Consider the following 230,686-nt stretch of genomic DNA (forward strand, 5'->3'; position numbering starts at 1 on the left):
ATATCAACAAACATATGGGTGAACACATCATCATGGGGATATCTCTTGTTTTGTTCCGCCTCGAGAAACTGAGTATTGATCTGTTGTTTATATTCTTCCGTCAGTTTCTCCACATCGATGTGCCAGATCCCTTTTTTCTCCATGTAACGCCTCAGCCTCATCAACGGGTCGGTCAGCCCCCACTCCATCTCTTCCTCCTTTTTACGGTATTTGGTGGGATCATCGGAGGTGGTATGCGCTCCCAGACGATAGGTAAACGCTTCAATCAATACCGGCCCCCTGCCTGCCAGGGCGTGTGCCGTCGCTGTCTGATAGGCCAGGTACATGGCAAAGAAATCGTTCCCGTCCACCTTGATACCGGGAATGCCGAAGGCAACCGATTTCACGGCAAGGTTGACCGATCTGGTTTGTGACCTTACCGGGACGGAGATGGCGTACTGGTTGTTCTGAATGGTGAAGATGACAGGCACCTGCCACACTCCGGCAAAGTTAAGCGCTTCGCTGAAATCGCCTTCCGACGTACCTCCATCGCCGATAAAGGTGAAGACAGCCTCCTTCTTTTTCCGGTATTTTACAGAATATCCAATACCGGTGGCGTGGTGTAGCTGGGTCCCTATTGAAATGGCAATGGGCAGCGTATGGTTGGCATTTTTAAAACTACCTCCATGCTCATTGCCCAGATAGAAGAGAAACATCTCTTTCATGGTCACTCCCTTCGCCAGCAGGGTACCCATCTCCCGGAAGGCCGGCACCAGCCAATCCTCCTCTCTGATGTGCATGCCGGCGGCAATGTGGATGGCTTCCTGCCCCAGGTTGGGCGTGTAGGTGTACATACGCCCCTGACGTTGGAAAGAGATGGCCATTTCATCGGCTATGCGCTCATAGTGCATCTGTTTATAGGCATTGATAATGACATCATCATCGAGCGCAGGCATATACTTGGGGTTGATTACATGCCCATCGTTATCGATGAGGGAGAGCATTTTATCTTCTAATGGATTAAAGTCACGGAAAATGGCAGGTAAATCGTCTTGAATCATTTATCTGTTTATTTGAACGAATTTAATTTCAGCTGTGATTATTCGCTGCGTATATAACATTCCGGCAAAAAAAATGTTTTTGAGTGTGAGAATAATCAGACAACTAAAATCGTTCAAAAATCATGTGTGTGGGAACTGCAAACCTCTTCCATATATTGATCACACCAATTGCCACAATGATTTGTGCAATTTCATGATCGGTAAAAATTCCTTTTGCCCGCTGGTATGTTTCTTCTGTCAATCCCTTATCGGCAATGCGTGTCATCTCCTCGGTCATTTGCAAGGCGACTCTCTCTTCTTCGGTGAACAACGGCGATTCTTAATTCTTTCTTTCATTGTGATAATTTTTAAAATGAAAAACCGGATGATTATAACAAAATAGAGTATAAAAAGTTGTTCAAATAACAGATACACAGTTATAAATAATTACTTTTCAACTCCGGACAAATGAACATTCTTCATGCAAAATACGTTTTACTTCACAAAACCATTCGAACAACCAAAACCGAAAACCAAGTATTAAAATTACATTCAATGAACATCAGAAATCTCTGTACCCTTTTCTTTTCAATTGTTGTGTTAACTCAGGCCGGATGCGATGCAGACAACCGAAATGAAAACGAAAACAGGGAAATCGCCGTCGTTACGGAAGATTCCACCCTCCATATTCCGGTAGAAAAGAAAAAACTGACCCAAGAGGACATTACTTTGAAAAAAGATTTGCAGTACACACAGTACACACTGGATGACGAGTACCCTTATCAGGACACCATCCGCCGTTTTCAGTGGGAGAAGATAAAAAGAGAAATAGCCCGTGTGGAGAATGCGGTTGCCGGGGGAGGTTTCTGGGGTGTGTTAAGCAACTACAAAAACAAGAACGGTGAAGCGCCCACCATAAAGGATTTCGTAAGAAACGACTATGGACGCGTTTCGGATCAACATGGGGTAGAACGTTATCAATCGGTACCTCTTTATGGAATGGATGAAGACACCACGCTGGTGCGGTATGGCCGCGATGGATGGCTGGTAAAAATCAATGGCAGCGACAATACCGACTTCCTTTCCGTGACGGGAGTATCGATGGAAGGAACTTTTTTATTACCCCGGCGATATCTTATCTCATGGGGCAACAGCATACTGCTTGACAAGGTAGTGGCGGTGGATGTTACCAATCAGAACATCGCTGTCCTTGAAAAAAATGGTGAAGCCTGGCATATATTAAGTATGAATCCGGCAACCTCGGGTATCCATAAGCCACCCCATGCCCATGAGACACCGACCGGAATTTTTGCCATCCAGGAGAAGAAGGAAAAGATGCTCTATGTGAAAGACGGCACCAGCGAAATAGCGGGTTATGCCCCCTATGCCTCCCGTTTTACCAACGGAGCTTATATCCATGGGGTACCGGTTCAGTATCCCCGAAAAAACATCATTGAATACAGCCCTTCGCTGGGTACCACTCCCCGCTCTCATATGTGCGTCAGAAATGCTTCGTCACACGCGAAATTTGTATATGAGTGGGCCACTGTCCGGCAATCGGTCGTTATTGTAATTGATTAACAGTCATATTCAGAAAAAATAGTATATTTGGCGGTGCAATTTCTGAATATGACTATGCGTATCATCCTGTTATCTACAATATTTTTTGTTTTCTCCGCCCTCTCTTTTCCAATAGGAACGAGGGAAAGCAAAAAGGAGATTTCCAAAATAGACTTCTCTTCGTCCGGTTGCGAGCTTCTCTATGAACAGATGAAACTGGAGGGAGTGATACATTTTGATGCTTTTAAGGCAGCATATACCGGTTACAAAAAGTTAAACAAACAGAATAATTCTTTGCTGACGTTGATAGACTTCAATCTTCCTTCCTCCGAGAAGAGGATGTATGTGTTGGATATGACAAAGAAAGAGGTGCTTTTTGTATCCTATGTTTCGCATGGTCGAAACAGCGGGGAAAATTATGCCACTTCCTTCTCCAACCGGAATGGCTCCCACCAAAGCTCACTGGGTTTTTACCGCACTGCCGGCACCTATCAGGGAGGCAACGGCTATTCGTTGCTGCTGGACGGACTGGAAGAAGGAATAAACGATCAAGCACGGGCACGGGCTATTGTAATCCACGGGGCCGATTACTGCAGCGAAGCGGTCATCCGCTCCAGTGGGCGGCTGGGGCGCAGCTTCGGTTGCCCGGCACTACCCAGAGAACTGGCAAAACCCATTATCAACACCATCAAAGGAGGTTCGCTGCTCTTTATTTATGCCGACCAGGCCGATTACCTGGCGATGAGTGAGGTGTTATGATGTATTCAATAGCGGCGGATATCACTTCAGATATTTTTGACTTCCAATATCTCCCGGATGTCGGTGGTATATTTTTTGGAGAGATGCTGCTGATGCATCTTAAACCGACGGACATCCTGGGAGGCGAGGCGGACTCCGGATGAAGAAGGATCACGGTTAATGGCATCAATGGTATCCATCAGCTTCTTATGGCGGGGATCGGAATTCATTTCGTCGAAAAGGAATGGTTGAAGCTGATCCTCATCGGTAAAATCATACAGGGTAACCCCGGCACGTTTATAACGAAGGCGGGGTTCATAAATCCTTTTCAGTCCCGCCACGGCGAAATCCACAATCTCCAGCGTGGAGGAGGTAGGGAAAGGAAACCTCACTTCCGTGCTGCGTGAGAGGGCTTCTTCCCCGTCTTTAAAATAATTGGTCTGTAAAAACACCGACAGGCGACTGCACATCGACTGTTGTTTCCGTATTTTCGCGGCAGCCATTACCGTAAACGTAACAACCCTCTCTTTAATCTCATCCCACGTTTCGTACTCTTTCTCAAATGTGCGGGTCACAGAGAAACTCTGGCTTTTTTCCCAGTCGATAAAGTCAACGCAGGGCATGCCGTTAAGTTCCTTCTGCAGGTTCACACCGGTGATGGTCATATTTTTGCGTACCCACGACTCCGGCAGGGTGGCAAACCCGAGGGCCCTGGTCACCCCCGCCGCCTGCAGTTTCGCGGCATTGCGGCGTCCTACTCCCCAGATATCCTCCACAGGAAGCCAGCGAAGCGCTTTCTGTCTTTTCTCCTCGGTGTCGATGATGTGGCAGCCATCGGTTTGGAAGGAATACTTCTTTGCGATACGATTGGCCACCTTGGCAAGCGCCTTGGTAGAAGCAATACCCACGCTGATGGGTATACCCGTCCATCGGCCCACCTGCTCCTTCATACGTAAACCGTATGCCCTCAGGTCCTGTATTCCCGAGAGATCGAGAAAACATTCATCCACCGAATACACTTCCTGACGGGGCGTATAGTTCGCAAGGATGCTCATCACCCGGCGGCTCATGTCGCCATAGAGTGAAAAGTTCGCCGAGCAGACTGCCACCTTGTGCCTCTGGAACAAGGCTTCAGCCTTGAAAGCAGGGATACCCATTTCAATGCCCGCCTTCTTGGCTTCATTGCTGCGCGCAATCACGCACCCGTCGTTATTGGAAAGAACGACCACGGGACGATCCTGCAGCGAGGGATTGAACACCCTTTCGCAGGAAACATAAAAGTTATTGCAGTCAATCAGCGCTATCATCAATGTTTACGGATAGAGTAAGTAACAATTCCCCATACAATCAGCGTATTCTCCCACGTGATCACAATGGGCTCGAAGGCAGGGTTGGAAGGGAGCAGTGTACATACGCCGTTCTCCACGCTGATCCTTTTTACGGTGAACTCACCGTCCATATAACATAAGGCAATACGGCCGTGCGACCACTCTTCGGCCCGGTCCACCACCAACAGGTCGCCATCGTTGAAATCGCTCTGCATGGAAGTACCGCGTACCCGCGCATAGAAGGTGGCTTCGGGATGCCGGATAAACAGCTTATTTATGTCGATGCGCTCGCTCACGAAGTCATCCACATTAGAGAAGGGACCTGCAGCTACACCGCCGGCCAGGAGGACCTTCATCTCTGAAAGTTCCGGCTTGTAAATTTCCAGCCGGGCAGATTTGAACACTTTTTTCATCCGGCAAATTTAGTGAAAAAATTGTCTTTACACGATACGTTCTACCATGGAGCTTTGCATCTCCACCATGGCGCAACCGAGCTGATTGATGCGAATGGCAACACCCGATTTACCATCCGCGATGATCAGCTCTCCCTCGAGACCGGCAAGTGATCCCTTGATTACGCGTACCTTCTCACCCGGGCGCAGCGGCTGACTCTCGAAGCGGACGGGCGTGTCGGAAAAATCGATCATGAAACGGAACTGTTCCATCTGTGCAACAGGGATGACGGTAGGAGTGTGCTCGCCACGGAGCACCATGTAACGTATCACCGACGGGAGAGTGATGACACTGCGCTGCTCATCGCTATTCACATATACGAAGATCATCATGGGTATAAGCACCCGTTCCACCTTCTTTTTACGGTCGCTCCATAGGCGTATCTCCTCCTGTACCGGCAGGAAACATTCAATATTCATTTCCCGAAGCCGGTCACGCACCTTCTTCTCGTGGTGCATCTTCACATAGGCTGCCAGCCACCGGCGGTCGCTTGTCGCTTTTTCTTCGTCGTCCATCATTTTATTTTAAATTTATAACGACTTTTCTTCAATCAATTAGGAAAAACAGTTGTTCAGTATCACGTAACCACGGTTACGACAATCAGGATTCGTTCACATGACAGTTCCCCAATTCACTTTTCTATCATCCCGATATCGCGTAGCCAGGAGAGTACCCTGAAGGGCCACTCGTTCACCGTATGACCGGTGTTGCGCAGCCCGTAACCATGACCGCCGGAGGGATAAATATGCAGCGCGGCAGGCACTCCCGCCTCTTTTAGTGCATAATAATAGAAGATACTGCTGTCAATATAATTCTTATCATCCTGCGTCTGAATCAGAATGGTGGGCGGTGTGTCCCGACCTACCTTGAGTTCAGGTGCAATGGAGAAGTTTTCACCGGCAAGGTATGCCGGGTAAACGAGGATGGTAAAGTCGGGACGCAGGCTCACCTCGTCGTAAGAATCGACTTTCGGATAGGTACGCTCACCGTAGTTTGTACTGGCCACAGCCGACAAGTGCGCTCCGGCCGAAAAGCCCATCACGCCAATCCTGCGGGCATCAATTTGCCACTCAGCCGCATGAGCACGGGTATAGGCAATGGCGCGCTGGAGGTCCTGCAGCGGCGCGGCATGCTTCTCCAACCTCTCGCGGCGCGGCACGCGATATTTCACCAACACACAGTTGATGCCAAAGCTGTTGAAACGTTTACAAATCTCCGAACCTTCGAGGTTGTATGCCAGAATGTTGTATCCTCCTCCGGGATTCACGATGATGGTAGTACCCTTGTTGTTACCGGCGGGAGCCGGGTAGAAGGTGAGCGTAGGCTCATCTACATGTCCAATACGAAGTACGGGGCATCCGGCCACTTTGTTACCACTCAGGTCATCTACCTGTTTCATCTTCCCCGTTTCACCCGGTGTACCGCCGGGAAATAAAAGCACCGGCTTTTCCTGTGATTGAACACCCATCGTTGTAAGAACAAAAAAAAGCAGAAAAACAATATTTCGCATAACTGATAAATTTAAGCCCGAAGATTGCGTGATTACTGATTACAAATATAATACTTTTAACCATTTATTCAGATCATATCCTTCTTTTTCACCGCTTCCTCCGGATACCTTCCGGGATCCTGTCTTGTGATTATCCATACCATCACCTAATATACTCATATTATAGGTCTAATATTACTTTACAATGCTTCATTTTGTCAAATACTCCGTATCTTTGCAGTATAAATTACAATTGCAGCAAATGGAGCAAAAACAATATCTGCTCGGCATGACGCTCGCCGAAATTACCGAAAGCGTCACAGTACTGAACCTTCCCAAATTTACCGCCAGACAGATTGCCGACTGGGTGTATGTGAAACGGGTAAAAAGTATCGACGAGATGACCAATATCTCACTCAAGAACAGGGAGATATTATCGGAAAAATTCGAAGTAGGACGATCGGAACCATTGGATATCCAAACGTCGGTAGACGGCACCCGCAAGATGCTCTTTCAGACAACAAGCGGTAAATTCATCGAAACAGTCACCATCCCTGAAGAAGAGCGACTTACCATCTGCGTTTCCTCTCAGGTAGGCTGCCGCATGAACTGCGACTTTTGCATGACCGGCAAGCAGGGGTTCCACGACAACCTCACCGCCACGGAAATACTGAACCAGGTATACTCGGTACCCGACTCGGAACAGATCACCAACCTTGTTTTCATGGGTATGGGAGAACCGCTCGACAACTACAAACAGGTAAAGAAGGCCTCAGAACTGCTTATGGCCGACTATGGACCGGGCTGGAGCCCCAAACGAATCACCCTCTCCTCCATCGGGCTCACCTCCAACCTGAAACGATTCCTCGATGAAAGCAAATGTCACCTGGCCATCAGCCTGCACAATCCCATACCGGAACAACGGCTTGCCATCATGCCCATCGAGAAATCAGCACCCATCACCTCGGTCATCGGGATGCTGCGCGATTACGACTGGAGTCACCAGCGGCGACTCTCCTTTGAATACATCATGTTCGACGGGGTGAACGACTCACTGCTCTATGCCCGAGAGCTGACCAAGTTGCTGGCCGGGCTCGACTGCCGCATTAACCTGATTCGTTTCCACGTGATTCCGATGAGCAACTTAAAACCCTCCACCAACGAAAATATGGTCAAGTTTCGCGACTTCCTTACCGCCAAAGGATTTATCAGTACCATCCGGGCTTCGAGGGGAGAAGACATCTTCGCTGCCTGCGGCATGCTCTCTACGGCGAAGGTGGGAGAAAAAAGCTGAGCTTAGATTTCATTTCCACGCAAATAGTTGTATATTTGTTTTATGAAAGCAACATGCTCCATCGTGAAATGAGTGATAATCCAAAAAAATATCCATATGAAACGATTTACAGGTTTACTTGCCCTTGCGGCAACCATTGCCCTCTTCACGTCGTGCAACGGTGAAGGGTTTCTCTCCGCATCAGGATCGAACAATGAAATGATGGTTTTAATGGATGATACTGCCTGGGAAAGTGCTGCGGGCAAAGCTCTGTTCGACGTACTCAACTCCAATGTAAAAGCATTGCCTCAGCCTGAACCAAACTTTACCATCCTTCAAATTGAACCGGAGAACTTCACCAGCACCTTCAAGATGGCGCGAAATATCATTATACCCGACATCTCCAATATTTACAGCGCTCCCAAGCTCACGGCGGAAATCGACAAGTATGCCGTGGGACAGGTGATCATGAATATCAACGCCCCCGACAGCGCCAGCTTTGCTCAGTTTGTGACGGAAAACAAGGATAACATCGTGGATTATTTCGTAACCAAAGAGCTGGAACGTAATGGAAAATGGCTGAAAAGGGAAATTCCCTCACCCCTTTCCCGTGCACAGCAAGTGTTCGGGATCAATATCCATGTACCTAAGGGACTGACCAATGTCACCGAGCACGAAAACTTTTACTGGGCTACGAACAATGCGGGGAGAGGACGCCAGGACATCGTTATCTACCAGTTCCCCTACACTACGGAGAAAGTATTCGAAAAAGATTCACTCATCAGTATTCGCAACAAGGTGCTCGGAAAATATATCAAGGGCTCCTTCGATTCGGAAATGACCACTGCCACACGCATTTACTCGCCCGACTACCGGACAAAGGTAATGGACGGAACCTTCCGTGCCGAACTGCGCGGATTGTGGGAAATGTCGACCGACATGATGGGAGGGCCTTTCGTGATGCACTCTTTCGTGAACGACAACACCGGCATGGTCGTCGTGGTGGAGGTGTACGTCTACGCACCGGAAATGAACAAGCGCAACCTGATGCGCAACCTGGAGGCCACCCTCTACACCATCAGCATTCCCAAGCCTGAAGAGGCAGTCATTGAAGGGTAACACAGAAGAAACTTATAGAAAAGAGAATCAAAAAAGATATACATGTCATCATTACTCAAAGTGGGCATCACGCACGGCGATGTCAATGGAATCGGATATGAAGTGCTGCTGAAAGCATTTTCCGACGACCGCTTGCTCGAGCTCTTCCGCCCCGTCATATACGGATCATCCAAATCGGCTTCTTATTATCGCAAAATGCTGGAGGGTGATCCGGTGAACTTCCATATTATTTCCAAAGCAGATGAATCGCAGGATGGAAAAATAAATCTCGTGAACTGCGTCAGGGAAGAGATCAGGATTGAACCGGGCACCGCGAGTGCCGAAGCGGGCGAATCGGCTTATACTGCGCTGGACCAGGCTGCCGGTGACCTGGCAAACGGGAAGATCGACCTGCTGGTGACATTGCCTATCAACAAGGAGAGTATCCAGCAGGAGAAATTTCAATTTCCGGGGCATACCGAATTTCTGCAGGACCGGTTCGCAAAAGACAACGAGAAAGCGCTAATGATCCTTGCCACGGAGGTACTGCGTGTGGCACTGGTCACCACGCATGTACCCATTGCAGAAGTGCCTTCTAAAATTTCCAAGGAACTGATCCTGGAGAAACTGTATACGCTCGACCACTCTTTGAGGCGCGACTTCCTTCTGGAGAACCCGCGCATCGCCGTATTGGGACTAAACCCGCATGCCGGAGAGAACGGACTGCTGGGCAGGGAGGAGATCGATATTATCGCTCCTGCCGTACGGGAAGCGCAGGACAAATGGATCCTCTGTGCCGGACCTTTTCCTGCGGACGGCTTCTTTGGATCGGGACGTTTTAAAGAGTTTGATGCCATCCTCGCCATGTATCACGACCAGGGACTCATACCGTTCAAGACCCTTGCCATGGATGCCGGTGTCAACTTCACCGCCGGACTGCCCATCGTACGCACCTCACCCGACCACGGCACGGCCTACAATATCGCCGGCAAGAACCTGGCCTCCGACGAGTCGTTCCGCCAGGCCATTTACATGGGTATCGACATCCTCAAGAACCGCTTGTTCTACGATGAGGCGCGCAAAAATCCGCTGAAAAAGATGTTCTTCGACCGCGGCAAGGATGACGAGAAACTCGACCTGACAAAGGAAGAAACAGAATAGTTACAAAAATAGGATTAATAAATAATCGACTCTCTATTAATGAAGTATACCACCATCCCCTGATAAGTATACCCGGAAGCCGCCTTATCGCGAGAGCATTATCTTGTGCTTTTATTTCCATGCGTACGATGCGTATATCGCTCCGATAATTGCCTGCAGATGTACATATCCTCATGTATTCAGGTGTAAACCATGGAGGACATTCCGAGGATATCCTCCTCCGGATAAATTATTATACCGACAAAGCTACTTCTTTTTTTATATTTCAAATTCCGCCCGTCTTGAATGTATCGGAACGCTATATACACATCCGCGAGTAGGCCGTTGAAATAATTGAACGCAATATCGACCCAATACAAGCCAAAGCATCTGACAGCTTTGTAAATAATCAGTCGGCTTAAAGCCGACTGATTATTTTTCATGAAACCACTGACTATAAGCCATTTTATATTTTTGTTTGAAAATTTAACTATAACAATTAGTTTGCAAACGAAAAAGAATAGTTAACTTTGCGGCATGAATTAACGGACATAAAATAACAGAATACACACATCGGACTATTTTCTATTTGTCAGCTCAACAGTCTGAAGTCCGACATCTAAACATCTCAAAAGAATGAAAGATTTATCACCCAAAGAAGAGGAAGTAATGCGCTATTTCTGGGAAAACGAGGCATTGTTCGTAAAACAACTCGTGGAAATGTATCCCGAGCCGAAGCCGCATTTCAACACGCTTTCCACCTACGTACGTTCGTTGGAAGAGAAAGGATTTGTGTCACACGAATCATTTGGCACAACGTACCGCTACTTTGCCATCATTAGCGAAGAGGAATACCGCAACCGGACACTCAGAAATGTAGTAAGAAAATATTTTGACAATTCATACCTTAGCGTGGTATCGTCGCTCATCAAAGACGAAAATATTTCTGTGGAAGAGGTGCGTAAGTTACTGGATGAAGTGGAAAAGTTGAATGATAAGTGAGGAATATAAAGTTACTACCATGTTTCAATAAGATTGAGGTAGGTTGAAAAGGATTGATGGAGATTGATAGAGATTGATAGAGAACTGTTTGTTTTTCAATCTTATTCAATCTGTTATGAATCTGAATTTCTGATAAAAGACAAATGCAAACCTTTGACGAATGGAACAATTTCTCTTTTACCTTCTCCGCGCATCCATCCTGATGACGCTGTTTTACGGCTTTTACAGGTTCTTTTTCGGTAAAAACACGTTTCACCATTTCAACCGGTTTTTGCTGATTTTCATTGTGATGATGGTTACCGTGCTTCCGTTGTTCCGTTTTAACCTTCTACCAGAGAGGAAATCAGAACCGGTGGTTATCGAAAATTTTCCGATGGATTTTTCCAACATTCCCATTGTAGAAATATCCGAATTGCCCGCTCAACCCGTACAAATACCCTGGATAGAAATACTTTCGGTGGTTTTTGCCGTTGGTTTTCTGCTTTCGGTAGTACGTTACCTTATTGGACTGAGCCAGTTGATAAGTATCATTCGGAAATCGGAAAAGCAAACGCTTTCCGATAATAATATGGTTCTCTGCATTACCGATAAAGATATTTCGCCGTTCAGCTGGATGAAATACATTGTTCTTTCGTGCAAAGACGTTTCGGCGGATAACCGGGCAATCATCAACCACGAACGGGCACACATTCACTTGCAGCATTCGTTCGACATGATATTTTTCGACCTGTTCACCTGCATTTTCTGGTTCAACCCGTTTTCGTGGCTGCTGCGGTACGAAATTCAATCGGTTCACGAGTATCAGGCCGATGAGCAGGTTCTGAACAACGGTATTGATGTAAAACAATATCAACTTTTATTAATCCGCAAAAGCGTGGGCGAGCATAAGTTTGCACTGGCAAACAATTTCCGTCAGCGCGATTTACACAAAAGAATTACTATGATGAAAAACAAATCAGACAAACGACAGAAATGGAACTACACGGCAGCGCTTCCCGTATTGTTCCTGGCTATGGTAACACTCTCAGCTCCGCAATTGAATGCGGAAATTCCCGAAAAAGTGACTAATAAACCTGTTGAAAACAACAAAGACGTTCTACCTGCATTGGAGGGGAAAAATGACAATAATGAAAAAATTTCAGAACGATCCAAAATCACCATTTGCGGCTTTGTTAAAGGAAAAGATAGTTTTATTCCCGGAGTAACAATTGTAATTAAAGGTTCCACTGTTGGCACAATTACCGACCCCGAAGGAAAATTTGTAATCAAGACAGACAAAGGTGATGTGCTGAAATTTGTGATGGTGGGTTACAAGACTTTTGAATACAGAGTGGAAAAAACACAAGATAATTTGGTGGTTGTTCTACAGCCGGATGATGTGGTGGCTACTAGAGTAGGGAAAATGGAGAATTTTAAAATTGAAGCAAAGGATGAACAGCAACCCAAAATTGCAGTTTATGGACTCAAAGCATTAACTGGAAATCCGTTATTTATTTTGGACGGGAAACCTATTGAACCAATGAATGATATTGATCCTGATAACATTGAATCCATTTCTGTGCTTAAAAATGACTCGGCTACAGCCATTTATGGTGAAAGAGGAAAAGATGGCGTGATTTTGATTACAACTAAAAAACCTGAAAACTTTACGATCGATTTTAAAGAGTCAACAACTAAAGTGCAGGAAAATGTAAAGAGCTTGAACGAAATGTTGGAAAAAGATAAGCCACTTATTGTAATTGATGGTGAAAAAAAATCCAAAGATTATGATTTGAAATCAATAAATCCCAATGACATTGAATCCTTTACAATTCTGAAAGATAAATCCGCTGTGGAACTTTATGGGGAAGATGGGAGAAATGGAGTGATAATTGTCACGAAAAAGTCCAAGCTCTTAGAATATAAATCAGATGTTCTTGAATTGAAAAATAATGGTGATTTTTCCCTAAGCGGAGATAAGGTAGAAATGAACGCAGGTGAAAATCAAACAATTACTGTTTCGGCAAAACCTGTTAAAAGTATAGTAAAAAAATCAGATAAATCGTCGTTAATCATCCGAAATGAAGATGGTAGTCAGCCCTTGGTTGTGGTTGATGGTGTAAAGAAAGGAAAGCTAAAAGAATTTAACCCTGGACAATTTGCTGTATTTCGCGCATACGCAGGAAATACAGCAAAAGAAAAATACGGAGAAGAGGGTGCAAATGGAGTGGTTGAGATTGATACGAAAAAATAAAATTCGCAGCTTATTATAATAAGTCCTATTACAATGAAGCACCCCTGTATACTCTGGCTCGGCTTGGAGGTCATACTTTGGGAAGATACAGGTTTTTAATCTGTTGTTGCCGGCAGCATCACCACTGTTTTTTCGTTTTCCTGGGCAAGCAAGTCCCTCACAAAAGTCTGAATATCTTCCGGTTTGATGGCATTGAGCGCATCAAGGTAATGCGTGTGACGATCCCAGTCGTAGAAATATTTATCGATCAGCTGGTTTAACCAGTACTTATTCTCCCTGATATTTTCATTGTATGCCTTAAGCATGTATTCCTTCACTTTGGAAAAATCTTCAGCACGGGGTCCATTCTCAGCCATCGCCCTCAGCTCTCCTTTCACCAGGCTATTCAGTGTCAGCGCTTTATCCGGATCGGTATCGAAATTTATCTGCAGAATCGTTTGCCCTTCGGGATAGCGGGCTATGGATCCGTCGACGGAAACCCCGTAGGTACCCCCTTCTTCTTCCCGTATTTTCTCTGTATACACGATATCCATAATCTGCCGGAGCATGCTTATGATGATATTGTTTTTACGGGTAAACTCACTTTGACCGCTGAAAATATTGAAAACCGATGCTTTGGAATTTTCCATCTCACGCTGGAAAATCGTTTCACTGGTACCTTTGGCTATATCCATCGGCAACTCCTCATACCTGTTCCGGGCATATTTTCCCGGTATGGAACCCAGGTATTGCAATATGAACGGCTTGACGGCCTCCTCATCAATGTTGCCCACAAAGGCAAAAACAAAACTGCCCGGGTTGGAAAAACTTTGCCTGAACATCTCCATGATACGCCCGTAATTGATTTTATCCATATCCTCTGCCTTCAGGCGGTCGAAAAGGGGATTATCGTGATAGAGTTTTCTTGTGATCGTATCCTGAAACGCGACCGACGGCTCGGCTTCCGCATTTTTCAATTGTATCTCGGCCCGTTGCAGGAAAGATTCGAAAGCATCCTGGTCGGTTCGCGGAGAAGTAAAATAGAGATAAACCAGTTGAAGCAATGTTTCGAAATCCCTCTGCGAAGAGGTTCCGTTGAATCCCTGCTTCATGATTCCGAGCAGGGGGGAGATAGAGATGTTTTTACCCGCCAGCACCTTGGGCAGTTCCGTAAGGCTGAAATCTCCCACACCCCCCAACGGGGCTACCTGTCCGGCCATTTTGCTATTGACCGGATCTTGCAAGGCATAAGAGGAGGTACCTCCATGACTCGAGGCCGCCATCAGTATCTGATCGTCTTTAAAATCCGTTTTTTTGAGGATCACGGTCACACCATTTGATAATCTCCAAACCGTAGCGTCAAAGTCTTCATCCTTCCGTGCTTCGACAAGGGTACCCGCTACAGGAGGTGTGTCAATCAGCGGCCTGTTAAATGTCTCTTCTGCATACGGCTCTACTTCATCGTTTCTGGTAGTAAGAAGTATCTGCAACAACTCTTCATTGTCCGGATAGAGGAGGTCTTCTTTTTCCGGACCGGTAATTGCCAATACAATATTTTTGTCCCCGATGAGTTGTTGTATTGCCTGATTGACCACCTCTACCGGAATCTGGGGAGCAACCGATTGTAAGAGCCGGTATTCGTATTCAATACCAGGAACAGGTTCTCCATCGGTGAAGTGGCGTACATATTTCTGGGAATAATAACTGTTTTTCTGCTTGTCGCGATTGTTATATGCGTTTTCGGCCCCATTCAATATGTTGGTCCGTGCGCGATCGTATTCCGATGCCGTGAAACCGTGCCGCTTGACCCTTTCGGTCTCCGTAGCGATGGCACGTAGCGCGTTTTTTATTTTATCTTCTGCCGATCCGGCTACCACCGTCCATGCATCTTTTGTTTTGGCAATAAAATAATTGTCATCATAAGCAAAAGCCGAGGTAAAAGGAGCATCCGGCTTCTGGCTGATGTCTCTGAAACGTTCATTCATCATCATGGAAGCCACGGTGGTAATGTAGTTTTGTATGTATCCCGCTTGTGTATTCCTTATTTCAAAAGGGAGAGGATCGTGTTTGTAATACAAAAGAATGCTTGTGCTCTGTGCTTCCTTGTCGGTTGCCAGTACCGCGACAGGTTCTTCGTTGTCAGGAACGGGATAATATGTACGTTGGGCTCTCTCCTCGTCTAAAGGAATACTTCCGAAAAGATCTTTGATCTTTTTCTCAGTGGCCTCCACATCTACATCACCCACAATGATAATACCCTGTAAGTCGGGACGGTACCACTTACGGTAATAGGCTCTGATCTCTTCCGGCTTAAAATTGTTGATCACGTCGATGCTGCCGATAGGCATCCTCTCAGCGTATTTGCTACCTCTGAACAGTTCCGGGAGCAGCTTCTCCGTCAGCCGTTGCTGTGCCCCGCCCCGGGTACGCCATTCCTCACGAATCACACCCCGCTCCTTTTCCAATTCATCCGCTTCAAGCAAAATACCGCAAGACCAGTCATGCAATACCAGCAGGCATGAATCCAGAAGATTTTGATTTGTCGTGGGCACATTGCTCAAATAATAGACCGTTTCATCGAACGAGGTGTAGGCATTGATGTTTGTCCCGAATTTGACACCGTTATTTTCCAGGTAATCCAGCATCGTCTTACCGGGAAAGTTCCTTGTGCCGTTAAAGGCCATATGCTCCAGAAAGTGAGCGAGGCCGGCCTGGGCATCTTCTTCCTGCATAGACCCTACTTTTTGGGCTATATAAAAATCCGCTCTTTTTTCGGGCGTTTTATTATGGTGAATATAATAGGTCAGTCCATTTTTCAGTTTACCGGTTTTTAGGGCCGGATCGGCCGGCAACACCGGATTTTGTTGTGCCATCATGCCACAACCTGCCACAAAGAATATAAGGAAGAATATTTTTCTCATCAATCTATTTTTTTTCCAGGATGTCCAATATGTGCTCGTTACGGATGATCATCATTCCATGCCGGTCATCCGTGATACCGGGCGACAGGGTATAAGTGTATCGGGGAACGCCGTTCTCCAGAGTGATAGGCAGGTAGAGGAAGTAAATATTCCCGCACCGTTCTTTCAATATATCTGCCGATTCAATGATATGGGTTGAGATGATGAATATGCTGTTTTTGTTCATCGCAAACGCTTCGGTGACGGCAATGGTCGCATCATATGCATCCTTCACGTTGGTACCCCTGAACAACTCATCAAAGATGACAACCATGTTCCGGGCATGGTTGATGCTGTTTGCGATCTTCTTCAGTCGCAGTACTTCCGCGTAGAAATGGCTGTATCCCTGGTTCAGGTTATCGGGTAGATTGATGGTTGTATACATGCCACTGCGCACCGAGAAGGTCATCTCACGGGCAGGCACGGGGAAACCGAGGTGTGCCAGATAGACGGCGATGCCGAAAGATTTCATGAAGGTAGATTTCCCCGCCATGTTGGCTCCCGTGAGAAAGATCACGTTGTTTTCCGGTGTCACCTCTATCGTGTTCGCCACGGGATCGGCCAACAAAGGATGAAACAACCGGTCTATCTTTAAAATATTACAGTCGGAAGGCTGTACATCGGCAAACGAAAACTTCTTTTCGCGCGCCACATGGGCCAGCGAGATATAGATATCCAGCTGATAGATGAAAGAGAGCATCTTTTGCAGCTCTTTGTTGCATGCATAGCGCAGCGCATTGTCATATTCGTCTGCTTTCTCGAGCGAGAGTTTTTTTGTTTCACGTTCCTCCTTTACAAACCGGAGCCGCTCGTCTGAAATAATATTTTTCACTTCTTCCATCTCCGGCATCTCCGGAAGTATACGTTCATCGTCTTCAATATCCTCGAAAAAATCGTGAAGCGTGTTAATGATATAGATAAGTCCCAAAATGCTTTTATGAATCATCTGGAATTCCGTATCTGTCTTCATCAATCGCTGGAAGCGTTTCTTCAGCTTGTCGTCATGCGCGTCGATCCGGGTACGCGTATCCGTATTGTGTAAATAATAGGCTACCGCATCGAAGATAGTTCCTTCGAAGGGGAACTTCGTCCTTTTGAGATAAAAATACTGAATGATATCCTGCCTCTTTTTGATACTTTCAAAGTTGTCGAAAGGGTACCGGAACATCTCTTCAAGTAAAATGGCCCCTCCACGCGTGCGGGTATGATTATAGATGCTGAAAACCGATTTCTTCCCATGTTTGCCGAAGATATTCAGGTCATCCATTGTCTGCTTGTCAATTATAAAACTCATCGTCTTGGTTGTATTATCCCCTGTTTGTCGCCAGGGCCGATTTATTCATTGTTCTCGTCACTATTTTTCTCGTTCGAGTAAACCGGAAACTGTTCCATATCGGCTTTATTCATTATTGTCTCCACAATCCGTTCGTTGTGAATGATCCTCATACCGTGCCGGTCGCCCGAGATCCCCTGCTCAATCTTGTAGGTGTAAACCGGCCTGTTGTGCTCCAATTTCGTAGGCAAATAGAGAAATTGCATGTTGCTATTGTCCCGGAGCATCTCACCGGCTTCCACGATGTGGGTTGAGATGATAAACTGACAGTTGTCCCATTTGCCGAATGCCCGCGTGACAGCCACTGTGGCGTCAAAGGCGTCTTTCACGTTGGTTCCTTTGAATAATTCATCAAATATAACCAACATGTCTTTCGAGCTCCCCACCTCCCGGGCTGCCTGTTTTACCCGCAGCACCTCGGCATAAAAATGGCTATAACCCAGCGAGAGGTTATCCGGCAGATTGATGGAAGTGTACATTCCTTCCAGCACCGAGAAGGTCATTTGCGCGGCAGGCACGGGAAATCCCATATGAGCCAGGTAAACGGCAATGCCGTATGATTTCATAAAAGTGGATTTTCCTGCCATGTTAGCTCCGGTCAGAAAAATCACGTTCTTGTCACGTTCAATGGATACCGAATTAGAGACCGGGGATGTAAGGCTTGGGTGAAATAGCCCATCTATCTGTGTTGAATGATGCTCTCTAGGCAATGCAGTCGCGTAGCACAACTTTTTTTCCCGGGCAACATCCGACACCGAAATATAGACATCAATCTCGCTCAACACTTGTATCAAGCGTTCGAGTTGCCTTCTGTAGGTACACCTGAACAGGCTGTCGTAGTAAAGCGTATGGTAAAACGACAAGTGCGAGCTCACCGGTTTTTTAATTAGATCCGAAATTTTCTTGTCGAACAGGCCCTTTACATCCTCAATCTGTTTCCGATAAGGAGAGTCTGGTTTATCGATCTTCTTCACAAACTCCTCTACGATACGCAGCATTTCAATTAGCGATAAAATCCCCTTACAGACGGTTTCATAACCATTATCTCCAGTAGCTAAAAAGCTGATTTTTCTAGAGATGGTACCGATGATGGTACTTACCCTACTACCCGAGGAACTCTCCAGATAGGAAAGTACATGGCCGTATAATGCAGAAGGTACGGGAAATTGGGTATGGAACTGCTGAAAATATTGAATGATGCGGCTCCTCTTGTTTATTTCATCTGGATCGGTGAGAGGCAGCATAAACATGTTCTCCAACAAAAGCTCCCCCTTGCGCGTGCATGTCCGGTTAAACAGGTTGATAATGGAATTTTTCTTGAACTTACCAAGCAAATTCAAATCCTCCTGTGTCTGTTTATCGATTGTAAAACTCATTTTATCCCTTGTTTGAAATGATGCGGCCCGTATGCCCGGTCAATGGTTTTTCCTCCTTACAATAAGCATCAGCCCCATGAGTGCGAGCACCGAGGGGATCACAAAGCCGAAGGTGGCTTTTACTCTCTTCCTGTCTGCATTCTGCACATGTCTGAGTGCATTGTCTGGATTTGCTTCGCGGCTTGTATCAATGGGAAACTCCCCTTGAGTAAACCATCGGAACGATTCGGTGATGAGCGCGTAATTATTCGTTTCCATACCCATACGCTGCACGGCAAATTCACCATTACTGATACCGTCAGCGCTGCCCATTACGATGATGCGTTGAACACGTTCGTTGATTGTACGCTCCAAAGAGAGCAGGAGCGGCAGGGAAGCCTGCAGTTCCTCCCCCGCATCGGGATTAAACCGGGGTATCTCGTCGTTGAAATTCTTTGTCTCCAGTTCATTCCAACAGCGTGTGGAGTCAGTGAGAACGCTATCGGTCACGATGACCGGCTTCACCACAAAACCTTTATCGGTGCGAAAGGTGAGCCCCGAAACCCCGGGAAAAGTTATTTTCGTATTCGTTCTCGCCATCGCTGCGTAGGCCTTTGCAAACTCCGTCCCTTCCCTTGAAATATTCCCGAAAACGAGATCTGGAGCGAAGTTGGTACTTTCCTGCACCAACGTGCCCGCGACAAATTCCACTCCCAATGGCTCCACAAGGGGTTGCAGAAGATGTGTCCTGCCAGGCTTTGACGCGATCAGCAGATTTCGTCCCGAAAGAATGTACCTGTTGATCTCTTCTATCTCGGGTTCGGTATAAGCAGTTTTGGGGTCGGCAATCACCAGGATATCTATGTCGTCGGGTATCTTCCGGTCCTTCACTAAAGTGACAGATTCGGTATCGAATCCTTGGCTCACCAAAGCATATCGGAAGGTACGGCTTTTGGCAAAAGAGAAGTAGTCGGCATCACCCTTCCCCTCGATGCTGCGCTCCTGGTGGTCCGACAGGAATCCCACCTTGGGCGGTTTCATGATCAGTCTTTTCATGGCAGCGGTTATTTCCGACTCGGAGGGTTTCTTCATCATATCGTCAAAATTGCGAAGATGAGCAGTATGCCCGTCAGCAGTTTCTATGATACGGGTAAAGCGATACTGCTCTTCGGCAAGCCCTTCTATCTCCTTGACTTTATCCTCTGTAAGAAAACGTTTGAAATTCAGTTTATAGACATTTGCCAGTTTTTCGGCCCGCTCTTTCATGGTAAGTTTGGCATGTTGAGGATTTGTATTCTCAAAGCCGGGAGAAGGGTGGTAATAATATTCATACCCCATTTTCATGTCGGGTTTAAACCGCATGTAAGGACGGTAATCTTCCATGTCCTGATTGTAATACTGAGGCAGAACAGAGGTATAATCGTTGGCAAACAGGTTGGCATAGGTCGTTATGGAGATTTTCCCCTTCAATTGGGCGAGCACATCCTTACTGGGCCCCGTAAGGGTTTGGGTTTTCATGCGGGTAGAGTCGTGATAGGTCATGAGAGATGGCCTGGAGCTCAGATATCCCAAGAACACGGCGATCAATAGCACCGCCACATATTGCCCCATCCTGCCTGCCAGTGAAGACTGGCTTCGTTTGTTTTTCAGTTGAAGTACTGCCAGGGAGAGGAACATTGCACTGATAATGAAAAAATAAAGAAGATCCTCGGAACTGATCAGCCCCCGTATGAATTCCGATGCCCTACCGGTGATGGACAACCAATAGGTGATGTCCCTGACCAGGGGAATTGTCTGTCCCACTCTCCCTACATAGGTCAATGCAGCCAGTGTAGCAAACGTACCGATGGCAGCCACCGTTTGGTAGGTGGTAAGCCCCGACATGAACAGGCCAATAGCAGCATACGCACAAGCCAATAAATACAAGCCCAATATTCCAGTCAATACCAGCGGAAAATCCATGTCTACTATGGTAAAATAACCAAATATCGCATACAGGAAGAGCGGCAGCATCAACAGGAGGTTATATACGGCCAGCGACAAATACTTTCCCGTAACCACCTGGGTATTGTTTATGGGAGAGGAGAACAGCAGTTTTATCGAGCCCGAGCTTGTTTCCCTGCTCATGATACCCATGGTAAGCAGCGGGATATAGAGGTAGAGGTATTGTTGTACGTGCGTAAAAAAACCAAAAAAAGTATTCGAATAGATCGAATGGGTGAGATCTCCCCCTGAGGTATGCCCCAACGCGAAGTAACTGATCGTTCCATTGAAGATATCTGCAAACTGCAGGCCCGTCTGGACGGTGAATACCACAAGCATCAACCATGCCACCGGAGAGAAGAACAAGATCTTTAATTCGTTTTTGGCTATTTCAAAAATTACTTTCATCCGACTCAATTTATTTTGATTTTCGTCTTATCAATATCACTATTCCCAATACCAGGAATATCATGGGATACATTCCTACATAAGCGATCCGTATCAAGGGAATCCTCTCCACACTAAGATAATACGCATTATCGGCAGCAGGTTTTCTAGGAGTCAATACCGGATACTCTTCATCCGACAATTGACGGAACAACTCTATGGTCAGCTCAAAGTTCCGGGAAGACATTCCTCCCCGACTTCTTATCAATTCACTATTACTACAGAAGTCGGCGTCGCCCGAGACCACAATCCGTTGTTTCCTGTCCCCCACGGTTCTTGTCAGTTGCAACATGGTGACATGGGGTTTCATCTCCTCGCCCTTTTCAGGATTCAGTACTGCTTTTTCTGCTGAAAAATCTATGGTCTCCGTTTCCAGCCAACTCTTCGTGCTATCGGAAGTGAGGATAGGCAGCACGTTGAAGCCACGATCTGTTTCGTATTCCAGTCCTACCGCCCCGAGCATGGTGATCTGCGTCCGTGGGTGCGCGAATCCGCGAAATACTCTCGACGAGTCGGCAGCCACCTTTGTCATCCGGTTGTATATCAAGTTCTGTGAACCCTCATCCATGTTGTTTGCCAGCACACCCTCCATGAACCGGACACCCAGCATTTCCGTGACCGGATTCATCTGGGCCTGTCGCCCCACATCTCCGGCGATCAGGACATTACCCCCGTTATCAATATATCTTTTTATGGCGGCAAGCTCATTTTCACGCAAGGGCTCCCGTACATCTGCGATCACCAGGATATCTATCTCACCGGGAATTTCCCTCTTGTCAGACAGTGAGACTGTTTGGGAATCAAATCCATTGTTGACAAGAGAGTACCTGAAGGTGATGTCATTCACATAGAGGGAATAGTCGCGGTCACCTGTTTTCATGATATCCCTCTCACCATGTCCGGTCAGGAAACCCACCATGGAAGGAGGATGAACCAACCGCTTGAAGGCGGCAGATATCTGACCCTCGTTGGGAAAAGCAAGCTGATCATCGTATATTCTCAAAAAAGTAGATCTCCCGTCTGCCGTCTCTATTTTTCGGACAAACCGATATTTCTCTTTCGAGAGATCGATCTCCGCCTTCATCTCCTCCGGCGAGAGAAATATCCCTGCATCTACCTCATATGTCTCCGCGAGCTTGGCCACGATCTCCTCATCCCTCATTCCGGGGAAACGGGCTTCAAAAGCTGCTTTATCGGGATTGGTGTAATAATACACATATTTCATTTTCAAGTCGGGCCGGAATCGCGTGTACTGCCTGAACCGACGGGTATCATTATTGATCTCCCGGGGACTACCGTAACGGAAAAACTCATCCATCAGATTTACATAGGTGGTAATTTTCGGTTTTCTACCCACCTCTTTCATGATCTCTTGGCTGTTCTTCGACAACGTATTCCGTTTGGTCGCAGAAGCATCATAGTACGCCATGAAGCGCGGCATCGACGAAACGTACCCTATGCTCACTGCTACTAAACACAACCCCGCATACCGCATGAACCGGCGCGATCGGGAAAAACTATTCCGATAGTGCGTCATCCTGAATATGGTAAACAACAGGAACAGCACGGGAATGACGACAAAATAGATTACATCTTCGCTGCATGCCAGCCCGTTTATAAACTGGTCGCTCCTGCCATTAATCGATAGCCAATAGGTGATATCCCTAAACCACGCATACTCCTGCCCAATATTGCCCACAAAATTGAGAACGGCCAGTAATGCCATGGTGGCTACCGCCGCTACGGGTTGGTAAGAAGTGAGCGACGACATGTACAACCCGATTGACGCGTAGGTGGCCGCCAACAGATACAGGCCCAACATTCCTATCAGCACCTGCGGGTAGTCGAAATCCTTGATTGTCAAAGGTCCCAAAGCAACAAATGCGAACAGGGAACCGATCAAAACAAGAATATAGACCAACATTGCCAGATATTTTCCCAACACGATCTGTGTGTTATTGATGGGCGAGGAATATAACAACTTGATGGATCCTTCCCCCACCTCCCTGCTCATCAATCCCATGGAGAGCAACGGTATGTACAAGAAGAGGTACTGCTGCACCTTGGGGAATAACCCGTATGTGCTGTCATTAAAGAAGATAAAAGACAAGAAACTGATATCCCTACCGGTAGCAGCCACTGTCGTGGCTATATTTTCCACGATATCGCCAAAAAAGAGGCCGCTTTGCACGATAAAGATAATGAGCATCAACCAGGCGATGGGTGAATAGAACATGATCTTCAGCTCGTTTTTGGCGATGGTAACTATAATTTTCATACACGCTTCATTCAGGAAAGTTATAATCTTTACGGCATTGGTCAGGGCTTTCTTGCCTTGTTCGACAATTCGGCAAATATCTCGTCCATGGATGTTTTTTCGAGTGTTATCTCGGTCAATGACCAATCCTTTGCCACGCTCTCCTTCACCACACGCGTTGTCACATCGGGATCTCCATCGAAAAAGAATCGGTATCTCGACGCAAAATCCGAAATACTTTCAACCTGCAATACTCCCGGTATCGCCTCCAGGTCGTCAAGTAAAGGAGGATGAAGAAAGGTAGCAGTGAAGGTATTCGGTTGAAGGTAATTGTCAAAGTCGTTGATGGTCCCTGAGAAAATCAGGCTCCCGTTTTCAATCATCACAATCTGGTCGCAGATAGCCTGCACTTCCGACAGGATATGTGTCGACAGAAGCACTGCATGATCTTTCGCTATGTCGGCAATCAGATGACGGATCTCCAGAATCTGGTTCGGATCCAGGCCATTGGTCGGTTCATCGAAGACAATAAACTTGGGATTATGGATGATAGCCTGTGCTATTCCCACTCGCTGCTGGTATCCTCCCGAAAGGTTGCGGATGAGGCGACGGCTGAAATGCGAAATGCCGCATTTTTCTTTCACCTCTTCTACCGCGTTTTTAATTTCACGGTTGTCCATCAATCTCAGCTTCGCGCTGTAGGTAAGATACTCGTCTACATTGAGGTCTCCGTATAAGGGTGGTTTCTGGGGCAAAAAGCCCATGTTTTTCCGGGCTTCCACAGGGTTCTCCTTCGTGTTGATGCCATCAATGAAGACATTTCCCTGCGTTTGGTTCAAGACTCCGCAGATGATGTTCATCGTGGTAGATTTTCCCGCGCCGTTTGAACCCAGCAGGCCGAGTATCCCCTTTTGCGCAATCTCGAAATTGATGTCTTTAATCGCCCATTGCATACTATAGCGATGAGACAGGTTTTCAACTTTTACAATAGCTTTTTCCATAATAATATATACCTAATAACAGGTAGACCAATCAACAAACATACATGACACACAGCAAAGCACAAGGAGATAATTTTACCGGTTACCCCCTTGTATTTTACCGGTTTGATACACACTTAATAGCCAATGGTTATCACATCCAATATTTTCCCGAATCCGTCGTATGCCAGTGCCTTTGAAGGGTCCAACGTACCAATACCGGGCTGACTGATAGGCATCACGTACACTTTCCCTTCAAACTCCCCTTTCTGAGTCGTAACAATGATTGCCTTGTTGTTCCATGCAAGCGGCATAACATCCGGTGGAGTACCGGTTGTAGTGGAATTATCATTAGTATGATGTCCCTGCTGGTAGAGTTTGGCTTTTGTAATGGTTTCACCGCCTGTGGTGGTATATTTAGGCGTATTGGAAACAACGGCCTGATCGCCGCTACCATACAATATGGCATAGATCGCGTTACCGGCAGCCACATACAATACGTTCTCCCTTTGGGCGAAGAAAACAGACACGGCGTTGTCCAGCAGCAACTTGCCTTCACTCGGGATCACATACCTATTCCGGGCCATAGCAGGCTGTTCCGGTTTCGTTTCCCTCCAGTTCCCGTTTTCGTCATACTCTCCTTCCGCAGGTCTATGCTGCCCCAACGTATAAATGGCATAGTTCCCCGTTGCGTTGTCTTTCAGCAGGAAGGTGGCAATGCTTCCATCCTCCAGCATACCGGCAGCAATCGCCGTCTGGCCGGACATGGCGTTGGGGTCAAAAACAGCGTTTTGTTCATATGTGCTTATGGATGCAAAAAGATTGGGACTTCCCGAGTAAAACACAAACTGCTTTCTGTCCTTATCTAACCAAACCGTATGGTTACTATTAACACTGGACGATGAAGTTACAGCAATCACATCATTATCAGGAAAATATCCCGTTGCAACAGCATCATGCCAACCAAAAGAGTTTGCGGCAACGTTCATCAAGGAGTAAAAGCCCCGCGTGGTATGGGCGAAGAACATCTGATAGGCCCTGAACAATGATTTGAACTGTAATCCTTCCGGCCTGTAGGTGATAATGGACTCGTCGTTGAAGGTCCCGTTAATAGAGAAATCCTCGGTATGGAAACGGACACATTCACCGTCATCAGTGATGGCCCAGACCTGATTGGACCTTGTGCCTGACGTAGGATAGCCGTGTATTTCATAGGTCAATGAGGTCATCCGCTTGGAATAGGGTGTGCCGTGGGCGTTTTCCAATATCTTGCGATAGATCTTCTCACCCTTGTCGTAATTGACCGTGAGCCGGTTGTTCATCACAAGCGTAAGGTCTGAGCTGTTCCCGTCTTCCGTATCGGCAATCAACAGGCCGTCGAGGAAGGAACTTTGGACATATACATTCCATAAACATTGATACTGCAGGTTATCGTGTGCCGTATCGGTCACGGTAAGCTTCAGGGTGTAAGGGGACGGAGAGATGGGACGGCTGATTACCTCATCGAGCGCTTTATCGGTACTGATTACCTCGAATTCACTGTCGCTTTTAGAAAAAATTGCCAATGCCCATTCGTAAAGCAGTCCCGATTCGCTGCTGTTTCCACCGATTGTAATGGTGGGGGCCATCCTCAGCCGCTCCTGATATCCAACATACTGCTCCGGCTTGATGCCGGTAGTGTCAATCGCCACCGCGTCAATCAAGTGGGTGGCCAGCGTGCTTTGGTCATCGTAACAAGAGAAAAAAGCGACCATGCTGCATGTCATTATAACACCATATAATAAAATCTTTATTCTTTTCATACAATAATACAATATTTTATTCTTTTGACCCATCCGTATTGTTAACTCGCAAGTCACAGGAAACTAATAGCTTCTGGCCTTGATCAACTCTCCCTTAAGATTCCCGGCGTCATGCCTTAGCGGCGCATCGGGGTTCGCTTCATTATAGGCCTTGATATAATCGGCCAATTTCAAAGCATAGGATTTGTAGGAATTATCCCCATAGATCATGGTGTATCGGGGCAAATACTTATACGCCCCATAAGTACCCGGCGGGTTGTATTTCGCTCCATGTTTCTCCCGATCGTCCCAGTCATTCCAGCCCAGTGCCGCAACAATGGTTTTCAAGGCGTTCGGACTGTAGTTCACATTACTGGGGGATACAAAACTTAAAGAACTATTTATCAGCATATTATATGATCTTATAAACTGATTGTTTGTCGGCATCGGGATGGCATTGTTCCATGAGAGCCTGGCATTAATATATACTTTCGGTCCTAAAGAAAGCTGGTCGGACTCCAGAAGTGTCACAGACAACTGATAGGTAGTGTCATTCAGTTCTTCCCGGTTATATAACTGAACCCGGATATACCCGATGGTTGTGTCCGGCGGAATAACCGCGCTGAGGATATTATATGATCCGGCCGGCGCCGTGGAATTCTCCTCATCGATACGGTAAGAGACGGTACGCTCCTGGTTGGATGGACGCCCGATCAGCATCACCGGCAGATCGTAAATGGTATCACTGACAAACGGCGTTTCTATAAACGAGTAAGCGGCATAGAAAATACCCGACGTACCATTATAACCCGGAGGTTCCGAACTAACGAGGTCGGTCACAGGAAAACGAACGGCGTTATACGCTTCGTCGTAAAAACCGATATCATCTGTCTCGCAACGGACTGCCAACAACAGAGTGGCTAAGACCCATAAATTGATGATTATTTTTTTCATTATTATGCGTAGTTTTTATTGTTCATTGTACCCTTCCGGCCTGTAATTCAAACGCGGGATAGGGTAACACATACTGTTCATCCTCCATTTCTGCTGCTCCGTGCGGGACAGTCACCGCACCGGTACGCTTGTAATAATAGAACATCACTCCTTCCGAAAGGAACTCCTTGTGATACTCCTTTTTTATCTCTTCCACGATCTGCTCGGCAGTGAGCTCCTCCAGGGTGTCGTATAATCCGCGATTATTGCGCACGGTGTTCAACCGCTCCATCGCCTTGTTCAGGTCAGGAGAAGCACCTGTGGCATAACACTCGGCCGCGATGTAGTAGATCTCGGGCAGGCGGATCACCGATACTTTGTCGTGATAGAAAGTGAGGCTTCCCGATTCATAAACCTTTAACGGGACAAATCCCATGGTACTATTATTGGTACTCTGGTTCAATAAAACGGAATACCTCACGTCGGAAGTGGAACCTTCATAGAGGGATACGGCATCCTCCGGCCGCAAATACATGGCGGCATAATCCGTATCCTGGTAGTAAGGATTGATGTATCGTGCGATTTTGGTTGGCAGATCCGCCACATTCAACCCAAACAGGTGTTCCGTAGCCAGGGAGCTGTTGGACCTACTGATATTGGATGGCGTGAGAAAATAAATGAAAGTATTCATGTCATCCAGCTTGATCCCCTTTTCTACGGCGGCAATCACCTCCTCGGCGGCGGCCAGCGCTTTTTTCTTGCTCTCATCACTGCCCTCCCATAACAAAACACGGGCCTGCAATCCTTTCACCGCGTAATAATTGAGACGGATATTGCGCTGCTCCATGAAGCCGTCCGCATTCACTTCCGCGTAGAACGACACGGGATGCTTGCCGGTAACCGGATCATAATCCTTGAGCAGGGAAGCTGCCTCTTCCAGGTCGGCCATTATCTTCCGGATGGTTGTCTCTCCCGTCTGCTGGGGGGTCGCATCTTTGGAAAGTACTGTCACATACGGTATGGTAAGCCTGGCATTGAGTTCTGCGCTTCGGTTTGCCCAATTGCCATAACCGTATAACCGGAGCAGGTCGAAGTGCATAAAAGCACGGATGGCCAACAGCTCTCCCTTGATGATATGATAATCGATCTCGTCCAGCATCTCTCCGTTCTTTTCAAGAAACGTCAGCGCCTCGTTTGCATTTGCTATCACCGAGTAAGCCTTCGCCCATATCCGTTCGATCGCGTCTACGGAGGATGCATGCTGAAAATTATATTGCTGTATCCTGTACTCGAGCGCGGTGGTGCTGACCTGGAGAAGCGGTTCAAATTGATTGCCGAGGAATTCGATCAGGTGCCATGACAGCTGTTTTCCGTAAAGGGCTTCGTCGGCCATCCCGATATAACATCCGATCAACGACTGCTGAAATCCCGTAATGGAACTGTAATGGTCTTCCTCCCTGATCTCGGAACCCGAAGTAACGTCAAACCAATCGTTGCATGCAGTGAAAGAAAATAGAGCTACTGCAATTATAATCAATATATACTGTTTCATAGAATACTATTTTATTGTTGTTACACCATCAGAAAGTTCCCGTCAGGGAGAGCGACATGGTTCTGGCAAATGGATAAGTCAACCCTCTCTCTACTTTGATCGATGAAAAGGTGGCTACATCATTGATATAAAAAGACAATCTCAAACGCCTCATTCCCAATTGGTCATATATATGTTTCGGAAACTCGTAATAAGCGCTGAGGGAGGAGATGGTCAGCTCTTTTCTCTCCTGTACAAAGCGGGTAGTCGCGCGTGTCATCTCCTTCGAGTTGAATTTCTTGAACTGGGTAACCTGTCCCGGCTCCTGCCAGCGGCCCAATAACACGCGGCGATCCACGTTGTACGCAATGTCGGCATTCTCTACCCGGTCTACCAGAGTATAATTGTACATCTGGGATCCCGTCAGGAAACTGAAGGTGGCATTTACGCCTATACCTTTGTATTCTCCCGAGAAACCAGCGATACCTTTATATCTCGGATCGGAATCTCCGGCGGCGATCAAATCGGCGGCATCGTACCGATAGGTCTTCGTTCCGTCTTTTTTGATATATACTTCAAGCCCGGTAGCGGGGTCAATCCCGGCCGACGGGACCGCCCATATCGTATTCATGGAGAGACCGTCTTCATAGATTAAAACCGGAGCGGCAGTACCGACATCCTCGGCGAGCGTTCTCATCCTTTCGTTGTATGCCCTCATACTTTCCGAAAGGCGAATTATCTTGTTCTTATTGTTGACAAGTGATCCGTAGAAATTCAGGAAACCCCGCTGGCCTTGCCAGACAGTATAATTTGCTTTAACTTCATAACCCGAGTTACGTACCAGCCCCAGATTATCCATCACCGAAGAGAAGCCGGTGGAAGTGGGGATAGTGACACTGGTGAGCATGTTCTTTGTATCGGCAAAATAATAATCGAACGAGAGATTAAGCCCTCCGATACGGGTATCGAGACCGATGTTCTGATCCTTTTTCTGCTCCCATTTCAGATCCGGATTGGGCAGGTTGTGCAGGTAGGCACCCGGAAAACCGCCATACACGACCCCCGTGTAATAGCGGTACGTACCGATGGCCGCATTGGTGGAAAAATTCTGATTCCCGGTCAGGCCGATGGAAGCACGTAGCTTGAGCTGTTTAATGGTATTGCTATAGTTCTTAAAAACAGCCTCGTTGTGGATGTTCCATCCCACACCCAACGACCAACTGTTTGCCCAACGGTTGTTTGCCCCGTAAAGCGATGACGCGCTCTCTCTCGCGGTAGCATCTGCCAGGTAGCGGTTGTCGTAATCATACGACGCTGCCAGCAGAAAGTCGGCCTGCCGGTTGATACTTGCATATCCCATGGGCGTAACGCCCTCGGCATACTGACGGGCAAAGGTGATGTCTGCCATCTGATTGTTCATAAATCCCTCGGCGAAATGCTGATAAGCAGAATAGGTATCTTCCGAAACAAAGGCGCCTATGTTCGAGAAAAGCGTGTGACGTCCCACTGACTTCATATAATTGACGTTCGCGTCGCCCGAGACGGATCTGCTTTTTCCGTTTTCCAGAATGTATCTCCCCCGCCTCACCAATAAATCGGGATCCTTCAAATAGGATTGAAAAATGGAATGATTTGTGGGAAAGAAGCTGTCAGCCTGATTTTTTTTGTTTGATATGCTAAAACGGACGGTTGTTTTCCATTCAGGCGAAATCAACCATTCGGTATAAAAATTATTGGTGAAATGGGTGTACTCGGACGTAAATCTGGTACCGATGGTGGCATCGTAAAGCGGATTGGGAAAATTTTCCTCAGACCAGCGCAACACGTTCCCTTGCGCATCGGTTGCCTGCCAGTAGGGATTCATTTTGGCGTAGGTGTTAAACGAACCATACGGGGAATCGGTGCTGTTGTTGGAAAGGAAGGTCGTCACATTTCTGAATAACAGATTGTTCCGGCGATAAGAGATATGTGAAGTGCCGGAAATATTCTGCCGTTCAGACTCTTTCATCACCCCGTTTATCTGATTGTAGGTGAGGTCGAAGATCGTCCGCAAACTCTGTGAATCGCCCAGTTCCAGGCTCAGGCTGTGCTTGTTGCCTACTCCCGTTCGGAGCGGTTTGGAAAGCCAATAGGTGTTTAAGCCCTCCAATGCCAGTTTTTTGCGTTCGTTATACAAACGATCATTTTTCTCTTGTTCCGAATGGCTACGTGCCCGGTAAACGCCTTCGGCCACTTCCACCTGCAGCTTCTCCAACGCGTTGGTCAGATCGTAACTGGTCAGGTCGGGCATCTCTAACGAAATGTCGCCGTTATAGGTTATGCGTTGTTCACTCCCGCCCACCCGTTTTGTTTCAATCACAATCACTCCGTTGGCGGCTTTGGATCCGTACAACGCCTTTGCCGAAGCATCTTTGAGGATGGTCACGCTCTCCACCCGGTTCATGTCCATATCCACCAGGTACTCGATCGAAGTCTGAAACCCGTCAAGGATAATCAGCGGCTGGTTAGGTTGGTTCTGATAGTTACTCTTGAACGAGGAGCTTTCCGCCAGGGGGAAGCTGGATGTACCACGGATCGACATGGAAGGAATCGTGTTCGGGTCGGAGCCCATTGCCATGTTCACCGGGATATAGACGGAGGGATCGAGATTTTTCATACTCTCCACCACATTACGGTTCCCTACGCGCGTAAGGTCATCGCTGGTCAGGGTTGTTGCAGATCCGGTGTACCCCTCTGCTTTACGGGTATAGATACCGGTTACGATAAGCTCTTCCAATTGGCCATCGGGAAATAACTGCACATTTTTCACCAACGTTCCTTCCTTTTCTCCTATGAGAATCTCCACCGTTTTCATCCCTACGAAGGAAAACTGCAGCAACACAGGTTCAGCAGGTGGAGTAATCAATAGTGAATATTCACCCTCCATATTCGTAGTTGTGATCCGTTGCAGGGATAGTACATAGACATTCACTCCCGGCAGAGGAAGTCCATTTTCATCCGTCACTTTCCCGGTGACGGTTATTCCCTTCTTCTTTTCCTCCTGTGGGGAGATGTTGACATTTGTTGTGGAGATCAGGATCTGTTTGTCCACAATCCGGTAGGTGAGACCGCTCGAATCCAACAGCCGGTTCATCACCGCTTGAATGGATGCGGAACTGATTGATAGCGTAACCCTCTTGGTCAATAACGGCCTTAACGCATCATCATAAAAGAAAATATATTTACTCTGTTTCTCGATGGCATCAAAACCTGATCTGATCGATTGATTTTCCAATTTTAACGATATGACCGACTCTTGAGCATTAGAAAAGAATACAAAAAACGAGCATGGAAAGACAATAAAAAGTATTGCCACAAATTTCCGGACATGCGTGTAGTTTTTTACAGAATTCTTCATACTTTTATAATTCTATTCATTTATTACTTTGAGATAAATAATGGAATGTCGGATAATGGCCTAAACATTATCCGGCTATTTTATATAGCATGTGTTTACATAAGCGCGTCCTTTCTCTATTTTATGGTATTATACCTGAATATAATTTCATCCTCGTTTTCTGAATAGGCCACTGGAGAGACCTTTGTAATATTGTCAAGCACCATTTTCCACTCGTCGAACAGATATAATTTGCCCGAACATCGAATAGACTCAATATCGTCTCCATACGCCAGATTGATATCATAATACCTTGACAGGCGGGTAAGAATGTTTTTTAACGGCTCACTTTCAAATCTAAGTATCCCATCTTTCCACGAAGTAAAATTGTACACGTCTACATGGGTGACTCCCGACTGCATCTTGTCAATAATCTGCAACTGTTGATTCTGCGCCACGACGTTTCTTTGTTTTTTCGCTTCCGAAACAACGGAGACCATCCCTTCCGCAACCGTTACATGCTGGACGGGATCTTCGGGATAGGCGGAAATGTTGAATTTAGTACCCAATACGGCCACTTCAAAATCAGGCGTCGAAATTAAGAAAGGTCTCTGAGTATCTTTTTCCACTTCAATATAAATCTCTCCTTCAATTTTTATTTTTCGTTCATCTCTATTCTCAAAAACAGACGGAAATTCAACTGTCGTACCCGAATTTACCCATATCTTACTTCCATCGGCCAACAGTAACGAAGAACGTTTACCTTTAGGAACAATCAGCCGGTTCAAAGCAATGTGGGTCTCATCGCTTTCATGCTTCTCCAGCATCTCTCCCAATTCGTTTTGGACAACAATATTTCCCGTAGTATCATACTTGATCTGAATATCTTCTTTGAAAGAAACCTTTCCACCTGCCGAAAAAATCAGTTGAACCTCTTTCTCGGAAATATCCGCAAAATTTTTTTTGTCCGACTCACTGTTTATCACACCGGTATTTTTGTAAGTCAGAAGAAAAAACAAAAAAAATACAACAACCGTACTTAGACTATATACAGTAATTTTCTTTCGCTTTTTATGTATATAAACCCTTGATGTCAATTTTTTTACGGCACTCTCCTTATCCTGCGGTGAAAATGAAACTTCATTGCCTTCCACTAACATCTCTACAATCTTTACTGCCAGTAAAACTTCTTCTGATTTTTCAGGATGTTGTGCCAAAAAGGAGGTCCAGAACAAACAGGTTTCCTCTGTTTGAAACCATCTCCATTCCAGGAAAAAGGGATCAGTAGAGAAGTCAGCAGCAGTATAGGTTAAATAATGACTGAATTTCATTTCCTTATCTTACTAATAGCTTTGTATACAACATTTCGTACTGAAGCAGAAGTCATTGCAAGCAGCTCTCCTATTTCATCGTAACTCATTTCATGAATAAATCTCAAATAGATGATTTCCCGCTGTTTATCCGAAAGAACCTGCAGTAGCTTATTTATTTTCTCTTTTATCCTGACTTGTTCCTCTGCTTCAATTAATAGATGAAGTGAGTCTGCTTTTACTGAAAGTTTAAATTCGGGAATATCCGTTATGACGAACTTTGAGGTTGATTTATTAATATTCAGCAGCTGATTTTTAAGTGCCCGAAAGAGATAAAACTTCAGCTCGCTAACATTGTTTAACATTTTAGGCGAAAGACATAGTTTATAGAATACATCATGTATTGCATCTTCCAGTACCTCTTTCTGATATCCCATTTTCAAGCCATATGACAGTAGATCATTCGCATACTCGTCATAAATGAATTGAATGAGATTTTTATCACTTAGACGAAGATTCTCTACTGATTTTTTTTCCTGGCCATACAATTTGCATTTCAAAAAAAGGTCGGCTGGATATCCCATCGCCGTATATGTTAAAGAATATTTATCCATAAAAATAACTTTTACAATCTATATAGACAATCTCATCACTAATTTTGTCATCATATTTTTCAAAAAAAACACAAAATGAAAGAAAAAAAATATTTTTTCAACTAAAATAATACCTCAACATCAAAAAAAACAAGCAAATAAATATAATTAAGAGAAATGAATGTTTTCAGTCGTCAAGCAAATTTATAATTTTCCAGGTTCAGATAGTTCAAATGATTTATCCCAAAGATAGAAAATAACTGAAAAATAAATAAAGAGACACAGGTTTTAACCTTTGCCTCTTTTATTCTTTACCAAAAAGTCGGAGCACATACCTTCCTCTTTGGAGCAACCGGATTAATATCAGTTATTTTCCGGACGCAGCTTGCGTACCACGGCACCTGCCTGCCACATCTCGCTTTCACGAAGGGCTTTCAACTCCTCCTCCAGCTTTTCACGATAATCGGGTTGTGAGTTGCTGTCGATGGAGCGCTGCGCTTCATTGCCGGCGGCCACCTCTTTATACAGTTTTTCAAATACCGGTTTGGTAGCATCGTGAAACGGTCCCATCCAGTCGAGGGCACCACGCTGGGCAGTAGTGGAGCAGTTGGCATACATCCAGTCCATCCCCTTTTCCGCAAAGAGTGGCATCAGAGACTGGGTAAGTTCTTCCACCGTTTCATTAAAAGCCTCTGATGGCGTATGTCCGTTTGCGCGGAGCACCTCATACTGTGCCAGCAACAATCCCTGAATGGCGCCCATCAGTGTGCCACGCTCGCCGGTAAGGTCGGAGAATACTTCACGTTTGAAATCGGTCTCAAACAGATAGCCCGACCCCACACCGATACCCAGTGCCACTACACGTTCGAAAGCCTTTCCTGTGGCATCCTGAAAGATGGCATAGGATGAATTGAGGCCACGCCCTTCGAGAAACATCTTCCGCAGTGAGGTACCCGAACCTTTTGGGGCAACAAGAATCACATCCACATCGGCGGGAGGCACAATGCCCGTACGCTCTTTATAAGTAATCCCGAAACCATGAGAGAAGTAAAGGGCCTTGCCTGCCGTGAGGTAAGGTTTGATACGGGGCCATACTTCAATCTGCGCCGCATCGGAGAGCAGGTACTGGATGATGGTTGCCCGCTTGCAGGCTTCCTCAATCTCAAACAATGTTTCACCGGGCACCCACCCGTCGACCACCGCCTTATCCCAGGTCTTGCCACCCTTTCGCTGTCCTACAATCACGTTGAAGCCATTGTCACGCAGGTTAAGCGATTGTCCGGGTCCCTGCACCCCATAACCCAATACGGCTATTGTTTCATTCTTTAACACCTCCAGAGCCTTGCTCAACGGAAACTCGTCGCGGGTAACTACGTTCTCTTCTACCCCGCCAAAATTCATTTTTGCCATTTTTTTTAATTTTATCCTCTCTTCCACCGATAAAGGCGCAAGATACGGTCGTATTACTATTTTTATATTGATATCAATCTTTCTTATCGTCCCATCTTTTATTCTCCTGTTCGCGTTTGGCCAGCATGTCGCTTAGTCGCTCCACTTTCGACTTAGTGATGGCAATCCTGCCGGAGCGGACAAACTGCAGTACGCCGATACTCTCAGCCAGTTCGTCGAAGAGGCCCTGTGTTTCGGAATAGTGTCCAGCCTTCAGAAATACTACACAATCTGTAGAGACCTCCAGAATGCGGACGTTATATTTCCTTACCAGATATTCAATGGAACCATGTGCCAGCACTTTATCCGTGGAAAGTTTATACAGCGCCAGTTCCTGATGTACCAGATCTTCGTCGGTATTGTAGTACGCCTTCAGGATATCCACCCTCTTGTCGATGAGACGGACAAGCTTCTTCATCACCTCCTCATCGTCGGAAAAAGTGGTGATGGTAAACTTGTGAATACCTTTGATGGCCGATGGCGAAACCGACAACGTCTCAATATTTAACTGCCGGCGCGTGAAGATGGTCGTAATCTGATTGAGCACACCCACCGTATTCTCCGAGAAAATGGTGATGGTGTATAAAGTTTTGTTCTCCTCCATTTTTGTCGATTTAATATGTGTAAATCACTACAATTTATTCCCGTTACCGAGTAAGATATTCGTCACGCTTCCTCCCGAAGGAATCATGGGATATACCATTCCTTTAGTCTCCACCACCACTTCCAGCAGATAGGCACCCTTGTGTGCCAGCATCTCCGCGATGGCCTCATCCAGTTCGCTACGTTGGGTTACCTTGCGTCCTTTTATATTGTAAGCATCTGCTATCTTGATGAAATCCGGGTTTTTCAGGTGTGTCTCCGAGTAGCGTTCATCGAAAAAGAGTTCCTGCCACTGGCGCACCATACCTAGATAATTGTTATTCAGCAAGATGATCTTCACATCAATATCATATTCCATGATGGTGCCAAACTCCTGCATGGTCATCTGCAGACCGCCGTCGCCCACGAAGATACAGACCGTTCTCTCCGGTGCACCATACTTGGCGCCAATACCGGCAGGAAGGCCAAAGCCCATTGTTCCCAGGCCGCCGGAGGTTACCATGCTGCGGGACTCTGTAAACTTGAAATAGCGTGTACTCATCATCTGATGCTGTCCCACGTCGGTCACACAGACCGCCTTGTTGTGTGTGGCTTCCGTTACCTTATGTACCACCTCGCCCATCTTTATTTCTCCGCCGTTCTCCGGATATAATTCTTTCCGGATGATGCAGTCATATTCTTTCTCCGTGTAAGGGCGAAATTCATCCAGCCAGGCTGCATGCGATTGTTTCTCAAGCAAAGCCGTGACCATCGGCAGTGTTTTTTTTGCATTCCCTGATACTTTCACCGTCGTCTTCACATTTTTGTTAATTTCAGCCGGATCAATATCAAAGTGGATCACCTTCGCCTGTTTGGCGTAGGTCTTCAGGTCGCCCGTCACACGGTCGTCGAAACGCATGCCAATGGCTATCAACACATCGCATTCATTGGTCTTCATGTTTGGCGCTACATTCCCATGCATGCCCAGCATCCCGAAGTTGAGCGGATGATCGGTAGGCATGGCCGACAATCCGAGGATGGTGGAGCCAAAGGGAATACCCCCCTTCTCCAGGAAAGCACGCAACTCCTCTTCAGCCTTTCCGAGGATCACCCCCTGTCCCACCAGGGCAAGGGGTTTTTTGGCGTTGTTGATGAGGTCGGCCGCCATCCTGATCTGGTCGTCCTCAATCTCCGGCTCGGGCAGGTAGCTGCGGAGAAAGCTGGTCTTCTGATAAGAGTAGGTACATTTATTCACCTGCGTATCCTTGGCAATGTCAAGCACCACCGGCCCGGGGCGGCCGCTTGAAGCAATGTAAAATGCCTTGGAAACAGCCCAGGCAATATCTTCCACACGACGGATCTGATATACCCATTTGGTGATGGGCTGCGTGACACCGATCACATCTGCTTCCTGAAAAGCATCGGAACCCAGCAGGCTCGAAACAACCTGTCCCGAGATCACCACCATGGGTGTGCTGTCCATCATCGCATCGGTAATGCCGGTGATGGTGTTGGTGGCACCCGGTCCTGAAGTAACCAGAGCCACGCCCACCTTCTGCGACACACGTGCATAGCCCTGCGCAGCATGCACAGCACCTTGTTCGTGGCGTACAAGAATATGTTTTATCTCGTGTTTGTGATCATACAGCGCATCGAATACCGGCATGATGGCACCGCCCGGATAACCGAACATGGTATCCACACCTTCTGCAATCAGCGATCGGATCAATATCTCACTGCCTGAAATAACTTCTGTTTCCTGCTCCCCCATATTGGTTGCGGAAATGGTTCCCGGAGTCTGATTATTTTTGTTCATCATAATTGCTCACTAAAGTTAGACGATTGAAAAAAATTTGTCTACTGTTTAAGCAGTGTACCAAAACAGTGAATGAAAATAGAGTAATATTATATAATTCGTATCGCTCCCTTGTCGGCCGAGCTTACAAAGTGCGCATAGAGCTTCAACGCTTTTGATATTTTTCTGTCACGTACCGGCTGGAAGGCATTCTCCCCTTTATCTTCTTCCTGCTTTCTTCTTTTTTGAAGTTCCGCATCGCTGATCTTCAGGTTGATGCTGCGGCCTGGAATGTCAATATCGATGATGTCGCCATCGCGTACCAGGCCGATGTTTCCTCCGGCAGCCGCCTCGGGAGAGATGTGTCCAATGGAGAGTCCCGAGGTACCGCCCGAAAAGCGTCCGTCGGTGATCAGGGCACATGCCGCCCCGAGGTGTTTCGCCTTGATGTAGGAGGTGGGATACAGCATCTCCTGCATGCCGGGTCCCCCCTTGGGGCCTTCATACACGATCACCACCACATCGCCGGCCACCACCTTGCCGTTCAGGATGCCTGCGCAGGCATCGTCCTGCGATTGGAACACTTTTGCTTTGCCGCTGAACTTCCAGATGCTTTCGTCCACGCCGGCCGTCTTTACCACACAGCCGTTGAGGGCGATGTTTCCTTTCAGGATAGCCAGTCCGCCGTCTTTCGTGTAAGCATGTTCCACGTCACGGATACAGCCATTCTCACGGTCGGCATCCAGCGTTTTGAACCGCGCATCCTGCGATCCCATCACCAGGTTATGGCGGTTCCCGGGTGCAGAGGAGTAGATATTTTTTGCCTCTGCAGAAGGTTCACCTTTGGTGATGTCATATTTCTCTATCGCTTCCGCCAGGGTAAGTCCGTCTGCGCGGCCTGCGGAAGTGTCTACCAGCCCTGCCCGGGCCAGTTCTCCCAGGATACCCATGATACCGCCTGCACGGTTTACGTCCTGGATATGATATTTCTTCGAGTTGGGTGCCACCTTGCAGATGCAGGGTACCCTCCTTGACAATTCATCGATGTCCTCCAGCTTGAAGTCGATCTCTCCCTCCCTGGCAATGGCCAATGTGTGAAGGATGGTATTTGTGGATCCGCCCATGGCGATATCGAGTGTCATGGCGTTCAGGAAAGCCTGTCGTGTGGCTATGTTGCGTGGAAGCACCGACTCATCGCCATCGAAATAGTAGCGCTCCGCATTTTTTACGATCTGCCTTGCCGCCTTTACAAACAGTTCTTTGCGATTGACATGGGTGGCCAGGATGGTTCCGTTGCCGGGCAAGGCAAGTCCTATTGCCTCATTCAGACAGTTCATCGAGTTGGCAGTGAACATGCCGGAGCAGGAGCCACAAGTGGGACAGGCCGAGATCTCCAGTTGGGCCACACGTTCGTCTGATACATTTTCATCGGCCGACTCAATCATGGCATCAATCAGGTCGATCTGCTCCTCACCTATCTTTCCGGCCTCCATGGGTCCGCCAGAGACAAAAATGGCAGGAATATTCAGTCGCATGGCCGCCATCAGCATTCCCGGCGTGATCTTGTCGCAATTGCTGATGCAGACGAGCGCATCGGCCTTGTGTGCATTGACCATATATTCTATGGAGTCGGCAATCATATCACGCGAAGGCAGCGAATACAACATTCCATCGTGCCCCATCGCAATGCCGTCGTCCACGGCAATGGTGTTGAACTCCGCGGCAAAGCATCCCAGCTTCTCCACCTCCTTTTTTACAAGTTGTCCGATGTCATGCAGATGCACATGACCCGGCACAAACTGCGTGAATGAGTTGGCAATGGCAATGATGGGTTTGCCCATCTGCTCACGGGTCATCCCGTTGGCATGCCACAAAGCCCGTGCACCGGCCATCAGTCGACCCTGTGTACTTGTTGCACTACGCAGGTTCTCTTTCTTCTGTTCCCGCATCGCTTCGGAGTTATTTTGATTATTCATCCTGACAGCTATTTACTGATATATTCCGTAATCCAGCTTCCCACCTCGCTCGTACGATAACTTCTGCCGCCACTGGCAATATCTTCCGTGACGATACCCGCTTCAAGGCTCTCGTTCACCGCCTGGCGGATCAGGGCCCCCTCTTCGTGCAGATTGAATCCATATTCGAACATCAGTGCGGCGGAGAGGATCATGGCCACGGGGTTGGCAATATCTTTTCCTGCAGCCTGGGGATAGGATCCGTGTATCGGCTCAAACAGCGACGTATGCAGGCCCATGGAGGCCGAAGGAAGCAATCCCAGTGAGCCGGTGATCACCGATGCCTCGTCGGTGAGGATATCACCGAACAGGTTCTCGGTCACCAGTACATCGAAGCTTCTGGGCCACTGTATGATACGCATGGCAGCGTTATCCACGAAAAGGTAGTCGGTTTCTATGTCGGGATACCGGGGTGCGATCTCCTGGGCCACCTGGCGCCAGAGACGAGAGGTCGCCAATACGTTGGCCTTGTCGACCACCGTCAGTTTTTTGCGTCGCTGGCCGGCGAACCTGTAGGCCAGATGAAGCACCCGCTCCACCTCCTCACGGGTATAAATACAGGTGTCGTAAGCCGTGTCGCCATCCTCACTCCTGCCTTGCGGACGCCCGAAATAAAGCCCTCCCGTAAGCTCCCGGATACACACGAAGTCGGCTCCCTCTACCAGGTCGGCACGCAGAGGCGACTTGTGGATGAGCGAGGGAAAGGTCATCACAGGACGAATGTTTCCATACAGTCCCAGCTGTTTGCGCATGCGCAGCAATCCCTGCTCGGGACGCACCTTTGCATTAGGGTCATTGTCATATTTGGGATCGCCGATGGCGCCAAACAACACTGCGTCGCTCTGCATGCACAGTTCATGCGTCTCAGCCGGATAGGGATCGCCCGTGGCATCGATGGCTGCTGCACCGGTAACACCTTCTTTGTATGAAAATTCGTGACCAAACCTCCTGCAAACGGCCTGCGTCACCTGCAAAGCCTGCTTCATAATTTCCGGGCCTATTCCGTCTCCCGCCAGTACTGCAATATTTAACTTCATCTGTAAATTTTTTCTGTATTCTATGTTCTAAATTCAAAATTCTCATATCAGCCTTCCTCACCAATCTTTCATATCCAAAGCTGCGAGCTAAAAGCTTTTTTCTTGACCGCTTTCCCTGAAAATATTCCACTGTCCAAGCTGGAAACTGATTGCTGACCGTTAACGGCTTTTTCCAAAACGATGTCCCTCACAACATCTCACTTCCTCAGCTGACGTTGATTTCTACGGCAACGGCAAATAACTCATATTGGGAATATTTCCTTTCTCCAGCATATTCAGCATCTTCATGGTCGCCTTGATGGCTGCCACTGTCTGGTCGATATCAAGTGCCCGTGTCTTGAACACTTTCCCCTCGAACTTCCATGTGATGATGGTCTGCACGTAGGCATTGGTTTTTCCGCCCGGCGGAATCACCACCTCATAGTCGATCAGCTCCGGCACCGGTTTGTTGAGGCTCCTGTAAATCTTGTACATCGCCTTCGAGAAGGCGTGATACTGTCCTTCACCGGCTGCCGTTTCCTGGTAAACTTCTCCTTTTATCGATAATTTTACCGTTGCTGTCGGACGTAATCCGTGACTGACGGTAAGGGAATAGTTCAACATCTCTATATCCTTGTTTTCAATGCCATTTTTCAACACATCCGACACGATGTACGGTAGTTCGTCGAGGTTCACGATCTCCTTCTTGTCGCCCAGTTCAATGATGCGGGCAGTAACCTTGCGGGTGGACTCTTCATCCAGCTCTATGCCCAGTGCTTCCAGATTTTTTACAATGTTGGAGCGGCCTGCGTTCTTTCCGAGTGCATATGCACGGAAGCGGCCGAAGCGCTCGGGCATCAGGTTGTTGAAATAGAGATTTTTCTTTTTATCGCCATCGGCATGAATACCGGCTACCTGGGTAAATACATTGTCGCCGATAATCGGTTTATTATTCGGGATACGCACACCGGAATAACTCTCTACAACCTTGCTTACATTATAAAGTTTGGTCTCGTCCACGTGGGTCTGCAGACCCATATGGTCATGTATGAGTGCAATTACGCTTGTCAGCGGAGCGTTGCCGGCACGTTCGCCCAGTCCGTTCACAGTCACGTGTACGCCCTTCACCCCGGCCTTGATGGCTTCAAAGACGTTGGCTACGGCCAGGTCGTAATCATTGTGGGCATGAAAATCGAAATGCAGCGAAGGATAACGTGCGATCATCTCTCCACAGAACTGTCTTGTTTCATCGGGATTCAGCACACCCAGCGTATCTGGAAGCATAAACCGCTTCACAGGCTCCTCTTTCAGTCCGTCCATCATGTGGAACACATAATCTTTCGAGTCTCGCATGCCGTTAGACCAGTCCTCCAGATAGAGGTTCACCGACAATCCCATGGCACGTGCAGAGGCAATACATTTTTTTATATCTTCCAGATGTTCGTCGGCCGATTTGCGCAGCTGATAGGTACAATGCTTCAGCGACCCCTTGCTAAGCAGGTTCACCACTTTACATCCCGTTTTGGCGATCCATTCGAGGGAGGTCGTTCCATCCACAAACCCCAGTACCTCCAGCCGGTCGATATAGCCATGCGTCTCTGCCCATTGGACAATCTTCTGTACCGACTGGTATTCGCCTTCCGACACACGGGCCGAGGCGATCTCCACCCTGTCCACCTTCAGCTCCTCCAGCAGCAGACGTACCACGCTCACTTTCTCCTGGGCAGCAAAAGATACACCCGAAGTCTGTTCACCATCGCGCAGCGTGGTATCCATGATCTCTATTTTTCTATCTTCTCCCAAAATGATTCTCAATTAATATGGTTTTTGCTCACTGCATTCACGTTATTCGCACCGTGTGCGTTATTTTCTCACTGCGTTCACGTTATTAAGGAATCGGCATTGAATAATAAAATCAGTAGGCATATGCCCGTTGCTGTTCGAATGCTTCAATTTTATCCCTGTTCGACAACAGAAAGTCTATATCATCCAGTCCTTCGAGGAGACAGGCTTTCTTATAGGCATTTATCTCGAACGATTCGCTCTTGCCCGTTTCGTTGTTTACGATGGTCTGTCGCTCCAGGTTTACCGTGACCGTTGCCTGCCTATTTTTTTCGGATGATGCGAACAGTTCGCTCAGGAACGCATCGCTCACCACCACCGGCAGGATGCCATTATTGAGGGCATTGTTGCGGAAGATGTCGGCAAAGAAGCTCGACACCACCACTTTAAAACCATAACCGCCGATTGCCCATGCAGCGTGTTCGCGGCTGCTGCCGCTGCCGAAGTTCTTTCCTGCCACCAGTACCTGACCGCTATAAGCCGGATTATTCAGTACAAAATCCGCTTTTGGGTTACCCTCCTTGTCGTAACGCCAGTCGGAAAAAAGGTTGTCCCCAAACCCTTCCCGTGTGGTCGCTTTCAGAAAGCGGGCCGGGATGATCTGGTCGGTATCTACATTCTCTATCGGAAGCGGAACATATGTTGATGTGATTGTCTGAAACTTTTCCATATTACTATATCTCTTTTTCTGATTACTGATTACTACATACTGAAAATCAAACCATTACCAGCCCAATCTTTTCCTAAAAAGATGATTGCTGAAGATTGAAGACTCACGGCTGGGTTATCTTACCATTTACCGCAGCCGCAGCCGCTACAAGCGGGCCTGCCAGGATTGTGCGTGCACCCGGTCCCTGACGCCCTTCAAAGTTCCGGTTCGAAGTAGAGACCGCATATTTCCCTGCAGGAACCTTGTCGTCGTTCATTGCCAGGCAGGCAGAACAACCCGGCTGGCGCAGGACGAATCCGGCTTCTTCCAGTATCTTGTCCAATCCCTCTTCCTCAATCTGCTTGCGCACCTTCCAGCTACCAGGCACCAGCCAGGCAGTCACGTTGTCGGCCTTCTTCTTTCCCTTCACATATTCCGTAAAAAGACGGAAATCCTCAATACGGCCATTGGTACAGCTTCCCAGAAAAACGTAATCGATTTGTTTTCCTTCAAGTTTCTCACCCGGTGCAAAGCCCATATAATTTAGTGACTTTTCGAACGATATCTTACCCGCTTCATCTATATCTTCCAGTTGCGGGATGGTGCCGTCTATCGGCATACCCATACCGGGATTGGTGCCGTAGGTAATCATCGGCTTGATCTGCGACACATCAAAGGTCACCTCCTTGTCGAAGACAGCCCCATCGTCGGTCTTCAATGTCTTCCAATAAGCCAGAGCCTTGTCCCACTGCTCCCCTTTGGGTGCAAACTCGCGTCCCTCGATATAACTGAATGTAGTTTCATCTGGTGCAACCAGTCCGCCGCGGGCGCCCATCTCGATACTCAGGTTGCAGAGCGTCATTCGCTGCTCCATGGTGAGATTACGCACCGCTTCTCCGGCATACTCCACAAAATAGCCGGTGGCGCCGCCGGTGGTCAGTTTCGAGATCATGTACAACGCCATATCCTTGGCGCTCACATGCTCGTTCAGCCTCCCTTCAAAGTTGATACGCATGGTCCTTGGTCTTGTCTGCAGGATGCATTGCGATGCAAGCACCATCTCCACCTCGCTGGTACCAATGCCAAAGGCAATGGCGCCAAACGCACCATGGGTAGAGGTATGGCTGTCGCCGCAGACGATAGTCATACCCGGCTGGGTATAACCATTCTCCGGCCCTATCACATGAACGATCCCATTCTTCGGGTTATTCAACCCGTAATAAGTAAGTCCAAACTCCTCCGCATTTTTCGCCAGTGTATCCACCTGAAAGCGGGATACCTGATCGCGAATGGGTTTATCCTGCCCCATGGTAGGAATGTTATGATCCGCCGTGAGCGTGGTCCGTTCGGGGCGGAATACTTTCAGCCCCCGGGCACGTAGTCCGGCAAAGGCCTGCGGACTGGTCACCTCGTGACACAAATGACGGTCTATATATAACTGGGTGGGACCGTCCTGCACGGTGGTAACCACATGGGCGTCCCAGATTTTATCGAAAAGCGTCTTCATATTTTTTTATTGACTATTTATTTCTATATATTTTTAATCTCATATTTTTCTGGTTGCTTTCCTGCAGCCGCTGCCTTCAACAATCTTTCACCTCCGAAGCTGGCCACTGACCGCTATTTATTCCACAAACTTATTTACTGCATCAATGAAAGCCTCCACCGAAGCTGCCACAATATCGGTATTCGCAGAGAAACCGTAATACAACATATCGTTGTGTTCCACCTGCATATGTACTTTCCCTATGTCGTCGCTGCCATGGTCAATGGCCTGGATCAGGAATTCCTGTATCCTCACCTTTCGGCGGATAATATTTTTTACTGCCCTGATGGCGGCATCCACGGGGCCGTTCCCAGTAGCAGTCGCTTCGAAATGTTCCCCCGCGATGTTCAGGCCAATGCTGGCTACGTCGCGCACACCAATGCCGCACACCACCTGCAGGTAATCCACCTTGATCCGGTGGAGGCGTGCTTCCTTGCCCACGAGCATCAGAATATCGTCGTCATTCACATTTTTCTTCTTGTCGGCCAACTCCAGAAACTGCTGATACACCTTGTCCAGTTCTTCCGCTTCCAGCTTCACACCCAGCAGTGAGAGGCGGTTCTTCAGTGCCGCGCGACCGCTGCGGGCTGTCAGAACGATCGCATTGTCGTCAATGCCCACATCTTTCGGATCTATGATCTCGTAGGTTTCCACATTTTTGAGCACACCATCCTGGTGAATGCCGGAGGAGTGGGCAAATGCGTTACGCCCTACGATTGCCTTGTTAGGCTGCACCGGCATGTTCATCAGGCTTGACACCATACGGCTGGTCTGGTAGATATGCTGCGTATTGATATTGGTATCGAAGCCCCGGTCCTTATGGCTCTTGAGCGCCATCACCACCTCCTCAAGGGAAGTGTTGCCGGCACGTTCACCAATGCCATTGATGGTCACCTCCACCTGACGGGCGCCGTTGATGACACCTGCAATGGTATTGGCCGTGGCCATGCCCAGATCCTGGTGGCAATGTGTGGAGAGGATTGCATTCTTCATATCCACGTTGTCGACCAGGAACTTTATTTTTGCTCCAAAATCATCGGGAAAGCAGTAACCCGTGGTGTCGGGGATGTTGACCACCGTAGCGCCGGCATTGACCACAGCCTGCACTACACGGGCAAGGTATTCGTTGTCGGTGCGCCCCGCATCTTCGGCATAAAATTCCACATCGTCCACAAAACGGCGCGCATATTTCACTGCCTTCACCGCCCGCTCAATGATCTCTTCGCGGTTGGAGTTGAACTTATGCCTGATGTGGAAATCCGATGTCCCTATACCGGTATGAATGCGTTTACGCCTGGCATGCTTCAGCGCTTCGGCAGCTACTTCAATATCCTTCTCCACTGCACGTGTCAGCGCACAGATGGTAGGCCATGTTACGGCTTTGGAAATTTCCACAACCGAATTGAAATCGCCCGGACTCGATATGGGGAAACCGGCCTCAATCACATCCACTCCCAGTAGTTCCAGCGCCTGGGCAATCTGAATCTTCTCAATCGTATTCAGCTGGCAGCCGGGCACCTGCTCGCCATCTCTCAAAGTGGTATCAAAAACATAAATCCGCTCCATGATCAACCTAAATTATCTTCGTTTCAACATAAAAGAAAAAAACCCTCCTCACGTGGGTGAGAAAGGTTATCTATATTTTTTACATCAGTCTATAACGGATATGCCAGTCTCACCCTCTGAAGTTCTCCAGAAGTAGAATAGAAATGACTAGAATATCCTTTTGATGATGCATGACAATCAATAAAAATTTGTTTAATGTGTGCAAAGTAATAGCAAAATATTTTACCGGCAAAATATTTTCAGGAAAATCTTCAAAAAAATTTCATTTTACTTCATTTTTCGACAAAATATCGCCAATTCGAAATTATTTGACAACCCGTTGCTTTCATCTGTCACGATAAATCCCTCCCGCAGGGATTTACGAGTCCCAACAAATATGATCAACAAACATAGCATAAAATTGTTCGGGAGGTATTATTTTTGCGATATGTTTCTGTACAGCGACAAATTAACAGAGAGAATGAATAAGGCAGGGCAGGATGGAAAACCTTTCCTGTTTGGCATCGATTTTGAAATGGAAGAAAGTTTTTTTCTGGCCAATCCGATGGAACAACAGGAAATTCTTTTCAACTTCCGGGGCAGGGGCAATGCATCCTGCTCGCCTCACAAGGTAGCTCCATATCACTTTGAATCCTTCCCTGAAGCTTACACCACCTATCGGTCACGTTTCGACACCGTAATGGATGGATTGAAGCGGGGCGATTCCTATCTTGCCAATCTCACCATCAGGACGCCCGTCAGCACATCTCTCTCAATGCGCGAGATCTTTCTGCTTGCACGCGCACCCTACAAGCTCTTCCTCCCCCGCAGGTTTGTTTGTTTTTCTCCCGAATGTTTCGTTCGGATGGAAAAAGGAAAAATTCTCACCTTCCCCATGAAGGGCACCATTGATGCCCTCCTGCCCGACGCGGCACAGGTTATTTTACGCAATAGAAAGGAAACCGCAGAACACAACACCATTGTAGATCTGATGCGCAACGATCTGAGCCGTATTGCCACGTGGGTAAAGGTAAACCGCTTCCGCTATACCGAGGAGCTGCTCACCCACAATGGTCCTATATTGCAGGTAAGTTCGGAGATAGAAGGCCTCTTGCCGGAAGATTACAGGAAGCAGCTCGGTACTCTTTTTTTCGAACTGCTTCCCGCGGGTTCCGTTTCCGGAGCTCCCAAGGCAGCCACGCTCGCGCTCATCGAAAAGGCCGAGAAGGAACCACGCGGCTATTATACAGGTGTAGCCGGTTATTTCGACGGTATCAATCTCGATGTATGTGTACTGATAAGGTACATTGAGCAACAGGGCATGCATCAATATTTCCGCAGTGGCGGGGGTATTACTGCGCAGAGCGACTGTCGCAAAGAATACAATGAGGCGCTACAAAAAGTCTATTTACCTTTTTAATCAGATCAAAATATGTTTCTGGAAACCATTTGTATAGATCGGGGCAGAGTGCTGAACGCAGCGGCACATATCGACCGGATGCAACGTACTGCAATTCATTTCGGATTTCAGATCTCCACGCTGCCGGCCCTGGCCAGCATGCTTCCCCCAACGCTGCGCTATATAAAAGTGAAATGCCGCATCCTTTACAGGGAGTCCGTGCAGGACATCACCTTCGAAAAATACCAGCCCAAAAGGATACAGTCGCTAAAGCTGGTGGAGGCCACGCCCCGCTATGGCTATAAATATGCCGATAGAGAAGAACTCACCCGGCTGTTGACACGGAAAGGAGAAGCCGACGAGATCCTTGTCACCTGCAAAGGTCTCATCACGGATACCACCTTCAGCAACGTGGTCTTCCGCCAGGGAGAGCACTATTTCACCCCGGATAGCTGGCTGCTCAACGGCACCAAACGGCAAAAACTGCTCCGGGAAGGCAGGATCATCGAAAAAAGAATCACCCGTGAGACGTTACATGAATACGATTCGGTTTCCCTGATCAACGCCATGCTCGACATCGAAGACACGATACCTGTTCCCGTCAGCTCCATTTTTCACTAAAAAACGGCCCTCCCTACAGGGAGAACCGTTAAAATATTCTTGCCAAACGCTGTCTTCAACAACCTTCAACTACCGAAGCTGCCACCTATTTACCCGAAATCATCGAACATGATCATTTCCGGCGGCACGCCCAGGCTGTCGAGCATACGCTGTGCCGCATTGGCCATTGGGCCGGGGCCGCACATGTAGTATTCAATATCCTCGGGTGCTTCATGATCTTTCAGATAGGTATCATAAATCACCTGATGCACAAAACCCGGTGTATATTTCACGCCGGCGGCATCGGCAGCCGGATCGGGACGGTCGAGCGCCAGACGGAAGGTAAAATTGGGGAACTCCCGTTCCAGTTCATAGAAATCTTCCAGATAGAAAGCCTCCACCAATGCTCTTGCACCGTAAAAGTAGGTCATCTTCCGGTCGGTGGTCTTCAGTGTCTTGGTCATATGCATGATTTGTGAGCGCAGCGGTGCCATCCCGGCGCCTCCCCCTATCCAGAGCATCTCACGCTTGCTGTCGAGTACGGGATGGAAATCGCCGTAAGGACCTGACATCATTACCTTATCGCCGGGCTTCAGATTGAAGATATATGAAGAGACAATACCCGGATTCACATTCATCCATCCTCCCCTGGCCTTGTCAAACGGCGGTGTGGCCACACGCACGTTCAGGGTGATAATATTTCCTTCCGCGGGATAGTTGGCCATGGAGTAGGCACGCACGGTATCTTCCTCGTTCTTGCATACCAGGTCCCACATTTTAAATTTATCCCACTCCGACTTATAGGGTTCATCGATAATAAAATCTGAATAACGAATGGCATCAAACCGGGGCACCCTGATCTGACTATATGATCCGGGTTTAAAATCGATCTTTTCCCCTTCCGGAAGTTTTACCACAAACTCCTTGATAAAGGAAGCCACATTGCGGTTCGATATCACTTCACATTCCCACTCCTTGATGCCGAACACCTCGTCAGGAACAATGATGGTCATATTCTCCTTCACCTTCACCTGACAACTTAAACGCCAGTTGTTCAACTGTTCCTTCCGGCTGAAATGGCCCTTCTCGGTCGGTAATATCTCACCTCCACCTTCCACAACGCGGCAACGGCACTGGGCACAGGTTCCCCCGCCACCGCAGGCGGACGAAAGGTAGATGTCCTTAGACTGAAGCGTGTTCAGCAAGGTACTTCCCATGGGTACGCTCAGTTCTTTTTCATTGTTCACGGTGATTTTTACATTGCCAGACGGCATCAGCTTGGCCTTGGCGATAAGAATAATGACAACCAGGATAAGGATGATCAGCAGGAATACAATGACACTTGCCCATATTGTTAGTCCGGCCGCGCTCAATAATACACTCATACTTATGTATTTAATTTATTTGTATACGTTGTTAATGTCTGTGTGGGATTAAATATTGATTCCTGAAAAGCTCATAAATCCAATGGCCATCAAGGCTGTAATGATAAAGGTTATCCCTAACCCTTTCAAAGGTTTTGGCACATGGGAATATTCCAGTTTCTCCCGGATGGCAGCCATCCCCACGATGGCCAGCAACCAACCGATTCCCGATCCAAAGCTATATGCCGTGGCCAGACCGATATTGGCAAACTCACGCTGCTGCATAAACAGGGATCCTCCCAGAATGGCACAGTTCACGGCGATCAGCGGAAGGAAAATACCCAGCGATGCGTAGAGAGCCGGGCTGAACCGTTCAATCACCATCTCTACGAGCTGCACAAATGAAGCGATGACGGCAATAAAGATCAGCAGGCTGAAAACGCTCAGGTCCACCGTGGCATACTCTTCACCCAGCCACGCCAATGCACCCGCTTTGAGTACATAGTTTTCGAGTAAATAATTGATCGGCAGTGTAAGCATCAGCACGAAGGTAACGGCAATACCAAGGCCCAATGCTGTTTTCACGTTTTTTGATACAGCCAGGAAGGAACACATTCCCAGAAAGTATGCGAAGATCATGTTATCGACGAAAATCGATCGTACAATCAGACTAATTGCATCCATATATCTTTATAATTTTTTCGTTTATTAATTGGTTTCTTCCTGCAACTCTTTGTTTTTCGCCCGGTGGATCCAGATAATGCATGCCACCAGCAGAATGGCCATAGGAGCGAGCATCATAAGTCCGTTATCTTCGTATCCCGCATCATAGAGAGCCTGTGGAATTACCTTATGTCCCATGAGCGATCCAGATCCCAGGAGCTCACGGAAGAATCCTACCACCACGAGAATCCAGCCATAACCCAACCCGTTGCCTATCCCGTCGAGGAAGGAGGGCCAGGGACCATTGCCCAGGGCAAATGCCTCGAGACGGCCCATCAGAATACAATTGGTGACAATCAGTCCCACGAATACCGAGAGCTGCTTGTTTACATCATATGCATATGCTTTCAGCACCTCACTCACAATGGTTACCAGCGCTGCAGCAACTACAAGCTGCACAATAATCCGGATACGGTTAGGAATGGTTTTGCGTAACAGCGAGATGATCACATTGGCAAAAGCCACCACAATGGTCACCGAGATGGCCATCACCAGTGATGGTTCGAGTTTAGAGGTTACCGCCAGTGCAGAACAGATGCCCAGCACCTGTACAATGATGGGGTTATTTTTGTTCAGCGGGCCCAACAACACCGCTTTTGTTTTACTTGATAAAGCCATTTTCTTACTGTTTTATATTGTCTGTCCCTATTGGGCAGCCTGTAAGTTCATCAAAAAACTCTTATATTCACCCACACTCTGCAGCAGCATCTTGTCCACGCCCTGACTGGTGATGGTTCCCCCCGAGATGCCATCCACATAATCGCGGTTGGTAACCGATTTACCCGGTTTTACCACGGCAATGGAACGGAAGTCACCCTCTTTAAAGAGTTCCTTGCCGGTAAACTGATTCCGGAAGGCGGGTTCCACAATCTCTGCGCCCAATCCCGGTGTTTCACCAGCATGGCCAAACTCCGACCCGTAGATGGTACTACCATCGGCCTCCACGGCCAGGTAGCCCCAGATGGGTCCCCAAAGTCCCGCACCGCGCATGGGAAGGATGTATATCTCTGTACCTTCCACTTCTGCTTCATATATCGGCAAACCTTTCGCACCGTCACTACCCAGCTCCGTGGAGAAGGCAGGATCGTTCGGGGTAATCCCCTCGGTACCCTCCACCTTATTTCCCTGCTTGTCCAAAAGATAGGCATTCTTCACCAATACGTTGTACTGTTCTTCCGCTTCGGCCGCATCCGCATTGATATTGAGCGAACGCAATATTTGTTGCATCTTGTCGATATTCACATTGGTCGTTTGTTTCTCATTAAGCACCTGATGGGTAAATGCCAGCCCCAGTGCCACGAGAATCACCATTACCGAAGCATATATAATCGTGTATCCACTATTTTCTCTGTTCATAGCTATCCTCCTTTATTGTTGTCCTTTTTTCGCTACGGCTGCCCTTTTCATTCGTCGCTTGATGTTGCCATCAATCACATAGAAGTCAATGAGCGGTGCAAACGCATTCATAAACAGGATGGCAAGCATCATCCCTTCGGGATAGCCCGGATTGAACACCCGGATGGTAATTGCCAGCAACCCTATCAGGAAGCCATAAATCCATTTTCCTTTCTCCGTGCGGGCCGATGTCACAGGGTCGGTAGCCATAAAGACGGCACCGAATGCAAATCCTCCCAACAGAAAATGATACTGCATTGGCATCTCCATGATGGCATTTTGTGCAAACAGGTTCACCAACACCACAGCCACGGCTCCTCCAAGAAATACCGAGAGGATGGTTTTCCAGCTTCCCACACCGGTAGCAATCAGCAAGACTGCACCCAGCAGGATGGCAAAGGTAGACACCTCACCGATGGAGCCGGGAATAAATCCGAAGAACATGTCGCTGATACGCAGTGGCTCGCCGGTGATACCGAGGAAGGTAAACTCCCCAAAGCTGCCCGCTCCCGTAGTCGCTAACTGTCCCAGCGGCGTGGCGCCCGAGTAGGCGTCTATCACGGTCCCCTTGCCCATACCGAAGGTGTCGGCAGTACGTACCCATACCTGGTCGCCCGACATCTTCGAAGGATAGGAGAAAAACAGGAAGGCACGTGTAATCAACGCCACATTAAAAATATTATATCCTGTGCCACCAAATACCTCTTTGGCAAAAATCACGGCGAAGGCAGTGGCCACGGCAATCATCCACAAGGGGGTGTCCACCGGAACAATCATCGGTATAAGAATTCCTGTCACCAGAAACCCTTCGGCTACCTCTTCCTTTCTCACCTGGGCAATGGCAAACTCAATACCCAGTCCCACCACGTAAGACACCACGATGTGAGGCAATACTGCCAGGAAACCATAAATGAACTTCGTGACGATGGAAGCTTCCAGCCCTAAGGCCATATAATGGTGCAGCCCCACACTGTACATCCCCATCAGCAGGGCAGGTATCAGTGCAACGATGACGATGGTCATTGTGCGTTTCGAGTCACGGGCATCGTGAATATGCACTCCCGATCTCGATGTATTGTTGGGCACGAAAAGGAAAGTCTCAATTGCATCGAAGGTAGAATGCAGCCAATGCAGTTTACCGCCCTCCTCGAAATTCGGTTTTATCTTATCAAGATATTTTCTTAACGCTTTCAAAGTGCTATGTTTTAGTTGTTATTATTTGATTAATACCGTTTCCGGATTTATTCCATCTCCTTGCGAAGCAGGTCGAGCCCGACACGTACAATACGTTGCAACTCAAGCTTGGAAGTATCCACAAACTCGCAGAGCGCGAAATCCTCGGGTGCCACCTCGTAAATACCCAGCTGTTCCATCCTGTCAATGTTGAACGCGATGATGGCCTTGATAAGCTGCTCGGGATAAATATCCATGGGAAACACCTTGTCGTATTCGTTGGAAACGATGATGGCTCTCGGGCCACCCATCAGACGGGCATCAAGACGGAATTTCTTATGAAAGGACAGATAAGTGGCGCCGGCGCTGTAGCGTTTCGGTGAGAACGATGCCCAACCGAAAGCTTCGTGTATGTCATCCCCTTCGGGAATCACCGTCACCTGTGAATCGTAAGCGCGCAACTCGCCATTTTCGTCTATCTTGCGTCCTGTCAGCGGGTTGCCGCTGATATAACGCAATGAAACGCCTTCAGTCACGTTCTGCGCGAAGATATGTTTCAACTCCGTACCAATCACCATATTGTAATAGCCCGTCTCCTTCACTTCCGAGCCGGTAAGTGCCACCGTGCGGGTCAGGTCTGTGATTCCCTTGTTAAAGAGACGGCCAATGATGGCTACATCGGGAGCATTGAGCGTCCACACCGTTTCTCCCCGGTTCACTGGTTTAATGTGGTTGATTTGCACTCCCACATTTCCGGCAGGGTGCGGTCCGTTAAATTCGGTGATGACCACGTTCTTTGCTTCGCGCAAACCTTTAAGTGTGGTTTTGGTGCTGACAGACAGATACACCTTTCCTGTGGTGAGTTTTGCCAGAGCATCGAGTCCTGTCTGCAAATCTGCCTCCCTGTCATTCAACAAAAAGTCGGTTGAAGGAGCCAGCGGCGCCGTATCAAAACCGGTCACGAAAATATCTCGTGGCACTTTCACGGGTGATGCAACCACGTCGTAAGGACGTTGCTTGATCAGGAACCAGATACCTGCATCCAGAATCGACTTTTTCACCTCCTCCCCGGAGAGTGAGGCCACCTGTTTTACTCCGAAATCTTCATACTGACCAGCGTGGTCGGCCTTGACAACAATGCGGAGAATACGCCTTTTCTCTCCCCTGTCAATGGCAGTTACTATGCCGCTTACGGGCGAAGCAAAAAACATCTCGGGATGATTCTTCTCATAAAACAGCGGTGTTCCGGCCTTCACGGCATCATCTACCCTGACGGCTAACTTGGGAGTAATCCCATGAAAATCTTCGGGACAGATACGCACAAATTCACTCTTCACCGTGCCTCTGATCACCTCTTCTGCGGCACCAAGTAACGGAATTTGCAAGCCTTTCTTAATATTTATTCGATTAGCCATATAGTTATAATAAATTACCTTGCTTGTAATCTTTTTCTGAAACCTTTATAAATAAAAGATTTATTGTAATGCTGTGATGTGCATAGGATATGTTATTCCCATTAGGAACGCAAAGATACATCATTTGCCTCCAATAAAAACAATTATTTCATGAAAAATAAAGAAAAAAATCCGTAATGAAGAACGGTTTAACTATTCCGTTCTTATTTTATTTTTCCGTGACTCCTGCTGTCTCCGGGTCAATCATGATGCGGCCACAATACTCACAAACAATGATTTTCTTACCAAGCTTTATATCCATCTGTTTCTGGGGCGGAATCTTGTTGAAACATCCCCCACAGGCGCCACGCTGAATAGGCACAACACCCAGGCCGTTGCGTGCATTTTTGCGGATGCGTTTGAAGGCGGCCAGCAAACGCGGTTCAATGGTAGTCTCCGTCTTTTTTGCTTTCTCACGCAATTTTTCTTCCTGGGCCTTTGTCTCCGAGACAATGTCATCCAGTTCCTGCTTTTTCTGTTCCAGGTCGGCTGTTTTATCTTTCAGCATTTCACCGGCTGCATCAATTTGTTCCCTGATGGTAGCGGCCGTCTGTCCGAATTCGCGGATATGCTTCTCGGAAAGTTCTATTTCCAGCGTTTCAAACTCAATCTCCTTCGAGAGATGGTCATACTCCTTGCTGTTGCGCACATTGTCGAGCTGTTTGGTATACTTCTCAATTTTGGCTTTGCTGGTTTCAATCTTTCCTTTCTGGAGCTTGCTGTCCTCATCCAATTGCTTTAATTCCAGTTCAAAGTTGTTGATGCGCGTTCCCAGTCCGGCAATCTCATCGTCGAGGTCGGACACCTCCAGGGGTAATTCTCCGCGCAATGTTTTAATACGGTCAATCTCGGAGAGATACGACTGCAATTTATAGAGCGATTTCAGTTTATCCTCTACGGATACTTCTTTTTCACCAGGTTTCTTCTTTGTTGCCATAATGGTTTTGTTTTATTTAATAATATTTTCTTCCAATCAATGCATCCGGCGTCATGAATTTATATATGCAATCAACATCGCCATGCTAACAAAAAATGCAGTAATCAAACGACCGTATCATCGTTTCATTACCACATTTCTCTGCAACTGCGGGAACAAGTCGGACCGCTTTCCTTTACAGATATTTCACGGGATTCGAGTCGAACGCCGATTTATGCAATGCAAAGGTAGGAAATTTTTTCGAAAGAAGATCGAAAAAGATCTCTTTTGTGGAGATTTCCGATTCGTAATGACCTACCACTGCGAGCAGTATGCGTCCTTCCACATCATAAAAATCATTGTACTTTGCCTCTCCCGTCACAAAGGCATCGGCACCGTAGGTCACGGCCCGTGGAATAAGAAAAGCACCCGCACCACCGCATAACGCCACATCACGAATCTCCTTTCCCTGAATTTTGGAATGACGGATGGTGGGGAGGTTGAAAATATCCTTTAAAAGATAAAGAAACTCCTGCTCAGGCATGGGCTCAGGCAACACCCCCACCACTCCGCTACCGTTCTGTGGCCATTCATTGGCAATCGGGTACAGGTCATACACCGGCTCTTCATACGGATGTACAGCCAGCAGGGCTCTCAGCACCTCTTCCCGTTTCATCACCGGAATCACTGTCTCGATGCGCACTTCCGGCTCAAAATGCAACGCGTCTATTTCTCCCACATGCGGACTTGCCCCCTCACGTGCGCGGAAGGTACCCTCCCCCATCAGGTTGTAGCTGCAGCTGTCGTAGTTGCCTATGTGCCCCGCGCCAGCATTGAAAAGGGCATTGCGCACACTCTCGGCATACTGCACCGGGACCGTGGTCACAAACTTCAGCAGTGCGCCGCTTCGGGGCTGCAGGATCTTCACCTGTTGCAACTCGAGCATCTCTGCCAGCTTGTAGTTAACACCTCCCAATGCATTATCGAGATTGGTATGGGCCGCATAAATTACGATGTCGTGCCTGATGGCCATCATGATACAACGTTCCACATAAGTTTTCCCTGTGAGCGACTTAAAAGGACGGAAGGCAATGGGATGATGGGAGATGATGAGGTTACAACCCAGAGCAATGGCTTCCTCCACCACATTTTCGGTTACGTCTATGGCCAGCAGGACACCAGTGGCCTCTTTTCCCTGATCACCCACCTGCAGTCCGCTATTGTCAAAATCGTCCTGTAACGGCAGTGGGGCAAGCTGCTCAATGGCTTGAAGTATTTCTTTGATGCGCATGGTGGTACTGTTTACTTGCAATAGAAATAAGCTACCTTATCGGAAATATTTTCCGCATAGTATCGGCAAAGATGGCACCCATACGGCGTTGGATATATTTATCCTTTCCGTTTTCGGGATGCCAGCCAAAGGTTTCCCCGGCAATCTCCTGCTTGTCTCCCGTGAACAGGCGGCTCACCTGTTCTCCCGTGACGGGATGAACTGCATTTTTGGAAAACCCGATGTACTTGTCGAACTCCACCACAGGGAATCCCCATTTCTCTGCCAACTTGCGCACCGAGGTATTGTAGGTTACCCGTCCGTCGTGCCAGTCGGTACACAACACTACTACTGCCGGCTTACCCGCCCGTGTGTTGAAGTAGACTGAGGTGGAATCAAATTTCAGGTTATAGCACTCCGTAAGGTAGCGCTTTATCACGTAGTCAAATGCTGCGGCATAGTTGCTGCGGTCGAAGGGTACCTGATAGTCGGTATATTTTGGTTTCAGCTGCCCCTCGTCAAACACATCCCTGTCATGCACCTGCATGATCACCAGGGCATCAATATCTTCCAGTTCTTTCCGGCTGTATAGCTTTTCTTCCGCCATCCGGTTGGCAGTATTGGCGATCGCCTCTCCACCGATGGCACGGTTGATGGGTGTTGCCCCGGTAAGTTCACACCCTGCCTCAAACCATCCGTTGTTGGGTGAGGCAAATGAGGCACCGGTAAGCAGAAAGGTATAATTATTTTTATTGTTCTCCTGTGCTATCAGCGCGGCCGAGAAAATCATCAGCACCATCCATAGTGTGTTCAGTCGTTTCATTGTATATGTATTTCTGTAATTACTGGTTCCAATGCAAATGTACATAAAAGCTTAAAGCTTTCAAATACTATACGTTCTAAACTATTTTTCTTAATTCAATTTTTCAAGTGACCATAACGGTTTAGAGAATAGGCGATAAAAACTAAAAAACATTAAATCATTTTGCTGCCATCGAATTTAAAATTATTTTTGTTTTTTTAATACGAGTCCACAGTACGAAGGATACGAACAATAGTTCACAGTGTAAAACAATAAATTTAACAAGTCATGAAGTCAAAGATTATTTTATTGGCAGCAGTAATTTCCTTTTCCTCTTTATCATTTGGGCAGATTTATAAAGGCAATTGGATTGTTTCGGGGAATTCAACACTTCAAGTTTCTTCATCAAAAATTGAAGGTGCAAATTCATCGTCTACAACAGTTGTCTTCAGCCCTTCTATTGGATATTTTGTAGCAGATGGATTGTCTGTAGGAATATCTGGAAGTGTATTAAACTCTGAAGGTTCCACGGTATACGCTATTATGCCATCGGCTTCCTACTATTTTCAAACCCAGGGTAATATAAAACCCTTTGTAGAGATTGGCGTCGGATATGGCGGGATTAGTAACGATGGAGAATCCGCAGGCGGTTTAGCTCTCGGGGCAGGAACGGGAATCATGTATCTCATCAATCAAAACATCGGATTAAACCTTGGGCTACAGTACCTTAGAGGGGATTATGATGGCATAGTGAATAACACATTCGGCGGGGCCATCGGGTTTTCTATCTTCTTCTAAAAAAATTTCTTGAATTTATTTCAGGGAGGTTTGTTACGACCTCCCTTTTTTAGTAACCTGCGTTACAATAAAAACAAAACGAATTTCCAGGTACAACTTCAGTCCGTATCTTTCAATATAAGCCGCAGCGAGTTGTTTTTGGTAAAGTAGTTCCAGGCCCAGTTGATAAAGATCACCAGCTTGTTGCGCACACTCAGGATAAGCATCAGGTGGAGGAACATCCATACAAACCAGGCAAAACGGCCCTTGAATTTCACAAACGGCAGGTCCACTACCGCCTTGTTGCGCCCCACAGTAGCCATGGTACCCAGATTGTGGTACTCATACTCTTTCAGATCACTGCGGCCGGCTTCAATCCGATGCAGGTTGCGTGCCAGGTTCTTCCCCTGCCCGATGGCCACATTAGCCAGCTGGGGATGCCCCTTGGGATATTTTCCGGTCTCCATGTAGGCCACATCGCCAATGGCAAACACACCGGCAAGACCCTCCACCCGGTTGTAACGATCCACCCTGATCCGCCCATTCCGCAGGAGCGATGCCTCGGGAAGGCCGCCAATGGCATTACCCTGCACGCCGGCCGACCAGATCACGCTCTTGCTGCGGATGGTTTCTCCGTTATTCAGGGTAAGTACCTCCCCGTCGTAATGTTGTACCAGCGTGTTGGTCTTCACGATCACATCCATGGAACGAAGATATGCCTCTGAATATTTTTGAGCGAAGGGACTCATAGACGCCAGCGTATGCGGTCCACCCTCCAGCAGGTAAACATTTACCTTAGAATAGTCGATGTTGGGATAATCTTTGGGCAACACCTCCTGCTTCATCTCGGCGAAGGCCCCCGCCAGCTCCACGCCGGTGGCACCGCCACCCACAATCACAATGTTATTCAATGCACCCTTATCTTCCGTATAGAGTATCTTCTCAAAGTTCATCAGGGTGGAATTTCGCACATTCATCGCCTGGTAGGTCGATTTCAGCCCCATGGCTCTCTCTTCGATTTCCTTGTTGCCGTAGAAGTTTGTCCGTGTGCCGGTGGCAATCACGAGGTAGTCGTATGCAAAGGGGCCAATACTGGTTTCCACCACTTTTTCCATACTGTTCACCGATAGCACGTGTGCCAGCCGGATACGCACATCCCTTCTGTTTTGAAATATCTTACGTATTGGAAACGAGATGGTGGCCGGCTCAATCTGGGATGCCGCCACCTGATAAAACAACGGAGGAAACTGATGGTGATTGATCTTGTCGATCACCATGATGTCGAACTGCCCCTTTTTCAAATGATTCACCAGTTGCAGGCCCCCAAACCCACAACCAATAACCACAATCTTTTTTTTCATAACCTTCAGCTTTATGGAATAGATTAAACAATGCGGGAAGTGAAAAGTTGAAAAAAAGACGAAAAAAAGCGCTACGAATCACTCGCGGCGCTTTCTTAATGTTTAACATTTTAAAAATCACAGCTTCACTGCAGATACATCATCGACTGAGGTGTTAGGTCTCCGTCGTAATGACAATGCACCCACAGTGTTTATCGCAAAGAAGATCAAGCCTTTTCTTCCGGAGCAGCATCGGCCTCCGGAGCGGCACTTTCTTCTTTATTTTCTACTGTTTCGGGTTGCACATCCCCGGTCGACTGTACATTTTCCACTTCGGTCTTCACCTCTTCGGTAGTCTGTACGTCTTCCACCGTTTCAGGCTCCTTTACTGCCTTGGCTTTTGCTGCCTTCGGCTCTTTTGTTTCCTTAGGCTCTTTCTTTGCCTTGGGAGCAGCGGCCGTAGCGGTTTCGCTGGCAGCATCACTGGTCGATTTTCTGCGCGAACGGCGTGTTTTGGCTTTCTTGGCGCCACCGTCGGTCAACATATTCTCGTTGAAGTCTACCAGTTCTATGAAGCACATGGCTGCATTGTCACCCAGTCGGAATCCTGTTTTTATGATGCGGGTATACCCTCCGGGGCGGTCACCCACCTTCTGCGAAACTGTCTGAAACAGCTCGGTCACAGCCTCCTTACTCTGCAACTGGCTGAACACCTCTCTTCTCGAGTTGGTGCTGTCCTCCTTGCTTCTGGTAATGATGGGTTCCACGAATTTTCTCAATTCCCTGGCTTTGGGAACCGTGGTAAAGATGCGCTTGTGCATGATAAGCGAAGTAGCCATATTGGATAACATCGCCCCCCGATGCGCCGCTTTGCGCCCTAAATGATTGAATTTCTTATTATGTCTCATTGTAGTCCTTAGTCTTTATCTAATTTGTATTTCGATATATCCATGCCAAATTGCAGCTTCAGGCCGTCGAGCAGTTCTTCCAGCTCGGTCAGCGATTTTTTTCCGAAGTTGCGGAACTTGAGCAAATCGTTCTTGTTGTGCGATACCAATTGTCCCAGTGTCTCCACGTCGGCAGCCTTCAAACAGTTGAGTGCCCTTACGGAGAGGTTGAGATCAGACAATTTGCGCTTGAGCAGCTGACGCATATGCAATACCTCTTCATCGAACTCCTCAATGTTTTCCGCATCGGAGGTTTCCAGCATGATTTTGTTGTCGTCAGAAAACAACACAAAGTGCTGAATCAGTATCTTGGATGCTTCCTTCAGCGCCTCTTTGGGATGAATGGATCCATCGGTGGAAATCTCAATAATTAGTTTTTCGTAGTCCGTTTTCTGTTCAATACGGTAATCTTCTATTTCGTATTTTACGTTGCGGATCGGTGTGAAAATCGAGTCTATGGCAATGGTCTGTACATCGTCGGTAGCCAGCATCTCCCGATTCTCATCGGCAGACACGTAACCTCTTCCCTTGTTGATGGTCAGCTCCAAACGCAGATCGGCCTTCTTGTTCATGCGGCATATCTCCAGCTCGGGATTCAGCACTTCGAAACCGGTCAGTAATTTACCAATATCTCCGGCTTTAAACACTTCCGTTCCCGAAATAGCGATGATCACTTTTTCTGTTTCAAACTCTTCTACTATCCTTTTAAATCTTACTTTCTTCAGATTCAGAATAATACCTGTTACATCTTCAATTACACCGGGAATGGTTGCAAATTCATGCTCCACCCCATCTATCTTAACCGATGTAATAGCGAATCCTTCCAGAGAGGAAAGCAGGATACGTCGCAAGGCATTGCCTATAGTAATACCGTATCCGGGCTCCAACGGGCGGAATTCGAATTTACCGGAGAAGACGTTCTCCTGTAACATGATTACCTTATCGGGTTTTTGGAATGCTAATATTGCCATGAAATTATTGTTTAGAATATAATTCTACGATGAGTTGTTCTTTGATGCTTTCGGGGATATCTGCTCTTTCGGGCACGTGAAGCATTTTACCGCTCAAAGTACCTTTATCCCACTCCAGCCAGGGATATTTGCTGTGATTGAAACCTGCAAGGGCGTTTACAACAACCTCCATCGATTTTGATTTTTCTCTTACGCCCACCACGTCACCTGCTTTCACAGTATAGGAGGGGATGTTCAGCACCTGGCCGTTCACCACGATATGGCGGTGTGTAACCAGCTGGCGTGCAGCCGCCCTCGTGGGAGCAATACCCAGGCGGAATACGATGTTATCGAGACGCGACTCGAGCAGTTGAAGCAGTACCTCACCGGTAATACCGCGGCTGCTGGCAGCTCTGTTGAACGTCAGACGGAACTGTTTTTCAAGTACGCCATACGTATATTTGGCACGTTGTTTCTCACGCAACTGTATGCCGTACTCCGACGTTTTGCGTCTGCGGGAGTTACCGTGTTGTCCCGGGGGATAGTTCTTCTTGGTGAGAACCTTATCGGGACCGAAAATGGGTTCGCCAAATTTGCGGGCGATTTTTGATTTTGGACCAATATATCTTGCCATCTTTACAATTAAACTTTACTGAAGCCTAAACTGTGCAGCCGCGATTACAGAGAAGTTGTGTTGTAATCAATCACAGCTCAAGTTTCAAGATAAATGAAACTTAAATAATTAATTAAACTTTTCTCTGTTTCGGAGGACGGCATCCGTTGTGTGGCAATGGTGTCACGTCCACGATTTCGGTTACTTCAATTCCTGCACCATGAATGGTCCTGATAGCCGACTCACGTCCGTTGCCCGGCCCTTTCACATAAGCTTTCACCTTGCGTAACCCTAAATCATAGGCTGTTTTTGCACAATCCTGCGCTACCATCTGGGCAGCATAGGGTGTATTCTTCTTGGAGCTTCTGAAACCCATCTTACCGGCTGAAGACCAACTGATCACTTCCCCATTTTCATTGGTCAACGAAACAATGATGTTGTTGAACGACGACGAGATGTGAGCCTGGCCTGCGGCGCTTACCTTTACATTTCTCTTTTTTGCTGCAACTGTTCTTTTTGCCATGTTACCTTCTGTTATTTAGTAGCTTTTTTCTTGTTAGCAACGGTTTTCTTTCTACCCTTACGTGTACGGGCATTATTCTTTGTGCTCTGTCCGCGCACCGGTAACCCGATACGGTGACGGATGCCACGGTAACAACCGATATCCATCAACCGCTTAATGTTCAACTGAACCTCTGAACGCAGATCACCTTCCACTTTGAACTCGCTGCCAATGATCTCACGAATGCGGGCTGCCTGATCGTCGGTCCAGTCCTTCACTTTGATGTCCTTATCAACTTCTGCTTTTGCTAAAATGGTGTTCGCTGCACTGCGTCCGATGCCATAAATATAGGTCAGGGCAATTTCGCCTCTTTTATTTTGCGGCAGGTCGACACCCACAATTCTTATAGCCATATATGTCTTATAATTATTTGATTACAATGATACAAATTATCCCTGACGTTGTTTGAATTTGGGATTCTTCTTGTTGATGATATACAAACGACCCTTTCTCCTTACAATCTTGCAGTCGGCCGTACGTTTCTTGAGTGATGCTCTTACTTTCATACGATTGTTTTATTTTTTTCTTGTTGGTGTATGGAACTCGCAAATAATCATATTCTTGTGTGTAACGGTTTACATGCTCGTTTCATATGATTTGTTTTTTGTTCGTTTTAATTTTTATAACGGTCAGCGTTCAGCTGTTTCCTCAAATGGTTCAACCATTTATTTTCAAAGCTGAATGCTGACGGCTGACAGCGGATCGCTCTATTTATACCTGAACGAAATCCTTCCTTTCGAAAGATCGTACGGCGACATTTCCACCCTTACCCTGTCACCCGGAAGAATGCGGATATAATGCATACGCATCTTTCCCGAGATATGGGCAGTTATTTCGTGTCCGTTTTCCAGTTCGACACGGAACATCGCGTTCGACAATGCTTCAATGATGGTTCCGTCCTGTTCTATTGCTGCTTGCTTAGCCATTCAATCAATGCTTCTTTTAGTTTGTCTCCTGAATAAACTCAAATGTTGACAATATATCGGCTTTTCCGTTACGGATGGCGATAGTGTGTTCAAAGTGGGCAGATGGCTTACGGTCTTTTGTACGTACCGTCCAGCCGTCGTTTTCAAACACCACTTTCTTGCCTCCCATGTTGATCATCGGCTCAATGGCAATGCACATCCCGTTCCTGATGAGCGGGCCGGTGCCTCGGCGTCCGTAATTGGGCACCTCGGGTGCTTCATGCATTTGCCTGCCAATACCATGTCCTACCAGTTCACGAACAACCGAAAAGCCCTTCTGTTCACAGTAGGTTTGAATGGTAGAACCGATATCTCCGATCCGTTTGTCGGCCTGAGCCTGTTCAATTCCTTTGTACAGCGACTCCTTGGTCACACGAAGCAGTTCTTTCACCTTTTCGTCCACCTCACCCACACAAAAGGTGTAGGCCGAGTCACCACAAAAACCCCGCAACCGGGTACCGCAATCCACCGAAATCACATCTCCCTCAAGCAGGGGTTTGTTGTTGGGCAGGCCATGTACCACATTTTCATTGACGGAGGTGCATATGGAATTGGGAAAACCGCCATATCCTAAAAAGGTGGGGATCGCACCATGATCCCTGATAAACTCCTCGGCTATCTTATCGAGCTGCAGCGTGGTCACACCGGGCCTGATGTGATGCGACAACTCTCCGAGAGTCATCCCCACCAGCCGGTTTGCTTCCCGCATAAACTCGATCTCTTCGTCGGTTTTCAGTATGATCATCTTGCTATCCATCACATTTTCCCCAATTAATATGCAGCAATTGAACCTGTCCTGCCCTTGATTTTGGCACCCGACTTCAGGAATCCGTCGTAATGTCTCATCAGCAGGTGACTTTCAATCTGTTGCAGGGTATCGAGTACCACACCCACGAGAATTAGCAGCGATGTACCGCCAAAGAACTGGGCAAACTGGGAGTTTATTCCCATCAGTCCCGCGAACGCGGGCAGGATGGCCACAATAGCCAGGAACACCGAACCGGGCAGGGTAATACGCGACATGATGGTGTCTATATACTCGGCCGTTTTCTTTCCCGGCTTCACACCCGGAATAAATCCGTTGTTACGCTTCAGGTCTTCCGCCATCTGCACGGGGTTTACCGTGATGGCAGTATAGAAGTAGGTGAAAGCGATAATCAGCGTGGCAAAGAGGAAGTTATACCAGAAGCTGGTAAAATCCATCAGCGATGTCCAGAAACCACCTCCCTCGCCGGCAGAAAACCGCGCAAGGGTAAGCGGGATGAACATGATCGCCTGTGCGAAGATGATCGGCATCACATTGGCGGCATTTACCTTCAGCGGAATGTATTGTCTCACTCCTCCATATTGCTTATTACCCACAATGCGCTTGGCATACTGCACCGGCACCTTGCGGATACCCTGCACCAGAAGGATGGCAGCAGCGGTGACGGCAACCAGGAATAATAACTCCAGCAACAGCAGGATCAATCCGCCCGGAGCGTCGATCAGCCGGTCATATTCAGCCACCAGTGCATGGGGCAGACGGGCAATGATACCGATGAGAATGATGAACGAGATGCCGTTTCCTATACCCTTATCGGTAATACGCTCACCCAGCCAGAGCACGAACATGCTGCCGCCGGCAAGAATGATTGTCGATGGTAATACCCAGTCCCAGAAACCACCGGGAATGGCACTCCCCACCGCACCGTAAAGGTAAGCAGGCCCCTGCACCAGCAGAATGCCCACCGTGAGATAACGGGTGTACTGGTTAATCTTGGTACGTCCGCTTTCGCCCTCACGCTGCATTTTCTGAAATGCAGGTACGGCAATGCCCAGCAGCTGCATCACAATGGAGGCAGAAATGTAGGGCATGATACCCAGGGCGAAGATGGATGCGTTGGCAAAGGCGCCGCCCGAAAACATGTCGAGCAGGCTCAGCAAGCCGGTGCTGGCATTTGACTGCAGCGCCACGAGCTGTTCCGGATTGATTCCCGGCAATACCACGAACGATCCAAACCGGTAAATGGCAACAAATCCAATGGTGATGAGAAGCCGCTGTCGGAGGTCCTCAATCTTCCATATATTCTTTATTGTTTGTACAAATCCCATTGCGTCAGAGTTTTTTTACGGTTCCACCTGCAGCAGTGATTGCCTGCTCGGCCGACTTGGAGAAAGCGTGTGCTTCCACCTCCAGCTTGGCCGTGAGAGTGCCCCTACCCAGAATTTTCACCTGGTGCTTACCGGCAATAAGGCCTGCATTCATCAATACCTCGGGAGTAATGGCGGTGAGCTTCTGCCCGTCGGCCAGTTCCTGCAATGTTTCCAGATTAATTGCCTTGTATTCCACTCTTGTCAGTGGTTTGAAACCAAATTTGGGAACACGGCGCTGCAACGGCATCTGTCCCCCTTCAAAACCGACTTTCTTGGAATAACCCGCTCTTGATTTTTGTCCCTTATGCCCTTTGGTAGAAGTACCACCCTTGCCCGATCCGGTTCCGCGGCCAATGCGCTTGCGGGATGTGGTTGCTCCTTCCGCCGGTTGTAATTTCGATAAATCCATTATATCTCTATTTTTTTATCGTTTATAAATCTATTACTCTACTACCGTCACCAGATGATGTACCTTCCGGATCAGTCCCCTGATTGCAGGGGTATCTTCGTGCTCCATCACGCGTTGCATTTTGGTAAGTCCCAGTGCATCCAACGTCCGTTTCTGGTCTTTCGGAGCTCCTATTCTGCTTTTTGTCTGCTTTACTTTGATTGTAGCCATGTCAGGTTCCTCCTTTATTATCCGTTAAACACTTTTTCCATACTTACCCCTCTGTTCTGTGCGACGGTGAGCGGGTCTCTCAATTCAGTAAGTGCGACAATGGTTGCCTTCACCAGGTTGTGCGGGTTCGATGAACCCTTCGACTTGGCAAGCACGTCGGTGATACCTACACTCTCCAGTACGGCACGCATGGCACCTCCGGCCTTCACACCGGTACCGGCAAAAGCAGGCTTCAGAAATACTTCCGCGCCACCGAAGGCAGCGACCTGCTCGTGGGGAATTGTTCCCTTGTACACCGGCACCTTGATCAGATTCTTCTTGGCGGCTTCCACTCCTTTGGCAATCGCGGTGGTTACTTCACCTGCCTTGCCAAGGCCCCAGCCTACAATGCCATCCTCGTTTCCTACAACAACCATGGCTGCAAACGTGAAGGTACGGCCTCCCTTGGTCACCTTGGTGGTACGATTAATAGCCACTAAACGGTCTTTTAACTCAATATCGTTGGTTGTTTTTACCTTATTATTCATTCCTGCCATAATCGTTAAAATTTAAGTCCACCTTTGCGGGCGGCATCAGCCAATTCTTTAATACGTCCATGATACAAGTAGCCGTTGCGGTCGAAGGTTACCCTTTCCACACCGGCCTCTTTGGCATTCTGAGCAACGAGTTCGCCCACCTTGGCAGCGATCTCTTTCTTTGGGAGCTTCTCCTCTATTTTCAAAGAAGATGCCGATGCCAGCGTCTTGCCGCTCAGATCGTCAATGACCTGTGCATATATCTGTTTGTTGCTCCTGAATACTGACAAACGCGGACACTCGGGGGTACCGCTGATCTTGCCGCGTACACGGGCTTTTATTTTTAATCTTCTTTCGTTCTTTGTTACCATTGCAATTTCAGTTTACGTAAATTATTTACCTGCTGTCTTACCCGATTTGCGGCGTACCTGCTCACCCACGAAACGGATACCTTTTCCTTTGTAAGGCTCCGGCTTACGGAACGAACGAATCTTGGCACACACCTGCCCGAGCAGTTGCTTGTCACACGACTCAAGCATGATGAGCGGATTCTTGTTTCTTTCCATCTTGGTCTCCACCTTGATCTCTTTGGGCAGTTCCAACAAGATGCTGTGGGTATAACCAAGCGAGAGCTCCAGCACCTGTCCGTTATTGGCCACACGGTAACCAACACCCACAAGCTCCAGCTCTTTGCGGAAACCTTCCGATACGCCTGTAACCATGTTGTGTAATAAAGAACGGTAAAGGCCGTGCAATGCACGATTTTCCTTTTCATCGTCGGGCCGTTCAATGATCAGATGACCATTGTCCACTTTCACTTTCATATTGGGATTCACCTGCTGCTGCAGTTCACCCTTGGGCCCTTTCAGTGTAATCACATTGTCTTCGCCTACAGTCACGGCTACGCCTGCGGGCAGGGTGATGGGTAATTTTCCTATTCTTGACATATTAATCTCTCCTTCAAATTAATAAACGTAACACAATACTTCACCACCCACTTTTTGTTCGCGGGCCTCTTTATCTGTCATTACTCCGTTTGAAGTAGATAATATGGCAATACCCAAGCCATTGAGTACGCGCGGCATCTCCTTGTGACCGACATACTGACGTAAACCGGGCGTAGAAACACGTTTCAGTTTTTTGATGGCATTCACCTTGTTCACCGGATCATACTTCAATGCGATCATGATGGTGCCCTGAGGGCCATCTTCTACAAACTTATAATTAAGGATGTAGCCTTTCTCAAAAAGAATCTTTGTGATATCTTTTTTTAAATTCGATGCGGGAATCTCCACCACACGATGTTTCGCCTGGATAGCATTCCGTAGCCGCGTCAAATAATCTGCTATTGGATCTGTCATATAATAATTGTTTAAATTGATCCCGACTGCCGGGACAATATTTATTAATTTATTGATGTGCTGATTTGCTAATCTGCTAATCTGCTAATCTGCTAATCTGCTAATCTGCTAATCTGCTAATCTGCTAATCTGCTAATCTGCTAATCTGCTAATCTGCTAATCACTTTATTACCAGCTTGCCTTCTTCACTCCGGGAATCAGCCCTTTCGATGCCATTTCGCGGAACTGGATACGGGAGAGGCCAAACTGGCGCATATATCCCTTGGGGCGTCCGGTAAGTTTGCAACGATTATGCTGCCGCACCGGCGAAGCGTTCTTGGGAATAGACTGGAGTGCTTCGTAATCGCCTTCGGCCAGGAATTTGGCTCTCTTTTCGGCATAACGGGCAATCATCTTGGCTCTTTTCACCTCGCGGGCTTTCATTGATTCTTTTGCCATTATCTATATATTTTTTTGATCATTTTTCTGGTTATCGCTCACTAATTATCTTTCTTAAACGGTAGTCCGAACTCTCTCAGGAGCGCGTAACCCTCTTCGTCGGTGGGTGCGGTGGTCACGAAGGTGATGTTCATTCCCAGCAGACGGTTTATATTATCGATGTTGATCTCCGGAAAGATAATCTGCTCCTGGATACCCAGTGTGTAGTTCCCCCTGCCGTCGAGCTTGCTGTCAATACCCTTGAAGTCGCGTATACGGGGCAGCGCCACGCGTACAAGCCTCTCCAGGAATTCATACATTTTATCGTGGCGCAATGTCACACGCACGCCAATCGGCATTTTCTTACGCAGCTTGAAGTTGGAGATATCCTTGCGTGAGGTGGTAGCCACGGCCTTCTGACCGGTAATGGTAGTCAACTCGTTTATGGCGGTCTCTATGATCTTCTTGTCGGCCACGGCAATACCGAGACCCTGGTTGATCACGATCTTCTCCAGACGGGGCACCTGCATTACCGACTTGTAGCTGAATTCCTTCATCAAAGCAGGAACTACACGCTCTTTGTAATCTTTCTTTAAACTTACTTCGTATGTTGCAGTACTCATTTAATTACCTCCCCTGATTTTTTTGCGTAACGCACTGATTTGCCTTTATTGTCTTTCTTTCTGCCAACGCGGGTGGGTTTTCCCGTCTTCGGATCTACCGGATTCAGCTTGGAGAGATGCACGGAGGCCTCTTTCTTCTCAATGCCGCCATTTGGATTCTGGGCGTTGGGCTTGGTATGTTTCGATACAATGTTCACACCTTCCACCACTGCACGGTTCTTGTCCACAAGAACCTCCAGCACGCGGCCCGTCTTTCCCTTGTCTTCTCCGGAATTTACGTAAACCGTATCACCTTTCTTTATATGTAATTTTGTCATAGCCTGTGATTGTTGAATATTATAATACTTCCGGTGCCAAAGAAACAATCTTCATGTTCGTGGTACGCAGTTCACGGGCTACGGGCCCGAAGATACGGCTTCCTCTCAACTCGCCGGCATTGTTTAACAGCACGCAGGCATTGTCGTCGAAGCGTATGTAGGAACCGTCGGCTCTACGAATCTCTTTCTTCGTGCGCACAATGATTGCCTTTGATACAGATCCCTTCTTGATATCACTCGATGGAATGGCACTCTTTACGGAGACCACGATAATGTCTCCTACAGAAGCGTAACGTCTTCCCGTGCCGCCCAGAACACGGATGCAAAGTACTTCCTTGGCACCGCTGTTGTCTGTTACCGTTAATCTTGATTCTTGCTGTATCATCTTACTTGGCCCTTTCAATTACTTCAATCACTCTCCATCTCTTCGACTTGCTCAAAGGACGTGTTTCCATTATACGCACCGTGTCACCAATATGACAGTCGTTCTGCTCATCATGGGCGTGAAATTTCTTCGTTTTATTAACGAACTTCCCATATATAGGGTGTTTCTCTTTCCATTTTACAGCAACGGTGACGGTCTTATCCATCTTGTCACTGAAAACGACCCCGATTCTTTCTTTCCTTAAATTTCTCGTTTCCATTCTCCTGGTTATTGTTGTTTTTTCAACTCTCTGGCACGCAACTCCGTGTGAATGCGGGCTATGTTTCTACGCTTCTCCTTTATCGAGCCTGAGTTATCGAGCGGAGTGATGGTGTGGTTAATCCGTAACTGGGTCAACGCAATCACCTCGGCATCCAGTCTTTCTTTCAGATCCTTGTCTGACAGCTCTGCTAATTCTTCCTGCTTCTTCATCTCTCTTTACGATTTTTGCTCATAATCATAATCCGTCCGGACCACAAACTTGGTGGTCACCGGCAACTTCTGGGCTGCCAGACGCAGCGCCTCTTTTGCCACTTCAAACGATACACCTTCTATCTCAAAAATAATTCTTCCGGGGGTTACAGGAGCCACGAATCCTTCGGGGTTACCTTTTCCCTTACCCATACGCACTTCGGCCGGCTTCTTGGTAATAGGCTTATCGGGGAAAATACGTACCCAAACCTGTCCCTGACGTTGCATGTAACGCGTCACAGCGATACGGGCAGCTTCAATCTGACTTCCGGTAATCCACTTAGATTGCAATGATTTGATCCCAAAAGAACCGAATGCCAGCTCATGGCCACGTCCGGCATTGCCTTTCATGCGCCCTTTCTGCTGTCTTCTGAATCTTGTTTTCTTTGGTTGTAACATATTTTCTTCAATTAAGCGTTTTTATTGTTTCTTCTGTTGCGTCTGCCGCCGCGTCCGCCTTCGGGACGGTTGGCACCGCCACGGTTGCCGCCACCGCTATGCTGACGATTGTCTTTCGACGTGGCGAATGAAGGCGCCAGGTCTTTCTTGCCATATATCTCACCGCGACAAATCCATACCTTTACACCAATAAGGCCTACTTTTGTCAGCGCCTCTGCATGGGCATAGTCTATATCGGCACGGAAAGTATGCAGCGGGGTCCTACCCTCCTTGTACATCTCCGAGCGGGCCATCTCGGCACCGTTCAACCTTCCCGACACCTGAATCTTGATACCCTCGGCACCCATTCTCATGGTAGCGGCAATGGCCATCTTCACGGCACGGCGGTAAGCAATCTTCCCTTCAATCTGGCGAGCCACATTGTTGGCTACAATCACGGCGTCCAGCTCCGGCTTCTTGATCTCGAATATGTTGATCTGTATATCCTTGTCGGTGATCTTCATCAGCTCTTCCTTGAGCTTATCCACCTCCTGGCCCCCTTTACCAATGATGATGCCGGGGCGGGCGGTGCAAATGGTGATGGTCACCAGCTTCAGGGTCCTCTCAATGACGATGCGCGATACACTTGCTTTTGACAGACGGGCATTTAAATAGGTACGTATCTTACTGTCTTCGAGCAAGGTGTCACCATAATTATTTCCGCCGTACCAGTTGGAGTCCCATCCCTTGATGATTCCCAAACGATTTGCTATCGGATTTACTTTTTGTCCCATCTTCTTAGTTTTGTTCTTGTTCTTCTTTTTTCAATGTATCTACCACAATGGTCACGTGATTCGAACGTTTGCGTATCCTGTATCCGCGGCCCTGCGGGGCAGGACGGAGCCTCTTCAGCGAAGTGCCTTCATCCACGGAAATCGTCTTGATATATAGTTCGCCCGTTTCGGCTTTACGTTCATTCTTCTGCTCCCAGTTGGCAATGGCGGAAAGCAACAATTTCTCAATCTTGCCCGACGCCTCTTTGTTGGAGAACTTCAAAACGCCCAGTGCCTTGAACACTTCCATACCCCGTACCATATCGGCAACATAACGCATCTTGCGCGGTGAGCTGGGAACATTCTTCAACACGGCGAAAGAAACCTCTTTTCGGTTTTCTTTTCTCTGTTCGGCTGATATTCTTTTTCTAGCACTCATGTCTTTACTTTTTTTCTTTATTCGTTAAGCGCCCTGATCTTATTTCTTTCTGTTGCCGGCATGTCCGCGGAAGGTGCGGGTAACAGCGAATTCGCCCAGTTTATGCCCAACCATGTTCTCTGTGATATACACGGGAATAAATTTGTTCCCATTATGCACAGCAATGGTATGTCCCACAAAATCGGGTGATATCATGGAAGCGCGTGCCCATGTCTTGATCACGGACTTCTTGCCGCTATCATTCATGGTCGTCACCTTCTTTTCCAGTTTCAGATTGATATAGGGGCCCTTTTTTAATGATCTGCTCATAGTGATGTTTAATTAATCAGATTACTTCTTTTTTCTTCTCTCTACGATGTATTTCGAAGAATGTTTTTTAGGAGCTCTTGTCTTCAAGCCCTTTGAATATAAGCCTTTCGGTGAACGCGGATGGCCTCCCGAGGCACGTCCTTCACCACCACCCATGGGGTGATCCACCGGGTTTTTAACAACCCCGCGGTTGTGGGGACGGCGTCCGAGCCAACGTGAACGACCGGCTTTACCTGATTTTTCCAGAGCATGATCCGAATTACCCACGCTACCAATGGTCGCTTTACAGGCAGACAGAATCTTGCGCACTTCGCCGGAAGGCATCTTGATGATCGCGTAGTTGTCTTCACGCGATACCAGCTGTGCGAATGTTCCGGCAGAACGTGCCATCTTGGCGCCTTGTCCGGGACGAAGTTCAATATTGTGAACCACCGTACCGATAGGAATCGCCGACAGAGGCAGTGCATTGCCAACTTCAGGGGCTGCAGCAGGCCCCGACATCACTGAGGTTCCCACCTGTAAGCCGTTGGGAGCGAGAATATAGGTCTTCTCCCCGTCGGCGTAGTAGAGCAACGCAATGCGAGCCGAACGGTTGGGGTCATATTCTATGCTTTTTACAACGGCAGGGATACCATCTTTCATTCTCTTGAAGTCGATCAACCTGAACCGTCTTTTGTGTCCGCCTCCCAGATATCCCATGGTCATCTTACCCTGGTTGTTGCGGCCACCCGACGCGCTCTTGCCAACTACAAGAGATTTCTCCGGTACACTTGCAGTGATATTTTCAAATGAACCGATAATCTTGTGTCTTTGCCCCGGTGTCGTGGGCTTTAATTTACGTATTGCCATTTCTTTTAAATATTGCTGAATAGATCGATGGTTTCACCTTTCTTCAAGGTGATAATTGCTTTCTTATAGGCCGACGTACTGCCATTTACCACACCCGACTTGGTGTAACGGCTACGCTTCCTGCCATCGTACTGCATCGTGTTCACGCTTTCTACATGTACGTTGTAGAGTGCTTCTACGGCGTTCTTGATCTCAACCTTGTTTGCAGCAGGGTTTACAATGAAACCATAACGGTTCTCATACTTGTCCGTGAGGGCCGTTTGCTTTTCGGTGAAGATGGGTTTTATTATTATACTCATTTTCTGTCTCCTTATGCTTTAAACAGGTTATCAATCACAGCAACCGATGACTCCGTGATCACCAGACTGCCACAATTCATGATTCCGTATGTATTTATGTCTGAAGCGGTTACAACACTAACCTTCCCCAAATTCCGGGCCGACAAATATACGTTTTTATTTTGACCTGGCAAAATGAAAAGTAGCTTTTTATCAGCCAGTTGCAGTTTTTTTGTCAACTCAACAATGCGCTTTGTTTTCGGGCTGTCGAAATCGAAATCCTCCACCACAACGATCGCATTTTCCCTTGCTTTCAGCGAGAGTGCCGATTTGCGTGCCAGTACTTTTACTTTCTTGTTCAGCTTGAAGCTGTAATCTCTTGGCTGGGGACCAAATACACGGCCTCCACCCACCAGCACGGGCGATTTGATGTCGCCGCGGCGTGCACCACCGCCACCTTTCTGACGGATCAGCTTGCGTGTACTGCCGGTAATCTCGCTTCTCTCTTTCGATTTGTGCGTACCCTGACGCTGATTGGCAAGATATTGCTTTACATCCAGCCAGATAACGTGATCATTAGGTTCAATCCCGAAAATGGAATCATCGAGTGTCACCTTTTTGTCCGTTACCTCTCCTTTGATATTGTAAACGTTTAATTCCATTTTATTTCTCAATTATGACGATTGAACCTTTTGCTCCCGGCACCGAACCCTTCACCAGAAGGAGATTGTGCTCCGGAATCACTTTAATTACCTGGAGGCTCTGTACGGTTACCCGTTCATTTCCCATCTGACCGGCCATGCGGGTCCCCTTGAAGACCTTGGCGGGATACGAAGCCGCACCAATGGAGCCGGGTGCACGCAACCTGTTGTGCTGTCCGTGTGTGGATTGTCCCACACCTCCAAATCCGTGGCGTTTCACCACGCCCTGGAAACCTTTACCTTTCGATGTGCCGATCACGTCTACATATACGGTGTCGTTGAAAAGATCAACAGTGATCTCGGAACCGGGTTTGTATCCGTTCCCAAATCCTTTGAACTCGGCCAAGTGTCTCCTGGGTGTTACTCCGGCTTTCTTGAAGTGACCTTTTTCAGGGCTTGGGGTATGTTTGTCTTTCTTTTCAACAAACCCGAGCTGAATAGCGTCGTAACCGTCGTTGTCGACAGTCTTCACCTGAGTAACCACGCAAGGACCTGCTTCGATAACAGTGCATGGAATGTTTTTTCCCTCGGCACTGAAAACGGATGTCATTCCGATTTTTTTTCCTAATAATCCTGGCATTTCTCTGTTGTTTAAATAATTATTACACTTTAATTTCTACTTCCACCCCGCTGGGCAACTCAAGCTTCATCAGTGCATCCACGGTCTTGGCTGTGGAACTGTAAATGTCGATAAGACGCTTGAATGAAGCCAGCTCGAACTGTTCGCGCGATTTCTTGTTCACGAAAGTCGAACGGTTGACTGTAAAAATGCGCTTGTGTGTGGGCAACGGAATAGGACCGCTCACCACTGCACCCGTAGCTTTTACGGTTTTCACGATTTTCTCTGCAGACTTGTCCACGAGGCTGTAATCGTAAGACTTCAGTTTGATTCTGATTTTTTGGCTCATATTGTTATTTTATTTGATCAAATCTACACGGCCTTTCACCTCCGTCAGCACTTGTCTGGCAATGGAAGAAGACACCTCTTCAAAATGGGAGAACGACATGGTCGACGTGGCCCGTCCCGAAGTAATGGTACGCAACGAAGTCACATAACCGAACATCTCTGCCAGGGGCGTCTTGGCTTTCACCACACGGGCACCGGAACGGTTCGATTCCATTCCTTCAATCTGTCCGCGCCGTTTGTTCAGGTCGGAAATCACATCACCCATACTCTCTTCGGGTGTCACCACCTCCACCTTCATTATCGGCTCCAGCAATACGGGGCCGGCCTTTTCCGAAGCGTTCTTGAACGCCTGCATGGCACATATCTCGAACGACAACTGGTCGGAGTCCACCGCATGGTAAGAACCGTCAATCACCGTCACCTTCAGCTTGTCGAGGGCATAGCCGGCCAGCACCCCATTCTTCATGGCACGCTGGAATCCTTTCTGGATGGAAGGGATAAATTCCTTCGGAATGTTACCGCCCTTCACCTCGTCCACGAACTGCAAGTCGCCTTCAAAACCCGCATCGGCAGGCTCCACGCGCACAATGATGTCAGCAAACTTACCACGTCCGCCCGATTGTTTCTTGTATACCTCTCGCAATTCCACCGGTTTGGTGATTGCTTCCTTATACGAAACCTGGGGACGTCCCTGGTTGGCCTCTACCTTGAACTCACGTTTTAAACGGTCGATGATGATCTCCAGGTGTAGTTCACCCATACCGGAAATAACAGTCTGTCCCGTTTCTTCATCCGTCTTCACGGTAAATGTGGGATCTTCCTCAGCCAGCTTGGCAAGTCCGTTGGAGAGCTTGTCCAGGTCCTTCTGGGTCTTGGGCTCCACTGCAATACCAATCACCGGATCGGGGAAGTCAATGGCCTCCAGGATGATCGGTTTGTTCTCGTCGCACAGCGTGTCGCCGGTACGGATATCCTTGAAGCCCACGCCGGCGCCTATGTCGCCCGTTCCAATAAAATCCTTCGGGTTCTGCTTGTTGGAGTGCATCTGGAAAAGACGGGAAATACGTTCCTTCTTTCCCGAACGCGGATTGTATACATACGATCCTGCTTCAATCTCGCCCGAGTATACGCGGAAGAAGCACAAACGTCCCACATAGGGGTCGGTGGCAATCTTGAAAGCCAGGGCGCTCATGGGTTCATCGGGATCGGGATGGCGCAACAACACCTTCTCCGTGTTATCAGGGTCGGTACCCGAGATCGCTTCCGTATCGGAAGGACTCGGCAGATAAGCACACACGGCATCAAGCAATGTCTGCACCCCTTTATTCTTGAACGACGATCCGCAGATCATCGGATTAATCTGCATCGACAACGTTCCCTTTCTGATCGCTCTTCTGATATCCTCCCCGGTGATCGTGTCGGGAGCATCAAAAAACTTCTCCATCAATACGTCATCACATTCGGCAAGAGTCTCGAGCATCTTCTCGCGCCACTCTTCCGCTTCGTCCTGCAGGTCTGCAGGGATATCCACCACGTCGTAGTCGGCCCCCATTGTCTCGTCGTGCCAGTAGAGCGCTTTCATCGTCACCAGGTCGACCACTCCCTTGAAGTTTTCTTCGGCACCAATGGGTATCTGGATGGGGCAAGCCGTAGCGCCCAGCATCTCCTTTACCTGACGTACCACATCAAAGAAGTTTGCACCCGAACGGTCCATCTTGTTTACATAACCAATGCGGGGAACCTTGTACTTGTCGGCCTGACGCCATACGGTCTCCGATTGCGGCTCCACACCACCTACGGCACAAAACGCAGCCACGGCGCCATCGAGCACGCGCAGCGAACGCTCCACCTCCACCGTAAAATCCACGTGTCCCGGGGTGTCGATCAAATTAATCTTATATGTCTTGTCATCATATTTCCAGCTCGTGGTGGTGGCAGCAGAGGTAATGGTAATACCGCGTTCCTGCTCCTGCGCCATCCAGTCCATGGTCGCCGCGCCGTCGTGTACCTCTCCAATCTTGTGCGTGAGTCCCGTGTAAAACAGGATACGCTCCGAAGTGGTGGTTTTGCCGGCATCGATATGCGCCATGATACCGATGTTACGAGTGAATTTTAATGCTTCTTTTGAACCCTTAGCCATCTTTTTTACCTTCCTTCTATGTTAAAATCTAAAGTGCGCAAAAGCACGGTTTGCTTCTGCCATTCTGTGCATATCCTCTTTCCTTTTATAAGAACCTCCCTGGCTGTTATATGCATCCACGATCTCGGCGGCCAACTTGTCGGCCATCGTCTTTCCACCTCTCTTGCGTGCATACAAGATGAGGTTTTTCATCGAAACGGATTCTTTTCTTTCGGGTCTTATTTCGGTAGGTACCTGAAATGTAGCACCGCCCACACGGCGTGACTTCACTTCAACCTGAGGAGTAATATTGTCAAGTGCGGCTTTCCAAATCTCGAGAGCCGATTTTTCCTCATTGGGCATTTTTGCCTTTACAGTGTTCAAGGCGGTATAGAAAATATCGTAGGAGATACTTTTCTTGCCGTCATACATAAGGTGGTTAACAAACTTAGTCACCCTTATATCACCAAAAACAGGATCAGGGAGAACCTGTCTTTTTTTAGGTTTAGTTTTTCTCATTGTTTAAAAAAATTTGTGTTGTTTGGTTGCCGTTTAAACTGTCTTCAACAAACTCCTCCGAGTCTATTTACTCAACCTGTAATAAGTAGCGAGTCCCAAAAATTTCAACAGCGATTTTACAATTTTAATTCTTTACTTGATAATGTGCGTTGCGGGAAAAGACTATTTCTTCTTTGCTCCCGGCTTAGCCGCTACAGCTGTCTTCGCTCCCGGTTTGGGACGTTTTGCCCCGTATTTGGAACGACGTTGGGTACGGCCGTTTACGCCGGCAGTATCCAGGGTACCACGTACAATGTGATAACGCACACCCGGAAGGTCCTTCACACGTCCTCCGCGCACCAGCACAATCGAGTGCTCCTGCAGGTTGTGTCCTTCTCCCGGAATGTAAGCATTCACTTCCTTCGAGTTCGTTAAACGTACACGTGCCACCTTCCTCATGGCTGAGTTCGGCTTCTTCGGAGTGGTGGTATACACCCTCACGCAAACCCCGCGACGCTGCGGACAGGAGTCCAGGGCGGGCGATTTGCTTTTATCCGTAAGTGTGGTACGTCCTTTTCTTACTAGTTGTTGAATTGTAGGCATCTTCTGCTTTCTTTTTACGTATTGCTATTTTCTGAATAATTTCTCCGTCTTTCATTTTCACCCTGTTGGCACGTAATAATGCCCTGATTATCATTCAATAACCTTTCTGTTGGGGTGAAAAACGGCACAAAATTACAAATAATCAGAAAGATATGCAAGTGTTTGGCAAGTTTTTTTGAAAAAAGCGATCAGTTCCCAGTGGTCAGCGATCGGCGGCCGGCGTTCAGCTTGTAAAAGATTGACAAGGGCAGCATTCAGATTTTCATTTCGTTTATTATCTTTGTTGGATCGTTGTACCAGACAAGCTTTCACTAAAGCGGAAAGCGGAAATAAAAAAAAAATTCCAACCCGGTGTAACTTTTTGCCCGGTCAACCGTCACTTAATAATGAGTATCGAACCATTCTTCCAAGTCATCCTGCCAATGAAAGATCGGCTTTTCCGCCTGGCATACGGTATTGTCAGGGATCGTGAGGAAGCTGAAGATATTCTGCAGGATATGCTGCTCAAGATGTGGAGCAGGAAAGAAGATTGGAAAGACATCGGAAATCTGGAAGCCTACTGCTTCAGGGCCATCAAGAATATGGCGCTCGACAGGATGGCTACCATGGCACTCCGCAAGACCGACGCCATTGAACGGGAAAGAGAAGATTTTTACTTTGTGGATAATCAGTCGCCACACCGTGAGATGGTAATGAAAGAGCAAAGCCTCCTCATCGAAAGGTGTCTCAGGGAGCTCCCCGAGAACCAGCAGCTCTCCTTCCGGCTGCGTGAGATCGAGGGGATGAGCTACCGGGAAATTGCCGACACCCTTTCCATCAGCGAAGATCTGGTAAAAATAAGCCTCTTCAGGGCACGAAAAAAAATGAAAGAATTATTAGCGGGATATGACAGCTAAAGACGATAAACATATAGGTACATTATTGCAAAAGTACTGGGATTGTGATACCACCCTTGCCGAGGAACAGGAGTTGCGTGATTTTTTCTCCCATAGCGATCTTCCGGCAGCGTGGCAGCCCTATGCCCCGCTCTTCGCATACACCCGGGAAGAACAGTCTCTCTCCCTGAGCGAAGGGTTCGATGAGCGGCTAAGGGCAGCCATGGAGAAGGAAACCACCCGGAGAGAAAATTATATCACCATCCGCATCTTTGCCCCCCTGCTGCGTGTGGCAGCCTCATTACTGCTCATCGTGGGACTGGGGATCAGCATCTTCTTCATCAGCCGTCAAAATAACAATCCCTGGTTTGTGGAGACCTACGGCGATCCAAAAATCGCCATAAAAGACGCCACTTATGCATTGGAAAAGTTGTCCCTTGCTTTGCAGACTACAGAGGAAGCCTCTCTTCAGACCATCCGCGTGATCGATGACCTGAATATCGACTGGTCGGCGCTCGACTCCATCGTGACGGAGGAGATAACTGCCGATTCGCTTGAAGCCGTAACACAGGACCGCGACACGCTGAATATCGGTACATTTATTCCCGGTGGTAAAAAGGAGAAAAACATATGAGAAAAACAATATTGATTCTGACCATCCTGCTGACTTCGGCCTCGCTCTCTGCGAACGGTTTTGTCACGCAGTTCATCAATAAATACGGTGCAGAAGATCGTCCGCTGACCAACGTGAACATTGGCAAGACGATGCTCGACAAGATGGCAGCAAACACAGTGGATGAAGAGCTGAAGAATGCTTTCAGGGAGCTGAAAAGCATACGGATCGTGAGCAGTGAAAATGCAAAAGATTCAAGGTACTATTTCGAAAAGGCAAATGAGCTGGTAAAGGAGGAGTTTAGTGACTATGAAGAAATGGTATCGGTAAACGAAAGGAGCTCCAGGGTTTCCGTATGGATGAAGAGGGGAGATAAAAACGTGCAGGAGCTTATTCTCATCTCGCTCGACGAGGAGAGCCACCTGAGCATCATCACCGTCTCAGGGAAAATCGATCTTGAAACCATCGCCAAACTGTCGGGCACACTGAAAAATGAACCTACACTCACGGAAGAGAAACCTGAGAACAAATAACTTTTTTCTTTTTTATATTTAAACGATGACAGGCAGCCGAACGCGAGTTTAGCTGCCTGTTACTATTTCAATCCGTCTCTGAACCGATGTGCCAGCAACACCGTATTCTTCAGATATTCAAATTCCAGCTCAAAACACTCCGAGAAGAGGTTATTACCTATATTGTCTTCAATCTGGGCCTCGGTCCAGAGCTTACCGTCCTGCAGCTTGAGACTATTGAAGAGCGCCTCATCCTTGATGTCTGACACATAGAGGAAAATAAGCCGCTTTGTAATTTCGTTTTCAAAGGTGTATTTCAACAGGAAGCGAAGCGGCAGGGCGCTGTTACCGCATTCCTGCGCAATGCTGCGGCGCACCGTCTCGTCAATTTCATCATTAAACTGCATATATTTTTCAAAGGGGTAATCAAGCGCCCCCGGGTTCAGCAACCGCCCCGGATCACGTTTCTGCAGGTAGATGCTTCCCTGATAGATAAGCGCCACACGCACCACGGGATGCATAAACCGGTTTTTCATATCCCTGGTAATCGACTTCGCCACACGCCCCGTCACCTCACCCTGCGCCGAGACTACGGGCAACCACTCTTCCTCCACAAGCTTCCTGCGAAGGATATACAGCCTGCCCTGCTCGAGAAAAATAATCAGCAATAAGACCATCTGACTGAATATCATGATCACCAGCCGTCGCTCTTCAGTATCTCCCCTGCCGTCGAAAAGAAAAAACAGCAGCACCAGCATCAGGTGGAGACAGAGACCATACTGGGCCTGAAACGCTATACGGAACGATTCCTTCAGATAGTTCCTGAGCATCAGGTTACTCGTCTTTCCCAGCCGTTTCACAATGCGCGCGCGGGAAAGGCGTATGATGATGAGTACCACTACAAAGACGATCTCCATCACCACAAATTGATTTACAGCATACAGGTTTTCAAAGAAGGGAATAAATGAGAGTATCATTCCAATCATGAACGTGACAGCTGAAATGGCGTAAATAAGCCGGCTCTGCTTGCGAACCGTAAAATAGCCGAGCACCGACAATATCAAAGTGATCCCTGTGGACTCCCATGAATCGGTAAAACCCACGATAATCGAATAGACAAACAATGGGAGAAGCCCCAATGCCGGGTTTCTGAAAAAATACTGTATATTGAAAAAATCCCTCATAATCAATCTCTTTCATGTTAAATATGAAAGATGAAAATAAAATCTACGCTACTTTATAAATACTTGAACCTCTACGCCGGTTTTGGTTAATCAGCCTCTATGCGATTACAGTTTTACTAAAATGTTTCTTAATAACAAAAAAGTGACATTTTTGTTTTTTGATTACAAAAAGTAAGGCTCCCTTACGAGAGCCGTCACTGTCCGGTAATTGTTGTCAAAACAGATTCCGGACTTTAATTCCCGAAAATGATAAAACATCAGAGATGTTCCACAAAGTAGGCAATCACCTTGTCGTACATATAGCGCCGGGCATTTTCTCCGTTAATGTGGTGATTATTGTCAGGAAAGAAAAACTGGTCGAACTGTTTGTTCGCCCTGATCAGCGCCCGCGTATATTCCACCGAATTCTGAAAATGCACGTTATCGTCTGCCATCCCGTGAATAAGCAGCAGGTCACCCTGCAGTTTCCCCGCCAGTGTAAGGGCCGACCCGTTGTTGTAGCCATCGTTATTCTGTCCGGGTGTACGCATGAACCGTTCCGTGTAGACCGTATCATAAAAGCGCCAGTCGGTGACCGGTGCAACGGCTACACCCGAGCGGAAGATGCCATTGCCGCGACTCATGCTCATCAGCACGTTGTATCCGCCATAGCTCCACCCCCAGATGCCAATCCGGCTGCCGTCCACGTAAGGCTGACTGCCCAGATAGCGTGCAGCCGCAATCTGGTCGTCCGACTCATAAATTCCAAGCTTCATGTAGGTACCCTTCCTGAATTCCTCTCCCCGGGCAGCGGTGCCGCGGCCATCCACACAGGCCACCACAACATCCTTCTCGGTCAGTGCATAATACCAGTCTACATCGAACTTGTCCTCCACCTCCTGCGAGTTGGGCCCGCTGTATTGTATCATCACCACCGGATACTTCTTTGCCGGATTAAAGTTCGCCGGCTTCAGCACCCAGCCATTAAGCCGTGTGATGCCATCGGCCGCAGGCACAGTAATGAACTCTCGTTTCGGCAATCGTGCCGCTGTCCACGCTTCGCGCAGCGCACCGTTATCCTCCAGCACACGCAGCTGCTTCCCGTTGCCGTCATGCAACGTGATCACCGTCGGCGTAGCAGCATCCGAACGACTCTGTACATAGTACTTGCCCTGTTCGCTGAACGAAGCCGTGTAAAATCCGGGTTGCGCCGACAGTTTCTGTGGCGTTCCCTTGTCGATGTTCACCCTATAAATATTCCGCTGCAGGGGACTTTCATCGGCAGCCTCGTAGAACACCGTTTTCGTCTGCTGATCCACCGCAAGGAGTTTCGTCACGTCGTAATTCCCCGTGGTGAGCTGCTTCTGCAGCGTGCCCGACAGTCCGTACACATAGATATGGCTGAAGCCATCCTTCTCCGACACATAGGTGAACCTGTCCTCCAGAAAGTGAATCGAGTTCAGCCAATCCGCATCCACATAATACTTGCTCTCCTCGCGCAACACCAGCTTTGCCACCGTAGAGCGGGGATTCACAAAATAAAGGTCGAATCTGTTCTGATTCCTGTTCAGCGTCATCACTGCCAGCTGTGCAGGATCCCTGGTGAAGGTGATGCGCGGCATATAACCCTCCTCATCCATCGGCACAGCCATGGTACGCGTCACCCGCGAAGCGATGTCAAACACCCGGCATTCCACCCTGGCGTTTGCCTCCCCCGGTTTCGGATATTTAAAACTGTAATACCCGGGATAAAGCTGTTCGTTGAAAGTCTGAAACGAGAACTCCTTGACAGCCGATTCGTCGGTGCGCACGAAGGCAAGCTGGTTGTTGTCGGGAGAAAACTCCATCAGCCGCGTGGTGCCGAACTCCTCCTCATATACCCAGTCGGTAGCCCCGTTGATGATGCTGTTCCTGACGCCGTCCGTTGTAATTTGTGATTCGGTATCAAAGTCGAACTTGGTCAGAAATATATTGTTGTCGATCACATATGCCACCATCTTCCCGTCTGAGGAAAAAGTGGGGATCATCTGTTTCGAGGAATGTTCGGTAAGTCTGCGCACCATATTGCGGCGCACGTCATGGTAGTAGTAGTTCGCCCTGAAGGAATGGCGGTATATCCGTTCCCGGTCGCGATAGACCAGTACCCTGTTCTCGTCGGCACTTACCAGAAACCCCTCGAAACTATCGAAATTACAGTTACGGGCCGTACGCGTGCTGAAGAGCGTATCCACAGCAGCACCGGTTGCATAGGCATATTTGATTACCGCCGTCTGCTGCGGATCCGTCTGAAAATAATGCATCCCGTCGGCCGACGAGACCATCGTCTTCACATCACGCGGCCTGTACTTCCCATTCAGAATATCGTCCAGTGTATCACCCTGTACAACTGCCGGCAGCAGAATTAATGCCGACAGTGCAGCCAAAAATATCTTTCTCATCTGTTTTTCACTTTAATCCTACAAAAGTAGCAATTTAGGCACAAACCCGGAAAACTGACATGCGCTTTACGTTTTTTTTTGTATTTTCGGCAAAATTTTGATAATAAGCGATCAGCGGTCAGCTAAAAAACCAGACATATGGAACAGAACCAGGAAAAGAAAATTACCGAATTGCCCGACAACGCCTACCGGGAGTTACAACCGGGAGAAGAGTACAAACCCGTGCTGCCGGCAGACAAACCCGTCACCGAAGTCACAGGCTGGTCCGTCGGTATGGGCCTCCTGATGGCCGTCATCTTCTCGGCAGCAGCCGCCTACTCGGGACTAAAGATCGGGCAGGTCTTTGAGGCAGCCATACCCATCTCCATTATTGCCGTAGGTGCCTCGGCTGCCTTGCGCAAGAAGAATGCACTGGGGCAGAATGTCATTATCCAGTCCATTGGCGCCTCCTCCGGTGTCATCGTCGCCGGTGCCGTCTTCACCATTCCCGGGCTCTACATCCTCCAGGCCAAATATCCGGAGATGCAGATAAACTTCTGGCAAATCTTCTTTTCGTCGTTGCTTGGCGGCTTCCTCGGCATTCTCTTCCTGATTCCCTTTCGAAAATATTTTGTGAAGGATATGCACGGCAAGCTACCTTTCCCCGAGGCGACCGCCACCACCGAGATCCTGATGACCGGCGAGAAGGGCGGCAACAAAGCCCGCCTGCTTATCACCAGCGGGATCATTGGCGGACTGTTCGATTTCTGTTTCTCCACCTTCCGCCTCTGGAGTGAGGAGATCACCACCCGCATCATTCCCGCCGGCGCCCTGATGGCCGAGCGGTTCAAGATGGTGATCAAATTCAACGTGAGTGCCCTCATATTCAGCTTCGGCTACCTCGTGGGTCTCCGCTATGCGCTCATCATCACTGTCGGCTCACTCCTCTCCTGGCTGGTACTTGTTCCCCTGGTCAATGAAATCGGGGCAGTGGCAGCAACCATCGGCGGTGGCGTCAACCCCTTTGCCGACATGTCTGCCGAAGCCATCTTCACCACCTATGTGCGGCCCATTGGCATCGGGGCCATTGCCATGGCCGGCATTATCGGCATCATCAAGTCTTCCGGCGTCATCGGCAGTGCCTTCACGCTGGCTACCGGAAAAAAGATCACCAGCGGAGGAGAGCAAAATAAGGAGAAACGTACCGGGCGCGACCTGAAGATGTCTTTCGTGGCACTCTTCCTCTTCCTCACCCTCATCGCCGTCTTTATTTTTCTTCTCCTTGGAGTAAAGATCACCCTGGTGCAGGCCGTCGTTGCCCTGCTTGCCATCACCGTAATATCATTCCTCTTCACTACCGTTGCCGCCAACGCCATCGCCATCGTGGGCACCAACCCGGTATCGGGAATGACCCTGATGACACTCATTCTCTCATCGGTAATCCTCGTGGCCGTAGGACTCGAGGGATGGCAGGGCATGGTGAGCGGCCTCATCATCGGCGGCATTGTCTGCACCGCACTCTCCATGGCGGGCGGCTTTATTACCGACCTCAAGATCGGATACTGGATTGGCACCACCCCGGCAAGGCAGGAGTCGTGGAAGTTCCTCGGCACGCTGGTTTCCGCCGCCACCGTGGGTGCCGTGATTTTCATACTCAATGAGGCCTATGGCTTCGTCGCCACCCCCGAACATCCCAACCCCATGGTCGCCCCCCAGGCCAACGCCATGGCAGCCATCATCGAGCCCCTCATGGCAGGGAGCGGCGTCAGCTGGGTACTCCTCGGCATCGGTGCCGTCATTGCCATACTGGTCAACTGGCTGGGTGTCTCGCCGCTGGCCTTCGCTCTGGGCATGTTCATTCCGCTGCAGCTCAATACCCCGCTCGTGGTAGGTGGACTGCTTAATCACTGGATCAATAAAAACAAGAAAGATCCCAAACTCACCAATGCCCGTCACCAGCGTGCCATACTCATCTCCTCCGGCTTTATCGCCGGCGCGGCACTCTTTGGCGTGGTGGGCGCGCTCATCATCTTCCTCACAGGCAACAGCAACGCGCTCAATTCAAACCTGTGGGCCAACCCGCACGGTACAGGGGCACAGATCGCAGCACTCTTCGCCTTTCTCGGCCTGCTGGCTTATTTTATATGGGAGACGAAACGGGCAAAAAGGGAGGATTGATAAGTTTTAGCCGGCGATGTGTAGTCAATTCCGGCAGCAGAATGATCAGCAGTCAATTCCGGCAGCAGAATGATCAGCAGTCAATTCCGGCAGTGGAATGATCAGCAGTCAATTCCGGCAGTGGAATACCGATAAGAAAAGAGCTGACTGTCGGCCACTATTTCAACTGTGCCCTCTGGTTAAAGAAAGTTGCTGACCCCCACCTTATTACCATAAAGACCGTGAGTACCACACTGCCCAGAATACCCAGCATCATGGCAATCTGATATTTGATCGCCAGCAGGGGCGGTGCACCGGCCAGAATCTGTCCCGTCATCATTCCGGGAAGAAACACAATGCCCATACCCATCATCGAGTTGATGGTGGGCAACAATGCCTGATGAAAGGCTCGTCCTGAAACCTCTCTCACAATCAGTGCCGGCTTTCCTCCCATCATAAGTGCATTTTCGATGAGGATACGGTTGTCCTTCATCCCGCCCAACAACGCATCAATGCCCAAGGTAATGCCGGTCATCGAGTTGCCTATCATCATTCCCGCGAGCGGAATAAAATACTGCGGCTTAAACCAGGGCTCTACCCTGAAGACCCACAACACGAAGAAGAAGATTGTGATGCCCGTACCAATGAACATCGCCACCGCCACAATCCGTTTCATGTCACGGGGCACGTCTCCCACCCGCTGGAAGGTATTCAATATCGCGAACCCCTGCATCAGTAGCAGGGCAATCAGGCTGAACCACACATTCGGATTATCGAAAATATAGGTGAGAATATAACCCACAATCACCAGCTGGATGGTCATCCTGAAAGTGGAGAGCAAAATCTCCCACTGGTGTCCCACCTTCTCACGTCGCAAGATTACGAGGAGAATCAACAGGAAAATATAAGCCGTTGCCAGGCCAATCAAAGTCACGTCCCTTATTTCATCCATAATCTTATTTTTATCGACAGGCAATTATTGTCTTCACAATTATCAGGTATCTTTCAGCGTTTCAACTCTTTGAATCTTTCCGTCGAACAGCGTGATCATCACATCTGCAAACCTCTCCGCCACACTTGTCGCGTGGGTCACCGTGATCAGGGTGACTCCCCGTTCCCTGGCATAATCCACCACCATGCGGATGATGAAGTCCTCCGTCTCATCATCCAGCGCCGAGGATGGCTCATCCAGCAAAAGAGTCTCCGGTTGCAGCAGCAATACCCTGGCCAGTGCCACGCGTTGCTTCTCACCTCCCGAAAGGTTCATGGTATCTGTCTCCAGGGGCAGCTTCAGCCCCACCTGTTGCAGCAGATCCCTATAGACCGCATCTCCCGCGGCCTCCCGTTCGGCAAACCGTAACGTCTTCCCGAAATTATCCCTGATGCTGCCGCTGAACATAAGCGGCTGCTGGGGTAACATCATCACCTCCCGGCGCAAGGCGACCGGGTCGTACGTCTCAATCCCCTTCCCCTTGTAAAGGATGGTGCCACTGTCTGCCGATATCAGATTGTTCAACAGCTTCAGCAGTGTTGTCTTGCCTCCGCCACTCTTTCCCACGATGCAGGTCACCCGCTGTGCTTTCAGCTTCAGCTCGTCCACAGTCAGGATATCCCGGAATTTCACATTTTCAAGTTCGAACATCTTGTATTCAGGATCGGTATAATGCCCTTGTTTAAAATTGCCGGACCCCATACTGCAAAGATAATACTTGTTGCACGATGCCGCAAAATCTGCCAAAACTTGTCATCTTTGTCCTCAGTTTTTATGCTGACAGCTTCCATTTATTTATGTAATTCCGCAATTCAACTTCAGATTTACATAAAAAGAAATGGAGAAAAAGTTTATCAAAAGAGATTTAAGCGATGTAATGCTTGAAATGTACCAATATTTTCCGGAAATCACGATAACGGAGCCCCGCCAATCTGGAAAAACCACGCTGTTGCGGAAAGTATTCGATAAGCTTCCTTACTACTCGCTTGAAAATTTAGATACGAGGCGTTTTGCTTTGAACGGTCCATTGGGATTCCTTTCCGGGCATCCCGAAGGAATGATTCTGGATGAAGCTCAAAATGCGCCTGATCTGCTTTCCTATATGCAGGGTTTGGTAGATGAGAAACCTAAAAAACGTTTTGTACTTTCGGGTAGTTCCCAATTCTCAGTAATAAAACAAATTACCCGATCGCTTGCCGGACGAACAGGTGTGTTGTAATTATTGCCATTATCTTATCGTGAAGTAAAAGAGATGGCGGATCAGGAAACCTTTTGTATGCCGGTGATTTTGAAAACACAACGGCAGAGATTCGACTGCTGAATTATAAAAGAACGAGTACTCTTTTCTAAGCTGAATCCTGATAGCTGAATCCTGATAGCTGAATCCTGATAGCTGAAACCTGATAGCTGAATCCTGATAGCTGAAACCTAATAAGATATAAATATCTCGTGCGACACAAACGACTCCTGTCCCGACTGGTCGGTGCAATAGACTATAAAATGATAATGACCTTCACGAAGCGGCTTTCCGTTCAAATTTTCCGGAATTACGATATACTGATGTGCCACCGTGACCTTTTTTCCACCCGCAATGGGCGTCGCTCCCAAGGCTATAAAATCGCTCTCCGCCCATGTTTTTTCAAAAGCCACGCTGTCCGTCGCTGCACGCATGCCGAAAGGCCGCAACCCTGTTTCGTAATCCGCAGCAGCCACCACCTCATTCCCGCCGGCAGCCTTTACAGCCGCGTTATGCTCGTGGCCATCGAAGGCACCGTGAATATTCACCTTGTATGATGCCAACGCCTCGTTGTCGCTGAACTCCACCTCAAAACGAATCGCACTTCCCGGCGTCACCACCTCATCCTCTGCCGGCTTCATTACCGTGATCACCGGCTTCTCTCTATCCACGTCCACCTTCTCACATGCAGTGAACGCCACGGCGCCCCACAAAACAATCCCTGTGAAATACAATGTTTTTTTCATACGACTAAAATTATTTATTTTCAATGGTGTCATATGGAACTCGCTTTAGTCATGATCTTGTGTGATAATGATTTTGACAAAGTCGATTACTTCGTAATTCATGCTCGTTTCATACGACTAAAATTATTTATTTTAAAATGTTTAACTTTTATTCACGCTCAACTGTCCGCTGTTCGCTCTAAAACGGGAACCTCACAATCACCTGTCCGTTCCTCCCGGGCTCCGGTGCATTCAGCCTGCGGTAGAAGCTCAGGTGATTCAGGAAAGCCCTGTCGAACAGGTTATCGATTTGAAAATCGACAACCACCTGCCGCCCGTTTATCCTCCAGTGGAGGTGAGCCGACAGGTTCCAGAGGGAGGTCCCGGGCGTCCGCGACTCATTTTTTGCGATCCTGTCCTGTGCCATCACCCCACGGTGTTCGAGCTGCAAAATATATTGCGTCAGCGCCCCACGGCCGTCACCGGTATAGGTGACATCCGTGGTAATCACCGTTGGCGGCGAGAAGGGCAAGGGATAGTGATCCCTGCTGTTCTGGTTGTAGACATACTCCAGCGCCGACGACAGATGCCATCGCTCAGTGGGAAGCCATTCCACGAGAGCCTCACCGCCCGTCATCCAGGCCTCCGCCTGCCGGTACCGGTAAATCTGACCCGCATGCGGGAGTATCGACCAGCTTCCCGTAGGCTCCAGGTAGATGTAGTTCGAAAACCACCCCAGAAAAGGATTCAGCGCAAGCCTGAACTGCTCTCCCCTGAACCTGTAATCCATATCAAGCTGATATCCCTTCTCCGGCTGCAATGCACTGTTGCCTTGCTCATGCCGGAAGGCGCCATGATGCAGTCCGTTCGAAGCCAGCTCATTCACCCCGGGATAACGGAAGCTCTTCCCCACATTCATCTTCAGCGTATGATGCGCGGAAGGCATCCATGCGAAGCCCGCCGATCCCGAAAGGTCGCCATAGGAGCTGCGCAGGGCTGCCGACCGCAATGCATAAAAACCGGCTTCCTCCATCGCAACCCCCTGCAGGATCAGATATTCCGCCAGCACGTCATCGTAATATTCCTCCACGCGCAGCCTCCCCGCATCGAAGCGAATGCCCCCCATGAGCAGGAAATGTTCCGTCACCTCCACCCGGTTCAGCCAGAAAGCACCGCCCGAATACCGTTCAAAGTCGGGCAACAAAAACGAATACCCTCCCACCCTGTTGTGCTGGGCCTCGGCGGAGAAGCCGAAAGTTTTCGACCATCGCTTCTCCTCATCCTGCAGCAGCCGCACATTTGCCGAGTAGGTCTTCAGCCTGAAGCGAAGCTCCAGATCCCCATCATCCACGGGCGGCTGCTGGTTACCATAATGTGTGTGAAAGGGAGACATCTCCTCCCGCAGGTTCTGCTGAAACCCCAGATCCAGGTCGATTGCCGCGCCAGGAGAAAGTCGCCATCTGTTGTTCAATATCCACTTGAAATGATTGGATGTGGCATAGGGCATCTCCACGTTACGCAGCGAGCCGTCCGGCACCAGCCTCGACAGGGACGGCATTCCGTGTGCACCGGGAAAGTAACCGTTCTTTCCGTAGATGTCCGACAAGTGCAGCCGGCTTTCAAACTTCTCACCCATGTAGGCGGCCGAGAAGGAAAGGTTTACCTCCCTGCCGGCCGTGTTTTTCATGCGGCGCCCGTATACCGGCATCTTCCACGACAGATAGTCGATGGTGTCTGCAGGAATGCGGAAGTCCGCGTAGCTTTGCACCGTGGCCCGCCCCCTGTAAAAGAAGTTTCCCCGCTTTAGCGATGCCATCACCGACGTCCCCAGCAGGTTATTGTTCGATTTCCCCATCAGCGTGGCATCACCCCAAAACAGATCGTTCTCCGGCAACCGGGGCGGCAGGATCTCGATGACCCCACCCATCGCATCAGACCCGTAAAAGAGCGACATCGGACCCTTATGCAGCCGTACGTTGTCCACATCATACTGGTCGATTTCCAGTCCATGGTCGGCCCCCCATTGCTGGTTCTGCTGCACGATGCCCCTGTCTACCACCGCCACGCGGTTGAATCCCAGCCCTCTTATCACCGGCTTCGAAAATCCCGCGCCAATGTTCATCGACGAAACACCCGGCAACGATGCCAGCGTCTGCACGAAGCCGGTGCTGTTGTTGCGAAGGAGGAAGCCTCTGCCTACCTCTTCCATGGGGAGAGTACTTATCTTCCCGGTTTCCTGTGCCGGTTTTGCCCGCACCGTTACCTGCGGCAAAAGGTAATGGAGCGAGTCGGCAACGCCTGTGGTAGCCTGCCGTGTTGTATCCGGAGGAAAAGCCGACGTATATGCAGTGGTTCCCGCAGTCAGGCAGAACAGGATCAGTAATATCTTCATTGAAAATAAATAAGAATGGGTTCACATCAAGTACCCATCAGGAAAGATGGTTGCAGTTGGCACACAATCCCTCCACAACGATAAACACTTCTCGTGTCACAAAATCGACAGGCAGCTCCGTGTCGAAATGCGATTTGCCCTCCAGGCACAACACTTCGTCGCACTTGCCACAATGGAAGTGCGCATGTATCGGATTTTGGTCCGAATGATGCCCGTTGAGCGCATATTTCACGGAGTTGTCGTGCAGCACGATCCGGTGAATCACATGCTGCTCCTCCAGGGTCTTGAGGGTACGGTAAAAGGTAACCCTGTCGAAGAGTTCCGGAAAGGGTCTTTTAATCTCCTCCTCCGATAAGGCCGATTCGCTTCGCAGCAATTCGGTCAGGATAAACTTCCGGCAACCGGTATTTTTTAGTTTATGGCGTTGTAATATTTCTTCTGCGGTCATCATGAAACAATCTTTCAAATGCAACAATATTGCAAATATAGATTGTTTTCACAAATATTCCAAATCTCGTTGTTAAAACTATTTTAATTCTTTAGACATCCAATGGGAACAATGTAAGTTCCATCGTCTCGAGGTCGTTGATTAAATCTTCCGGACCCACCTCCAAAGCGGCAGCAACAGACAATTCGGCCATTTGTGGGTATTTCGCTCGGTTATTTGTGAACATTCGGTTCGGTTATTTGTGGGTATTTTGTTCGGCCATTTATGGATATTAACCCTCCCACAGATACCATGCAACCAGCCGCTGCACTCCCTCTTCAATCTCAATGGCATGTTTCCATCCCAGGTTGTTTAGTTTGGTTACATCCGTCAGTTTGCGCAGTGTGCCGTCCGGTTTTGAAGCGTCGAAAGAAATCTCTCCACCATACCCCATGGTTTCTTTAATCAAATAAGCCAGGCCGCGAATGCTTATTTCCCTGCCTGTACCAATGTTGATGTGGCAGTTGCGCACATCGGCACCCGTTCCCTTCAGATCGGCAAAATTCACCCGCTCCATGATGAAGACGCAGGCATCGGCCATCTCCCCGCTCCAGAGGAACTCCCTCAACGGCGTCCCAGTACCCCAGAGCGACAGCCCTTGTTCCGTGATTCCATATTTTTGCAGCAGGCCGATGATCTCTTCCCTTGACCCACTGCCCGTCACTCCTTCCACGGGCCGCCGGTCCAGGTCCCTGCGCAGGGCGTCCCAATCCTGTTCGGCAAGGCTTCTGGCCAGATGTATCTTACGGATCATCGCCGGGAGCACATGACTCCGCTCCAGGTCGAAGTTGTCATTCGGCCCATACAGGTTTGTCGGCATCACCGCGATAAAGTTGGTTCCGTACTGCAGGTTGAAGCTCTCGCACATCTTCAGCCCCGCAATCTTGGCAATGGCATAAGGCTCATTGGTATATTCCAGGGGGCCCGTCAGCAGCGCATCCTCACGCATGGGCTGCGGCGCCTCCTTCGGATATATGCAGGTGCTGCCCAGGAAGAGCAGCTTCTTCACACCGTGGCGCCAGCTCTCCCCGATCACGTTATTTTGTATCTGCAGATTGCGGTAAATGAAATCGGCCCGATAGGTATTGTTGGCCACAATCCCCCCCACATGTGCCGCCGCCAGGAACACATACTCCGGCTGCTCCTCCTCGAAGAAACGCGCCACGGCCGGTCCATCCATCAGATCCAGCTCCCTGTGCGTCCGTCCCATCAGGTGGGTGTATCCCTTTTGTTTCAGGTTGTTCCAGATGGCCGACCCTACCAGACCCCGGTGGCCGGCAACATAAATTTTAGCATCTTTCTCCATTCAGATTATTTATTGCAGTAGATTTTTTTCTATCCCCGGAACTCCGAATTTTTCCGGTGTGCAACGAAGCCCTTCATTATTCTTTGGGTACCTGTCTAGCGAAGGTTTCGTAAAAACAGAAGTCAAGCGAAGCGACTTCTTCTCTTTTAGAAACCGAGACGATGACAGGTCAAAGAATAAGGACAGACGAGAAGCACACGGAAAAACTGATCTGCTGACCACTATTTCATCACCTTCTCCAAATCATGTTTCACCATCCTCCTCACCAGCTCCGGGAACGACGTCTTCGTCGGGTTCCAGCCCAGCAGGGTCCGTGCTTTCGTCGGGTCTCCCAGCAGCTGCTCCACCTCGGCGGGACGGAAATACTTCGGATCCACCTCCACCAGCACCCTGCCCGAAACCATGTCGATTCCCTTCTCGTGCACGCCCTCACCCTCCCAGCGCAGGTTAATTCCCGCCTCGGCAAAGGCCAGCGTGCAGAACTCCCTCACCGGGTGCATCTCCCCCGTGGCAATCACAAAGTCCTCCGGCGTGTCGTGCTGCAGCATCAGCCACATGCACTCCACGTAGTCGGGTGCATAGCCCCAGTCGCGTTTCGCGTCCAGGTTCCCCAGGTAGAGCTTGTCCTGCAGTCCCTGTGCTATCCGTGCTGCCGCGATGGTGATCTTCCGCGTCACGAAGGTCTCCCCCCTCCGTTCGCTCTCGTGGTTGAAGAGGATGCCATTCACGGCGAACATGCCATACGATTCCCGGTAGTTCTTTGTGATCCAGAAGCCGTAGAGCTTTGCCACGCCGTAAGGGCTGCGCGGGTAGAAGGGCGTTGTTTCCCTTTGCGGCACCTCCTGCACCAGGCCAAACAGCTCCGATGTGGATGCCTGGTAGATGCGCGCCCTCTTCTCCAGCCCGAGAATGCGCACCGCCTCCAGCAGCCGCAGTGTGCCCACCGCATCGGTCTCCGCCGTGTACTCCGGCACGTCAAAGCTCACCTTCACGTGGCTCTGTGCCGCCAGGTTGTAAATCTCGTCCGGCTGAATCGTCTGTATCACCCGTATCAGCGAGCTCGAGTCCGTCATATCCGCGTAATGCAGATTGATCAGTCGCTTCTGGTGCATGTCGCGCACCCACTCGTCGAGGTAAAGATGCTCAATACGCCCGGTATTGAATGAACTGGAGCGGCGCATCAGTCCGTGTACCTCATACCCCTTTTCCAGCAGAAACTCCGCCAGGTATGAGCCATCCTGCCCTGTGATTCCGGTAATTAACGCTGTTTTTTTCATCGTGCTGTTTTATGACAGTTATCGTTGCAAAGATAAACTATAAATTCATTCAGCCGAAAAAAATTACAGCCCGGTTGTTCAAAGTTTGTCCCCCCCTGCCGGCGCCGGATCATATTCCACATGGCGGTAATCCACGCTGTTATCCTCGTTTACGTCGATCACCAAGAAACTCTTCTCCATTTCGTTCATTTTTCCCATCCACCACTTGCCGGAAAAGGAGGGAGCCGAGATCACCGTCGTCTTGTTCAGGATATGCAGCACCTCGTAGTAGTGAATATGTCCCTGCAGGATGAGCCGTAGGTTTTTGTCCTTGAACAGCTCGACAACCTCCCCGCTGTTTTCGATGGCGATCTTGTTGCTGTTGGGCTTGGTACCACCGCCGTACCACTGGGAAAGCGTAGTAATCAGCGGCACGTGCACCATCACGGTCACCGGCGTCGTGTCGGCCACCTGCTCCAGATCTTTCCTGAGCCACTCCAGCTGGAGCGAGTCCACCCTTCCCTCATAACTTCGGTCTTCGGTCAGCACCATGTCGTCCAGGGCAATAAAATGCCATCCCCTATGGTCGAACGAATAGTACCGGGGACCGAAATATTTCTCGTAAAACTGCTTGCCGAAGAGAGGGTGGTCCACCCCCGTTTTTCGGTCATACACCGCAAAGTGATCGTGGTTGCCGATGGCATAGTACAGCGGTGCCTCCAGCTTTGCCGCCTTCTCCAGGAACAGCGATGCCTGCTCCTCCGCGTCGCCCTGCGTCCGTCTCAGGGCATCATACACAATATCTCCGCCCACCAGGATAAAGTCCGGGTTCAGCTTGTTGATGGTGTCGATGGCCGCATCCATGGCCCGGGGTGCATCGTTTTTATCGTGATAATGCACATCCGACATAAACACAAACCGGAAACTCTCCTGTGCTCCCAGGCTGCCTATATGCAAGCTGAACAAGATAAGGAAGATGCATGGCAGGTAATATTTTTTTATCATAAGGTATCTCTGTTTTTTTTGAAAAGAATAAAAATGAGGAAAGGGTTTAACCCGTTACAGACAGTCAAACCCTTTCATACTCCTCAACCCCTATAATCCGATTCCCTTATTGTCCCGGGGCATCGTATTTATAGCTAAAGATCCTGCGGTTCTTGGTATAAGCCAGGTAGGCCTTTCCGTCGGGAGCAAAGCCCAGATATAGATCATCGGCTTCGTTCGCTTCCAGTACGTGGGGCGCTGTCCAGTCCTGTGTGTCCTTATCGAGGGAGACCACCGTGGGGAAATTGGTTTCGTTCCGGTAGAAGAGGTACGGTACGCCCAGCGGGGAAAGGGCCAGGTCAAATTTGAGCGACGATCCCGTGGCGGCGGTGATCGGGTTGCCTACCGGCGTCACCTTTTTTGTCTCCGCATCCACTTTAATCACCCTGCTTTTTTCCGCCCCGTCGTTGCTGTTGTCGGAAAAGGCCACGTACACGTCACCCTGCTGATTCACGGCGATGTCGAAATCTCTCAGGCTGATAGCCGTCGCTTTCTCGTCGCTCCACTTGTCAAGAAGCGTCGTCCAGTTGTTGTTGGCATATTTATACACCGAGATGCTGTTGGGCGAGACGGCATTGTAGACACCCAGGTAGAGAACATCATCCATTGTTTCCGACACCTGCAGGTATGCCACCAGGTCCGACGCCCTTCCAGGGATTGTTGCATTGTAAGTCCAGGCACCGTTCCCGTATGTGTTGACGCTCAGTTCCCTTCTCGCAAGCACATTGTCGCGGGCATCGTAGGTGGCCATCAACATCAGCTTGTCTCCCACATAGTTGAGAGTATTGTAGCTAACCTTGTTGGTAGTAGCCGCGGTATCGCCCACGAAGTTCCATTTGGTGCCGCTGAGTGCCTTCACCGATGCCTGCTGGGAGATTTTATTCGTATAGTCGACATACGAAACCACTGGCTGATTCCCGGCGTTGAACGCGATGTCCATATAGGAGCCCACGCGTCCTTCAGATACCTTTCCGAGCGACGACCAGGCGCCATCCTTCAGCGCCAGTACCCCCAGTGCCTCGTCGTCCGACAATTCCCTGTCCATCTTGTAGGCAATGTAGGGGGTGCCTGCAGGGCTTACTTTCATGACCAGCGAAACAGCCGAGTCGCCGGTTACCGGGGGCAGCGCCGTCCACACGTAGGCGGGAGCTTTGCCGATGGTCACGGTATACTTCACGTTTGTCGTGCCTTCCGACACAAAATAATCCACCGGCACGGTAAAGTCGTTCACGGTGACTCCGCTCTGCTGCGCCACGTTGCCCACTTTCACCTCGTCATTTTCTGTGACGGTGAAGCGTGCCACCAGCTTGCTTTTATCTACCTCCTCGGGGAGCAACACGGTGATGTTTGTCTGCGTCACCGGCGAGATTTCATAATCCTGCACAATCAACCCCTCGTTGTCTTCCACATAGAACCCAAAAGAGGTCATTTTGGCCTCGTAGACAATTACCTCCGGTTCGTCGTTCGAGCAGGAGGCCAGCAGGCCGGCCAGTAAGATGCCCGCAGATAGAAATAAACTTTTCAATTTCATAATTACATCTGTTTATTGATTAGTGATTAGTCTGTTTTTATTTTATTTTGGGAAGCAATACCGCTTCAATCATGCTGTTTTCGCTGTAGTACTCCTTCAGGTAGGCGGCCAGCTCCTCTGGGGTAATGCTGCGTACAAGGTCCGGGAAGGTGGAAACATAATCCCACTTCTCTTCTTCGTTAAACGCGCTGTTCCGGATAAAGGAGCTCCAATAGGTATCCCGCTGCACGTTCACCGCCATGTCGTTGATCAGGCTCAGCTTCACATTTTCCAGTTCCGGGACAAAGCTCTGCGGGTTTGCAGCCATCCCGTTCAGGATGGTTCTGACCTGGTCAATCAGCAACCGGCAGTTGTCGGGATTCGTGGCAAAGGAGATTGTGTTCCGTGCCAGTTCGGCAGGATATTTCCGCGAGCCGGCGCTCACGCTCACGCTATACACCATGCCCATCTTCTCTCGAAGCTCCGCAAGAAGCTTCATCCGCAGCACGTCGCTCATCAGGTCGCCTTTCAGGCCAAAGCGCTGCGTATCGTCGGGGATGTCGTCATACTGAAAGATCAGCGAGACAATGCCCCGTTCCGAATCGCCGGCGGCACGCGTCAGCTGCGCGGCGGTGGTTCTTATTTTTCCACCGTCGTAGCGGTACGGCGTTTCGCCGTTCCCCTCCGAGGCAGGCAGAGAGGCAATGTATCTCTCTATGTAGGGAGTCAGCCTGTCGAGTCCCATGTCCGAAACAATCACAAAGGTGAACCCGTTGGCATCTCCAAAGGCCTGATGGAATAAGGGCACCATGCGGTCGAACTGCAGCTGGGCCTCCATCACCGAGTCGGTCATCTCCCGGGTCACGTAGTCCACCCCCTTCATCAGGTCGTTCAGGTCCTGGTAAAAAATGGTCTGGTCGGTAATGTTCTTGTTCCGGTAGTTCTCGATGGCTCTTTTCTTCGTCAGCTCGAATACCGAAGAGTCCGCCTTGGGCTGTGTCCATTTCAGATAAAGCAGCTGGAACATGGTCTCCACATCTTCGGCCGAAGCTCCTGCCACCATGCCGGCCCTTGTGCTCTCTATCAGCATCCGCACCGACGAGGAGTTGCCGGCAAGGTAGTAAGAGAGCTCGTCTTTCGAAAAATCGCCTGCTCCGCTCAGGGAGACCACGTTGGGAGCGAATAACCCGCTCACGTACTCCGTGGAGTCCAGCGCATAGAGGCCTCCCTTCTTGTAGGCCGACATGCTTACCCGCTCCTTTCCGGAGACTGCCTCCTTGTAGATCACCCTCACCCCGTTGGACAAGTACAGCTCGGTCCCGTCAATGGCCGGTATCTTCTTTTCGCCGAGTATGCGTCCCGCTTCCGGTTCCGTCTCCAGCAACTGTGAAGGCGGGTCAATTTCCAGGCGGTAGGGGCCGATTGGTTTCTGGTGGATGGAATCCACAAACCGGAGCAGCCGCACGGAGTCGGCCAGGCTGTTCTCCTCAAAGGAGGAGAAGATGTAGTGCATACGGCCGGGGTCAGCCAGCCCGTGTAGCATGCGGACAAGGGAGAGCGAGTCGACACGGTCGATATGCTCCTTCGTCAGCCGGTACTCCACCTCCGGGGTGGTGATGGCGTAGTCCTTGTAAAAATCGGCATACAGCTCCTCCATCAACGTGGCGGAGGCGACCGGCTGGACCGACGTGGCCGCCCTCTCCTTCGAACTGATAATGGACTTTTTCACCTTCTCAATCTCGGCGGGAAGAAATCCGTATTGGTATATTTGCGAGAGCTGCGAGGTAAAGAGTGCGACACCCTCCTCAATCGCGTCGGGCTTCAGCTCCACCGACGCCATCAGGATGCCCTTCGCATTCAGGAAGTCCGACACCCCCAGGCTCCCGTTTACATATCCGTTGTTGGTAAACGACAGTGCGTTCAGCCTGTTTCTGAACAGCCTGTTCAGGATGGTGCGCTGCAGGTAGGGGTAATAGTCGCTTTCCTTCCTCACCGGCTCCGAGTGCGGCACAAGCTGAATCATCGTCAGCTCGGCTTTCTTCAGGTTCTTGTTGATCACCACCCTTGCGGCTGCCTCCCCGTAGTCGGGGATGGTATGGTGCACCGGACGCTCTTTCCGCCGGCTCTTCATGCCCGAGAACTTGCTGCGGATCATCTTCTCCGCCTTTGCCGGATCCACATCGCCCACGATGGCCACGGCGGCCAGCGAGGGATGGTACCACCGCTCGTAATAATTGCGCAGCGTCGCATACTGGAAGTTGCGGATCACGGCCGTGTCGCCGATCACTTTCCTTCTGTCGTAGATCGAGTTGTTCATCAGCTCACTCAGCAGCACATCGCCCACTTCGGCTTCCGGCTTTTGCTTCGAGAGCCATTCCGACAAGATCACCCCTCTCTCCGCATCCACCTCCTGCTCTTCCAGCAGGAGCCCGTCCAGCCAGTCCGCGAGAATGGTCAGCGTGGTATCCACCATCCCTCCGGTGGTGGGAAGCTTCAGCTTGTATACCGTCTCGTTGTAGGAGGTATGCGCATTCAGGTCTCTCCCGAATTTGGCCCCTTTCGACTCCAGAAAGCTCACCAGCCCGTTTCCGGGAAAGTGTGTGGTCCCGTTAAAGGCCATGTGCTCCAGGAAATGGGCAAGCCCCCTCTGCTCGTCGGTTTCGTTCACCGAGCCCGATTTGATGAAGAGCCTGTACACGGCCTCGCCTTTCGGGTAGTCGTTGGGGTAAATATAGTATGTAAGCCCGTTCTTCAGGGTGCCTTTCACCAGCTGCGGATGCTGCGGGATCTCCTTTGCGAAGGCAGTAAATACAAACAGCAGCAGCAAAAGCAGGACAGGTGGTTTCTTCTTAAAAAACATTATATCTTGGTTATGGTAAGTATCGACTGATTCTGCGCCGGCCCGGGCAATCCTATGGAGTACCCCTTGTCGTTGCTGATCAGTCTGATTTTAATCGTGTTGTCTTTTGCCGGATCCACCGGGTTGGGCATCCACTGGATGCGGATGGGCATGTCGTATATTCCCGGAAGGAAGGTCAGGCTGTTCTCCTTGTTCAGCAGCCGGTAGTCCACTCCCTCCTTCAGCCCATCACCCACAATCACCTCATAGGTCACCGTCACCGTTTCGTTCGTGGCCGGAGTGCTCATATACACATTGTAGGTACCCACCATGTTGGCTTTTGCGGAAACCGTCACCGAGGATGCTTCGTTCACCATGATGTGAAAAAACTTCAGGTCGTAGGGAGGGTTCTCATTCAGCCCGCACGAGGTGCACAACAGGGCTGTGAAAACCAGGATAGGAAAATATTTTTTTATCAGTCTCATTGTCGTGTTCAATTAATTGTTTACCGTGGGATTTCCCTGCATGTTCGTGTTCGCATTCAGCTCCGACTGGGGAATGGGCAGCACAAACAGGTCGTTCGGATACGGAAGGAACGCCACGTTGGAACCGGTACCTTCGCCCCTCACCAGATGATCGTTCATTCTCACAATATCGAAGAAGTTGTGTCCCTCGAAGCAGAGCTCCTTGGCCCTCTCCCTTTTAATCAGATGCAGCAGCTCCCCGTTGTTCGCGTAGTCGATCCGCACCTCCGACACATCTTTACCCAGGGCCCTGGCCAGAAGCGCTTTCAGGTCGCCTGCCGCCCTGGGCGCATCTCCTTTTTTCAGATAGGCTTCCGCCCTGTTCAGGTACATCTCCGACACCCGGAGAATAAAGGGATCGTATCGCTCCTGCTCCGGCGTATAGTCCGTTTTTATCCGGTACTTCGTGGTGATCTTCTGCTCGTTGCTGTCGTCGGTCGCGAACAGTTGCAACCGGATATCTTCGGGGTCCGTATAGAGACTCATCAACGTGTCGGCAGCATGGACCATCGGCTTCCCGGAAGAGAAGAAGATGCCCAGCGACTTGCTTTTCAGCGTCCCGTTCAGGCGGAAGATCGCCTCCTTGCCGGCAGTCAGTCCATGATACATGGCCAGGTAGTCGTCTCCCCGGGCCAGCGGCACCGCCTCCATGGTCTTTGTGGCATAGAGGATGGCGTTGTCCCAGTCCCCCTTGTAGAGGTACACCCTGCCAAGCAGGGCCCACACGGCTTCTTTCGACACGTGGTAGGCATCCTGCATGGGCCGGTCGCCAAAGAGCCCCTCCGCCTCCTGCAGGTCCTTGATGATCTGGTCGAACACCTGCTTCGCCGTCGCGCGGGAAGGCAGATCGTCCGGTCCCGGCGTCACCAGCAGAACCGGTACCCCCGGGTGCGACGCATCGGCCGTATAGTTGTAAGGCTGGGCATAGGTCCTGTACAGGTCGAAATGACAAAGCGCCCTCAGAAACAGCGCCTGGGCCTGCACCCGTTCAATCTCCGCCTTCTGGTTCGGATAGGCATCCTTCAACGGCGGCGCATACTCCAGCACGTTGTTCACGTTTGCCAGTGCCTCCAGGATCTTTCTCCAGATATATCCCACGGCACCCACCTCCTGTTGCGGGTCGGAGGTGAAATTATACTGATCGATCATCTCCACGTCGGCGCTCACCACATTCAGGTCCACCATGTTGCCGGCCACCTCGGGATATTTGTAGAATTCGGAAGAGTAATAGCTGTACATCTTGCTGTAGCTTCCCGACAGTCCCGCCTTCAATCCCGGCACGTCGGAGAAAAAGTTGGGCATCGTTGTCCTGCCCACCGTCTCCACCTCCAGGAAGTCGCACGATGCAACAAACAGCAGGAGGGAGCCCATGATTCCTATTTTCGATATTGACTTCATACGTTTATTTTTTTGTGCGCTATCATTAAAAACTCAGATCGATTCCCAGTGAGAAGCTTGTTTCCACCGGATAGCCGCTCATGGATTGCTTGTAGCTGTTTCTCTCTTTCTTGTCGTAGGGAGTCCAGACAAGCAGGTTGTCCCCGATCAGATGAATCTTTCCGCCCGACACGCCCACCTGCTTCAGAAAACGCTCCGGCAGGGCGTAGCTCAATGCAATATTTTTGAATTTCACATGGGTCGTCTTGTAGATGTGGCGTGTAGAGCTCATGACCGACCGTGTGGAGGTACCCCAGATCGGTTTCGGGGAAAGCGCCACGTCGCCCGGCTTCTGCCAGCGGTCCAGCTGGTTCACCGACTGGTTTTCCGACATGATGTTCAGTCCGTCCGACATCACGTTCCGTCCGAAGGTGCTGAAGCCGTATCCTCCCAGCACATAGGAGAAGAGCGCCCTGACCGAGAAATCCTTGTAGGTCAGCTGGGAGGTGATTCCTCCGGTAAGGTCGGGCGAGGAAGTTTTCCAGGGCACCCTGTTCTGGTCGTTGTAGGTCCTGGTCAGGTTTCCTTCGCTGTCGTACCAGAGCGGCGCCCCGTCGCGGGGGTCCACCCCTGCCCAGCGGATAATGTAATAGGTATTCAGGTCATGCCCCTCTCTCCAGATGTAATTTCCCATCACCTTCTCCAGGCCGTTGTAGAGTTCGATCAGTTTGTTCCGGTTGTGGGCCGCATTCAGCTCCACCCACCAGTTCATGTCCTTGCTGTTGAGCAGTTCCACGTTCAGCGTGGCCTCGATGCCGCGGTTCACGATCTCGCCCGAGTTGCGGTAGCTTCTGGTGTCGCCGGTCGTCCTCGACACATCGAGGTTGCTCAGCAGGTTCACCGTCCTCTTGTTGTAAGCCTCAATCTCCAGGTCCGCACGGTCGAACATCTTTATGCGCAGCCCGAGGTTGGTGATATAGGCTGTTTCCCAGCTCAGCTTCTTGTTGGGGCTGCCCGACATCGTTCCGCCCAGCTCGCCCATATAGTTGTGGCTTTCGCCGTATGAGTACAATCCCAGGGCTTCCTGCGACCCTATTCGCGAGTTGCCGTTCGACCCGTAGGAGAGTTTCAGTTTCAGCACGTTGATCTTGTCCGCATCGAAGAACTCCTCGTTGTGGATGTTCCACGATGCCCCGGCAGAAGCAAAGTTGCCCCACTGCGAGTCCGAGCCAAAGCCCGAGTTGCCATCCCTGCGCGCGTTCACGGTAACATAATAGCGCCGGTTGAAATCGTAATTGCCCTGCAGGAAGTATGAGAGCGACCTGGAGACACTCCGTCCGCTGCTGCCATTCCTGTCCACCGCGTAGGAGACCTCCTTGATCCGGTCGTTGATAAAGCCCGATCCCCTTGCTCCCATGGTCCGCACGTCCTTCGAGCTTGCCTCGAATCCCAGCAGTCCGCCCACATGGTGCTGGCCGAACGATCGGCTGTAGTTCAGCCGCTCTATGGCCGTCCATGTAAGGAAGGTGGCGTTGTTGCGGTAGGAGTAGCCGATCCCTTCGCCGGTGGTCGACATCCCCGACCAGTTGGTCCTTGCACTGTAGAGATCCTCGTTCAGTCCCTGATAATCGATACCGAACTGAGTGGTAGAAGACAACCCCTTCAGGATGTCATATTTCAGGATCGCGTTCACGTTGGTCACCGCGGCTTTCTGCTTGTTGTCGTTCTCTTCCCTCTCCGGCACGGAGTTTAAAAAGCGCGACGTCTGCCATACCGGGTTGCCGGAAGCATCGAGCCCTGCCAGTGTTTTGTTGTAGAGCCGAAAGCTACCGTCTTCGTTTCGCGGCGAGTAGATGGGCAAATATTCGTAGTAGTCGTTCCCCGGCACAAACACATTGTTGATGTTGTAGGATGCCGCGTAGATGAGAGAGAAGTCCAGCTTGGGCGTCATCTTCATTTCCAGGTTACCTCTCAACGAGTAACGCTCCTGGTTGTTGCCGATGACGGTCGACCGGCCATTGTAATACCCTCCCGAGATATAGTACTTCAGGTCGTCCCTGCCTCCCGACAAGGAGAGGAAGGCGTTGGTCTGGGTTCCGGTATCGTAGAACACCTTCGACCAGTCGGTATCGGTGGTGCTGTACCGGTTCATGTCGTTATCCTGAAAGGGGAACGTACTCAGGTCGCGTCCCGAATTCAGGTACGACTCCCGTGCCAGCATCAGGTAGTCGCTTCCGTTCAGCACCTTGAAGCGGGCGCTCTGGTTTATTTGGGCTACCCCCGTGCGCAGCGAAAGGCCCACTTTTGTTTTGCCGGCCGCGCCTCCCTTCGTGGTGACCAGGATGACGCCGTTGGCGCCGTCCGCACCGTAGATGGAGGTCTCCGTGGCATCCTTCAGGATGGTGATGCTTTCAATATCATCGGCGTTCATGTACGAGAGGGGGCTGATCGAGGTGCTCATTCCTGCCACCATATTTGTCCTGTCGCCACTGAAGATGCGGGTGCCGTCCACAATCCACAACGGCTCGTTGGAGGCGCTCATCGATCCCTCTCCGCGCACCCTGAGGTTCAACCGTTGTTTGGTGCTCGAGGCGTCGTCCGAGTTGGGCAACACCTGCAAGCCCGGCACAATGCCCTCCAGCAGGTTATCCACGCGTCCCACCGGCAGTGTCTCAAGCCTTTCGGCATTCACCTGAAAGGCAGAGCCCACCATGTCGGTTCTTTTCTGCACCGTACCGTAGGCACCGATTACCACCACGTCGTCCAGCATGGCCACGTCCTCTTTCAGGGTGACGTCCAGCCTGCTTTTGCCGTCCCACACCCTCTCCTGCTTCTCAAACCCGATGTAGGAGAAGACGAGCGTAGCATTCGCCGGTGCTTTCAGCACGAAGTTACCGTCCAGGTCGGTCACCGTTCCATCCGAGGTGCCCTTTCTGACCACATTCACGCCAATCAGGCTCTCGCCGCTGGCATCTTTCACCGTTCCCCGCACCTCGCTGGTTTGTGCAAATGCCGGGAGGGAAGAGAGAGTGAAAAATAAAACAACACATCCCAAAAGATGTGTTTTCCAAAAGTTCGAACTTTTATCCATGTTCGCTGCGTATATATTTAACGATTATTATTGCTTGTACTTGAGATAAATACATAAAATAAGGTTACTTCCCTCCGGTTTCGCCCCCACATTTTACATGTTCATTCACAGCTACTTAATTTTAAGAAGCTGTAAAGGTAACAAAAAAACAGCAGCTGGCCATTCATTTTTAGCTATATTAACCCCGATTCTGCAAAAATTTCCCGTGCCCGTTCCAACCGGCCGGCCGAGAGCTCGGGCGTCTCCTCCAGCCGGTATTTTAATCCCATCTGCCCGTACTTGTGCGCCCCCATACGGTGGTAGGGCAGCAGCTCCACCTTTTCAATGCACCGGTAAGGCTTGAGGAACTCCGCTAACCGTTGCAGCAGCACATCGTCGTCGGTCCACCCCGGCACCACCACGTGGCGTATCCACGCGGGAATCTGCTTCTCCTCCAGGTAGTCCAGGCAGCGCAACGTATTGTTCATTTTGGCGCCGGTCAGCTCCTTGTGCTGCACCAAGTCAACCGATTTGATGTCGAGCAGCACCAGGTCCGCCGCCTCCAGCGTGTCGCGCGCGGCAGGGGTAAATATCGCGCCCGAGGTATCCAGCGCCGTATGAATGCCCTGTTCGCGGCAGAGCAGGAAGAACTCCCGCACGAAGTCCGCCTGCATCAGCGGCTCCCCGCCGGTCACGGTCACACCTCCCTTTGCGATAAAGTTCCTGTAGCGCATCACCTCCGCCAGCAGCTCCTCCGGTGTCAGCTGGTACTGTCCCGCTCGGTTCCTGTCCCAGCTGTCCGGATTGTGGCAATAGAGGCAGCGTAGCGGGCAGCCCTGCATGAATACCACGAAGCGTATTCCCGGGCCGTCCACCGTACCAAAACTTTCGAGAGAATGTATGTTTCCGATCATATTTTTTAGGAGTCAGGAGTCGGCGTTCAGGACTCAGCTTTTTTAGGATTCAGCGATCAGCTATCAGCGGTCAGCTATCAGCTTTGGTAGTGAAAGCTTGTCAATTTTGGTGGTTAGCTTTTTAGGCTTCAGCTTTTCCCGAATGTGCGTCGAAGTCCTTCATTATTCGTTGGGCACCTGTCCGGCAAAGGTTTCGTAAAAAGAGAAGTAAGCGTAGCGACTTCTTCTCTTTTAGAAACCAAGACGATGACAAGTCAAAGAATAAGGACGGACGAGAAGCACATCGGGAAAATTTACAACATCTGATTTATCGTCCTCGAAATCACATCCAGCTGCTGTTCGCGCGTCAGCTTGATGAAGTTCACCGCATAGCCCGACACGCGGATGGTCAGCTGCGGATGGTTCTCCGGGTGGGCCATCGCATCCAGCAGCAGCTCCTTGTCGAACACGTTCACGTTCAGGTGCTGTCCCCCGTCGGCGGTGAAATAGCCGTCCAGCAGCCCCACCAGGTTCGCCACCCTCGTATTCCGCTCCTTGCCCAGCGAGCCCGGCGATACCGCGAAGGTATAGGAGATGCCGTCGTGTGCATGCTGGAAAGGCAGCTTCGCCACCGATGCCAGTGCTGCCACGGCCCCTTTGCGGTCGCGTCCGTTCATCGGGTTGGCCCCCGGCGCAAAAGGAGTACCGGCAGGGCGGCCGTCGGGTGTGGCACCCGTCTTCTTCCCGTAGACCACGTTCGAGGTGATGGTGAGGATCGACTGGGTCGCCGTTGCATTGCGGTAGGTCTCGTGCTGGCGCAGGTAGCCCATGAACTTCTTCGTGATGTCCACCGCAATCTGGTCGGTACGGTCGTCGTTATTTCCGAACGGCACATAATCGCCCTCCCGTTCAAAGTCCACCGCGATGCCCCGCTCGTCGCGGATTACCTTCACCCGTGCGTCGCGAATTGCCGCCAGCGAGTCCGCCACAATGGAGAGCCCCGCGATGCCCGTGGCCCTGATTCTTTGCACGTCGCCATCGTGCAGCGCCATCTCGAATGCTTCATAGGCATATTTGTCGTGCATGTAGTGAATCACCTTCAGCGCATTCACATACACCTTCGCCAGCCAGCGCATCGTCTGTTCAAACTTTTCCATCACCTCGTCGTAGTCCAGATATTCCGAAGTGACCGGCTCATATCTGGGAGCCACCTGTACACCCGACTTCTCGTCGCGCCCCCCGTTGATTGCGTAGAGGAGGCACTTGGCCAGGTTGGCACGTGCGCCAAAGAGCTGCATCTGCTTGCCTATCTTCATTGGCGACACGCAGCAGGCAATGCCATAGTCGTCGCCATAGTCGGGCCGCATCAGGTCGTCATTCTCATACTGTATGGCCGAGGTATCCACCGACACTTTTGCGCAGAACCGCTTCCAGTTTTCAGGGCTCTGCTGCGACCAGAGCACCGTGAGGTTCGGCTCCGGTGCCGGCCCCAGGTTGTAGAGCGTCTGCAGATAGCGGAACGAAGTGCGCGTGACCAGCGTCCGTCCGTCCAAGGTCTGTCCCCCCAGCGATTCCGTCACCCATACCGGGTCGCCCGAGAAAAGCTCGTTGTAGTCCGGTGTACGGAGGAAACGCACGATGCGCAGCTTGATGATCAGCTGATCTATCAGCTCCTGGGCTTCCGTCTCGGAGATCAGCCCTTCGCGCAGGTCCTTCTCGATGTAGATATCGAGGAAGGTCGATGTGCGCCCCAGCGACATGGCCGCGCCATCCTGGTCCTTCACGGCAGCCAGGTACGCGAAATAGAGGAACTGCACCGCCTCGCGGCTGTTGCGTGCCGGCTCCGTCACGTCGAACCCGTAGGCCTGGCACATCTTTTCAAACGCCTTCAGCGCTTTAATCTGTTCGCTCACCTCCTCGCGGCTGCGGATGGCATTTTCGGTAAACTCCTGTATGTCGAGCCGCTGCATGAATGCTTTCCGCTCCCCAATCAACGCAGTAGTGCCATAGAGTGGCACACGGCGGTAGTCACCAATAATGCGTCCACGGCCATAGGCATCCGGCAATCCCGTGATGATGCCCGACCGGCGTGCTGCCAGCATCTCGTCGTTGTATGCCGAGAAGACGCCTTCGTTATGCGTCTTGCGATAGCGTGTGTAGATCTTTTTGGTCATCTCGTCCAGCGTGTAGCCGTATGCATTCAGCGCATTCTCCACCATGCGGATGCCCCCTTTGGGGAAGATGCCCCTTTTCAGCGGTGCGTCGGTCTGCAGTCCCACCACCGCCTCGTTCTCCCGGTCAATATATCCCGGGCCGTAGGTATCAATCTCCTGCGGGAGTTTCGTTTCGGCATCATACACCCCTTTGGCCTGTTCTTCGCGGAACATCTCCGTGAGCCTGTTCCACACCTTGTGAGTACGCTCCGTGGATGCCACCAGAAATGAATCGTCCCCCTCGTATGGCGTATAGTTTTGCATGATGAAGTCCCTCACGTTGATCTCTTTTCTCCATAGTTCACCCCGGAACCCCTGCCATGCATCCTGTTTACTGTTCATAATAAAATGTTTATATAATAATTTTTTTTATATGACTAAAATATTTATTTTCAATGGTGTCATATGGAACTCGCTTTAGTCATGATCTTGTGTGATAATGATTTTGACAAAGTCGATTACTTCGTAATTCATGCTCGTTTCATATGTTAATTTACCCGCATCTTGCTGATAGCTGACTGCCGGCCATTGATTGCCGGCCAATGACTACCGAACGCCGACGGCCGCCCCCTATTTCCGATACAACCAAGCGTACACCATCCCCACCAGTCCCATACCGCCGACGATGTTTCCCAGTGTGGCCGGGATCAGGTTGTTGATGAGGAAACTGCCCCAGGAGATCTCCGCACCCGTATATATGGCCGCGGGAATAAAGAACATGTTCGCGATGGAGTGTTCGTAGCCCAGTGTTACAAAGAGCATTACCGGAATCCAGATGGCGATGCTCCTTCCGGCAATGTCCTTTGCGGTGAAGCCCATGAACATGCCCAGGCATACAAGCCAGTTGGCACCGATGCCTTTAATGAAGACACGCATAAAATCCTGATTCACTTTCTTTTCGGAGAGATAATGCAGATAAGAGTGCCAGGGGTCGCTGTCGAGTATCCCCACGTGGGCCGACAGCAGCCAGGCGATCAGCTGTGCCCCGACGAAATTAAAGAGGTAGGAGACTGCCAGTATTCCCGCCACCCTGCCTGGCGACAGTTCCTTCCGTTGCAGCGGAAAGGCAAGCCCCGCACAGTCGCTTGTAAACAGGTCGGCTCCCGTCACGGAGACCATGATCAGCCCGATGGGAAACATCGCCCCCGCCAGGAACTTCACCAGCCCCGGGTTTGCCTCACCCACTCCCGGCATGCCACCGGCTACCATCACGCTCAGCAAACCGCCAAATGCAATGAAGGCACCGCCCAGCACCGCCATAACGGCAAATTCATGAAAGGGGCGTCTCGATTTATCCATGGCCGCACGTCTGAATGCGTCCGCAGCCTCTGTCGGAGTAAAATAGTTCATGCTTGTAATAACCTAAAACGAACCTAAAACAAAAAATCCGGAACCTGATGATCCGGACTGTTTCCCGTGATCAACCTGAACACGGATGCAAAGATAATATATCCTATTTAATTAAAGAAATTTTTCCTTAATAAATACCCTTCAGATACTGAATTTTTAAATGTCTCCACGGAACGTGGTGAAGCAAATCCCTCCTTGAAGAACGTCATGCACATTATTTCTGTATTTACAATACACCATCGAGGCGCTCTCACCTGATCCGTATTTTTTTTGTAAAATAAAAAACTCTTTTCGTTCTTCATTGATAGGTTCCCATTTTTCAATCGAGATTGTTTTTAACAGTTGAACAGTATTGAGAATAATAGTCTTGTGCAATATAGCCAACTCATTTTCGAAAACGATATCAAGTATTACAAAAGAGTATGTTGGTAGAGTTTTTGGTAATAGAGTGAGACAATTACCCTTAATAAAATGAATAATTACATCAGAATCCAGAATTACTTTTGTTAATTTTGTGTTACACATGGTCATCACAACCTTCTTAATCATTATTCTGAGTTGGATCTACACCTATCTTCGATAAGAGTTCAATATAATGTCCCTCTGAGATCAATCCTTTATCGAAAAGTGTTTTAGCTTTTACACCGTAGTCACCTAATACCAACCCGTCATTTCCTGGCAGATACAACGAAATATCATAACCGTATTCTCGGGCAGATCTGATTACAGGCATTTCTTTCAATTGATTAAATCTGTTTTTTGATATTAATCGTAAGGCGCTTAACCGAACTAAAAGAGCGTTTCTTGACACACCAAAGAAATGTTCTAATTTCAACAATGAAGCCATAGAAACCTCATTTTGCGATAGTTCCTCTTCAAGAAGCATACTTTTAATTCCAATTTCCGGCATCAGAAAGAGAGAAGAAAAAAAGTCGGCCTCTTTTTCTTGCTTTGACGAATATATACTTCCCGGATTGCAATAGTGAACTTCGAATGTTTCCTGTACATATAGATGGTATAGCTCGTGAGCGATCGTAAAGTGTTGTCTTCCCCTGGCATGGTTAGCATTGATTAAAATAAATCTACTATCATTCCTCTTCAGGCACATGCCCGAGAAATTATCTCCCAAAGATTTAAAAAGCGTCAGGATATTCAATTTCAAGAGCAATTGTTTAACCGGAACAGGATCATAAGGAGACAGTCCCCATTCGGTTCTCAATTCACTGGCTTTTATTTCACCCTTAGATCAATTAATGATGATAAGGACGTAATCACCGGAACAATTACAAGCTATGCATTTAAAGCCGACGATATCACGTTTAAGAACTCCAAAAATGAAACAGTCTGGATGCAGACGACACGAAAGAAATAACCCCACTTAGGAATCAAACGCGGGCATAACCGAATACTTACCATAAAATGGCAGATAAAATTGCCACGATAGAATCTTTTGTCTATTTTTGAAAATCATAAAAAAATGTTAACTTTGCAGTCCATAAAATGAGCGAGTTAGAGAATAAGTCTGAGATAAACTATGATTCAGCAAAAATACTTCACGATAAGGCACATTATCCATCTGTAGCCCATTGTTCGTACTACAGCTGTTATCAAGTTATTCAGACATATCTGGTTCTATAAGATGGGTAAAACTGACTCAGACTTAGATTTAATCAAAGAATAAAAAAGCCGAGAGAAAGGGATCCCACGATATCCTCATAAATGAGATTCAACTGTACATTAAAGGGAACAATTCAAGCGATTTCCGTCTTATTAATTCAAATATAATGCAGCTTAAAAGATTGAGAAGTTCCGCTGATTATGATGACAAAGCATTTATATACAGCGAAAGCTTAAACTCTATACAGTTATCAGACATTTTAAGACCGGTACTAAAAAAGTATTTACGCAAATGACACCTAACGAATTTATCATTTCAAAATTACAATCCTTTATTCACGATTTCCCTGAAACCCGCGTTCGGTACGAACATGATAAACTTTCAGATACACATTTTGTGGAAGTCGTGCCTAATGAAGTATATTATTTGAGTGAAAGATATATCGCATGGGAGAGTAAAATGTTTGATGAGTTTGTAGATCAATTTCCACACGAAAATATTGGTTTTATATCGGATGATGCCCTTGTTGGATTAGAGAATATTGACTTTGAACTAAAGGGACTTCATTTTGACATGCCTTGTATCTCATCCACAAAAAGTATTATAATTGAAGAGACGAATTTAGAAATATCAAGTTTTGTAAATTCAGTAACTATCCATGACATCACCATTTCAACCGATATCAATCATCACTTTAGTAACAATCCAATAAATGGACTCCCCGATATTGGGCAATTTACAAATTTGCCAAAAGCATCTTAGAAATGGGAAATGATAACAAAGATATGGAATCCGGCTTCAGGATACATAATATCCTTTTACTGGAGAGCGATTTTAAAAGGGTACCTAATGTTGTATTTGACGACCCTTCAATCACACATGACATTCGAATTGAAGGGGAAGTAACTGTAAATGCAGAAAAAAACATCGTATCTGTCATACAAACGCTCCATTTCTCTCAAATCTTAAACGAAGAAAAACAAATATCAGCTACCATTAAAATGATTGGTGTATTCGAAAAAACTGGGGAATCGGTAATCGATCTTGAAAATTTTGGTAACGTAAATGGTGCTGCTATTATATATCCCTATATTAGAGAACATCTGACCAGCCTGTCAGTAAAAGCTGGAGTTGGTATTATCCTGTTACCGCCGGCGAACTTTACCGCTTACAATAAATAGCTTCAACTCCTCCATCATTGCCGGGCGGGCGCATACTTATAATACTACCTCAGCGCCAAATGACAATTTTGTAGAAACCCAAACAGGAGCATCTGGCAGAAATCGATTTTGTACTTCAAATCAATGACTCCGTAATACCTGTTGCAACTCCACTATTCTCCCAATGAAGCAATAGAAATCACGTTGACACCATCTGGCCGTGTATAACTCATTCCAGTACCTGTGATGATGTTTAAAGAAGTCGGACCCGATGATTTATCCTTATCAACCACTTCGTTTAATTTCAACAAATTGCTGGCTGCCTCATCATGCATCCCCACACCCAATTTTACTTCAAAAGCAGCCCAAGCACCGCTATTTTGCCTGACTATGGCATCAATTTCCAAACCGGCTGAGTCGCGATAATGTGAGACTTCTGCATCATTGGCCCTTGCGTACATTTTTAAATCATGATAAACGAGCGATTCAAACAAGAACCCACAATATTTCAGATCTTTCAATAGCGCCTCTTTGGTTAATCTAAGCGCGGCTATAGCCAGGGAGACATCACAAAAATGCCGCTTTGGAGATTTCCGCAACGAATTTGCAGATCGTATATGCAGATTAAATGCGGGTTGTTCTTCAAAAATCATCAATCGTGACAATGTATCCAGATAATCAATGATCGTCGGCCGTGATAAATCAGCATCTTCCACTGTTTTCATATCTTTAGCCAACGTGGTATTATCCACCAATGTAGACACATTTCGTGCGATTGAGCGAAGCAGCATTCGTACTTTCCCCGGGTCTCTTCTCTTGTTTGAAACCCTGCTCATATCGATATCTGCCAACAAATCCACATACCCCCTGTTCAATAACAGGGCCTCTTCGAAAGGAACACCAATGAGGGCGGGCCAGCCTCCCTTCATCATTCTTTCAATGATTACTTCAAGGGAAATTTCATTCTGCGAAAAAGAGATACGATCTCCACGCAATAATCCTGACATACTCACCGCTCCCGTCGAATAACCCATCTCCCGCCACGACATTGTCTGCATTTCTACGATTGTAAAACGCCCCGATCCGCTATGCAGTCTTACCTCTTCGTCGGGATTTGCCGACCCGGTGAGAATAAATTGTCCTTTTTGCTTTCTGTCGTCTACTTCATGACGCACATAATTCCATAATTTCGGTTGTTCCTGCCATTCATCCAGTAAGCGAGGAGTTTCTCCCACCAATAGCATTTTGGGATCAATCGACATGATTACAGGCACCTGTTCATCTCTGTCCACCTGTAAAATGCTTTTGGCAAACTGTTTTGCAGTTTCTGTTTTTCCGCATGATTTTGGTCCTTTAATCAATACAGCACCAGAGGCCCTCAATTTTTGCCCAATTTCAGATTCTACTATTCTCGGAAGATAAAGCATGTTTTTTGATACAAATATACGAAAGAAGTGCTATTTTACAAATTAATACGATACTGTTTTACAAATTACCATATTTTTATTTTACATATTACTAAATGTCATAACAAGTCTTCACAATAAATCGCTTCAACTCCTCCATCATTGCCGGGCGGGCGCATACTACCCAGCATGTCATCATATCAATAAGTCACTGCTTCTGCTCCTTTTTCATTTTCTGTTTGTAGTCCATCACATCTTCATATTTAATTCTTCTATGTTTGCCTACTTTAGTATATTCTATTCCCCCTTCCCCCAGCAATTTCACTAGATAAGGTCTTGAACATCCTAAAATTTCAGCTGCACTTTGAGTAGTGACTTCGGTAGCCAGAGGTACAATGGAAATGGGTTTACCCTGACTCATTGCCTTGAGTAATTCACTTAATAAATTCAATGCTTTTAAAGGAAGAATAATTCTTTCTCTGGTTTCCTTAATCTCTATTTCCACCTGGTCCAATTTTAATTGTTTTATGGAGGAAATGAGAGAAATGTATGACTTCTGCGCTAATTCTCGTTCACGCTTATTTGGTCTTTGAATATTATTTGGGAAAATCAAAATTATTCCTTATTTTTGTGAACTGAACATTGAAATTAATCCAATGAATAGTTCTCGAAATAACGACTTGATTTTGTCTGTTTTCAGCGATACACGAACTGTATTCACGCTGAACGATGTTGCCATGCTCATCGGAGAGAGCGAATTCAAGAAGCTGAATGAGCGATTGAATTATCATGTCCGCAAAGGCAAGCTGCTTCGTCCACGAAAGGGCATTTACGTCAAACCCGGATATAAACCCGAAGAGTTGGCCTGTACGCTTTATACTCCATCTTATATCTCGCTTGAATATGTACTGCAAAAGGCCGGCGTTGTCTTTCAATATGATGAACGGATAACCGTCGTCAGCTATTTAAGCCGGAGTGTGGATATCGAAGGCCGCATTTATGCCTATCGAAAAATCAAGGGTGAAATCCTGATTGTGACACAGGGTATCCTCCAAACCGGTAATGTAAACATTGCTACACCTGAACGTGCCTTTCTGGACATGCTCTATTTGAATAAGGAGTACTATTTCGACAACCTGGCCCCCCTTGACAAAAATTTGATCATACAACTTTTGCCGGAATATCAATCAAAAACACTTACGGCAAAAGTGAAAAAGCTGTTCGCCAATGGTTAATATCAACAAACATAAATTTTTTCTGATGCAGATACTCAAAGATATCTATTCAGATATTGAGTTGGCAAACTGTCTTGGCTTCAAAGGCGGAACGGCGTTGATGTTCTTTTACGATCTGCCCCGTTTTTCGGTCGATTTGGATTTCAACCTGCTCAACCCTGCCAAAGAAAAAACGGTGTACGAAAAGGTGCGAACAATTCTGTCGAAACAGGGTAAGATATTCGACGAGGCAATGAAGTTCTACGGTCCGATTATCGTGTTGGATTATGGTATCGGCGAACGGAAATTGAAAGTGGAAATATCCAACCGGCAGTGGAACAACCGGTACGAAATAAAGAACTTGCTGGGTATCAACATGCAGGTAATGGTCGCTTCTGACATGTTTGCCCATAAACTCTGCGCCATGCTTGACCGTGGAGAAGTGACAAATCGCGATATCTTCGACAGTTGGTTTTTCATGCAGAAACAAACGCCAATAAACAAAGATATTGTTGAGACTCGCATGGAAATGCCACTTGCCGACTATTTACAGAAATGTATCGGGCATCTCGAAAGCATGAGTGACCGGGGAATGTTGAATGGCTTAGGCGAATTGATGGATGAGGATATAAAGAAATTCGTTCGCTCGAAACTACGGACAGAAACTATATCCCTGCTTCAATTCTATAAAGAATTTCCGATTCTCGCATAGTGTGAATGAGCATTCCTATAACCGGATGATATCCTCCGGTTGCAGGGGCGCATACGGCCCGTCTTTCACCTCGAAGATCACGGTGCCGCTCTCCAGTACCTCCAGCGTATGCCATTGACCGGCGGGGATGTGAATACCATACCTCCCCTCCAGAGGGTTAATCATAAACTCGTTGGTGACCATCCTCTCGTCATTGTAAAAAAACACCTTAATGGCGCCCCGCAGCACGATATAGGTTTCAGCCGTATGCTGATGCCTATGGATTGGAAGTTCCGTTCCCGGCTCCAGAGCATTCAGCAACCGCTGCGCCTTCGCCTCCAGGTTGTCGTGCAAATTATAATTCATGCGAAGTCGGTCGCTCCCCTTCGCCTTTGAAGTAACGCTATTCAATAATTTTTCCTCAATCAACATAAGACCTTCTCCTTATAATATCCATCATGGGAAATTTAATCATGTACAATCCCATCAAAACAACAAGCAGCGCGACAAACACCCACCACCCAATAACCGGATAAAACACGATGATCAGTGCCGAGCAAAGCAGCTGCACCGCAAAGTAGATCAGCGATACCACCCTATGCGGCACTTTCCGCTCATTGGCCAATATCTGATAGAAATGCAACCGGTGCGCCTCCATAATATTTTGTTTTAGCCAGATACGATGCCCGATGGTCATCACCGCATCCACCCCATACACCATCAGGAAGCCCAGCCATATCAGGTTACTCGTCTTCATGATCAGCAGCAACAACAACGTCACAATCCAGAAGGCGATGCCCACGCTCCCCACGTCCCCCGCAAAACACCTCGCCCTCTTCCGGAAGTTGAAGAAGAGGAACACCCCCGACGCAATCATCGGGTACCAGATCAGGTCAGGATGCACAAAATTACCGTAAGACAGGTTCACGTACTGCAACGCCCCCAGTACCGCAAGGCTATACAACCCCGTGATTCCGTTGATGCCATCCATGAAGTTATACGCATTCACAATACCGATAAACACAATATAACCAATCACGATGGCCCACCAGGGATACACCCCGAACACCCCCGCCAGGTAAAACGCGCAACTCATCGCCAGCAGATGAAACAGCAAACGAACCTTCTGCCCCAAATTCTGCACATCATCCCAGAAGCTCACCCCCGCGATTAGCGTGATGCCCGCAAAGAACCACAGCCCCTGAGAAGAAAAATGAAACAACAGGAACAGCAACGCCGCCACCCACCAGATGATTCCCCCACCCCGGATGGTGATGTAGTTGTGCGAACTCCGCTCGTTCGGTTTGTCGATGATGTTGAACCGATCCGCTATCCGGAAATAAAAAAGTTCTGCCGCAAGCAGCAAAACTAAGACGATGAGATATGATATTATTGCACTCATATTCAATTTTAAATGAAACTATTCAACGTTTTCGTTTTCTTCCCTATTAAAGAAGGGCATGCAGGTAGTCGGCAGTATCTTTCAGTCCGTTTTTTCTTAAACAGTCCAACACTTCATATTCATCTAACTCAGGATTTTTTTTGTTCAGAACCATCTCTTTGAAAGCCTCAATCGCAATTTCTGTGTTTAAGTCAATGAGATCCGTCAGGAAATCATCCGGTGTCTTAATTTTCAGGCCATATCTATCCAGAACATCTTCCGGGAAATCCTTTATATTGTTCGAAACAATTACATGTGCATTCGTTTTGATAGCTGCGGCCAATACATGCCTGTCTTTTACATCCGGCAATTCAAGATGCTCAATAAGAGTTTCGTAATGTGTCACCAAAGCATCGGGAAAGGCATTGTTCAGGTTAAGTGTACGTTTTTCTGATTCATCAGGTGAAACACCTTTTCTATGCATCACATCCTTCCATTCATCAAAAATATGATTACTCCATTTTGGCGTATACATATCATAATGGGCAAACCAGAGAAGAAGATCTCTGATAATCACCGGATAAATCACATTGGTATCCAGGACTGCCGTAAATCGAACGCTATGAATCATAAAGCCCTAGGTCTTCATCTGCATGCATCATCTCAATGAGCCGTTTCTTTTGCTCCTCTTTCATTTTCTTTTTGTAGTCAATCACATCCTCATATTTAATGCGGCGATGTTTACCTACTTTCGTATATTCAATTTTTCCCTCCTCCAGTAATTTCACAAGATAGGGTCTTGAACATCCCAAAATTTCCGAAGCTTTTTGCGTTGTCACTTCCGTTGCAATAGGTACTATTGAAATAGGTTTACCCTGACTCATTGCCTTTAATATTTCGCCTAATAAATTCAATGCTTTTACAGGAAGAATAATTCTCTCCCTGGTCTCTTCAATTTCAATTTCGGCCTGGTCCGATTTTAACTGTTCAATCGAGGAAATGAGAGAAGTGTAAGACTCCTGTGCTAATTTTCGCTCACGTTTATTAGGCCTTTTTATATCATTTGTCGTTACCATAACTGTAGTTTTTAATGTTGGAACTACAAATATAAACGAAATATTCGAATCATGTGAAATATTCGAAATATTTAACTCGCCTAATCCACTAACTTATTCTGCAAACCTCACAAAAGGTAACAATACCATAGTTTATCTCAATGGAGCTGATAAGACTCGCTTTCTCACCTAAAACTCTCCAACGTTTTCCGCATCCCCTCCCTGGCCGATACCGGCATGCGATCAATCCCCAGTGCACGCTTAATCTTATCGTTGCTCACCACGTAGTTCTCGGTAAGCTTCTGCAACCTGACTTTGTTGAGTGGAAGGTGCAACACACCCCCCACCCGGGCAGCAGTATCCATCAGTCCCTTAGGGAGCTTCCAGATAGGAGACTTTTTCCCGACCGACTCACTGATCAACCCAATCAGTTCATTCGTCGAGAGCGGCTCATCGTCCCCCACGTGATAGACGCCACTCTCAACACCATCCTTCACAATCAGCTGCTCCACCACAAAGCTGATGTTATCAATAGAGCAAAACGACCGTCGGTTCTCATACGCCCCCAGTGGCCAGGGAACACCTTTGCTTACCACATGGTAGAGCAGGTTCAGGTTTCCCTTGTTTCCCGGTCCGTGTATCATGCACGGACGAAGGATAAACACATTTTTTTGAAGATTATCCGCTTCGTGTCTTTTTACCAACAAGTATTGTTCCGCTTTGATCTTCGATTCCCCATAGGGGCCAACCGGTCTCGGCTCAATATCCTCCGTCAGCACATCCCCCGGCACACTGTCCGCCGCTGCCTTCACCGAGCTAAAGAAGATAAATGTCCGCGCTTCCGACTGCAGGAAATAGTCGAATATCTTTTGCGTAAGCCCTGTATTAATATCAAAATAACTCTGCGCCACACTCTGGTTCTTTGTGTCGTGCGCTTTCCCGGCAAGGTGAACAATCGCGTCCACCGGAGGGATCTTCCCAAGTTCCTCCCAACCAAAAATGTGCTCCACCCCCTTCTTCTCTGGTTGATGGATATCCAGACCAACTATCGTATGGTTCTTGAACCAGCTATTGGTGAAATTAGTGCCGACGAACCCGTTGATGCCAGTGATAAGAATTCGTTTTATTGATTTATTCATCAGCTCCTTTAACCGTTGATATCTCTAAATTAAGAACTTTTTTGATACTTTCCTTCCACTTTATTTTTGGATTATCTTTCAAGTTTTTATACAGTAATCTAATATTGCTATCAGATTGACTCTCAATCAATGAATTAGCTTTATCTAATGTTTCGTTGTCAACATAACCATTCATTTTCAGCCTTCTGAGTAAATAATTTGCTTTACCAATCCAAATAAAATCAGTTATATAATCTTGAATATCTGTAACAAGATTAAGGATATTTTCATCTAACATAGGTTCACAAGAAACGCTTGTTTCGAAACCCTTTTTAAATGCATAAATTAGACATTTTTTTCTTTCTTCATATTCAGGTGCGCCAGGCTCCCAAAAGTTAAGAATCTTGTTATCTGTTGATCCTATAGTAAATCTAAAAAGGATATTCTTTTTATAGTTTTTAAATTCATCACAGATAGAACTAATGACCTCAAAATGAGGTTTTGAAACAATAAGTACATTATTGCCTGAATCAATTATTTTTTGTAAAAATATAAGTGTATAATTTAAATTATCAGGTGTAATGTCATGACTAGAAGGAAACATTATAAATCCACTCTCTTTTTTGAATTTTTTATTAAACTGATTAAAGTTTATCTCTTCGTTTCGCCAGTTTTCGGTTGTTTTACGTTTAAAACGAATCGCCATTTCACGGCTATAACAATATTTACAATTGTTACTGCAACCACTTATAAAATTGGCATTGCTTACAGCCCACTCGTAGGTTCCAAAAACATGTTTATTAAAATCTTGCATTTCTTTTTTATTCAAATACCAATTGTCGTTGTCCATCATGTTCAATTTTTATTGCTTCTTCCCAAAATTGTAATCCCCTTTCATGTGACGAAACAAAAATAAGGTCATAATAATTCTTGATTCTTACAAACGATGTAAACTTATATCCAATTTTTTCTAGACTGCTAACGTAGTAATCTCTAAAAAGAACTCTCAGATCAAGAGTATCAGAATTTTTTAATTGGGGATTATTGAAAAAGTCAGAAGAGCCTAAAAAACTACTGTACTTATTGATGACTTTTGTATAGCTCTGTGGATTATGTATTGCATTAGTAATATTCCTTGTAAAATCTGTACCTATCGCGATATTAATTATGAAATCAATATTCTTGAACTTTACTTTTAATTTCCTTATTAAGTCAAAAGGAACACTACAATCCGTTGGGTCAATAAAGATTAGATACAAACCGTTTTTATCAGTTTCATTTGCGATATATTCACAAATATCATCCGCTTTAAAATAATCTCCTAAATGTGCATGAGCATTCTGCAAATTTAATTTTGTTATTCTATGATTTAAGATTTCTACTATTTTAGGATTATTATCAAAAAACACAGCCTTTGCAATATTCTTAAATTCTGTTCTTTTAGCTACTGCGTATTCCGGTGATGCTGACCCCTTGTCCGGGATGTTGACCCCCTCCGTTCTCCCGGAGGGCACTCCGAAGGTCATCCTTTTTTGATTTATCAAAAAAGGCAAGTACAAAATTATCGATTTTTTCTTCTCAGGGAGTCTCCTTTGAGTGTTATTTTATGTGACGCGTTCAACAATCGGTCTAAAATGGCATCGGCAACTGTCTTTTCCGTTATGATGTCGTACCATTTTTCCAGTGGAAGCTGAGAGCCTATGATAATCGATTTTTTAGCGAACCGGTCTTCAATGATCTCCATTAATGTCAGTGAACTTATATTGTCCAAAGGCTGTAACCCGAAGTCATCGAGTATGAGCAGGTCCTGCTTTTCAATCCGCTTGATCTCTTTCATGTAAGAGCCGTCCACTTTATTTATTCGTAACGCGTTAAAAAGTTTCTGGGTATTGCGGTACAGGACCTTGTATCCCATCAGGCATGCCTGGTACCCCAGGGCCGATATCAGGTAGCTTTTCCCTAACCCGGTGGCACCTGTCACCAGGACGTTCTCTGCCCGCTCGAGGTAATTGCAGTCCACCAGCCGGAGCACCTGGTTCCTGTCCAGGTTACGCGGATGCGAGTAGTCTATTTCTTCAAGGGATGCCGGGTAGCGGAACCCCGCATTTTTTATCAGCCGGTCCGTTTTCCGGTTCTCCTGTTCTTCCCATTCGGCTTCGACCAGGGTTGCCAGCATCTGGTCGATGGTGAACTGCCCCGATGTTTTACTCTCCAGGATAGCCCTGAACGAGGACTGCATGCCGTACAGGCGGAGCCGTCCCATTTTTTCCAATGTCATTTCATTCATGTTCCTTTTGTTTTTTAATCGTTACACATGTCTTTATAATAATCGCTTCCCCGGAGGTTTTCATGCCCGGGAAGTTTCCGGTCATTTGCCGCCTGTTCCCCCTCTGCCCAAAGCTTGTCGGTATTGTTGGCCAGTACCTTTGATATGAACCCGTAGTTGTAGGTCTCCATCCTTATCCCCATCCTGCAGGCGGTCACCAGCCGCTCCTTGCCCACCTTTTTGGCGAAGGAGAGTATTCCCACGCAGGCACGGTAAAGCGTTTCAGGGTAGTTCTTCTGCGAGAGTACGCCTTCGATGTAGGTTTTTACTTCGGGGCTGATCCCGACGGCCCAGTTGATGAACTTCTCCGGGTTCCACTCCGAGACGAACCGGTGGTGCGAGGGCAGGTGCTCCTTGACGGTGGTGTATTTATAGGGTTTCCTGTCCCTCAGGTGGAAGGCCACGCGTTCGCCTTTCAGGTAGACGCAGACCTCCTTCGAGGTGTAGCTCAACTTTACTTTCTCCCCGATGTGACGGTACGGGACACTGTAGTAATGCCTGTCGTCGGAAAGTTGCACATGGCAGTTTTTCATCACCGTCACCTGTTTCGTCTTCCTTATTTCAAAACGCTCGCCCGGCAGGGGATTTAACGCTTCCCGCTCCGTTTCCTCGAACAACTGCCTGCGGGAGTAATCCTTACCCTGGAAGGGTGTCCCGTTGTGCTTTTCAAGGCACCGGAGTATGGCCCCGTTCAACTCTTCCAGCGAAAAGAAGGTCACCTGCGAGAGCTCGGCGTGCACCCGGGTATAAAGCGTGCGGATATGGTTCTCAACAAGGGATTTGTCCCGGGGTTTCCGGCTGCGTGCCGGCAAAACACCGCAACCGTAATGGTTGGCCATGTCCAGGAAGTCCTCGTTCAGGGCGGGATCATATTTGCTGCTCTTGCTCACGGCGCTCTTCAGGTTGTCGGGAACCAGCACTTTGGGAACACCGCCATAGTAATGCAGCGCGTTCTGCACGCTGGCGATAAAGTCCTCCTTTTGCTGGCTGGGAGAAGCTTCCCCATAGGTGTATTGGCTCTGCCCAAGAACGGACACAAAGAACTCACATTCGATGATTTCACCCGTGCCGTATTCAACGTGGTGCAATTTCTTTCCCGCGTAGTCCACGAACATCTTGTCCCCGGCCTCGTGCTCGAAGTGCATCACGGCCGACTTGCTCTCCCGGTATTTTTGGTAATGGTGGCAGAACTGGGAGTACTGGTAGCCCCCGGGATGGGTCTCCTTGTATTTGCACCAGAGGTAATGTAGGGTGAAACCTGTTTCCTCCAACTTGCTGCTGATATCGGGGAAAAGTTGTCGCAATTGGGTCAACTTATCCCGGCCTCGCGTATTATCCTCCAACAGGATATGCTCCAATGACTCGTTGCTGTGGGAAGTTATTGCCTCCGGTGGCAACCCTTTGGATCCGGCCTGGCGCAAATATCGCCTGACCGTGTTCTTGGATATGCCCAGATCCCGGGAAATCGTCTTGATCCCGTAACCAAGGCCATGTAAATGTAGTATCTGTTTGACCATGCTGATGCTTTTCGGTGTTCCTGCCATCTTGATTCTCGTTTATGTTTACTCTGGCAACATAAACAATTCAAAGTGGGGAAAACCTTCGGCGCCCGGGTGGGGTCAATATGACGGAACGGCAGGCTGTGGACATTCCGGCATGTTGACCCCTGCATTCATTTAATAAAAAATGCGTGTCCCGAGGAGTTTTGCAGAGGGGTCAGGATCCCGGAACAGGGGTCAGCTTGTTCCGGAATGAGGGGTCAGGATAAAACGGAATTTGCAGCTACACACAAAGATGTTCCGTTAATTTCATTTCCGACTGATCTATCAATACATTTTCCAGGTCCGCTGCAAATCTCAATATAATACAGGTTATTCCATTTATTTTTCATACTTACAGTGAACATGTTAAAGTATTTTACAAGAATGAAGATCTTTTTCCGGGACCATTCTCCGACACACCTTACAGGAAGCCCATCAATTAAAGACAGAGCTCTCATACACAGGTCATTATCGGTTACCTCATCTCTTTTCTTTGAATTACAATACTTTTCGCATGACGGATTTCTGACCTCTTCAAGATCAATTGTTTTTCGTTTTGCCATATTATTATTTTAAAGGTTTATTTATAATAGTTTCCATTTTTGTATCAAGATATTTAAGATTGCAGAATTTCATAAAATAAACATGTGCATTTGTTTATAACTTATTCTACAACAATACATTATTGTACGCATCCTGTGTTATTATAAATTAATCGAATTTGTTAACACCAAGAAGCTATAATGCAAAAAATGTAATAAGCATGGCAATCTGAAATGTTGCATTAATGTGTTTAAAAGAGGTGTAATAATATGGCACAAACTGATGAAGGTAAAAGAAAAACTAATCATTACTTTTTTATGAAAGCAATCCATCAACCAACTTCACATACTCCCCGGTCACCTTCTCTTTAGAGTAATTATTTTCAATACTCACATATCCATTCTTACCCAATCGTTCAAATTCAAATAAAGGTGTGTTTCTCAACACATCCGCCATTATTGCAACGTTTGCTCGTAAGTTTCTTTTAGTCAAAAGATATGCGCAGTCTTTGTCATTTAGGAAATTAATTATGGGAGTTTTATCACCAGATATAACAATCAATGGCTTTGCACATGCCATTATAGTATATACTTTTGAGGGGAAGCCATGACCTTCAGTGTCGGGCGACATAAAAATAAATTGTATATCTGAATATGCAAGAAGGGAAGGCATTAACTCTCTTGGTTGATAAGGAAGAATATGCAACTTATCTAACTGCTTGTCTGCTTTCTCTTGCAATAGTCTTTCCTTTTCGGCACCTTCGCCAATTACAAAAAACTCTACTGCATCATTCTTTAATTCATCTGCTAGAGCAACCAAAGGTTCCCAGTCTTGAGCAAAACCGATATTCCCCGCATACATCACCTTTATAGATTCAGTATCGGGGAACAACTCTTTGTTTAATTCTAATGTCGATTTCTCAATAGGCTTGTAAATATCGGTATCTACGAAATTAGGAATTACATGTAATTTAGTTCTGTCCTTAAATCGAGAAACAATCGTATTATAAAATATCTCATCAATTGTAGTAACTGCATCAGACTTGTTATAAACAAACCTTTCCATCCACTTCAAAAAAGATATAGTCAAACCCGACTTTAATCCACCTTCTTCAATCAATAAGTCGGGATATATCTCTTGAACATTATAGATTACCTTTGCACCTTTCAGTTTTGCTATAATAACATTCAGAAAACCTATGGTCAAAGGTGGAGATGGAGATAAAATCAGATCAATTTTCTTTTCGCACAACGCAAGAACAAAAGAAACTATGTGCCAATATACAAATCCAAGTAACCTTAGTAAAGTACTCTTATACTTCTTTTGATAAATATGCTTTACTTTAATCCCGTTAAAATAACTCTCATAGAATAACCCCAATGCTCTTTTCCTTAACGGTTGTTTCTTTAATTCACTATCAACAACATTATAGTGAGGAGTTGTAGTTAACACTGCAACTTCATAACCAGAAGCCTTAAATTTTAAAGCAATGTCGTTATAAAGATATGCAGTAGATACACCATCGGGGCTAAATACAATACTATGTATCAATATTTTCCTACTCACTCCAAACTACTCGTTTAATGTAATCTGTATAGGAGATGATGATGCGTACCACCTTCTCACTCACGTTGGGCATGCTGTAGTCGACAACAGGACGGAAGTTACGAACATCGCCAATTTGCTGATATTGCAGCTGAACAAGTCCCTGCATCACACGCTCTGGGTTCAGTCCCACCATCATCACAGAGGCCTCTTCCATTGCTTCGGGTCGCTCATGCGCTTCACGAATATTCAGTGCCCTGAAGTTAAGGATTGACGATTCCTCAGAGATTGTACCGCTATCAGACAATACTGCAAAAGAGTTCATCTGCAACTTGTTGTAGTCGCTCAATGCCATCGGCTTCATCAACTGCACATTCTTGTGAAAAGTGATTCCCTTCTTTTCAATCATGTTACGGGTGCGGGGATGGGTAGAGACAATCACCGGATAATCATATTTCTCAGCGATACCGTTCAATATCTCCACCAGGTTGGAGAAGTTCTTCTCAGAAGAGATGTTCTCTTCTCTATGGGCAGACACCACGAAGAACTTACCCTTCTCAAGGTGAAGCGTTTCAAGAATATTAGAAGCCTCAATCTTAGGCAGATATTGCATCAATACCTCATACATCGGACTACCGGTCTTGATGATTCTGTCGGGACGTAAACCTTCCGCTAAAAGGTATTCACGTGCAATATCACTATAGGTAAGGTTGATGTCCGCCGTATGATCTACAATCTTGCGATTGCTCTCTTCCGGCACCCGCTGATCGAAACAACGATTTCCGGCTTCCATATGGAAGATGGGAATATGTCTTTTCTTGGCTGCAATGGCGCACAGACAGGAATTGGTATCACCCAATACCAGGAATGCATCCGGTTGTTCCTTTTCCAGTACAGGGTCTATATTGATCAGGATCTGTCCGGCTGTCTCTGTTGCGTTTTTACCTGCAGCATTCAGAAAATGATCCGGTTTGCGCAGACCCAGGTCCTCAAAGAAGACTTCGTTCAACTCATAATCATAATTCTGTCCCGTATGCACCAAGACATGCTCAACGGCTTCCGATGCATCCAGTTTTTGCAGCACACAGGCCAAACGGATAATCTCCGGACGTGTACCCACTACGGTCAATACTTTTAATTTCTTCATCTCTTTATCTTTCATATCTATACCGACAAAAAATAGGTATCAGGTCTCTCCGGATCGAACACTTCGTTCACCCACATCACCGTGACCATATCTGTCTCACCCAGATTTTCAATATTGTGCGTATACCCTACCGGTATATCCACCACTTCCAGTTTGTCGCCGGAAACAAAATATTCGTGTACCTTCTCCTCGTCGATCTTCCGGAAACGAATCACTCCTTTTCCACTTGCCACCAGAAACTTCTCGTTCTTGGTATGATGCCAATGCTGCCCTTTCGTGATGCCCGGCTTGGAGATATTGACAGAAACCTGCCCCCTGTCGTTGGATTTCAAGAACTCCGTAAAAGAACCTCTCTCATCCACATTCATCTTCAACGGATAGGAGAACTGGTCCTCGGGGAGATAACTCAGATAAGTCGAATAAAGTTTCTTCGTGAAAGGATCAGAGAGATCAGCCACAAGAAGGTTCTTCCTGCTTTCCTTGAAAGAGTAGATCAAATCCACAATCTCTCCCAATGTAATCTTATGCTCTACCGGCACTTTGTAAAGCTCACCCGACTTGTTTGGATTGCCCTCCAATGCTGCTATCAGTTCTTTCACCACATCATCGATATAGACAAGTGTCATATTCACCGAACGGTCGTTCACCTGTATGGGAAGATCATGAGCCACATTGTGACAGAAAGTGGCCACCGCACTGTTATAGTTGGGTCGGCACCATTTACCAAATACATTCGGGAAACGGTAAATCAATACATCCGTTCCTGTCTCACGACCGTAATCAAGAAGTAAGTTCTCACCAGCCTTCTTTGATATCCCGTAGGGATTATCCAATTCAGCCTGAATGGAAGATGATAACATTACGGGACAATTGTTGCCATGTTTCTTTAATGCATCCAACAACAGAGAAGTGAATCCGAAATTACCTGCCATAAATTCACTCTGATCCTTCGGTCTGTTTACTCCTGCAAGGTGAAATACAAAATCTGCATCCTTGCAATATCCATCCAGAAGCGAAGGATCAGTGTCAATGTCATATTCAAATAAAGTAAGCTCGGGATTTAAATGATACCCTTTGGCTTTGCCTTCTTTGATGTTATTTAGTTCGGCAATCAGATTCTTCCCGATAAATCCTTTTGCACCTGTTATCAGAATATTCATCATTACAGCAGATTTAAATCTTCTCTTATCTCTGGAAGTTTCAAAAGCAGTTGCTTCATCCCTTCCTTATCCAATCGGAAAGTATTGTGCGAATGATAATCCTCCACTTTCGAAATATCTTCCTGGCCTTCCACGAAGAACTTATCATAATTCAAGTCACGAGCATCAGCCGGAATACGGAAATAATCCCCCATATCTTCCGAGCGGAACATCTCTTCACGAGTTACCAATGTCTCGTACAGTTTCTCACCATGCCTGGTACCGATTACCTTCACTTCCGTATCAGCGTGGTATAACTCTTTCAGTGTTTCAGCCAAAACAGTCAATGTTGCAGCCGGTGCTTTCTGTACAAAAAGATCGCCCTGGTTGCCATGCTCAAAAGCATACAGCACCAAATCCACCGCATCATCCAATGTCATCATGTAACGAGTCATACCCGGATCGGTAATAGTAATTGGTTTACCCGACTTAATCTGATCAACCCACAAAGGAATCACTGACCCCCTACTTGCCATTACATTTCCGTATCTTGTGCAACAAATGGTAGTCGTGGCATCATTACCCAACGAACGCGCTTTGGCAATAGCCACCTTTTCCATCATCGCCTTACTGATTCCCATGGCATTGATCGGATAGGCAGCCTTGTCGGTACTCAACACCACCACGTTTTTTACTCCATGCTCAACAGCTGAATCCAATACGTTTTCCGTCCCTATTACGTTTGTACGTACTGCCTGCATTGGGAAAAACTCGCATGAAGGCACCTGCTTCAGTGCCGCAGCGTGGAAAACATAATCCACGCCCCGCATGGCAGTATCCACAGAACGCTTATCACGTACATCCCCAATGTAGAACTTCACCTTCGGATTCTGCAAACAATGACGCATATCATCCTGTTTCTTCTCGTCGCGACTAAAAATGCGGATTTCTTTGATATCTGTATCCAAAAACCTTTTTAGTACTGCATTACCAAACGAACCGGTACCACCGGTGATCAAAAGTATTTGATTTGTCATATTATATGTTATTAATTGAAGTTTTTATTTTTCCTTCAATTGTTGTAAAATTCGAAGCTCTTCAATTTTACATTTAATATTTGTGAAATAATGCATTTTTAATGTAGCAAAGATATATCCCTCTTTTCCATCCAGGAACCCCAGTTTCCATATATAATTATAAAAGAAAAATATTACTCCAAGCCACCACGAATCAATGAATGCGTACTTAACTTTTTGTCTGATTGTAAAAACTCGGTAGGTGTCTTTTTTTATCTTCAAGAAGCGCCGAGCCTCCCAATTGGAATATTCATTATGCTTTTGTATATAACTGGTTATCCCCTTGTCTTCTTTGTGCAAAATATATCCGTCAATCTGACCAATTGGTCCGCTTAAAATTGGATGTTCATGTATCTCCAAACCCGAATAATTACCGGTAACATCGTCGTCCTCTATTTTTTCATATTCTCCCGCTGATTTCTTGAATAAGGCCAATTTTCTCGTTGGTATACCATATTTCAATAATTTCCCTAAAAATACATTTCTATAATTAATTTGAAAACCAACATAGTCTCTTGTATCCTTCATAACTACTTTCAAGTTATCAAGGAATTCTTCTGTCATAAATTCATCAGCATCAACAAAGAAAACCCACTCATTTCTAATTGGAACATTTCTCAAAGCCCAGTTCCTTTTTTTGGGAAAATCGCCATTCCATTCAAAATTAATGTAAACGTATCCAAAAGAAATAACAATCTCTTTTGTCTTATCTGTACTTTGAGAATCAATAACTAGAACTTCATCAAAATCTTTTAATAAAGGCAAAAAGTAGGGAAGGTTTTTCTCTTCATTCTTAACAGGGACGATAACAGTAACAGGTATTTTATTCATAAAATTCGTTTTTATCCTTCAAATAAAAAATCAGGTGTGGGAGCTTGTTTCAACAAATATCTGTAAAGCAGCGTACTCTGTTCAGCGATATGGGTCCAGGTAAAATCTTTAGATACCATGTCAAATCCGTTCTTTCCCATCCGGTCTAATTCATCATCAGTCATAGTAAAAAGAGTGGCTAGTCCTTCTCGAATACTTTTTGGTTCAGGGTTGACTCTGATTGCTGCATTTAATTTGAAACCTTCGGATAAATTGCAAAAATCCGTCATAATTACAGGAAGTTGATATGCCCAAGCCTCTAAAACAGCCATGGGCATTGCTTCAGTAAATGATGGTAGAATAAATGCACTTGCCTGTACTATTTCGTTCTCTTTTTCTTCACCAAAGATTGGTCCAATAAACTCCACATAATTACCTAAATCATATCTATTTACCAATGCAATCAATTCCTTTAAATGTCCTTTTTGATCCCAACCTGCAATTCTAATTTTCCAATTCTTCAATAAGTTTGGTGATTTAATTTTCAACATCGATAACCCTTCAATAAACTCCTTAAGCCCTTTAATAGGATTTATGCGGCCAACATAAAGAAGAATTTTCTCTTTATTACTTTTTTCTAATATTTGCTTATCTGGTATATTGATCCCATTTGGAATAATGGCAACAGGATTTTTAAATCCTAAGGCACGGATATTGTCATATTCAGGTTTACATAAAGCACGAAAGCAATCTGCATTTTTCAAGTTCTCATTCTCATAGAACCAGCCTGCAATAGTCTTATGTAATCTTGATTTTTTTAACGCCAATGGAGACAAACTTCCTCTCGGAGCAATTATGATCTTTGTTTTAGGATGCTTTTTTTTGTATCGCAAAGCAGCATATGAAAAATACATCCATATACCTTGAATCTCAATTATATCTGGAGCCTCATTCTCCAACACCTCGTGGATATCTTTAGAGAAACCCAATCTATTTAGGAGAGGTAGTTTGGATATATGATATTCTGCAATTGGAAGATCTTTGTATGCTTTGATATCTTCTTTATGATATTGATCGTGATGTGATACATACGATACTTGTATATTGCAATGATGCATTAGACTCAACCCTAGATTTCTAACCGAGTTGAACAAACCACCAGCCATTCTTGAATTTCTCGCAGATAACAATACTATCTTCATCAGATATTCATCTTAAGTTGCATATAAAAGAATTAAACTCCTCGCTATAAGATCGAAAATCAAAATACTCACTCCCTTTTAATTTTGCCTGATCTTTCATACGTCTTATTTCCAGAGGATCAGCCTTAAGCACCCTTTCTTTAATCGTTTTATACAGATCATCAAAACTATTTTCCGAAAGGATAAAACCATTGACAGAGTCATGTAAATAGGAGTCAAGATCACTTGTGATATTTGCTATTACAGGAACACCTGCAGTCATTGATTCAACAAACTTTGTTGGAAAACCTGCCATATTCTTTCTTGTTTTATCCCTCAACAAAATCATAAAATCAGAAATTTTGTAATAATCGGGTACATCTTTTTGAGACACTTTTCCCAGAAATACAATTCTTTCATTTATATACTGACTATCAAGAAAATGAGAGTATTTATCTAAATAATTTAATTTTGACATTCCTAAAATCAGGAATTGAATATTGGCACCTTCATCTAATAGTCTTTGAATTACATTGATAACAGTATGCAACGAATCTTTTTTTCCAGGATTACCGGCATAAATTATGCGTAATCCATTAAACTGTTTTATAGATTCGGGAATTCCCTTTAAGTTCTCATGAATCCATTTATCTTCCTGCCCATCACAAAGGGGTGGGAGAACAATATTGTTGGTATTTTTATAATATTCATTTAAATAACGACTTATCACAATTTTATTCTTTACGCGATGTTGAAGGCACCTCATATTAAGTAAATTTGGTAGTCTATCAATAAGATACAAATCATTTGAGGAATACCACTCCGTTATATCGTTGACATATTTTTTTTTATTTTTCCTCGCAATTTTCTGTAGTTTTCTGGTAAAATGATATTCAGCATTATATGAAATAAGAATATCAGAAGATGCCACCTCATTTTCAATAAGATTCAAACTATTTCTACCTCTCAGTAAATGCACTTTAACTTTCTCCCACAGACTTCCTTTTATATCCAAATCATTCGATATAACATACTCAAATCCATCGTAATAAAATCTATTATCATCGGATTTATCTTGATTGTTATATTTTCCACCCCAACTAATAAATTTCACCTCATGACCATACAATCTTAATGCTCTGGCATTGTTTAAAACTCTTGAAGCAGCGGCATCATAAATAGGGAAACGAAACGATCCGATATAAATTATTTTCATGTATTCCAGTTTTAGGGGAATAATCCAGTGTATTCTTTGAAACTCATAAGTGTCCTATCCTTCTCCGAAATGATCAAGTTCTCTTTACCCCCTATCTTTTCTAATGGCCACCTAATATTGATATCGGGATCATTATACATGATCCCAGAGTCTCCTTCACCATAGAAGACTTCATCGCATTTGTAAGAAACTACAGAATCGTCCAGAACCAAATAACCATGTCCGAAGAATCGAGGGATATAAAGTTCCAATTTATTATCACCTGTCAGATCAAAACCATACCATTGACCAAATGTCGGAGAATTGGGACGTAAATCAACTATCACATCATAAATATGCCCACTGATACATCTGACCAATTTGGCTTGTTGTTTTACCATCTGAAAATGGACTGCACGAATTACTCCTTTTTTTGAAAGGGTATAAAAGACTTCCTTTAATTCATGTTCAATGCCATTTGTTTGAAAAATATCAATGTTATAATCTTTGATAAAACCACCACGTTCATCAGTTGCATAGAAAGGCTTTATCAAATATGCTCCTTTCAGATCTAATTCCTCAAATTCAAATTTCTGAATCATCTTGTTATAATGTTATAGTTTTTTTAAGCCATTCCATTGTTTTTTTTGTTCCTTCTGCAAAAGAAACATCAGGCCTATAACCACAATCCTTGTTGATGGCGGTTATATTAAAAGTCTTAAGTGGCATATTTGTTCCTGTAAATGGAATTTCCCCAAAAATTGGTATTGAGTCAGGGGCACATGCTTGCTGCATTTCTAGAATAAATTCTCTCAGTGGGCGGGCATTCCCGCTCCCGATCATATATTCACAAAATGGCTTCCCATATTCCGAAACCAGATAAAAAGCCTTGGCAACATCAGTAACATACACAAAATCATAATTTTGTGTTGCGGCTGTAAACTGAAGAGATTCCCCCTTAATAATCTTTCTAAGTGTATTATTGACAAATCGCGGGGACAGTTCTCCCACCCCATAGGCGTTTGTAATCATAGGCCAGAGTAGGTCAATACCAATTTTTGCAGCAACAGATTTACACATACTGTGAGCAATATGTTTTCCCATACCATAAATATATTCCAAACCCGGTTGACTCTCCTGCGCGTGAACAACAGCTTCTACTTCATACTCCATTATACTGCCTGCACCTATAAATCTGCTGCAACCAAGTTCCTTTGCGACTTTAAGACATTCAACCGTGTTCAGGGCATTTTTCATTTGAAGATTATAATCGACTCGTGCTGCTCCAGCTGAACCGTTCCAGGCAAAATGTATGAATGTGTCATACATTCCGTGTGGTATTATCTCAAGCATTGCAGTAGTGTCAGATATGTCACACTGCAAATAAGTCATATTCTCATGTATTCCAAGCCTTCCGGGTGTTTCAGAAATATCCAATGCAAGAACATTTTTACCCTGTTCTAAGAAATATTTAACTGTATAGCTTCCAACAAAACCATCTGCCCCTGTTATAATCACATTATCGATTCGACTTTTAACAGTTTTCAAGTTAGTTACAAGGTCTTCATCACGCAGCCAAGCAATTGTTTTTTTTATTCCTTCTTCGAAAGAAACCAACGGTTTGAAACCGGTATCATTTACCAGTTTAACCGCATCGTAAGCCTCAATGGGCAAAGGGTTACCATTGAAGGGAACCTCACCCAAATGCAATTCGATAGAAGGATCAATGCAATCTCTAATTATCTGAATATACTCTTTAAGTCTTCTTTGTTGTGTACTCCCTAAATAGTAGGCGGTGTTTTTTCGACCTTTTGATGCTGCAAAATATATTGCTCTTGCGGTATCAGAAATATATACAAAATCATAAATCTGATTTCCGGATGTGAAAGATGCCCTTTTACCGTTTAACATCAAGCGACTGGCCATATTCACAAAATTGTTTGTCGTATTCCCGACTCCATATGTATTCGACAGGTAACACCATACATGTTCAATACCAAGTTTGGTACATTTAACCTTAGTCATAAAATGCATGGTGATTTTGGCTATACCATAGGTACTCACGTCGTTTGGAGTAGATCCATCGTTTGGATGATAATTTAATACATCTTTTTCCGCCAAAGTGCCTGCACCTATAAAACGCTTCACACCCATCTTTGAAATTGCATCAACAGTATTCAAAGCATATTTAACATTTGTCAACTGCAGTTCATAATCTGCCCTTTCATCTCCAAAAGAACCAGACCAAGCCAAATGAATACAGGCATCAATATCCCTGGCCGGTATCAGTTCTGGTAATTTAGCGATATCACTTAACTCGCAATATATAATATCCACACCAGGCAAATCTTTGATGTGGTCTACTTTCTCATTTATATCTTTAATGATAGCATAAACCCTTACTTCTTCCTCACACATCACTTTAAGAAGTGACGAGCCAATAAAGCCATTTGCACCTGTTACAATAACTTTCTTCATAATTCAAGTCTACTCAAGAATTCTTCAATCTGTTTATCCATGCAAGCTCTGACATCTCCATTATCAATCCAGCATTTACTCCACTCCACTACCTTTTCCATTGCTTTATCAAGGTTCCAATAAGGTTGCCAACCAAATGTTGTTTTCATTTTTGAACAGTCCAATTTAAGGAAGTTAGCTTCATGTGGTCCACCATCATAACGGTTGATCCATTTCATATCTTCACCCCAACGTTTTACAAACAATTCAACCAAGTCACCAGTTTGAAAACAATCCACCTCGTCTGGACCAACATTATACGAGTCAGCGTAAGCGCTATCTTCATACTGTTTAGCTGCAATCATCAGATAAGCATATAGCGGTTCTAACACATGCTGATAAGGACGTGTTGAAAAGGGATTTCTCACAATGATGTCTTCCTTTACTTGTGCAGCCCTTACACAATCTGGAATGATCCGATCATTGGCGAAATCTCCACCACCTATCACATTTCCAGCTCTTGCAGTCGAAATAGGAACGGTAATCTTACCTTGTTTATCAGTAAAGAAACTTCTTTTATAGCTTTTAGTTACTAACTCAGAACAAGATTTTGAATTTGAATAAGGATCAAATCCATCCAGCTCCTCATTTTCACGATAACTCCACACCCATTCCTTGTTTAAATATACTTTGTCTGTAGTCACATTCAGAAATGATTTAACACTTCTGCTATTTCTAACACATTCAAGGACATTAACAGTACCCATTACGTTTGTTTCGTATGTGTATGACGGGTTTTTATAGCTATCACGGACAATTGGTTGAGCTGCCAAATGAAATACAATCTCAGGTTGAGCCTCTTCAAAGGCTGCCTTGAGAGCTTCATAATCGCGGATATCTCCAATTATTGATTGAACATCCCTATATATTTCAGCAATTTCATAAAGTGAAGGTGTTGTTGGAGGATTCAATGAAAAGCCGGTAACTTTTGCCCCTGCATTAGAGAGCATTTTACAGAACCATGAACCCTTAAAACCGGTATGACCTGTAACTAGAACCCTTTTTCCCTCATAAAATTTCAAATTAAAATAACTCATATTACCAAATTTTCCAGGGAGCATTATCATCTGCCCAAAGTTTTTCTAATTTCTCCTTTTCTCTAAGCGTATCCATGCATTGCCAAAACCCTTTGTGCGTATAGGCCATGAGTTGTTGCTTGTCAAGCAATTTTTTCATGGGATCTTTTTCGAGTATCGTATCATCACCATCAATATAATCAAAGAATTCTGGTTCAAATACCATGAAACCAATATTAATCACATCACCGTCCATATCTGACTTTTCTCGAAATGCCTGAACCTGTCCATTTTCAATCTCTAAAACACCTTTATTTTGACCAAAATTATACACTGATACTGTACCAATTTTTCCATGAGAGTTATGATAAGCTAACAGTGATTTAATATCAATATCTCCTACGGCATCGCCATATGTAAGTAAAAAGGTCTCATCTCCAACATATTCCTGGATCCTTTTTATACGCCCCCCGGTTTGTGTGTTTAAACCTGTATCGACTACTGTTACTTTCCATGGTTCTACACTTTTTTGATGTACAATAATTTCATTTCCATTTGTAAAGTCGAAAGTTACATCAGACGTATGCAAAAAATAGTCTGAAAACCACTCCTTTATTGCATGTTGTTTATATCCCGCACAAATAATAAATTCGTTGACTTCATAAAATGAATACCCTTTCATTATGTGCCAAAGTATAGGCATACCACCTATCTCAATCATAGGTTTGGGCTTAAATTGAGATTCTTCTGAAATTCGGGTTCCGAAACCACCGGCTAAAATGACTAATTTCATATGTAATTTTATTTTTGTTGATATTTAAGTAATGTCTAAAATTTAATGTCGTAATGTTGTCCCACATTGTTGAGCACAAACGACAAACGTTCCTTGAGATTTTGAAAACTGAGATAGGCATCGAAAGGTATCCATTGATACTTGATTCTTCTCCATAATAGTTCTATCAAATTCAACTCCGGAGAGTAGGGCGGCAAGAAGTATATCAGTACGTCTTGCTCTTTCCACGCCTGGATTTTGGCTTTGAACTTTTTAGATCTGTGAATGGGCGAATTGTCCAGGATAACAACGGTCCTTTTTACGGTTTGAGCAACAAATTTATCCATAAAACGGATGCATGTATCGGTGTTGTATGTACCCTCATGCATCTCGAAAAACAGATGGTTCTTGCGGGTCATCAAGCCAACTACATTTAGTTTTTTCCCCTTTGTAGCAGGCAAAAGGATTTGTGTCCCTTTCATCTGCCAGGCATAGGGAACATTGGGAGTAAGACCAAAATGGCTTTCGTCACCAAAATAAAGATCAATGTATCCGCTGTCTTCCAACTGCTTAAGGGTTTCTATTTGTACTTGTTTGCTATCGAACTCCGCCTGGTTTCGTTTGGTCTTCAGGGATAACCGGATGCGTCTCCAGGTATAGCCCAGTATCTTTTAAAAAATTCTGCAAGGTCTTTTTGCAGAGGGTGATTTGGTGTTTTTCTTTAAAATAACTGAGTACATTTTTAAGGTTTCGACCATGAAGTTCAACCTGTTCGGCAACCTCTTTCTCATAACCCTTCAAGCGGGTCTTGACCCCACGTCCGGGTACCATTTGGAGCGAATCAACGCCACTTTTTTCCCATCCGTCGAACCACCGCTCAATCGTCCTGCGGCTCACTCCAAAAATTGCAGTCAGATTCGTAATCGATTGTTTCTGGTGTGACAAAAGAAGGCATTGACTACGCTTTCTTACTAAGTTGTCGCTACTACTCTTATGGAGGAGCTCCAGAGCCTCAAGCTCATCAGTTTTCAGTGTTATATATCTCATAGTGAGACAAATATACAAAGAAATTAGCAGAATAACAAGAATATACAACATTATATTATTCTAATTACTTACATTCTTGTCTTAATATAATAATTCGCAGCTATAAAAGAAGGAAACCATAGAATCATTAAAAAAAATCTGTTTGTTAAGCCCTTTATTTTCTCATTTGACCAATCATGATCTGGATATGCATCTTTGATTTTCAGAATATGATAAAATAAGATATAGTGGAATACTCGTTTAATCCTTTCAGTTCTGCTATAATCATATTCATCCCAGTGATTCAGGGTATACTTGTCGGCCCATAACATATTGATACAATGTTGTACTGTAACTTTCTTTATTTCGACGTTAGTAATAGAATCTGAAGAATTCATATAATATATTTTGAGACAGTCATTCACAAAATAAGATTTGTATTGATGACTTAGCTTACTCCATATTGCTGTACTGTCAACCACAAAAGTAACCCCATCAGGTTCAGGGAATAGATTATCTTTAAGCAGCTTCGTCACATGCATATTGGTGTGTTCTACATGTAAACCTTTTCTATCCCAAATCTTCCGAGCCTCATTTTTTGAACAATTATTTAATTTTTGGGGAAAAGGATCACCAACACGTTTCCCATTTTCATCTATGCATTGGGCAACAACTTCACGATACTCATTTCGATTTTCAACAGGTAGTTTCTCCCAATAATTCACAAAAACCTGCATAGCATTTGGCAAGAACTCATCGTCTGAATCCAGCATAGATAAATACTTACCTCTTGCACGACGAATTGCGCTATTCTTCCCTGTATGAGGGCCTGAGCCACTCGACCTTTTGATATACATAACCGGTATTGTTGCCTGTTTCAAAAAATCTTCCACCACGTCATCAATATTGACAGATGAACCATTATTCACGACAATGTATTCCATATTCTTGAAAGATTGATTGTCTACAGATTGCATAGCCCTCAACAACAACTCTCTTCGATTGTATACGCTGGTAATAACTGTTACAAGAGGAGTTATATTTACTGACCAAAGATCATTTGTTTTGATTGATATGATTGGTTCCTTCATTTTTAATACCTGTTTAGCAGAAAATAAACCTTTGACAATATTTTGTCATTATCATAATTAAAAGTAGCTAATTCCTCCCGCAAAGAATTATATTTTTCGGGATTATCAATTAAATATTGGATCCGCTTACTTAATTTATCCAAAGGCTCATAGTATCCATTCACATCATAATTTATTAACTCTTTTGCGGAACCGAAATTGGTGCATACAACCGGTATATGAAGAATTTTGGCCTCGTTAATTACATAAGGATTTGCTTCTGACAATGATGTGTTAACTAAAAGGTTTGCTTTAATCAGATAGCCATATGGATTATTAATCTCTCCTAAAATATGTACTCTGTCTTGCACATCATACTTGCCTAAATTTTCTTTTAAAAGATTATACTCGGCATGTGTCCCGACAGGACCGATTATATACCAGCAGATGTTACTTCCGGCATCAATCAAGTCACGAGCTAACGCAGGTATTGCTGATATTTGCTTTATCGGATCTATGCGGCCTATCGAAACAATAATGAATTTCTTATCATCAAACGAAATGTCACATTCAGATAGAGATTTTTTACGGATTAGTTGATCATCAATGATTGGGTAGACAGAAAAAACATTACTAGAAAAATCAGGATAAAAATTCAAAAAAGATTCTTTCGTATAATCTGATACACAAACAATTGAATGAAACGTTTTATAGATTATCTCGTCATCCACTGAAGTACTAAATTCACGATAACTGGCATAATCACATTGTATCCAAGCAATTTTGTTAGGGTGATTCATATAATGAACAAAGCGTGTCGGTACACCTTCGCTATAAGCAATGACCGCATCATAATGTTTCTTGTTTGCTATTTTAGTGGAAATTCGTTTAAAAAGAAAATCTTGAAACCTGTATTTTGTTATCTTAGCGGCAAACTTCACAGCTATGCTCAAATATTTATCAAATCCGTTCCGTTTTTCCAAACGAGATATCAGCGCATCAATATATCTATCTTTGGGGAGCAAAGTACAATTATGTAATTCATTAGCATAAGGCCCCTGATGAGCCATCACAAATACATCCGCATTGTAGAGCGATGTATCCAATTTATTTAATAGATTTTGGAGTGAACGATTTGTACCTCCATGCCCTAAATTTGTAATGACAAATAGTATTTTTTTCATCATCCTTAATTTGACCGTATTAAATGCAAATCTTTTAGAATCCTTTTAATAATTGATTTTATAATTACTCGACCCTGCAGCTTAATGAGCGCAAAGAATGGTGCTTTATCATCCTTGAAATAGGTGGCAAAAGAATTTGCCTTCCGCATATTATTTTTCCATTCAGAAAAAGAAATTGCTCCATTAATCATTTCTAGAAAGTAAGAGTCTTCAGGAACAAAAAATACCTCTTTAAATTTTGAGTTTTCTATTTCATTTTTATAATCACCACCAGCATTGAAAAGATACCAGATGTAGGGTAAATTCATCCCAGAATCAGTAACACTGATAGAATTCCCATCATTTCTGAAATTTATTTCCAAGAAATAATTCATATTATCTTTCCCTCTCAGGAATTCAATACTAAACAGACCAGAATAACCTATATGTCGCAAAAGGTTATGACATTTATTAATTAATTCATTAAGAGAGGATTCTAGACGATTAAACTTTAAAAAAACTAAATTGTTAAAGTTGTTTGCATTAATAATATGAGTCCTTCCCGGAATAATTATCTCTTGTCCACCATTTAAAGAACAACCTAGAAATTGAAATTCAAAATCTTTGTCAATATATTTTTGAACTTGAAAAACTCGGCAGTTATGATTTCCCTCTAAGAACACCTTTAATTCGTCTGAATTGTTGCATAATTTAAAATCAGCTTTGCCATTCTTTACGCTGGTAATTGACTTAGTTATGCATGGGTACTCAACTTCGTTAATATTGTCTCCAATGTTTATCAACCAAGACTTCGGTGTTGCAATGCCAAAAGACTTTGCACTCTTAGTCATTTTGTCTTTGTTCATCCAGGACGAAACGGCACCTTGTTTTACGGCATTTGGTAAATAAAAACAATCATTTAATAAGTTGAGATTGTTATCAACCAAACTAGCAGCATCATCACTACAGGTATACAAAACTGCTTTCCTCTCTGTATCTGTGAAGTTCTGGAGCAGGCACCTTAAAACATCGTCATCCGTTGAACAAATCCAACCTCTTTCAATATATTTACTTCTCAGGACAAAACTTTTCTTTAACTTAGACTGAATAATAACATACGGTTTGACTCTCTCCCTTGCCAGACTCTGAATCACTCCAAGAGCGTTCTGATGGTTTGCACCAATTATTACAACTTTATTGTTCATATATCATTTTCAATATAATCAATACATTAGTCTAAAAAAGAAGTGAGCGATATGCATCATAGCTAAAATATGGACCATTTAACCATATCTTCAATGCATAAAATAGGTATATAGAAATTGCAGCTATATATGCATATTTATAAGAATTCTTTCGTCCCTTATAAATTACCACGATCGAGCCAACCATAAAAAATGATGCAAAGTACTGTGTCATTCTCATATTGAGCGGGCCTAACAAATTGGCCATTAAAAAGAGTAATGACAACTTTACCATTATATTTTCTTTTTGAGATAGATTTTTATCTTTTACCAGAAATAATAATAATGCACTGGTTGCTAAAGCAAAAAGTGACGCCAACATACCGGCATTTTTCCCTAATTCTTTTACGTTTTCTAACGGCAACGAATAACGGTTAAAATATCTGTTCACGAAAGTTTCAACAAAACTCAATAAAAAAGTATTAGAGGTTAAGGCAATAATGATCATAATTGACAGCCATGTATATAATGTTTTCGTGGTTACTGTTTTCCCGTTTGCTATTATATAGGCAAGTGGAGCATATAATATTACACTATTATGAAACCAATAAGCAATAAATATTAATATTAAAAAAGGGATTATTTTCCTCTGATGTATAAAATATGTTGAAAGAATAAATATTGAAATTGCAATCCCGTTACGTATGGCTGTTAACATAAAGAAAACCGTATACTGTCCGTTGAGGAATAAAAGTAAGAAACCTAACCAAGCCCATTTAGAGGGTATATACCACTTGAATAAAAAATAATAAGCACTACACAACAATAATGTTTGAATGATCAGCAGACTTCTGTAAGAGGGTAATAATTTATTTAATAAATAATATCCAAATTCTATTCTCTCATTAGCTTCGACTCCATATAATTTTACATTTTGAAAATAATTTTCATATGTGGGATAATCAAGACCGTAATCAACACGAAAAGCTCCATACATGAAAAATATAAAAAAAGAGAATAATAGTCTTACTGAAGACTGGCGTTCATTTTTTACAGGAAGTAAATTTAATAAAACAACGAATATGGCTAAAGCAAAATAAACACTCATACTTTTAGATTATCTTATCTGTTTTAACACCTTTAATATATTTTTAATCCGGGTTGTGAAAGCAGAATAATAGATTCGACCAATAAGTGGATATAAATATCCGTAACCATCCACAACACATTGTCCATCGAGAAAATTAATGGTATGAATGCCCAGATTGTATTTATAGGACTGAGGTTTTATCCTGAATTTCAACTCTTCTTGAAACGCATCACTAAAATCAACTTTCATTATAGACAATGCAGATCCATAAAATCTAGAACAATCCTGAGCCGGACGATATAGTTGTTCGTTAACAGAAAAAAAATTACCCGCTGGACGAGAGTAACCTCTATCGTAAGTGAAAGGATAATTATCCACTTGAACATAGGGACCTAATAGGCTTTCAGATTTATACAAAAAGACTTGTTCCTGTGTATTTGGATATTTCATTGAAGTCATCCAATATTTCCCTTCATTTATAAAAATTGTGGCATCAGCCACCGCTTCATTTAAAATAATAACGGGATTGATTAATGTATGATTATCTTCATCCAATTCGTATATTTTCAAAGTTCCAGACATCCCGTTTTCCGGATACACATACACTTTACCATTCTCTCGAATATATGCAGGATAGGATAGGTGCGAATCGGTTTCCAATAATAAAAATCTGTCATATAGGCGTTTTGTTTTATTATCAACAATCAGTTCAACTATTCGCCCTTTTGTTTCATCAAAAAGCATTTCTTCGGCCAAAAGAATAATATATTTATCTGTAATCTTTAAAATAAATGGATCAGCAAAGAAACGATCATTATAACGATGCTTCATCCACTGAATTTCACCCAATTTAGTTTTATAGATTAAATGTTCAGGAGAAATATCAACGAACCCAATATTCCAATTAGATCGGTTTATATATTTAGTAATTCTTTTGTACATAAACTATTAGAAAATTATACCATAATGTCAAACTTATTTTTTTTCAATGTTGCAAAGTTCATCCATAGAATCTTTCCACAATAAAAAGAACCAAGTTCTTTAAAACCGCTCTTTATCTGCACTTTAAATGCCGGTATATTCCCATTCAGGACTAATGCAAGTACTTGAGTTTTTCCTAACTCGTTCAGTTTTTGAATACGAAAATTGTTCATTTTAGAATGCAAGCCCCTACCTCTGGCGATTGGATCACAATAGGAGTCTTCGAGTAAACCCTCCTGCGGCAAAAGGTAGATAGGATTTTTTAACTGTACGGGCAATCCAAGTCTTTCGGTTGATATCCATGTAGAATATATTAGATGTCCGTTTTCAATAATCCCATAGGCTTTATAGTTTGGATCATTTAGTCTCTCTTTGATCAATTCAAGTCTTTTTTTGTGAAAAGCTAATTTATTACCCAACAAAAAGTCTTCGTATCTTAATTCTTTAACTATCAAATCAAAATTTTCTAGACTGGCTGTCACATTCTCAACATTAATATTCAGACGCAAATAGTGAATTCTTCCAAATTGTGTCCCAAAAAATTTCCTAAGTATCGCTTGACCAATCTGTTTAAATGTATATTTCATATAATAGGTTGTCTTTTGCTTATTTAAATTTATATTTGAATGATTTCAATTTATTATTAACCATAAAACGTTCATTGGAATTAAGTCCCAACAAATAAGTAGTTCCAAGTACAGAGACAACACTTACCAAACATACAAAAATAAAAGAACTAAAATTTTGAGGTAGTCTGATATGCATCATTAAGGGAACAAAAGAAGATACGACTGTTACAACAAAAGTCCTCAAAATTACTTCTTTGAAATATCTTTTAAGAGATAGTTTTATTAAAGGACGTATCATCAGTAGCTGAACATATAAAGACACCAAAGTGACTACCAGTTGAATATAAAAAACACTCTCCGGAGCATATCCTAATTTTAAGGCAAGAAATGAAACAGGGATCATCAGCATTAGAATCAACCCTTTAACAGTTTGAAACTTCTTTAATTTCCCGGTAGCCAAATTGGCAGTATGCAATGGTTGCTCTAATGATTCAAAAAACATGATAACCAATATCAACCTCATAAAAGCCACTGTATGATCAGGTACCTCGACTAACCAAATTCCCAATATGAGTTTTGTCTCCAACAAAATTGGAAGTGCCAATACAAAAAACAAAAAAAAAGAAAATTTTGAGGAAGAGATTATCAACATATGCATACGATTCAAATTATCGGTAGCATAGGTTTTTGTGATTTGAGGAATAACAGCATACTGAAAATTTGAAATAAAACCTTTGACCGCTCCCTGAACCTGATTTGCAACTCCACGTGCTGCATTGACAACAGGCCCAAAAAACATATTTAAGAATATATTTAGCACCTGAGAAGATCCAATTGCAGCCATATTACCTATTAAATTCCAGCTGGCAAAAGAGAACATTACTTTCATTAAACTTTTATCAATGCTTAAAGAGAACCTGGATTCAGGAAAATGGCGGTTGCAATAAACGCCATAAATAACTCTATTAATAACCTGAATTCCAAAAAGAAAAAAGGAATATAGAATCAATTTATCAACGGAAATGAATGTCAACAAATAAACCACTACGAGCTTAAGAGTAACATCCAAAATAGAAATATAGGCAAATGCACTCATTTTCTCATGTGCAATTATATCCGCATCGTAAGGAACACTCATTACGCCGACAGCTGTAGTAAGAATTGAAAACTGATAGGCCCAAAATGCGGCATTCATTCGTTCAGGAGGAATAGAAAGTTGCTTATAAAAAACCCATAATCCCAAGGTCTCGGCTAAGACCACAATTATTAAGGCCAATACAATATGTATTATCAGACTAGTAGAAAATACGATTTTCAATTCTTGATCATTACCCTTTCCCAACGTAAAAGCAATATAACGATTAGTTGCATTTCCCATTGCCGAACGGAGAAACACAAACATCGTTACAACACTTCCTACAATATTGTAAAGACCGTAATCAACTACACCTAAAGTGGCAAGAACAATACGGCTGGTATATAATGACACACCTAATACCAATATCATTCTTGCATAAAGCAATAATGTATTCTTGGCTATACGCTTATTATCAGATGAATTGCTCATGAAATCTTGATTGTATGAATGGGGAGATGTGTGGATTTGGACTATATCGCACAACAAGAAAACCTAATTTGTGATTAAATAACATATTATTTTTCTGAATATTTGCGGCAACTTCTCATAGTCACGACCATTGCAGCACAACTTTACATATTGTTGAACAAGCCTATTTTATAAGAATAGTGTTTAAATATCTCTCAATTTCTACCTATAAATTTAGGATGTTCATTATCTAAATCTACAGATTAAAACTATCATAACTTCCCATCAATCACCTCTTCACTCAATATACCCTTCACATCATATACAACGCTCACACCGTTGGTAATCTTCTTCAAATCAAGACTCTTAAACTCGTTGTGCGCCACGGCTAAAATTACCGCATCAAACACTTCATCTGGAAGCTCGTTCTGCAGCACTACCCCATACTCATGTTTTGCTATGGCTGGATTTGCCCAGGGGTCGTAAATGGTGACGTCGGCATTGTATTCTTCCAACGTCTTGATGATGTCGATCACCTTGGTGTTGCGCACGTCGGGACAGTTTTCCTTGAAGGTGAATCCGAGCACCAGTATCTTTGAACCCAGCACCTGGATTCCTTTCTTGAGCATCAACTTCACCACCTGATCGGCCACATACTCGCCCATGCCATCATTGATGCGACGTCCGGAAAGAATGATCTCCGGATTGTAACCCAATCGCTGTGCTGCCTGTGCAAGATAATAGGGATCTACGCCGATGCAATGACCGCCTACCAACCCCGGTTTAAAGGGAAGGAAGTTCCACTTGGTGCCGGCCGCTTCCAGCACATCCTGGGTATCGATGCCCATCTTGTTGAATATCTTGGCCAGCTCGTTCACAAAGGCGATGTTGATGTCCCTCTGCGAGTTCTCGATCACCTTGGCCGCCTCGGCCACCTTGATGGTGGGGGCCAGGTGGGTGCCGGCGGATATCACGGAAGCATATACTTCATCCACCATCTTGCCGATTTCGGGGGTACTGCCGGAGGTGACTTTCCTGATCTTCTCCACAGTGTGTTCCTTGTCGCCGGGATTGATCCGCTCGGGACTGTAGCCCGCAAAGAAGTCCTTGTTGTAGACCAGTCCGCTCACTCTTTCCACCACGGGAATGCACTCATCTTCGGTAACGCCGGGATAGACGGTGGATTCATAGACCACGATATCGCCCTTGGAGATCACTTTCCCCACCGTTTCACTGGCTCCCCAAAGGGGTCGCAGGTCGGGATTGTTGTTCTTGTCCACCGGTGTGGGTACGGCTACTACGTAGAAGTTGCAATCACGAATTGCTTCAATATCGGTGGTGCAGGTCAACCCGCCGACGCTGCCGGTACGCCCGGCTTGTATCGCTTCCTGAAGCAGATCATCCTCCACCTCGAGGGTACTGTCGTGGCCGCTCATCAGTTCATCCACACGCGACTGGCTCAATTCGAACCCCACGGTCTTGTATTTCGTACTGAAAAGCCGTGCCAGCGGCAGGCCCACATATCCGAGGCCGATTACGCAAATACGTGGATTGAAATAGCAAATTTCTTCTTCCATTGAATGAGATATTATGTTTTGTTTTAATTGTCGTTTTGAATTGTTTTTCTACAATTTCCGTATAGGTTTTCGAAGTCTCGGCTATTCTTTCAGGATCCACTCTGCGAAAGGAGCGTCAATATGATTTGTTGTCTGAGTGAAACGAGTTTCAAATCATATAGCGAATGAGCAGTTGTGGATGAGAGAATAGACGCAAACGAGAAAAATTATTCGGAAATTTAAATCAAATATGATTCTACAGATTTTCCCAGTACCATTTCACGGCTTCTTGCAGCCCCTGCTGCATGGAGTATTGCGGATCATACCCCAGCAGGTTGCGGGCCTTGTCGATATTGGCCAGCGAGTGGGGAATGTCGCCCGCACGGTTGGGACCGTGAAGGATCTCCACCTGGGCGATCTCCGGATCGAACTCCGAAAGATATTCTTTCAGATATCCCACAAGCTGATTCAGGGTTGTGCGCTCGCCGTAGGCGGTATTGTAGACGGTATTGAGGGCCGCCGGATTGGCAGTCTCCATGGCGAGGATGTTCATCAGGATCACATTGTCGACATAGGTGAAGTCGCGACTGTACTCACCGTTGCCGTTGATGACGGGCGACTCGTGCGCCATCAGCTTCTTCACGAAGAGGGGAATCACTGCCGCATAGGCGCCATTGGGGTCCTGCCTCCTGCCGAACACGTTGAAATAGCGCAAGCCGATGGTCTCCATTCCGTAGGTTTTGGAAAAGACATCGGCATAGAGCTCGTTCACATACTTGGTGATGGCATAGGGCGACAGGGGTTTCCCGATCACATCTTCAACCTTGGGGAGCGACTGGCTGTCGCCATAGGTGGAGGAGCTGGCGGCATAGATGAACCGCTTGACGCCGGCATCGCGACTGGCTACCAGCATTTGCAAAAAACCCGACACATTTACTTCGTTCGATGTGATCGGGTCTTTGATGGATCGGGGTACCGAACCGAGTGCCGCCTCATGAAATACAAAATCGATACCTTCAACGGACTTGCGGCAATCATCCATGTTACGGATATCGCCCACCTGCAGGGTAAGCGTATCAGGATATTTTTCCAATAGGGGAAGCAGATTTTCAATCTTTCCGGTTGCAAAATTATCAAGAACTCTTACTGAATGTCCGCTATCCAACAGTGCTTCCGTGAGGTTGGAACCGATAAAACCGGCTCCACCGGTTACCAGTATATTATGCATTTATTTATGAGTTTATATCTTGTAAGACAATCGTTTAGCCACTTATTAACCATGCCGCGCAAGCGCACTTCGTGACTACCGGTCACATTAAATTACGCGCGGCAGATTCATTTTCGCAGTATTACAAAATTACAATAAAAAACCATATCCGTTCTTTTTTATTTTGTCAAATACAAAATATGGGACATGGTTCTACAATTTTGCTGCCCTATAAACACATCATACACCAAAATGTTTCAACAGGTCGCCATTAAGTTTTTGTTACTTTTCGGCAATCACAGTTTCTGTTGCTTTATTATTAAGGGTATCGACAGTGAAGACGGAAGTATATACCTCATCTACAATCCTGGTAATCTCAGGGGTACTGCCGGAAGTGAATTTTCCGATACCCCAGCTGGTGAACCCCTTCACTTCGAAATTGTCAGGCCCAGGACTGTACCCGGCAAAGAAATTGAAGTTACAGGTGAGGCCGCTCACCTGCTCAATGATGGAAATACAGTCATTCTCCGTAATGGTGGTACCGACACAGAAGTCATACACGACAATATCGCCTCCCGAAAGCACTCTCCCAACAATCTCACAGGCATCCCGGAGGATACGCAGATCGGGTTCGTTCCTTTCGACACATATCGGAGGGACGATGATTACATAAAAATTGCATTTGCGTATCTTTTCCACATCGGAGGTGCAGAACAGACCATTCCTTATCGCCTGTTTCAATAGTTTATCCGACACCCTTGACGTGCTGCCATGGCCGTGCATGAGCTTATCCGTACGTGCCTGATCGAAATCATACCCGATGGTCTTATACTTCTCACTGAACAGCATTGCATGATATATGCCTATATGACCGAGCCCGATCACGCAAATACGGGGATCATAATAGGAAAACGCATCTTCTGATGCTGTAATTGATAAATCATTCATTGATTACTAAGAATAGAATGTTAAACCACGCAGGTAGCCTGCCTGGCAAATACCGGAAATTGGGATCACCAATAAACAGTGGAAGAGATTACGCCTTCTTCTTTCAACCGTTTAACAATGTAATAGTCTTTGTCGTTTTTGTAACGACGCCCATGCGCCAGCCGGTAGACATGGATACCCGTGGAGCCGTGCTCCCGCGCAATGGCACGGTATAACTTCCTGTTACCACACTTAAAGTAGAATTTAAATGTTGAAATCATAATTAATTACGCAAAAAAAAAGAATCTCCAACCTGTGACAATGCCCTTTTTTTGATTTTACTAACACGATATTTAACTCACAATGAACTTCATAAGGGCATACTGGTGCAAAATTAGGACAATTTTCTATTAAAAAAAGGATTTCAATGAAAATTTTTTAATGTTCATTAAAAAACATACTATACAACCAATGAAAGCCGGAAAGGTTTTTTAATATAGGTAAAACATCTTTGTTGAAGGTTATTTGCAATTTGATGGAATATGGAAAATGGTGATCAACTTATTCAAGATATAAACGAATCATATTTGATGAAAATGAAGATTTTTCATAATTAAATATGTTACTCTGGGGAATATGAAATTCTATTTAACCAATTAATTTTGACCCATTTACTACCCAACTTAAAATTAAATCAGGTGAGACAATTATCTTAACATCATTAACAAAAATATGACCCTGTTTCACTTTAGGGAAAGTACATTTCATCCAATAGAAAATGCCATTCGGTTTATTTTATTTTTACGTTTTTCAAAATTTTTCCCTGCCCATACACACTCCCTGGATGCTCCTTCCCATCGGGGGAAGAGAAATAGAGCCAGAAGTGGGTATTTTCAATCTCCCACCCGTCCGGGAGTGTGAAGGTGACCCCGCCGGCATTGCGGTTGCCGGAGACAAGCAAAGAGAGTGGTCACTGCAATGGGAAAGCCTCCTTCGTGAGAACAGCAACCTACTACTGACAAGCTCACACGCGAGCACAGCGAACTGAAAGAGCAAGCCGCTCCTTCCTCCCCCTTCAACCTCAGACTGCTCCTTGCGGGTATCATCCTGGGCATCCTGCTAATGGGCTGGCTCATGCAACGACAGAAAGTTTTTTTTCATCAGCAAGCTTAATTAACTGTTCAATTGTGTCTTTCATAATATTTATCATTGTAATTTTATCACTTCATACGGCCTATCCATTTTTTGGATGCACGTTGTTTAGGCTTCAGTCTGAGAGAGAGATCCTAATATAGAAAGGTCACGCCGGAGTCTCGCCAATCGGATCTGCTCACCGGCTGCCTGTAAACTCTTTTGTAGCTGACGGGGAAGCTTGATTTCCATTGTATTTTTTGCCTAATCATTAACCTATCATATAATTTACAATTATAAGGTTTATTATTTATTTTAAGATGGGTCATAATAGATAAAATTACGTTCCAGTAATTCTACGTCACGGATTTTGTAATGTTGAACGGCATTCTAAAGAATAACGGATGAACAACCTGCTACAATAAATTTATTAAACAATTTCCAGAATACGTTTACAAGCCTGTCCGTCGCCATAAGGATTGCTGGCCTGTGCCATGGAACTGTAATAAGCCTGATCGTCCAAGAGCATGGAAACTTCTTTTACAATGAGATCGTAGCTTGTGCCTACCAGCTTTACCGTGCCGGCAGCGACCGCCTCGGGACGTTCGGTGGTATCGCGCATCACCAGCACGGGCTTACCCAGGCCGGGGGCTTCTTCCTGTATGCCGCCGCTGTCGGTAAGTACCAGCGTGCTCTGCTCCATGAGATAGACAAAGGGGAGGTACTCCAGCGGCTCGATAAAGAAAATATTGCCGTGGCCGGCACCCTCTTCGGGATTGCGCGCAACGGCAGCTTCACCGAATATGTCTCTGATGGGCTTGCGCACGTTGGGGTTAAGGTGCATGGGGTAGACAAAATCGACCTCCGGATATTTCCGGGTGAGGGTCTTGATGGCATTGCACATATGAACGAAACCGTCGCCAAAGTTCTCGCGGCGGTGGCCCGTGATGAGCACCAGCTTGCGTTGGTTGGGAAGGGGCGACATCCAGTCTTCGATGCACAGGGCAGGCAGACCGCTTTCCAGTAGGCTCTTTTTAATTTCTCCCTGCAGGCTGCGATCACTTTTTATCTTATCGATCACCCAGTAGAGGGCATCGATCACGGTGTTGCCGGTGACGGTGATGCTCTCCTCCTTTATTCCTTCTTTCAGCAGGTTCTCCTTGCTGAGGGGCGTGGGAGCGAAGTTCCAGGTGGCGATGCGGCTGGTGATCTGCCGGTTCATCTCCTCGGGCCAGGGGCTATAGATGTTGTGGGTACGGAGTCCTGCTTCGATATGGGCGACCGGAATCTGTTGGTAGAAGGCGGCCAGCGCGGCAGCCATGGAGGTGGTGGTGTCGCCGTGGACAAGCACCATGTGAGGCTGCACCTCCCGGTACACATCGCGCAGTCCGGTAAGCACCCGGGCGGTGATATCGTAGAGGTCCTGCCCCTGCTTCATGATGTTGAGGTCGTAATGGGGCGTGATGCCGAACAACCGCAGTACCTGGTCGAGCATCTCGCGGTGTTGACCGGTAACGCAGACAAGGGTCTCGAACCGGTCGGCCTGTTCTTGAAATGCTTTCACCAAAGGGGCTACCTTGATGGCTTCGGGACGGGTGCCAAAGACCAGCATGATTCGTTTTTTATTTTCCATTCTGTTCGCGTTCTATTTTCGGAGGTCAGTTTTTTTTGAAGACTCCGCAGAAGTCGAGAATGATCTTGTCTTCTCTCCATGGGAGGGTTTTAAATGGATTGTGGGCGACAAGAAATACCACAATATCGGCTTGCTCGTAGGCTTCGCGGTAGTCGGTCAGCTTGAACACCTTATGCTCACCGATATTGGGTTCCACTATCAGGAAATCGCCATTGTTGTGGCCTTGCATGACCCGGGTGGCGATGTACTTGGCGGGCGACTCGCGCAGGTCGTCGATATTGGGCTTGAAGGCTAGTCCCATCAGCGCCACCACCGGCTCACGACCATGTTCCAGTTCGAACTCCTTGATGGCCTGCTGGGTTTTCTCGGCACACCAGAAGGCTTTATAGTTGTTGATTTCCCTGGCCTTCCCGATAAGCTGGCTCTCCCGGGGGAAGTCGGCCGTGATAAAGTAGGGGTCCACGGCAATGCAGTGCCCTCCCACCCCGCTGCCGGGCTGCAGGATGTTGACACGGGGGTGCTTATTGGCGAGCTCGATCAGCTCCCACACGTTGATGCCAGCCTTGTCGCAGATCAGCGACAACTCGTTGGCAAAGGCGATCTGCACGTCGCGCGACGAGTTCTCGGTGAGCTTGCACATCTCGGCGGTGCGGGCATTGGTACGGTGGAGCGCTCCCTGCACAAACCGGCTGTAAAATGCAACGGCCCGGTCGGTGGAGATTTCGTTGATGCCCCCGATGACCCGGTCGTTATGTACCAGCTCATAAATGACGTTACCCGGCAACACGCGCTCCGGACAATAGGCGATGGCAAGCTTGTCTTTCAGTTGGGGACGTTCGGAGAAGATGAGGCCGGCCATCTTTTCGGTGGTTCCGACGGGTGAGGTGGACTCGATGATAAAGAGGTCACCCTCTTTCAGAAAGGGCAGCACACTGCGGGTGGCAGCCTCCACGTAGGAGATATCGGGCTCGTGATCACCGGTAAAGGGAGTGGGCACCACAATAAGGTATACATCGCTTTCTTCGGGAACAGCCCGGGCCTTCAGGGTGCCCTTACCGATTACCCGGCTGCAGAGTTCCTCCAGTCCCGGCTCCACGATATGGATCTGTCCGTTGTTGATGGTTTCCACTACGTGCGGATTGATGTCCACACCAATTACTTCAATGCCGTTATCGGCCGCTACAATGGCTGTGGGAAGGCCGATATAGCCCAGACCCATAAAACATGCTTTCATATTTTCAAGCTACTGGCTGTCATGCGCGAAAACATTTCGTAACTAACGCCCCCAGATGAATTGCACCCGGCAGATTCATTTTCGCAGTGGTACAAAAATACAATAAAAAACCATATCATGCCTTTTAATTTATCCAATGGTAAAAAGTGATTATTTTCTTCAAAATAATTTTTTATTGGAAAAAATGTCCTACATTTGTAAATAATTGGTTCTATCCTATTCATTTTTAATAGGATAAAATGACAATGAAAATTAAAAAAAGGCCAATTGACAACGGTCTTTTTCTACTTTTACTTCCGTGAACAGGAAGGTGTGTCAACGATTATTTTAGTCATTCAATCGATGAATTAATGTATCAGATACCAGCATTCTCCGAAGATGATTATTCTTATTTTGACCCCCGCGTTTGCATAATAGGGTCCGGCAGTGCAAGCCTGTTCCACGCCGTGGCGTTCAGCGAGAAATACAAAACAATATGGTTCGACCCATGCCGCACCGGTGCCAGGGAAGCTACAAGGGCACATGACGGTACTCCGGCTTATCCTGCCGGGCTGTTGCAGGATGTCCTGTACAACAATCTCACATGGACATCTGATATGGAAGATATCCAGAACTGCAATTTTTATATTATCCACCTTGCTGCCAAATCTGAAGAGACAGGCAGGCCTGATCACAGTTTCATCCGGCAGGCGTGCGAACTGGTGGGAAAGGTGATCTCCGGCGGCGACATTGTGGTGTTCAACCCCTGCGTCTGCCCCACCCTGCCGGAGAAGGAATACATTCCCATGGTAGAGAGGGTGAGCGGCCTTACCTGTAACAGGGATTTCTTCGCCGGATATAGCCCGGGCACACTCAATTTAAAAAATACTCCCATCAGTACGCCCGAGATCGTAAAGATCGTGAATGAAGTGTATCTTAACGTATTTGGCGTGAACACCTTCATTACACACCTGATTGGGGAGTCGGATGTTTCTGGCGTGGGGTGATTTCCGGTGTCGAAAACAAAAGACTTCCGGATGTCCGGAAACGAGCGGATTATGGATGCCGGAAACGGGACTACCGGTAGGTGCCGACGATAAGTCCCTCTTCCTTGAGCCGTTTGATGATAAAATAGTCCTTGTCGTTTTTGCCGCGCCTGCCATGTGCCAGCTGATAGACGCGTATGGGCGATGTACCGTACTCCCGCGCGATATCCCGATATATTTTTCGGTTACGGGAGATAAAGTGAAATTTAATCCTTGAAATCATAATTACACGCAAATAAAGGCTTCAGCCGTGATAATGTCCTTTTTTTGATCTTCCTTGTCTTGTTAGAACCACAGAAAGCCAAAAATGTTTACTATGCGGCAAATAAGTTTTCAATCCGTGCGCAGGTGAATCTATTGCCACAGTAGTTGTAGCACTGCGCCATAAGGTTGCAACATGCTTTTTTACTGGAAAAAGGGAAAATGGAGTGATTTCCCGATTCTGTAATTTGAAAATCCATATAATAAAAAAAGGACAAATATTATCAAGAAAATGATTTTATTACAAAATATTTGATATTTTTGTGTTTTATATGGAATGCGTAATTTGGAAAGTCAGCTTAAAAATCACAAAATGTTACACTGGTTTAAATATTATTTATTCTCCGGCAACAAAGGAGTATACCGCACCATCGCAAATGAGTTTGGCACCGGCCCCGTGCGGGTCTACAGCCTGGCACACGGAAGAAAGGCAAAAAGCAACAGGGATTACCAGATATTGAAAAGGTTACAGCGCAGCGGCATCATAGACGGAATTATAAGGGCGTGACGCAGTAACATTGCTGCAATCACGCCCGGATAGTTATTTGGTATTTCAAAAAAATTAGCGTTTCTTCTTTTTCATGGAACGCGACTTGCCTTTCTTTTTCTCACTTTTGCTGCTGTAGCCGTAACCGTGGCCGTAACCATAGCCATAGCCGTAGCCATAGCCGCGGTGGAACTCGGTGACCCCGTTTATCACGAGGAGCATGTTCTTCAGCTTGTGCTCATCCATCAGGCTGTTGGCAAAGCGGAGGTTGCCCTTGCTGGAGTAGTCCATCCGGCATACATACACCGTGGCATCGGTCACGCGGCTCAGGATCATTGTGTCGGTCACCTGGGCGGAGGGGGCCGAGTCGATAAAGATAAAATCGAACTCCTCCTTCAGCTTATCAATGGCCGCCTCGAGGGAGGGACGCGACAGCAGCTCTGCAGGATTGGGCGGTATGGGCCCGGCGGGCAGTATGTAAAGGTTGGGATGGATGCCCGAAGGCACAATGAGGCTATCGATATCCTTCTCGAAACCCGACAGGTAGGCAGTGATGCCGCTGCTGGTTTCCAGACCCATATATTCCTTAAGACGCGGTATGCGCAGGTCGAGCCCGATAAGCAGCACCCGCTTGTTGAGCAGCACCGTGCTGATGGCCATGTTGATAACGACAAAAGTTTTTCCTTCCCCCGACTCGGTGGAGGTGAAGACCACCACCTTGTTCTCCGCGCCCAGTGTGAGCAGCAGGTTGGTACGCGCCATACGGAAGGCTTCGTCGATGGGACGGGTTTCATTCTCCTGCACCGCCACATTCTCATCATCTTCGTGCACGGGTATCTCTCCCAGCACGGGCACACGGGCCACACGGTCTACATCGGCACGAGTACGGATCCTGTACTGCAGGATGTCCATCAGGTAGATGATGCCGGCGGGAATGAGTATGCCGAGCATAAGGGCTGCCAGCAGCACGATCATGGTGCGGGGCGATACCTTGCCGGCCAGGATGGCTTCATCGAGCACCTTGGCACTGTTGGCCGTAGCAGCCAGCTCCAGTGCATTCTCCTCTCGCTTCTGAAGCAACATGAGAAAAAGGCTTGCCTTGATCTGCTGCTCGCGGGAGAGCTCCATGAACTCGCGCTCCTGCGTGGGCATCACGCCGATGCGGCCACCGTATATGTTTGCCTGGTTACGGGCATCGCGGCGCTGGATGCTGAGCCCCTGCTGCACGCTGCGTATGGAGGAATTGATATTCTGACGCAGGCCGGATATCTGTTCATCAAGACGGATCATGGCGGGGTTGTCGTCGGTCATGCTCTGGGAGAGGCGCTCCCGCTCGAGCACAAGCCGGTTATACTCGCTGGTGGTGGCTGCCAGGTTGGGGTCTTCGAGCCCGATGTTGGAAGGAATGGTTTTATTCTGATTTTTGGAATCATTCACATAATCGCTCAGCGAATTCACCACGCTGAGCTGGGTCTCCACCTGCACGAGTTGCTGCTCATACTGGCTGCCCATCTGCATGTTGCGCTGCAGGTCGACCTGCAGGTCGCTCAATCCGGCGCTCTGCTTGTAGGTCTCCACATCCTTCTCGGCTTCCGACAGTTCCCGGTCAATGATGGCAATACGTTCGTTGATGAACGACTGGGTATTGAACGCTTCCATCTTGTTGTCTTCGATGGTCTCGTTGTTGTAGACCTCCACCAGCATATTCAGGAAATCCCTTCCCTTCTCCGGATAGGGGGTGTTGATGGAGAGATCGAGCACGGAGGACTGCTTGGAGGCCTGCTGCACCGAGAGGTTTCCCCTGTACTGGCCAATGACGGCATTGGGGTGCTGGATGACAACCATCATCTCGGTGCTGCGTGGCACAATGCCGGGACGTGAGGTGAAGCTGAGGCTTCCCAGCGGGGTGTGGAGCTGTGCGGGCAGTCGGGTGAAGACGGTATCGAGCTGATGGCTTCCGAAGAGGCCCGACACGGTGACCGTGCCCTGTCCGGCATCGGTGACCATCGTAAAGGTGATATTTGATTGCATGGCATCGAGCCGGCTCTGGTCCATGCTCACCACCACCGGGCTCTCCTTGTAGAGATCGACGCTTTTGATGCGTCCGCTCACAATGTAGGAGGTGTGCAGGTTGAGACGATTGATGACGTTGCGGATGATGGAGCGGCTCTGCAGAATGTAAATCTCATTTTCCAGGTTGCTTACCGCCCCCAGGGCGCCGAGCTGCAAACCGTCCATACCACCGATGGTGGGTTCCAGGCGCTGGTTCTTTACTTCTTTAAGTACGATGCTTGAGGTGACGTTATACACCGGCGTGGTGTAGCGCAGATAAACAAATGCAATAAAAAGCGCTACCGCGGTACCCAGCACGAACCACTTCCAGTAACGGACAAAACGGAACACGATCTCCATGATGGAGACGGTGTCTTCATTGTTTTCGCTCCTGAATGCTTCTCCCGGCGTAACATTTCTTGATTCGGTCATTCTTTATAATTTGAAGGATGGGAATGATGTGTGATTATTTGAGGACGTTGATGAGCAGCGTGGCCACGGAGATCAGGATGGAGGTGGCCGAAAGCCATATGCCGGTGGCACTGCCGATATCGGAGTTCCTCGCCTTGGTCTTGTTGGGTTCCACGTAAAGCACATCGTTCTGTTGTAAAAAGTAATAGGGTGAGTAGATGATGCCGGGGTCGTTGAGGTTGACTACAACCACACTTTGATTCCCGTTGGCATCTTCACGGATGATCTTCACATTGTCGCGGCGGCCCCAGATGGTCATGTCGCCCGCCATGGCCAGCGCCTCGAAGAGGTTCACCTTCTCGTTGACAATGGTAAAGGTATTGGGGCGGGCCACTTCGCCAAGCACCGATATCTTGTAGTTGACGAAACGTACGGTGACCACCGGTTGTTCCTTCAGGTATTTGTTCAGCAGCCCGGTGATCTTTTCCTCGGCCTGCCTCTTGGTGAGCCCGCCAAGGGTGATCATGCCCATGACGGGGAAGTTAATTTGTCCGTTGTTGTCTACCAGATAGGTTTGCAGCGCGGGCTGGGAGTAGGTGGTGATTCCGGTGGTGAGGCTGGGGACGGTGAGGTTGAAGGGCTTCACCGCCTCGGGGTCAGTGGCACTGACGGTAATGGTGAGCAGGTCCTTGGGCATGATGTGCGCATCATATAGCGGGGTCTCCTGCAAATGACCAAACATATCTCCTTCACCGGCTCCCTGTATATAGGCTACATTCTTTGCCGAATTACATGCTGCAAGGCTGAATAATACAACAAGGGCAACAGTGAAAATATAAAGCCATTTTTTCATAAATTACGTATTCGTTAAAATAATTGTTGCAAAAGTACTACAATTCGTGTAACAGACAACCGGATTGTACTATTAAATTTTTTCCGTATTTTTTTTCTACAACCGAAAATCAATTCTACAACAAAATAAAAGACACTCTTGTTCACATGGGTTATCTTCCTTTTGGTTGGGGAATATCTCCGCGAGCACTTCCTAACTCATGATTTTTCCCGGGTTCACTTTATGCAATAACCGTCAGGACAACATTTGATCAATTATGCCCTTTCCCAAAGAGACAACCTCTACTACCGGCAAGGTGGCAATTACGGCGTTCTTTACGCGGGATACAGTTACCGTATGGGTTATTTGTCGGAAAATGCGGTTTATTCGAGTTTACGACATGTCGGCTATCAGGTTTATGCGGGAACAATAAAAGATACCGAAGTCGATTTTGTGGCGATAAAAGGCGAGCGAGGAATTTATTTACAAGTTAGATTGCAACTAACAGAAGAACAAGAAATTGAAAGAGAGTATTGTTCGTTAAAACTGATTGAAGACAATTTTGACAAGTACGTGGTTAAGTATGGATGATTGCAAAATCCCGACGAATGAAGGAATTGAACATATTCCTGCATCAAAAAAATTCACTCCCAGTACTTCGCTGATATCCGTCGTATATTTCCGGGAGAGATGCTGCCGGTACATCTTGAACCGGCGGGCATCACGTGAGGCGGGGCGGACACTGGAAAAGGCGGAGCCGTACCGCCTTATTGCCATTTAAGCTAAAGCTCCGGACAATCCACCACACGCTGTACGTCTAAATGGATTCCGTAATATGCGTATGCATCCACAGTGATGGTTGTGGCGTTTCCTTTATAGGTAGTAAACAGACCGGGAGACGGGTTGTTGGCGGGAGGCGGTGATACGTACCCCTGAATTTTTACCGGCTCGGCAATATCCTGCAACCGTGCCCCATTGAGCGCGGCGAGTGTGATGGTTACTTTGCCATCCACCACTTCAGAAAAAGTGGCAGTTCCCACCAGGTAGTTCCGGCCGGCATAAATATTCACTGTGGTATTGGCAACATAAGGCGTATAGGTTGCCCAATTGCCTTTTGTCACGTACCGGGTTCCTGCAGCCCAGGCTGTTTCATCGTAGTAACATGCCTGCTCACAAATGGCTATGCAATAATCAAATTTCATAAACCAGTTATTGCCTACTGGTGTACCTTCACCAAAGGCGGTTTCACTTTGCACAATTTCGCCGCCCACCACTTTTACCACATCGGCATGAGCGGCAATGCACACACATCCTTCGGGCAGTAAATCGAGTGGAATTTCAACATAATAAAAGTTTTGCAGCGAGGTAAATTCAACCTTGTGGGGGAAATCTCCGGGAACAAGATTCCCTGCACCGTTAACCGGCAAATTGTCGCAGGTACCCACATAAAGATGGACTGCTCTCATCTTCCAATCTCCGGAAGTTATATAACCCACGTACAATTTCTCGGGGGTGTTGACCACGTAAACGTTTCCGGCTTCATAAAATTGTCCCGCCATGAGACGGACCCCCAGCACATCACGACAGGTATCTAAACAGGAAAGATCCAGACATGGGGGAACCTCTATGGCACGGGTGCTCAAAGTAAAGCCAACGGCACTTTCTTCATCAGCAAGGTTCAGGTCATTGGCAACTTCTTCTTCAACAGGGTTTAAATCCCTGGTACAAGAAGAGTAATTGATGGCAATTGCCGAAATGCCAATGACTGCGAAAAACAGAACAATCTTCTTCATAAACTGAAATTTTTAAAAGGTTACTACTACTCATTTCACGCTGTGATTACGGCTATTCAAAACACAAATCGTTCTTCACTATCACCAATCAGGACATTGTCATGACAATGGATTATACTTTCGGTTATTGTCACAAATATACAATGGTTAAGTAAAGTTATTGACAACAAAAAACTTACAAAACATTACAGGTTTACTGAATTGTGTCCGCCGCGTACCCGTTCGGCAATAAAATTGTAAATAAAAGGTTTACCTTTACGTGATGAAACTGAACGTTAAAGATTTTATAGATGCAAACGTTTAATATGAACTGAAAACATATGAATTACGCGAATTGTATTTTGAAATGTATATTGATCTCTATTGTCTTTATTGGCTGCACGAATTCAGAGGAAAAGAAAAATAACATCGACAAGGATTACAGTAATCCTCCAATGGAAAAAGAGGACGATAATTTAATATCGGCTTCGATAGTAAAAACAAATTCTCCCGATTCACTCTGGTTGTGTATATATAACCAAAGCGTGAAGCCCGTATATATCTTTAATGAATTCAAAATCAATTACAGAAAGGATACATTAACACAAACTCTGTTCAGTTCGAGATTAAAGGATACCACAGGATTACTCATTATAGAACCGAAGGTGGAAAGGGTGTACATGATTAACTTAAGGTCGCGACAATACAATTACAGCAAGGATATGGAATATGAGCTGAGAGCTTTTTTTAAAAGTTCCGATTCATCGGAGAAAAAACAACTGAATCTGCCTTTTTCATTCCCTCCTATTCATCAGGAAGGGGAACCTTTTATAATTGAAGTAGAAAATGTAATATTGGATTGATGATATTGAATAATAAGAATATTAAGAAATAGTTGCGGTTATCCATAGAATGCGGAAGTAGGGGCACGGCTCTTTAACTCAAAAACATACAGCAAAATAATATGGAAAAACAATTAAAGATTTACACAAAAATGAAAAAAAAGAAGTTTATTTTTTGGAATATAATTATACTTACTTGTTTGACGGCTTGCTTGGGAAAAAGCGCTACAAATGAAAAATCGGCTAAGAACGACAGTATTTATCAAAACGAAATATTCTTGCTTCCCGATACATTATTAAGTAAAGAGCAAGAACACATGGTAAATGAAATAAAAAAAGTTTTAAGAGAAAATATTATTCTAAAAGAAGGGCATTTTTGCAATAATGCCACTGAAGAAGATTTTGAGGCACGTCGGATACCATTATATTATTATGATTTGCTTGAAAAAAACATTCAGGAATTAAACAAAAGTATTGACAATGGCGATGTGGCGGACCTGGAAAAAATATTTAAAGAATTTAAAAATCAGGTTCAATAAATATTTCATACGAGTTTGGATTACAATTATACTGGAAATGAAGCACATCGTATTTATTCCCTTTTTTTCATAATATTTCTTTGTTCTTGTACAGAAACAAAAAATAACGAAAAAGAGACGGCCGACACAAAAGGCTATCCGGAATATTACGGAGGTTCCTATATTAAGGATAGGACTTTGTTTATAATTACTTCAAAAAATAATATCCAGGTACGAAAAGATTTGGAAAACAGAGGCAAGGGAACAAATTTCTTGATTGAAACATTAAACAACAATCTTCAAAAAGGTATTTCTGATAAGTTGGACTCCTTAGGTTTGGATTTTTACAAGTATCCCAATCTAAATTATTATTCGCATCATATAGATAATAAAAAGCAGAAGATAGTCGTTATGCTAAGTGACACTACTAAAGAAAATTACGTAAATTTGCATCTACATCAGCGAAATATGAGTTAATAAAACAGGCTACTCCATTATCATCATACTCTAAAAATGAGAAAAACATTTCAACTGATACTTTTTATAGCCATCTTCGCGGGTTGCAAAAGCACTTCGCCTGTGTGGACGGGCGCGTCCGAGACAGAAAAATCGTATTTTCCGGTTTATGACGAAAAAACCGTGAAGCATCATACAGACAGCTTGGGAAATAGAATGATAGGCATGCCTCCTATTAAGCCCAATGATTCTTTAAGTGAGTTTGTAAACAATTGGTATTCCAAGCATTTATATAGCTTGGGAGAACCTGTTCTTTACAACAAAACCAACACACCGGTTAATGTGGTCAGATTTACACATTTGGGAACCTGGGGTAATCCCTATTCATACCGATTGGAGCAAAACAAATCAGAGATCACTGCCACATATAGTAAAACAGATGGTTTAGGAGGCTATCAAGCGGGTAAAAGAATAGAACAGGGAAGTAAAAAAATGAATCTCGAAAAATGGAACGCCGTGATTGAAAAAATGGAATCAATCGACTTTTGGAATATCGGAACACACGACGAAAATATAATTTTAGACGGGGAAGAATGGATATTCGAGGCTTTAATAGACGGACGTTATCATCTTATCACAAGAAATAGCCCCGATCATTACGATGGAAAAGATTTTGCCGAACTCTGTGATCTGGTGGTGCAGGTTTACAACGAATAAGTAAACGGATTCTTTTTCTGCGTAAATTTAAGTATAAGATTGGCAACATCCGCGTAAAGAAATAAGATGCAAAACAAACTGATTCAATATTTCTCCGAATTGATCGTGCTTTCCGACGAAGAACGGCAGGATATCGAAGAAAGCATGGTCGTGAAAGAATATCGTAAAGGCGATTATTTGCTGAAAGAAGGACAAATTGCCTCTGATACCTATTTCGTGATGAAGGGCTTGGTGCGAGAGTTTATTTTGCTGGAAGGCGAAGAGAAGACCACCAACTTTTACTCCGAAAATCAATGGATTATCTCATTGGATATGACTGCGCCCGTTCAACCATCCGTTCACAATTGGGTGTGTGCCGAAGATTGCGTATTGGTGGCGGGCAACGAAAGAATGTCGATAGAACTGTTTCAAAGACATCCCCGCCTCGAAGCCGTTTCGCGCATGGTTATGGAAAAAACGTTTGCCGCACAACAACAGCAATTAACATCTTATATTACCGATTCACCGGAACAACGTTATCTGAAGCTCTTAAAATATCGCCCCGATATTATTCAGCGTGTCCCGCAGTATCAAATTGCCGGTTATATTGGCGTGAAACCCGAATCGCTGAGCCGAATCAGAAAAAGGATTGCCTTAAAATGACAAATGTTCTTTCCACGTCAAGGCATACCAGACAATAAACGCCGTCGCGGCAATTTCAATCACGGAAAAGAATAAATAATACGAAGTAAATCCTCCAAAAAGCGTGGATACCTGCACCAACGTAGTGATGGTGCCCGCGACAATATTAAAAGTCCGGTTTAATTTGTACCGTAAAATTTTCGACAGCAACACCATCGAAATAGAAATTTCCATCAACACGCCTGCGGAGAATAAAAAACTTTCGGACATCTCCCAACCGTCCACCACGCCCGAAAGATATTGCGTAAGCAAGCGGGCGTCCATTAGTCCGGCAACATCGCAATACAGATAATTGAGCACTACAAAAATCCACATCGTGGAAAGAATTGATCTTCTATCTTTCATCTTTTAAACTGTTAATGGTTTACAAGACAAAAGTATCGCACTAAAAATTGCTTTTCATTGACTTGAGTCAAGAAAAAAGTATAGAAGCTATTTCCGCGTTATCTTATACTTGTCGGGACAAGCAAGCCTCCCCCGCTCGCGATTTGTAATCGGCATGTTGCGCAGCAAAAAAATTGCTCTAACGAGCAAACAACCGGTTATAAAATAGATAGCAGGGCACAGTATGGCTTTTCGTCTAATCTCCTCTTCTACAGCAAAAACCGGTTATAAAATCGGTAACTGGGAACAGTTGCGGCCTTGATTTTTATAGGGAGGCGGATAAAATCACAAAGGTTTTATGTAAGTTTGCAAACAACAAATCTAACAAAGAATAGTATGCGAAAACCATTTTTCTTTCTAATCTCCTTTCTCTCCATCGTCTTGACTGCATGCGACAGGATTGGAGACGGACCCATTGATCCCGACAAGCCGGCTCAAGTTCCGGATACCTACCTGAGCCCTGCTATTCCTCAAGGAAAGATAATGATTATAGGTACTTCCGGCACACGTACAGACTATTTAGGAGCCGGTTATGATGTGATGGGAAGTTTTTTGGATAACCGCTCGGTTAAATCTCAAATCTTAGATGTAGATAAAATACCGGAAGATGAAATATCCAGCATAAGATTGTTGGGTAATTATGGCGAATCTTACGAAGGAGAAAATGCCGAAGAGTTTTTGCGATCCATCATGAAGAAAAACGATTTTACCATGCCCCTCGAAAATAAAGACGACCTCCTTTTTACAGGTACCTTCACGGGCAACGAATTGTTTTTCAAAAATCCGTACGATTATTCCACGCAATATACATTCGTTGCTGCGCATGGCAAGTTCGAGGAAATGCGCAGCCAACTCGTACCCATGAAGCCTGCCCATATGATGCGTTATCTTACTGGTCATTTCATAGAAGAGATAGAGCACGGTACACCCCGTTCGCTGATAGAATTATACGGTACCCATGTGCTCACGCAGGTTTATGTGGGCTATGGAATCCGGCAACTGTATTGTCCCATAGTAGCCACAGACAAGGAACAAGCCATCTTGTATGCCGATGAGGGAATGACAGCGCGCGCAAATACCATCTATAAACAAGAGAATGTACAGATCGGGTTTGATAAAGAGAAAGCAGATAAAAACTTCGGAGGAGCCATTCTTGTGGAATTTGCCGGAGGCGATTTTTCCGCTTTGCCCCGCCTTCAGCTCCTTCCCAATGAAGTTATTGGCGACCCGATGAACATCACGGCCTGGCACAAATCGAAAAATCCGGCTAACTGGACATTGGTTACGCTCAAAGGAGATGGCTTGTTGCCGATCTACGAACTCATAGCCGACCCTGTAAAAAAACAACAGGTGAAAGACGCCGTGTCGGCTCATATAAAAGAAAACCAACTGAAAGTGTTGCAAACAGCTCCCATCATTCAGGCATGGAGCGGAAAGCATCACCGCTACTTTACTTCCTTTGAAGAGTTTAGAGAAAAAGCCGGAAAGGAATACACCTGTGAGGGTGTGATAGCGAGTGTGTTTTTAAAACCTCAAGACAAAACAATACCACTCTATTTATTCTCCGATGGAAAAAACGATCGTTTATCTACCGAAGAAAATCCGAAAAACGATAATAAAGCAATGGCATACAAAGGAATTTTCGGCTACGTGTATAAAGAATATAGCGGTAATGAGTGCAATGTTCTGTACGAAATTTGGAACGGGCAGGATTACGCCTACACCTCCGAGAAAAAAGAAGCGTATGGCGAGAAAAACAGATGGAAATTAACCGGAAAGGAGTTTTATACAGGAAAATAAATACAGCGAATATGAAAAGAATTTTACCAGTATTGATGTTGCTGCTCTCCACAGCAGGATGGGCACAGCAGGGCGAAAAGAATTTTATCGACCAGCCTTACATGGAGGTAACCGGAAAAGCTGAAATGGAAGTTATCCCCAACGAAATTTATCTGCAAATACAGTTGAACGAAAGCGACACAAAGAACAAAGTATCGCTCCAGGTGCAGGAACAACGCATGATTGAAGCATTGCAAGACTTGGGCATCGATACCCAAAAAGATCTCCGGATAAAAGATGCTTTCAGTAATTTCAGAAGAAAGATTTTTTCGCAAAACGACATTCTGTTGTCCAAAAAATACGAACTTTTGGTACACGATGGCGTCACTGCGGGCAAAGTGTTGTTGGCGCTTGAAAAAATTGACATCGCCAACGTATCGATAGACAGGGTTGACCACAGCGAAATCGAAAAATTTCGCCGACAGGTAAAAGTAAACGCCATTAAAGTGGCTAAAGAAAAAGCGCAGGAACTGGCGCAAGCCATCGGACAAACTGCAGGCAAAGCCCTGTATGTGCAGGAAGTTGATTTTGGAGGATTTGCTCCGCAATATTCCAACATAGCCCTCAACCGGTCTGCCGGTTCGTTCGATACCGGCATGAAAGACAAAGTGGCTTCACTGGATTTCGAGACCATCAAACTGCAATATACCATTCTTTGCCGGTTTGAATTGAAGTAAGGCAGCAAGATAGGGAGTCAGACTCTTTCAATTGGAGCAATCTTGCAGCTTGCGCCAGGAGTGTGGGTAAAGACTTCTAACTTCACCATGCGTTAATAATAGCTCACTTTTTTAAATTAATTATTACAATGAGTAAATTGAAATCTTCAAATATTAAGATAGCGCAATGTAAACTTCTTCCTTTTGTGGCGTTGCTTCTGTTGATGACTTCCTGCGCGGCTTGGCGTTCACCATATGCCAGCCGGTTTGTTACGGATCCGCCTAGCCTGGGAATGGACAAAGATCAGTTTGTTGGCATTTACGGCGCACCTTTCCGGCAAAATGTGTTTTATGACGAAGATAATGCTTATTGCGAAGAACTTATCTATCGCGAAAAAATTGAGCACGGCGGAACAACTTTCACTCAGGGTGAAGAACGCGCCATAAACAGTATTTTTCTTTTTAAAAACGGAAAGCTCGTCAGCCAGTTTCAGGAAGATGATGCGGACTATCAACTACAACTGGAAAGAAACAGGGAACGGCGACTCATAAAAGAACAAATTGATGCCGAGAAAGCGAGAGCTGCAGCCGAGCAAGAGAGAATCGCCATTGAAAAAGAACAAATAAAGGCCGAAAAAGAAAAGAAAGAAGGGGGAAATAATTAAACGAGGGGGCCTGAAGGCATATTTCTCCTGTTTGATGGAGTTGTCGGGAAAAAATCTTGACGCAAGACCGGATATTCCAGAATTGACAGGAACTTGGGAAGTTGAGTAAGATACTCCCCGCTCACGCCGATTTTTAACCGGTGTGTGCCGTAGGCATAACGCACGGATTATAAATTTGCACCAAGCTGTAGAGATAGACAACATGGAAAGCCAACGCAAAGAAACGTTCAAACGAGAGACAACTATCTTATTTAAAACATATTAAACATGAGACATCTTCGCAATAAAAGCATTTATTAAGATAATTTATCTGCATTCTCATTCGCCGCGCAATAATTTTGCTCTACCTTTGTAATTCAATTTCAACAGAAAGTTAAATATAAATTAGAAAACATCATGAAACAATTCAGTTTGGCGGCTATGTTCGCATTAGCCCTTCTCACCACCACAAGCTGCACAGGTAAACAAGCAAACAACAATACTCAAGACACCGATACGGTGGCAGTTTCAGTAGAAGAAACAGCTCCGGCGGCAAATTATTACGGAACCTACGAGGGAACCCTTCCTTGTGCTGATTGCAGTGGCATTAAAACAGTTTTGACGCTGAAAGGCGACACTACCTATGACCTGAGCCAGGAATATCTTGACAAAAAAGACGGCAAGTTTGCTGAAAGCGGAACATATACTGTTGAAAACGGCCTGGTCACTCTTATCACTCCGTCGTCAGGCGACAAAACCTACTATAAGATCCTTGAAGGTAAAGTTGCCTTGACCGATTCAACCGGTACAATGGCCGAAGGCGTATTGGCTGACAAATATATCTTGACAAAGAAATAATTACCACCGGTATGGCAAACAAAAGCCGGAACCTTTCGGGGCTTCGGCTTTTGTTTTTGTTACTTCTTGCAAGGAGCTGAATAGCTATTGCCCGTGACGATCCGTAATTTGTACATGTCGAAGACGAAAACAAGTGTTATACGGTATCGATGAAAACTTCGCAGGTGCATTTTTTAATTTGAAACACAATGAATATAGAAAAACGGGTAAAAAATATTGAAGAAACAGCCTTGCAACTGGCAAAGATTGCCATTAAAGCGCGTAAGTAAATAACTTTAAAGACACACATCCAGGCAGCAGGAATTTGTTGTGACAAAAACGGCACGAAGGAGAGGAATCTTCTTCGGCAAAGACTCATTATCCCAATCGGGTGAACCTTCCAAAAGCAAGAATAAAAAGTCAGCTCCATCTGTTTATAAATTCTTTACTAACAACTCCATATTTTTAATGAACTTTTCATTTGGAGGTGTTGTTAAAGGAGACGGAAAAAGTTTCAAATTCACAGCTAGAAGAACTATTCCGATTTATGTTTAACAGCAAAAAAGAATCAGTTATGCAATTTAAAAAAATCGCATTTGCGCTATTGATTATTGCTATTTCTACTTATTCCTGCGCGAAAGACAATTTGGGAGATGATCCTCAAGACACAAATCCAAAAGAAAACGGCATCAACATGAGCCTCGCTTCGGAAGGTACTTATCCGGATGCCGAAAGGGTGTATCTGGATGCGAATTTGAAGTCCGCCAGTAAAGACAAGGCGAGTTTCTATTTGAAGAAACAGCTCTTGGGAAAGCAGCTGGTTCCCAACGATGCCGTAACGTATGATTACTGGAAAGACAAGCAGTATTTTAAAGATACCCCCATCATCAACTACATTTATCATTATTATGATGTAAAGGATGATAAACTTTATTTTTCGGCCAACGCCAGCGAACTGGAAGGGTATACCCATTATATCTTTGACGGACTGGCCATGTGGGTACAGAAAAACGGTAAGACAAGACTTACCGGAGGCTACTCCTATGGGAAACTACACGGCGACTTTGCCTTGGGCGATGAAAACGGGGATGTATTGGAACGGTTCTGGTACACCAACGGCGTGAAGAGCTCTGTTATCCTGAAAAAGGAAGATTTTCATTCCTCGATGGTTGCCAGATGGGAAGCGGAACTGGAAAACGACGGCTATCTCAAAGTAACGCAAGTGTATGATTTGAAGGGTGAAGGTACCTTGGAGTTTTACCAAAGCAGCTATATTAAAAACCGAACAACCGGCGAGTGGATGCAGGCAACAAGCAATACAGACAATCCCAAAGGCTTGTGGAAGTATGTCAAAAAAACCGACAACAGCGGAACGCTTGAGTTTTATTACCGGGGAGTACTGGCAATGAAAACCGATGTAAAAATAATGAACGCCAAAGAAATTACATTGAAAAGTACTTATTTGGACAAACAGTTTGATCAAAAAGACCTCGGTAAGGAATTACGTTTCTTACGTAAATAAATCAACTCACATAATTTAAATACTCTGAATATGAATGAGAGAATAAACGAAAAAATTAAATTTTCGGTTACCCGATGGGATGAAACTGCGATTGAAGAAGAAAGAGAACAGTTTCCTGTCAAAAAAGCGCACGTTGAATATGAGTTGACCGGCAACCTGAAAGGAAAAGCGTACGTGGAATATTTGTTGGACTATGTAAACGAGAACAGAAACGACGGACATCTTTCCACAGCAAACGTGCTGGGCTTCCTTGTTTTTGAAGGCGAATATAAGGGAGAAAAATGCTCCTTTGTTGCTTCCGAACAGGGTCTGTTTGACAAGGGGCAACTGGAATGTCCCGGCAAAATAATACGTGGAACGGGTTATTTTACCGATAAAAAAGGACAATACTGTTATGCTTTTGAAGAGGAGGAGAGCTACATACTCTTGGAGTTGAATTAAAGAGCGTCCCTAAAAAAGTATTCGATACGTCATCATCGGCATAAATCCTTGTTGGTAAACTGTTTCCATCTTGCTTTCGGTCATATTCCAGTCTTGGCTGTAGATATTGCGATGGTTGGTAAGGTTTTGTAGATCAGCAGCCCATTCCTGCGATATTCGCTTGCCGTTGAGTCGATAAGTAATGCGGGCATTCAGTTTGAAATAATCGGGCACCTGCTTGGTGTATGCCTCCTCCCAAACAAAACGCATCCGACTCGCTTCGATGGTGGCAGGTTCGTCAATGGGTGTGTACCATTTGCCGCCGGCAAGAGTGCCTTTCAGGTCGAAAAGCAGACTCGACTTTTTGTTAAATGTCCATTCATATCCGCCCAGTGCGTTGAAGATATACTTTCCGTTGAACCGGGTGTTACGCCAAGTACCGTTACTGTCTCTGTATTTGGAATCGTAGAGCGAAGTGGTCATTAAAAAGTAGTAGCCCCGGCTCAGAAACTTCTCCAGCGTGAGCTCGACGCCGTAATTTCTTCCCAGTCCCTTGTTGGCCATATTGCCTCGTGTTTCAATATAGAAATCGTCGCCCATGTTAATCATGGAAAACTGTGGAGTTTCTTTTAGCGAAATAGGAATATTATAAATGTGCTGGTAGTATCCCTCCAGTTTCAGCCGGAAATCTCTTGCAATCATCCAGTCGTAACCTAGCACCGAGTGCAGAGATTTGTTGAACCCCATATTTCGGAAGGGTTGCATACCGTCTTCATCTTTATAAAAATAAATCAGCGGAATTTGTGTCTGGCTGTGCATCCCAAATGCCGCACTCACGCCTTGCCGTTCGTTTAAACGCCATTGCAATCCGGTGCGCGGTTCAATGCCCCACTGTTTATTGAGCGGGAAATAGAAAAAATGCGTTCCGGTATTCAGCGTAACATTATTGGAGAACTTATGCTGCCAGGTGGCAAAAGCCTGCAACAGGTTATAACTGCCCTTCCTGTTGAATTGTTGAATATACCGGTCCTTCACGTATACCGAATCCAGATAGTTGAATTGTTCAACCGCCATCCTGCCTCCCACCTGAAGGGTATTCCGGTTCCCCAATTTTTGAACATATTCCGTATTGAACGCATGGTGAAAGTGGCCGGATTCAAAATTATAAGTTCTCCATGTTTCTTTTACGCCCTTTCTGTAAAGCGAATCAATTTCCGTACTCATTTGGGAAGTGGTGGTGGAAAGGCTGTTTGTCCAGCGTCCGCTGTTTTCGAAGTAATAAGTATGTTTCATACTTCCAACCTCCTGGAACGGCTTCGTGATTACCGAGTTTTCGAAGTAATAAGTATGTTTCATACCCAGTATGCCGGTTTCGGAGCGGTTATACAAATCGATGCCGGCCATAACTGTCGATAGCTCCTTGTCGCGCTCATCTTCCAGCATGGCTATTCTGCTCGTGCCACCCAAACCGAAAAGTTCGAAACGTCCGAAGCGTTCAGTAGGAATGTTCACTTTAAAGGTCAGATCCTGGTAATGTGGCACGGCTCCGCCTGTACCGAAATGCACTTTCACTCGGTATTACGGCAAATATGGTGATGAAATGGACGGGACACAGTGATTACAAGGCAATGAAACCCTATATTGACATAGCCGATGATATAAAAGCTAGTGCGATGAGCAAATTTAATCAACTGTAAATGCAGAATAGAAGCTTTTCTGTACTTTCAATTATGATTGCATGAAGACATTTTTCTACACTTATACACAAAATAAACAATAAAATTCTAAATTATTACATGTATACCTGCAATATTTGATATATTTGTATGGAATTAAATTTATAAAACGAAAATATGTCGAAATTTCCAACCCTACTCCACCGAAGAGATACTTATATTGAACGTATAAAACCATTTATGCATACACCTATCGTAAAAGTAATGATTGGGCATCGAAGGGTGGGCAAAAGTTATATTCTTTATCAACTTATTGACGAAATAAGGAATCACGAGCATGATGCCAATATCATATATATCAACAAGGAAGATATTGACTATGTGGATATTGTATCTTCAAAAGACCTGCATGACTATATTGCTCAACGATTAATACGTGGAAAGAAGAATTACATTTTTATTGATGAAATTCAAGAAATAGAAGATTTCAAAGTTGCCGTACGCTCCTTGGCATTGGACGAGAGTAATGATATCTACATTACCGGAAGCAACTCAGAGATGTTTTCGAGCGATTTGGCAAACGAACTTGGCGGCAGGTATGTTGAATTTAAGATATACAGCCTTTCCTATATGGAGTTTCTGGACTTTCACAAACTGAATAATGACGATGAGTCGCTGGAAAAGTACATCCGTTTCGGTGGATTGCCTTACCTAATTCACTTGCCAATGCGCGAAGAGGTGGTAATGGAATACGTTCGCTCGGTTTATTCAACCATTGTTCTTCGTGATGTTGTTGCTCGCAATAATATCCGCAATACAGCCTTTTTGGAGCAATTAATCCGTTTCTTGGCAGATCATATCGGAAGTCTTTTTTCTTCGAAAAGTATCAGCGATTTTTTGAAAAGTCAAAATATACGAATGTCGCCGACGTTGGTGTCCGAATATGCAGACTCTCTGACTTCGGCATTTGTGGTTCATCGCTTAGGACGTTATGATATTGTTGGAAAACGTTTATTTGAACGTGGTGAAAAGTACTTTTTCGAAAATATGGGAATCCGCAATGTGGTGGCGGGCTACAAACCGCAAGACAGAGCAAAACGGTTGGAAAATATTGTCTGCAATCATTTGTTTTATTGTGGCTATGAGTTAACTGTAGGAACACTTTCGACCGAGGAAATCGATTTTGTTTGTACACGAGCCGGCGAAACATTATATGTACAGGTCGCTGTAGAATTGTCTAGACCCGAAACTATCGCCAGAGAGTTTGGCAATTTGTTGAAGATCAAAGACAATTATCCCAAAATAGTAGTATCCGGCGAACGTTCATTCGAAAATACTTACGAGGGAATAGAACACATTTACATTCGAGATTTTTTGACTTCTTCTGTTACTCCTAAAATTGTGTAAACAAAGAAATCATTTTGTCTTTTTCTTGGCTCTCGACTAAGACAAAACACATAGAAAAGCCCTTCAAACTCACTAAATTTGAAAGAATTGTCTTATTTTTGTCGCCTTTTGTCTTAGGCTTCTGGCGGTATGGACGGGAAGTGAACATTTTAAAGCAAACCTCTATAATTCAGTGACAACGGATGTTAATCATATAAATTAAACCGGGCTTGAATATCTTCGAAGCTCATTTGCCTTAACCTGTCGGGAGCAAGGCTGGCGCTTAACTGTACACCCGCCGGAATCAACACGTAACGGAATTTATTGCCGCGTGCCGAATCGTATTCAATATCCTGCAATGCAGCCCCGCTTATGCTTGTAAGCGTGATGTATATTTTACTGCCATTGGTGTTTGGAGATGCTTCATAACGCCCATTTCGGAATTCATAATCAAAAAGCTTTACCTGGTTACTCCCCCAGTTTTCACCATAAACCAAGATTACGCCGCCTGCATTTGAGAAATTGTACAAACTCGAATATCCCACTGCCGATAAGAGAGGTGTTGGGATGGTATAATCCATCACTTTACGTGTAGAGGTATTGGTGCTGTTCCAATTGTAGTTTATCCACGTGCTCGCCACCACGTTTGCCGTTCCCTTCAGGTTAACGGGCGTCCCCCATCCCGATATGGTTTTTGGCCCGAAAAAATCGCCTGTGGTCTTATTCAGGTAATAATCGCCCACAGTGCCTGTTGATGCGGAGGGATTTGTTGTTCCGCTTAAAATTCTACTGCCGGCTGTGCCTGCAGGGCCTGTAGCGCCGGCTGTGCCCGTTGCACCGGGGGCGCCTTTCAGGTTGAGCGGCGTTCCCCATCCCGAAGCACTTTTAGGGCCGTAAAGATTGCTTGAGGATTTGTCCAGATACATATCGCCGATATTGCCGAGCGATGCTGCCGGCGCACCGGTCCCGCTGTGGATGACCGCTCCGTCTTTTCCGGGAATTCCTTGTGCACCTTGCTCGCCTTTTGGTCCTTCCGGACCCTCGCTGCCACTGCAAGAGGCTGTAAATAAGATTGTGGCTACACTTAACATTAAAAATGTTGATTTAATAAATAGATTTGTTCTCATTGTTTATAATTTTCTGATGTTTCGCAGTTAAAAATGAAGTTGATAATCAGAGGATAAGAGATAAAAAAAGCAGCATATTTTAGCTAATATATCATTGAAAATGATTATCTTAGCGATGGAAACCAAACCATTAAAATATGCTGCAGGACAAAGATATTAAAAAGATTCAAGAGTTGAAAGCGGACTTTACCCCCGGCAGGGTTTCCGCTGAAGATATTTTTAGCCGCTTCAAGGCGTTGAAGCTAAGCGAAGGCCTTTCACAGTTCAAATGGTTCAAGACCCGGGGATATGATTTTAAAATGGTCCTGGCCCTGCTGGTCTCCATGGTGGTCAGTTCGGACAAGACGGTCAACTCCTATCTGAACAGCCCCACAGGTGAAGGTTCCACCATGGGCAAGGATGTGTTTTATCGCTTGAAAAATAGTCCCATTATATGCTGGCGGATGCTTATGTGGCATCTTGTGCATCGTTTTCTGACGGTGACGTCCAAAGATAGTGATGTAGATGATACCTCATCCCGTTACCTGATCTTCGATGACACCACCCTGTCTAAAACCGGTAAGCGTATAGAGAAGATAGGAAAGGTATGGGATCATGTAACCAACAGCTACGTGCTTGGATTCAAGCTGTTGGTGATGATGTACTGGGACGGTAAGTCCTCCATACCACTGGATTTCAGTCTTCACCGGGAGAAAGGGAAGAAGCAGGAACGCCCCTTTGGGATGACCAAAAAGCAGATCCGCAAGCAATACAGTTGCAAGCGTATCAGGGACTCGTACACCGCTAAACGTGTGGAAGAACTGGACACGAACAAGATCCAGATGGTCCTGCGGATGTTTTTCACGGCCATCTATCGCGGGCTTCGTGTTGATTACGTCCTGGTGGACAGCTGGTTTACTTGCGATGCGTTGATACAGGCTATCCGGAGTGTGAAGGACAAGGAAGTTCACCTGATCGGGATGTACAAATTTGCAAAGACTAAGTTTGAGTACCAGGGTAAGAGCCTGACCCACTCCCAGATCAATAACATGCTGGGCAAAGCCAGGCGCTGCCGTTCCCTGGGTTACCAGTACAAACAGGCCAAAGTGCTGTACCAAGGTGTTGAGATCTGTCTCTTCTTTAGTCGTCGGGGCAAAAGTGACAAATGGAAGGTTTTGTTGACGACGGACACGAAACTGACGTTCAAGGGATTGATCGGGCATTACCAGGTAAGATGGGTTGTGGAGGTGTTCAATCGAGAATCGAAGCAATTGTTGAACCTGGGAAGATGTCAATCCAGTAACTTTGACGCCCAGGTAGCAGAAACGACCATCAGCATGATAGCCTATCTGTTATTGACACTGCGTTTCCGGTACGATAACTACGAGTCGAAAGGGGCACTCTATCGGTCAATGAACGCCGATGTGCTCAGGGAAACACTCGACAGACGGCTATGGGGGCTGTTCATCGAGTTAGTCTGCTCAGTATGCGAGGTATTGGAGATGGATGCCGATGATTTACTTGAAAAAATGTTGGCCAATCCAAAAGCAGAATCCATGATCATTGCACTGTGTTGTTCGGTGATGGTTAAGGACGATTGAGAAATTGTAAAATATAAAATGTTATAGTACAGAGATATAGATAATAATGCATTTCCCTTCTATTTCTTTGTCAATGGTTTGAGGGAAGTGCGAAACATGAGTAATTTTTAATATCAGCCCCTAACTCTGTCAGCTGACGGAGTATTGAGCATTGATTTGTAAAAGATAAAAATGTTTAGTCTGTTTTTAATCCCATGTGTGTCGAAATTCTTTATTCGGTCATGTGTGCTTTCATTGTTATTACTTTTGTCGTTACTCAAACAGGTCATTAATTCCGTATCCGCTTTTTGTCAAGCTGTTATTTGCCGGGTTTCTATCGTCGTTATGCTTATTTCCGTCTATTAAAATATCAGGGTCGTACTCGATTCGCAGCATAAAATCGGGTTGAAACTCCGTGGTTACATTCCATGCCGCAGTGGCGCTCACTTGCAGCGATTCGCCCACTTCCAGGGTCTGGAAATCAACCTTTGCAAGTAATTTCAATTGTCCGCCGTGCGGTTTTTGATAGAGCGCGGCATATTGTTGCCCTTGACCCGATTGGAACTTGCCGCCTACGTTTTTTATCACCCCCTTCACAGAAACCGTTCCCGTGAATTTGCTATCTTGGCTAACAAGTTCATATGTAATGGATTCTGCGGCCAAATCGATAGTAGGTACGGCTTCGGGTGTTTCATTATCACAAGCGAGCACCGTAAATAAAATGCCCGTTAAAAACCATAGTTTTATTTTTTCCATAATCTTGCCGTTGTTTTAAAATGTCAATAAATTTATTTTACCACAGTTAATCGCAATCTTTCATTTTTAATATTCCGAAAGAACGCATAAGCAGCTTTGCCTCCTGCGAATAGGCGGCATTTGAAAGGCAGAAAAGAAACAATATGGTCAAAAGTCGGGTCATATTCTATTTTTTCACAAATTCAACACGCCGGTTCTGCGCTTTCCCTTCGGGGGTGGAATTATCTGCCACGGGTTCCGATTGTCCTTTGCCTGAAGTTGATATGCGGTCGTTGCTAATTTGGAAATTATTGTTCAGATAACTTTGTACTGCCGCCGCCCGTTTTTCGGACAACGATTGATTGGACGTGGCATTTCCCGTATTGTCCGTGTGTCCGATGATTTCTATTTTCATGGCAGCATCTTCATTCAGGGCATCGGCTATTTCTTTTATTACTCCGTGCGATTCGGGTTTTATCTGTGCCGAGCCGGAAGCGAAATAAATTCCCGTGGTACTGAATTTTCCGGTTTTCAGCAATTCGGTTCGGGCGTCTTTCCCGCTTTCGGCCACGCGCAAATTGCTGATGTAAAACCCATCTTTGGGCTGAGGGATAAGCGGTGAGGCCCTGAGGTGGAAGTTGTTTCTGTAGCTGTTTTCATCAAATCCGCGGGGCAGGTCAAACAGTTTCCGGCTGTCCAGATAGAGCCTTACCCGATTGGCGTTTACCGCGATGGACACCCTGATAATTTTATTTGCCATTTTATCCACCGCCCACTCTGTGGTGGTTTCCCTGCCGGAATACAAACTTGTGGAATAGCCAATGTGCTGATTTACGGAAGGTGGTATAAGAAAATAGAATATCTTTTTGTGTTGGATGGAGTTTTTCGCTGGATTGGCAACTTCCGAAAAGCCAAAAGTAACCGGTGGTCGTTCTCCCGAGGCGGGATACACCAAATCAAATTCTACCGTAAAATTTTGAGGGAGTCTGGAATTTATTTCCGGAAAACTGATCGTGTTATCGGGTACTCTCAACCATTTTCCGGGTATATTACGTAATTCTACCACCTCGCCGCCGCCATTGGTGTTCCACTTTACAGGAAAATCGCCCGTTGCATCCAAATGAAAATCATCGAAAAAAATCACCTTATCACCCGGGATAAAATCGAATTTGGATTGAGCTGAAAATCCTGAAAGCTCATCCATCGGTTGCGATCCGGCATCTTTCTCTTTTTGCCGTTTTTGAGATTTTCCACTTTCAAACACTTTATCCAACGCTTCGTCGGTTTTTTTACTAGCCTCACGTTCCACGCGTCTTTCCACAGTTCGTTTTGCCGCTCGTTCGGCTGATTTTCCTAACCGCTCCAAGAATTGAGCGCTGGCGCTCCCTACAAAAAACAGGAGCATGAAGAGTATAAAACCACAAGTTTTTGCTTTCATTTTTTAATTGTTTTCGGTTGTTTATTTGGATTCATTCTACATTGATTTGGACAAATATAACAACACCAAAGACCAAAAAACAAGCGGTGAGATGGCATGTGGGATAGAATGCAAGCCGATGGGATAAATGGCAAGAACAGAAAAAAAGTCTTGGAAAATAAGGGGAAACTTAAGTGCTTTTCGGGTTAATTTTTATAAATTTCAGGACCTGTTTAAATTCACTTATCTTGGAGCGGGATACAGGAATTTTTTTTATTTCGGGATGCATTTCGAGTAAATACCCTGCAGCATTTCCTTCTATGTGAATTATCCGCATAAGATTTACTAAGTAAGCTCTATGGCAATGAAAAAGAGTGGGAATATGACCGTTTGTTTCACGAAATTCCTTAACAGTATTTCTTAATTTGTATTCTTTAATAATTCCGGATTTTTCACAAAAAATGTGGAGGTAATTCCCTCTTGATTCTAAAAAAAGAAATTCGCCGGCAGAGATGGCAGGTATTTTAGAGTCGTCGGTTATTAAAAATAAGCTGTTTTTTTCATCCCAAAAAGGGGGTTGTTCCTCATTCATCGGAATGGTTTCGTTGAGCCTTTCCGCATTCCGGAGATTCCGCTTCAACAGGTAGAAATATCGTATGGTCATCACCAAAAAATAAGGTAGCATACCGCTGGCGCCCGCCAGTAGAATTGACCTTGCAAGCGAAGATATAACAATATCCGGATTGTCCTTATGCAGCCATAAGTTAACCAGCCAGATGACTGTGGAAATTGTAAACCATTGACAAAGAACATAAATCACTTCTTTCCCTACGGTCCATTTCTCCTGTCTGAATAATTGTGGAAAGTATATAAGCCACAAAGAGTTGACTAACATTACAATGTAACCGGTTCCTGAATAAGTCAATGAACGGAGAAAAATATCTTTCTCCGACGGTAAGTTTGAAAGACCAAACGGGCGCATTACAAACAACGTAAATAACACCATGAAGGCGATGGCCGCGATGGTACGAAAATAAACGCGTAAATCGTCATTCGCAGGATGAGGCTGTTTTAATATGGAAATCAGCTGTTGCATGCTAACTAAATATTTCTATTGTCCTATACCTATAGGTACGATACAAATTAACGTTGAGATACGTTGTGCTCCCCAGTTGTGTCTTCTCCTAATATCAAGGATAAGAGTTTCTAATTCGTCTGTGACCTTAAGGTTGGTGAGGATTTTGGACGTTTCGACTTATCTGACAGTTTTGAATCTACGCCCGATTTTGACCTATCAATCCATCTGTAAAGTGTAGATCGGGAGATACCGCACTTTATAGATGCTTTAGTTGCTGACCCCAGCTCTTCATAGATATGGAGCCATTTTTGGCGTGTTTTTATGTTTCGTCCTTTATCTTTCATGGTCGAAAAATAAAGAATCTCAACAACTTTACAAAATCAAAATGTATCGTTTCTATTGATATGTTACAACTATGCTATTTTAAAATTATATCGAACTCATGGGCAAAAGGGCTTCACGATTTACTTGATGCATTGGCAAAACAAAATGTTCCTAATAAAAATCCTGATCCCAATAAAAGTAATTTACTCTATCAGCAAATATTATTGCAGGATAGGCACGTCATTGAAAAGGAGGAAATCTACGATTCAAATTGGTTTCCCATTATTTCTTTCCCTGACGAACTTAGATTTCATAACTATGATTGGCGTTTGCCAAAAGATTTTGATGTCAGGAAATTGACATTTCCGGCCATTAGATATAAAAAGTATCTCTGTACTTTTGCTTGGGAATATGATTTCTCGTATCATTTACCTAAAACGGAAACCTATGATAACAAGCAAACAATTAGGATACCAACTGCACAAATCTTATCTGGAGAATATGATAGTCCGTTTATTAGTAATTTTGAATGTCAAAGATTAATTATTCAATTAGTCAATAAAGACTTTGAACTAAGAATGAAAGATAAAGGCGTAACTGAATACCCAATGTCAAATAAGATGGGTTATTGGAAAAAAAAGGAGTACTTGAAAAAGACAAATTTGAAAAAGTACAGTTAGCAGGAATACAAAAAGACAAAAATTGGCACTTTGGAATTGAAGTCTTGCTACTTTTCGTTTTAGAAAAGAAAGAAATATGGTTCTGTTTTTGGCTATTGTTTTTTTGCTAATTATACGGGTTATATTTCTTTTTCATCTCACACCGCATTAATTTGTTCAATTAACGATTTATCAATATCCAACTCCTTGGCATATTGTTCGAATTTTGAAAGGCTGAAAATTACACCATCAATCAATGCATTATAATCTAAAATATCATTATTTTTTGCAACAGTTTCCAAATCTTCACGGGTAATATTTTCGTTTTTACCATTAACGGTCAATGATTGCCTGTTTACATATGCAGGCGCAGCCAAATCCACACTGAAAGTCACATCGTATGCAGGTGATAACCGCCATACACCGGCATGATCCATACAAAACGAAACGTTTTTTGAATGATCGTCCACATTACGGGCCAGCACATTAAATACCATTCGTAAATATTGCTGCCGGCTATCCTCGTAGGGTAAATTAAGCCGCCGGATTACGGCAAAAATATCCTCGTAACTGTCACTCTGCGGAGACATTGCGGCCAATGTCTGGGTATGTATTTTATCGTTTCCATTACGATCAAAACGCTGCGTAAGGAAATGAGTTACCCCTCCGTATGTTCTTAATTCAGACGGCATCATTACGATTCCGGCATCTACGGACATTTTGTAATATACATACTCTAATTTGGCAAAAGGATAAACGGAATTGTCGTCGTATTTGAGAATGTAATGGCGAAAGCCTTCAGGAATTGATCCTTGTCCGGAAATCACTTCTCCCGTAACATCGTTTACCGCCACAATCGCCTTCGGATGCTTTCCTCCGGGAGAGGAACTGATTTTCACCAGATCCTGCCACAAAATGGAGTTTTCCTTATTCAGAATAACCGTTTCTCTTTCGTTTAAAACATGTCTGGCAAAATTATAGAGTTTCTGTACATCGACAGAAAAGACCGAATTATCTCCCAATTTCTGTGCCGGTTCATACTCCAACGCTCCCATGGCACGACTGCCTATAAACGAAAGATGATCAATAGGAGTTATTCTTTTTGCGGGAATCTTATTGTCACGCAACCATGCTTTAAAAAGCGAATTGCCCCATTTGTCGGGCAACGAATCTGCAATCATCGGAGGGAGTCCCTGATATAGTTTTTCTTCATTGCCCAGCCAAGGCATTTGTTTTTGGCTGCGGAGTGCGTCAATAGGCATCGTGATGGGTGCAATATCCAGTCTTTGTTTCAGGAACAATGGCTCGTATTCAAAGACGGCTAACCCTATCTTATTGTCCCAGGAGAGATACCCGACATCCGCTCCCCACAACTTTACTTTTACCACATTTGTTTCCATAAATTATTTTCCATGTTGCCTTTTGAATAATGTACGCGGGCTCCTCGGCAATTCGGGCAAAAGCTTTTCCATTTCTTCCAGACTGTCAATAGCACGAAGCAATTTAACGAATGAAGCCATTGTGATTCCTGTTGAAGAACCGTTCTCAAAAGAACTTATGGTAAATACGCTTAAACCGGATTTTTCGGTTATATCTTTTTGGGTAAAACCCAGCCGTTTTCGATATTCACTATATCGTTTCCCCAAGTCCCGGATTATTTCATTTCCGGATTTTTCGTATAATTCGTTATTCATTTCAACTTATTTTTTGCAAATATAGATATAACTATAATAATAAACAAATACCACAACAATTATTGGAATATCTATATTTACATTAAGGCTAATGTTGAAAATGAATGAATCGAACTAAGTTACTGAAGGCATAACTTTTTAGATAAAAACTTTTCTGCTACATCATTAGTGCAAGGTGCAAGCTTTTTATATAAAGACTTGCACCTTGCACTCAGCTTTTAAATTTGTGCTCTGCACTCGAATAGTACTTTTGTATGGCTTATTTTCCGTACAAGCACCCGATAAGTACCCGATAAGTAGAAATGCTCGTTGAGTTAATTGGCGAAACCACTTTGCCCGTAAAATAAAAATGATGGCTCTTATAAACTTAAAAAACATAGAAAGTTTTATTAATACTTATCTTAATCCATCAATGGAGGTCAATTGGGTTGAGTCGCTTTATCCCAAATAACCCAGGCATCCAAAACAAAAGTATCGTTTGACGGAAATAGAAGTCGAGAACGAATGTCTGGCCACGTGAAACGTAAGTCGTTTATTAATTCCACAAATGTCGGCAATTTCCTTCAAATATGAATTTAGCTTCTAGTTACTCATAACGGGAAGTAATTTTAAGTCATCCCTCTCTTTTTCGTATTTCGTTATAATTTTGAGAGGAATATCTAACAATGGAAGTTCGACGCGGTTACCTGTTTTCTGACGAGTAGTGATTATCCAATATGATTCGTCGTGTTGTCGTTGGATATTATTAACGGTGAGATTTTTAATGTCTATGTACGAAAGTCCGGTGTAACTACCGAATAGAAAAATATCCCGCACCACTTCAATTCTTTTGATCGTAATTTTCTTATCCGTTATTCGCTGAATTTCTTCCATGCTAAGATATTCGATCTTTACTTTTTTCCATTTGGTTTTGTGACAAAAGAAAGGATCGTAGCTTATAATTCCCAAATTTCTGGCAAGGTTGACAATTTTCTTTAAAAACTGTATCATTTTGGCAGTCATATTAATCCCCAGCTTGCAGTTTACTCGAAGATATCTTTAAAAGTCATTTATGAATTGTAAATTTAAATTATCTAAATAGACATCACTTTTGGAGTACTGATCCAGCATAAAATCTTTTACCCGCCGATATGCGAGTTCATATTTTTTGTAAGTATCCATCACTCTTCCATGACCAACTAACTTTAATTCATCCTCATTGTGTTTTCTGAATAAAGAAAGGAGTGTTTGTGGGTAAATTTGTGTTTGAGTGTACATTTTCCGTAACTTGTCCGTTGTTATTATTTCACACTTTTCACTCAAATTTCTATAATAGGTATAAATTGTCATCCTGATTGAATTCAGTTTGTTGTTAAGTGATACGGAATCGTAGCTACTACCCTTTGCTTCTCCGATATCGACAATCCATTTGGAAGATTCAATGCTTAGCTTGGTACTAAACTCCACTTTTTCTCCATTCAAAGTAATTCTTGCAATGATGGGAGATTTACCATTTTTCCGTACTATGCTTTTCTTCAGGAAAAATGAAATTCTAAAGGTGTACTTCATTGAGTTAATTTTTTGGGTATTTTAATATTATTTAATGACTTTGTTTTCGATAATCGTGAAAAGTTTATGAAAAAATATTTGAATATAGCAAAGCATTGAGTAAATTTGCTATTCATATTGAGTAAAATAAAAAAGTATGTTTTACAGATCATATTTAGAGACGATTAAGAAGAGAATTCAAGAGCCTCGGAAATTTATCCAAGTTATCTTAGGTCCCCGCCAAGTTGGAAAAACTACCATGATAACCCAGCTCTTGTCCCAACTGTCAGTTCCCAATTTATATGAATCGGCAGACGCTATTCCCGTCACCAATTCTGCATGGCTGACACAACTGTGGGAGGCTGCCAGATTACGAATTAAAGTATCCGGTGCAACAGAGTATTTAATTGTTATTGATGAAATCCAGAAAATAGATAACTGGAGCGAGATTGTAAAACAACAATGGGATAAGGATACGCGAGAGAAAATAAACATAAAAGTAATTTTATTGGGCTCATCACGCTTATTAATTCAAAAAGGGTTAACTGAATCTTTGGCCGGTAGATTTGAAACAATGTATTTAGGTCATTGGACTTATACCGAGATGCAGGAAGCGTTTGGATGGAGTATTGAACAATATGTGTACTTTGGGGGATATCCGGGGTCAGCCATTTTAATTGACGATGAAGAGCGTTGGAAAAATTATATTAAAGATTCGCTGATTGAAACCAGTATTTCAAAAGATATTTTAATGCTGACAAGGGTAGATAAGCCCGCTTTACTGAAACGATTGTTTGAACTTGGTTCTCTATATTCCGGACAAATTCTTTCTTATACAAAAATAATAGGTCAACTTCAAGATGCAGGCAATACGACGACATTAGCGAATTACCTGAAATTACTGTCTGATTGTGGATTATTAGGGGGGCTGGATAAATATGCCGGAGATATTATCCGTAAACGCGGTTCAAGTCCAAAGTTTCAAGTGTATAATAATGCGTTAATTACTTCTCAAGCCAATGATACCTACGAGAAAGCGATTATTAACCCTGAATTATGGGGACGACTCGTCGAATCATCTGTTGGAACACATTTAATCAATAATTCTATTCCAGAGAGATACAATTTATATTACTGGCGCGAAGGCAACCACAAAGTGGATTTTATATTGGAAAAAGGAGACAAAGTAATCGGGCTTGAAGTCAAAAGCGGAATGAAGGCTGAAAATACCGGGATGGGAGTATTTGTAGAGAAGTTTCATACGGAAAAAGTGTTGCTTGTGGGCACGGGTGGAATCCCGTATGAGGAGTTTTTAAAGATTAATCCGAGGGAGTTGTTTTAAAATTCACTTTACAATTACTACAATATGTATATAAAACAATTTAACATAAAAAAATTCAGGGTGTTTGATGAAATATCTCTACTGTTTAACAAAGGAGTAAATATCATAATTGGAGAAAACAACTCAGGTAAAACAACAATCATTGATGCATTAAGGATATGTCTGGGCTATGGAAAATCAGATACAAATATCTATATTCAAGAATCCGATTTGCATCTCAATCCGTCTGATCCTAACGAATACAATTTGACCTTATTTTTGAGATAGAGTCGGAAATTGAGAAACAATGCTTTAATGACTTTATTTCACAAGATTCTGAACATCCAGAATTGCAAACTATCCAGTTTCACCTTAAATACACATTCGAACAAAATGGAAGAAGGAGATTTTTCACAAGAAGCGTATGGGGTGGCGATAATGAAGGACAGCAAATTCCTTATGAAGCATTACAAGAGATATTTTATACTTATTTAGGACCTCTTCGTGATGCTGTTAGCGGATTAAAACCTTATTCATATGATAACAAAACAGCCCAGTTATTCAATAAATTAACGAAATACAGAAAAGGTGATGATACCATAAATTTGAGTGAAGAAATAAAAAAATCTTTAGCTGAAAAACTTTATGACGTTTTTGAAAGCGATGAACATGATTGGAAATATATATTATCTGAGGGTAAAGGCAAAGTAAATGACCATCTTGAAGGAACACCTAGAGTCAACCAGCAAGTGCAATTTAGTAATAATTTTTGTAAAACTCTTTCAGAATTTTGTATGTGCCGTTGTAGATTCTGATGGTATCTTGAGACTTGAGCCTTGCCTTCATTTTTCTTATCCTCAACGAATTTCAAATAATAGTCATAAAAGGATTCATGTTCGGGCTTAATCTTCTTGCCGGCAAAGAAATCTTTCACGAGATTGATAGATATTTCTCCGCCTGTACTTTGCTCCGTAAGCAAGTGAGTTTCCAAACTATCTATTTCTTTTTTAAGTACGTTTTGGAGCGGATTTTTCTTTGGAAGTTGAAGTTTGGAATCCCAAAGACTTTTTTCGACTTCGTACCCAGCTGGGATTTTGGTTTCATTTCCTGATACCCGAACTCGTAAATAAATAGGGTATTTGCCGTTTTTTAATACTGGCTTGTCAGTTCTGATGCAAGCTCTTACTGAAAATGGCTTCGTAATTGTTTGCTTTATTACTAATCATGGGCTAAATTAGTAAAGTTTCTGTGAATAGAAAAGTATTTCCAAAACTTTATTCTGAATAAAAATAAGTCAAACATCGATAAATCAAATAGTTGATTCAAAATCAAAAACCGCCCCTTATTTCGCCCCTTACCAAAAATAAAAAACTCCAAGTAGTTTATATTTACCTACTTAGAGCTTTATTTTGCGGTATGGACGGGACTAACTCCTTTATTGTCGCAAAATATCATAAAACATCAATCAGCAATATATCAACGTTTTATGCGATTAAAATTTTCATAAATTATCTCTAAATATCCTTTGCTATGTCAAAAAATGGGTGTAAATTTGGGTGTAGATTTTAAAGGCTAAATAGCATGAATATCAAGAGAAATATCATCTTTGCATTAGAGAGCAGAAAGAAAAATGGAAAGCCCATTGTAGAGAATGTACCCATCAGAATGAGGGTTGTTTATAACAATCAACGAGTGGAATTTACCACCGGTTATAGGATTGATGTGGCAAAGTGGGATTTGGAAAAACAACGTGTGAAAAACGGATGCACGAATAAACTCAAACAGTCTGCATCCGAAATTAATGCGGATTTGTTAGCGTATTTTGCCGAAATTCAGAAGATATTCAAAGAATTTGAAGTGAAAGAGGAAATGCCAACAACGGCTGAGTTGCGAGAAGCATTTAATCTTGCCATTAAAAAAGATGTAGCAACAGAAGACACAGTTCAAGAAGACACAGCATTATCTTTTTGGAAGGTGTTCAATGAGTTTGTTTCCGAAAACAGCAAAAGAAACAATTGGGCAAATGGAACATTGCAAAAATTCAATGCCTTAAAGAAGCACATCGAGCGATGGAAACCCGAGCCAACAATGGATGATTTTTCAGAGAAGGGACTTTCCGATTTTGCCGACATTCTTCACAAACAAGACCTGAAAAACTCAACCATCGACAAACAAATAGGCTTATTAAAATGGGTACTTCGCTGGTCTGCATCAAGAAACTTGACAGTGGACAATGCGTTTATGAATTTCAAACCAAAACTGAAAACCGCGCAAAAAACAGTGGTTTTTTTAGACGCCCAAGAATTAAAACAACTGACCGACTTTGAAATCCCCGAAGACAAAAAGTATTTAGAAAAAGTGCGTGATGTGTTTCTGTTTTGTTGCTACACAAGTTTACGCTATTCGGATGTATATAACTTATGTCATTCGCACATAAAGGGTTCTTACATTGACATAGTTACGGTAAAAACCAACGACAGGATTGTTATCGAATTTAACGATAAAAGCAAAGCCATATACGATAAATACAAGGATTTTCATTTTGAGAATGGAAAAGTATTTCCCGTAATATCCAATCAAAAAATGAACAGTTATTTGAAAGACTTGGCTGAACTGGCAGGGCTTGATAATCCGGTGCATCAAACACACTACAAAGGAAACGAACGCATTGAAACTATTTTACCCAAATACGCCGTGCTAAGCACCCACGACGCTCGTCGCACATTCATTTGCAACGCTCTCTCGCTCGGCATTCCGGCAAACGTGGTTATGAAATGGACTGGACACAGCGATTATAAGGCTATGAAACCTTACATCGACATTGCCGACGATATAAAAGCCAATGCAATGAGTAAATTCAATCAATTGTAGCGAAATTGCTTGAAAAAGCCGATATATTTTCAAGTGTGTTTTAAAATTCCTACATTTGCTAAAAATTCTCAAGTATGATTGAAATAATTAATTCCATAAGGAAGTACAATTTCTGGGATAGCAATCCGATAAATTTAGGCTATTCCCGTACATATTACACGGATAAAATTGGTCAGTATGTGGGCAATAAGTTAGTAAAAGTACTTGTTGGTCAGCGTCGTGCGGGTAAAAGTTACATTTTGCGTCAAATCGCATCAAAGCTAATATCAGAGGGTGTAAAGAGTGAAAATATACTTTACATCAACAAAGAGTATATGGAACTGGCTACTTTGCGAAGTGCAGTTGAGTTGGAGCAACTTTACAAAGCCTATAGGGAAGCATTAAAGCCAATCGGGAAAGTCTATATTTTTATTGACGAAATACAGTATATTGACGAGTGGGAACGATTTGTAAACTCACATTCACAGGACTTTGCAGAACCGAGCGAGCTGTTTATCAGCGGTTCCAACTCAAATCTTTTGTCAGGGGAATTAGCTACTCTTCTATCGGGTCGATACGTAGAATTTGAGATTTTCCCGTTTAGTTTTCCCGAATTTTGTGGAATTTCAGGACTGGAAATCAATAGCGAAAGCTACAGAAAATTCCTTCAAAGCGGAGCTTTGCCCGAACTTTTCAATCTGCCCAACGATGAAATGAAGCAGAATTATGTGTCGTCCATCAAAGATACGGTTATGTTGCGCGACATTGTGGGACGGTATAATGTGAAAGATGTGAAGTTATTAGACGATTTGTTTGTTTATTTGGTAAATACGGCATCCAATTTAATTTCGATAACAAACATCATCAACTTTTTTGCATCGAAAAAACGGAAAACAAACTACGAAACTTTGTCATCTTACGTCAATTATTTGGAAAATTCATTCCTCGTTCATCGTGCCGAACGCTACAATATAAAAGGCAAAGACACCATTTCGGGCAACAGCAAATACTATCTGAACGACTTAGCTTATCGAAACTATCTTTACGCCGGGTACGGTTACGGAATTGGTTATTTGTTGGAAAATGCCGTTTATCTGAGTTTGCGACGTGCCGGATATCAAGTTTATGTGGGAACAATTAAAAATGCCGAAGTTGATTTTGTAGCGATTAAAGGCGACAAAAGGCTTTATTTGCAGGTAACGCTTCAATTGACTGAAGAAAAAACTATTGAAAGAGAATACCGTTCGTTAAAACTCATTGAAGATAATTTCGATAAATACGTGGTGAGTATGGACGACTATAAAATTCCTACCAATGAGGGAATTGAACATATATCGGCGTGGAATTTGGATGATTTTTTAAGCAAATAACACGGAAAAAGTTAGTATTTATGCAAATAACCAACATACTCCCCCAATACACCCAATTAAACGCGATAATTTCCGAAGTTTCAAACAGAAATTCGATTGAGTTTGCTCAACAACAATTTGTTGCCGATTTTTACACTCAATTCGACAATATCCAATCGTTTGAAGCAATGCTGATTGACCTGACGATGAGTGCTAAACCGGAACGACACAAAACTTTATCGGAAAGTCTTTCGATTGAAATACAGAATAATATCAGGCTGATTTCGTCGAATAAAATCGTACTTGAAAACTTGAACATAGAAAAGACTTGTGATAATTTTGCCAATCAATACGAAGTCCAAATAAGCAATCAATTGTACAACACCCAAAAGCGTTGGAAAGAATTAAGCGAAGTCAATAACTTGTTGGATATGATTGGGTTTCGGGAGCATACAGAAAGTGAAGAAAAAAGACTTTGGGAAAAACACGAAACATTGACCGAAAAATATAATAAAGAAAAGGCACTACTGAACGACTTGTATGAAAAACAGAATGTTGCACGGAAAACGGCAGAAAAATATCAAGATAATTATTTCCCGAAAATTCTAACGTTGAGCCAAAAGCTAAGTGAAATAGTTCAAAAATATATTCCAAAAACAGTTCACAGCCTGCCTGAAGGAATATTTTTCAATATGAAAACGGCATCGGAAATTCACAAAATTTGTAATAACACCATTTTTGAAAATCTTTCCGAAACCGATTTTTACACGGCAATCAATTTACTGGCAACCGACAAAATATTAAAATTGAAGCAAGGAGAAAAAACACGAGCCTGTTTTCTCATTTACAAAATGTACGAAAGCATCAAATCCCACAACAAAACGGAATGGCGGACATCTATTCTTCAACAATTGGAAATTGACGAGAGTTACTACAAATCAAAATACAAAGAACCTATTTCCGAAGTGCCGAGCCGGAAATCGGAGCAATTTGCACGTGAAATAAAAGAGCTTTTTAGTTAAAACGGTTTCCCTAACCGAACCACCACTTTTACCACTCAAAATATTTTTATATCCGATTGATATTCAGTCGGATATTTTTGTTTCCGCCACATCCTTACCACTTTCTTCCGCCCTTACCTTTGCATCGTTCGAACACCAACCGCCGAAGTACAAGGCAATTGTAAAATCGTAACAATGAAAGGAAAAAATAATGGACTTACAAAATTTAAAACAAAAACCATTGTGGCAAATGACGGGCGAAGAATTTCTGTATCTGCAAGAAAACTGCATCGGGAAAACCGCCCAACAAACCACATCTACCATCGCACACGACGGAACCGAGAAACGCCACGTGTACGGTATTGCCGGAATAGCAAAACTTTTCGGGTGCAGTATGCCCACGGCACACCGCATCAAGAAAAGCGGAAAAATTGACCGAGCCATCACGCAAATTGGGCGGAAAATCATTGTAGATGCTGAACTTGCAATTTGTCTTTGAAAAGTTTTCCTCTGGTTTAGCAAAAAAAACGGTAAGAGACATAGTAGCCGTATTGAAATCTGTCGTTAAGTATGGCGGTAGACATAAAATTTTCCATTTTGAAGAATGGCAACTGGAATATCCTACAGAAGTTGGTGTTTATCGTCTGCCTACATTGAGACTGAGTCACCAAAGAATATTGATGCACTACTTAATAGAAGAACCTACACCACAGAATATTGGTATACTTTTGGCTCTTTGTACTGGCATGCGGATAGGTGAAATTTGTGCCTTAAAATGGGAAAATGTTGACTTCGCTCAGAAGATAATTACAGTTAATCATACAATAGGAAGAATATATAACTGCGAGTTGAAATCAACGGAGAAAATCCTGTCAACGCCTAAAACAAAAAACTCTTTTCGTGAAATTCCTATTTCCAAGCAACTTCTTAAATCTTTGAAAATAGTAAAAAAAGTTTCTCCATCATTATTTGTCGTGGGAAATTTACCAACCTCTACAGAACCACGTGCTTATCGTGATTATTTTTCGCGTCTGTTGAAACGTATTGGTATTCCTCCAATTGTTTTTCACGGTCTTCGTCACACATTTGCTACAAGATGTATTGAAAGTCAATGTGACTATAAAACAATTAGTGTTATATTGGGACATTCCAATGTTTCTACAACCTTAAACCTTTATGTACATCCTAATCTTTATCAAAAGGAAAGGTGTATTGAAAGGATGAGTAAATTTTTGGGAGTGACCGAATAAAGAACTCTATTTTTCTGGGTGTAAAAAAGGGTGTAAATCTCGTAACTACTTGATTTACACCCTTTATTGCGGTATGGACGGATTGTGAACCATCTGTCCAAACTATATACTAATAAAAGATTTGCGCTATTTTAGATTATCAGTTGTAGCATTTTTGTAGCAATTCTTTGAATATCTTCTGAATACCACTTGACTACCTTAACATATCAATTCATGAGTACAAATATAGTATATTTTTGAACCCTCTCCAAATAAATTGATAACAAACTCAGTAAAAACATTTCTGCTACATCATAAGTGCAAGGTGCAAGTCTTTATATAAAAAGCTTGCACCTTGCACTTAGATTTGCCGTACTTAATTGTTATTTAGTTAGTTTTTATGCTTAATAAAAGATTTAACTAATTAAATAACAAAGACATTATGCGCTCAAATTTTCACTTTATGAAAATAGTTTTCATGAAGTTGCAGAATCATTCGCATAATGCAAACTAATTTTATGAGTATGAAAAAGATTGCAGAAAGACTTAGATTATTACGGCAGGAGAAAGGATATTCTCAGCAGTATATCGCTGATATCTTGAATGTTTCGATAGCAACCATTTCCAGATTGGAGAACAATCCCGAAGAGATAAAATTAAGGTATCTTTTATCTTTGGCTCAACTCTATAAAATGGATTTATGTAAATTATTTTCGGATGATGAAAGTGAGTTAAAAAATGAATTATCCAAATTAACCGTTCAAGTGACTATTCCGATTGACATTACTTCCACTCTGTTATTCCGAGTTGCAAAAAAACTGCAAGAGACAGAACAATTTAGGAAACAATAATCATTATGCAAGTAATTACCTTAGAAAGTGAAGCCTTTCAAGTTCTGATGAAAAAGATCACGGACATTGAACAATACGTCAGACGTACATCCGATTTGTTCAGCGAATTGGAAGAGACGCTTGAACTTACATCACGTGAAGTGATGGATACCTTGGGAGTTTCAAAATCTACGCTATATCGTTGGCGTGAAAGTCACACCATCCCCTTCCGTTATGATGAACGAGGTAATGCTCTCTATCCATATAAAGATTTGATTATTGCCATCAAAAACGGCAGCCTGACAATGCAAAACACCAACAAATCTCAAATTTTAGCCAAACTATCCGACTTTAAAGAAGAAATAATTACAAACAGCCTTTGGCACAATAGTTCCTGCAACAATACACTATGATTACCAAATCCGCCATTTTAGCAGCGACGCAAAACGGTTTAAACGTTTTCAAACACTATATTCCGTTTGATTTCAAGCTGGGAAAAAACTTCAAAAATCCCTTTTATGACGATAAAAACGCTTCCTGCAATGTTTATTACGACCGACATAATCTCTGCTTTAAAATAAAAGATTTCGGTAATCCCGATTATTCCGGCGACTGTTTTGCATTTGTCGCCCAAATCAAAGGATTGGATGTTCGCCGGGATTTTTTGCAAGTGGTACAAAGTATCAACCTTGATCTAAACCTCTGTTTAGATGAAAAACCGGACAACTTCATACCACAGACAAACTTTAAGAAAAAAAGTAAAACTCAATCTGTATCGACATCAAATTTTCAAAAAATTAAACCTGTATCCGATCATATCATAAAAACCATTGCCAAACCTTATGAGTTTACCGAAAAAGCCTTTTCACAAAGTGAACTTGCCTTTTGGAAAACCTTCTGCATCAGCGAGAAAACATTAAACTATTTTCGAGTAAGATCCCTTTCCGAATTTAAATCCGTAAATAAAGACAATGAAACTTACGAGCTTCAAGCAACTATCAACGAACCGATATTCGGTTACATCGGAGAAAGCTACGTAAAATTATATCGTCCCAAATCCAGACTTCGTTTTCTATACGGCGGACAAATACCCGCGAACTATTGTTTCGGACTGCGACAACTGCCCAATCGTGGAGATATTCTGTTCATAACAGGTGGCGAAAAAGACGTGATGAGCCTTTATGCCAAAGGATTTCATGCCGTCTGTTTCAACAGCGAAACATCGCACATTCCGCCCGACATCATCGAGATGCTTGCTCACCGTTTCAAACATATTATCCTATTATACGACAGCGATGAAACGGGACTTTCCGCATCGGAAAAACACCTTGCCGTCTTAGAAAAATACAACATACAACGTTTAGTGCTGCCTCTTGCAGGTAATAAAACGGAAAAAGACATATCCGACTATTTTGCCAAAGGAAACGGTAGAGACGATTTCCAACGACTTATCATCGATCTGCTCAACACAAAATACGCACAAACCATGACACTGATAAAATCCTGCGAAGTGGATTTTTATAATCCGCCCGAACTGACCGAAAACATCGTCAGCGTGAATGAGGTTCCGCTCGGCACGCAAGGCAACCTTTTCTGCATCACCGGTGGCGAAGGTACCGGAAAAAGCAATTACGCATCGGCGATAGCTGCCGGAACTTTGGCGGAAGAAAACGTTGAAATTGACACCTTGGGATTAGACGTGCAAGCAAACATAGACCGCAAAGCCGTATTACTCTACGATACCGAACAATCGGAAAATCAACTCTATAAAAACACAACTTTGCTGCTCAGAAGAGCCGGACGAAAAAGCAAACCCGAATGGCTGAAAGCCTATTACCTCACGGCTATGTCCCGCAGGGAGCGGCTGCAATCCATTCAAGACAGCATGGACTATTATCACCATTTTTTCGGCGGCATCCAATTGGTCATCATCGACGGCGTAGCCGATCTTGTCCGAAGCGCCAACGATGAAACCGAAAGCATTGCCGTGGTGGAAGAATTGTATCGATTAGCCGGAATTTACCGTACCTGCATCATCTGTGTGCTGCATTTCGTTCCGAATAGTTTTAAACTTAGGGGACATCTCGGTTCCGAGTTACAACGCAAAGCGGCTGCCATTCTATCTATCGAAAAAGATACACAGAATCCTGAATTTTCAGTGGTAAAAACACTTAAAGTGCGGGAAGGAAGTCCTTTGGATGTGCCTTTGATGCAGTTCTCGTGGGATAAACACAAGGGAATGCACGTTTATCGTGGAGAAAAGCCACAAAAAGAAAAGGAGAAACGCAAGGAAGTGGAATTAACCGCTCTTGCCAAAGAGATTTTAGCAGACAAAAAACGATTTACCTATTCCGAGCTATTACAGGAAATAGAACTGCTGATGGACGTGAAAGAACGGACAGCCAAAAGCTACATCCGATTTATGTCGGAAAACGGAATAGTGGTAAAAGACAGTGCCAACACGGCTTATTACATATTAGGCAAACTTTAAAAAAACTCATTTACGACTATGCTCATCGACAAACAAGAATTTCGTGCTTATATGGATCGACTAATCGACCGTTTCGACTTGATCGACGAGAAATTGGAACGGCTCATCAAGAAAAAAACGTGTCTCGACGGCGAAGATTTATTGGATAATCAGGATATGCTTCAAGTGCTTAAAATCAGTCATCGCACCTTGCAACGCTTTCGTTCGTCCGGCGAACTGCCTTTCTTTAAAATGAACGGTAAAATCTACTACAAACTATCCGATGTAAATCGATTCATTCGTGAAGTATTCGAAGGCAATTCGGGACGATGCGCCAAACAACGCCAAATAGAGCCACGAACGGACAAAAAACGGTAACAGAGTTAATCCCGATATAATTTTGCCGAAAAAAACATATAAATATGAATGTAAACGACTATCCCGAAACAGAACATCCTGCACTAGCAGATATCATCGGTGATGAATATGCAGAAAAAAACGGTATGAACGAACAAAATCCTGCAAGAAACATTGCACAACCCGACGAATTCTCGGAAACCCTTCTTGTTTTCGACCAAGAAAAACAGACGCTTCAAGCGGTTAAAGAGCTTGACAAAAACGGAAAACTCAAAACCGTAGAACCTGTGAAAGAAAACAACCCCGACTTTATCCGATTGGATAAAAACGGCGACTTCTTATCCAATTTTTACAGCAATTTCGTAGCCCAACTCAAAGATCCGACACGTTTTAGGGTGTTTAAAATACCTATACCTAAAATAAGTTTTTTAGCGGAAACCATTAAAAGTATCCTGAAAGACCCTACTCCCGCCGGCATCGCTATGTTGGAAAAATACGAAGTAAAAAACGAAAATTTAAAACAAAACACAAATCCGGATGAAATTCAACAAAAAGGTCCGGAAAATATTACTCATTCACAAAATAAAGAGACTATGGACACAACAAGCAATGCTTCCGATTATCGCTACAAGGTAGAAGATATCGATTGGGGAACACTCGAAAAAATGGGTGTCAGCCAAGAAAAACTGCAAAAAATGAATGTAATGGACGACCTTTTGAGAGGTTTTAAGACCAATCAATTGATACCGATTTCTCTTAATCTGGGGACGGTAATCACCCGCAGTGAAGCCCGATTATCGTTGCAACCCGATGAAGACGGCAACACCGTGGTTGCCATGCACGGCATTCGTAAAGATGTCAACGTTCATCAACCCTTTTTCGGACACGAATTCACGCCTGAAGACAAGGAGAATCTGCTTAAACACGGCAATATGGGGCGTATCGTGATGTTGGAAAACAGGAAAACAGGCGAGCAAATTCCGTCCATCATTAGTGTAGACAGGCTCACCAATGAACTCATCGCTCTGAGTGCGGATAAAATCAAAATTCCCGATGAAATTAAAGGTGTAAAACTTTCCGATGAACAAAAACAGACCTTACAGGAGGGCAAGCCGCTCTATCTGGAAGGAATGATTTCTCGAAAAGGAGCGGAATTTAACGCCACCGTACAGTTCAATGCCGATAAGCGTTACGTGGAATTTATGTTTGACCGTGAACAATTCAAACAAAACCGTCAGGCACAGGAAAACGGCGAAGCACCACGCTTTATTCGCGGAAAAGAGTTAAGCGACAAACAATACGATAAATTCAAATCGGGACAGACTATATATGTGGACGATTTGGTAGATAAAAAGGGAAAGACCTATAAGGGTTATCTTACGTTTAACGTGGAGAAAGGGAAAACGGAATTTTCATTCGGCAATCCCAATAAACAGAAAAATGTCGCCAAACAATCCGCCCAACCCGACGAAACTTCCAAAGTACAAAAAACAGTCAATTCAGACGGGAAAACCAATGAAGCGACAAAAAACATCAAGGAACCCTTGGAAAAAGGACAAACAAAACCGACGGAAAAGCAGGTTGAAAAACAAGAAAAGGAAGAAGAAAAACAGCAAAAAAAATCACGGGGAAGAAAAATGTAAAGCCCCTCCAACCTTCCGTCAGTTGACGGAGAGGCTTTGGAAGTGCAAAATATCAACACTATAAAATCAAAACATTAAAATGCTAAAAGTTATCATAGCAGAAAAACCGAGCGTGGCGAGAGCCATAGCCCACGTGTTGGGTATTTCCGGTCAGCAAGACGGGTACATCGGCGGAAGCACCGTCGATACCGTTGTAACGTGGGCAATCGGTCATTTGGTTACCTTGGCTATGCCCGAAGATTATGGTTTTTCGGGTTTCAAACGAGAAAACCTGCCCATTTTGCCAGAGCCGTTCCGACTTATTCCCCGCCAAACCAAAAAAGGTAAAGAAACCGATGCCGATGCGGGGGCTTTAAAACAACTGAACGTTATCAAAAAATTGTTTGACCAATGCAACGAAATCATCGTTGCCACCGATGCCGGACGAGAAGGCGAGTTGATATTTAGACTGATTTACAAGTACCTGAACTGCCAAAAGCCTTTTAAGCGTTTGTGGATAAGTTCGCTGACGGACAAAGCCATTAAAAACGGTTTCGAGAACCTGAAAAACGGCAGTGAGTTTGATTATCTCTATCAAGCCGCTCGTTCACGTTCGCAAGCCGATTGGCTGGTAGGCATCAATGCGTCGCAAGCATTGAGCATTACAGCCGGAAACGGAGTCTATTCACTCGGAAGGGTGCAGACTCCAACTTTGGCGATGATTTGTAAACGGTATTTGCAAAACAAAAACTTTCAGGCACAAACCTATTTTCAAATACAGGTAGAAGCGGAAGTCGAACGCAAAACGCTCAAAATGCTTTCGGACGACAAGTTTGAAGAGAAGGCATCGGGACAGGAGACCGTCGAAATTGTCCGTCGTAATAAGTTGGAAATAACGGAAGTCGATACTCGGACAGTGCGGGAAGAACCACCTTTATTGTACGATTTAACCGGACTACAAAAAGATGCCAACAAAAGGCTCAATCTTTCGGCAGACGAGACACTTGCCATTGCACAGTCGCTTTACGAAAAGAAGTTTATCAGCTATCCGCGTACCGGAAGCCGTTATATCAGCGAAGATATTTGGGAAGAAATTCCTGCTTTGGTGGAAACGCTTTTGGTTTATACTCCGCTTAAAGAACAGGCTAAACGGCTTTTGAAAAATAGGCTAAACAAGCGGGGTGTAAACGATTTGAAAGTAACGGACCACCACGCCTTGCTCATAACGGATAATACCGTATCTGGACTTTCTACCAAAGAAGAAAGCATTTACAAGTTAATAGCAAGCCGGATACTCGAAACATTTTCCGCACCCTGCGTAAAAGAAGTAACCACGCTGAAAGCTCGTTCGAGAGAGTTTCAGTTCTCATCTCGCGGTGTGGATGTCATCGAAACAGGATGGCGGGGGGTAAACGGGATGTTCGACAATGAAAATTCGGAAGAACCGGAAATTTCCTTACCATACGTGGAAAAGGGAGAAAAACACGCGGTGCAATCCGCGCAGCTTTTGGAAAAACAGACTAAGCCGAAACCTTTGCATACCGAAGCGAGTCTGCTCTCCGCTATGGAACATGCGGGAAAAGAGCTTGAAAACGAAGACGAGCGCAAAGCCATTAGAGAGAGCGGTATCGGAACACCTGCCACCCGTGCGTCCATTATCGAAACGCTGTTTTCGAGAGATTACATCGAACGGCGGAAAAAATCGCTTGTTCCCACTGCCAAAGGGTTGAAAGTTTATGAAGCGGTAAAAGAGAAACGCATCGCGGATGTAGCGATGACGGGAATGTGGGAAAACACGCTTTTAAAGATAGAAAACGGCGAAATTCCTTTCGAGACATTCGATAAAAGTATTGCCATTTATTCCAAACAGATTACCGAAGAGTTGCTGGCAATGGATTTCCCGAAAGATGAAAAAGAGCGGTTGGTCTGTCCGAAATGCCAGAAAGCAGCTGTAAAACTGTTTGAAAAAGTTGCCAAATGTAGTGACGAAACGTGCGGTTGGCTCTTGTTCCGGAATATTTGCGGTAAAACGCTTTCGGAAAAAGATATAAAAGCTATTCTGACGAATAAAAAATCTCCTTTATTGAAAGGACTGAGGAACAAAACTGGAAAAACGTTTGACGCTTATATCGTGCTGAAAGATGACGGAAGCACGGAGTTCGAGTTTCCTCCCCGGAGGAAAATGAAAAAATAAGAAAAAGAAAAATCGGCATTATTTTACTCAATAAATTGGTCAGGTAAAAACAAAATTGTACTTTTGCACTATGTAGAACCTGCCAAGCCTCTTAACAATGCTCAAATCGGCAGGTCGTTTTATTTATATACCTTTCTATTCGTATGAAGAAGACATTCAACAAAGGTTTTCTATCGGTTCCCGAGCAGCTAAATCTCTTAAAAGAACGAGGGTTACTTATTGATAATGATGAGCGGGCGAAGGATTATTTAAAGCATATCGGCTACTTTAGGCTAAGTGCTTATTTTTATCCACTACTTCAAACTCCTAAAGATCAACATTTATACAAAGCGGGAGCGACATTTAAGCAGGTGCTGGACATGTATCGTTTCGACAGAAAGTTACGCTTGTTGCTTTTTAATGAAATTGAGAAAATTGAAATTGCCATACGCACAGAAATTGTTAATACAGGATGTAGCTTCTTAAACGATATTTTTTGGCTGACAAATCCGATATATTTTAGAGATAGAAATCGATACATCCAAAGTCTATCATTAATAGACGCTGAACTTTCAAAATCCAAAGAAGATTTCATTCTCCATTTCAAACAGAATTACAGTAATCAGTATCCGCCTTCCTGGATGTTGGCAGAAATAATACCGTTGGGCGTTCTTGGTAATTTGTATATAAATATTGCCGATAGGCGTTTGCAAAAGCAGATTGCCCAATCATTCGGACTACAGACACCCGTGTTGGCTTCTTGGTTGATGGTACTCGCTAACATTCGAAATATTTGTTGCCATCACGGAAGAATGTGGAATCGTGAGTTGCCCAACATTCCCTCTGAACTGAAAAATCCTATATATGAATGGATTGATGATACAAGTATTGACCGAAAGCGTATCTACTATAAAATATGCATGATAAAATATCTGTTGCATACGATAACTCCAAATAACACATTAAAAGAAAGGCTAATAGAGTTGTCTCAGCGTTATCCAACGGTTGATTTTCGAGCGATGGATTTTCCAATCGATTGGCAATCACAAAAATTTTGGAATTAGCGTAATTTTTCCATTTTTCAAAAAATCCTTACCTTTGTCACAAGTTCATTGTCATAAACATGGTTTATTACATTGGATTTAGTGGTTGGCATCGGTGGGGACACCGGTGCCTTTCTGCGTTTAAAAGACGCCTGTCAAACTAAAATTGATTATTCCAACGGCAACGGATTGTTTAATCCATTACAAATGGAATATATAGCCCATTTATAATGGAATACTTTGGGAAGTTCAAAAAAACAGTTTAAATTTGCAGTAAAATTATATCAATTATGGGAATAAATATGCAACAATCGGCGCTTGCCGAAATAGCAAAAGGTCAAAAAAATGAATCATTTTCAGAAGCCGAAATGGTAACTGAGAGAACGTTGATGCCTGATCTGCCCAATATCAGCACACACGCCTTGATACTTTCAGGTATTAGGCGTTGTGGAAAAAGCACACTGCTGCGACAATTTGTTCGTCGGAATTTTAAGGATGTGTTTTACTTGAATTTTGAAGATGTTAAACTTTATGGCTTTGACATCAAAGACTTTGTTTTGCTAGACAGAGTAATTGACGAAACAGGATTGAGAGTCCTTTATTTCGATGAAATTCAAATTATTGACGGTTGGGAACTGTATATTCGCCAAAAGTTAGACCAAAAATTCCAGGTAATCATAACGGGTTCCAACGCGAGTTTATTGAGTGCAGAATTGGGAACGAAACTGACCGGAAGGCACATCACAAAAGAGCTTTTTCCATTTTCTTATACTGAATATTTAGATTTTAGAGGTTGGGATGCAAACGGTGAAAGTTTATCGGCGTACCTGACAGAAGGCGGATTTCCCGATTATTTAAAACAAAAACTACCCGAAATTCTTGATTTTTTGATAGAAGATATTCTCAATCGAGATATTATCGTTCGCTACGGCTTAAAAGATGGCGGAGCAATAAAAAAATTGTGTTCTTACCTGTTTGCCCATAATGGAACGCTCGTAGTTCCTTCTAAATTAACATCCGCTGTTGGTGTAAAGTCAAACACAACCATATTGAACTACTTTTCCTATTTTGAGAATTCGTATCTAATCGCGATGGTGCCAAAATTTGATTGGTCGGCAAAAGCACAGATGCTAAGCGCCAAAAAGATGTACGTGATAGATCCCGGCTTGGTGCAAGTTGGCAGTACTTCATTCAGTAGAAACATCGGACATTTACTTGAAAGTGTTGTTTTTTGGCACCTGCGCCGTAAAACAAAAGAAATCTACTACTTCAATGAGAATAACAAGGAATGTGATTTTGTAGTTCGAATGAAAGATAAGACGATGCAAGTTATACAAGTCTGTTGGGAACTAACTCTCGAAAACCAAGAACGGGAAATAAGCGGATTATTGGAAGCGATGCAGTTTTTCAAAACAGACAACGGCATAATTGTTTCCGCAAACTCAACCGACACCATAAGAACCGAGTTGGGATTGGTTTCCGTAATGCCCGCATACGAATATTTAATGACATAAAATAATTTTTACACAATCCACTAAATCCAAAAAAATAAACAAAAATGACAACAACAAAAACCACCACTACGAAAGACGAGCGTGAAGACCTGTCCTATTTCACGCTCACATTGCAATCTTTCCTGAACGAAAGTTTTCCCGAGTTGGCAAACGACAAAACGTTTATCGAAGAACGTTCCGAGCTAGCCGCACAAACTTACGCCGATGCACTTCTGGCAGGACATACACATCCCGAAGCATCAGAACTTTCCAATGAAGTACTCTATGAAGGACTGCACTTCTCCAAATTCGATATGCTGTTCAAGGTTATCTGCAACGAGTTTGACAGCCAAATGCCGGATGACGAACTGCGACCGTTCGCAATGAAAATGTATCCGCTTTGCACGGATGTTTTCAGCAAATATTCCACGAACGAACCGGAATTTGCCGACAGTGCCGATTACGAGTTGCTTTACACCGAACTCACGGGAACCGTAGCCATCCATATCGAAGAGAATGGCTTATGGTAAAAAGGCGCATTTAATCGACAATATTGAAGCAATCGCTACCGTTTTCCGGCTTGAAAAAGAAAAACGGAAAGCCACCGCATCCGAACGTGAAATCCTATCCCGATACAGCGGTTTCGGCGGATTGAAATGTATTCTCAATCCTGCTCGAACGCTTGAAGACGCATCTCGTTGGAGTAAGTCTGAATTGGACCTGTTTCCGCAGGTTGCCGATTTGCATCGCCTGATACGGGAAAATTCACAGGATGAGCGGACGTACAATCGCTATATGGACAGTTTGAAACAGTCCGTACTCACGGCATTTTATACCCCGCCCGCGGTAGTGGAAAGCCTTGCTCAAACGTTGCGTAACCACGGAATTACGCCCGCCCGACTGCTCGAACCATCGGCAGGAACGGGTATCTTTGTCGATGCCTTCAATCCCGGGAATTCCGTAGAAACCATAGCTTTCGAGAAGGATTTGCTCACGGGAAAAATTTTGCAACACCTGCATCCCGACGCGAATGTACGCATTGAAGGATTTGAGAATATCGAAGCCAAATGGCTTGGCTCGTTCGATTTAGTGGCGAGCAATATCCCGTTCGGCGATGTATCGGTTTTCGACTTGTCCTATTCACGTGGCAAGTCCATTGCCAAACAGCAAGCCGCCCGAAGCATTCACAACTATTTTTTCCTGAAAGGATTGGACTGCTTGCAAGAGGGTGGCATTTTGGCTTTTATCACTTCGCAAGGCGTGATGAACAGCGACCGCAATGCCCCAATTCGTGAGTATCTAATGGAGAACAGCCGATTGATTTCGGCGGTACGGTTGCCGAATAATCTGTTTTCGGATTATGCGGGAACGGATGTCGGCACCGATTTGATTGTGTTGCAAAAACAATCGGGGAAAGGTGTTTCCAATGATATCGAACGGAGTTTTATTGAAACCACCAATGAGGATATTTCAATAAACAGCTTGTTTACCGATATGTCCAGAAATATCCATACCACGCGCGACCGTTCCACCGACTTGTACGGAAAACCCGCTTGGGTTATGCGACACGAAGGCGGTATAGACGGCATTGCGAGCGATTTGGAGAAAACCCTGACAAAACAAATACGGCAGTCCCATTTGGATATCTCGCTATTTGAAAATCGACAACGAAAATCGACTTTCTCTTTTTCCTTGCCCAAGTCCGTTAAAGACAAAAACCAATCCATTGAGCAAAAAGATGACACGGAAATAGTTGAAAACGCATACGATTTAATTCCCGAACAACTAATCGGAGAACTGCCGAAACCTTACGATACTGATGATGGGAAACCCATCGGCGACAAAACAGCGCATCTGCGTTTTTTCTTTCCGATGGGTGCATACACGGCTTACGTATTGGAACACGAGTCAAAAACAGGCGAACTTTTTACCCTGACTACAATGGACGGCAGGGATTGGGAGCTTGGCTACGCTTCATTGGATGAAATTCGTTCCATCAATATTGGTGGTTTGAAAGTAGAGCGGGATTTATATTTCGAGCCTACTCAACTGAAAAACATTCGTGAATTAAAAGATTACGTGGGCAATCGCTTTACGCCCGAAATTGTCGATACCGAAATTATAAAAGACAAATCGGTTGAAACAAAACAGGAAAACCGTCAAGCCGAAACATTTCAAATCCCGTCAGAGTACGTCCAAATCAAAAAGAAACATCCCGAAGCCGTAGTACTTTTTAGGGTAAACGAATATTACGAAGCCTATCATGTCGATGCCGAAAAAGTATCGCCTGTCCTTGATTTGCCTCTCATTCAAAACAGCAAAAATGATAACATGAAAATCCGTTTCAAAAGTCACGAACTGGATGCGATGTTGCCCCAATTGGTACGTTCCGGATTACGAGTTGCCATTGCCGATATATTGGAGCAGAAAATTGAAAACAAGATTTTTAATAATAACAGTCAAAAGGAACAAGAAAAAGAGCAAGAGCTAAAATTAAAGGAAAACAATAATCCACCGGAACCACCCGAACAAGAAAACCCTGCGCTTACGTTGTACGATTTGTTCGGTTTTTCTGAGCAGGAACGTTCACAAATAAAACCACAAAAAAAAGGACAAAAACAATTTAATAATTGGGCGAAACAAGCGATCGTTATTACGCCAAAACCGATTGTCCCTTCAAACGGAAAATTACCACGTCCGAATCAAGAAATCATGAATAACGTTCTTGAAACGGCTTTAAGTGCATCGGGTACATCCGGGTTACAATCGGCACAAGCTGTTTCAACAACAACGGAAATTGAAACATTGACAACAGAAAAACTTCCTACTACGGAAGAGATGCTCGACGCATTTTTTGCTGAAATGGACCCGTACAGTTCAAGTAATTATATAGATGAATGGCGGTTGGAAATACAGCATGAAGCAAGGCTTAAAAAGGCAGGACAATTACCTGAAAAGAAGGTGGCTGTTGAGAAGTCAAATAAAACCTTAAATAACAACAACTCGACCACAGCCGTTCAAACCAATCTTTTTGACACGAAAGAAACTTTATCCTTTGCATCCCGTTTATTCCCTAATGAATGGAAACAGCATTATCGTGAAGGCTGTTTGGTTGTCGATTTGGGACAAGTAGGTTTTTTGAAAAAGGACGAAAACGACCGAACGTTTTTTCATCCCTTGGAAGTCAATGTCAAACAGCAAAACCGTATCGAAAGTTATATTTCGGTGCGGGATGCCTACAAGAATTTATACGCTGTTGAAGCCGAAAACAGTTTGGCTCACCCTGTCATGCGAAATGATCTGAATCGCTTTTACGACGACTTTACTCGAAAATTTGGTTGGTTGAATACAGCCGAAAACTTGAAAGTCATCAAGATGGACACCGCCGGAAGTGATATGCCGTTTTTGGAACGCAATATTGGCGGTGTATGGCAGAAAGCCGATATTTTCAGTCGTCCTGTTTCATTTGCCACACAGGAAATCACAAAAGTGGATACCGTGGAAGAAGCTCTTTCGGCATCGCTCAACAAGTTCGGAACAGTTGACTTGGATTATATGGCAAATCTGTACGACAGTTCCCGTGAAGAGTTGAAAACCGAACTTCACGGACGTGTTTTTTTCAATCCGTTGGAAAAAGAGTATCAAATTGCCGACAAGTTTATTGCCGGAAACGTGGTGGTAAAAGCCAAAGCGGTGGAAAGGTATGTAAAGAACCACCCCGATGACGCCGAATCAGCTTTTTCCCTAAAAGCCCTGCAGGATGCCTTTCCGCAGCGTATCGAGTTTGAAGAGTTGGATTTCAATCTTGGCGAGCGGTGGATACCGGCAGAAATTTACGGCCGTTTCGCATCCGACCTGTTCGATACCGATGTAGAGATAAAATATATAGACTCTTTGGATGATTTTTCGGTGAATTGTTCCCGAAAAAACTATACTATTTGGACAAAATACGCCACCCGTTCCGAAAGCAGGACGTACGACGGCATCGCCCTGCTCAAACATGCCTTGGTAAATACTACTCCCGATATAACCAAAAAAGTGATGGAGGACGGCAAGGAAACGAAAGTTCGTGACGGCGAAGCCATTCAAGCTGCCAATGCTAAAATCGACGAAATACGCGAAGCTTTTTCCGAATGGCTGCAGGCACAAAACAGCGAATTTAAAGAACGTCTGACAACGATGTACAACGAGAAATTCAACTGTTTTGTCCGTCCCCGATACGACGGTTCGTTACAAACGTTCCCTGGGTTAAACCGCAAAAATGTAAATATCGAAGATTTATACGACAGTCAGAAAGATGCGGTTTGGATGCTGAAAATGAACGGCGGCGGCATTTGCGATCATGAGGTCGGCGCAGGTAAAACGCTGATAATGTGCTGTGCGGCACAAGAAATGAAACGTTTGGGATTGGCTAACAAACCGATGATAATCGCCTTGAAAGCCAACGTGCACGAGATTGCCGAAACTTACCGGAAAGCCTACCCCGATGCCAAGATTATGTATCCCGGCAAAGCCGATTTCACGCCCGAAAAACGGCAGCGGATTTTCGGGGACATCAAAAACAACGATTGGGATTGTGTTATTCTAACGCATGAACAGTTCGGAATGCTTCCGCAATCTCCCGAAATACAGCAGGAAATTTTACAAAAAGAGTTGGACAGCGTGGAAGAAAACTTGGAAGTGTTGCGTTCGCAAGGCAAAGAGATATCGCGTGCAATGGAAAAAGGGCTTATTGTAAGGCAAAACAATCTTACCGTGAAGCTGAAAACGTTGGCTCACGATATTGCTAACCGCAAAGACGATGTAAGCGATTTCAAAATGATGGGAATAGACCATCTGTTTGTCGATGAGAGCCATCAGTTCAAAAACCTGATGTTTACCACCCGCCACAATCGCGTGGCAGGCTTGGGCAACAGTGAAGGCAGTCAGCGGGCAATGAATATGCTTTTTGCCATCCGTACCATTCAAGAACGGACGGGCAAGGATTTGGGAGCAACTTTCCTTTCGGGAACAACCATTTCCAATTCGTTAACGGAATTGTATCTTTTATTCAAATATTTACGTCCCAAAGCATTGGAAGAACAAAACATCCATTCGTTTGACGCATGGGCTGCCATTTATGCCAAGAAAACCACCGATTATGAGTTTTCGGTAACGAATAATATCGTACAGAAAGAGCGTTTTCGTTATTTTATCAAAGTCCCGGAGCTGGCACAATTTTACAACGAGATTACCGATTATCGTACAGCCAAAGACATCGGGATAGACCGTCCCGAAAAGCAGGAAATCCTGCACCATATTCCGCCTACCCCACAGCAGGAAGAGTTTATTCAAAAATTGATGAAGTTTGCCCAAACAGGTGATGCCACTATTTTAGGTCGTCCAAAGTTGTCGGAAAATGAAGAAAAAGCCAAAATGCTTATCGCTACCGATTACGCCCGCAAGATGAGTCTGGATATGCGCATGATAAGTCCTCACTACGATGATCACGTGGATAACAAAGCGAGCCATTGCGCTAAAAACATTGCCGATTATTACCAAAAATACAATCCGCAAAAAGGAACACAGTTTGTCTTTTCGGATTTGGGAACGTTCAAGTCCAACAGCGAATGGAGCGTTTATTCGGAGATCAAGCGCAAATTGGTGGAAAATCACGGCATTCCGGCAAGTGAGATTCGTTTTATTCAAGAAGCCAAGACGGACAAAGTTCGCAAACAGTTTTTTGCCGATATGAATGCCGGAAAAATAAGGGTGCTGTTCGGTTCCACAAGCATGCTCGGAACGGGCGTAAATGCTCAAAAACGGGCGGTTGCCGTGCATCATCTCGATACGCCGTGGCGACCGAGCGATTTGCAGCAGCGCGACGGCCGTGCCGTCCGCAAAGGGAACGATATTGCCAAAAATTTTGCCGGCAATAACGTGGATGTGGTTATTTATGCTGTAGAACGTTCGTTGGACAGCTATAAATTCAACCTGCTACATAATAAACAACTGTTTATCGACCAACTCAAAACCAATCGTTTGGGTAAGCGTACCATCGACGAGGGCAGTCTGGATGAGCAGTCGGGCATGAGTTTTTCGGAATATGTGGCCATTCTTTCGGGTAATACCGATCTGTTGGATAAGGCACGGCTGGAAAGACAAATTGCCTCATTGGAAAGTGAGCGGCGCAGTTTCAACCAGTCCAGGGCGCAATCGCGAATTAAACTGGAGGGCATGGTCAATGAAATTGAAGCTTCACGGTATAGGATATCGCTGTTGGAGAAAGATCAAAAGCACCTGTCGGAGCGTATTCAAAAGAACGAGTTCGGCGAAATATTAAACCCAATCCGCTTAAACGGCTTACCCGAAAACGCAACCGTAAAGCAGATTGGTGAAAAACTCAACCGCTTGTCGGAAAATGCCCGCACGCACGGATTTTATGAGGAGATTGGTTCGCTGTACGGTTTCAAACTGCTGGTAAAAACGGAGACAAGTATGAAAGACGGATTTGACTTCAAGGAAAATCGGTTCTTTGTCGAAGGAGATGGAGGTATCAAATACACCTATAACAACGGAATAATGGCAACTGACCCGAAGCTGGCATCCATGAACTTTCTGAACGCTTTGCAGAAAATTCCGACGCTTATCGACAACGAACACAAACGCATTGCCAAAGAAGAAAGCAGTCTGCCGGTATTGCAGGAAGTGGTAAATGGTCTCTGGAAAAAGGAGGAACAACTGAAAGAACTCAAAAAAAAATTGAACGAAGTGGATAAAAAGATTTTGACGGAAATTACAGCGGAAAAAGAGGGGAAAAAGGAAGAGGTTGAAAAGAAGGTGAAAACGGAGGGGGAAGATAAAATAGGGTATGGGGTGAAGATGTAGTAAAGTTTTACGTTTAAAAAACTCCTCAGAAACTTTTCAAACTTAATATATGAGTATTCAAATCCTTTTTATATTTTTGCAAACAAATACTTTTCTTTGAAGAGTAAATATTGAACATTCGTATTTATTCGTAACGAAAAACGGGCAAATTTTTCAATAGGAAACGAGATAAATACGCATGACTATCGTCATATAATGACGGTACGAGTCTGCTTATTATCGTTTTCTTGGATGCCCGTCCATTCGTTACGTAATAAGTTTGATCTCGTACCGTTTTATTTTACTAAATGATTACTAACTTAGATAATCCTGCTAACAAAGATACAAAACAATTCTTGTTGGAAGTATCTTTCAAGGTGTTTATATCAAAAGAATATGGACAAGTAACATTTGATTATTTAACTTCATTAACAGAATACACGAAAGGGATATTTTTTTATTATTTTGAAAATAAAACGGATTTATACTGTCAAATGATGGACAAGTACTTTTTTTCGCGGTTAAATCCTCGATATCCTATTCACACAGTTGAAATTAAATCTTTCAATGATTTTCTTAAGCATAAGATTAGGCGTCATATAGAGACAAACCACTGGTTTCATCAAAACGGGATAGAGGATAACCCTTTTACAATAATGCAACATTTGTTTGCCCAAGCCGTGATGAGATACCCCAATTTTAAAACCAAATATAAATCATTATCAGACCCTTATTTTAAAGAATGGCATAATGCTATTGAAATCGGTAAAAAAAATGGAGAAATACCTTTAACTTACGATACTAATAGTACGGCTATCTGTTTAGATGCGTTGTTTCAATCGTTTCCATTCCAAACCGCAGAAATGCCCTTATACAATAATATTTTTCAAGCCTTGAAAAATATGGGTATATTAAATGTGTTTAATATTTGAATGTTACTGAATTAATGATAACTTTGCACAAAAAATATTGTGATGGCAAAAAGAGTTAGAAATAGTAAAGAAGTATCCATAGAAAAGATTTTGGATGTAGCGTTTCTCTTTTACGCAACCAAACCATACGACAAAGTAGTATTTGAAGAAATGGCAAAATCCACCGACATTACAAGCGGAGGCATCTTCTATCATTTTAAAAGCAAACAAGCTCTGTTTGAGCAAATGTGTGATAAATTCCTTCTGGAAGAAACATCAATTTTTTTAAAATTAGAAAAATATGAAGGCGAGACATTTGAAGAATACATTGAACTATATATTAATGTATTGAAAGAACAAAAAAACAAAGCAAAAGAATTGGGTGTCGATAATCTTAACATGGCTCTAATCAATATTACTAATCAAGCACTTTTTTACTATCCCGAATTTGCAGAAAAAGGTCAGAAATGGGTTGATTTGCAAATAGCACAATGGAGAAAGGTATTAATAAAATCTATGGTGAAAGGAGAAATAAATGACAATATTGATGTGGATCTTGTAGCCCGGCTATTCGAGGATATCTATTGTGGTCTATCTTATTTATCCATTGCAAATAAAGATGGAATTGATCTCTGTAAATTAAGAGAAAGCTTTGTCTTTTTATATGATTCTTTAAAAAAATAACGAAAAGTTATTTTTTTTGCTGTATTTTTGACTATGCATTAAGTAACTAAAAACAAGTAATGTATGGTTTATAAAATAGACATTCAATCGAATAGAAAAAGCCAGGATGGAACTATTTTAGGCAAAATCAGTGATTTTCATGAACAGCTAATTGTTCACGAGCGTGAAAAAGTTAATATCCTGAAAAAATCTCCGCTCACATCGGTATCCGATACTGAAGTAACCTATTACGACCGTTTTGAGAAGAAAGAAAAAACGGCATTGATGTTTGCTTCTAATAACTATTTGGGTGCAATTACAAATCAGATATGCATAGATACCGCTATTGAAGCAACCAAGAAATATGGTATTGGTTCCGGTGGCGTACCACTATTAAGTGGCACAAACATTTTGCAGAATCAATTAGAACAAGCTATTGCTCAGACCAAAGGATTTGACGATGCCATTGTCTTTTCATCGGGATTTGCTGCTAATTTAGGAGCTTTGGCCGGTTTGCTTTCTCCTGACAATTTAATTATTCACGATAAACTCAATCATGCCAGCTTAATGGATGGCACCATTATGTGCGGAGCCAAAATGCTGCGTTACAAACATAATGATTTGGCTGATTTGGAAAAACTATTACGTGAAAACTCACCATTATATCCAGGAGGAATATTGGTAGTTACCGATGGCGTGTTCAGTATGGATGGAGATATTGCAAATCTACCGGGAATAATCGAATTGGTAAATAAATATAATGTTCTACTACTTATAGATGACGCCCACGCAACAGGTGTTATCGGAGAAAAAGGAAGGGGTAGCTTGTCGTACTACGGTATTGCACAAAGAGATAATATTATCCTAACCGGCACTTTAAGTAAAGCCGTGGGAATTGTGGGCGGATTCATCACGGCGAAACAAGAAGTCATTGATTATTTGCGAATTTTCTCCCGCAGCAATATGTACTCAACTGCATTGCCACCAAGTGTTTTAGCATCGGCTAAAGCTGTATTTGAATTTATGCAGACCACTGATATTGTAGAACGGTTAAATCAAAATGCATCATACCTAAGAACACGGCTAAAACAGGAAGGGTACAATACGCTAGATTCTCAAACTGCAATAATTCCTATTGTTGTAAAAGACCAATATCTATTGACTCAAATATCAAAAATGCTATTAGATAGGGGCATTATGGCAAATTATATTTTTCCGCCCGTTGTGCCGCCCAATCTTACCAGAATACGCATTAGCGTGATGGCAACCCATACCAATGAAGATATGGAATACCTCATAAGCTCTTTAAATGAAATAAATGCCACACATCCCATCAAAAAATCATGAGTGACAAATACTTACCATTATCTTTTCAATGGCATAGTTCGATTGATGAGATAAACAGGATGGATTGGGATAGAATTTTTTCCGGAAATATCCTGAAAAGTTTTGATTTTTTCAAGGCTCAATGCGATGCCGATATTGAGTATGCTCAATTTATGTTTCTAACTGTTAGCTCGAAAAATGAAACGTTAGCTATTGTCCCTTGCTTTACTTATCGATTAAAATTAGATGTAATTGCCTCACCATCCGTAAGAAAGGTTTCGGATACCGTAAAAAAACGATTTCCTAATTTTTTATCGGTAAAAATATTTGGTGTAGGCTCATTGGCTTCAACCTGCGAACAACATATCGGAATAGTCAAGAATTTAGACAATGCCACTTATCTGTCTGTTTGTCGGATAATATCAGAACAAATAAAAAAGAAATCAAAAGAATTGAAAATAAAATTAGTCTTTGTAAAAGAAGTACCCGAAAGCCAACTATCCGAAATAAAGCAGGTATTATCAAATGATTATTATTTTTATGACTCTCTCCCGACAAACATAGTACCTTTATTTCCGGAGGTACTCCCCTATCCGAGCGGATTAAGGCATAAGGAGCGATACAGATACCGGAATCTCAAAGGTAAATTTGAGAAAAACTACTGTTGGGAAAAAGTAACCGATTTTTCTCGTCTTACAAAAGAGTTTGAGCGGTATTACCTTGCTACATTGTTCAAATCGCCCAGTCAGTTCGAGATAATGAATGAAGCTTTCTTTAAAAACATAAATGAGTCATTTAAAGATAACTCGTACTTGTTAATTGCCAAAGATAAGCGGGGAATAACGCACTCTATGGGATTGATTTTGGAAGAAAAAAATGCCCTGATTCCAATATATTTAGGGTTGAATTACGAAAATTCGGAAAAGAATCTGAAACTACTGCATATCAATTCCATGTTTCGGGTAATAGAAGAAGCCGAGAAGAGAGGTAAAGAACTGGTAATGCTTGGGCAAACGAGTTACTACTCCAAAGCTTTGTGTGGAGCTTTAGTCCAAAGATTGTATTTGAGCTTCTACTCCTACAATGCAATTATTCAGTATTGCATTAGAAACTTTTTTGGAAAATTATTTACTTCCGCAACTTTAACTCCCAATACCTATAGAGTGGAGGTGGAAAAAAGCATTAAAGACAAGATGGCATATTATCATTATGTGATTGATAATTAACAATATTATAATCTATAAAAACTCTACAAAGAAAAGGCAGGCACAATATATTTATGTGTCTGTTTTTTTTACCTATACTTTATCCTTCTTGTACAATAATCTTTTTATAAAATAAGTTACTTTGTATTTGGTAAGTATAAAAATGTTTACTTATTTTGCAAAAACAAATAAAATTTAAAAAGCACCTTATTTACATGAGATGGAGATAATAGAAATATACTGACATTTAGCTTAAAACACAAAATCAACAATACAAAAAAATCAAACCCAGAGAATCAAATAAAAGAGAATTGAACAGATCATAAGAAAACATTTTAGGTTCAAACCCTAAAAATAATAAAAAAGCCTCTCTTGCCCGGAAAGCGAAACAACTAAAATGAGAGCATTAACCCCGAAGTATCACTAAACGAACAAGAAAAGGCAATGCAGAAATAATAAAAACACGGTAATTTCAACTATCCATCAGATTGGAAAAACGAATATTGCCGGAAGTCGCCGAAAATGAAAAGAATAGCAAGTAGCTTGGCACAGTAATTTCCTGCTGAGGATATGATATGGACATAAATTTTAATCGGAGGTTTCTTACTGTTCTTACGGTTAAAAGAGATTCGTAGCCATAGCTTGTCTATGAACATTATATTCTTTTCAATATTACACGAAAAAGGTACAAAGGCTTCAAATTTTAACTCTGGGAAACCCGTTAAAGAGAGTGTGTTGATTCGGAGTTTTTTTAAACTTTATAATATTTCATCTTGTACTACTTTTTGTATAGTGCAGGATTTATTGAAGAATTCTTTAATGAATTATTTTGTATAAACTCTACTATACTTACATTTAAAAGCGGATGCCGAAAAGCTTATATAATAGAGTAGGCTAAAGTACTAATATTTTATTTATGAATCAGTTGAAAAAAAAAGATGTCAACTTAGCTATCTTGGTTGATCAATTTGAAAAAAATGAATTATCATTCGAAGAAATGATGGAATTGTGCGGCGGAACTGACGTCAATGGTAAAGGAATTGAGCCAGAAGATCCAGAGCCTGTCCCCGTTATTTGATATTATAATCAAATAATAGAAACTTATGGAGCTAGCTTAAAAAATGATAATCAGTTTTGGACTTTCATATAAATAAGCAGGTTAGATTTGATAATTCATTTTTCGAGTTAGCTCTTATTTTTAATTTATTCTTTATCGCAACATAGCAAAGTGCAAAAAGATTCAATCAATGTGGTTATTGTAGTTCCACCGTGGACGATACTTGACACGCCTAATTTAGGTGCACATCTATTACAAGCATCGGTTCAAGATTTAAATTGTAAAGTTTATGTCTTTTATTCGGATCAATTACTTGCTAATAAAATAGGATTAAAACAATATAAATATATTTCTGAAGATTTGCTATCTCAATACGAGCTTATACAAGAACGATTATTTGTTAAAGCGGCATATCCAGATTTGCCATTTTTGGGTCGAAGAGTCACATCAAATGGTATTGATTATAAAACGCCACGTTCTGAATTTGATCCAGAAATAAATTGGAGTAGTTTCTATTGTTTGGAAAAGAGTATAGATGAATGGGTTTGTGAAACAGCTGCGACTCTCGCTTCATCTGAATTTCAATTAATAGGATTCACGATTTCACATCAGCAAACAAATGCCTCTATTGCTCTAATTGATAAGATTAAAGAGTTGAATTCCAAAAAAATAATTGTTGTTGGTGGATCCAATTGTGATGGAAAAATGGCAAATGGCATTTTATCATTATCTAACAATATTGACTTTATTTTTACAGGAAAATCAGATATATCTTTCAAGAATTTTATAAATGATTATTCGAAAGGATTTTTGCCACAACAAAAAATAATTCATTCAAAAACTATTAATAATCTTGACGATCTTCCAACTCCACTTTATGATGATTATTTTTTTCAAATTAAAGAAAATAAATTAGAACTCAAACACTGGATAAATATCGAATCAAGTCGAGGGTGTTGGTGGGGATGGAAAAATCAGTGTAAATTTTGTGGTGTCAATGGAAGTCATAATATTTATAAATCTAAAACGGCAGAAAGAATTTATAAGGATATAGTCTTTTATAATGAGGAATATCAGGTAAGGAATTTTAGAATGGTAGATACATTGATGCCTAGAAAGTTTTTTAAATCGTTGATTCCTAAATTGTCTGGATTAGGAATCAATATTTTTTACGAACAGAGAGCAGATGTGAGTTTTGAGCAGATGAGTCTTCTCAAAAAAGCAGGTGTAAATTCAATTCAAATTGGAATTGAATCTTTATGTTCATCTCATTTAGCTCTGATAAACAAAGGTGTAAGTGTAGCTAATAATATCAATAGTTTAAGATATTCATCAATCTTAAATATATATAACGGGTGGAATCTCCTTTATAATATTCCAAATGAAGATGAAATAGGTTGGAAAAAAACGCTAGATGTGTTACCTTTTATAAAACACCTGCCTCCACCTTCTTACTTCCGACCTGTTGAAATAGCAAGGTTCAGTCCATATCATGAAATGCCAGAATTATATAATATAAAGAATTTAAAATATTTTGATGTATATGATGATATTTATCCTCATAATGTTGATATAGAGTCTTTAGCATGGCTTTTTGAGGGTGAATATCCAACAGTAAAGCAAATAAATCCAGACCTTATAGAAAGTATTGGTAAATTTGTAAAAGATTGGATTTTATCTTGGCAAAGCAAAGAAAAAAGGAGTAGACTGGTAATTTTAGAGAAAGATGGTGAATTTATTTTAGTCGACACAAGAGGATTGGATAAAACAAAAAAAATCCAAATAATTGATCGAGACCAGGTGTCGGTTGCACTTATTGGGCCAGAGAGCAGGGTGTTTCCAAAATATGCTGAATGGGCTAAAGATAATAAACTTGTTATCGACATTGATGGAACTCTTGTCGCATTAACGATAACTAATCCAATTCTTTATCAGAATATACTTCATGAATATAAATTTGATAATTATGAGCGAAATTAATATTGGTGTTAATTTAACAAGGAGGTGTAACATGAAATGTTCCTTTTGTTATTATAGTACTTTGGAATTTTCAAAAGATAGTAAGAGTGATGATTTTACTAGTAAGTTTGATTTATCCATTGATGTTTTTAAATCTAAGATAAAAGAATTTCATTTCATAGATAGATTATTTTTAACTGGAGGAGAACCTCTTATATATCCTCATTTAAAAGAATTAATATGTGATATGAGAGACCGAACTAGATATATATATGTTTGTACAAATGCTACACTTGTCAATGATAACTGGTGTGATTTTTTCAAAAGGAACAATATTACTCTGGTAATAAGTGTGAAAGATAACTCAACCAGCACTTATAATAAGATAAATTACATACATAATCTTGGGGTTAATATTGAATTATATCATGTCTTAACAAAATCCAGCTTATGTATAATTAAAGAACTCCCTAGTAGATATCCGTGGGTAAAAAAAGTACGTTTATTATTTGAGACATCATCCGATCCTTTCAAAGAAATCATAAAACCCCTTGAATGGTTTACTTTACTACGCCTAGCTTCCTATTATCTAAAACCAATTATCAATACAGTAGAAGCGGAGATTGGATTCTTACCTAAAAGTCACCCCATAACTCAAAATAACGATAAAGGAGCCGTAAACAGGATTATAATTGATTATGATGGAAAAGGGTATACTTGTCCTTTAATCGTTGAGAAAGATGATGGTGTAGATGATATGCTTAAAATAAAAAAGTGTGAAATAAATAAATGTCCAGTAATAAAAAAAGATTTTAAGCATAATAATTACGAGCAGATATGTCCATTTATAATTGTCAAACTGGAGTCATTGTTTTCTAATTAATAATATCATAATGGAAAATTTATTACTAAGGAATCTTACTGTTAATGACGCTCAAAATTACTTATCTTTTGCTCAGAGTATAATTAATGAAGAAATTTTTTCTATAACTTCTATAGATGATTTTAAATATACTGTAGAGGAAGAAAAAGAATGGATTGAGTCAGTATTAAAAAATAAAAATAATATCTGTTTAATTGCAGAGTATCAAAACAAAATCATTGGAAATATTAATATTCTTCAATACAAAGAAAAAAAATTAGCCCATGTCGCTGATTTAACAATCAATATTGATAAGAAATTTAGAAATAAGGGGATTGGTAAATCAATGTTTGAGGCGGCTTTCCTTAGAGTAAAAGATAATAATAATATAAAAAAAATAACACTCCAAGTTTTCGAAAATAATTATAGAGCAATACACCTGTATGAATTAAATGGATTCAAAAAAGAGGGATTATTGATTAATCAAATATGCATCAATAATCACTTTTTCAATTTAGTTTTAATGGGAATAAATATAAATTCTGAAACATTTTCGTAGAATAAAATTATACAAGAATAGATAATGGTTATCTCAAATAATAAAAATCACGTCATATAGGTGTTTTTAGCTGTCTAATAATTAGTTTGAAGTCTAGCAAATTACCAATCTGTGATGAGTTTTTATTTTCTGGAATTAGTAGCTTTGCGTCGATTTTTAGTATTCGTATATAATGTATTGATATATAAAAATATATAAGCGTTCTTTGATTTTTTGATTTGAATTGACACCCTCGTAATTTTGCATTAAAATGTAAAATTATGAATAAAGGAAGATATCTTTTCTCTCAGGTACTGGATTTCATAGATAAGTATGAATTCAACAAGTGCGTTAAACGCTACTTTGGCAATTACCATGTCAGAGGGTTTGACTGTTGGAATCAGTTCCTGTATCTGTTTTTTGGACAATTGACTTCGCTCGGTTCTCTTCAAAGCATTTGTCTTTGCTTGAAAGCCCACAAGAGAAAGCTGTATCATTTAGGCATAAAAATATCAGTCAATACATCTTCGTTGTCGAGAGCTAACGAGAAACGGGATTGGCGTATTTTCGCCGACTTTGGTAATTATCTGATAAACATCGTGCGTCCGCTTTATACGGATTATCCCATTGCTAACGTAGATATAGACAACGAAATATTTGCTTTGGACTCTACCTCCATATCCTGCAGCATCAATCTTCTGACTTGGGCAGAAGGAAAATATTCGCGTGGAGCAGTAGATGCATACGCTGCTTGATTTACGAGGGAACATTCCGAGTTTTATCCACATCTCAGATGGAAAGTATCATGACAGCAATGTACTTGACATTATGGACTTTCAAAACGGGATCATCTATTTGATGGACTGTATTAGCCCGTAATAACCGAGCACATTAATTGTATTTAATCTTTTTTATTACTTTTGTATCGGACAAGCTGATCCGATGGTAATATATTATACCGAAGGATTTATAGAAGGGGTGTTACTGTAAGTAATTGCCCCTTTTACCATTGCCTGATGGGCTGTTTCATTTCTTCGTGGCATTGAGCCACTAGAAATGAGGACAAGCTGAACCTCAGGATCCTTATTGCCCGATGGTATGTCATCATTTTCTTTTCGCTGGCTTTCCGCATACTTTTCCCTGTATTCTACAGGAGAACAGTAATCCAGTCTATGAAATATCCAATCCGCGTTGTAGTTATCAATAAAATGATTGATAACGCTATAAGCTTCCTCGAAGGAAGAAAATGTTTCTGTTTGCAGCACCTGTTCTTCCAGGGTGCGGTGAAACCGCTCTATTATCCCGTTGCATTGCGGTGACCGTACAAACGCTTTGGACATCTCCAATCCCAGGAATTTCATTTCATTCATAAAATCAGCAGAGTCATACTGCGAGCCATGGTCGCTTCTTAATTGCAACTTCATTCCTTTACACACATCCTTACCTACCGAACCGAAAGTCTTCCGTACAGCGGCCCTAACAGGCTCAATGGCGGCAAAACGGTTGCCTTTCCTTGCAATATGCCATGAGATAATCTCATCGTTAAAATGATCGATCACACCAAAGAACCAATGCCAGCCTGACCCTTCAATCCAGAACCTCTTCCCGTCAGTGGCCCACATTACATTGGGTGCATCCGTGATTATAGTACCATCATGTTCGCGCTTATTCGTCTTCCCGGGCCTTCTGTAGGGGCTCAGCAGGTTGTTTTCCCGCATGATGCGGTTCACACGTGCCTTGCCGGCTACCAGAGCGTTTATCTTCCTTTTACCCATGCGGTTTTTCACTTTCAGATAACCTTCAGCGTTGAATGTACTCTTCTTAATTTCTTCCTTAATCTCCTGTAAAACCTCTTCATCGCTATGCTTGGGTTTTCTGCCCCGTTTCCCTGTTTTGGGAGTAGGGTTTTCATACCAGGTGCTGCTGCTGTAGCCGACTACCTTGAATATCAAACGCTTCGGATATGGTTTCCCGGTTAATGGATAATGTTCCTCTATCAGCATGGAGATTATTTCCTTTTTAGTTTTGCTGCCAATTCGTTCTTTTTTTTTGTGAGTTCAAGCTCCATCTGCAGTTGCCCGATCTTACGCTCGGCAGCACCCAGCTTCGAATCGTCGGGTTTACGTTTGAACCCGTCGGTACCACTCTCGATAAATTGATCCCGCCAAAGGTTGATATCAGCCAGAGTAACTCCGTATTCACGGCTGATCAGCTCCGGATCCTCTCCACGCAACAAGGATAAAACTATTTCAGCCTTGATTTTCGATGTAAAATTTTTCCTCTTTTCCATAGCAGTTGTAAAAATAACTTTTATTTTTTACTGCTCGGTTTATTTGAGGGCTAATATATCTATTTGATGGACAAGGCTTATGTGGATTTTGAAGCATTGATGCGCATCAATAATGCAGGAGCTTTCTTTGTTACTAGAGCCAAGTCATCCATAAAATACAATGTTGTAGAACAAAACCACAACATAGATGAAACTACCGGATTGAGGGCAGACAAGAATATCGTTCTAACCGTACTGAAATCAAAAAAACTTTATCCCGAAAAACTGCGATTAGTTGAGTTTTATGACAACAAGAACGACGAACTGCTTGTTTTTCTTACAAAGAACTTTGAAGTATCATCTCTTGAAGTGGCTTATCTGTATCAAAACAGGTGGCAGATTGAAGTTTTTTTCAAATGGATAAAGCAAAATCTGATTATAAAGAAGTTTTGGGGGCATACTCCAAATGCCGTAAAGATACATTTATGGTCAGCCATCTGTACATGTACAATAGTGGCCTACATCAAGCATTCTTTTGACAAAACACCAATGGCTGAGTTACTCACAGATTCTCAATCCAGTCAAAATGTCAAAGAGCTACAATATGAGTTATTTCTAAATAATTCTTAATTATTAACGCAACAGCAGTAGCAGAAAATTATAAATTTGTCCAAAAATATTGAAAAGAATGTATATGAATAAGACATCTATTATCGCGTTCATATTAATATTTTATCACATAAATTTGAACGCACAACAAATTACAATAAAAGGAAAAGTAATTGATTTTGACTCCAAAAAACCAGTCGAATACGCAACTATTATATTACAAACTGATGATTCCTTATTTATTAAAGGAACCACATCGGGTTTAAATGGGGATTTTATTTTAAATAATTTAGGCGAAAACAATTATCGTATTGTTGTTCATTCTGTTGGTTATGACACATTGAGCATAGACTTATTCAATGTTTTTAAAGCAATAGATTTGGGTTCGTTGATGATAAATCAGAAAACGACTTTGCTTTCTGAAGTTATTGTGCAGTCTTCATCAGTGATTGAAGGATCTTATCGAAAATTGTACTATCCAACTAAAGAACAAATAGTAAAAAGTATAAATGGATTACAATTGACTCAAAGACTTTTACTTCCTCAAATATTTGTCAATACTCAAACTGGACAGATTTTATATACTGGAGAAAAAAAACTCAAGATATTAATCAATGGAATTGAAGCACTCTCTCAGGAAGTCATAGGTATACAACCTGAAAATATAATAAGAATTGATTATTATGAGAATCCAGGAATGCGTTACGGAGAAGATATCGGCATTATTTTAGACTTCATAGTTAAGCAAAGAACAAACGGTGCATTTTTTTCTGCAAATATTCGTGAAACACTAACACACAATTTCACATACGGTCAATTGTCTGGAGGAATAAATTACGGCAAATCACAAATTAAGTTCTATTATTTTTTAAGTCACAATGATATCGAGACCTCTTCATTTAAACACCAAACATTTTTATTTCCATCTGGAAATACTATTTCCAGAAATGAATATGGAGAGAAGAATTGGTGGAAAGAAACAACAAAAATGCCAAATATATCATACTCTTATTATGGTAAGAAAAATACTTTCAATATGAAAACTAACTTTAATAGTTTATTCCAACCACATGATGATCATGAGGGGAAAATTTTAATCCCTGAGATTGACCGATTAACAAACTACAAGATACAGAATAAAGAACAAACTTTTCGCCCTTCCATTGATATTTATTTCACGCGACAAATATCAGACAACCATTTAATAGCTTTAAATGTAGTTGGAACATATAGTAAAAATACAGTCGATTATATATACAATGAAACAGATGAGGATGAGATAATATCAAATATTACAACATTAGTTGATGGAAAGCGTAGTTCCTTAATAGGCGAGATATTTTATGAAAGGAAATATGGTGAAAATTTACTCTCCGTGGGATTACGACATATACAAGGATATACAAAAAATAATTATTCTGGCACTTCAATCTTTAAAACTCAACTACACGACGCTTTTAGTTATGGATTTTTGCAATACAAAGGTAAAATAAAAAAATTAAATTATACAGGAAATATTGGGATACATCGATCATTCTTCAATCAGGAAGGAATAGCTAATATGTATAGTAGGTGGATGATATCACCTATGGTAAATATTAACTATATATTAAGTAACGTGCTTTCATTACGTTACTCATATCAATTAAAAAACATAAATCCATCATTATCTTATTTAAGTGAAGTGGAACGATTAAGAAATAGCTATCAATTAGACAAAGGAAATCCATTATTAAAATCTTATTTGATGCATCACAATGAATTAAGAATCAGTTTTAACCCGTCACCTCTAAGGAGTTCTTTAGTATTAAGTTCATCTTATTATAATAGTCCTATTATGGAGGAAACATCCTTCGATAATTATAGAGATATTTTCATAACTACCTACAATAACCAGAAAAAATTTCATCAATTGAGATTTCAATGCAATATAGGAGTGTCATTATTCAACAATCATATTAGTATAAACAGTTACGGTGGTTACAATAAGATAGTTTCTCAGGGACACAACTATGAGCACAGGCGAGATGAGTGGTTTTATTTGTTACAAACTATTGCAGATTATAAAAAGTTATCCCTCACAATAACAATGGTACACTTGCCACAACCATTTTGGGGAGAATCTGTATCGAAAGGATCTTCATATAATGAATATATACTAAGTTACCGTCTTCCCAAGATGCAATTAGGCATTATATCAACAAATCTATTTGGAGAAAAGAATAGAAAATATACCTATAACTTTAGTGCATTAACAAGATTTAAAAATATGCAAAACAATGTAAAAATGTTTCCAAGTTTTGGAATTTATGGTTCTATAAATTTAACTTGGGGAAAACAGAATAATGAGAAGAAACAAAAAATAAATAACTTAGACTCTGAGAACGGAATATTATTATAAACATCCTTCTTGCAAACTTAAAAACTTGATTTTAAAGTTCGGGAACCCGACGGCGACACCATAGAACCGTTACTCGAACAGATGGAAGAGAATAAGTTGAAACTACCCAAAGAACTTAATTTATGACCGTGTAAGCATTATCACCCCCGACAAGCCCAAGGTAAAAGACATCGCTTATCAAAAACGACATAAACATAACAAATGCAGAGCCAGAGCTGCTATTGATCCTATTTTCGGACATCTTAAAAAGGACTTCCGTATGGAACAGTATTACTTGTGGGCTGAAAAAGGCATACAAATCAACGCTTACTTGGCTACAGCGGCTTGAAACTTGAAGAAAATGATGGAAAGGTTGAAGGATGAATTTTTATATTTTATTTTCCGATGGCTTTTCTGACAAGATAAAATATATTTTTCAGCTTCATTTGAATTGATAAGGAACAACTATTAGGGTTTTATTCTTACAATTAAATCATTCAGTATTGCATTAGACATTTTTTGGGAAATCATTTAATCCAACAACTTTAACTCCCAATACCTATAGAGCAGAGGTGGAAAAAAGCATTAAAGACAAGATGACACATTGTAATTATATGATTGATAATTAACAATATTATAATCTATAAAAACTCTACAAAGCAAAGGCAGGCACAATATATTTATGTGTCTGTTTTTTTACCTATACTCTATCCTTTTTGTACAATAATCTTTTTATAAAATAAGTTACTTTGTGTTTGGTAAGTATAAAAATGTTTCCTTATTTTGTAAAAACAAATAAAATTTAAAAAGCACCTTATTTACATGAGATGGAGATAATAGGAATTGCAGACATTTAGCTTTAAATACAAAATCAATAAGTATCACTAAACAAATAAGAAAAGGCACTGAAAAGACTAATTTGCGTGATGACTCGTTAATTATGATGTCTGTTTTTATAGGTGTACTCATAAAAAAAATAAATATAAAAACCAGTTACATATGAAGTATTTCACATTATCCATTTTAGTGATGGCTGTCAACTTGAATTTATCCGCCCAAAGCATTCGTGGAAAGGTGGTTGATACACAAAACCAACCTGTTGAGTTTGCCAATGTTGCTCTTTACTCGTTGCCCGATACCGTGAATCTGACACACGGAGCAGTAACAGACAGCACCGGATTTTACCGGATTTTGGAAGATATTCCTGTCGGCGATTATCGGCTTCGTGCATCGTTTTTAGGATATAAAGCAGCAACTGTCAATTTTCGCCTCTCGGCGCAAAACAGTCCCATTGAGCTGAACTTCACACTCCAACTCGATGAAACGCTCTTAAACGAACTGGTGGTAGAGGGGCAACGTCCGGCGATGAAAGTGGAAGCCGGAAAACTTTCTTATCATATTCCTACGCTGCTGAGAAACAAACCGGTTACCAATGCTTACGATGCGCTGAAAGAAATCCCCGGCGTAATGGAGCAAAATGAACAAATAACCCTGATGGGAGCAAGCGGAATGACTATTTTGCTGAATGGGCGGAAAACATCGATGACTTATGCGCAACTGATGACGTTACTGCGTTCAACACCGCTTTCGCAGGTGGAAGATGTGGAAATTATGTATAGCGCTCCACCGCAATACAACATTCGCGGAGCAGCCATCAATGTGATATTGAAACAGCAAACAGGAGAAGACGACCGCCCCCTTTGGCAGGGCGAAGTGGCGGGGGAATATCGCCAACGAACACACGCGGGCGGAAACGGACGCGCAAATATAACGTATAGAGCGAAACGCGCATCCTTCGACGCGCTCTATTCTTATGGCAATTACCATACATTCAACAAAGAAGAACTCACGGCTGAACATACGATGAATAATACCGTGTACGCTATTGACCAACTCAGCGAAGGAACGAATACATATCAGGTTCACAACACACGCTTGGCATTTGATTACGTTTTTGATAATAAAGACAAGATGGATGTCTCTTACACGGGAATGTTTGATACATCAAGCTCAAACCGAACAGCAACAACCCATATTTCGGGAACGCCAACCGACACCAAAACAACTTCCGAAGGACCTTCGTCGATGCACAACATAAGAGCCGATTATACCTTTCATTTCAGACTAAATATCGGTGCGGATTATACGTTTTACAAAGATGACTCGGAGTATTTTATGCAAAATTCGGTGCTATCATCCTTGCCTGCTCAAGTTCTTACCTATAAGTCCAAACAAGAAATCCGGCGGAATAATTTCTATGCCAACCAATCGCACTCACTCCAAAACAAGTGGGGTGTCAACTATGGTTTGAGCTATTCGGGCGCGCAAAGCAAAAACCGTTCCAACGCCCTAATGGACAATGCCGAATTTGAAGAAGCATCCTTCGACACGCAACAACAGGAAGATATTTGGAATTTCTTTGCCGGTTTTTCCAAATCGTTTTCCGAACGGCTGTCGCTTGAAGCATCATTGGCATTGGAGTATTATAAATCGACAGAAACATCAAAAGGCATTACCCAAAAACTGTGGGACGATACGGCTTGGTTTCCCACTCTTAACGCGAGTTACAGACCATCGCTCAACCACACGTTTCAGTTGGCGGTATCGTCCGACAAAAGTTATCCGTCGTATTGGAGCTTGAATCCGAGTATCTATTATTTCAGTTCTTACGGTGTAACGTACGGCAATCCGCACCTTCGCCCGCAACGTAATTACAGCGTGGGATTGACCTATATCTTCAAGCGCAAATATGTGTTTCGTCCTTATATGAATTATATGCCCGATTATTTTGTGCAATTGCCGTATCAATCGCCCCACAAATTGGAGCAAATATTTATGGAACAAAACTACACATTCAGGCAAAACATCGGGTTGTTGGGAGTTGTACCGTTCAATATCGGGAAACGGATTTCTTCACGCGTTGTGGCCAACGTGATGTATTGGCACGAGAAAGACGATGAGTTTTTCGATATTTCGTTCGATCGTAAAACGGTGATGGGTGTGTTGCAAATGAACCACGACATTGCATTGTCGGCCAAACCCGATATAAAGATGAACGTTTCGGGATACGTTACCACACCATCGGGTATTCAGGGTATTTATGATTTGGGAGCATCGGGAAATCTGTCCGGTGCACTCACTTGGACTTTCGACAAAAACCGCGCGACACTCATTTTCAAAACTGACGACGTTCTCGGTACGCGCACGCCTGTAGCTTCCATCGATTATCAAGGACAGAAAAGCCAATTAAAGGCGTTTCGCGATACACGCACCTTTTCGCTTTCGTTGGTATATCGGTTCGGTGGATATGAAGAGAGCGATCGCAAAGAGGTGGATTCATCGCGGTTTGGAACAAATTGATTTTATGATGAATATTGATATAAAGTTTCCCTTGCCAGGAAATAATAATCAAGAGAATTATCTAAAGTTTCAATTAAATGACAAAATAGGCATAAGATAGAAGAAAAAACACGGAAAACTCTTTAGTAAATAAGTTTACCGGAAGTCTCCAGAAGTGAAGAGAGAAGTAGCGATATAGGAGGGACAGTAATTTCCAACCGATAATATTCGTCGGAATGCTGTGTGAAAAAAGGACGCGTATATCGAAAAGCGATACGAGTAGAATCACTAAAAAATTATAGAATAATGAAGAAGAAATCTTTAAAAATTGACATTGTTGAGTTAGCTAAAAAAGATTTAGAAAAAACTAAAGGGGGAACCCGTTCTGCTTATGATCTTGATGAAGTAACTCAAACAGGTAAGAAAAAGACAACAGAAGAAATGTTCAAGTAACATAATGAGTTGAAGAGGCTGTGCCAAAAGTCTGAGCATAGTTTCATCCTGTCATATTGAATGCGGTGAATCTAATTTGTGCAAGTAAATAGATTCTTCACTTCGTTAAAACTTCGTTCAAAATGACAAATTGATATTAATTTTACTTTTGATGCAGCCCCTTTTTCGTTTGATTGATAAATTATGGAGAGAAGAAAAAGTATAAGCTTATTACTGAAGAAAAAACTTAATAAATTATGAATATGAAGAAATATAAGGAATGTCCACCACTTGAAACTGTTCAAAAAATCAGAAATATTCTTTTTGATAATAAATTGTTTCTACAGGAAATACAATATAATAACTCAAAGTTATTTAAATCAGGACGGGTGTATTTATCTTCTGATGAATTACAAAAACTAAATATAGGAACAGGAGGAAAAGGAACATCTTATGAATATTCTTTAGCTAGTGCTTACGCTGAATTTATGGAAAGGATTCAAAATTCTTTTTTAATCTCTGGTCAAAAATATGCAATAAAAAATAATCTTAGGGAAAGTGACTATGAAGAATTTTACAATAAACTTGAGAATAAAGACTTGTTCGTAGAATATCTGTTTGATCCAAGAGAAAAAAAAATCAATATTGAGGAATCAGTTAGAAATAACAAAAAAATTTTTTTTGATTTTTTCCCATTTATTAATGATGAGCAAGAAATGATTTCATTTTTAAGAGATAATTTGAATTTTAAACAAGTAGTTTCAGTACCTTTCTATTCATTTAAAGAAAGAAATGAAATATATCTGCCTTTAGAAATAATTCATATAACAACAGGATCAAATGGAATGGCTAGTGGAAATACTCAATATGAGGCTTTAATACAAGGATTCTGTGAAATATTTGAGAGATATGTTGGGAGAGAACTCTACTATAATAATATAACACCCCCTGATATTCAATTAGATTTTTTTAAAGATACTCGGATATATAACAGTATAAAATCAATCATTAAGGACTGTTCTTACGAAGTTATCATAAAAGATTGTTCTTTAGGCAAAAATCTGCCTGTAATTGGTGTATTAATAATTGATCGAAAAAATGGAAAATACAATTTTAATTTGGGTTCATCATTAAATCCTGAAATTGCTCTTGAGAGATGTTTGACAGAAATATATCAAAATCCGAAAGGAATACATTGGCTTGATTTAAAATTTGAAACTGATTTTAAAAATCTATCTGAAGAATATATATACGTAAATGGAAATTTAATATTTAATTGCAGTAATGGATATTGGCCAATTTCATTATTTTCTGCATCTCCTGACTATCAATTTAAAGGTTTGAATACTTCTCTAAATATTTCAGATGTTGAAGATTTAGAGTTTATCAAAAATAAGATAACAGAGTTAGGTTTCGATATATATATCAGGGATGTTTCATTTTTAGGTTTTCCTTCATATTATATTGTTGTTCCAGGCATGAGCCAATTCCCAATGTCCAAAAAGCATTATTTTTTATTTGGTGATTCAGTGGAGGCCCTTCGCAAAATGAGAGATATTAGAAATATTAATAATAACGAATTTGTCAACATTGCAAAATCAATAAACAAAGACTATAATTTTTTAAAAATGATTGATTACAAAACAGCTGATATTTTTTTATATAATACAGATGAAGATTTACTCGAACTTGATTTGGAATTATTATTCTTTATGATTAATTATAAAGTTGGTAATTATGAATATTCTCTTAAATACATTAATCTGTTTTTAGAGAATAAGGACTTTTCTATATATAAATATTATTTTGCAATTAGAGATTTCATTGTTCTTAAAAATAGACATCATAACAACCTAGATATAAAGTCCTTATTAGCTGTCAAATATGGACAAGAAATCGCAACAGAGATAATTGAAGATGTAGGAGAACCGGAAAAAATATTTGATAATTATGAATGGACTTCTTGTTTTCATTGTGAAAAATGTGAATTAATAAATTCTTGTATGTATTTTGATGTTTTGTCAATAATAAAAAGAATGCAACAAAAACAAAAAAAATTTACACCTAATTACAATATGTTTGATTTTGAAAATCACATATTTAATTGAATAAATTATGGTTTTATAGTCTTAAGACACTAGAACCCCGATTTTTCTCCTTTTTTAAGTAGAAGAAAATCAAATTAAAAGATAAAAAATGAAAAATATTGATATTCTTTTCATATTAATGCCCCCTTCTTCAAAGAACATACCATCTCCATCTTTTTCTATATTAAAAAGTTACTTAGAACATCATGGCTTTCAAAGTGAACTACTTTATGGAAATTTTTTATATGAAAGAGATAACGTCTTCTTTAAAGAAGAAAATACAACAGAAACTGAAGCATTATTACCTTTCCTTGGACTTCTTGACAATCTAAATCCGGAAAAAGAAGAATATATCAATTATTACTTTAGATGCTTCTGGCCAGAACTTTTCCTAGCGGATAGATCAATATTTGAAGAAATAAAACAAGATATTTTTAATAAATATCTTGTTTTTATTAAAGAAACTATTGCCTATATTAATAATAACAACATTTTGAATATTGGTTTTACTTCAAAATTTCATCAATGGGCACCAGCGGCACTATTATCATATCATATTAAGAAGGTTCTTCCTAACGTTAATATTATTTCAGGAGGATGGACAAATAGTGAAGCAGCATATAATTTCATGAAATTAAATTCACAATTTGATTTTGCAATATGGGGAGAAGGAGAGATACCACTAGTTGAGTTAATGAAAAGTATAAAACGAAACGATTTTAAATTTGAACAAATCCCTAGAATTATTTATAGAAATGGGAATAATGATATTCTTATGAAATCAGGTAATGGTGATTTAAGGACTTATGTAGATTTTAATTCAGATTATTGTATCCCTAATTTTGATGATTATTTTAAAGTTTATAAGGATATTATTAAACAAAAAGAAATTTTATTGCCAATTGAAAGAGGCCGTGGTTGTAATTGGAATAAATGTAGTTTCTGTTATCTGTCACAAGGATATAAGTTCAGATGTAAGTCAACAACTTTACTGATAGAAGAGATTAAGCAACTAATAAAAAAGTATGATACATATAATTTTTTCTTTACAGATAACGATGTTATAGGAAGTGATATGGTAGAATTTAATTATTTCTTAGACCAATTGATAAAATTAAAACAAGAATATCCTCTTTTTACGATAAAAATGGCAGAAGTTATATCTAAAGGGGTTAGTTTTGAAACTATCAAAAAAATGAGCTTAGCTGGCTTTTATAGTGTCCAAGTTGGATTAGAATCAATATCTGATAAACTTCTTAAAGATATTAATAAGAAGCAAAATATTATAGATAATTTTTTCTTTATTAAATCTGCCATTAACAATAATATCTTAATAAAAGGCGCAAATATAATTATCGACACACCTAATGAAACAGATCAGATGATTATGGAATCCATCAATAATCTTCATTCATATAGATTCTTGTTATCCGAAGAAGAGTTCAGTTTTGAGATCATACCTCTTGGCGTTGCGAATTTTTCAAAATATCTTAAAATAATAAAAAATAAGAATCAAGAACTTGATTGGAGTATTTCTGAATTACAACAATTGATAAGTGAAAGATATACAACGGACATTGATCGTTTTTCTTTGATGGATTTTGTCTTGAATAAAGCAGAAAAACCTCTTTGGAATCTTTTTGGTCGAGCGTTGAGATATTACAAAAGAACAAAATACAGCTATACCGTAAAAGTTAATTCAGATACTTTAGAAGTTTTATATAAAGAATATAGAGATAATAAATTGATCAAAGAGTTGTTTTTTGATGATAAATTGTATTATTTAATATTTTTTGAATTAGAAACATGCATATCAAATAAAACAACTCTTTATTCATTAATTAATAAAAAAAAGAATGTCGATTTTAATTATTTTGAAACATGTGTTCAGGAGCTAATAGACCAAGATCTACTCATTATGGATGGTGATGAAAATCTAACTTCAATTATTTTTATAAGTAAAAATGTTTAAAAGACTATTTCAAAACAATTAAATATAGCTGTTGAATATGAAACTTATAAACAGATGACATACAATAAAAATCTATTGTAGATGCATTTTCCTCTCACAAAACAACTTGATTCTATGGACTGCGGTCCGGCCTGCCTAGGTATGATTTCCAAACATTACGGCAAAGAGTATAACATTGATAATCTTCGGGCAAATTCCTATATCAGTCGCGAAGGCGTGTCAATGCTCGGCATAAGCCGTGCTGCCGAAAACATCGGTTTTCGCACCATGGGCGGCCGCATCACGTTTGAAAAACTAGCAGAAAAAGCCCTATTGCCGTGCATCGTGCATTGGCGACAAGAGCACTTTGTGGTGGTCTATGATATCAAGAAAACACGCAAAAACGGCTACGAAGTCTATGTAGCCGACCCCGGTAAAGGTCGCATTCGCTTTTCCAAAGAAGAATTTTGCAAAAATTGGATTAGTACCCAAACTGGTGGCGAAGAAAAAGGCGTAGCCCTGCTTTTTGAACCTACAGCTGCGTTTTTTGATCAAGAGGGCGATGCCGTAAAGAGTCAAAACCGCCTGAAATTCCTTTGGAAATACTTGGTAAAATACAAACGGTTTTTCACGCAGCTTATCCTCGGCTTGTTTTTGGGAAGCATTTTGCAATTGATATTTCCATTTCTCACGCAAGCTATCGTAGATACAGGAATACAGGGCAAAGACATCGGTTTTGTGTGGCTGATTTTGATAGCTCAAACCATGTTGCTTTTCAGCCGTACCGCCATCGACTTTATCCGCCGGAAAATTCTGCTGCACATCAGCACGCGCATCAATATATCGCTGATTTCCGATTTCTTTATCAAGCTGATGAAACTGCCCATGAAGTTTTTCGATACCAAACTCACGGGTGACCTCCTGCAACGTATAGAAGACCACCGCCGTATCGAAAACTTCCTCACGGTGCAAACGCTTAATATGCTCTTTTCGGTGTTCAGTTTCGTGATTTTCGGCATCGTGCTTTTTGTCTATAACGTGCCTATATTCTTGGTTTTTCTTGCAGGAAGCATACTCTACGGCTTGTGGATAATGGTTTTTTTGAAAAAACGCAGGGTATTGGACTATAAGTATTTCGAGCAACAGGGAATAAACAGAAACGTAGTGTATCAGCTTATTACTGGAATGCAGGAGATAAAACTGCAAGGGTGCGAACAGCGCAAGCGTTGGGAATGGGAAGATGTACAAGCCGACCTTTTCGATGTGAATATGCAGTCGCTCTCGTTGCAGCAAAATCAGGAAGCCGGAAGTATCCTGATCAACGAGTTGAAGAACATTATTATTACCGTGTTGGCTGCAACAGCCGTCATCGGCGGTAACCTCACACTGGGTATGATGTTGGCTATTCAATACATTATAGGACAGTTGAACGCTCCGGTAGAGCAAATGATGAACTTTATCTACAGCTGGCAGGATGTAAACATCAGCTTAGACCGTATGAACGAGATCCATACCCAAAAGAACGAGGAAGACGCAAACCGCACGGTGGAGAAACTCTCCGAAAATCGTTCGGTAAAAATCGAAAATCTCTGTTTCAAATACGACGGTGCCCGCCCCGATTATGTGTTGAACAATATCAACCTGAATATTCCGCAGGGCAAAGTAACCGCCATTGTGGGGGCAAGCGGAAGCGGGAAAACCACGCTTCTGAAACTGCTTTTGGGTTATTACGCCCCCAACGAGGGAAAAATAGAGATTGGAAACGAGAATTTGGAAAAATTCAGTCTCAACTGGTGGCGCACGGTGTGCGGAGCCGTGATGCAGGAAGGTTATCTCTTTTCAGATAGTATCGCCCGCAACATCGCCCCCTCGGACGACGAGATAGATTTGGAACGACTGCGCTACGCAGCACGAGTAGCCAATATTGCCGATTATATTGAGGCGTTGCCACTCGGTTACAACACCCAAATCGGACAAGACGGACAAGGCGTGAGCCAGGGGCAACGACAACGAATCTTAATTGCCCGTGCCGTGTATAAAAATCCGCCGTTTATCTTTTTGGACGAGGCCACCAATGCTTTGGATGCCAATAACGAGAGGGCGATTGTGGAGAATTTGGCGGATTTCTATCAAGACAAAACCGTTATCGTGGTCGCCCACCGGCTAAGCACGGTAAAAAATGCCGACCAGATTGTGGTTCTCGATGCCGGACAAATTGCCGAAGTGGGTACACACGAAGAACTTACGCAAAAACGTGGGAAATATTATGAATTGGTAAAAAATCAGTTGGAATTGGGAAATTGAAAATGGAACGACAAAAACACATAGAACTCCGAAGCGAGAAAGTCCGTAACATCATCGGGCAGGTTCCGCCGGTGTTGTTACGCTATGGCATTGCTATTATCGGGTTGTCACTGCTTGTCCTTGTGGGAGTTTCGGCGTTTATTCCGTATCAACCCAGCATAAGTGTGGAAATAACGGTAACGCAAACCGATGACAGTATACTGCATTACTCAGCTCGCATCCCGCGAAGTGCAATAAAAAATAGAGCTAAGTTTACAGAAGTAAGTCTTAACCCATGGTCAGAGATGCCGTTGCCCTCCCGATTCCGAATTGAAGAAATTTCGAATAACGTGAAACTTTCCGGACAAGAAGCGTGGCAATCGGCTACACTTATCCC

Annotated in this window: 216 protein-coding genes and 4 pseudogenes (2 of these 220 only partly in view); 73 read left to right on the forward strand and 147 right to left on the reverse strand. The window is 44.1% G+C overall.

The features are described from left to right. Positions 1 to 1,040: the 5' portion of a pyruvate dehydrogenase (acetyl-transferring) E1 component subunit alpha gene (pdhA, locus tag AC1HCU_RS07780; RefSeq protein WP_480364919.1), read on the reverse strand. The gene continues 70 nt to the left of window position 1, outside the view; only the first 1,040 of its 1,110 coding nucleotides appear in the window; its start codon is at positions 1,038 to 1,040; the stop codon falls past the left edge of the window. Between the two features lie 103 nt (positions 1,041 to 1,143). Next, positions 1,144 to 1,350: a carboxymuconolactone decarboxylase family protein gene (locus AC1HCU_RS07785; RefSeq protein WP_480364921.1), complete on the reverse strand. Its 207-nt coding sequence runs from the start codon at positions 1,348 to 1,350 to the stop codon at positions 1,144 to 1,146. 224 nt (positions 1,351 to 1,574) lie between these two features. Here AC1HCU_RS07785 and AC1HCU_RS07790 point away from each other — a divergent pair, with 224 nt between their 5' ends. Both AC1HCU_RS07790 and AC1HCU_RS07795 read left to right on the forward strand, forming a co-directional pair. Then, a complete protein-coding gene (locus AC1HCU_RS07790) occupies positions 1,575 to 2,600 on the forward strand; it encodes a L,D-transpeptidase (protein ID WP_480364924.1) in 1,026 nt (341 codons plus the stop codon). Between the two features lie 189 nt (positions 2,601 to 2,789). Next, positions 2,790 to 3,338, forward strand: coding sequence for a murein L,D-transpeptidase catalytic domain family protein (locus AC1HCU_RS07795; protein ID WP_480371115.1), 549 nt, complete (start codon positions 2,790 to 2,792; stop codon positions 3,336 to 3,338). 26 nt (positions 3,339 to 3,364) lie between these two features. Here the strand turns inward: AC1HCU_RS07795 and AC1HCU_RS07800 are convergent, their stop codons facing one another. The 4 genes from AC1HCU_RS07800 to AC1HCU_RS07815 form a co-directional block, all read right to left on the reverse strand. After that, entirely contained in the window at positions 3,365 to 4,624 is a 1,260-nt protein-coding gene (locus tag AC1HCU_RS07800) for a Y-family DNA polymerase (protein ID WP_480364927.1), read from the reverse strand. After that, a complete protein-coding gene (locus AC1HCU_RS07805; protein WP_480364930.1) occupies positions 4,624 to 5,058 on the reverse strand; it encodes a LexA family protein in 435 nt (144 codons plus the stop codon). Before AC1HCU_RS07805 ends, AC1HCU_RS07800 begins: the two co-directional genes overlap by 1 nt. A gap of 27 nt (positions 5,059 to 5,085) precedes the next feature. Beyond that, positions 5,086 to 5,616: a UpxY family transcription antiterminator gene (locus AC1HCU_RS07810; protein ID WP_480364933.1), complete on the reverse strand. Its 531-nt coding sequence runs from the start codon at positions 5,614 to 5,616 to the stop codon at positions 5,086 to 5,088. 113 nt (positions 5,617 to 5,729) lie between these two features. Further along, a complete protein-coding gene (locus tag AC1HCU_RS07815) occupies positions 5,730 to 6,608 on the reverse strand; it encodes an alpha/beta hydrolase (protein WP_480364935.1) in 879 nt (292 codons plus the stop codon). Between the two features lie 241 nt (positions 6,609 to 6,849). On the opposite strand from AC1HCU_RS07815, the gene rlmN reads away from it, so the two are divergent. The 5 genes from rlmN (at position 6,850) to AC1HCU_RS07840 (ending at position 13,333) form a co-directional block, all read left to right on the forward strand. Further along, positions 6,850 to 7,881, forward strand: coding sequence for a dual-specificity RNA methyltransferase RlmN (rlmN, locus tag AC1HCU_RS07820; protein WP_480364937.1), 1,032 nt, complete (start codon positions 6,850 to 6,852; stop codon positions 7,879 to 7,881). Between the two features lie 96 nt (positions 7,882 to 7,977). After that, on the forward strand, positions 7,978 to 8,979 hold the full coding sequence (locus tag AC1HCU_RS07825) for a DUF4837 family protein (RefSeq protein WP_321722030.1): 1,002 nt from the start codon (positions 7,978 to 7,980) through the stop codon (positions 8,977 to 8,979). 42 nt (positions 8,980 to 9,021) lie between these two features. Continuing rightward, a complete protein-coding gene (gene pdxA, locus AC1HCU_RS07830; protein ID WP_480364939.1) occupies positions 9,022 to 10,119 on the forward strand; it encodes a 4-hydroxythreonine-4-phosphate dehydrogenase PdxA in 1,098 nt (365 codons plus the stop codon). A gap of 615 nt (positions 10,120 to 10,734) precedes the next feature. Beyond that, positions 10,735 to 11,100 carry a BlaI/MecI/CopY family transcriptional regulator gene (locus AC1HCU_RS07835; protein ID WP_480364942.1) on the forward strand — a complete coding sequence of 122 codons (366 nt, stop codon included), beginning with the start codon at positions 10,735 to 10,737 and terminating at the stop codon, positions 11,098 to 11,100. 202 nt (positions 11,101 to 11,302) lie between these two features. Further along, positions 11,303 to 13,333 carry a TonB-dependent receptor plug domain-containing protein gene (locus AC1HCU_RS07840; protein ID WP_480371118.1) on the forward strand — a complete coding sequence of 677 codons (2,031 nt, stop codon included), beginning with the start codon at positions 11,303 to 11,305 and terminating at the stop codon, positions 13,331 to 13,333. A 95-nt stretch (positions 13,334 to 13,428) separates the two neighbouring features. Here AC1HCU_RS07840 and AC1HCU_RS07845 read toward each other — a convergent pair whose 3' ends face one another. The 21 genes from AC1HCU_RS07845 to AC1HCU_RS07945 all read right to left on the reverse strand — a co-directional run bounded on the left by AC1HCU_RS07845 (position 13,429) and on the right by AC1HCU_RS07945 (position 46,611). After that, positions 13,429 to 16,233 carry a M16 family metallopeptidase gene (locus AC1HCU_RS07845; protein ID WP_480364944.1) on the reverse strand — a complete coding sequence of 935 codons (2,805 nt, stop codon included), beginning with the start codon at positions 16,231 to 16,233 and terminating at the stop codon, positions 13,429 to 13,431. A gap of 4 nt (positions 16,234 to 16,237) precedes the next feature. Then, the gene (locus tag AC1HCU_RS07850) at positions 16,238 to 17,566 is read right to left on the reverse strand and encodes a MutS-related protein (RefSeq protein WP_480364946.1); all 1,329 of its coding nucleotides are present in this window, start codon (positions 17,564 to 17,566) and stop codon (positions 16,238 to 16,240) included. Positions 17,567 to 17,607: 41 nt separating this feature from the next. Beyond that, entirely contained in the window at positions 17,608 to 18,981 is a 1,374-nt protein-coding gene (locus tag AC1HCU_RS07855) for a MutS-related protein (RefSeq protein ID WP_480364948.1), read from the reverse strand. A gap of 39 nt (positions 18,982 to 19,020) precedes the next feature. Next, positions 19,021 to 21,351 carry a Gldg family protein gene (locus AC1HCU_RS07860; protein WP_480364950.1) on the reverse strand — a complete coding sequence of 777 codons (2,331 nt, stop codon included), beginning with the start codon at positions 21,349 to 21,351 and terminating at the stop codon, positions 19,021 to 19,023. Positions 21,352 to 21,361: 10 nt separating this feature from the next. Beyond that, positions 21,362 to 23,668 carry a Gldg family protein gene (locus AC1HCU_RS07865; RefSeq protein ID WP_480364952.1) on the reverse strand — a complete coding sequence of 769 codons (2,307 nt, stop codon included), beginning with the start codon at positions 23,666 to 23,668 and terminating at the stop codon, positions 21,362 to 21,364. A gap of 41 nt (positions 23,669 to 23,709) precedes the next feature. Further along, positions 23,710 to 24,648 (reverse strand): ABC transporter ATP-binding protein, encoded by a 939-nt coding sequence (locus AC1HCU_RS07870; protein WP_480364953.1) that lies wholly within the window; start codon positions 24,646 to 24,648, stop codon positions 23,710 to 23,712. Positions 24,649 to 24,764: 116 nt separating this feature from the next. Then, entirely contained in the window at positions 24,765 to 26,429 is a 1,665-nt protein-coding gene (locus AC1HCU_RS07875) for a PKD-like family lipoprotein (RefSeq protein ID WP_480364955.1), read from the reverse strand. A gap of 63 nt (positions 26,430 to 26,492) precedes the next feature. After that, entirely contained in the window at positions 26,493 to 27,362 is an 870-nt protein-coding gene (locus AC1HCU_RS07880; RefSeq protein ID WP_480364957.1) for a DUF4843 domain-containing protein, read from the reverse strand. Between the two features lie 22 nt (positions 27,363 to 27,384). Further along, entirely contained in the window at positions 27,385 to 28,893 is a 1,509-nt protein-coding gene (locus AC1HCU_RS07885; protein ID WP_480364959.1) for a RagB/SusD family nutrient uptake outer membrane protein, read from the reverse strand. A gap of 28 nt (positions 28,894 to 28,921) precedes the next feature. Continuing rightward, positions 28,922 to 32,269 carry a SusC/RagA family TonB-linked outer membrane protein gene (locus AC1HCU_RS07890; RefSeq protein ID WP_480364961.1) on the reverse strand — a complete coding sequence of 1,116 codons (3,348 nt, stop codon included), beginning with the start codon at positions 32,267 to 32,269 and terminating at the stop codon, positions 28,922 to 28,924. Between the two features lie 116 nt (positions 32,270 to 32,385). Further along, positions 32,386 to 33,579 (reverse strand): FecR family protein, encoded by a 1,194-nt coding sequence (locus AC1HCU_RS07895; protein WP_480364963.1) that lies wholly within the window; start codon positions 33,577 to 33,579, stop codon positions 32,386 to 32,388. Beyond that, entirely contained in the window at positions 33,576 to 34,172 is a 597-nt protein-coding gene (locus tag AC1HCU_RS07900) for an RNA polymerase sigma factor (RefSeq protein ID WP_480364965.1), read from the reverse strand. The genes AC1HCU_RS07895 and AC1HCU_RS07900 overlap by 4 nt, the downstream gene beginning before the upstream one ends. 342 nt (positions 34,173 to 34,514) lie before the next feature. Beyond that, complete coding sequence (gene ilvC, locus AC1HCU_RS07905) at positions 34,515 to 35,561, reverse strand: ketol-acid reductoisomerase (RefSeq protein ID WP_480364967.1); 1,047 nt, start codon at positions 35,559 to 35,561, stop codon at positions 34,515 to 34,517. A 73-nt stretch (positions 35,562 to 35,634) separates the two neighbouring features. Beyond that, entirely contained in the window at positions 35,635 to 36,204 is a 570-nt protein-coding gene (gene ilvN / locus AC1HCU_RS07910; protein ID WP_480364968.1) for an acetolactate synthase small subunit, read from the reverse strand. Positions 36,205 to 36,231: 27 nt separating this feature from the next. Further along, positions 36,232 to 37,953 (reverse strand): biosynthetic-type acetolactate synthase large subunit, encoded by a 1,722-nt coding sequence (gene ilvB, locus AC1HCU_RS07915; RefSeq protein ID WP_480371121.1) that lies wholly within the window; start codon positions 37,951 to 37,953, stop codon positions 36,232 to 36,234. A gap of 134 nt (positions 37,954 to 38,087) precedes the next feature. Continuing rightward, complete coding sequence (gene ilvD, locus AC1HCU_RS07920) at positions 38,088 to 39,926, reverse strand: dihydroxy-acid dehydratase (RefSeq protein WP_480371124.1); 1,839 nt, start codon at positions 39,924 to 39,926, stop codon at positions 38,088 to 38,090. A gap of 35 nt (positions 39,927 to 39,961) precedes the next feature. Then, a complete protein-coding gene (leuB, locus tag AC1HCU_RS07925; RefSeq protein ID WP_480364970.1) occupies positions 39,962 to 41,029 on the reverse strand; it encodes a 3-isopropylmalate dehydrogenase in 1,068 nt (355 codons plus the stop codon). 222 nt (positions 41,030 to 41,251) lie between these two features. Further along, complete coding sequence (locus tag AC1HCU_RS07930; RefSeq protein WP_480371127.1) at positions 41,252 to 42,811, reverse strand: alpha-isopropylmalate synthase regulatory domain-containing protein; 1,560 nt, start codon at positions 42,809 to 42,811, stop codon at positions 41,252 to 41,254. 112 nt (positions 42,812 to 42,923) lie between these two features. Beyond that, positions 42,924 to 43,520: a 3-isopropylmalate dehydratase small subunit gene (gene leuD, locus AC1HCU_RS07935; RefSeq protein WP_480364973.1), complete on the reverse strand. Its 597-nt coding sequence runs from the start codon at positions 43,518 to 43,520 to the stop codon at positions 42,924 to 42,926. Positions 43,521 to 43,623: 103 nt separating this feature from the next. Further along, entirely contained in the window at positions 43,624 to 45,006 is a 1,383-nt protein-coding gene (gene leuC / locus AC1HCU_RS07940) for a 3-isopropylmalate dehydratase large subunit (RefSeq protein WP_480364975.1), read from the reverse strand. A gap of 117 nt (positions 45,007 to 45,123) precedes the next feature. Then, positions 45,124 to 46,611: a 2-isopropylmalate synthase gene (locus AC1HCU_RS07945; RefSeq protein ID WP_480364978.1), complete on the reverse strand. Its 1,488-nt coding sequence runs from the start codon at positions 46,609 to 46,611 to the stop codon at positions 45,124 to 45,126. A 460-nt stretch (positions 46,612 to 47,071) separates the two neighbouring features. Here AC1HCU_RS07945 and AC1HCU_RS07950 point away from each other — a divergent pair, with 460 nt between their 5' ends. Both AC1HCU_RS07950 and AC1HCU_RS07955 read left to right on the forward strand, forming a co-directional pair. Continuing rightward, positions 47,072 to 48,010: an aminodeoxychorismate synthase component I gene (locus AC1HCU_RS07950; RefSeq protein ID WP_480364980.1), complete on the forward strand. Its 939-nt coding sequence runs from the start codon at positions 47,072 to 47,074 to the stop codon at positions 48,008 to 48,010. Between the two features lie 12 nt (positions 48,011 to 48,022). Beyond that, a complete protein-coding gene (locus tag AC1HCU_RS07955; RefSeq protein ID WP_480364982.1) occupies positions 48,023 to 48,610 on the forward strand; it encodes an aminotransferase class IV in 588 nt (195 codons plus the stop codon). An 89-nt stretch (positions 48,611 to 48,699) separates the two neighbouring features. Here the strand turns inward: AC1HCU_RS07955 and nqrF are convergent, their stop codons facing one another. The 9 genes from nqrF to AC1HCU_RS08000 all read right to left on the reverse strand — a co-directional run bounded on the left by nqrF (position 48,700) and on the right by AC1HCU_RS08000 (position 57,707). Continuing rightward, positions 48,700 to 49,974, reverse strand: coding sequence for an NADH:ubiquinone reductase (Na(+)-transporting) subunit F (gene nqrF, locus AC1HCU_RS07960; RefSeq protein WP_480364984.1), 1,275 nt, complete (start codon positions 49,972 to 49,974; stop codon positions 48,700 to 48,702). Between the two features lie 48 nt (positions 49,975 to 50,022). Then, positions 50,023 to 50,637, reverse strand: coding sequence for an NADH:ubiquinone reductase (Na(+)-transporting) subunit E (nqrE, locus tag AC1HCU_RS07965; protein ID WP_480364986.1), 615 nt, complete (start codon positions 50,635 to 50,637; stop codon positions 50,023 to 50,025). Positions 50,638 to 50,661: 24 nt separating this feature from the next. Next, complete coding sequence (locus AC1HCU_RS07970; protein WP_480364989.1) at positions 50,662 to 51,294, reverse strand: NADH:ubiquinone reductase (Na(+)-transporting) subunit D; 633 nt, start codon at positions 51,292 to 51,294, stop codon at positions 50,662 to 50,664. A 27-nt stretch (positions 51,295 to 51,321) separates the two neighbouring features. Next, a complete protein-coding gene (gene nqrC / locus AC1HCU_RS07975) occupies positions 51,322 to 52,032 on the reverse strand; it encodes an NADH:ubiquinone reductase (Na(+)-transporting) subunit C (protein WP_480364990.1) in 711 nt (236 codons plus the stop codon). A gap of 12 nt (positions 52,033 to 52,044) precedes the next feature. Beyond that, positions 52,045 to 53,265, reverse strand: coding sequence for an NADH:ubiquinone reductase (Na(+)-transporting) subunit B (locus AC1HCU_RS07980; protein ID WP_480364992.1), 1,221 nt, complete (start codon positions 53,263 to 53,265; stop codon positions 52,045 to 52,047). 47 nt (positions 53,266 to 53,312) lie between these two features. Next, complete coding sequence (locus AC1HCU_RS07985) at positions 53,313 to 54,659, reverse strand: Na(+)-translocating NADH-quinone reductase subunit A (protein WP_480364994.1); 1,347 nt, start codon at positions 54,657 to 54,659, stop codon at positions 53,313 to 53,315. Between the two features lie 208 nt (positions 54,660 to 54,867). Further along, the gene (locus tag AC1HCU_RS07990; protein ID WP_480364997.1) at positions 54,868 to 55,635 is read right to left on the reverse strand and encodes a zinc ribbon domain-containing protein; all 768 of its coding nucleotides are present in this window, start codon (positions 55,633 to 55,635) and stop codon (positions 54,868 to 54,870) included. Positions 55,636 to 55,810: 175 nt separating this feature from the next. Beyond that, positions 55,811 to 56,905: a Nif3-like dinuclear metal center hexameric protein gene (locus tag AC1HCU_RS07995; protein WP_480364999.1), complete on the reverse strand. Its 1,095-nt coding sequence runs from the start codon at positions 56,903 to 56,905 to the stop codon at positions 55,811 to 55,813. 31 nt (positions 56,906 to 56,936) lie between these two features. Then, entirely contained in the window at positions 56,937 to 57,707 is a 771-nt protein-coding gene (locus tag AC1HCU_RS08000) for a DUF5040 domain-containing protein (protein WP_480365001.1), read from the reverse strand. A 267-nt stretch (positions 57,708 to 57,974) separates the two neighbouring features. On the opposite strand from AC1HCU_RS08000, the gene AC1HCU_RS08005 reads away from it, so the two are divergent. Further along, positions 57,975 to 58,484, forward strand: a complete 510-nt coding sequence (locus AC1HCU_RS08005; RefSeq protein WP_480365004.1) for a hypothetical protein — start codon at positions 57,975 to 57,977, stop codon at positions 58,482 to 58,484. A 98-nt stretch (positions 58,485 to 58,582) separates the two neighbouring features. On the opposite strand, the gene AC1HCU_RS08010 is transcribed toward AC1HCU_RS08005, so the two are convergent. The 34 genes and pseudogenes from AC1HCU_RS08010 to rpsL form a co-directional block, all read right to left on the reverse strand. Continuing rightward, complete coding sequence (locus AC1HCU_RS08010; RefSeq protein WP_480365006.1) at positions 58,583 to 59,824, reverse strand: NAD(P)/FAD-dependent oxidoreductase; 1,242 nt, start codon at positions 59,822 to 59,824, stop codon at positions 58,583 to 58,585. Between the two features lie 410 nt (positions 59,825 to 60,234). Further along, positions 60,235 to 60,711 (reverse strand): annotated as a pseudogene (gene rplQ, locus AC1HCU_RS08015) (50S ribosomal protein L17); the annotation flags it as partial. 8 nt (positions 60,712 to 60,719) lie between these two features. Continuing rightward, the gene (locus tag AC1HCU_RS08020) at positions 60,720 to 61,721 is read right to left on the reverse strand and encodes a DNA-directed RNA polymerase subunit alpha (RefSeq protein WP_480365009.1); all 1,002 of its coding nucleotides are present in this window, start codon (positions 61,719 to 61,721) and stop codon (positions 60,720 to 60,722) included. A gap of 4 nt (positions 61,722 to 61,725) precedes the next feature. Further along, positions 61,726 to 62,334, reverse strand: a complete 609-nt coding sequence (gene rpsD, locus AC1HCU_RS08025; protein ID WP_480365011.1) for a 30S ribosomal protein S4 — start codon at positions 62,332 to 62,334, stop codon at positions 61,726 to 61,728. A gap of 112 nt (positions 62,335 to 62,446) precedes the next feature. Beyond that, complete coding sequence (rpsK, locus tag AC1HCU_RS08030) at positions 62,447 to 62,836, reverse strand: 30S ribosomal protein S11 (protein WP_480365013.1); 390 nt, start codon at positions 62,834 to 62,836, stop codon at positions 62,447 to 62,449. An 11-nt stretch (positions 62,837 to 62,847) separates the two neighbouring features. Further along, entirely contained in the window at positions 62,848 to 63,228 is a 381-nt protein-coding gene (gene rpsM / locus AC1HCU_RS08035; protein ID WP_480365015.1) for a 30S ribosomal protein S13, read from the reverse strand. A 36-nt stretch (positions 63,229 to 63,264) separates the two neighbouring features. Further along, positions 63,265 to 63,381 (reverse strand): type B 50S ribosomal protein L36, encoded by a 117-nt coding sequence (ykgO, locus tag AC1HCU_RS08040; RefSeq protein ID WP_076929107.1) that lies wholly within the window; start codon positions 63,379 to 63,381, stop codon positions 63,265 to 63,267. Between the two features lie 201 nt (positions 63,382 to 63,582). Next, positions 63,583 to 63,801: a translation initiation factor IF-1 gene (infA, locus tag AC1HCU_RS08045; RefSeq protein WP_019541318.1), complete on the reverse strand. Its 219-nt coding sequence runs from the start codon at positions 63,799 to 63,801 to the stop codon at positions 63,583 to 63,585. Between the two features lie 16 nt (positions 63,802 to 63,817). Further along, complete coding sequence (map, locus tag AC1HCU_RS08050) at positions 63,818 to 64,585, reverse strand: type I methionyl aminopeptidase (RefSeq protein WP_480365018.1); 768 nt, start codon at positions 64,583 to 64,585, stop codon at positions 63,818 to 63,820. A 26-nt stretch (positions 64,586 to 64,611) separates the two neighbouring features. Continuing rightward, entirely contained in the window at positions 64,612 to 65,934 is a 1,323-nt protein-coding gene (secY, locus tag AC1HCU_RS08055; protein ID WP_480365020.1) for a preprotein translocase subunit SecY, read from the reverse strand. Positions 65,935 to 65,938: 4 nt separating this feature from the next. Continuing rightward, a complete protein-coding gene (gene rplO / locus AC1HCU_RS08060; protein ID WP_480365022.1) occupies positions 65,939 to 66,385 on the reverse strand; it encodes a 50S ribosomal protein L15 in 447 nt (148 codons plus the stop codon). Between the two features lie 33 nt (positions 66,386 to 66,418). Further along, a complete protein-coding gene (rpmD, locus tag AC1HCU_RS08065; RefSeq protein ID WP_480365024.1) occupies positions 66,419 to 66,595 on the reverse strand; it encodes a 50S ribosomal protein L30 in 177 nt (58 codons plus the stop codon). Positions 66,596 to 66,612: 17 nt separating this feature from the next. After that, positions 66,613 to 67,131 carry a 30S ribosomal protein S5 gene (rpsE, locus tag AC1HCU_RS08070; RefSeq protein WP_480365027.1) on the reverse strand — a complete coding sequence of 173 codons (519 nt, stop codon included), beginning with the start codon at positions 67,129 to 67,131 and terminating at the stop codon, positions 66,613 to 66,615. A 5-nt stretch (positions 67,132 to 67,136) separates the two neighbouring features. Beyond that, on the reverse strand, positions 67,137 to 67,481 hold the full coding sequence (gene rplR / locus AC1HCU_RS08075; RefSeq protein WP_480365030.1) for a 50S ribosomal protein L18: 345 nt from the start codon (positions 67,479 to 67,481) through the stop codon (positions 67,137 to 67,139). Between the two features lie 21 nt (positions 67,482 to 67,502). Continuing rightward, positions 67,503 to 68,057: a 50S ribosomal protein L6 gene (rplF, locus tag AC1HCU_RS08080; protein WP_480365032.1), complete on the reverse strand. Its 555-nt coding sequence runs from the start codon at positions 68,055 to 68,057 to the stop codon at positions 67,503 to 67,505. An 18-nt stretch (positions 68,058 to 68,075) separates the two neighbouring features. Next, positions 68,076 to 68,471 (reverse strand): 30S ribosomal protein S8, encoded by a 396-nt coding sequence (gene rpsH, locus AC1HCU_RS08085; protein WP_480365034.1) that lies wholly within the window; start codon positions 68,469 to 68,471, stop codon positions 68,076 to 68,078. A gap of 168 nt (positions 68,472 to 68,639) precedes the next feature. After that, positions 68,640 to 68,909, reverse strand: a complete 270-nt coding sequence (rpsN, locus tag AC1HCU_RS08090) for a 30S ribosomal protein S14 (RefSeq protein WP_480365036.1) — start codon at positions 68,907 to 68,909, stop codon at positions 68,640 to 68,642. 41 nt (positions 68,910 to 68,950) lie between these two features. Then, on the reverse strand, positions 68,951 to 69,511 hold the full coding sequence (gene rplE, locus AC1HCU_RS08095; protein ID WP_480365038.1) for a 50S ribosomal protein L5: 561 nt from the start codon (positions 69,509 to 69,511) through the stop codon (positions 68,951 to 68,953). Continuing rightward, positions 69,508 to 69,828 carry a 50S ribosomal protein L24 gene (gene rplX / locus AC1HCU_RS08100; RefSeq protein WP_480365040.1) on the reverse strand — a complete coding sequence of 107 codons (321 nt, stop codon included), beginning with the start codon at positions 69,826 to 69,828 and terminating at the stop codon, positions 69,508 to 69,510. The genes rplE and rplX overlap by 4 nt, the downstream gene beginning before the upstream one ends. A 19-nt stretch (positions 69,829 to 69,847) precedes the next feature. Further along, positions 69,848 to 70,213: a 50S ribosomal protein L14 gene (rplN, locus tag AC1HCU_RS08105; protein ID WP_480365042.1), complete on the reverse strand. Its 366-nt coding sequence runs from the start codon at positions 70,211 to 70,213 to the stop codon at positions 69,848 to 69,850. 1 nt (position 70,214) lies between these two features. Then, on the reverse strand, positions 70,215 to 70,472 hold the full coding sequence (gene rpsQ, locus AC1HCU_RS08110; RefSeq protein WP_480365044.1) for a 30S ribosomal protein S17: 258 nt from the start codon (positions 70,470 to 70,472) through the stop codon (positions 70,215 to 70,217). An 8-nt stretch (positions 70,473 to 70,480) separates the two neighbouring features. After that, complete coding sequence (gene rpmC, locus AC1HCU_RS08115; protein ID WP_480365047.1) at positions 70,481 to 70,684, reverse strand: 50S ribosomal protein L29; 204 nt, start codon at positions 70,682 to 70,684, stop codon at positions 70,481 to 70,483. A 6-nt stretch (positions 70,685 to 70,690) separates the two neighbouring features. Next, a complete protein-coding gene (gene rplP / locus AC1HCU_RS08120) occupies positions 70,691 to 71,122 on the reverse strand; it encodes a 50S ribosomal protein L16 (RefSeq protein ID WP_480365049.1) in 432 nt (143 codons plus the stop codon). 11 nt (positions 71,123 to 71,133) lie between these two features. Continuing rightward, positions 71,134 to 71,895 carry a 30S ribosomal protein S3 gene (gene rpsC, locus AC1HCU_RS08125; protein WP_480365051.1) on the reverse strand — a complete coding sequence of 254 codons (762 nt, stop codon included), beginning with the start codon at positions 71,893 to 71,895 and terminating at the stop codon, positions 71,134 to 71,136. A 4-nt stretch (positions 71,896 to 71,899) separates the two neighbouring features. After that, positions 71,900 to 72,313: a 50S ribosomal protein L22 gene (gene rplV / locus AC1HCU_RS08130; RefSeq protein ID WP_480365053.1), complete on the reverse strand. Its 414-nt coding sequence runs from the start codon at positions 72,311 to 72,313 to the stop codon at positions 71,900 to 71,902. Between the two features lie 39 nt (positions 72,314 to 72,352). After that, complete coding sequence (gene rpsS, locus AC1HCU_RS08135) at positions 72,353 to 72,622, reverse strand: 30S ribosomal protein S19 (protein ID WP_480365055.1); 270 nt, start codon at positions 72,620 to 72,622, stop codon at positions 72,353 to 72,355. 21 nt (positions 72,623 to 72,643) lie between these two features. Then, positions 72,644 to 73,471, reverse strand: a complete 828-nt coding sequence (rplB, locus tag AC1HCU_RS08140) for a 50S ribosomal protein L2 (protein ID WP_480365057.1) — start codon at positions 73,469 to 73,471, stop codon at positions 72,644 to 72,646. Positions 73,472 to 73,476: 5 nt separating this feature from the next. Beyond that, a complete protein-coding gene (rplW, locus tag AC1HCU_RS08145; RefSeq protein WP_480365059.1) occupies positions 73,477 to 73,770 on the reverse strand; it encodes a 50S ribosomal protein L23 in 294 nt (97 codons plus the stop codon). Between the two features lie 11 nt (positions 73,771 to 73,781). Beyond that, the gene (gene rplD / locus AC1HCU_RS08150) at positions 73,782 to 74,411 is read right to left on the reverse strand and encodes a 50S ribosomal protein L4 (RefSeq protein ID WP_480365061.1); all 630 of its coding nucleotides are present in this window, start codon (positions 74,409 to 74,411) and stop codon (positions 73,782 to 73,784) included. Between the two features lies 1 nt (position 74,412). Further along, positions 74,413 to 75,030 (reverse strand): 50S ribosomal protein L3, encoded by a 618-nt coding sequence (gene rplC, locus AC1HCU_RS08155; RefSeq protein ID WP_480365063.1) that lies wholly within the window; start codon positions 75,028 to 75,030, stop codon positions 74,413 to 74,415. A gap of 22 nt (positions 75,031 to 75,052) precedes the next feature. Then, positions 75,053 to 75,358, reverse strand: coding sequence for a 30S ribosomal protein S10 (gene rpsJ / locus AC1HCU_RS08160; protein WP_019541341.1), 306 nt, complete (start codon positions 75,356 to 75,358; stop codon positions 75,053 to 75,055). 9 nt (positions 75,359 to 75,367) lie between these two features. After that, the gene (fusA, locus tag AC1HCU_RS08165) at positions 75,368 to 77,497 is read right to left on the reverse strand and encodes an elongation factor G (protein ID WP_480365065.1); all 2,130 of its coding nucleotides are present in this window, start codon (positions 77,495 to 77,497) and stop codon (positions 75,368 to 75,370) included. A gap of 21 nt (positions 77,498 to 77,518) precedes the next feature. Next, positions 77,519 to 77,995 (reverse strand): 30S ribosomal protein S7, encoded by a 477-nt coding sequence (rpsG, locus tag AC1HCU_RS08170; RefSeq protein ID WP_480365067.1) that lies wholly within the window; start codon positions 77,993 to 77,995, stop codon positions 77,519 to 77,521. 162 nt (positions 77,996 to 78,157) lie between these two features. Then, on the reverse strand, positions 78,158 to 78,577 hold the full coding sequence (rpsL, locus tag AC1HCU_RS08175; protein WP_294068290.1) for a 30S ribosomal protein S12: 420 nt from the start codon (positions 78,575 to 78,577) through the stop codon (positions 78,158 to 78,160). Between the two features lie 386 nt (positions 78,578 to 78,963). Here rpsL and AC1HCU_RS08180 point away from each other — a divergent pair, with 386 nt between their 5' ends. Genes AC1HCU_RS08180 through AC1HCU_RS08190 form a run of 3 tightly spaced genes read left to right on the forward strand, consistent with a single transcriptional unit; the run spans position 78,964 to position 80,598 of the window. Next, on the forward strand, positions 78,964 to 79,473 hold the full coding sequence (locus AC1HCU_RS08180; RefSeq protein ID WP_480365070.1) for an RNA polymerase sigma factor: 510 nt from the start codon (positions 78,964 to 78,966) through the stop codon (positions 79,471 to 79,473). Then, positions 79,463 to 80,086: a hypothetical protein gene (locus AC1HCU_RS08185; protein ID WP_480365071.1), complete on the forward strand. Its 624-nt coding sequence runs from the start codon at positions 79,463 to 79,465 to the stop codon at positions 80,084 to 80,086. The genes AC1HCU_RS08180 and AC1HCU_RS08185 overlap by 11 nt, the downstream gene beginning before the upstream one ends. Continuing rightward, positions 80,083 to 80,598 carry a DUF4252 domain-containing protein gene (locus AC1HCU_RS08190; protein WP_480365073.1) on the forward strand — a complete coding sequence of 172 codons (516 nt, stop codon included), beginning with the start codon at positions 80,083 to 80,085 and terminating at the stop codon, positions 80,596 to 80,598. Before AC1HCU_RS08185 ends, AC1HCU_RS08190 begins: the two co-directional genes overlap by 4 nt. Positions 80,599 to 80,660: 62 nt before the next feature. On the opposite strand, the gene AC1HCU_RS08195 is transcribed toward AC1HCU_RS08190, so the two are convergent. Beyond that, positions 80,661 to 81,761 (reverse strand): hypothetical protein, encoded by a 1,101-nt coding sequence (locus AC1HCU_RS08195; protein ID WP_321722017.1) that lies wholly within the window; start codon positions 81,759 to 81,761, stop codon positions 80,661 to 80,663. A 257-nt stretch (positions 81,762 to 82,018) separates the two neighbouring features. Continuing rightward, the gene (locus AC1HCU_RS08200) at positions 82,019 to 84,178 is read right to left on the reverse strand and encodes a S9 family peptidase (RefSeq protein WP_480365075.1); all 2,160 of its coding nucleotides are present in this window, start codon (positions 84,176 to 84,178) and stop codon (positions 82,019 to 82,021) included. Positions 84,179 to 84,316: 138 nt separating this feature from the next. Here AC1HCU_RS08200 and AC1HCU_RS08205 point away from each other — a divergent pair, with 138 nt between their 5' ends. Continuing rightward, positions 84,317 to 86,335, forward strand: a complete 2,019-nt coding sequence (locus tag AC1HCU_RS08205; protein ID WP_480365077.1) for an OPT family oligopeptide transporter — start codon at positions 84,317 to 84,319, stop codon at positions 86,333 to 86,335. A gap of 157 nt (positions 86,336 to 86,492) precedes the next feature. Here the strand turns inward: AC1HCU_RS08205 and AC1HCU_RS08210 are convergent, their stop codons facing one another. Beyond that, a complete protein-coding gene (locus AC1HCU_RS08210; protein WP_321722037.1) occupies positions 86,493 to 87,266 on the reverse strand; it encodes an ABC transporter permease in 774 nt (257 codons plus the stop codon). 42 nt (positions 87,267 to 87,308) lie between these two features. Next, complete coding sequence (locus tag AC1HCU_RS08215) at positions 87,309 to 88,052, reverse strand: ABC transporter ATP-binding protein (protein ID WP_480365079.1); 744 nt, start codon at positions 88,050 to 88,052, stop codon at positions 87,309 to 87,311. A gap of 91 nt (positions 88,053 to 88,143) precedes the next feature. Between AC1HCU_RS08215 and AC1HCU_RS08220 the strand changes: the two genes are divergently transcribed. After that, a complete protein-coding gene (locus AC1HCU_RS08220) occupies positions 88,144 to 88,524 on the forward strand; it encodes an AAA family ATPase (RefSeq protein WP_480365082.1) in 381 nt (126 codons plus the stop codon). A gap of 209 nt (positions 88,525 to 88,733) precedes the next feature. Here AC1HCU_RS08220 and AC1HCU_RS08225 read toward each other — a convergent pair whose 3' ends face one another. The 15 genes from AC1HCU_RS08225 to AC1HCU_RS08295 all read right to left on the reverse strand — a co-directional run bounded on the left by AC1HCU_RS08225 (position 88,734) and on the right by AC1HCU_RS08295 (position 110,747). Continuing rightward, positions 88,734 to 89,288: a DUF4625 domain-containing protein gene (locus AC1HCU_RS08225; RefSeq protein ID WP_480365084.1), complete on the reverse strand. Its 555-nt coding sequence runs from the start codon at positions 89,286 to 89,288 to the stop codon at positions 88,734 to 88,736. A 178-nt stretch (positions 89,289 to 89,466) separates the two neighbouring features. Continuing rightward, positions 89,467 to 91,659, reverse strand: a complete 2,193-nt coding sequence (locus tag AC1HCU_RS08230; protein WP_480365086.1) for a TonB-dependent receptor — start codon at positions 91,657 to 91,659, stop codon at positions 89,467 to 89,469. Positions 91,660 to 91,696: 37 nt separating this feature from the next. Continuing rightward, positions 91,697 to 92,110: a Fur family transcriptional regulator gene (locus tag AC1HCU_RS08235; protein ID WP_480365088.1), complete on the reverse strand. Its 414-nt coding sequence runs from the start codon at positions 92,108 to 92,110 to the stop codon at positions 91,697 to 91,699. A 268-nt stretch (positions 92,111 to 92,378) separates the two neighbouring features. Next, positions 92,379 to 93,452, reverse strand: coding sequence for a GDP-L-fucose synthase family protein (locus tag AC1HCU_RS08240; RefSeq protein ID WP_480365090.1), 1,074 nt, complete (start codon positions 93,450 to 93,452; stop codon positions 92,379 to 92,381). A gap of 221 nt (positions 93,453 to 93,673) precedes the next feature. Further along, positions 93,674 to 94,729 (reverse strand): GDP-mannose 4,6-dehydratase, encoded by a 1,056-nt coding sequence (gene gmd / locus AC1HCU_RS08245; protein ID WP_480365092.1) that lies wholly within the window; start codon positions 94,727 to 94,729, stop codon positions 93,674 to 93,676. Positions 94,730 to 94,807: 78 nt separating this feature from the next. Then, positions 94,808 to 95,713, reverse strand: a complete 906-nt coding sequence (locus AC1HCU_RS08250) for a metallophosphoesterase family protein (protein ID WP_480365094.1) — start codon at positions 95,711 to 95,713, stop codon at positions 94,808 to 94,810. Positions 95,714 to 95,819: 106 nt separating this feature from the next. Next, the gene (locus tag AC1HCU_RS08255; RefSeq protein ID WP_480365097.1) at positions 95,820 to 97,283 is read right to left on the reverse strand and encodes a hypothetical protein; all 1,464 of its coding nucleotides are present in this window, start codon (positions 97,281 to 97,283) and stop codon (positions 95,820 to 95,822) included. A 37-nt stretch (positions 97,284 to 97,320) separates the two neighbouring features. Beyond that, on the reverse strand, positions 97,321 to 100,122 hold the full coding sequence (locus AC1HCU_RS08260) for a M16 family metallopeptidase (RefSeq protein ID WP_480365098.1): 2,802 nt from the start codon (positions 100,120 to 100,122) through the stop codon (positions 97,321 to 97,323). After that, the gene (locus AC1HCU_RS08265; RefSeq protein WP_480365100.1) at positions 100,122 to 100,586 is read right to left on the reverse strand and encodes a hypothetical protein; all 465 of its coding nucleotides are present in this window, start codon (positions 100,584 to 100,586) and stop codon (positions 100,122 to 100,124) included. Before AC1HCU_RS08265 ends, AC1HCU_RS08260 begins: the two co-directional genes overlap by 1 nt. Before the next feature lie 12 nt (positions 100,587 to 100,598). Further along, positions 100,599 to 102,023: a RagB/SusD family nutrient uptake outer membrane protein gene (locus tag AC1HCU_RS08270; protein ID WP_480365102.1), complete on the reverse strand. Its 1,425-nt coding sequence runs from the start codon at positions 102,021 to 102,023 to the stop codon at positions 100,599 to 100,601. Positions 102,024 to 102,048: 25 nt separating this feature from the next. Then, positions 102,049 to 105,093, reverse strand: a complete 3,045-nt coding sequence (locus tag AC1HCU_RS08275; RefSeq protein ID WP_480365105.1) for a SusC/RagA family TonB-linked outer membrane protein — start codon at positions 105,091 to 105,093, stop codon at positions 102,049 to 102,051. 173 nt (positions 105,094 to 105,266) lie between these two features. After that, the gene (gene pflA, locus AC1HCU_RS08280) at positions 105,267 to 105,986 is read right to left on the reverse strand and encodes a pyruvate formate-lyase-activating protein (protein WP_480365107.1); all 720 of its coding nucleotides are present in this window, start codon (positions 105,984 to 105,986) and stop codon (positions 105,267 to 105,269) included. A 293-nt stretch (positions 105,987 to 106,279) separates the two neighbouring features. Continuing rightward, on the reverse strand, positions 106,280 to 108,520 hold the full coding sequence (gene pflB, locus AC1HCU_RS08285) for a formate C-acetyltransferase (protein ID WP_480365110.1): 2,241 nt from the start codon (positions 108,518 to 108,520) through the stop codon (positions 106,280 to 106,282). Between the two features lie 228 nt (positions 108,521 to 108,748). Next, complete coding sequence (locus AC1HCU_RS08290; RefSeq protein ID WP_480365112.1) at positions 108,749 to 109,528, reverse strand: formate/nitrite transporter family protein; 780 nt, start codon at positions 109,526 to 109,528, stop codon at positions 108,749 to 108,751. A gap of 541 nt (positions 109,529 to 110,069) precedes the next feature. After that, positions 110,070 to 110,747 carry an ImmA/IrrE family metallo-endopeptidase gene (locus AC1HCU_RS08295; protein ID WP_480365114.1) on the reverse strand — a complete coding sequence of 226 codons (678 nt, stop codon included), beginning with the start codon at positions 110,745 to 110,747 and terminating at the stop codon, positions 110,070 to 110,072. A 690-nt stretch (positions 110,748 to 111,437) separates the two neighbouring features. Here AC1HCU_RS08295 and AC1HCU_RS08300 point away from each other — a divergent pair. Both AC1HCU_RS08300 and AC1HCU_RS08305 read left to right on the forward strand, forming a co-directional pair. Next, positions 111,438 to 111,908, forward strand: coding sequence for a hypothetical protein (locus AC1HCU_RS08300; protein ID WP_480365116.1), 471 nt, complete (start codon positions 111,438 to 111,440; stop codon positions 111,906 to 111,908). Positions 111,909 to 111,910: 2 nt separating this feature from the next. Continuing rightward, positions 111,911 to 112,327 carry a protein-export chaperone SecB gene (locus AC1HCU_RS08305; protein WP_294071433.1) on the forward strand — a complete coding sequence of 139 codons (417 nt, stop codon included), beginning with the start codon at positions 111,911 to 111,913 and terminating at the stop codon, positions 112,325 to 112,327. A gap of 152 nt (positions 112,328 to 112,479) precedes the next feature. Here AC1HCU_RS08305 and AC1HCU_RS08310 read toward each other — a convergent pair whose 3' ends face one another. Next, on the reverse strand, positions 112,480 to 113,733 hold the full coding sequence (locus tag AC1HCU_RS08310) for an ATP-binding protein (RefSeq protein WP_480365118.1): 1,254 nt from the start codon (positions 113,731 to 113,733) through the stop codon (positions 112,480 to 112,482). Between the two features lie 187 nt (positions 113,734 to 113,920). Further along, positions 113,921 to 114,217, reverse strand: coding sequence for an excisionase family DNA-binding protein (locus AC1HCU_RS08315; protein WP_480365120.1), 297 nt, complete (start codon positions 114,215 to 114,217; stop codon positions 113,921 to 113,923). Positions 114,218 to 114,368: 151 nt separating this feature from the next. Here AC1HCU_RS08315 and AC1HCU_RS08320 point away from each other — a divergent pair, with 151 nt between their 5' ends. Both AC1HCU_RS08320 and AC1HCU_RS08325 read left to right on the forward strand, forming a co-directional pair. After that, entirely contained in the window at positions 114,369 to 114,947 is a 579-nt protein-coding gene (locus AC1HCU_RS08320; protein ID WP_294071424.1) for a type IV toxin-antitoxin system AbiEi family antitoxin domain-containing protein, read from the forward strand. Positions 114,948 to 114,972: 25 nt separating this feature from the next. Next, on the forward strand, positions 114,973 to 115,638 hold the full coding sequence (locus tag AC1HCU_RS08325; RefSeq protein ID WP_480365122.1) for a nucleotidyl transferase AbiEii/AbiGii toxin family protein: 666 nt from the start codon (positions 114,973 to 114,975) through the stop codon (positions 115,636 to 115,638). Between the two features lie 15 nt (positions 115,639 to 115,653). Here the strand turns inward: AC1HCU_RS08325 and AC1HCU_RS08330 are convergent, their stop codons facing one another. The 34 genes from AC1HCU_RS08330 to AC1HCU_RS08495 all read right to left on the reverse strand — a co-directional run bounded on the left by AC1HCU_RS08330 (position 115,654) and on the right by AC1HCU_RS08495 (position 148,579). After that, positions 115,654 to 116,049: a WbuC family cupin fold metalloprotein gene (locus tag AC1HCU_RS08330; protein WP_480365124.1), complete on the reverse strand. Its 396-nt coding sequence runs from the start codon at positions 116,047 to 116,049 to the stop codon at positions 115,654 to 115,656. Next, the gene (locus AC1HCU_RS08335) at positions 116,039 to 117,007 is read right to left on the reverse strand and encodes an MraY family glycosyltransferase (RefSeq protein ID WP_480371130.1); all 969 of its coding nucleotides are present in this window, start codon (positions 117,005 to 117,007) and stop codon (positions 116,039 to 116,041) included. The genes AC1HCU_RS08330 and AC1HCU_RS08335 overlap by 11 nt, the downstream gene beginning before the upstream one ends. Before the next feature lie 58 nt (positions 117,008 to 117,065). Further along, a complete protein-coding gene (locus AC1HCU_RS08340) occupies positions 117,066 to 117,629 on the reverse strand; it encodes a PIN domain-containing protein (RefSeq protein ID WP_480365126.1) in 564 nt (187 codons plus the stop codon). Continuing rightward, positions 117,619 to 118,074 carry a helix-turn-helix domain-containing protein gene (locus AC1HCU_RS08345; protein ID WP_071137892.1) on the reverse strand — a complete coding sequence of 152 codons (456 nt, stop codon included), beginning with the start codon at positions 118,072 to 118,074 and terminating at the stop codon, positions 117,619 to 117,621. The genes AC1HCU_RS08340 and AC1HCU_RS08345 overlap by 11 nt, the downstream gene beginning before the upstream one ends. Positions 118,075 to 118,238: 164 nt before the next feature. After that, positions 118,239 to 119,192, reverse strand: a complete 954-nt coding sequence (locus AC1HCU_RS08350) for an NAD-dependent epimerase/dehydratase family protein (RefSeq protein ID WP_480365128.1) — start codon at positions 119,190 to 119,192, stop codon at positions 118,239 to 118,241. Next, positions 119,185 to 120,024: a radical SAM family protein gene (locus AC1HCU_RS08355; protein WP_480365130.1), complete on the reverse strand. Its 840-nt coding sequence runs from the start codon at positions 120,022 to 120,024 to the stop codon at positions 119,185 to 119,187. The genes AC1HCU_RS08350 and AC1HCU_RS08355 overlap by 8 nt, the downstream gene beginning before the upstream one ends. Next, positions 119,993 to 120,697 (reverse strand): three-Cys-motif partner protein TcmP, encoded by a 705-nt coding sequence (gene tcmP, locus AC1HCU_RS08360; protein ID WP_480365132.1) that lies wholly within the window; start codon positions 120,695 to 120,697, stop codon positions 119,993 to 119,995. Before tcmP ends, AC1HCU_RS08355 begins: the two co-directional genes overlap by 32 nt. Positions 120,698 to 120,732: 35 nt before the next feature. Then, on the reverse strand, positions 120,733 to 121,458 hold the full coding sequence (gene istB / locus AC1HCU_RS08365; RefSeq protein WP_480365134.1) for an IS21-like element helper ATPase IstB: 726 nt from the start codon (positions 121,456 to 121,458) through the stop codon (positions 120,733 to 120,735). Between the two features lie 14 nt (positions 121,459 to 121,472). Continuing rightward, positions 121,473 to 123,041: an IS21 family transposase gene (gene istA, locus AC1HCU_RS08370; RefSeq protein ID WP_480365135.1), complete on the reverse strand. Its 1,569-nt coding sequence runs from the start codon at positions 123,039 to 123,041 to the stop codon at positions 121,473 to 121,475. Positions 123,042 to 123,256: 215 nt separating this feature from the next. Continuing rightward, the gene (locus AC1HCU_RS08375) at positions 123,257 to 123,601 is read right to left on the reverse strand and encodes a hypothetical protein (RefSeq protein ID WP_480365137.1); all 345 of its coding nucleotides are present in this window, start codon (positions 123,599 to 123,601) and stop codon (positions 123,257 to 123,259) included. Positions 123,602 to 123,896: 295 nt separating this feature from the next. After that, positions 123,897 to 125,147, reverse strand: coding sequence for a glycosyltransferase family 4 protein (locus AC1HCU_RS08380; RefSeq protein ID WP_480365139.1), 1,251 nt, complete (start codon positions 125,145 to 125,147; stop codon positions 123,897 to 123,899). Further along, positions 125,140 to 126,273, reverse strand: a complete 1,134-nt coding sequence (gene wecB, locus AC1HCU_RS08385) for a non-hydrolyzing UDP-N-acetylglucosamine 2-epimerase (protein WP_480365141.1) — start codon at positions 126,271 to 126,273, stop codon at positions 125,140 to 125,142. The genes AC1HCU_RS08380 and wecB (AC1HCU_RS08385) overlap by 8 nt, the downstream gene beginning before the upstream one ends. A 17-nt stretch (positions 126,274 to 126,290) precedes the next feature. After that, positions 126,291 to 127,433: a capsular polysaccharide biosynthesis protein CapF gene (locus AC1HCU_RS08390; protein ID WP_480371133.1), complete on the reverse strand. Its 1,143-nt coding sequence runs from the start codon at positions 127,431 to 127,433 to the stop codon at positions 126,291 to 126,293. A gap of 2 nt (positions 127,434 to 127,435) precedes the next feature. Next, the gene (locus tag AC1HCU_RS08395) at positions 127,436 to 128,449 is read right to left on the reverse strand and encodes a polysaccharide biosynthesis protein (RefSeq protein ID WP_480365142.1); all 1,014 of its coding nucleotides are present in this window, start codon (positions 128,447 to 128,449) and stop codon (positions 127,436 to 127,438) included. A 24-nt stretch (positions 128,450 to 128,473) separates the two neighbouring features. Continuing rightward, complete coding sequence (locus AC1HCU_RS08400; protein ID WP_480365144.1) at positions 128,474 to 129,319, reverse strand: glycosyltransferase family 2 protein; 846 nt, start codon at positions 129,317 to 129,319, stop codon at positions 128,474 to 128,476. Between the two features lie 11 nt (positions 129,320 to 129,330). Beyond that, the gene (locus tag AC1HCU_RS08405; protein WP_480365146.1) at positions 129,331 to 130,500 is read right to left on the reverse strand and encodes a glycosyltransferase; all 1,170 of its coding nucleotides are present in this window, start codon (positions 130,498 to 130,500) and stop codon (positions 129,331 to 129,333) included. Between the two features lie 7 nt (positions 130,501 to 130,507). Continuing rightward, positions 130,508 to 131,695 carry a glycosyltransferase gene (locus AC1HCU_RS08410; protein WP_480365148.1) on the reverse strand — a complete coding sequence of 396 codons (1,188 nt, stop codon included), beginning with the start codon at positions 131,693 to 131,695 and terminating at the stop codon, positions 130,508 to 130,510. Between the two features lie 11 nt (positions 131,696 to 131,706). Then, positions 131,707 to 132,276: a dTDP-4-dehydrorhamnose 3,5-epimerase gene (gene rfbC, locus AC1HCU_RS08415; protein ID WP_480365150.1), complete on the reverse strand. Its 570-nt coding sequence runs from the start codon at positions 132,274 to 132,276 to the stop codon at positions 131,707 to 131,709. Positions 132,277 to 132,280: 4 nt separating this feature from the next. Further along, positions 132,281 to 134,152 carry an NAD-dependent epimerase/dehydratase family protein gene (locus AC1HCU_RS08420; RefSeq protein ID WP_480365153.1) on the reverse strand — a complete coding sequence of 624 codons (1,872 nt, stop codon included), beginning with the start codon at positions 134,150 to 134,152 and terminating at the stop codon, positions 132,281 to 132,283. Next, on the reverse strand, positions 134,149 to 135,228 hold the full coding sequence (rfbG, locus tag AC1HCU_RS08425; protein ID WP_480365155.1) for a CDP-glucose 4,6-dehydratase: 1,080 nt from the start codon (positions 135,226 to 135,228) through the stop codon (positions 134,149 to 134,151). Before rfbG ends, AC1HCU_RS08420 begins: the two co-directional genes overlap by 4 nt. Position 135,229: 1 nt before the next feature. Then, positions 135,230 to 136,000: a glucose-1-phosphate cytidylyltransferase gene (gene rfbF / locus AC1HCU_RS08430; RefSeq protein WP_480365157.1), complete on the reverse strand. Its 771-nt coding sequence runs from the start codon at positions 135,998 to 136,000 to the stop codon at positions 135,230 to 135,232. Positions 136,001 to 136,035: 35 nt separating this feature from the next. Next, positions 136,036 to 136,647, reverse strand: coding sequence for an IS630 family transposase (locus AC1HCU_RS08435; protein ID WP_480371135.1), 612 nt, complete (start codon positions 136,645 to 136,647; stop codon positions 136,036 to 136,038). Beyond that, the gene (locus AC1HCU_RS08440; protein ID WP_480365160.1) at positions 136,577 to 137,026 is read right to left on the reverse strand and encodes a helix-turn-helix domain-containing protein; all 450 of its coding nucleotides are present in this window, start codon (positions 137,024 to 137,026) and stop codon (positions 136,577 to 136,579) included. The genes AC1HCU_RS08435 and AC1HCU_RS08440 overlap by 71 nt, the downstream gene beginning before the upstream one ends. Before the next feature lie 68 nt (positions 137,027 to 137,094). After that, positions 137,095 to 138,096 (reverse strand): glycosyltransferase family 2 protein, encoded by a 1,002-nt coding sequence (locus AC1HCU_RS08445; protein ID WP_480365162.1) that lies wholly within the window; start codon positions 138,094 to 138,096, stop codon positions 137,095 to 137,097. Positions 138,097 to 138,098: 2 nt separating this feature from the next. Further along, on the reverse strand, positions 138,099 to 139,262 hold the full coding sequence (locus tag AC1HCU_RS08450; RefSeq protein WP_480365164.1) for a glycosyltransferase: 1,164 nt from the start codon (positions 139,260 to 139,262) through the stop codon (positions 138,099 to 138,101). A gap of 2 nt (positions 139,263 to 139,264) precedes the next feature. Beyond that, positions 139,265 to 140,443, reverse strand: coding sequence for an ATP-grasp domain-containing protein (locus tag AC1HCU_RS08455; protein ID WP_480365167.1), 1,179 nt, complete (start codon positions 140,441 to 140,443; stop codon positions 139,265 to 139,267). A 31-nt stretch (positions 140,444 to 140,474) separates the two neighbouring features. Continuing rightward, positions 140,475 to 141,530 (reverse strand): EpsG family protein, encoded by a 1,056-nt coding sequence (locus tag AC1HCU_RS08460; RefSeq protein WP_480365169.1) that lies wholly within the window; start codon positions 141,528 to 141,530, stop codon positions 140,475 to 140,477. Between the two features lie 9 nt (positions 141,531 to 141,539). Then, complete coding sequence (locus tag AC1HCU_RS08465; RefSeq protein WP_480365171.1) at positions 141,540 to 142,454, reverse strand: glucosamine inositolphosphorylceramide transferase family protein; 915 nt, start codon at positions 142,452 to 142,454, stop codon at positions 141,540 to 141,542. Between the two features lie 14 nt (positions 142,455 to 142,468). Next, complete coding sequence (locus tag AC1HCU_RS08470; RefSeq protein WP_480365173.1) at positions 142,469 to 143,080, reverse strand: hypothetical protein; 612 nt, start codon at positions 143,078 to 143,080, stop codon at positions 142,469 to 142,471. 19 nt (positions 143,081 to 143,099) lie between these two features. Then, positions 143,100 to 144,629 carry an MATE family efflux transporter gene (locus tag AC1HCU_RS08475; RefSeq protein ID WP_480365174.1) on the reverse strand — a complete coding sequence of 510 codons (1,530 nt, stop codon included), beginning with the start codon at positions 144,627 to 144,629 and terminating at the stop codon, positions 143,100 to 143,102. A gap of 251 nt (positions 144,630 to 144,880) precedes the next feature. Then, positions 144,881 to 146,185, reverse strand: coding sequence for a nucleotide sugar dehydrogenase (locus tag AC1HCU_RS08480; protein WP_480365176.1), 1,305 nt, complete (start codon positions 146,183 to 146,185; stop codon positions 144,881 to 144,883). 235 nt (positions 146,186 to 146,420) lie between these two features. After that, positions 146,421 to 147,392 (reverse strand): SDR family oxidoreductase, encoded by a 972-nt coding sequence (locus AC1HCU_RS08485; protein WP_480365178.1) that lies wholly within the window; start codon positions 147,390 to 147,392, stop codon positions 146,421 to 146,423. Between the two features lie 261 nt (positions 147,393 to 147,653). Continuing rightward, on the reverse strand, positions 147,654 to 148,319 hold the full coding sequence (locus AC1HCU_RS08490) for a nucleotide sugar dehydrogenase (RefSeq protein WP_480365180.1): 666 nt from the start codon (positions 148,317 to 148,319) through the stop codon (positions 147,654 to 147,656). A 65-nt stretch (positions 148,320 to 148,384) separates the two neighbouring features. Continuing rightward, positions 148,385 to 148,579: a hypothetical protein gene (locus AC1HCU_RS08495; RefSeq protein ID WP_480365182.1), complete on the reverse strand. Its 195-nt coding sequence runs from the start codon at positions 148,577 to 148,579 to the stop codon at positions 148,385 to 148,387. 497 nt (positions 148,580 to 149,076) lie between these two features. Between AC1HCU_RS08495 and AC1HCU_RS08500 the strand changes: the two genes are divergently transcribed. After that, a complete protein-coding gene (locus AC1HCU_RS08500) occupies positions 149,077 to 149,346 on the forward strand; it encodes a hypothetical protein (RefSeq protein ID WP_480365184.1) in 270 nt (89 codons plus the stop codon). 242 nt (positions 149,347 to 149,588) lie between these two features. On the opposite strand, the pseudogene AC1HCU_RS08505 reads toward AC1HCU_RS08500, so the two are convergent. From AC1HCU_RS08505 to wecC, 3 genes and pseudogenes are all read right to left on the reverse strand, one after another. Beyond that, positions 149,589 to 149,681: pseudogene (locus tag AC1HCU_RS08505) on the reverse strand (transcriptional regulator); the annotation flags it as partial. Between the two features lie 178 nt (positions 149,682 to 149,859). Then, positions 149,860 to 151,062, reverse strand: coding sequence for a non-hydrolyzing UDP-N-acetylglucosamine 2-epimerase (wecB, locus tag AC1HCU_RS08510; protein WP_480365186.1), 1,203 nt, complete (start codon positions 151,060 to 151,062; stop codon positions 149,860 to 149,862). Between the two features lie 25 nt (positions 151,063 to 151,087). Then, entirely contained in the window at positions 151,088 to 152,296 is a 1,209-nt protein-coding gene (gene wecC / locus AC1HCU_RS08515) for a UDP-N-acetyl-D-mannosamine dehydrogenase (RefSeq protein WP_480365189.1), read from the reverse strand. 350 nt (positions 152,297 to 152,646) lie between these two features. Between wecC and AC1HCU_RS08520 the strand changes: the two genes are divergently transcribed. After that, entirely contained in the window at positions 152,647 to 153,282 is a 636-nt protein-coding gene (locus AC1HCU_RS08520; RefSeq protein WP_480365190.1) for a nucleotide sugar dehydrogenase, read from the forward strand. A 70-nt stretch (positions 153,283 to 153,352) separates the two neighbouring features. Here AC1HCU_RS08520 and AC1HCU_RS08525 read toward each other — a convergent pair whose 3' ends face one another. Then, the gene (locus AC1HCU_RS08525; RefSeq protein WP_480365192.1) at positions 153,353 to 153,544 is read right to left on the reverse strand and encodes a hypothetical protein; all 192 of its coding nucleotides are present in this window, start codon (positions 153,542 to 153,544) and stop codon (positions 153,353 to 153,355) included. Positions 153,545 to 153,895: 351 nt separating this feature from the next. On the opposite strand from AC1HCU_RS08525, the gene AC1HCU_RS08530 reads away from it, so the two are divergent. Next, positions 153,896 to 154,090 carry a hypothetical protein gene (locus AC1HCU_RS08530; RefSeq protein ID WP_480365194.1) on the forward strand — a complete coding sequence of 65 codons (195 nt, stop codon included), beginning with the start codon at positions 153,896 to 153,898 and terminating at the stop codon, positions 154,088 to 154,090. A 54-nt stretch (positions 154,091 to 154,144) separates the two neighbouring features. Here AC1HCU_RS08530 and AC1HCU_RS08535 read toward each other — a convergent pair whose 3' ends face one another. Both AC1HCU_RS08535 and AC1HCU_RS08540 read right to left on the reverse strand, forming a co-directional pair. After that, on the reverse strand, positions 154,145 to 156,553 hold the full coding sequence (locus AC1HCU_RS08535) for a GumC family protein (protein ID WP_480365195.1): 2,409 nt from the start codon (positions 156,551 to 156,553) through the stop codon (positions 154,145 to 154,147). 34 nt (positions 156,554 to 156,587) lie between these two features. After that, the gene (locus tag AC1HCU_RS08540) at positions 156,588 to 157,385 is read right to left on the reverse strand and encodes a polysaccharide biosynthesis/export family protein (protein ID WP_480365197.1); all 798 of its coding nucleotides are present in this window, start codon (positions 157,383 to 157,385) and stop codon (positions 156,588 to 156,590) included. A 246-nt stretch (positions 157,386 to 157,631) separates the two neighbouring features. Between AC1HCU_RS08540 and AC1HCU_RS08545 the strand changes: the two genes are divergently transcribed. Beyond that, complete coding sequence (locus AC1HCU_RS08545) at positions 157,632 to 157,955, forward strand: hypothetical protein (RefSeq protein WP_480371274.1); 324 nt, start codon at positions 157,632 to 157,634, stop codon at positions 157,953 to 157,955. Here AC1HCU_RS08545 and AC1HCU_RS08550 read toward each other — a convergent pair. Next, positions 157,905 to 158,141 (reverse strand): DUF4113 domain-containing protein, encoded by a 237-nt coding sequence (locus tag AC1HCU_RS08550; protein ID WP_480365198.1) that lies wholly within the window; start codon positions 158,139 to 158,141, stop codon positions 157,905 to 157,907. The genes AC1HCU_RS08545 and AC1HCU_RS08550 overlap by 51 nt on opposite strands. Before the next feature lie 5 nt (positions 158,142 to 158,146). Beyond that, positions 158,147 to 159,157, reverse strand: coding sequence for a hypothetical protein (locus AC1HCU_RS08555; protein WP_480365200.1), 1,011 nt, complete (start codon positions 159,155 to 159,157; stop codon positions 158,147 to 158,149). A gap of 320 nt (positions 159,158 to 159,477) precedes the next feature. On the opposite strand from AC1HCU_RS08555, the gene AC1HCU_RS08560 reads away from it, so the two are divergent. From AC1HCU_RS08560 to AC1HCU_RS08575, 4 genes are all read left to right on the forward strand, one after another. After that, entirely contained in the window at positions 159,478 to 159,999 is a 522-nt protein-coding gene (locus tag AC1HCU_RS08560) for a hypothetical protein (RefSeq protein WP_480365202.1), read from the forward strand. A 101-nt stretch (positions 160,000 to 160,100) separates the two neighbouring features. Continuing rightward, positions 160,101 to 160,517 carry a hypothetical protein gene (locus AC1HCU_RS08565; protein ID WP_480365204.1) on the forward strand — a complete coding sequence of 139 codons (417 nt, stop codon included), beginning with the start codon at positions 160,101 to 160,103 and terminating at the stop codon, positions 160,515 to 160,517. Between the two features lie 492 nt (positions 160,518 to 161,009). Continuing rightward, positions 161,010 to 161,669, forward strand: coding sequence for a hypothetical protein (locus AC1HCU_RS08570; RefSeq protein WP_480365206.1), 660 nt, complete (start codon positions 161,010 to 161,012; stop codon positions 161,667 to 161,669). 66 nt (positions 161,670 to 161,735) lie between these two features. After that, positions 161,736 to 162,311, forward strand: coding sequence for a Crp/Fnr family transcriptional regulator (locus AC1HCU_RS08575; protein WP_480365207.1), 576 nt, complete (start codon positions 161,736 to 161,738; stop codon positions 162,309 to 162,311). Here AC1HCU_RS08575 and AC1HCU_RS08580 read toward each other — a convergent pair. Then, on the reverse strand, positions 162,303 to 162,695 hold the full coding sequence (locus AC1HCU_RS08580; RefSeq protein WP_480365209.1) for a DUF6326 family protein: 393 nt from the start codon (positions 162,693 to 162,695) through the stop codon (positions 162,303 to 162,305). The genes AC1HCU_RS08575 and AC1HCU_RS08580 overlap by 9 nt on opposite strands. A gap of 375 nt (positions 162,696 to 163,070) precedes the next feature. Here AC1HCU_RS08580 and AC1HCU_RS08585 point away from each other — a divergent pair, with 375 nt between their 5' ends. The 6 genes from AC1HCU_RS08585 (at position 163,071) to AC1HCU_RS08610 (ending at position 168,673) form a co-directional block, all read left to right on the forward strand. Next, entirely contained in the window at positions 163,071 to 164,534 is a 1,464-nt protein-coding gene (locus AC1HCU_RS08585; RefSeq protein ID WP_480365211.1) for a hypothetical protein, read from the forward strand. 11 nt (positions 164,535 to 164,545) lie between these two features. Beyond that, entirely contained in the window at positions 164,546 to 165,250 is a 705-nt protein-coding gene (locus AC1HCU_RS08590) for an SIMPL domain-containing protein (RefSeq protein WP_480365212.1), read from the forward strand. A 128-nt stretch (positions 165,251 to 165,378) separates the two neighbouring features. Next, positions 165,379 to 165,894 (forward strand): hypothetical protein, encoded by a 516-nt coding sequence (locus AC1HCU_RS08595; RefSeq protein ID WP_480365215.1) that lies wholly within the window; start codon positions 165,379 to 165,381, stop codon positions 165,892 to 165,894. 396 nt (positions 165,895 to 166,290) lie between these two features. Beyond that, positions 166,291 to 166,731, forward strand: coding sequence for a copper resistance protein NlpE (locus AC1HCU_RS08600; protein WP_480365217.1), 441 nt, complete (start codon positions 166,291 to 166,293; stop codon positions 166,729 to 166,731). A 553-nt stretch (positions 166,732 to 167,284) separates the two neighbouring features. Then, entirely contained in the window at positions 167,285 to 168,232 is a 948-nt protein-coding gene (locus tag AC1HCU_RS08605) for a hypothetical protein (RefSeq protein ID WP_480365219.1), read from the forward strand. Positions 168,233 to 168,262: 30 nt separating this feature from the next. Beyond that, entirely contained in the window at positions 168,263 to 168,673 is a 411-nt protein-coding gene (locus tag AC1HCU_RS08610) for a DUF3224 domain-containing protein (RefSeq protein ID WP_480365221.1), read from the forward strand. A 9-nt stretch (positions 168,674 to 168,682) separates the two neighbouring features. Here the strand turns inward: AC1HCU_RS08610 and AC1HCU_RS08615 are convergent, their stop codons facing one another. Continuing rightward, complete coding sequence (locus AC1HCU_RS08615; protein ID WP_480371277.1) at positions 168,683 to 170,218, reverse strand: TonB-dependent receptor; 1,536 nt, start codon at positions 170,216 to 170,218, stop codon at positions 168,683 to 168,685. On the opposite strand from AC1HCU_RS08615, the pseudogene AC1HCU_RS08620 reads away from it, so the two are divergent. Together AC1HCU_RS08620 and AC1HCU_RS08625 are read left to right on the forward strand one after the other, a co-directional pair. Continuing rightward, positions 170,212 to 170,349 (forward strand): annotated as a pseudogene (locus tag AC1HCU_RS08620) (site-specific integrase); the annotation flags it as partial. The gene AC1HCU_RS08615 and the pseudogene AC1HCU_RS08620 sit on opposite strands and share 7 nt — an antisense overlap. 156 nt (positions 170,350 to 170,505) lie before the next feature. Continuing rightward, complete coding sequence (locus tag AC1HCU_RS08625; RefSeq protein WP_480365223.1) at positions 170,506 to 171,735, forward strand: ATP-binding protein; 1,230 nt, start codon at positions 170,506 to 170,508, stop codon at positions 171,733 to 171,735. Between the two features lie 185 nt (positions 171,736 to 171,920). Here the strand turns inward: AC1HCU_RS08625 and AC1HCU_RS08630 are convergent, their stop codons facing one another. Further along, positions 171,921 to 172,841, reverse strand: a complete 921-nt coding sequence (locus AC1HCU_RS08630) for a hypothetical protein (RefSeq protein WP_286850160.1) — start codon at positions 172,839 to 172,841, stop codon at positions 171,921 to 171,923. Between the two features lie 137 nt (positions 172,842 to 172,978). On the opposite strand from AC1HCU_RS08630, the gene AC1HCU_RS08635 reads away from it, so the two are divergent. Then, entirely contained in the window at positions 172,979 to 174,421 is a 1,443-nt protein-coding gene (locus tag AC1HCU_RS08635) for an IS4 family transposase (protein WP_480365226.1), read from the forward strand. Positions 174,422 to 174,673: 252 nt separating this feature from the next. On the opposite strand, the gene AC1HCU_RS08640 is transcribed toward AC1HCU_RS08635, so the two are convergent. The 4 genes from AC1HCU_RS08640 to AC1HCU_RS08655 all read right to left on the reverse strand — a co-directional run bounded on the left by AC1HCU_RS08640 (position 174,674) and on the right by AC1HCU_RS08655 (position 177,974). Further along, a complete protein-coding gene (locus AC1HCU_RS08640; RefSeq protein WP_480365227.1) occupies positions 174,674 to 175,156 on the reverse strand; it encodes a hypothetical protein in 483 nt (160 codons plus the stop codon). Between the two features lie 166 nt (positions 175,157 to 175,322). Then, the gene (locus tag AC1HCU_RS08645) at positions 175,323 to 176,573 is read right to left on the reverse strand and encodes an OmpA family protein (RefSeq protein ID WP_480365229.1); all 1,251 of its coding nucleotides are present in this window, start codon (positions 176,571 to 176,573) and stop codon (positions 175,323 to 175,325) included. 169 nt (positions 176,574 to 176,742) lie between these two features. Continuing rightward, complete coding sequence (locus AC1HCU_RS08650) at positions 176,743 to 177,648, reverse strand: LytR/AlgR family response regulator transcription factor (RefSeq protein ID WP_480365231.1); 906 nt, start codon at positions 177,646 to 177,648, stop codon at positions 176,743 to 176,745. Between the two features lie 110 nt (positions 177,649 to 177,758). Beyond that, the gene (locus AC1HCU_RS08655) at positions 177,759 to 177,974 is read right to left on the reverse strand and encodes a helix-turn-helix domain-containing protein (protein WP_480365233.1); all 216 of its coding nucleotides are present in this window, start codon (positions 177,972 to 177,974) and stop codon (positions 177,759 to 177,761) included. On the opposite strand from AC1HCU_RS08655, the gene AC1HCU_RS08660 reads away from it, so the two are divergent. Next, the gene (locus tag AC1HCU_RS08660) at positions 177,927 to 178,634 is read left to right on the forward strand and encodes a hypothetical protein (RefSeq protein ID WP_480371280.1); all 708 of its coding nucleotides are present in this window, start codon (positions 177,927 to 177,929) and stop codon (positions 178,632 to 178,634) included. The genes AC1HCU_RS08655 and AC1HCU_RS08660 overlap by 48 nt on opposite strands. 137 nt (positions 178,635 to 178,771) lie before the next feature. Here AC1HCU_RS08660 and AC1HCU_RS08665 read toward each other — a convergent pair whose 3' ends face one another. Continuing rightward, positions 178,772 to 180,013, reverse strand: a complete 1,242-nt coding sequence (locus AC1HCU_RS08665; RefSeq protein WP_480365235.1) for a type II toxin-antitoxin system HipA family toxin — start codon at positions 180,011 to 180,013, stop codon at positions 178,772 to 178,774. Positions 180,014 to 180,016: 3 nt separating this feature from the next. Beyond that, positions 180,017 to 180,307 carry a helix-turn-helix domain-containing protein gene (locus tag AC1HCU_RS08670; RefSeq protein WP_321721405.1) on the reverse strand — a complete coding sequence of 97 codons (291 nt, stop codon included), beginning with the start codon at positions 180,305 to 180,307 and terminating at the stop codon, positions 180,017 to 180,019. A 352-nt stretch (positions 180,308 to 180,659) separates the two neighbouring features. On the opposite strand from AC1HCU_RS08670, the gene AC1HCU_RS08675 reads away from it, so the two are divergent. After that, on the forward strand, positions 180,660 to 180,758 hold the full coding sequence (locus AC1HCU_RS08675; RefSeq protein ID WP_480371138.1) for a hypothetical protein: 99 nt from the start codon (positions 180,660 to 180,662) through the stop codon (positions 180,756 to 180,758). Positions 180,759 to 180,889: 131 nt separating this feature from the next. Here the strand turns inward: AC1HCU_RS08675 and AC1HCU_RS08680 are convergent, their stop codons facing one another. Continuing rightward, on the reverse strand, positions 180,890 to 181,180 hold the full coding sequence (locus AC1HCU_RS08680; protein ID WP_480365238.1) for a site-specific integrase: 291 nt from the start codon (positions 181,178 to 181,180) through the stop codon (positions 180,890 to 180,892). 165 nt (positions 181,181 to 181,345) lie between these two features. Continuing rightward, a complete protein-coding gene (locus AC1HCU_RS08685) occupies positions 181,346 to 181,855 on the reverse strand; it encodes an Arm DNA-binding domain-containing protein (protein WP_480365240.1) in 510 nt (169 codons plus the stop codon). Positions 181,856 to 181,991: 136 nt separating this feature from the next. Between AC1HCU_RS08685 and AC1HCU_RS08690 the strand changes: the two genes are divergently transcribed. From AC1HCU_RS08690 to AC1HCU_RS08700, 3 genes are all read left to right on the forward strand, one after another. Continuing rightward, positions 181,992 to 183,176 (forward strand): ATP-binding protein, encoded by a 1,185-nt coding sequence (locus AC1HCU_RS08690; RefSeq protein ID WP_480365242.1) that lies wholly within the window; start codon positions 181,992 to 181,994, stop codon positions 183,174 to 183,176. Positions 183,177 to 183,200: 24 nt separating this feature from the next. After that, a complete protein-coding gene (locus tag AC1HCU_RS08695; protein ID WP_480365244.1) occupies positions 183,201 to 183,443 on the forward strand; it encodes an AAA family ATPase in 243 nt (80 codons plus the stop codon). Between the two features lie 62 nt (positions 183,444 to 183,505). Continuing rightward, a complete protein-coding gene (locus AC1HCU_RS08700) occupies positions 183,506 to 183,970 on the forward strand; it encodes a hypothetical protein (RefSeq protein WP_480365246.1) in 465 nt (154 codons plus the stop codon). A gap of 218 nt (positions 183,971 to 184,188) precedes the next feature. Here AC1HCU_RS08700 and AC1HCU_RS08705 read toward each other — a convergent pair. Beyond that, a pseudogene (locus tag AC1HCU_RS08705) lies at positions 184,189 to 184,371 on the reverse strand (Arm DNA-binding domain-containing protein); the annotation flags it as partial. 365 nt (positions 184,372 to 184,736) lie between these two features. On the opposite strand from AC1HCU_RS08705, the gene AC1HCU_RS08710 reads away from it, so the two are divergent. The 24 genes from AC1HCU_RS08710 (at position 184,737) to AC1HCU_RS08825 (ending at position 215,694) form a co-directional block, all read left to right on the forward strand. Further along, positions 184,737 to 186,026, forward strand: a complete 1,290-nt coding sequence (locus AC1HCU_RS08710; protein WP_480365248.1) for a site-specific integrase — start codon at positions 184,737 to 184,739, stop codon at positions 186,024 to 186,026. 74 nt (positions 186,027 to 186,100) lie between these two features. Then, a complete protein-coding gene (locus AC1HCU_RS08715) occupies positions 186,101 to 187,375 on the forward strand; it encodes an ATP-binding protein (protein WP_480365250.1) in 1,275 nt (424 codons plus the stop codon). Positions 187,376 to 187,665: 290 nt separating this feature from the next. Then, positions 187,666 to 188,376, forward strand: a complete 711-nt coding sequence (locus AC1HCU_RS08720) for a hypothetical protein (protein WP_480365252.1) — start codon at positions 187,666 to 187,668, stop codon at positions 188,374 to 188,376. Between the two features lie 190 nt (positions 188,377 to 188,566). Beyond that, entirely contained in the window at positions 188,567 to 188,854 is a 288-nt protein-coding gene (locus AC1HCU_RS08725; RefSeq protein ID WP_480365253.1) for a DUF3853 family protein, read from the forward strand. Beyond that, positions 188,829 to 189,605: a site-specific integrase gene (locus AC1HCU_RS08730; protein ID WP_480365255.1), complete on the forward strand. Its 777-nt coding sequence runs from the start codon at positions 188,829 to 188,831 to the stop codon at positions 189,603 to 189,605. The genes AC1HCU_RS08725 and AC1HCU_RS08730 overlap by 26 nt, the downstream gene beginning before the upstream one ends. Before the next feature lie 503 nt (positions 189,606 to 190,108). Next, a complete protein-coding gene (locus AC1HCU_RS08735; RefSeq protein ID WP_238867470.1) occupies positions 190,109 to 190,435 on the forward strand; it encodes a helix-turn-helix domain-containing protein in 327 nt (108 codons plus the stop codon). Positions 190,436 to 190,440: 5 nt separating this feature from the next. Beyond that, entirely contained in the window at positions 190,441 to 190,827 is a 387-nt protein-coding gene (locus tag AC1HCU_RS08740) for a helix-turn-helix domain-containing protein (protein WP_238867471.1), read from the forward strand. Continuing rightward, positions 190,824 to 192,905: a bifunctional DNA primase/helicase gene (locus AC1HCU_RS08745; RefSeq protein ID WP_480365258.1), complete on the forward strand. Its 2,082-nt coding sequence runs from the start codon at positions 190,824 to 190,826 to the stop codon at positions 192,903 to 192,905. Before AC1HCU_RS08740 ends, AC1HCU_RS08745 begins: the two co-directional genes overlap by 4 nt. 18 nt (positions 192,906 to 192,923) lie before the next feature. Then, a complete protein-coding gene (locus AC1HCU_RS08750) occupies positions 192,924 to 193,262 on the forward strand; it encodes a helix-turn-helix domain-containing protein (RefSeq protein ID WP_238867473.1) in 339 nt (112 codons plus the stop codon). A gap of 44 nt (positions 193,263 to 193,306) precedes the next feature. Further along, on the forward strand, positions 193,307 to 194,884 hold the full coding sequence (locus tag AC1HCU_RS08755; RefSeq protein WP_480365261.1) for a DUF3945 domain-containing protein: 1,578 nt from the start codon (positions 193,307 to 193,309) through the stop codon (positions 194,882 to 194,884). Positions 194,885 to 194,963: 79 nt separating this feature from the next. Continuing rightward, complete coding sequence (locus AC1HCU_RS08760) at positions 194,964 to 197,057, forward strand: type IA DNA topoisomerase (protein WP_480365263.1); 2,094 nt, start codon at positions 194,964 to 194,966, stop codon at positions 197,055 to 197,057. Positions 197,058 to 197,200: 143 nt separating this feature from the next. Further along, positions 197,201 to 198,100 (forward strand): Abi family protein, encoded by a 900-nt coding sequence (locus AC1HCU_RS08765; RefSeq protein ID WP_480365265.1) that lies wholly within the window; start codon positions 197,201 to 197,203, stop codon positions 198,098 to 198,100. A gap of 269 nt (positions 198,101 to 198,369) precedes the next feature. Continuing rightward, positions 198,370 to 199,593, forward strand: a complete 1,224-nt coding sequence (locus AC1HCU_RS08770; RefSeq protein WP_480365267.1) for an ATP-binding protein — start codon at positions 198,370 to 198,372, stop codon at positions 199,591 to 199,593. A 44-nt stretch (positions 199,594 to 199,637) separates the two neighbouring features. Then, complete coding sequence (locus AC1HCU_RS08775; protein ID WP_238867477.1) at positions 199,638 to 200,102, forward strand: DUF1896 domain-containing protein; 465 nt, start codon at positions 199,638 to 199,640, stop codon at positions 200,100 to 200,102. Continuing rightward, positions 200,089 to 206,439 carry a MutS N-terminal domain-containing protein gene (locus tag AC1HCU_RS08780; protein ID WP_238867478.1) on the forward strand — a complete coding sequence of 2,117 codons (6,351 nt, stop codon included), beginning with the start codon at positions 200,089 to 200,091 and terminating at the stop codon, positions 206,437 to 206,439. The genes AC1HCU_RS08775 and AC1HCU_RS08780 overlap by 14 nt, the downstream gene beginning before the upstream one ends. A 287-nt stretch (positions 206,440 to 206,726) precedes the next feature. Continuing rightward, positions 206,727 to 207,350, forward strand: coding sequence for a TetR/AcrR family transcriptional regulator (locus AC1HCU_RS08785; protein WP_238867479.1), 624 nt, complete (start codon positions 206,727 to 206,729; stop codon positions 207,348 to 207,350). Positions 207,351 to 207,392: 42 nt separating this feature from the next. Next, complete coding sequence (locus AC1HCU_RS08790) at positions 207,393 to 208,013, forward strand: TetR/AcrR family transcriptional regulator (protein WP_480365270.1); 621 nt, start codon at positions 207,393 to 207,395, stop codon at positions 208,011 to 208,013. 63 nt (positions 208,014 to 208,076) lie between these two features. After that, positions 208,077 to 209,339: an aminotransferase class I/II-fold pyridoxal phosphate-dependent enzyme gene (locus AC1HCU_RS08795; RefSeq protein ID WP_418893141.1), complete on the forward strand. Its 1,263-nt coding sequence runs from the start codon at positions 208,077 to 208,079 to the stop codon at positions 209,337 to 209,339. Beyond that, positions 209,336 to 210,544 (forward strand): hypothetical protein, encoded by a 1,209-nt coding sequence (locus AC1HCU_RS08800; RefSeq protein ID WP_480365273.1) that lies wholly within the window; start codon positions 209,336 to 209,338, stop codon positions 210,542 to 210,544. The genes AC1HCU_RS08795 and AC1HCU_RS08800 overlap by 4 nt, the downstream gene beginning before the upstream one ends. 895 nt (positions 210,545 to 211,439) lie before the next feature. Further along, positions 211,440 to 211,601, forward strand: a complete 162-nt coding sequence (locus AC1HCU_RS08805; RefSeq protein ID WP_418893139.1) for a hypothetical protein — start codon at positions 211,440 to 211,442, stop codon at positions 211,599 to 211,601. Between the two features lie 150 nt (positions 211,602 to 211,751). Further along, positions 211,752 to 213,560, forward strand: a complete 1,809-nt coding sequence (locus AC1HCU_RS08810; RefSeq protein ID WP_418893138.1) for a RiPP maturation radical SAM C-methyltransferase — start codon at positions 211,752 to 211,754, stop codon at positions 213,558 to 213,560. Next, on the forward strand, positions 213,547 to 214,422 hold the full coding sequence (locus tag AC1HCU_RS08815; protein ID WP_418893137.1) for a radical SAM protein: 876 nt from the start codon (positions 213,547 to 213,549) through the stop codon (positions 214,420 to 214,422). Before AC1HCU_RS08810 ends, AC1HCU_RS08815 begins: the two co-directional genes overlap by 14 nt. A gap of 10 nt (positions 214,423 to 214,432) precedes the next feature. Beyond that, a complete protein-coding gene (locus tag AC1HCU_RS08820) occupies positions 214,433 to 214,960 on the forward strand; it encodes a GNAT family N-acetyltransferase (protein WP_418893136.1) in 528 nt (175 codons plus the stop codon). 260 nt (positions 214,961 to 215,220) lie between these two features. Then, on the forward strand, positions 215,221 to 215,694 hold the full coding sequence (locus AC1HCU_RS08825; RefSeq protein WP_238867482.1) for a DUF4372 domain-containing protein: 474 nt from the start codon (positions 215,221 to 215,223) through the stop codon (positions 215,692 to 215,694). A 198-nt stretch (positions 215,695 to 215,892) separates the two neighbouring features. Here the strand turns inward: AC1HCU_RS08825 and AC1HCU_RS08830 are convergent, their stop codons facing one another. Beyond that, complete coding sequence (locus AC1HCU_RS08830) at positions 215,893 to 216,942, reverse strand: transposase (protein WP_480365275.1); 1,050 nt, start codon at positions 216,940 to 216,942, stop codon at positions 215,893 to 215,895. A gap of 5 nt (positions 216,943 to 216,947) precedes the next feature. Further along, positions 216,948 to 217,229: a hypothetical protein gene (locus AC1HCU_RS08835; protein WP_339116909.1), complete on the reverse strand. Its 282-nt coding sequence runs from the start codon at positions 217,227 to 217,229 to the stop codon at positions 216,948 to 216,950. 66 nt (positions 217,230 to 217,295) lie between these two features. Here AC1HCU_RS08835 and AC1HCU_RS08840 point away from each other — a divergent pair, with 66 nt between their 5' ends. The 8 genes from AC1HCU_RS08840 to AC1HCU_RS08875 form a co-directional block, all read left to right on the forward strand. Beyond that, on the forward strand, positions 217,296 to 217,838 hold the full coding sequence (locus tag AC1HCU_RS08840; protein ID WP_480365278.1) for an IS4 family transposase: 543 nt from the start codon (positions 217,296 to 217,298) through the stop codon (positions 217,836 to 217,838). 64 nt (positions 217,839 to 217,902) lie between these two features. After that, the gene (locus AC1HCU_RS08845) at positions 217,903 to 220,218 is read left to right on the forward strand and encodes a carboxypeptidase-like regulatory domain-containing protein (protein WP_480365280.1); all 2,316 of its coding nucleotides are present in this window, start codon (positions 217,903 to 217,905) and stop codon (positions 220,216 to 220,218) included. A gap of 978 nt (positions 220,219 to 221,196) precedes the next feature. Continuing rightward, positions 221,197 to 223,557 carry an outer membrane beta-barrel protein gene (locus tag AC1HCU_RS08850; protein ID WP_238867485.1) on the forward strand — a complete coding sequence of 787 codons (2,361 nt, stop codon included), beginning with the start codon at positions 221,197 to 221,199 and terminating at the stop codon, positions 223,555 to 223,557. 285 nt (positions 223,558 to 223,842) lie between these two features. Beyond that, entirely contained in the window at positions 223,843 to 223,989 is a 147-nt protein-coding gene (locus AC1HCU_RS08855) for a hypothetical protein (RefSeq protein ID WP_418893133.1), read from the forward strand. A gap of 242 nt (positions 223,990 to 224,231) precedes the next feature. Beyond that, complete coding sequence (locus AC1HCU_RS08860; RefSeq protein ID WP_418893132.1) at positions 224,232 to 226,076, forward strand: YcaO-like family protein; 1,845 nt, start codon at positions 224,232 to 224,234, stop codon at positions 226,074 to 226,076. Between the two features lie 88 nt (positions 226,077 to 226,164). After that, entirely contained in the window at positions 226,165 to 228,027 is a 1,863-nt protein-coding gene (locus AC1HCU_RS08865; RefSeq protein ID WP_418893131.1) for a B12-binding domain-containing radical SAM protein, read from the forward strand. A gap of 114 nt (positions 228,028 to 228,141) precedes the next feature. Beyond that, a complete protein-coding gene (locus AC1HCU_RS08870; RefSeq protein ID WP_480365283.1) occupies positions 228,142 to 230,310 on the forward strand; it encodes a peptidase domain-containing ABC transporter in 2,169 nt (722 codons plus the stop codon). A gap of 2 nt (positions 230,311 to 230,312) precedes the next feature. Then, positions 230,313 to 230,686: the 5' portion of a hypothetical protein gene (locus AC1HCU_RS08875; RefSeq protein WP_418893129.1), read on the forward strand. Its footprint extends 115 nt past the window's final position; the window shows 374 of its 489 coding nt (coding positions 1–374); it begins with the start codon at positions 230,313 to 230,315; its stop codon lies off the right edge, out of view.

Source organism: Proteiniphilum sp. LBM24028 (assembly GCF_056629195.1).

Excerpts from the sequence above, each read along its gene's own strand:
- AC1HCU_RS07790 (WP_480364924.1), top strand. The coding sequence starts at position 1,575 with ATGAACATCAGAAATCTCTGTACCCTTTTCTTTTCAATTGTTGTGTTA.
- AC1HCU_RS07795 (WP_480371115.1), top strand. The coding sequence starts at position 2,790 with ATGAAACTGGAGGGAGTGATACATTTTGATGCTTTTAAGGCAGCATAT.
- AC1HCU_RS07800 (WP_480364927.1), bottom strand. The coding sequence starts at position 4,624 with ATGATAGCGCTGATTGACTGCAATAACTTTTATGTTTCCTGCGAAAGG.
- AC1HCU_RS07805 (WP_480364930.1), bottom strand. The coding sequence starts at position 5,058 with ATGAAAAAAGTGTTCAAATCTGCCCGGCTGGAAATTTACAAGCCGGAA.
- AC1HCU_RS07810 (WP_480364933.1), bottom strand. The coding sequence starts at position 5,616 with ATGATGGACGACGAAGAAAAAGCGACAAGCGACCGCCGGTGGCTGGCA.
- AC1HCU_RS07815 (WP_480364935.1), bottom strand. The coding sequence starts at position 6,608 with ATGCGAAATATTGTTTTTCTGCTTTTTTTTGTTCTTACAACGATGGGT.
- rlmN (WP_480364937.1), top strand. The coding sequence starts at position 6,850 with ATGGAGCAAAAACAATATCTGCTCGGCATGACGCTCGCCGAAATTACC.
- AC1HCU_RS07825 (WP_321722030.1), top strand. The coding sequence starts at position 7,978 with ATGAAACGATTTACAGGTTTACTTGCCCTTGCGGCAACCATTGCCCTC.
- pdxA (WP_480364939.1), top strand. The coding sequence starts at position 9,022 with ATGTCATCATTACTCAAAGTGGGCATCACGCACGGCGATGTCAATGGA.
- AC1HCU_RS07835 (WP_480364942.1), top strand. The coding sequence starts at position 10,735 with ATGAAAGATTTATCACCCAAAGAAGAGGAAGTAATGCGCTATTTCTGG.
- AC1HCU_RS07840 (WP_480371118.1), top strand. The coding sequence starts at position 11,303 with ATGACGCTGTTTTACGGCTTTTACAGGTTCTTTTTCGGTAAAAACACG.
- AC1HCU_RS07845 (WP_480364944.1), bottom strand. The coding sequence starts at position 16,233 with ATGAGAAAAATATTCTTCCTTATATTCTTTGTGGCAGGTTGTGGCATG.
- AC1HCU_RS07850 (WP_480364946.1), bottom strand. The coding sequence starts at position 17,566 with ATGAGTTTTATAATTGACAAGCAGACAATGGATGACCTGAATATCTTC.
- AC1HCU_RS07855 (WP_480364948.1), bottom strand. The coding sequence starts at position 18,981 with ATGAGTTTTACAATCGATAAACAGACACAGGAGGATTTGAATTTGCTT.
- AC1HCU_RS07860 (WP_480364950.1), bottom strand. The coding sequence starts at position 21,351 with ATGAAAGTAATTTTTGAAATAGCCAAAAACGAATTAAAGATCTTGTTC.
- AC1HCU_RS07865 (WP_480364952.1), bottom strand. The coding sequence starts at position 23,668 with ATGAAAATTATAGTTACCATCGCCAAAAACGAGCTGAAGATCATGTTC.
- AC1HCU_RS07870 (WP_480364953.1), bottom strand. The coding sequence starts at position 24,648 with ATGGAAAAAGCTATTGTAAAAGTTGAAAACCTGTCTCATCGCTATAGT.
- AC1HCU_RS07875 (WP_480364955.1), bottom strand. The coding sequence starts at position 26,429 with ATGAAAAGAATAAAGATTTTATTATATGGTGTTATAATGACATGCAGC.
- AC1HCU_RS07880 (WP_480364957.1), bottom strand. The coding sequence starts at position 27,362 with ATGAAAAAAATAATCATCAATTTATGGGTCTTAGCCACTCTGTTGTTG.
- AC1HCU_RS07885 (WP_480364959.1), bottom strand. The coding sequence starts at position 28,893 with ATGAAACAGTATATATTGATTATAATTGCAGTAGCTCTATTTTCTTTC.
- AC1HCU_RS07890 (WP_480364961.1), bottom strand. The coding sequence starts at position 32,269 with ATGAAGAATTCTGTAAAAAACTACACGCATGTCCGGAAATTTGTGGCA.
- AC1HCU_RS07895 (WP_480364963.1), bottom strand. The coding sequence starts at position 33,579 with ATGAAATTCAGTCATTATTTAACCTATACTGCTGCTGACTTCTCTACT.
- AC1HCU_RS07900 (WP_480364965.1), bottom strand. The coding sequence starts at position 34,172 with ATGGATAAATATTCTTTAACATATACGGCGATGGGATATCCAGCCGAC.
- ilvC (WP_480364967.1), bottom strand. The coding sequence starts at position 35,561 with ATGGCAAAAATGAATTTTGGCGGGGTAGAAGAGAACGTAGTTACCCGC.
- ilvN (WP_480364968.1), bottom strand. The coding sequence starts at position 36,204 with ATGGAGGAGAACAAAACTTTATACACCATCACCATTTTCTCGGAGAAT.
- ilvB (WP_480371121.1), bottom strand. The coding sequence starts at position 37,953 with ATGGGGGAGCAGGAAACAGAAGTTATTTCAGGCAGTGAGATATTGATC.
- ilvD (WP_480371124.1), bottom strand. The coding sequence starts at position 39,926 with ATGCGGGAACAGAAGAAAGAGAACCTGCGTAGTGCAACAAGTACACAG.
- leuB (WP_480364970.1), bottom strand. The coding sequence starts at position 41,029 with ATGAAGTTAAATATTGCAGTACTGGCGGGAGACGGAATAGGCCCGGAA.
- leuD (WP_480364973.1), bottom strand. The coding sequence starts at position 43,520 with ATGGAAAAGTTTCAGACAATCACATCAACATATGTTCCGCTTCCGATA.
- leuC (WP_480364975.1), bottom strand. The coding sequence starts at position 45,006 with ATGAAGACGCTTTTCGATAAAATCTGGGACGCCCATGTGGTTACCACC.
- AC1HCU_RS07945 (WP_480364978.1), bottom strand. The coding sequence starts at position 46,611 with ATGGAGCGGATTTATGTTTTTGATACCACTTTGAGAGATGGCGAGCAG.
- AC1HCU_RS07950 (WP_480364980.1), top strand. The coding sequence starts at position 47,072 with ATGAATAAGGCAGGGCAGGATGGAAAACCTTTCCTGTTTGGCATCGAT.
- AC1HCU_RS07955 (WP_480364982.1), top strand. The coding sequence starts at position 48,023 with ATGTTTCTGGAAACCATTTGTATAGATCGGGGCAGAGTGCTGAACGCA.
- nqrF (WP_480364984.1), bottom strand. The coding sequence starts at position 49,974 with ATGAGTGTATTATTGAGCGCGGCCGGACTAACAATATGGGCAAGTGTC.
- nqrE (WP_480364986.1), bottom strand. The coding sequence starts at position 50,637 with ATGGATGCAATTAGTCTGATTGTACGATCGATTTTCGTCGATAACATG.
- AC1HCU_RS07970 (WP_480364989.1), bottom strand. The coding sequence starts at position 51,294 with ATGGCTTTATCAAGTAAAACAAAAGCGGTGTTGTTGGGCCCGCTGAAC.
- nqrC (WP_480364990.1), bottom strand. The coding sequence starts at position 52,032 with ATGAACAGAGAAAATAGTGGATACACGATTATATATGCTTCGGTAATG.
- AC1HCU_RS07985 (WP_480364994.1), bottom strand. The coding sequence starts at position 54,659 with ATGGCTAATCGAATAAATATTAAGAAAGGCTTGCAAATTCCGTTACTT.
- AC1HCU_RS07990 (WP_480364997.1), bottom strand. The coding sequence starts at position 55,635 with ATGGCAACAAAGAAGAAACCTGGTGAAAAAGAAGTATCCGTAGAGGAT.
- AC1HCU_RS07995 (WP_480364999.1), bottom strand. The coding sequence starts at position 56,905 with ATGCGCATCAAAGAAATACTTCAAGCCATTGAGCAGCTTGCCCCACTG.
- AC1HCU_RS08000 (WP_480365001.1), bottom strand. The coding sequence starts at position 57,707 with ATGAAACGACTGAACACACTATGGATGGTGCTGATGATTTTCTCGGCC.
- AC1HCU_RS08005 (WP_480365004.1), top strand. The coding sequence starts at position 57,975 with ATGAAGTCAAAGATTATTTTATTGGCAGCAGTAATTTCCTTTTCCTCT.
- AC1HCU_RS08010 (WP_480365006.1), bottom strand. The coding sequence starts at position 59,824 with ATGAAAAAAAAGATTGTGGTTATTGGTTGTGGGTTTGGGGGCCTGCAA.
- AC1HCU_RS08020 (WP_480365009.1), bottom strand. The coding sequence starts at position 61,721 with ATGGCAATATTAGCATTCCAAAAACCCGATAAGGTAATCATGTTACAG.
- rpsD (WP_480365011.1), bottom strand. The coding sequence starts at position 62,334 with ATGGCAAGATATATTGGTCCAAAATCAAAAATCGCCCGCAAATTTGGC.
- rpsK (WP_480365013.1), bottom strand. The coding sequence starts at position 62,836 with ATGGCAAAAAGAACAGTTGCAGCAAAAAAGAGAAATGTAAAGGTAAGC.
- rpsM (WP_480365015.1), bottom strand. The coding sequence starts at position 63,228 with ATGGCTATAAGAATTGTGGGTGTCGACCTGCCGCAAAATAAAAGAGGC.
- ykgO (WP_076929107.1), bottom strand. The coding sequence starts at position 63,381 with ATGAAAGTAAGAGCATCACTCAAGAAACGTACGGCCGACTGCAAGATT.
- infA (WP_019541318.1), bottom strand. The coding sequence starts at position 63,801 with ATGGCTAAGCAAGCAGCAATAGAACAGGACGGAACCATCATTGAAGCA.
- map (WP_480365018.1), bottom strand. The coding sequence starts at position 64,585 with ATGATCATACTGAAAACCGACGAAGAGATCGAGTTTATGCGGGAAGCA.
- secY (WP_480365020.1), bottom strand. The coding sequence starts at position 65,934 with ATGGGATTTGTACAAACAATAAAGAATATATGGAAGATTGAGGACCTC.
- rplO (WP_480365022.1), bottom strand. The coding sequence starts at position 66,385 with ATGGATTTATCGAAATTACAACCGGCGGAAGGAGCAACCACATCCCGC.
- rpmD (WP_480365024.1), bottom strand. The coding sequence starts at position 66,595 with ATGGCTACAATCAAAGTAAAGCAGACAAAAAGCAGAATAGGAGCTCCG.
- rpsE (WP_480365027.1), bottom strand. The coding sequence starts at position 67,131 with ATGGCAGGAATGAATAATAAGGTAAAAACAACCAACGATATTGAGTTA.
- rplR (WP_480365030.1), bottom strand. The coding sequence starts at position 67,481 with ATGGTAACAAAGAACGAAAGAAGATTAAAAATAAAAGCCCGTGTACGC.
- rplF (WP_480365032.1), bottom strand. The coding sequence starts at position 68,057 with ATGTCAAGAATAGGAAAATTACCCATCACCCTGCCCGCAGGCGTAGCC.
- rpsH (WP_480365034.1), bottom strand. The coding sequence starts at position 68,471 with ATGACAGATCCAATAGCAGATTATTTGACGCGGCTACGGAATGCTATC.
- rpsN (WP_480365036.1), bottom strand. The coding sequence starts at position 68,909 with ATGGCAAAAGAATCAATGAAAGCCCGCGAGGTGAAAAGAGCCAAGATG.
- rplE (WP_480365038.1), bottom strand. The coding sequence starts at position 69,511 with ATGAGTACTGCAACATACGAAGTAAGTTTAAAGAAAGATTACAAAGAG.
- rplX (WP_480365040.1), bottom strand. The coding sequence starts at position 69,828 with ATGACAAAATTACATATAAAGAAAGGTGATACGGTTTACGTAAATTCC.
- rplN (WP_480365042.1), bottom strand. The coding sequence starts at position 70,213 with ATGATACAGCAAGAATCAAGATTAACGGTAACAGACAACAGCGGTGCC.
- rpsQ (WP_480365044.1), bottom strand. The coding sequence starts at position 70,472 with ATGGAAACGAGAAATTTAAGGAAAGAAAGAATCGGGGTCGTTTTCAGT.
- rpmC (WP_480365047.1), bottom strand. The coding sequence starts at position 70,684 with ATGAAGAAGCAGGAAGAATTAGCAGAGCTGTCAGACAAGGATCTGAAA.
- rplP (WP_480365049.1), bottom strand. The coding sequence starts at position 71,122 with ATGTTACAACCAAAGAAAACAAGATTCAGAAGACAGCAGAAAGGGCGC.
- rpsC (WP_480365051.1), bottom strand. The coding sequence starts at position 71,895 with ATGGGACAAAAAGTAAATCCGATAGCAAATCGTTTGGGAATCATCAAG.
- rplV (WP_480365053.1), bottom strand. The coding sequence starts at position 72,313 with ATGAGTGCTAGAAAAAGAATATCAGCCGAACAGAGAAAAGAAAACCGA.
- rpsS (WP_480365055.1), bottom strand. The coding sequence starts at position 72,622 with ATGAGCAGATCATTAAAAAAGGGCCCCTATATCAATCTGAAACTGGAA.
- rplB (WP_480365057.1), bottom strand. The coding sequence starts at position 73,471 with ATGGCAATACGTAAATTAAAGCCCACGACACCGGGGCAAAGACACAAG.
- rplW (WP_480365059.1), bottom strand. The coding sequence starts at position 73,770 with ATGAGTATAATAATAAAACCCATCTTCACCGAAAAGCAAACGGCCCTC.
- rplD (WP_480365061.1), bottom strand. The coding sequence starts at position 74,411 with ATGGAATTAAACGTTTACAATATCAAAGGAGAGGTAACGGACAAAAAG.
- rplC (WP_480365063.1), bottom strand. The coding sequence starts at position 75,030 with ATGCCAGGATTATTAGGAAAAAAAATCGGAATGACATCCGTTTTCAGT.
- rpsJ (WP_019541341.1), bottom strand. The coding sequence starts at position 75,358 with ATGAGCCAAAAAATCAGAATCAAACTGAAGTCTTACGATTACAGCCTC.
- fusA (WP_480365065.1), bottom strand. The coding sequence starts at position 77,497 with ATGGCTAAGGGTTCAAAAGAAGCATTAAAATTCACTCGTAACATCGGT.
- rpsG (WP_480365067.1), bottom strand. The coding sequence starts at position 77,995 with ATGAGAAAAACTAAACCTAAAAAAAGACAGGTTCTCCCTGATCCTGTT.
- rpsL (WP_294068290.1), bottom strand. The coding sequence starts at position 78,577 with ATGCCTACAATTCAACAACTAGTAAGAAAAGGACGTACCACACTTACG.
- AC1HCU_RS08180 (WP_480365070.1), top strand. The coding sequence starts at position 78,964 with ATGAGTATCGAACCATTCTTCCAAGTCATCCTGCCAATGAAAGATCGG.
- AC1HCU_RS08185 (WP_480365071.1), top strand. The coding sequence starts at position 79,463 with ATGACAGCTAAAGACGATAAACATATAGGTACATTATTGCAAAAGTAC.
- AC1HCU_RS08190 (WP_480365073.1), top strand. The coding sequence starts at position 80,083 with ATGAGAAAAACAATATTGATTCTGACCATCCTGCTGACTTCGGCCTCG.
- AC1HCU_RS08195 (WP_321722017.1), bottom strand. The coding sequence starts at position 81,761 with ATGAGGGATTTTTTCAATATACAGTATTTTTTCAGAAACCCGGCATTG.
- AC1HCU_RS08200 (WP_480365075.1), bottom strand. The coding sequence starts at position 84,178 with ATGAGAAAGATATTTTTGGCTGCACTGTCGGCATTAATTCTGCTGCCG.
- AC1HCU_RS08205 (WP_480365077.1), top strand. The coding sequence starts at position 84,317 with ATGGAACAGAACCAGGAAAAGAAAATTACCGAATTGCCCGACAACGCC.
- AC1HCU_RS08210 (WP_321722037.1), bottom strand. The coding sequence starts at position 87,266 with ATGGATGAAATAAGGGACGTGACTTTGATTGGCCTGGCAACGGCTTAT.
- AC1HCU_RS08220 (WP_480365082.1), top strand. The coding sequence starts at position 88,144 with ATGGAGAAAAAGTTTATCAAAAGAGATTTAAGCGATGTAATGCTTGAA.
- AC1HCU_RS08225 (WP_480365084.1), bottom strand. The coding sequence starts at position 89,288 with ATGAAAAAAACATTGTATTTCACAGGGATTGTTTTGTGGGGCGCCGTG.
- AC1HCU_RS08230 (WP_480365086.1), bottom strand. The coding sequence starts at position 91,659 with ATGAAGATATTACTGATCCTGTTCTGCCTGACTGCGGGAACCACTGCA.
- AC1HCU_RS08235 (WP_480365088.1), bottom strand. The coding sequence starts at position 92,110 with ATGATGACCGCAGAAGAAATATTACAACGCCATAAACTAAAAAATACC.
- AC1HCU_RS08240 (WP_480365090.1), bottom strand. The coding sequence starts at position 93,452 with ATGGAGAAAGATGCTAAAATTTATGTTGCCGGCCACCGGGGTCTGGTA.
- gmd (WP_480365092.1), bottom strand. The coding sequence starts at position 94,729 with ATGAAAAAAACAGCGTTAATTACCGGAATCACAGGGCAGGATGGCTCA.
- AC1HCU_RS08250 (WP_480365094.1), bottom strand. The coding sequence starts at position 95,713 with ATGATAAAAAAATATTACCTGCCATGCATCTTCCTTATCTTGTTCAGC.
- AC1HCU_RS08255 (WP_480365097.1), bottom strand. The coding sequence starts at position 97,283 with ATGAAATTGAAAAGTTTATTTCTATCTGCGGGCATCTTACTGGCCGGC.
- AC1HCU_RS08260 (WP_480365098.1), bottom strand. The coding sequence starts at position 100,122 with ATGTTTTTTAAGAAGAAACCACCTGTCCTGCTTTTGCTGCTGCTGTTT.
- AC1HCU_RS08265 (WP_480365100.1), bottom strand. The coding sequence starts at position 100,586 with ATGAGACTGATAAAAAAATATTTTCCTATCCTGGTTTTCACAGCCCTG.
- AC1HCU_RS08270 (WP_480365102.1), bottom strand. The coding sequence starts at position 102,023 with ATGAAGTCAATATCGAAAATAGGAATCATGGGCTCCCTCCTGCTGTTT.
- AC1HCU_RS08275 (WP_480365105.1), bottom strand. The coding sequence starts at position 105,093 with ATGGATAAAAGTTCGAACTTTTGGAAAACACATCTTTTGGGATGTGTT.
- pflA (WP_480365107.1), bottom strand. The coding sequence starts at position 105,986 with ATGATCGGAAACATACATTCTCTCGAAAGTTTTGGTACGGTGGACGGC.
- pflB (WP_480365110.1), bottom strand. The coding sequence starts at position 108,520 with ATGAACAGTAAACAGGATGCATGGCAGGGGTTCCGGGGTGAACTATGG.
- AC1HCU_RS08290 (WP_480365112.1), bottom strand. The coding sequence starts at position 109,528 with ATGAACTATTTTACTCCGACAGAGGCTGCGGACGCATTCAGACGTGCG.
- AC1HCU_RS08300 (WP_480365116.1), top strand. The coding sequence starts at position 111,438 with ATGACACCTAACGAATTTATCATTTCAAAATTACAATCCTTTATTCAC.
- AC1HCU_RS08305 (WP_294071433.1), top strand. The coding sequence starts at position 111,911 with ATGGGAAATGATAACAAAGATATGGAATCCGGCTTCAGGATACATAAT.
- AC1HCU_RS08310 (WP_480365118.1), bottom strand. The coding sequence starts at position 113,733 with ATGCTTTATCTTCCGAGAATAGTAGAATCTGAAATTGGGCAAAAATTG.
- AC1HCU_RS08320 (WP_294071424.1), top strand. The coding sequence starts at position 114,369 with ATGAATAGTTCTCGAAATAACGACTTGATTTTGTCTGTTTTCAGCGAT.
- AC1HCU_RS08325 (WP_480365122.1), top strand. The coding sequence starts at position 114,973 with ATGCAGATACTCAAAGATATCTATTCAGATATTGAGTTGGCAAACTGT.
- AC1HCU_RS08330 (WP_480365124.1), bottom strand. The coding sequence starts at position 116,049 with ATGTTGATTGAGGAAAAATTATTGAATAGCGTTACTTCAAAGGCGAAG.
- AC1HCU_RS08340 (WP_480365126.1), bottom strand. The coding sequence starts at position 117,629 with ATGATTCATAGCGTTCGATTTACGGCAGTCCTGGATACCAATGTGATT.
- AC1HCU_RS08345 (WP_071137892.1), bottom strand. The coding sequence starts at position 118,074 with ATGGTAACGACAAATGATATAAAAAGGCCTAATAAACGTGAGCGAAAA.
- AC1HCU_RS08350 (WP_480365128.1), bottom strand. The coding sequence starts at position 119,192 with ATGAATAAATCAATAAAACGAATTCTTATCACTGGCATCAACGGGTTC.
- AC1HCU_RS08355 (WP_480365130.1), bottom strand. The coding sequence starts at position 120,024 with ATGATGGACAACGACAATTGGTATTTGAATAAAAAAGAAATGCAAGAT.
- tcmP (WP_480365132.1), bottom strand. The coding sequence starts at position 120,697 with ATGACCTTCGGAGTGCCCTCCGGGAGAACGGAGGGGGTCAACATCCCG.
- istB (WP_480365134.1), bottom strand. The coding sequence starts at position 121,458 with ATGAATGAAATGACATTGGAAAAAATGGGACGGCTCCGCCTGTACGGC.
- istA (WP_480365135.1), bottom strand. The coding sequence starts at position 123,041 with ATGGCAGGAACACCGAAAAGCATCAGCATGGTCAAACAGATACTACAT.
- AC1HCU_RS08375 (WP_480365137.1), bottom strand. The coding sequence starts at position 123,601 with ATGGCAAAACGAAAAACAATTGATCTTGAAGAGGTCAGAAATCCGTCA.
- wecB (WP_480365141.1), bottom strand. The coding sequence starts at position 126,273 with ATGAAGAAATTAAAAGTATTGACCGTAGTGGGTACACGTCCGGAGATT.
- AC1HCU_RS08390 (WP_480371133.1), bottom strand. The coding sequence starts at position 127,433 with ATGAATATTCTGATAACAGGTGCAAAAGGATTTATCGGGAAGAATCTG.
- AC1HCU_RS08395 (WP_480365142.1), bottom strand. The coding sequence starts at position 128,449 with ATGACAAATCAAATACTTTTGATCACCGGTGGTACCGGTTCGTTTGGT.
- AC1HCU_RS08400 (WP_480365144.1), bottom strand. The coding sequence starts at position 129,319 with ATGAATAAAATACCTGTTACTGTTATCGTCCCTGTTAAGAATGAAGAG.
- AC1HCU_RS08405 (WP_480365146.1), bottom strand. The coding sequence starts at position 130,500 with ATGAAGATAGTATTGTTATCTGCGAGAAATTCAAGAATGGCTGGTGGT.
- AC1HCU_RS08410 (WP_480365148.1), bottom strand. The coding sequence starts at position 131,695 with ATGAAAATAATTTATATCGGATCGTTTCGTTTCCCTATTTATGATGCC.
- rfbC (WP_480365150.1), bottom strand. The coding sequence starts at position 132,276 with ATGATTCAGAAATTTGAATTTGAGGAATTAGATCTGAAAGGAGCATAT.
- AC1HCU_RS08420 (WP_480365153.1), bottom strand. The coding sequence starts at position 134,152 with ATGAAGAAAGTTATTGTAACAGGTGCAAATGGCTTTATTGGCTCGTCA.
- rfbG (WP_480365155.1), bottom strand. The coding sequence starts at position 135,228 with ATGAGTTATTTTAATTTGAAATTTTATGAGGGAAAAAGGGTTCTAGTT.
- rfbF (WP_480365157.1), bottom strand. The coding sequence starts at position 136,000 with ATGAAATTAGTCATTTTAGCCGGTGGTTTCGGAACCCGAATTTCAGAA.
- AC1HCU_RS08440 (WP_480365160.1), bottom strand. The coding sequence starts at position 137,026 with ATGAGATATATAACACTGAAAACTGATGAGCTTGAGGCTCTGGAGCTC.
- AC1HCU_RS08445 (WP_480365162.1), bottom strand. The coding sequence starts at position 138,096 with ATGAAGGAACCAATCATATCAATCAAAACAAATGATCTTTGGTCAGTA.
- AC1HCU_RS08450 (WP_480365164.1), bottom strand. The coding sequence starts at position 139,262 with ATGATGAAAAAAATACTATTTGTCATTACAAATTTAGGGCATGGAGGT.
- AC1HCU_RS08455 (WP_480365167.1), bottom strand. The coding sequence starts at position 140,443 with ATGAACAATAAAGTTGTAATAATTGGTGCAAACCATCAGAACGCTCTT.
- AC1HCU_RS08460 (WP_480365169.1), bottom strand. The coding sequence starts at position 141,530 with ATGAGTGTTTATTTTGCTTTAGCCATATTCGTTGTTTTATTAAATTTA.
- AC1HCU_RS08465 (WP_480365171.1), bottom strand. The coding sequence starts at position 142,454 with ATGTACAAAAGAATTACTAAATATATAAACCGATCTAATTGGAATATT.
- AC1HCU_RS08470 (WP_480365173.1), bottom strand. The coding sequence starts at position 143,080 with ATGAAATATACATTTAAACAGATTGGTCAAGCGATACTTAGGAAATTT.
- AC1HCU_RS08475 (WP_480365174.1), bottom strand. The coding sequence starts at position 144,629 with ATGAGCAATTCATCTGATAATAAGCGTATAGCCAAGAATACATTATTG.
- AC1HCU_RS08480 (WP_480365176.1), bottom strand. The coding sequence starts at position 146,185 with ATGGAAGAAGAAATTTGCTATTTCAATCCACGTATTTGCGTAATCGGC.
- AC1HCU_RS08485 (WP_480365178.1), bottom strand. The coding sequence starts at position 147,392 with ATGCATAATATACTGGTAACCGGTGGAGCCGGTTTTATCGGTTCCAAC.
- AC1HCU_RS08490 (WP_480365180.1), bottom strand. The coding sequence starts at position 148,319 with ATGAATGATTTATCAATTACAGCATCAGAAGATGCGTTTTCCTATTAT.
- AC1HCU_RS08495 (WP_480365182.1), bottom strand. The coding sequence starts at position 148,579 with ATGATTTCAACATTTAAATTCTACTTTAAGTGTGGTAACAGGAAGTTA.
- AC1HCU_RS08500 (WP_480365184.1), top strand. The coding sequence starts at position 149,077 with ATGCCATTCGGTTTATTTTATTTTTACGTTTTTCAAAATTTTTCCCTG.
- wecB (WP_480365186.1), bottom strand. The coding sequence starts at position 151,062 with ATGGAAAATAAAAAACGAATCATGCTGGTCTTTGGCACCCGTCCCGAA.
- wecC (WP_480365189.1), bottom strand. The coding sequence starts at position 152,296 with ATGAAAGCATGTTTTATGGGTCTGGGCTATATCGGCCTTCCCACAGCC.
- AC1HCU_RS08520 (WP_480365190.1), top strand. The coding sequence starts at position 152,647 with ATGTATCAGATACCAGCATTCTCCGAAGATGATTATTCTTATTTTGAC.
- AC1HCU_RS08525 (WP_480365192.1), bottom strand. The coding sequence starts at position 153,544 with ATGATTTCAAGGATTAAATTTCACTTTATCTCCCGTAACCGAAAAATA.
- AC1HCU_RS08530 (WP_480365194.1), top strand. The coding sequence starts at position 153,896 with ATGTTACACTGGTTTAAATATTATTTATTCTCCGGCAACAAAGGAGTA.
- AC1HCU_RS08535 (WP_480365195.1), bottom strand. The coding sequence starts at position 156,553 with ATGACCGAATCAAGAAATGTTACGCCGGGAGAAGCATTCAGGAGCGAA.
- AC1HCU_RS08540 (WP_480365197.1), bottom strand. The coding sequence starts at position 157,385 with ATGAAAAAATGGCTTTATATTTTCACTGTTGCCCTTGTTGTATTATTC.
- AC1HCU_RS08550 (WP_480365198.1), bottom strand. The coding sequence starts at position 158,141 with ATGGCAATAAGGCGGTACGGCTCCGCCTTTTCCAGTGTCCGCCCCGCC.
- AC1HCU_RS08555 (WP_480365200.1), bottom strand. The coding sequence starts at position 159,157 with ATGAAGAAGATTGTTCTGTTTTTCGCAGTCATTGGCATTTCGGCAATT.
- AC1HCU_RS08560 (WP_480365202.1), top strand. The coding sequence starts at position 159,478 with ATGAATTACGCGAATTGTATTTTGAAATGTATATTGATCTCTATTGTC.
- AC1HCU_RS08565 (WP_480365204.1), top strand. The coding sequence starts at position 160,101 with ATGGAAAAACAATTAAAGATTTACACAAAAATGAAAAAAAAGAAGTTT.
- AC1HCU_RS08570 (WP_480365206.1), top strand. The coding sequence starts at position 161,010 with ATGAGAAAAACATTTCAACTGATACTTTTTATAGCCATCTTCGCGGGT.
- AC1HCU_RS08575 (WP_480365207.1), top strand. The coding sequence starts at position 161,736 with ATGCAAAACAAACTGATTCAATATTTCTCCGAATTGATCGTGCTTTCC.
- AC1HCU_RS08580 (WP_480365209.1), bottom strand. The coding sequence starts at position 162,695 with ATGAAAGATAGAAGATCAATTCTTTCCACGATGTGGATTTTTGTAGTG.
- AC1HCU_RS08585 (WP_480365211.1), top strand. The coding sequence starts at position 163,071 with ATGCGAAAACCATTTTTCTTTCTAATCTCCTTTCTCTCCATCGTCTTG.
- AC1HCU_RS08590 (WP_480365212.1), top strand. The coding sequence starts at position 164,546 with ATGAAAAGAATTTTACCAGTATTGATGTTGCTGCTCTCCACAGCAGGA.
- AC1HCU_RS08595 (WP_480365215.1), top strand. The coding sequence starts at position 165,379 with ATGAGTAAATTGAAATCTTCAAATATTAAGATAGCGCAATGTAAACTT.
- AC1HCU_RS08600 (WP_480365217.1), top strand. The coding sequence starts at position 166,291 with ATGAAACAATTCAGTTTGGCGGCTATGTTCGCATTAGCCCTTCTCACC.
- AC1HCU_RS08605 (WP_480365219.1), top strand. The coding sequence starts at position 167,285 with ATGCAATTTAAAAAAATCGCATTTGCGCTATTGATTATTGCTATTTCT.
- AC1HCU_RS08610 (WP_480365221.1), top strand. The coding sequence starts at position 168,263 with ATGAATGAGAGAATAAACGAAAAAATTAAATTTTCGGTTACCCGATGG.
- AC1HCU_RS08625 (WP_480365223.1), top strand. The coding sequence starts at position 170,506 with ATGTCGAAATTTCCAACCCTACTCCACCGAAGAGATACTTATATTGAA.
- AC1HCU_RS08630 (WP_286850160.1), bottom strand. The coding sequence starts at position 172,841 with ATGAGAACAAATCTATTTATTAAATCAACATTTTTAATGTTAAGTGTA.
- AC1HCU_RS08635 (WP_480365226.1), top strand. The coding sequence starts at position 172,979 with ATGCTGCAGGACAAAGATATTAAAAAGATTCAAGAGTTGAAAGCGGAC.
- AC1HCU_RS08640 (WP_480365227.1), bottom strand. The coding sequence starts at position 175,156 with ATGGAAAAAATAAAACTATGGTTTTTAACGGGCATTTTATTTACGGTG.
- AC1HCU_RS08645 (WP_480365229.1), bottom strand. The coding sequence starts at position 176,573 with ATGAAAGCAAAAACTTGTGGTTTTATACTCTTCATGCTCCTGTTTTTT.
- AC1HCU_RS08650 (WP_480365231.1), bottom strand. The coding sequence starts at position 177,648 with ATGCAACAGCTGATTTCCATATTAAAACAGCCTCATCCTGCGAATGAC.
- AC1HCU_RS08660 (WP_480371280.1), top strand. The coding sequence starts at position 177,927 with ATGGAGCCATTTTTGGCGTGTTTTTATGTTTCGTCCTTTATCTTTCAT.
- AC1HCU_RS08655 (WP_480365233.1), bottom strand. The coding sequence starts at position 177,974 with ATGAAAGATAAAGGACGAAACATAAAAACACGCCAAAAATGGCTCCAT.
- AC1HCU_RS08665 (WP_480365235.1), bottom strand. The coding sequence starts at position 180,013 with ATGGAAACAAATGTGGTAAAAGTAAAGTTGTGGGGAGCGGATGTCGGG.
- AC1HCU_RS08670 (WP_321721405.1), bottom strand. The coding sequence starts at position 180,307 with ATGAATAACGAATTATACGAAAAATCCGGAAATGAAATAATCCGGGAC.
- AC1HCU_RS08675 (WP_480371138.1), top strand. The coding sequence starts at position 180,660 with ATGGCTCTTATAAACTTAAAAAACATAGAAAGTTTTATTAATACTTAT.
- AC1HCU_RS08680 (WP_480365238.1), bottom strand. The coding sequence starts at position 181,180 with ATGGAAGAAATTCAGCGAATAACGGATAAGAAAATTACGATCAAAAGA.
- AC1HCU_RS08685 (WP_480365240.1), bottom strand. The coding sequence starts at position 181,855 with ATGAAGTACACCTTTAGAATTTCATTTTTCCTGAAGAAAAGCATAGTA.
- AC1HCU_RS08690 (WP_480365242.1), top strand. The coding sequence starts at position 181,992 with ATGTTTTACAGATCATATTTAGAGACGATTAAGAAGAGAATTCAAGAG.
- AC1HCU_RS08695 (WP_480365244.1), top strand. The coding sequence starts at position 183,201 with ATGTATATAAAACAATTTAACATAAAAAAATTCAGGGTGTTTGATGAA.
- AC1HCU_RS08710 (WP_480365248.1), top strand. The coding sequence starts at position 184,737 with ATGAATATCAAGAGAAATATCATCTTTGCATTAGAGAGCAGAAAGAAA.
- AC1HCU_RS08715 (WP_480365250.1), top strand. The coding sequence starts at position 186,101 with ATGATTGAAATAATTAATTCCATAAGGAAGTACAATTTCTGGGATAGC.
- AC1HCU_RS08725 (WP_480365253.1), top strand. The coding sequence starts at position 188,567 with ATGGACTTACAAAATTTAAAACAAAAACCATTGTGGCAAATGACGGGC.
- AC1HCU_RS08730 (WP_480365255.1), top strand. The coding sequence starts at position 188,829 with ATGCTGAACTTGCAATTTGTCTTTGAAAAGTTTTCCTCTGGTTTAGCA.
- AC1HCU_RS08735 (WP_238867470.1), top strand. The coding sequence starts at position 190,109 with ATGAAAAAGATTGCAGAAAGACTTAGATTATTACGGCAGGAGAAAGGA.
- AC1HCU_RS08740 (WP_238867471.1), top strand. The coding sequence starts at position 190,441 with ATGCAAGTAATTACCTTAGAAAGTGAAGCCTTTCAAGTTCTGATGAAA.
- AC1HCU_RS08745 (WP_480365258.1), top strand. The coding sequence starts at position 190,824 with ATGATTACCAAATCCGCCATTTTAGCAGCGACGCAAAACGGTTTAAAC.
- AC1HCU_RS08750 (WP_238867473.1), top strand. The coding sequence starts at position 192,924 with ATGCTCATCGACAAACAAGAATTTCGTGCTTATATGGATCGACTAATC.
- AC1HCU_RS08755 (WP_480365261.1), top strand. The coding sequence starts at position 193,307 with ATGAATGTAAACGACTATCCCGAAACAGAACATCCTGCACTAGCAGAT.
- AC1HCU_RS08760 (WP_480365263.1), top strand. The coding sequence starts at position 194,964 with ATGCTAAAAGTTATCATAGCAGAAAAACCGAGCGTGGCGAGAGCCATA.
- AC1HCU_RS08765 (WP_480365265.1), top strand. The coding sequence starts at position 197,201 with ATGAAGAAGACATTCAACAAAGGTTTTCTATCGGTTCCCGAGCAGCTA.
- AC1HCU_RS08770 (WP_480365267.1), top strand. The coding sequence starts at position 198,370 with ATGGGAATAAATATGCAACAATCGGCGCTTGCCGAAATAGCAAAAGGT.
- AC1HCU_RS08775 (WP_238867477.1), top strand. The coding sequence starts at position 199,638 with ATGACAACAACAAAAACCACCACTACGAAAGACGAGCGTGAAGACCTG.
- AC1HCU_RS08780 (WP_238867478.1), top strand. The coding sequence starts at position 200,089 with ATGGCTTATGGTAAAAAGGCGCATTTAATCGACAATATTGAAGCAATC.
- AC1HCU_RS08785 (WP_238867479.1), top strand. The coding sequence starts at position 206,727 with ATGATTACTAACTTAGATAATCCTGCTAACAAAGATACAAAACAATTC.
- AC1HCU_RS08790 (WP_480365270.1), top strand. The coding sequence starts at position 207,393 with ATGGCAAAAAGAGTTAGAAATAGTAAAGAAGTATCCATAGAAAAGATT.
- AC1HCU_RS08795 (WP_418893141.1), top strand. The coding sequence starts at position 208,077 with ATGGTTTATAAAATAGACATTCAATCGAATAGAAAAAGCCAGGATGGA.
- AC1HCU_RS08800 (WP_480365273.1), top strand. The coding sequence starts at position 209,336 with ATGAGTGACAAATACTTACCATTATCTTTTCAATGGCATAGTTCGATT.
- AC1HCU_RS08805 (WP_418893139.1), top strand. The coding sequence starts at position 211,440 with ATGAATCAGTTGAAAAAAAAAGATGTCAACTTAGCTATCTTGGTTGAT.
- AC1HCU_RS08815 (WP_418893137.1), top strand. The coding sequence starts at position 213,547 with ATGAGCGAAATTAATATTGGTGTTAATTTAACAAGGAGGTGTAACATG.
- AC1HCU_RS08820 (WP_418893136.1), top strand. The coding sequence starts at position 214,433 with ATGGAAAATTTATTACTAAGGAATCTTACTGTTAATGACGCTCAAAAT.
- AC1HCU_RS08825 (WP_238867482.1), top strand. The coding sequence starts at position 215,221 with ATGAATAAAGGAAGATATCTTTTCTCTCAGGTACTGGATTTCATAGAT.
- AC1HCU_RS08830 (WP_480365275.1), bottom strand. The coding sequence starts at position 216,942 with ATGCTGATAGAGGAACATTATCCATTAACCGGGAAACCATATCCGAAG.
- AC1HCU_RS08835 (WP_339116909.1), bottom strand. The coding sequence starts at position 217,229 with ATGGAAAAGAGGAAAAATTTTACATCGAAAATCAAGGCTGAAATAGTT.
- AC1HCU_RS08840 (WP_480365278.1), top strand. The coding sequence starts at position 217,296 with ATGGACAAGGCTTATGTGGATTTTGAAGCATTGATGCGCATCAATAAT.
- AC1HCU_RS08845 (WP_480365280.1), top strand. The coding sequence starts at position 217,903 with ATGAATAAGACATCTATTATCGCGTTCATATTAATATTTTATCACATA.
- AC1HCU_RS08850 (WP_238867485.1), top strand. The coding sequence starts at position 221,197 with ATGAAGTATTTCACATTATCCATTTTAGTGATGGCTGTCAACTTGAAT.
- AC1HCU_RS08855 (WP_418893133.1), top strand. The coding sequence starts at position 223,843 with ATGAAGAAGAAATCTTTAAAAATTGACATTGTTGAGTTAGCTAAAAAA.
- AC1HCU_RS08860 (WP_418893132.1), top strand. The coding sequence starts at position 224,232 with ATGAAGAAATATAAGGAATGTCCACCACTTGAAACTGTTCAAAAAATC.
- AC1HCU_RS08865 (WP_418893131.1), top strand. The coding sequence starts at position 226,165 with ATGAAAAATATTGATATTCTTTTCATATTAATGCCCCCTTCTTCAAAG.
- AC1HCU_RS08870 (WP_480365283.1), top strand. The coding sequence starts at position 228,142 with ATGGACTGCGGTCCGGCCTGCCTAGGTATGATTTCCAAACATTACGGC.